Source organism: Lentzea sp. NPDC054927 (assembly GCF_053610285.1).
In genome coordinates this window covers 223604-440119 of record NZ_JBSGXZ010000003.1, presented here as the reverse complement: position 1 = coordinate 440119, position 216516 = coordinate 223604, and the positions used below count along the sequence as shown (strand labels likewise).

The window sequence follows — 216516 nt, the reverse complement described above, 5'->3', positions numbered from 1 at the left end:
CCCATACGTCCAGTATGAGGACGCGGGGGCGGCACCACGATGCGCCCGTCTGACCGCGAATTCGCACGGCGACGTTTCAAGCCACGCCACTAGGTGGGGCACCTGATGCGACAGTCCTGTTGGCGCTCATAGGTTCCGACCCTCACAGGAGGGAAGGTCGAATGACCACTACGAGACCCGAGGTCGACACCGACAAGCTCATGGCGTTCGTGTTCCGGGCCGTCGACGAGGTGGGCGCCACGCTGAACGCCGCGCTCGTCGTCATGGGCGACAAACTCGGCTATTACCGCGCCATGGCGTCCGGCGACCCGATCAGTCCCGCCGAGCTCGCGGACCGCAGCGGCACCGCGGAGCCGTACGTGCGGGAGTGGCTCAACGCCCAGGCCGCCGGGGGTTACGTCACCTACGACCCCGCCACCTCGCGGTACACGCTGCCGATCGAACACGCGGTGGCGCTGACGGTGGAGGACAGCCCCGCCTTCCTGCCAGGGATGTTCCAGATCGCGCTGGGCACCGTGCACGACGCCGGACGTGTGCTGGACGCGGCACGCAGCGGGTCCGGGGTCGGCTGGCACGAGCACAACACCGACGTGCACATCGGCTGTGAGCGGTTCTTCCGGCCGAACTACGAGGCGAACCTGATCGAAGGCTGGCTGCCCGCGCTCGACGGCGTCACCGCCAAGCTGCGCGCCGGCGCCAGGGTCGCGGACGTCGGCTGCGGGCACGGCGCATCGACAATCCTGATGGCTCGGGCGTTCCCGAACTCGACCTTCACCGGTTCGGACTACCACCCCGAGTCGATCCGGATCGCGCGCGAACGGGCCGACGCCGCCGGTGTCGGTGACCGCGTGACGTTCGAGGTGGCGTCCGCGAAGGACTTCAGCGGCACCGGCTACGACCTCGTGACGATGTTCGACTGCCTGCACGACATGGGCGACCCGGTCGGGGCCGCGAGCCACGTGCGCGACGCGGTGGCCGCGGACGGCACGTGGATGATCGTCGAACCGATGGCCGGCGATCACGTCGAGGACAACCTCAACCCGGTCGGCCGCACCTACTACGGCTTCTCCACGCTGCTGTGCACGCCGGCCTCGCTGTCCCAGGACGTCGGCCTCGCGCTGGGCACCCAGGCAGGCCCCGCGCGCATCCGCGACGTGGCGGTCGCCGGCGGGTTCACCCGGTTCGCAGGGGTGGCCCAGACGCCGTTCAACCAGGTCCTCGAAGTCCGGCCGTGACAGCCGAGCCGCGCCCGGTCCGCGAGGCGGATCAGACCGGATTCGCCGAGCGCACCGGGGTGCGGCTCGCGTTCAAGGTCTACGACAATCCTGGCAGGCCAACGGTTCTGCTCATGCCGACCTGGTCGATCGTGCCGTCGTTGTTCTGGAAGGCGCAGGTGCCGTATCTCGCGCGGCACTTCCGGGTGGTCACGTTCGACGGCCGGGGCAGCGGCGAGTCGGACCGTCCGACCGGCGCGGCGTCCTACCTGGACACCGAGTACGCCGCCGACGCGATCGCGGTCATGGACGCGACGGGCACCGAACGCGCGGTGCTGGTGGCGTTGTCGCGCGGGGACGCGTGGTCGGTGCTCGCCGCCGCGCACCATCCGGACCGGGTCAGCGGCATCTTCGCCATCGCCCCGGCCAGCGGCTCGCTCATCGGCGCGCAGGTCCAGGAGCGGCAGGCCTGGGAAACGACCGAGGGTGAGGGGAAGTACAACCGCGGCTACTGGCTGGACGGCGGGTACGACGACTTCGTCGAGTGGTTCTTCGCCAGGATGTTCCCGGAACCGCACTCCACCAAGCAGATCGAGGACGCCGTGCGGTGGGCGCACCAGATCGAGCCCGCCACGCTGGTGGACACCACGGCCGGCCGCCTCGGCTCCGGGTCCATCGAGGACAGCTGCCGCCAGGTGCGCTGCCCGGTGCTGGTCGTCCACGGCACCGACGACCAGATCCGCCCGCACGCGATCGGGGAACGCCTCGCCGAGCTGACCAGCGGGTCGCTGGTGCTGCTGGACGGCTCCGGGCACGGCGTGCACGCCCGCGATCCGGTGCGGATCAACCTGCTGATCAAGGAGTTCGTCGACCGGGTGCACCCGGTCGTGCGGCGCACCCGGTCGTCCAGGGCGCTCAGCAGGCCGCCGCGCGCGTTGTACCTGAGCTCACCGATCGGGCTCGGGCACGCCCGGCGCGACCTGGCCATCGCCTCCGAGCTGCGCAAACTGCGTCCGGACCTGCAGATCGACTGGCTCGCGCAGCACCCCGTCACCGAGGTGCTCGGCCCGGCGGGAGAGCGGATCCACCCGGCGTCGGAGTGGCTCGCCACCGAGTCGGCGCACGTGGAGGACGACGCGGGAGAGCACGATCTGCACGTGTTCGAGACGTTCCGGCGGCTGGACGCGGTGCTGGTGAACAACTTCATGGTGTTCGAGGACCTTCTCGCCACCGAGCGGTACGACCTGGTCATCGGCGACGAGGCGTGGGAGGTCGACCACTTCCTGCACGAGAATCCGCAGCTCAAACGCGGTGCGTTCGCCTGGTTGACCGATTTCGTCGGCTGGCTGCCGATGCCCGGCGGCGGCGCGCGCGAGCAACGCCTGACCACCGACTACAACCTCGAGATGATCGAGCAACGAGCACGGCTGCGCCGCGTGCGCGACCGGTCGGTGTTCGTCGGCAACCCCGACGACGTGGTCTCGCTGCCGTTCGGCGAGGGGCTGCCCGCCATTCGCGAGTGGACCGAGCAGAACTTCGACTTCTCCGGCTACGTGACCGGCTTCGACCCTCCCGACGAGCACGAGCGCGCGGCGTTGCGCAGGAGGATCGGCGTGCGGCCGGACGAGAAGCTGTGCGTGGTCACGGTCGGCGGCTCCGGCGTGGGCGAGTCGCTGCTGCGCCGGGTGCTCGACGCGGTGCCCACGGCGCGGAAACTGGTGCCGGGCTTGAGATTCCTCGTCGTCACCGGACCGCGGATCGATCCTGCCGCGCTTCCCCGGCAGGACGGCGTGGAAATGCGCGGTTACCTACCGGATCTGCACCGGCATCTCGCCGCGTGCGATCTGGCGGTGGTCCAGGGCGGGCTGACGACGTGCATGGAACTCACCGCGAACCGGCGCCCGTTCATCTTCGTGCCTCTGCGTCACCACTTCGAGCAGAACTTCCACGTCCGGCACCGGCTCGCCCGTTATGGAGCGGGTCGGTGCATGACCTACGACGAAATCGTCGACCAGGAAGCACTCGCCGCCGCGATGGCCGAGGAGATCGGGCGCGAGGTCGATTGTCTGCCGGTGGAAACCGACGGCGCCTCACGTGCTGCCTTGTTGCTTGCGGAACTACTTTGAGTAGTTCTGTGAAGATTCGACGGAAATTCGATTGAACCATTTTCACGTCTTGACGGTGCCGATTGTGGTGATGACACTGCGTCGACGACAACGATCGCCAGCGAATTTGTGTCAGAGATTGTTTGAACCAGACCGAGTCGGGACCGCCATTGTCTTCCACGTCCGAGTCCGACGTTCCCCAGCCGCGTCCGGGGCTGGTCCGCCGCCTGTGGTGGCGCACCGGCCAGCCGGCGAGAGTCGCGATCATGTGCGTCGGTGTGCTCAGTCTGCTCGTCACCACCGGGGCGGCCGCTTTCGTCGGTGATGTACGTCCCGGGGAGCGCGGTAACTCCGGGATCGAATCCGTGCGCAGAGGCGATGATTTCGAGGTGACGGTTCGCACGGTGTCCGGCGTGGACTCGTTCGAGGGCGTGGAACCTGCCACGGGACTGTTGTTCCACGCCCAGGTCGCCGGGATCCGCCGGATCGAGGGCTGCTGGCTGGACGAGTCGCGCACGAGCGCCGAGAACCTGTTGCGGGGCAAGACCGTGTGGCTCACCGTCAAGAAGGACGGCGTGCCGGGGAGCAGTCAGGTTCCGGTGGACGTGCGACTGCCGGACGGGGCGGACTACGCGAAGACCGTCGTGCACGACGGCGCGGCATCGGCGGACATCTCGACCCGCGGCGAGCTGGTGTCGGTCGAGGCCGCCGCTCGGGTGGAACGCCGCGGTGTGTGGGCGGCCGCCTGTGCACCCGGCGCGGTGACGGCGACGTCGTCGAGCGCGCCCTCGTCGGCCTCCTCCTCTCCTGCCCCGACCACGACGACCACGACGGCCCCGCCCGTGACGTCCTCCTATCCCGAGGAACCGTCCGACCCTCCGGAGGAGACGACCACCACCTCGTCCGCGCCGTCCGACGACGAGTGGATGAAGGCCAGGCTGGGCAAGCCGTGTCTCCTCGAGGGCGCGCGCAGGACGTCCCCGCGCGGCAACGAAATAGTCTGCGAGCGCAACGCCAAGAACCAGCTGAGGTGGCGACGTGCCGACTGATCTCTTCACCAAACCGGCCGACGCCGACACCGCGCCCACCCTCGCGAACGGCAAGCCGCCTCGTGGTCTCACACCGCACGGCTGGGTGCGCACGACCGGCTGGCTCCAGGTCGGCGACCATCCGGTGAGCTCCCCGCACGTCGCCGCCCTGGTGGGCCTGCTGTGGTCGGCGGTCGGCGCGGCCGTGCTGGTGAGCAGGTTTCCTGTCGTCGCGGGTGTCCTGGTGCTCACGACTCCTGCGGTGTGCGGTGTCTCGTGGTGGTTGCTCATCACGCGGGTGAGGCCGGCGTCCGTCGCCGTCAACGTGGAGACGTTGTACGCGGACGAACTGTCGCCAGGCGACCTCGTCCGGCTGTACGGCTCGATCGGTCCGGTCGGTCAGGTGACCGAGGTGACGGTGGACGACGACGTTCGAGTGACCTTGTACGGCGGCGGGCGCCAGTCGTGGACTCCCCAGCAGGTGGTGCACGTCGCGGAGCTGCTCACCTGATCAGCTGTACTCGGCCAGGTACGTCAGCACGGCCAGCACCCGGCGGTGCTCCTCCACGTTGGCGGCCAGCCCGAGCTTGGCCATGATGCTGCCGACGTGGGTCTCGACGGTGCGTTCGTTGAGCCAGAGCCTTCGCGCGATCGCGACGTTCGTGCAGCCCTCGGCCATCAGACCGAGCACCTCGCGTTCCCTCGGGGTGAGCGCCGAGGTGGTGCGCCGGCCCAGCAGCCTGCCCACCACCTCGGGGTCGAGAGCCGACCCGCCGGACGCGACGCGCGCGATCGACTCGAGGAAGTCGTCGACGTCGAGCACGCGGTCCTTGAGCAGGTAGCCGAACCCGCCCTGGCTGACCAGGTCGACGGAGTGCCGCGTCTCGATGTGCTGGGAGAGCAGCAGAATGGCGACCTCGGGCTGGGCGGTCCTGATCTGGCGGGCCGCTCTGGCACCGTCGTCGCTGAGGCTGGGGGGCATCCGCACGTCGACGATGGCGAGGTCGGGTTCGGTCTCCGCCACCACGGTCACGAGGGTGTCCGCGTCGGCGGCGCGGCCCACGATGTCGTGCCCCGCGTGGGACAGCAGGCTCGCGAGGCCTTCCCGGAACAACGCCGAATCCTCACCGATCACGATGCGCACGGCAGCACCGCCTGGATCGTCGTGCCGCGTCCCGGTTTGCTGTAGAGGCGCAACGAACCTCCCAGTGCGGCAACGCGGTCGGCCAGCCCGGCCAGCCCGGAGCCACCGCTCGGGTCGGCACCACCGCAGCCGTCGTCCTTCACCCACACGTTCACCTCGTCCGCCTGCTGCGTCACGCGAACCGTGATCGTGCTGGCGCGCGCGTGCTTGGCGGCGTTGGTGATCGCCTCGGCGGCGACGAAGTAGGCGGTGGTCGCGATGTCGTCGGCCAGCGGTTCGGACATGATCTCCAACGCCACCGGCACCGGCAGCTTGTTCGTGAGCGCGGCGAGTGCGGAGTGCAGCCCGTCGTCGAGGCTCGTGGGACGCAGGCCGTGCGCGATCTGCCGGAGCTCGGCGATCGCGGTGGCCAGCTCGGCGACACCTTGGTCGAGCAGCACGTGCACGTCGACCGACCCGGTCGGCAACTGCCGCTGGGCCAGCCGCATCGCCATGCCCAGCGACACCAACCGCTGCTGGGCACCGTCGTGCAGATCGCGCTCGAGCCGCCGCCGTTCGGCATCTCCCGCCTGGACGAGCCGCGCGCGACTGGCCTCGACCTCGCGCAACGCCGTGGCGAGCTCACCGCGCAGCCGCGAGACCTCGACCAGGCTGGCCGCGGCGGAAGCGACGACCCGCAACACGGCCGGTGTGGTGGTGGCCGAGGCGAGAACACCGATCTGCGTGCCGCCCAGCGTGATCGGGACGAGCCCGGTGTCGGCGACCGGCGCCCCCTCCGCGTCGACGAAGCCGGTCGACGAGGGGAGCAGCAGCCCGACCCTGAGCGTCGGATCCCGCAACGCCGCGCGCAGGGCCTCCTCGAGCTCTTCTGGTTGAGCGGCCTGGGTGTGCACCCGATGTTGCAGGTCCTCGATCGCCTGCAGCGCCGCCTTGGTCCGCGGGAAGAGCCGCCGGTCCACGGTTCGTTGCAGCCGCTTCCGCACCGGCGCGAGCAACACGGCACACACCGCGGTGGCACCGGCCGCCGCCGCGGGGGAGTCCTGGCCCACCACGAGCCCGATCGCGAGTGCGGACAACGCATACGCCCCGATGAGGACCAGCAGCACGATCGTGTAGCTGATGGCGTCAGCCAGCACGCGGTCCACGTCGTACAGGTCGTGGCGCAACATCGCGACACCCACCGAGCAGAACAGCGCCACGATCGTCACCACGCCGAAAACCGTTGCCACGACCCCACTTCGGCCGGTGACCACGATCTCGGCGAGGCACACGACCGGATACGCCGTCGCCGCCAGTCCCGCGAACGCCAGCCACTTCAGCTGCGCCCGGACGAGCGCGGAGGACCTGCGGAACCTCAGCACCAGGGAGATGCCGGACGCCAGGAAGGCCAGGAGCAACGCGATGTTGACCACGAAGCTGAGGACGTGGACCACATCGGACGGTGGGCCCCAGGGGTGGGCGAGGCCTTCCATCGGTGAGGTGAACGGTTCCCGCGGCACCATGCCGACGCCCTGCTGGGCGAGGGCGAGGCCGACGATCAGCGGCGGCATTGCCGTCCACCTGCGGCCGGGCAGGTTGCCGTCCGGGAAGTGCAGCAGCAGCAACGCCACCGCGGCGAGCAGCCACCAGCCGCTCTCGTTGAAGAAGGCGACCACGCGCGGGTCCAGTGGTACTGACGTGGGGTCGTCCAGCCAGCTGCGGTAGTAGACGTCGCGTGCCGTCAGGAAGACGAGGATCGCCCCGACCCAGGTGAGCAGGGGGCCGACGGGGTTGGCGCGCACCCGGAACGCGATGGTCACGCCGAGTGCCGCGATGGCCAGCCCGAGTGTCGCCAGGCCGGCGAACGCCGCGGTCAGGTCGCTCGGGGGCATGCGGAACAGGAGCCAGCTGCCGCCTGCCGTCATGGCGACGGCGAGGGTCAGCAGGCCCAGTGCGAATGCCCGCGGCCGGTTCATCGCCCCAGGGTAAGGCCGCTGGGGCGGCCTGGCTTCCGTGTCAGCACGGAGGTCGGGTTCCGGGGCGGTACCGATGTGGGTGGGGGAGGTTCGAGGGTTTCCTGGGGGCCGCGAAACGTTCCCCGCAATCCCCGGAATCCTCCGCTGAAGGGCAGGAACCATGTCCGTCGACATCACCGCGGCGCCTGACACCGCCGCGACCTCCACGCGTGGACGCGCAGCAGTCCTGGCGGTCGTCCTGGCCGTCACGTCCGTCGCCGCCACCGCGGGCGGGCTGCTCTGGCCCGAGCCGGCGGCGGGCGGCGAGACCTACACCTACGCCGACATCGCCTCCAACCGCGACCTGTGGTGGACGCTGCTCACCGGGCTGGCGGCCATGCAGGTTCTCAACATCCCGCTGCAGGCGTTGGCGACGATGCTGATCGTGCGGCGCCGTGGCAGTGCCTGGGCGACTTGGGGTGCCGCGCTCATGTGGATCGGCGGCGGGCTGCAGGCGGCCGGTGTCGCGGGCTGGGCGGCGGCCTACTTCTACCCGACTGATCCTGGCGTGAACAAAGCGGTGGGCGAAGCGGTGATCGAGGCGGCCAACAACGACGCGCACCTGTTCGCGTTGATGATTCCCGGTGCTGTGCTGGTGTTGCTGGGCACGGTGTTGCAGTGCGTCGGGCTGTTCCGGTCGCGCGCGGTGCCGAAGTGGGTGCCGATCGCCGCGCTCACGATCGTGCTCACCTTCGTGATCCCCGGCAACGGGGTGGCCGGCCTGCTGACCGCCATTCCGATGGCGGCCGGGGCGATCGCCATCGGGTACTACGCCTGGCGCTCGGCCGAGTAGGTCACCGGGTGGTGTGGGCCAGACCGGAGAGGTCGAGGATGCGGGCAGGCGCACTGCCCGCACCGGCCACAACGGACAGAACGCGGCCGTGTTCCTTCGCGCTGGCCAAGGCTTGCAGCAACAGCGCGACGCCCGAGCTGCTGAGGTAGTCGAGGCCGGTGAGGTCCACCTCGATCGGCCGGTCGTCCACGGCCTCGACTCGGGTGAGCAGCGGTGCGCGCAGGCCGTCCACGGTCGCGGTGTCGAGGTCGCCGGTCAGGAGCACCAGCTGGACGTCGTCGTCCGAGCCGTCGGTCAGACCGGTCGCCGCTGCGGGAGGGTGTGCAGGGGGTGGCGTGTCCGCGGTGTTCGGTTCGGCGGGGACGTGGAAGCGGATGGTCGTGCCGCCGGCGGAGGCGTCGAGCTCCACCTCGTTGCCGATCGTGCTGATCAACGTCAGACCGCGGCCCCGGTAGCCCTTGTCCTCCGGCGCCGGGCGCCAGCGGCCGTGATCGGCGACGGTCACCCGGACGCCGCGGCCGGTGCACTCCAACGTGGTGTCGAACGCACCGTCGCCGTTCGGGTAGGCGTGGTCCACCACGTTGGCCGCGGCCTCGCCCAGGGTGAGTTCGAGGTCGTAGATCGCGTCCTCGGACAGGCCCGCCACGGAGGCCCACGTGGTTGCGGCCCGCCGCAGCGGTGACAGCTCGGCGGACAGAGCGGGCAGGCGGCGGTGCAACGGCGCGGGGAGGTGCCGTGCCACCACGAGTGCCACGTCGTCGGACTGACCGTCCTGCAGCATCTCGGCCACGATCCGCCGCACCAGCCCGGCCGGGTCGAGGGCGGCGGCTTCGTTCACCACGTCCGCGAGGCGCTGCATGCCCTGGTCGAGCAGTTCGTCACGGCGTTCCACCAGACCGTCGGTGTACAGCACCACCGAGGCACCCGGCGGGAAGGCGGCGGCGTGCTGGCGGCGCAGAACAGGACCGCTCGCCCCGAGCACCTCGCCCACGTCGGACGGCAGCAGTCGGGCCCCGGACGGCTCGATCACCACGGGTGGTGGGTGACCGGCCGCGGACCAGCACAGTTCGCCGGTCGTCCAGTCGAAGATCAGGCACGCGCAGGTGCTGCCCACGGCGCCGTTCACCCGCCCCGCGAACGCGTCCAGGCGCCGCAACGACTCGGCGGGGGAGTGGCCGTCGAGCAGGTAACTCGTCAACGCGCTGCGCAGCTGGCCCATGACCGCCGCGGCGGCGGGTCCTTTGCCGACGACGTCGCCCACCGACAGGCCGACGCGGGTCGCCCCGATCGGGACCACCTCGTACCAGTCGCCGCCGATCTGCGAGTGCTCCGCGGCCGGCAGGTAACGGGCGGCGGTCGTGAGCCGGGGCAGCACCGGAAGTTCGCGCGGCAGCAGGCTTTCCTGCAACGCGGCGGCAATCTCGTGCTCGCGTTGCAGCAGCCTCTCCCGTTCGGCCTCTGCCCGGCGGCGTTCGGTCACGTCCCTGCCGATCGCCTGCAGTCCCGTCGGCGTGGGCTGGATGCTGAGTTCCAGTGCGATCTCGGTGCCGTCCGCGCGGCGCATGGTCACCACGTGCGGTGCCGACAGGTCGGAGGGAAGCCCGTCCACCACGAGGTCGGCGACCGCGGTGCCCAGCAACCGGTCAGGTTCGTAGCCGAGCAGATGTCCCGCGGCGGGATTCACCGCGACGAACGTCAGGTCGTGGTCCAGCAACCAGATCGCGTCGGTCGCCCGTTCGACGAGCTGCCGGTGACGCTGTTCGCTGTCTCGCAACGCACGGTCCGCGTGCGCGCGTTGCATCGACTCCCAGCAGCGGTTGACCACGACCGACACGAGGTCGATCTCGTCCTGTGTCCACTTGCGCACGCTGGCCTGGTGCACGGCCATCGCCGCCACGAACCGTCCGCCGCGCAACAACGGCAGGCAGATCACCGCGCGGATGCCCGTGACCCGGTACGCGGCGAGGTCTTCCGCGTCCAGCCGCGGGTCGTTCAGTGAATCGACCACCACCCACGGTTCCCCAGCGCGCATGGCCGCCAATGCGCCGTTGCCGAACTCGCGCATCGCGAACCGGCCGGGCAACGGAGGCAGGCCCGTCGCGTGGTCCCCGCTCATGACGAAGTGGTTCTCGTCGGCTTCCGTCCTGGCATAGGCGCACCGGTCGACGCTCAGGTGCTCGCCGAGCAACCTCGTCGCCAGCGACATGAGCTCGTCGGCGTTGTCGAGCAGCTGCGACTCGCGGTCGAGGACGTCGAGGAACCGCTGCCGCTCCACCGCCGCCTGCCGCTCGGTCACGTCGATCAGCACGCCGCTGCGACTCGTTCCCCGCACCCGCGTCTTCTCGAGCAACCACAGGAGATCACCGGACGCGGTGGTGACCCGGTACGTCGACTCGTAGTCCGCGTCCGACTCCCACCGCAGCCGCTCGGTCGCCTCCCGGTCACCGGGATGCGTGATCTCGGCCCAGAAACCGGGATCGTCGAGCCAGCGCTGCCGGGAATGACCGAGGAGTCTCTCGACGGAGCGGGACAGGAAGGTCAGGACACGAGTGCCGGCGTCACCGCGCCACACCACGACCGCGAGGTCGTCCACCAGTGCGGCGAGTTCCGGTTCGGGGTCACTCATGTCGGTCAGCCTCCGGTGCGGTCTGGCCAGTCATTCCCACTGCATGGCTGAACCGGGTGGAGGTGGACACCTGTCTGCTCAAGCGCACCTCTGCGAACATCAGCGACATTACTGGGAAGAGGGGTCGCCTGCCTTCTGGTGGCCGAGCCAGCTGCTGCCGGGTTCAGCGGTCGTCGGCGGCCGCGGTCTGGGTGAGCACGGCGACGGTCTGCTCGAGCCCGCGCTGCACCTCGTCGTCCTGAGCTTCGCGCACGCTGTGCAGGCTCACCGTGATGCGCGACCGTCCCGGCGCCAGCTCGTCGACCTGCAGTTCGCCGTGGTAGTCGTCCGGGCCCTCGGCACCCCACTCGAGCCGCCGCCGCTCGGCGTCTGGCCGCATCCACGCCTCGCTCTCGACGTGGTGGCCGTGCACCTCGGCCTCCACGTGCACGTGCTCGCCGCCCTCTAGCTCGGCGGCGGTCATCTGCGGGAAGTAGCGGGGCAGGTTTCTCGGCTCGGCCAGGAACCCGAACAGCGTGTCGGCCGCGATGTCGGCCTCAGCCGAGTGCGTGTAGGTCGTCATGGCGGTCGGGGTACCCGGTCGCGTGGCGGGTCAACACGTTGCGCGTCCTGGCCGCTTTCTCGTGCCAGCCGCGCTGGTCGCGCTGGAACACCGGGATCACGAACGCGCCGACGGCGAACAACCCCACGACGACGAAGTCCAGGCGGCCGATGTTGATCAGCGGCGACACCACGATCGCGTAGGTCAGCAGGCCCGTGACGCCGAGCAGTTCGCGCAACGCGACCTGCAGCGGGTTGGCACGGGAGCCGTCCTCACCGCGAACCCGGTAGTGCATCAGCCATCCGCCGATGGTCTGCCCGCCCGCCGCGGCCGGCAGAACGACCCGCAACGCCACGAGCACGCAGAGGGCCCAGCGCGGATCGGAGTGCAGCACCAGCTTCGCGATCACGAACACCACCATCAGCTCGGCGACCAGCCCGAGCAGCTTGCGCGGCACGGTCACGGTGCTGATCGGCGCGGTCGACTCGTCGGCCTCGGGAACCCTGGGCACCACCAGCGCGGCCGGCGCCACCATCCACCCCAGCAAGCCGCCGAAGGTGTTCGAGATCAGGTCGTCCACGTCGGCGATCCGGTACGGGCACGCGTAATAGCCGAAGTTGCCGGTGTACTGCACCACTTCCACGGCCAGCGACACACCCAATGCGATGGCGATGACGGCGAGCGGGCCCTTGCCGTACGCCTTGCGCAGCACCACTCCCAGCGGGATGAACAGCGCGACGTTGAACAACTGCTGCAGGAACGCCTGTGACGTCACCATCGCCGCGATGCCGGAACGCCCGTACGCCGACATGTTGTTGTTCATGTCGGTCCACCACTGGAACGGAACCATGGACAGCATCTGCTCGCCCTGGCACATCCGCGCCGGGTCGGCCGGGAACGGCAGGAAGATCAGCGCCAGCGCGACGAGCCCGTAGGCGAGCAGTCCGTACAAGACGAACGCCCGCCGCGGCTCCACGCGCCTGAACCGGAAGTAGTGCAACAAGACCAGGGGCACGAGCACCAGCAGCCCGATGCCCACGAACGCCAGGAACCCCGTCCGAGCGGTCTCCCAGTACGACGCCATCATGAACGGCCCAATGCCCGGTGCGTCGCCGGGGCAAACCAGGATCGGTGAAGATGGGCCGAACGGACGCAGTCGATCAAGCGCGTTTCGCGAGATACACGGTGTTGGTGGAATCCCTGCCCTGCAAGGGATTGGGGAAGCTGACGACCTCTGCCCGCACGTCGGTGAAGACCGCCGAGAGGGTGGCGGTGTACTCGTCGTCCGGCGGGTCGTTGGACCACAGCGCGAACACCCCGTCAGGACTGAGGAGTTCGGCGAGGCGCTCTGTCCCCTCGGGCAGGTACATGTCGGCGTTGCTCGGGTGCAGCAGGTGGCGCGGCGAGTGGTCGATGTCGACGATGATCGCGTCGAACAGCCTGCCGGGCGTCTCCGGGTCGAAGCCCTGCCCGGAGCGGAGCATCGCGAACAAGTCTCCGTGCACCAGCCGGCACCGTTCGTCGGCGCCCAGCGTCTTCCCGGCGGGGATGAGTCCCTGCTGGTGCCATTCGATGACCTCGCCGAGGGCGTCGACGACGACCAGCGACCCGACGCGGGGGTTCTCCAGCACGGTCTGTGCCGTGTAGCCGAGTCCGAGGCCGCCGACGACCACGTTCAGCGGTTCCTGCGGCAGTTCGGCAAGTGCGAGAAGGGCCAGTTCGACCTCGGCGACGGTGAACAGGCTCGACATGAGGAACTCGTCGTTGAGCTTGATCTCGTGGATCTCCACGCCGCTGCCGGGATCGAGCCGACGGCGCAGGGTGAGCTCACCGAGCGGGGTCTGGCGGTAGTCGAGTTCCTGGAACCGAGCACTCATGCGACGGCACGGTACCTCTTGGACCGGGACACGTTCGGGTGAGTGCCCCGCGGGAAGCACGCAAGAATGGATGCGGTGTGTCCGCGAGTGATTCCACGTCGTAACGGCACGGGAGCGGGCCGCGAGTCATGTGATGCGAAAAGGGGGAGAAACTTGCGGTTCTGGGCATTCCTGTCGTACTCGTGGTCCGACCGGCCGAAAGCGGTCTCACTGCACCGGAGGCTGGAGCGGTTCGTGGTGCCGCGGCACGCCCGGCGCATGGCTGATCCGCAGGGCCCGCCGGGTCGTCGGCTGCGGCCGGTGTTCCGCGACGACGACGAGATGGCCGCGTCCGGTCCACTCGGCGAACGGCTGCGCGGCGCCATCGACGAGGCGCCCGCGATGGTGCTGGTGGCGTCGCCGGCATCCGCCCAGTCGCACTACGTCAACCTCGAGGTCGAGCACTTCCTGACCAACCACGACCCGAAGCGGCTGGTCATCGTCGCGGTCGGCGACTCTGCCCGCGATCCCGAGCTGCCGCCCGCGCTGGACCACGTCGACGAACCGCTCTGGGTGGACGTGCGGGGCGGCCGGAAACTCACCCGCCGCGACCTCGTGCGGGTCGCCGCGATCGTGCTCGACGTGGGCTTCGAAGCGTTGTGGCGCAGGCATGTCCGCTACCTGCGCCGGCTCGCCGCGCTGTGGTGCGCGCTGGTCCTCCTGGTCGGTGTGGTCGTCGGAACGGCGGTGGTGCGTCAGCTGCAGGCCGAGCAGCGCAGCCCGGAACAGCAACGCGCCCAGTTCGTCGAGTGGATGACCACGGGGATGACCTCGGCAGGCTTGGCCGCCAACGGCGTGAAGCTGAACATCACCCGCGTGGACGACCTCGACAACGACGGCCTCATGGAGTTCTTCGTCATCAACGAAACGGCGGAGTTCTGCGGCTCGGGAGGCTGCGCGTTCGAGGTTTATCGCACCACGTCTCCCGGCGCGTACGAACGAGTGCTGGAACTGCTCGGCACCTCGACCCCGAGAGTGCGCGCCGTGCCGGACGGAACGAAGGAGATCATCACCTCTGATCTCAGTGTGAGCAGGGAGCCGCTGTACTCCATCCACACGTTGCGGAACGGCAAGTTCCAGCTGAAGCACTACGAGTTCTGCGACGGCATGCTCTTCGAGGCGTGCGACCAGCCGACGGTGATCACGCCGATCCCGTTCCAGCAAGCACCTCCGGTCGACCAGGCCGCCGTGGCCCGCGAGCGACCGGTTCCGGACGCCAGGGAGGTCACGATCGGCGCCGGCGGAACGGGGCGCGACGGCGGCCGGCACACCCTGGAGGTCAACGGCCAGGTGGCGGGCGGTGAGTGGTACCTCGTGTCGGTGTGGAAGCAGTCGTGCGGCTTCGTTCCCGCTTCGGCGGTCGGATCCCGCTGAGGCATCGGTCGCGCCGATCGGGCTATTGCCGATCTTCGGCGAAGAGCTATACCTTGCAACGGTCATAGTTCTGGGGGGAACTGAGTTGGCGACCGCGCTGATGCCGTGGGCTGCTCTTTTCGTTTCTCTCATTGCTCGTCATCGGCGATCCTGGGGGAACGCTCGTGCTGCGAAAACGTCTGACGACGTTGTGCGCTTTATCTGTTGTCGCTGTGCTGGCCGGTGGAACCACTGGTGCCGCCGGCGCGGCACCTGAACCGAAGCCGGGTGAGTCCATTTCGGACTGGGTGAAGTCCGTGGACCCGAAAGTGCTCGCGGGCCAGGAACGCCTGATGGCGTTCAAGTCCTGGCTGATCGCGGTACCGGGAATCTTCGACGCGGGGTTCGTCGAGTCCGCGAACTACGCGGAGTCGCTGTCGACCACGTTGTTGTGGGCCGGTCAGTCACCGTTGCAGAAGACCGTGCGGGAGGAGGCGGACCGGCGCGGGATCAAGCTCACCGTCAAACCCGTCCAGCACTCCCGCAAAGCGATCCAGGAAGCCGCCGACAAGATCTGGGGCAGCAGGAAGAACACCGACTGGAACGGCTTCGTCGTCACCGGTCTGAAGGGCACGGACCTCGGCACCGACGGCATCGTGGTGCGCGGGCACTACGAGATCGCCGGAGCGAGCGCCGAGCACAAGGCTCGCACCTCGGAGATCGCCAAGGGCCTCTCGGCCGTGGTGGCCGGTGTGGAAGAGGCGGGCAGACCGGTCAACCTCGTGACGAGGTCGACCGACAACGTTCCGTTCAACGCGGGCGGCTTCATGAGCGGAAGCGACGGCACCGTCTGCACCAGCGGGTTCGGCATCGCGCTCGGCGGGTTCTCGCGCACGATGACGGCCCGCCACTGCTCAGCGGGCAACTACAGCGCGTTCGACAACCGCTCCACGCACTACGGCGGGACCGCGACGTACGCCCACGGTGCCGGGGCGCGCATCCTGACCGGTAGCGGCTATCAGTGGATGTTCGACGGTGCGTGGAACGACCCGAACGGCTACAACAAGACCGTGCAGGGCTACGCCGACCTGTCGGTCAACGACTGGGTCTGCACCAGTGGCGCGAACTCCGGCGTGCACTGCAACATCCAGGTCGAGAACCTGCTGTACGGCTTCGACGACGACGCCGGCGATCTGTTCTGGACGATCACTTCCCGCCAGCGGGGCAGTGGCGTCGCCGCGGTGGGAGGTGACAGCGGTGGCCCGGTTCTGGTGCCTTACGCGAACGGCAAGGTCGGTGCCGCGGGGATGATCCAGGGCATCCCGGGAGGCGAGTTCACCTCCTGCCCGTCCACCCACGTCAGCACGACCAAGTGCGGTGTCACCGTGGCGTTCAGCTCGACCCGCACCATCGCCAACGAGGTGGGGGGCTCACTGCTGACCGGTTGATCAGCCATCGGGCGGGGGCGCGACGGCGTGACCCCGCCCGTGGTCATCGGGACGGAACCGGCGTGCCGCGGCCGGTCGCCGGCCCGCCTCGGGTGAAGACCATCTCCTGGGTGCCCGTCCTGACGACCAGCTGGTCGGCGGCGACCGACACCTGCGCCCCTTGCGCCCTCAGCTCGTCCATCGCGCTGATGACGGCCTTGCGCACCGGGTCGTCGCCCGCGTAGAGGGCGGTGGTGACACTGATGTCCCGCGGCCGCACCGAGGTCGGTGTGCCGTCGTAATGCCCGGTCATCGCGTTGACGCCGTCGTGTGCCCGGAAGTCGTCGCCGCGGGTGAAGGACACGTAGGCGCCGAGGTCGGCGGGCACCTCAGTGCCTCCGACGGACTGCAGGTTCCAGCGGGAACCCGCGTAGGCGGGAGCGTCGCTGCCCCAGTGCAGGCCGTCCCCGCCGAACGTGACCGCGGCGGTGACCCCGCCCGCGGCCACCACGAACGCCGCCGCGACGAGCAGCGCCGACCGGGTCGCGGGCTTGCGCTGGGCGGGTGGAGCGTTGTGGCGCAACGAGTCCTGCGTGATCTGCGCGGCGTTGTCCCGCAGCGCGGTGCGCACCAGGTCTTCGACGTCGTCCATCACGACCTCCCCAACTTCTTGCGCAGCGAGTCCATGGCGCGGTTCAGCGACGACGCGACCGCCTCCTTGCTGATGCCGAGCAGGTCGGCGACCTCGGCCGGCGGGAGGTCCTCCAGGTAGCGCAGCACCACGACCTGCCGTTGGCGATCAGGCAGCCCGCGAATGGCGGCGAGCACCCGTTCGCGCTCGTCGGCACGCAGTGCGTGCTGGTCGGCGCTCTCGGCAGGGGGCTGGTCGGGCACCACCCGGTACCGCAGCGCGACCTTCCTCCTGCGCAGCACCGACCGGGACTTGTTGAAGACCGCGGTCGTCAGATAGCCGCGCGGGTTGTCCATGTTCGAGGGCAGCGCCGCGAAGACGTCCTGCACGACGTCCTCCGCGGTCTCCCGGTCACCTACAACGCTCGCCGCGATGCGGACCAGCCCCAGGTAGTGCTGGTCGAAAAGCTCCTGCACGCGCATCGGCGAGGTTTGTCCCCCGCGTACCGACCTCATGGTGTCCTTTGCCGTCAGCCACCCAACCCCCGACACCAGTTAGACGCCTGAGTCCGGGGTCGATCAACACGATGATGCGGCAAATCAGCCGCGTGCGTGGATCACGGCCAGCGCGTGCTCACGCGCCGGTGCGCTCAGCGTCGTGTTGAGCTGCTCGAACAACGCTTCCGCGGTCACCCCGTTCCAGCCCGGCGGAAGCAGCGACAGGGGGAGGCCGGGATCGCTGTAGGGCAGGCGCCGCCACTGGGTCAGCATCGGCACGTACATCTGGAAGGCCTGCTCCGGGGTCATGGCGCCGGCGTCGAGCTCGGGGCGATGGCGGCGCACGAAATCCGCGTAGAGGTCGGCCAGCTCGTCCAGGTCCCACCAGGCGCGCACCTTCGACCGCAGATCACCGAACGCGAAGTGCTGGCCGGTGAAGATGTCGACGTACTCGGCCAGGCCTCGGCGAGCCAGTGTGCGCCGGGTCTCGGTCGCGAGGTTGCCCGGTGCGACCCACACGCCGGGTGCCGCCGTGCCGAAGCCGAGCTGGGTCAGGCTGGTGCGCAGCGCGTGCCGCTTGTCGCGTTCGGACTCGGGCACGGAGAACACGACCACGAGCCAACCGTCCTCTGTGGTCGCCCGGCGGCGTTCGAAGATCCGCGCGTCGCCCTCCGCGAGCATCTCGAGGGTCGGTTCGGCGAGGGCGTACCCCGCGGCGCCGTCACGGCGGTCGCTGCGGACCACGCCACGGCGTTTCAGGCGGGAGATCGAGGACCGGACGGCCTGGCCCTCCACGCCGAGCTCCGCCATGAGCTGCACGACGGACGCCACGGAGAGCCAGTTGTCCTCGCCGCGCGCGTACAGGCCGAAGATCGTGATGATGAGCGGGCCGAGCCGGTCGCGCCCGGCGAGGGCCGGCGAGTCGAGCTCCGCGGTCGTGTCCGCGACGTTCAGTGGCTCGTCCTTCCCCGTGATCAGCTTCCGGTGAGTTTATCGCCCGGCCCGCCGAGATCTGTCCGCGTCACGGTGTTGCGCAGCTCGCCCAGCCCGCTGACCCGCGTGACCACCACGTCGCCGTCGCGCAGGAAGATCTGGGGCTCGCGGGCGTTCCCGACGCCGCTGGGCGTGCCGGTGAGGATCACGTCCCCGGCGCGCAGGGTCATGCCGTGGCTCAGCTCGGCGATGATCCGGGCGAACGAGAACGCCATCTGCCCGCTGGAAGCGTTCTGCAGCAGCTGTCCGTTGACCTCGCACTGCACCCGCAGGCCGGTGAGGTCGTCGATCTCGTCGGCGGTGGTCAGCCACGGGCCGAGCGGCATCGTGGCGTCGAGGCTCTTGCCCTTGAGCCACTGCCCGCCGTGCGCCCGCTGCAGATCCCGCTGGGAGACGTCGTTCGCGACGAGGAACCCGAAGACGTGGTCCAGCGCCTTCTCCTCCGGGATCGACCGGCCGTCGCGGCCGATGACCATCGCGATCTCGGCCTCGTAGTCCCACTTCGCGGAGATGTCCGGGTCGTAGGCGATGTCGTCGGCCGGGCCGATGACGGTGTCCGGTCCCTTGGTGAAGAAGGTGGGGCGCTCGGGCAGTGACGCGGGTTCCTGGCCTCCGCGCTTGCCCTTCAACTCCTCGAAGTGGTCGAAGTAGTTCCAACCGGTGCACAAGATGTCGCGGTTGAAGCGGTGCAACGGCGACTCCAGGCGGACCCCGGACAGCGGCAGGACCTCACCGCGGGCACCCGGCGAGCCGCCTCGCACGATGTCGTCGACCGTGGTGGACAGCAGCGCGATCGACTGGTCCGTCTCGTCCACGACGCCGGCCCGGCGCACGCCGTCGACGGTCAGAGAAGCGAGCTTCACTATTGCGTCTCCGTTTCGCTGATCATGAAAACGCTACGGCTTGATCAGGCGGTCTTCCGGGATCACGGCCACGCCGAGGATCTCGATCAGGGCTTCCGGCTGCCACAGCGCGGTGCAGCCGATGCCCGCCATGGCCGGGTAGACGGGTCCGGCGAGCTCGCGCCACACCTTGCCGATCTCCTTGCCGTGCGCCTGGTAGTCCGGGATGTCGGTGAGGTAGATCGTGATGCTGACCAGGTCCTCCGGCTCGCCACCCGCCTCGCGCAGGGTGGTCAGCACATTGCCGAACGCCTGGCGGAACTGCTCGACGATCCCGCCGGGAACGATCTTCATGTCGGCGTCGAGGGCGGTCTGCCCGCCCAGGTGGAGCGTGTTGCCGGCGAGCGTGCCGTGCGAGTAGCCGCGCGGTGCGGGCAGGCTGGCCGGATTCACTGGTACAGGCCTCATGAGTATTGACACTATCTGACGGTCGTGAAGAATACGAGATATGGAGCCCGACTTGAGCAAGTACCAGCTCGAAGGCGACAACTCGATGTACCGGCTGCCCAGCGGGCTCGTCGCCCCGGTGGTGACGCGCGGTGGTGCGGAGAACCCGGACACCGCGAACTCCGGTGGCGCGATCCGGATCTCCGGGGTGAGCGCGCAGCACACCCCGGCCACGAAGCTGTGGTTCGGGAAGGTCACCAACGAACCCGGCTACCGCTCGGTCACCCACCACCACGGCGAGGCGGAGACCGGCGGTTACGTCCTCTCCGGCCGGGCGCGGATCTACTTCGGCGAGAAGTTCGAGGACTACCTCGACATGGAGGAGGGCGACTGGGTGTTCGTGCCGCCTTTCATGCCGCACATCGAGTGCAACCTCGACCGCAACAACCCGCTGACGTGGATGACGACGCGCACGCCGGAGAACATCGTCGTGAACCTCGACGACGTCCCGGACGAGGACCTGCGCGACTGGCTGACCCGATGACCCCGGCGATGACTTCAGCGATGACTTCTGGGATCTTCACCGAGGCCATCACGTTGCAGAAGGCCGAGCCGGAGCACTTCGACCTGGCCTTCACCGCCGTCACCCAGCCCTGCCCGTGGCCCAAGGCGTACGGCGGAGATCTCGTCGCCGCCGCGGCGGCCGCCGCCATGCGTTCGGTGACCGACGGCAAGACCATGCACTCGATGCACAGCTACTTCCTGCGCCCGGCCGACATCGGCGCGGAGGTGCGGTACGAGGTGGAGGTGCTGCGCGACGGCCGCGGCTACAGCACCCGGCAGGTCCGCGGCTACCAGAACGGCAAGCCCCTCTACGTCTGCCTGGCGAACTTCGCCGCCGGCGAACCGAGCGGCACCTTCCAGGCCGAGTTCACGCAACCCCTGCCCGATCCGGACGACCTGCCCAGCTCGGCGGACTACCTCGCCGACCTGACCGGCGGCTCGATGACCGAGGTGTCGAAGGCCTACTGGTCCGGTGGCCGCAGTTTCGACATGCGGCACGTGCCCGGCCCGGTCTACCTCTCCGTCGAGGGTGAGAAGGTCCCGCACCAGGCGGTGTGGATCAAGCCGTTCGACCCGCTGCGCCCGGTCGAGGGGCTGACCGACGCCCAGCGCGACCTGGCCGCGCTCGCGTACGTCTGCGACTACACGATCCTGGAGCCCGTCCTGCGGGTGCTCGACCTGCCGTGGGCCCAGCCCGGCCTGGTCACGGCGAGCCTTGACCACGCGATGTGGTTCCACCGCGAGGGACCGCTCGACGACTGGCTGCTCTACGTGCAGGAAGCGGTCGCCGCCGACTCGGGCCGTGGCCTGGGTTCCGGGCGGTTCTTCACCCGCGATCACCGTCATCTCGCCACCGTTGCCCAGGAGGGCATGATCCGCGCTTCCTGACCCGCCCGGGAAGGACTCACCATGGACACCTTCGCTCGTGACCACCTCCCTCCACCGGCGCTGTGGCCGGCCATCGAGTTCACGACGCCGGAGCTGAGCTACCCGGAACGCCTCAACGCCGCCACCGAACTCATCGACGTGCCGGTGGCGACCTTCGGGCCGGACCGCCCGGCACTGCGTACGCCTGCCGGCGAGGTCTGGTCCTACGGCGAGCTGAGGACCCGTGCGAACCAGGTGGCGCAGGTGCTGGTCGAAGACCTCGATCTCCTGCCAGGGCAACGGGTTCTGCTCCGGTCGCCCAACAACCCCTGGACGGTCGCCGCGTGGCTCGGCGTGCTCAAGGCGGGCGGTGTGGTGGTGACGACCATGGCGGCGTTGCGGGCTCGTGAACTTGCGCCGATCGTGGAGCGGACCCGTCCGTCGATCGCCTTGGTGGACAACAGGTTCGCGGAGGACCTGGAGGAAGCGCTGTCGTCGCTGAAGGTCGTGGGATACGACGACCTCGTGGCGCGCGCCGGGACGAAGCCGGGGGAGTTCAGCGCCATGGACACCGCGGCCGACGACGTGGCGCTGCTGGCTCCGACGTCCGGGAGCACCGGAACACCCAAGATCACCGTGCACTTCCACCGCGACGTCCTGTCCATCGACAACACCTTCGGCCGTCACGTGCTCAGGCTGAACGAGAACGACCTCGTCGCCTGCACGGCTCCGTTCGCCTTCACGTTCGGGCTGGGCATGCTCGTCGTGTTCCCCTTGCGGGCCGGTGCCTGTGCTTTGCTGACCGAAGCCGCCACTCCCGCACAGGTCGCGGATCTGGTGGAGCAGCACGGAGTCACGGTGCTCGCGACGGCGCCGACGGCGTACAAGGCGATCCTGCGCGAGGGGATCGACGAGAAGCTGAAAGGCCTGCGGACCGCGGTGTCGGCGGGCGAGCACATTCCGCAGGAGACCTGGCAACGGCTGCACGACCGGCTGGGGCTCAAGGTGATCGACGGCATCGGTGCCACGGAGTTGTTGCACATCTTCATCTCCGCCGCCGGGGACGACATCCGGCCCGGCGCCACGGGAAAGCCGGTACCGGGCTACCGCGCGACCGTTCTCGGTCTCGACGGTGAGGAGCTCGGCCCCGGTGAGCTGGGCCGGCTCGGCGTCATCGGCCCGGTCGGCTGCCGCTATCTCGACGACGCGCGCCAGAAGGACTACGTGGTGGGTGGCTGGAACGTCACCGGCGACGTCTTCCACCGCGACGAGGACGGCTACTTCCACTACCACGCCCGCAACGACCACATGATCGTCTCCTCCGGGTACAACATCGGCGGCCCGGAGGTCGAGGAAGCCGTCGACACCCATCCCGACGTGCTGGAGTCCGCCGTCGTCGCCAAGCCCGACGAGGAACGCGGGTCGATCGTCTGTGCCTTCGTGGTGCTGCGTGACGGGGTGGTGGGTGATGCGGCGAAGGCCCGGGAGATCCAGGACCACGTGAAGCGGACCATCGCGCCCTACAAGTACCCGCGTGACGTGCGGTTCCGCACTTCGTTGCCGCGCAACGCCAGCGGCAAGCTGCAGCGGTTCGCACTGCGCAAGATCGTCGAGGACGAGGAGCCGGCGTGAAGATCGCGATCGTCGGCGGTGGCCCCGGTGGCCTGTACCTCGCCGCGTTGATGAAGCAGCTCGACCCCGCGCACGACATCACCATCTGGGAACGGGACGCCCCGGACGTCACCTTCGGGTTCGGCGTGGTGTTCTCCGACGAGACGCTCGGCGGCATCGAGAACGCCGATCCGGAGTTCGCCGACGCGATGTCCCGCCGGTTCGCTCGGTGGACGGACATCGACATCCACGTCGGAGGCGAGAGCCACACCGTTGGCGGGCAAGGGTTCGCCGCGATGAGCCGCAAGGAGCTGCTCGGCCTGTTGCAACAGCGGTGCCGCGACCTGGGCGTGGTGGTGCACTACTCGACGCCCGCTCCCGAGGTGAGTGCTTTGCGCGCGTCGCACGACCTGGTGGTCGGCGCGGACGGCGTCAACTCGTTGGTCCGGCAGTCCTCTTCGGATGTTTTCCGGACCACTTTGGACCGGCGGCACAACAAATACATGTGGCTCGGCACGGATCTGGTCTTCGAGGCGTTCCAGTTCTTCATCAAGGACACCGAGTGGGGAACCGTGCAGGTCCACGGCTATCCCTACTCCGACAGCGGGTCCACGTTCATCGTCGAGATGCACGAGGACGTCTGGTGCCGCGCCGGTTTCGACACCGGCGAGGAGTTCCCGCCGGGTGTCTCCGATGATCGTGCCGTCGAACGGATCCGCGAGCTGTTCGCCGCGGAACTGGCCGGGCACCAGGTGTTCGCCAACAACTCGAAGTGGCTCAGTTTCACCACCGTGCGCAACGAACGCTGGCACGGCGGCAACCTCGTCCTCGTCGGCGACGCCGCGCACACCGCGCACTTCTCGATCGGCTCCGGCACCAAGCTCGCGATGGAGGACTCGCTCGCCCTCGCCGCCTGCCTGCACGAACACCGGGACGTCGAGACCGCGCTGACGGCCTACGAGGCGGAACGGCGCCCCGTCGTCGAGTCCACCCAACGAGCCGCTCAGGCGTCCCTGGAGTGGTTCGAGAACATCGGCATGTACGTGGGGCAGGAGGCGACCCGGTTCTGCTTCAACCTGCTGACCCGCTCGCGCCGCATCACCTACGACAACCTCCGCACCCGCGACTCGGACTTCGCCGACCGCGTCGACGCCGCTTTCGCCGCCTCGCAAGGACTCGAGACGGTCGCGCCGGCGATGTTCCAGCCGTTCCGCCTGGGACAGCTGGAACTGAAGAACCGCGTGATCGTCTCGCCGATGGACATGTACTCGGCGGTCGACGGCGTGCCGGGCGACTTCCACCTGGTGCACCTGGGATCCAAGGCCATGGGCGGGCCGGGTCTGGTGATGACGGAGATGGTGTGCGTCTCGCCGGAGGGCCGCATCACGCCCGGCTGCACCGGCCTGTGGAACGACGAGCAGCGCGACTCGTGGGCGCGGATCGTGTCGTTCGTGCACGAGCGCAGCACCGCGCGCATCGGTTTCCAGCTCGGCCATTCCGGCCGCAAGGGCTCGACCCGGCTGATGTGGGAGGGCATGGACGAACCGCTGCCCGACGGCAACTGGGAGACGATCGGTCCGTCACCGCTGCCGTACGGTCCCGGCTCGCCGATTCCGCGCACGGTCAGCCGTGACGACCTGGACCGGATCACCGCCGAGTTCGTGGCCGCCGCCCAGCGCGGCGCCGATGCGGGCTTCGACCTGCTCGAACTGCACTGCGCGCACGGCTACCTGCTGTCGTCGTTCCTCTCGCCGATCGCGAACCAGCGCACCGACTCCTACGGCGGTTCGCTGGAGAACCGGCTGCGCTACCCGCTGGAGGTGTTCGAGGCCGTCCGCACGGTGTGGCCCGCCGAGCGCCCGATGATCGTGCGCATCTCCGCCACCGACTGGGCCGACGGCGGCAACACCGAACACGACGCCGTGGAGATCGCCCGCGCCTTCATCGCCCACGGCGCGGACGCGATCGACGTCTCCTCCGGCCAGGTGACGGCGGACGAGCGCCCGGCGTACGGCCGCTCCTACCAAACCCCGCTGGCGGACCGGATCCGTCACGAGGCAGCTGCCGCCACCGGCACCGCGGTCATCGCGGTCGGCGCCATCGCGTCCTACGACGACGTCAACTCCATCCTGCTGGCGGGCCGCGCCGACCTGTGCGCGATCGGCCGCACCCACCTGTACGACCCGCACTGGACCTTGCACGCGGCAGCCGAACAGGACTACCGCGGGGCGCAGTGGCCAGTCCAGTTCCGGGCGGGCAGCCGCAAGCCGCCGACCGCGCGCACCGACGCCATTCGCCCGCGCCTGTCGTTGTTGCGGGCTGACGCGCCGGACCGCAACGTGCACCTGCGCTGGACGCCGCACCGCCCGCTCGTGGGTGGTGTCATTCCAGCAGGATGATGCTGAAGTCCTTGCCGGGCGCGACGGCCATGACGTCGCGGTACTTGGCGGGCACCGTGGCCTGGCTGTCGGCGTTGTGCCCCCAGCCGAACGCGGTGCCGTCCGCCTTGATGGCGAGGTTGTGGTTGTAGCCGCTGCTGACCGAGACGACACCGCTCTGCGCGGCGGGCGGTACGGGGAACGGACCGTTGTTGAGGCCGTCCGACCAGCTCTCCGAGATCACCGAGCCGTCGTTCAGCAACACCTGACAGGACTGGTAACCCGCGGCCACGGCCACCGCGGTGCGCACGATCCTCGTGAACCAGCACGGAGTGTTGGAGTGCTGGGTCCAGATGAAAATCGTGCCGTCGTCCTTCGACACCATGCTGTGATGCGGGCCGGCCGAGACGGTGGTGACGCCGCTCAGCGCCTCCGCCGGTACCACGTTCGGCTGGTCGTAGTTCCGGCCCCATTGCACGACGGAACCGTCCGACTTCAACGCCAGGCTGTGTTTCTCTCCGGCGGAGATCGCCACCACACCCTGCCGGGCCGCTGCCGGTACGTCGTTCAGCCCCGTGTCCGGCGAACCCCACGCGATGACGGAACCGTCCGACTTCAACGCGACGCTGTTGCGCTCGCTGGCGGAGATCGCGACCACTCCGCTGAGCGCCTCAGGAGGGACGTCCAAGTAACCCGATCCCCAGTCGTCGTCGCCCCAGGCGAGGACCGAACCGTCCGACTTCAACGCCAGCACGTGGCTCCTGCCCGCGTCGATCGCGATCACGCCGCTGGACGCGCCGGCGGGGATCTCCACGGGTTCCCAGCCCCAGTCACCGGCCTTGTCGCTCCAGCCCTCGACGGCGCCGCGGACGACGGTGAGCTGACGCGAGGACCGTGCGCTCTTGGTACCTCTCGTGATGGTGAGCGAGACCGTGTAGGTGCCCGCCGCGGCGAACCTGTGGTTGAACTCCGCCGTGTGCGCGGTGGCCGTCGGCGTGGGTTCGTCGGGTCTGGTCACCCTCCACTCCCACCGGTCCGGCAGCGCGGTGCTCTCGGCGCTGAAGTGCACGGATTCGCCGATCACCGGTTTGGGCCGCCCGACGTCGAGCCGGGTGATCTCCGGCGGTGCCTCCGCCGGGTGCACGGTGACGGTGGTCTCCGCCTGCGCGGTCGTCCCGCCGTCGAAGGTGGCGACGGCGCGGACGGCGAAGGATCCCGGTGTGCTCCAGCTGTGGCGGACGGTGGCGCCCACGGCCTCGGTGTCGTCGCCGAACGACCAGCGAGTGGTGGCGGTACTGGCCTGTTGCAGCACCACCGTCAGCTCGAACTCGTCACCGACCGCGCCGCGCAGCCCAGGACTGACCACGATGGACATCGCCAGAACGGGCGCTTCCGGTGGTGTGACCGGGTTCGTCTGCGGCGTTCGGCCCAGGTCCGAGGGAAGTCCCAGACCGGGTTTCTGCTTCTGGTGACCGACCTTCGTCGCCTGGTCCGTCTGCCGGTGCGGATCGGGTTTGGGCGGGGTGTCGCTCGCGGCAGGGCCTTCCGCGTACTTGGCGATCGTCCGGACGTTGCCCGTCAGGTCCAGCACTCCGGCCGCGCTGCCGTCCGGGTCGTTGAAGAACACGAACCCGTCGCGGGCGAGCAGGTCGAACCGGACCGGCCGGTCGAACAGCCTGCCCACCGAGACCACGCGCGAGGTGGCGAGATCGACGATCGTCGCCTGTCCGGTCGAGTAGTCGGGCACCACCGCGTGGCCGCCGACCTCGATCGGTGCTCCGAGGTCGGCACCCGCTGAACCGACCTGCACGGGATCGGCGCAGGAACCCTGGCCGAGGTCGCACACGATCAGTTCGGCGCGGCTTCGGGACGCGATGAACACCTTGGACCCGGCCGCGGAGCCGCTGACGGCGATCTGGTCGTTCGCGGGCAGGTTCGCCCGCACGGACCGGGTGACGGCACCGGTCTCGGCGGAGAGCAGTTCGACGGTGCCGCGTTCGGGATCCACCAGCGCGGGCCGGCCACCGGTGATCGCGAGGCGGCCGGACCTGGTCGCGGTCGTGCGGGTCAGCGGACCGGTGGCGGGCAGCCGGACGACGTCGCCCGTCCTGTCGTCGATCGCCCACAGCAGGCCGCGGCTGTCGACGACGGGGCTGTCCGGACGGATCCGAGTGGCCAGCTGTTTCGCTTCTTCCCTGCGTTCCAACGTCTCCGGTTCGGCCGACACGGCCATTCCACTGTGGACGTCGAGGCTGTAGACCTGGTCCGGTGCGGGCTTCACGACGAGTCCGGGGCTCGCGGGCAGCACGGCGGCCGATCTGATGACGGTCAGGGTGGCGCTGTCGACGCGGCTCAGTTCACCGGTCGCCTGGTTCAGGACCAGGGCGGCGCCGCCCTCCTGGGCGACGCTCAGCGCGGCACCCGGCTCGGCGACCTTCACCGCGGTCGCCAGTTCGGCGGTGACGCCGTCCACCAGCGCCACCGTGCCGGTCGCCTTGGACACCAGCCAGGCCGTCCCGGCCTGAACGCGCACCTGCGAGGTGTCGTACCCCGGCCCGGCCACGAGCACGGCACCGGTGATCGCGGTGACGGCGGCGAGCGCGGTCAGCAGCCGCGTACGTCGTTTCATCGGTACAGCCCCTTTTCCAGGCCTTCCAGTGCCGTTCGCAGCCGCCGTGCCCGGCTCCACCTCGTCCACAGTGGACGCGGGTTCGCCGCCGCCAGGAGTGCTGCCGCACGACCGTGCTGCGAACGGAGCTCGGTTCTCAGCCGGTCCGTCAGGTGCCAGGCCTGATCGGCCTCCGGCCGGCCGATGTCCTCCGGCGCGTAGGTCGCCGTGGTCGCGAGCCGCGCTGCCGCCCTGACCGTGTCTCCGAAGTCGCCCACGTGGTCGGCCACCTCGTGGAAGGTGAAGGACAACGGCGGCGAGATGCCGCGCTCGGTCAGCCGGTCGAGGAGTTCGTGCCAGGCACCGAGCACCCTGGCCGCGTGGCCGGGGTTGGTGCGGCGTTGCCTGCGGCGATGGGCTTTGGCGATGATGACGAACCCGCCCGCGACCATCAGGAGCACCGCCAAAGCCGGTACCAGCAGCAGAGTGTCGCGCAGGACGGCGGTCCAGCCGAACCCCCAGCCGTCAGCCGCTTCGGCGGGCGGTGACGACGCGGGCGGGGCGGCCGCCGCCGCGGTCGCCGGTGCGGCGGGGGACGGTGGCGCCACGCGGGGCACCTCCGGCGGTGGGGTCAGGGCGCCCCTGCTCACGGAGAAGGCGGGATCGAACGTCACCCAGCCGTACTCCGCGAAGTGCACCTCGGACCACGCGTACGCCTCGAGGTTGCTGACCTCGAAGAGACCGTCGCGGTGGTCGCCGAGCCGGTAGCCGACGGCGACCCTCGCCGGATAGCCCCACATCCGCGCGAACAGCGTGAAAGCCGAGACGTGCTGCTCGACGAACCCGCCCGCGTTCGCCGGGTCCGTCATCATCCGCGTGACAGCGGCGTAGGAATGCCCCGGTGGACTGTTCAGCTGGTTGGGCTTGTCCTGCAGGTCGGCCAGGAGCACCTGCAGCCGGTCGACGGGACGGGGCATCGTGTACCGCGCGGCCAGCTCCCGCAGGGCGTCCGGCACGCCGCCGGGGAGGTCCGGCGCGTTGTTCGGAGTCGTGACGGCTTGTGCGAGCTCCTCGTGGTAGGGCTTGACGACGACCTCGCCCGTCACCTCGTAGCTGAGCCGGGACAGGTTCGTGCTCGTGCCGACCACGACACCCGAGCCAGGATCGAACCCGAACCGGTCCTGCCCGTCCGCGGTGAGCCGGGAGGGCCAGCCGATGACCGGCAGGTAGGGGCCGGAGAACTCGTTCAGCTCGATGCGCGCGGTCACCGGCGTGCCGCGGGTCTGCGCGGGGTCGGCGGTGAGGTGGCTCCCCGCCATGCGGTACTCGTCTCGTGACTTCCAAGTGGTGCCGTCGAAGACGTCCAGTGCGGCCGTGCGCACCCGATCGATCCTGTCGACGTCCTGGCGCGCGACCCGCACGGTGAACAACGTGCGCGCCGGGGTTTCCCTGAGCTGGCCCTTCACCCTGGACAACGGGGAAACGGTGTCGGTGCTCGTGATCGCGGGCGCGAGCCGGTCGCGGGGGTCGAAGCGGTGCTCGCCGGAGGCCAGCGGCAGCGCCTGACCGCCTGCGACGCCGAGCAGCGCGCTGACGACGACCAGCAGGGCCGCGGTGGCCAGTGCGGCGATCGACCGGGGCGACTGACCTTCCACGCGCACGGTGCCGGTGCTCCGGTGGGCCCGGACCGCGATCAGCGGTAGGGCCGCCGACAGGAACACGACGGTGGCGGTCGCGTGGCCGCCGGTCTGGTTGCCGGCGACGACCAGGGCGAACAGGAAACCCGCGAGCGGAGGGGCCAGTGGTGCGAGCACGTTGCGCGTGCGCAGGACGAGCAGGACCGCGGTGAACGCCGCCGCCCACGTCGCCAGCGCCGGGACGGTCAGCAGTTCGTCCCACGGTTCGACCGGCACGACCACGGTGAGCAGGCGGTTCCAGCTGCCGCGCAGACTGCCCAGAGCGAGTGAGCTGTCGCCGCGGAACACCCCGAACACGACGACGAGCACCGGTCCGAGCACGGTCAGCACCGCGACGGACCAGAGGCGCCGGTGGCCCAGAGCCGCCGTCACGCCACCGATCAGGCACGCGAACCCCAGCGCGAGCAGGTGGCCGGGCGTCGTGAAGAACCCCTGGTAGACCAACGCCCCGGCAGCGGCGGCCACGACCGCCAGCACCACCTCGGCCACGACCAGGCCCGGCACGAACCTTCGCCACGTCACCGCGTCACCACCCGTTGGCGACGCGGTGAGAGTGGATGGTCACGTCCAAGACACCCGACCGCACAGCCATCAGCCCCCCAGCCTCCGACCACGGCCTCAGGGCGGCGGCGGACCCTCAGAACCGCCGTACAACGCCCGGTGACCGGTGAATCGTCCGTCGCAGACTACTTACCGCGACAGCGGAGACCCAGCCCCGGGTTGCCGCGTCACGACGCGGCGCTCAGGGCGACGGCGGGTACCGCGCTCACCGGACGCAGCCGGAACAGCGCGAGCGAGGCGACCAAGCTGATCCCGCACACCGCGACGATGTAGGTGGTGACTCCGGACGACGACCCGGTCTCGTTGAGCAGGGCCGTCGAGATCAACGGCGCCAGTCCGCCACCGAGCAACGCGCCGAGTTGCAGCAGCAGCGAGGACCCCGAGTAGCGGACGTTCGCGGGGAACGTGTCGGCGACGATCGCGCCCTGGACGCTGTGCGTGATGGGGATGATCAGGCCCATGCCTGCCAGCGCGAGCAGCACGACGGCCGTGTCGCCGGTGTTCAGCAGCGGGAAGAACGCCGCGCCCCACGTCATCAGCGCGAGCGAGCCGACGACGAACATCGTGCGCCTGCCCCGGCGATCGGCGACCGCTGTCCACAGTGGAATGGTCGCCAGCCACAGCACCGACGCCCCGGTCACCGCGAGCACGAGGAACTGCCGGCCCAGCCCCAGATGTGACGTGCCGTAGGACAGGGTGAACACCATGAACAGGTAGGCGACCGCCGAGTTCGCCACGATCGCGAGCAGCGTGATCGCCAGGCGACCGGCGCCGACCGACAACGCCTGCCGCAACGGGAACCGGACGATGTCGTGCCGGTCGACCGCGGTGGCGAAGGTCGGTGTCTCGGTCACCCGCAGGCGGATCACCAGGCCCACCACCACGAGCGCCGCGCTGAGCAGGAACGGGATCCGCCAGCCCCACGCGGAGAACGCGGCGGGCGACATCGCCGTGCTGGTCAGCAGGAACACCGTGTTCGCCAGCACCAGCCCGGCGGGTGTGCCCATCTGCGGGAAGCCCGCGTACCTGTTGCGCTGCCCGGCCGGCGCGTGCTCCATCGCCATCAGGTTCGCGCCCGCGTTCTCGCCGCCCAGCCCGATGCCCTGCACGACCCGCAACGCCACCAGCAGCACCGGGGCCCACACTCCGATCGCGGCGAAGTTCGGGATCGCGCCGATCAACGTCGAGCCGATGCCCATCAGCACGAGCGACACCACCAGCATCGACCTGCGGCCCACGCGGTCGCCGAAGTGACCGAACACCAGTCCGCCGAGCGGCCGCGCGACGAAGCCCACCGCGAACGTGCTGAACGCCGCGAGCGTGCCCGCCGCGGGAGACAGCGACGGGAAGAACTGCTTGTTGAAGATCAACGCAGAGGCGGTGCCGTACAGGAAGAAGTCGTACCACTCCAGCGTCGCGCCGGTGAGAGTCGCGAGCGCTACCTTGCGCGGTGGGGGAGCCATGTCACTTCTACCTCCAGTGCGTCCGGTGCCGCAGGAGCGTGGCGGGCGGGCACGAACACCTTCCGCTCCGACCGTCACCCGTGTACAGCGGTGCCTGGCGATAGCGGTGCAGGTATGGCCTGCCGCCAGAATCGCGGGCGAACTCCAGCGTCGGCCGAGTCCGGCGCGGTGATGCCGCGACGCCGGAGAGCCGCGGTTCCGCGCTCAGCCGTTGGACCACCGCACGATGTCGGCGACCGTCGCGTTGCCGCCGCACACCACGATCCCGAGCCGCATGTCAGGCCCGACCTGCTCGACCACCGTGCGTGCCGCCGCCACCAGGCAGCCGGCGGCGGGCTCGGCCCACACCTTCTGCGTCTCCGCCAACGTGATCGAACCCTGCACGGCCTCGGCGTCGGACACCACCAGCACGTCCTCCAGCAGTGCGACGGCGTGGTCGTAGGTCAGCTGCGACGCGTGAGGTGCCGAGAGCGTCGAGACGATCGACGTCGGCGTGATGTCCACGGGGCCGCCCGCGGCCAAGGCCTGGTGCATCGCGTCGGCGCCCTCGACCTCGACGCCCCACACGCGGACACCGGGCACGAGCGCGTGGAAGGCGGTGGCGACACCCGCGATGAACCCTCCGCCGCCGATGCTCACGAGCACGTCGGTGAGGTGTGGGGCGTCGGTGGCGAACTCCAGGCCCACGGTGCCCTGGCCGGCGGCGACGATCGGGTCGTCGTAGGGGTGCACGAGGGTCGCGCCCGCCGCTACCAGGTCGTTGAGCAGTGCGAATGCCGACGGCAGGTCGTCGGTGAGTCGCACGTCCGCACCGGAGGCGCGGGCGAGATCCACTGACCGGGCGGGTGCGGAGGAGGGCATCACGACGGTGGCGGCGACGCCCAGTTCGTGGGCGGCGTCGGCCAGTGCGATGCCGTGGTTGCCGCCGCTGACCCCGACCACGCCTGCCGCGCGTGCCTCGTCCGGCAGGGAGAGGATCTTCGCGAACGCGCCGCGCGTCTTGAAGGAACCGCTGCGCTGCAACAGTTCCAGCTTCACCGTCGTCGGGACGCCCAGCAGCGCGGACAGCCCCGGCGAGGGCAACGTCGGCGTGCGCAGCACACGTCCGTCGATCACCTCGGCCGCGGCACGGACGTCGTCGATCGTCAGCAGGTCAGCCATGCCGCCACCTTAACCAATCGGGGAATTGTTCATCGGGTGGGCGCGCAATTCCGTTTTGGAGCACTCTTGGAGATTTCTTGGAAGGCGCGGGCAGACTCACTCGTGTCGGTATTCCAGTTTGAGGAGGTGCTCTCATGGAGAAGACCAAGACGTCGAAGATGAAGAAGATCACGGTGCGCAAGGTGGGCCCGGTTCGCCTCACGGCGGCCGCCTGCTCGCAGTACAACACCAAGCCGGTCTAAGGCGCGGCGCGAGTGCGCTGGGCCTCGGTGCCCAGCGCATCTCGCCGGAGGAGGAGCGTTGTGACCGAGTTCGATCTGGACCGGCCGGTGCCGCTGCACCCGCTGGTGTTCCTGGAGGACGGCGACGAGGTGACGATCGGCCGCGCCGACGTCGACTCGTACGGCATCTTTCCCGGTGAGGGCGCCGAACTCGTGCGCAGGCTGGTCGCGGGCGACACGCCGCGCCAGGCGGCCGACTGGTTCGAGCGGACCTACGGCGAAGACGTCGACATCGAGGACGTCGTCGCGGGACTGGACGAGCTCGACCTCATCCGCAGGTCCGGCGAACTCGCCGCGGAGGCCGGCCCGGTGCGCTTCACACGGCTGGGTGCGGCGCTGTTCTCGCCGGTGGCCTGGGCCGTTTACGCGGGCCTGGCCGGGTGGGCGCTGATCCTGATGGTGTTCGACGAGGATCTCCGGCCGAGTTATCACAACATATTCTTCTCCGACTATTACATGGTGATTCAGGTCGGACTGTTCGTCGCCGCCATTCCGCTGTTGCTCATGCACGAGTCCTTTCACGCATTGGCCGGGCGCAGGCTCGGCGTCAAGTCGCGACTGAGAATCGGGCGGCGGCTCTACTTCATCGTGCTGGAGACCTCGCTCGACGGTCTCGTGGCAGTGCCGCGCCGGAAGCGGTACCTGCCGATCGTCGCCGGGTTGCTGGCCGACGTCCTCGGGATCGCCGGGTGCACAATCGCCGCCGACCTGACGCGCCACCCGGACGGCACGTTGTCGGGTGCGGGGCGTTTCCTGCTGGCCGTCGCGTTCGCCGCACTGCTCCGCGTCATCTGGCAGTTCTTCTTCTACCTACGCACGGACATCTACGTGCTCGTGAGCACAGTGCTCGGTTGTGTCGACCTGCACGGCGCCGCCCGGCAGATGGTCCGCAACCGGTTCAGGCGGTTGCTCGGGCGCAGCGAGACCGACGAGTCGGTCCTGCATCCCGTGGACCGCAAGGTGGCGCGCTGGTACTCGTGGCTCGTCGTCGTCGGGTACACGGCGAGCCTGACGACGTTCGTGCTCGCCGGCGCTCCCGTGGCCTACCGGTTCGCCACCGGCGTGATCGGCCGGATCACCGGTGACGGCGTGCCGACAGCCCTGTTGCTCGACTCGATCGTCTTCGGCGGCGTGGCGATCGCGCAATGCGCGGTGCTCGGCTGGCTCATGGTCCGCGAACGCGTGCAGAAGCGCCGGGACAGTCGTCTGCAGCACGTCATCCACTGAGCGATTAACGGAAAGGACGCACTATGGACAGCCGCTACTGGATCCGCGCCGACCAGCGACGCGACCGGACGCACGCGCTCGCCGCACTGGAGCTGCCGCCGATCTGGGCGACTGTCGACGCCCACCGGAGGTTGCGCGGGCCGTACACCGCGGCGGGGTCGTTGCTGCGCCTGATCGCCGACGACCTGCTGGAACGGTGTCCGGAACTGGGGGAGCGGCACAACATCGAGCTGCTCACGAGCACGCCGGAGCTGGCAGGGAGGGTGCCCAGCCCGTGGCACACGCTCGAGTGGGCCGTGCAGGACAACGAACGCACCCGCTACTACTCGCGGCTGCACACCCGCAACATCGCGAACGGCCTGGCCGAGGTGCTGCGCGACTACCTGGCCGCTCTCGGCGGCGGGCCGCGCACGCTGGTGATCGATAACGCGCACCAGGCCGACCCGTCGGACCAGGAGTTCATCGCGGTTCTGTTGCGTCGCAGCGACATCCCCGACCTGACGGTGGTCGTCGGCACCGGCCGGGAGCCGCTGGCCGACCCGCGCGGCGAGATCGACGTGTCGCTGGCGGAGACCATCGCCGTGTACGCACAGGTGGTGGAAGCCCCAGTCGCGGAACACCCGTTGCCCGTCGATCCGGCACAGGCCTATGTGGACAGTGACGGCACGGACGACGATCCACGCGTGCTCGCCGCCTATCTTGAACTGCCCGGCGACGCCAGAGCCGCGCTGCACGACGCCCGGGCCGAGCAACTCGCCGGGTCCGCGGAGTTCTCGCTGCACCTGGGCGCGATCCCGTACCACCTGGAGCACGGCAGCGACCCGTCCGGCGCCGGCACCGCCGCGTTGCGCGCCGCTCTGGACCACTGCCACAAGACCGGGCTCTACCAGGCCGCCGCGGACCACGGCCTGCGCGGCCGGGCGGTCGCTGACCTCGAGGCCGACCCCGACACGTGGTGGCACCTCGTCCTGCAGACCGGGATCGTGCTGGCGGCGGTCGGGCGTGCGGACGAGGCGGAAGCGCTCTACGTCGAGGGACGTGCCGCGTCCACGGATCCGGCCGTGCACCTGGAGATGGCGTACTCGACCGCGATGTTGCACGCGCGGCACTACCCGGAGACGCAACGGGACTACGTCCGGGCACGCGCGTGGATGAACCAGGCGATCGCCTTCGCGTCACTGGTGACCGACCCGAAGAAGGAAGCGTTCCAGTCCGTGTTCACCCGCAACGGCCTCGCACTCGTGGAGGTGCGGGAGAAGAAGCCAGAGGTGGCGCTCGCACTGGTCAACGAGGGCATGGCCAGGCTGGACCGCGACCTCGAGCCACACGAGCACGAGCTCCATCGCCTGGTGCTGCGCTACAACCGGGCCCAGGTCTACGGCGGGATGGGCCGCCTGGACGACGCGCTCGCCGACTACTCCTACGTCCTCGAACGGGATCCGAACTTCCCCGAGCACCACTTCAACGTCGGCAACATCCTGCGCAGACTGGGCCGCGACGAGGAAGCGATCGCCGCCTACCGCGAGGCACTGCGCCTCTCACCACCGTTCCCCGAGGCGTACTACAACATCGGCGACGCACGGCTCGCGCTCGGCGACACCGAAGGTGCCCTGGCGGACTTCGGGTACGTCGTCGAACTGGATCCGCGGCACGTCGACGCCAGGATCAACCGCGCCGGACTCCTGCTCGCCGCTGGTGACGTCGAGGCGGCATGGCGCGATGTCGCGGCCGCTCTCGAACTCGCACCGGACAACGCACACCTGTTGTGCCTCAAGGGTCAGCTGCTCGTCGAACAGGATCAGTACGCCGAGGCGTCCGAGGCGCTGGCCGAGGCGGTGCGGCGCAACGAGCGGCTGGCCGAGGCCTGGGCGATCCGCGGCACGATCGCGGTGGCGTCCGGCGAGCTCACCGACGCGATCAGCTACCTCAGCCGGGCCATCACGCTCGACGACAACCCGGAGGCCCGGTTCAACCGCGCGGTCGCGTACGAGGAGTCCGGCGAGCTGGACGCGGCGATCACCGACTACGACGCGGTTCTGGCCGTCAGCGACGACGTGGACGCGCGGGAGCGCAGGGAACTCTGCGCCGTCGCGACGGCCAGGTAGGAGGATCGCCGTGACAGCAACGGAGAACGTGGCCGCCGCACCAGGGGTGGCCACGTTCACCGAGGCCATGAGCAGGCTCGTCTCCGGCCTGGCCGTGGTCACCACGCGGCAGGCGAACGGGCAGCCGTGCGGGTTGCTCGTCTCGTCGATCTGCTCGTACAGCGTGGATCCGCCGTCGGTGCTGGTGGTCGTCGACCACGCGTCACGATGCCGCGACTCGTTGGCGCGCTGTGTGGAGTTCGGTGTGCACGTGCTCGGTCGTGGCGAGGAACGCACCGCGCGGACGTTCGCGAGCCGTGGCGCGAACAAGTTCGCCGACGTCGGGTGGGAGTGGGACGGAGCGGTGCCGAGGCTGTGCGAGGCGCCGATCTACTTGCGTTGCATCACTTCTGCCGTGTTCGAGCACGGCGACCACACCATGTTGATCGGCGAGGTCGCCCGCACCGAGGTGGCCGAGGCCGAGCCGCTGGTCTGCTACCGGCGGCTGTTCGACTGGCGGTTAGGGAGAAACGGCGTGCGCCAGCCGTAGCCCGGCGAGGCCGCGGTCGTGCCGGTGCCCGCGGTCGAACGGGACGTCCCCGCTGAGGATGACCTGGTGCATGGCCCGCAGCCGTGGTCCCGGCTCGATGCCGGCGTCACCGGCCAGCACCCGGTACGCCCTGGCATAGGCCGTCAACGCATCGGCGCGGCGCTCGGCCTGGCACAGCGCGAGCATCAGTTGTTCGTGGAACCGTTCCCGCAGCGGATAGGTCGTGCACAACTCCTCGAGATCACCCACCGCGAGATGACCGTCGCCGTGGCAGAGCAACACGTCGAACCGATTGCGCAACAACTCCAGATATTCCTTCTCGAGTCGCAACACCTCGTGGTCGAACATCCCGGTCTCGCGCAGATCCGCGAGTGGGGAACCGCGCCACAGACCGAGTGCGGCATCGAGCTTCTCCCGTGCCCGCACGCAGTCACCGGCCGCGATCTCGGCCTGCCCTTGTTTCGCCAGTTCGCGGAATCTGGTGAGGTCCAACTGGTGTGGTTCCAGGCAGAGCACGTAACCGGACGGCCTGGTGTTGAGAACGGGATGCGAATTCCTCGCGCTGATCCAGCCAGGGGTCAGCACTCGTCGCACCGCCGTCACATATCCGTGCAGCGCGGCGATGGCGGAACGGGGAGCACCACGGCTCCACAACTGGTCCACGATGCGGCGCGTCGGCACGAACTCGTTGGCGTGCAAGGCGAGCAGTGCGAGCAATGCCCGTTGTTTCGGTGCGGTCGGTGTGCATCTTCGATTGCCCCGAGTGAGTTCGAACGTCCCTAGAACCCGGAAGTGCAGTGGTTCGTCTCCCGCTGCCAAGTGATCGCCGCCCTTAGTCCAGATCGTGGTCAGGACCAACTCGGTGAGTGTCGGGGAGCATTCGGTCATCGAGGTAGTGCTCGGCACGAAACTGCCCATGTCATGCCTCGAACGCGAGTGCCCATAACGAAGCCGAATGAACGCACATCAGGTTCCCGGATGGGCACTTCAACGGCGTTCAGGTGAATTTGCATTCGGGGCCGAAGTGGAATCTGTTGTCGAGTGACATCTGCCCGCCGGCGCTGTTGGTCTGATGGGGCAGACGTCGGGGGCACGAGGGTGAGGGGGTGTGATGAGCGTGGACCGAATCCCTAGCGTCAGCGGTCAGTTCCCGAAACTCACCCCGCCGCTGAAGGGATGTTGCTCGTGCGAAGACGTTTGCCGGCAATGGTGCTAGCGAGCGTGCTCGCCGGCAGCGCTGTCACCGCTGCTGTTCCAGTGGTCGCCCAGCCACCTGTTTCCACGCTCACCAAGTCCGTGCAGGGCGTGTCCGATCCCGCCGCACACGGAGACACCGCCACCTGGGTCGTGTCGTACGCGAACGGCGCCCCCGGTGCCGCCACCATCACCGACACCATCAGCGCCGGTCAGACCTACCTGGCCGGTTCGCTGCAGGTACCGCCGGGCTGGACCGGCACGGAAGGCAACCCCGTCAGCGCGACGAATCCCAACGTGCGCAACGGTGGCAAGGCGCTTTCCAGCCTGCTCACGCCGCCCGTGCAGGCCAGCGCGAGCTCCACCGGTGGCGACGGCTTCACCCCGATCCTGCAGCGGACGCCGGACGGGCGCCTGCAGGCGTGGAACGTCTACCACCACGTGTCCTACGCCGCTCCGAAGCTGGTGTGCACGGACCTGACGACCAGCACGCTCTGCGCCGGCGGTCCGTGGCCGAAACCGCTCAACACGACACCCGGCCCGTTCGGCACCGGGTCCACCGGTGACATCTCCAGCCCGTTGGAGCCGCAGTACGTCCGCGATCAGGCGAACCCGGCTCGGGTGTACTGCTCGGCCACCACGACGACCTCGATCGGCGTCGGCTGTCTCGACCTCGCCGCGCCCGGCAACTGCGGGTACTGGCCGCTGATGCCCCGCGGCGGGCAGACGACCGAGCTGGCCGGGCTCGTCCAGGTCGGCGGAAACCTCTACGGAGTAGCGACTTCCGGCCACGTCGTGTGCTGGACGGTCGCCACGCAGAGTGCGTGCGGCTCCCAGCCCTACGCGCCGATCGTGCCGTTCACCAACAGCAACAGCTACTACCTCGGCGCGCACACCGTCGCCGGGGGCAAGGTGTTTGCGTCGTCGTCACCGTACGGCGGCGGCGTCCCGGTGCTCGGCTGCTTCGACCCCGGCACCACGAGCGCGTGCGCGGGCTGGCCGTCCCCGAAACCGATCGGGCCGTCCGGCAACTACACGTACAACGCCTACACCGCTTACAGCACAACGGGTGCGGAGACCTGCGCGTGTTCCAGCACAACCGGCGGCCTCAACGTCACCACCTGCTACGCGGTCGACGGATCGTCCCTGCCCGCTCCGTCGGCCGCGGCCGGACTGGAGGGCGGGGTCATCGCCTTCAACCCCGAGGTGATCCGCACCGGTGACCGCGTGCGCAGCCACATCGGCATCTGGAGCGGCCCGTACCTGGGCGCGGCGGTGTGTCACGACTGGAGCACCGGAACGTCGTGCGCCGGCGTGCCACCGCGCATCACCCATCCCACCGTCAACGGCGGTGACACAAGAGATTACGGCTACGCCTACGACGTCCCGACCGGCTGCCTGGTCGGCCTCGGTGACGCCGGCGTGCTGTTCTCGATGGATCCTGACACGGGGGCGTCGCCGTGCGTACGCAGTGGCGCCTCCGTGTCGCTCACCCCGTCGCAGTTCTACTGCGACGGCAAACCGCACGCCGTCACGTACACCAAGGCGCGCCTCATCGGCGTGACACCCGCGAACGTGAACTTCGGCGCTTCCACCGTGAAGGTCGTCGACCAGGGCGGAAACCCCGTCACCACACCAGGTTTCGCACCCGACGGGACGGTGGACCTGAGCGGTGTGTCCGCCACGACGCTGACCGTCACGGCGTCGCTCGTGCTGAACAACGCGTCCGACTTCGGTGGCGGCAACAAACCGTCGCTGGCAGTGGAGTTCACCGGCGACGCACCGCAGATGTGCTTCCGCACCACGATCTCCGCGGACTGCCCGGTCACCTCGGTCGCCAACACCGCGGGCGCCACCGACATGACCGGCAGCATCATGTCCAACACCGTGACCCGGCAGGTCGCGCCGGGTGCGGCGTGTATGCCGAACGTGGTGGTGAACAAGGAGATCTGCTCCTCGCACACTCCCGCTCACTGCAAGGCGGGCGGCGCCGGTCCGTGGGTGAAGGAAGCACCCGTGGGCGTGCTCGGCCTGCTGTTCGCAACGGCGTACTGGCGGATCACCGTGACCAACAACGGCCCGATCCCGATCGCGGACGCCTACGTGGTCGACGACGTGGAACCGGCCTGCCAGACGGGACCGTTCGCGTTGCAGCCCGGTGAGTCGAAGCAGGTGCACTGCTCGACATACGCGCTGCTGTCGCTGTTCCCCTTGACCAACAAGGCGAAGGCGAAGTACACGCCGCCGAACTCGGTGCGGACGTACACCGACTGGTCGTCCGCCAAGGCCTGTTCACTGCTCTGCGTGCTGAACTGATCGCTCTGGAGTCGACGCGGCCGAGCTGACATTTGTCATCTCGACGAGGTGACGTCACCTCACTACTGGTGACAGCCCCCGCCGACCAGGCTGAGCACCATGGAAACGGTCCTAGAAGTACGTGGGGCGCGCTACAACTACGGCGCCACGCAGGCATTGGCCGGCGTCGATCTCGACGTCGGCGCGGGGGAGTGCGTGGCGTTGCTCGGCCCCAACGGCGCGGGCAAGACGACGCTGGTGAACCTGGTCGTCGGCCTGCTCGCTGCCAAGGAGGGCAGAGTTCGCGTCCGCGGCGGTGATCCGCGGATCGCGTCGACCCGGCGGAACCTCGGCGTGGTGCAGCAGTCGCTCGGGTTCCCGAACACGCTGAAGGTGGCCGAACTGGTCACCGGGGCCGCGGTGCGGGCGGGGCTGGCGCGGTCGGCCGCCGGGCCGATCATGGCCGAACTCGACCTGACCGACCTGGCCGGCCGGCGCGCGGCGAAGCTGTCCGGCGGCCAGAAGCAACGGCTGCAGCTCGCCATGGCACTGGTCGCCGAACCGCGGTTGCTGGTGCTGGACGAACCGACCGCCGGCCTGGACGTGCCTGCCCGCAAGAGGTTCTGGCAGATCCTGGAGGAACGGCGGGAGCGCGGCACCGGCGTGCTGCTCACCACGCACCTCATCGAGGAGTCGTCCGCCGTGGCCGACCGCGTGGTCGTGCTGGACCGCGGCAGCGTGATCGCCGGTGGGACGCCGGACGAACTGGTGGCACGGTTGCCCGATCGCACGGTGACCGTGCGGACGGCGTTGGTTCGTGCGCGCCTGGAGGAAATCCCCGATGTGGCGTGGGTGCGCAACGACGGCGACCACGTGCATTTGGGCACGCGCACGCCGGAAGCGTTGCTGCGGGTGCTGCTCGCGGAGGACCCCGGCCTGACCGATCTGCGGGTCGAGGGCGCCGGGCTGGAAGAGGCAGTGGCGGGACTGATCGAGAGGGGTGCGGCGTGACTGTGAACATTGCTGGGAAGGTCTTCGGTGTCGAGCTGACGGACGAGCTGAGGGGTATCGTCCGCGAGCCGGCCGCGCTGTTCTTCTCCATCGTGATGCCGGTGGCGTTCTTCGCGCTCTTCGTGTCCCTGTTCGGGAAGTTCAGCAGCGGAGGGGTGTCGGCGGGCACCACGATGGTCGCCACGTTCGGTGCGTTCGGCGTGATCTCGGTGGTGTTGATGAACCCCGGCATCGGCGTCGCGGCGGATCGGGAACGCGGGTGGCTGCGGGCGAAGCGGGTGTCCGCGGTGCCGATCGGCGTGACGCTGGCGGCCAAGGTGGTGGCCGCGCTGCCCTACGCGGCGGGGGTGCTGCTGGCGATGATGGCCACCGCCGCGATCACCGGGTCGCTGGACGCGCCGGTGCCCGCGTTGTTGCGGATGCTCGCAGTGCTGGTGGTGGGCGCGCTCCCGTTCGCGTTGCTGAGTCTGGCGATCGGTTTCCAGGTCGGGTCCGGTGCCGCTGCCGCTGTGCTGAACGCGATCCTGATCCCGTCGGCCGTCGTGTCCGGGCTGTGGATGCCGTTGTCGATGATGCCCGGGTTCTTCACCGACATCGCCCGGTTCCTGCCGACCTATCACCTGGCGGGGCTGGCGCGTGCCCAGCTGACCGGTGGGCCCGTGCTCACGCACGCGCTGGTGTTGCTCGGCTCGACGATCTTGGCGGCGGGACTGGCGGCGGTGTCGTATCGTCATGCCCGGTCATGAAAAAAGTCGCTGGGATCTCCCGCTGGTTGCACCTGATCTACCTCGGGAACCTGTTGTGGGCACCGGTGTTCGACCCGGCCGCGAGCTGGGCGGACTGGGCGCTCGTCGCCGTCGTGGTGGTGGCCTTCGTCCCGATGTACGTGCTGGCGTGGCACCGGCCGGACCTGGTCCGCTGGTGCTGCACGGTGCCGACGGTGGTGCTCGGCGCGCTGGCCACGCCGTTCAACACCGGTGCGGCGGTGCTCTTCGTCTACGCGGGGGCGTTCGCGGGCCTGTCGGAGTCGCGGCGGGTGGCGATGCGGTGGTTCGTCGGGCTGACCGCGCTGATCTTCCTGTTCGCCGTGGTGTCGACGGTCGAGCTGCCGTACCGGCTGTGGGGCCTGCTGCCGTCGTTGATCTTCCTGTGGCTGATCGGCATCCTGCAGGTCGAGTGGGCGGAACGCGACCGCGAGGCCGCCGAGCTGCGCATCCGCAACGCGCGGGTCGAGCATCTCGCCACCCTGGCCGAACGCGAGCGCATGGCCCGTGACCTGCACGACCTGCTCGGCCACACGCTGACCGCGATCATCCTGCGTGCCCAGCTGATCGCCGCGGATCCGGCGCGGGTGCAGCAGGAAGCGGCGGAGATCGAACGCACGGCCCGTGCGGCGCTGGGCGAGATCCGCGACGCCGTCACCGGCTGGCGCAGCGCGAGCCTGGAGACCGAGCTGGAGGCGGCGCGCACCGCGTTGACGAGCCTCGGCGTCGAGGTGGTCGTGCGACGTGACCCGGACCTGACGATCGTCGGCTCGACCGAGCACGAGCTGGCACTGGCGTTGCGCGAAGCCGTCACCAACGTGGCCCGGCACGCTCAGGCGACAACGTGCCACATCGGGATCGAGGCCCGCGGCGGCGAGCTGTGCCTGGTGATCGCCGACGACGGCATCGGCAGCCGCGCGCCGGAGGGCAACGGCCTGACGGGCATGCGCGAACGCATCGCGGCGCTGGGCGGCCTGGTCCGCCGCACCGGCTCGGCGGGCACCACCGTCACCATCGCGGTTCCGCTGCGGGTGGCCACGTGATCAGGGTCGTGCTGGCCGAGGACCAGGCGATGGTGCGCGGCGCGTTCGCCCAGCTGCTGGACCTGCAGCCGGACGTCACCGTGGTCGCGACCGCGGGCAACGGTGACGAGGCCCTCGCGGTCGTCGCCGAACACCGCCCGGACGTCCTGCTGACCGACATCGAGATGCCCGGCCGCACGGGTCTGGACGTCGCGCAGGAACTCGCTCGCCGCGGCGATCCCACCCGGATCCTGATCATCACGACGTTCGCCCGCAGCGGCTACCTGCGCCGCGCGATGGACGCGGGCGTGGCGGGGTACGTGCTCAAGGACGCGCCGATCGCGGACCTGGTCTCCGCCCTGCGCCGGGTGCACGCCGGCGAACGCGTCGTCGCACCGGAACTCGCGATGGCCGCCTGGGACAGCGCCGATCCGCTCACGCCCCGCGAACGCGAACTGCTGCACGAGGTCACGACCGGCGCGAGCAACGCGGACATCGCGGCCAGGCTGAACCTCGCGGAGGGCACCGTCCGCAACTACCTGTCGACGGCGATGGCGAAGCTCGGCGCCCGCAACCGGTCGGACGCGGCGAACATCGCGCGGGACCGGGGCTGGCTCTGACGCTCCGGCCTCCATGGCCGCGAACACGCCTGGTGACCGGTTGTTGACCGTCCGAGTTCCGGTACTTCGGCCCGGTGATTGGGGTCCTCTGCCGCGAGCGAGATGGGCATCGGCGTGGTCCGCTGGATCTCCGAGGGGCCGAGGAGGTCGATCATGTCTGGTCTGCTGGTCAAGAGTTTCAACGCGCCCGAGGAGACCCGGCCCTTCGAACAGGGCATGGGGCATCTGGATCTGGTCAACTCCGAAGCGGGCGCGGTCGGCAGGGCCGTGTTCGAGCCGGGCTGGCACTGGGCGGAGCACGTGAAGCCCATCGCCGGCACCGACAGCTGCCAGGTGGCGCACAAGGGCTACTGCGTGTCCGGCCGGATGAAGATCGTCATGGACGACGGCGAGGAGGCCGAGTTCGGCGAGGGCGACATCATGATCGCCGAGCCGGGGCACGACGCGTGGACCGTCGGTGACGTGCCGTGCGTGATGATCGACTGGCAGGGCATGGACGACTACGCCAAGCGGGACTCCCGCTGACCAAGGAGAAACGGCCTGCCGGACATGTCGTCGGCAGGCCGTTGTCGTGTGTCCGGGGGGGGTAATAGTCATTATCCGGACAGGGTTTTACCAGTGTGCGCGAAGGCTTCTGCGGCTGCGTGATCGGTCGTAAGCTCGGGGTGTGGTCGCGCTCTCATGGCGGCCTGGTGAGTCATTTTCCTTGGCATGCCTTCGAAAGGCGTGTTCCCCCTGCACCAAGGAGGCTCGTGATGAACACCCGTTTCGCCGCCCTGTCCGTCGCCCTTCTCCTGGCCGGACTGCTCACTCCGCCCGCGTCCGCCGACGCCGCGGCCGCCACCACCGAACTCGCCACCTCGGTGGTCGAACAACTGGAGGGCCGTACCGCCGGGTCCTACCGGGACTCCGCGACCGGGAGGCTCGTGGTCGCGGTGACCGACGCCGAGACCGCCCGCACTGTCCGTGCGGCGGGTGCCGTGCCGCGGTTCGTCGCACGGAGCGGCGCGGTGCTGCGGGCCGCGACCGAGAAGCTGGACCGCTCGGCGGCCATCCCCGGCACGTCGTGGGGCGTCGATCCGCGGACGAACCAGGTGCTGGTGTCCGCGGACGCCACGGTGACCGGTGCGAAGCTGGCCAAGCTGCGCGGGGTGCTCGCCGAACTCGGTGATGCCGCGCGGCTCGAGCACGTTTCCGGCGCGTTCACGACGACGATCACCGGTGGTGACGCCATCTACGGTGGTCCGTACCGCTGTTCGCTCGGCTTCAACGTGCACCGGCCCGGCAGCAGCACCGCGTGGTTCCTGACCGCGGGACACTGCGCCAACGCCGCCGCCACGTGGTCGGCCGGCGGCGGGCAGGTGATCGGCACGCGGGAGGGCAGCAGCTTCCCCGGCAACGACTACGCGCTCGTCCGCTACACGAGTGGCATCGCACGCCCTGGCGGGGTGAACCTCTACAACGGGTCCATTCGCGACATCTCCGGTTCCGCCAACGCGTACGTCGGCCAGTCGGTGGCGCGCAGTGGCAGCACGACGGGGTACCGCACGGGCCAGGTGACCGGGCTCAACGTCACGGTGAACTACAGCGACGGCACCACGGTGACCGGGATGATCAGGACGACCGTGTGCGCCGAAGGTGGTGACAGCGGAGGTGCCCTGGTCGCGGGCAACACCGCGCTCGGCCTCACGTCGGGCGGCAGCGGCAACTGCTCCTCCGGTGGCACCACCTTCTTCCAGCCGGTGGTGGAGGCGTTGAACGCCTACAACGTGCGCGTCTACTGACAGCTCGCGGGCGGCGCCGGACTCCGGCGCCGCCCGCGGACTAGCCCTGCACGTACGGCGGCGCCACGCCCCAGCCCCACTTCGGCACCGGCGCCCCGTGGAAGGGTTTGGCGTCCTGCGCGGAGTTCTGCACCGCCAGCCGGGTGCCCCACTCCAGATAGGACACGAACGCGGCGCGGAACTCCGGGTCGTCCGGCAGCGACACCTCGTCCGCCGCGTCCATGATGAGGTTCAGCCACCGCCGGCGTTGCTCCTCGGTGATGGCGCGGCCGAGGTGCTTGGCCAGCATGAACTCGTAGCCGCCCCGTTCCTCGGTGTACGCGGCGGGTCCGCCGAACACCTCGCCGAGCCACAGCGCCACGTAGCGCGCATGGCCGGGATCCATGCCGGCGAACACCGGTGCGAGCAGCTCGTCGTCCGCGACCCGCCGGTAGAACGCCTCGGTCAGCCGCAGCAACGCCTCCGAGCCGCCCGCCCAGGTGTAGAGAGAAGGTGTTGACTGGTCGTTGATCACGACGACCACTCCAGCACCACGCCGGACGCCCGGCAAGTACGCACCTTTTGGTGAGGAGCGCGCATGTACCACTGTCCTGTCGAGCTGACCCTCGACGTCATCGGCGGCAAGTGGCGTGCGGTCATCCTCGCCCACCTCAAACAAGGCCCGCACCACTACGGCGAGCTGCGCCGCAAGGTGCCCGGCATCAGCGAGAAGATGTTCGTGCAGCGGCTCCGCGAGTTGCAGGACTCTGGCCTGGTGTCACGGGCCGAGGTGCCTCCGCACGTCGAGTACTCGCTCACCGAGGAGGGCAGGAGCCTCGGGCCCGCGCTCCAGGCCCTGTACGACTGGGGTGTTCAGCGCGCCGCCCGGACCGGTGAGGTCATCGCGCAGGCGTGATTTCCACGTGTTGGACGCGGTGTCGGCCAGCGCGCGGGACTGCCACGATGAGGTCATGTCAGCTGTCTCCGATCGCGTCAGCCTGCGGGACGCACGCACCCCGGCCGGCGGCATCCTGGAAGGACCCCGTGTGCTGCGGCGTCTTCCCGACGGCGTCGAGTCCAGGCCCTACGAGCTGTTCACCGTGCGGCCGTTGGGGCGGATCATCGGCGCCGAGATCGACGGCGTGCGTCTCGGTGAGCCGCTCTCGCCGCGGTTGCGGGAAGAGCTCAACCGCGCGTTGCTCGAGTGGAAGGTGTTGTTCTTCCGCGACCAGGACATCACGCCCGCCCAGCAGCGTGCGTTCGCCCGCAACTGGGGTGAGCTCGAGACGAACCCGTTCATCCCGGCCGGCGACAGCGACGAGGTGACCAGGTTCGCGCGCGACGGGTCGATGCCCGCGTTCGAGAACATCTGGCACGTCGACGTCACCTTCCGGCCCGAACCGGCGCTGGGCTCGGTGCTGCGGCTCGTCGAGGTGCCGCCGATCGGTGGCGACACGATGTGGGCGGACATGGCCGCCGCCTACGACAACCTGACCGACGAGGTGAAGGCCCGCATCGACGGGCTGCGCGCGGTGCACGACTACATCCCCGGCTTCGACCGCTTCTCCGACCCGGATCTGCTCGCCCGCTGGCAGGAGAAGTTCCCGCCGGTCGAACACCCCGTCGTGCGCACACATCCGGAGACGGGGCGCAGGACGTTGTTCGTGCATCAGGCTTTCACGACTCACATCGTCGGCGTGGATCGCGCCGAGAGCGATCGGTTGCTGCACCACCTGTTCACGCAGGCGCACGTGCCGGAGTACCAGGTGAGGTTCCGCTGGACGCGCAACACGGTGGCGTTCTGGGACAACCGGGCCACGCAGCACTACGCGGTGAACGACTACGCGCCGCACCGGCGGGTGGCCGAACGCGTGGCCATCGCGGGGGACCGGCCGTTCTAAACGCGGAGGTTCCGCACACTCCATGATGATTGAGGTTCGTCTGGGCGGGCACCCAAGTGTGGACGTCGCACCTGAAAGTCAGGTCGAGGGAAGGACCACATGGGTACCGACGACAAGATCGATGCGAAGGCCGACCAGCTCAAGGGCAAGGTCAAGGAAGGCGTCGGCGACGCGACCGACGACCGCCGACTGCAGACCGAGGGTCAGGGTGACCAGGCGAAGGGTCACCTGAAGGAAGGCGTCGAGAAGGTCAAGGACGCTTTCAAGAAGGACTGACTTCGGTCATCGCGACGAGCGTGCATCCTGCGGGTGCACGCTCGTCGCGTGCGACCATGTGGACCGTGATGCCCGAGGTCACGGCCGCGACCTGGGCCGAGCAGCAGGTGGCGCAGGTCCGCGACGACCCCGCCGGCCGGCTCGCGCTGATGGAGCGCTGCTACTCCGGCCCGTTCGGGAAGGCGCCACAGCACCTGCCGTTCCGCCGGGCGGCGATGTCGTTCATGCGCTGGCAGCTGCGGCGCGGCGTGTTGCAACCGCCGTTCCACCGCCGGCCCGGCAGTCCCTGGTGGCGTGCGGTCAACGAACGCATCCTGCGCGACGGCTGCGAGGCGGTCGGGCTGAGTGGCGGCATGACGGGCCCTTCCTCGTCCGCCACGGCCGCGCAGTGGCTTTCCTTCGCGCTCCGGCCCACCGCTCAGGCCTGGTACCGCGCGCACAACGGGAGCGTGGTCGCCGCCTACCTCGAACACCGCGATCTCGCGGAGGCGGAGAACGAGCCCGAGCGGTTCTTCATGAACGTCATCCTGTGCCGGGTGCTTTACACGCACGCATTGGTTGCCGCACCACGGATCTCGCTGGGCTGGTTGCGTGCGCTCGCGCCGTTGCTCGGCGACCCCAGACTGGGCATGACGGGAATCTTCCTGCAGCTCTCCCGCGTGCTCCCGGACCAGTACCCGCTGAACGGCGGTGCGCGGTACTACCTCGGCCAGGAACACGGGTTCGCCCGTCTCGTCGACTTCGGGATGATCGTGCCGAGGCTGCGGCAGCTCTACGAGTGGTCAGCGGACGAGCTCGGGGCACCTGGCCTGCTCGACTGCGTCCGCGACGGCGCCCTGACCTACGCGTGGCCGTTCGAAGATCGGGACGTCTGGCAGCCGCCGAGATCGCGCGTGCTCCCCGTCATCCACCGGATTCTTCTGCCTCCGCGATGAAGGCCCGCACAAGTCCTTCCACGCCGCGGATGAACGTCTCGCAGACGAGTTCCGGGTCGGCAAGGCATCCGGACGCCATCGCTCCGTCGCGCAGCATCACGAAGTGCCGGGCGGCCGGTACGGCGCGCTCCTCCTGCAGGAGGGCGAACAGCTCCGTGACGGTGTGCTGGAACCATTCGCGGTGGGCCAGGACGGCCTGGTGGACAGGATGATCGGGGTCGGGGTACTCGGCGGCGGCGTTGAGGAAGGCGCAGCCCCGGAACTCGGGTGACCGGATTCCCTGGGCGATGGCCTCGCTGAGCGCTCGCAGGGTGTCGGCGGGGGAGTCCTTGCGGGCCGCGGCCGCCTGCGCGCGCATGGCCGCGTCGACCTCGGTCAGGTAGGCGACGACGAGCTCTTCCTTGCCCAAGAAGTGCCGGTACAGGGTCGCCCTCGTGACCTGCGCTTCCTCGACGATGCGGTCGATGCCGACGGAGTGGATGCCGTCGGCGTAGAAGATCTTGAGGGCGGTGTTGAGCAGCCTGGACCGCGCTTCGGACGGGCGGGTCGGTTCGGTGCGCGCCATGCCGCCGATTCTAGCGGATAGAACGTTCGGTCTTGACGATTCCGCGCGCAGCCCTCACGCTGGAAGAGGTAGAACGTTCGGTCTCTTTGGCTGGACTCGCCACCCTTGATGAGAGGACCTCCGTGACCGCCGTTGCTTCATCCACCGGGACCGAGACCGCGCCCGCGCTGCGCCGCCTGTACTTCGCCCGGTTCGGATTCGCCGTCGTCTGGGCTGTTCTGCTGTTCGTGACGGGCGCGAACCTCGGGCCGGTCGGCATCGCCCTGCTGGTCCTGTACCCGCTGTTCGACGTGGCCGCGGCGGTGGTGGACGCCCGCTCGTCCCGCGCCACCGGACCGATTCGCGGGCTGTACGTCAACATCGCGATCAGCCTGCTCGCCGCCGTCGGCCTCGCCGTCGCGGGTGCTTCCGGCCTGCCCGCCGTCCTGCGCGTGTGGGGCGCCTGGGCGATCGTCTCCGGGCTGGTGCAGCTGTTCGTGGGCGTGAACCGCCGCAGGATGGGCGGTCAGTGGCCGATGATCCTCAGCGGGGGCATCTCCGTGCTGGCCGGGTCGTCGTTCATCGTGATGGCGTCCGCGGCGAACCCGACGCTGACGAGCCTCGCCGGGTACGCCGCGATCGGCGGGATCTTCTTCCTGGTCTCGGCACTGCGGCTGGGCCGGTCTACCGGCTGATCTGCCGGTCGGCGAACCGCGCGACGCGGGCACGGTTGCCGCACGAGGCCTTGCACCACTGCTGGCGGCCGTGCTGCTGAACGAAGTACCGCACGCAGCGGGGTGCCTGGCAGGAACGCAGCCGTGGTGCGAGCGGGCCGGTGAGGAACTCGACGACGGCGAGCGCCAGCGCACCTTCGACGAACGTCTGGTCCTGTGCCGAGGTGTTGAGCCCGCGCTGGACACCCTGGTCGTCGATCACCACGGCGGTGCGAGGTTCCAGGGCGTTGATCGCCTCCTGGAGGACCGCCGCGGCCTCCTCGTCGCTCATCTGCCGGCCGCCTTCGACGCGGCTCGGCGGATGCGGCGAGACAGAGGCGGCGAACGCCGACCGCGCCGCGAACCGCAAGGTGCGCAACCGTTCTGCCTGTGCGGAGGAGCGTGGTGTGAGGTCTGGAAACCGTGCCCCGACCCACGTGTTCACGCCCGCGTCGTCGGCGAGGAAGTCCGCGACACCGCCGTGGCCGTCGTGGGCGATCGTGCTCACCAGTGCGAGCGCGGTCTCGCCATCGGAACCGTCCGGCAGCGCGAGCACGGCACCCCTCCACTAATCCACTAACGGTTAATCAAGATTTACCGTTAGCCTAGCCCACATGACGACCTTGCTGCACCTCAGCGACCCTCACCTGGACGGCTCGCCGGAGCGGGCGGACCGGTTGCGCGCCGTCCTGGACCTGCTGCCGCCCTCTCGCCGGCCGGACGCGATCGTGGTCACGGGCGATGTCGCCGACAAGGGGACCGCCGACGGGTACGCGCAGTTCCAGGCCGTGATGGAGGGACGTGAGCCCTGGCTCGCCGTGCCGGGGAACCACGACTCCCCGGCCCTGCTGGCGGCGTCGGCGTTCCTCGACGTCGGTGACCTGCGCGTCCTGGGCCTCGACGTGACGGTGGCGGGGGAGAACCACGGCGAACTGCGTCCCGAGGTGGCCGACCAGGCGGCGTCGCTGGCGGCGGAGGCCGGCCGGACCGTGCTCGCGTTCCACCAGCCGCCCGTGCGGATCGGTCACTCCTATGTGGACCCGATGCGCCTGCACAACGCGGAAGCCCTGGCCGCACTGGTGGAGCGCATCGGCAACGTGGAGGCGATCCTTTGTGGACACGTGCACACGCCGTCCGCGTCGTCGTTCGCCGGAGTGCCGGTGCTCATCGCGCCCGGCATCGTTTCCGCGTTGCGTCTCGATCCCGGTCAGTCTCCGCTGGCCGACCAGGAGCACGCGCCGGGCATGGCTCTGCACTGGTTCGAGCACGGCGTCGTCACCACGACCTTCCACTACGCGGGCTGACCGTGCGGCCGGAGGCAGTCGCCGGGTTCGCGCTCGCGATGGTGCCGATCGTCGTCACGCCCGGTGCGAGCTTCACGTTGATGGCGACGCACGTGCTCACGCCCCAGCCGGCCGTTCTGCGGCGAGTCGCCGGCGGGACCGCGCTCGGCATCGTCAGTCACGCGGTGCTGGCGGCTCTCGGCCTGTCGATGCTGGTCATGCGCTCGGCGGAGCTCTACCGGGCGCTCCAATTGGCCGGTGCCCTCTACCTCATCGCACTGGGCATCGCCGCGCTGCGCAGGCGCTCACCGGACGTGTCGGTGGGGCCTGAACGCCCGTTGCGCACCCGCACGGCGTTTCTGGCGAACGTGCTGAACCCGAAGGCAGCCGCCGTCTACCTCACCGTGGCGCCGCAGTTCTTGGACAGCACCACGTTCACGCCGGCGAACCTGCTCGTCCTCGCGGGCGTGCACATCGCGCTGACGACGATCTGGCTCGCCGCCGGCGCCGCCGCGCTGAGGTCGTTGAGCCGCCAGTTCCGGCGCGTCCCGTGGCGGGCGATCAGCGGCACCGGCGGCGTGGTCCTGATCGCGCTGGGCCTGAAGTCGTTGTGGGATCAGGTTCCCGGCGGCGCGCTCACGCCCCGGTAGGCCATGCTCTGGCTGTAGACGATGTTGGTCGTCGTGCTGCCGAACGCCATCAGCTCGTCGACCACCTTCTCGAGGTGCGGCATCGAGGTGGCGGCGATCTTGAGCGTGTAGCAGTCCTCGCCGGTGGTGCGCAGGCACTCCAGGACCTCGGTGCGTTCGGCGAGCAGCCGGTGCAGCGGCTGGTGCTGGTTGCCCGGATACTTCAGCCGCACCACGGCCAGGACGCTGTAGCCCGCCTTGCCGAGGTCGACGGTGGCGCGGTAGCCGGTGATGATCCCGGCGGTCTCCAGGCGCTTGACGCGTTCGGTGGTGGCGGAGGCGCTGAGGTTGACCCGGCGGCCGAGTTCGGTGAGCGGGACCCGGCCGTCCTGCTGCAGTTCGGCGAGGATCGCCCAGTCGGTCGCGTCGAGAGTCTCGGTCACATCGCGAAGCTACCGTGGATTTCCCGGTCAGTGCCGCCTGATGCCGTGAACATTCTCTTCTGCGGACCCTGTCCGGGGTCATAGTCTTGATCACGTGTTGATCGGCGTGAACGTCCCGAACTTCGGCCCTGGCTCCAGCCCCGCCGTGCTGCGCGAGTGGGCGCGGACGGTGGAGGGCCTGGGCTACGACCTGCTCATGATGTCCGACCACGTGGCGGTGACCCCCGACGTGGCGGAGCAGTACCCCGCACCGTTCTACGAACCGTTCACCACGCTGTCGTGGCTCGCGGGCGTCACCGAACGGATCACCCTCGGCACGACGGTGCTGATCGCGCCGTACCGGCACCCGCTGCTGGTGGCGCGGATGGCGGCGAACCTGGCCGACCTGAGCGGCGGCCGGTTGGTGCTCGGCGTCGGGATCGGCTGGGCGCGCCAGGAGTTCGAGGCGCTCGGGGTGCCGTTCCAGCGCCGCGGCAAGCTGACCGACGAGCTGATCACGACGGTCCGCGAGGCGTGGCAGGACGAGGGCTACCGCGCCGGGCACATCCCGATCTGGGTGGGCGGCCAGAGCGACGGAGGGTTGCGTCGCACGGTCCGGCTCGGCGACGCCTGGCACCCGTTGCGGCAAACCCCCGCGGGATGGCAGGAATCCTTGGCGCGACTGGAAGAGATCGCCGCCGCGGAGGAACGCCCGCGGCCCGCACTGGCGCCGCGCATCATGCTGAGGCTGACCGACGAGCCGCTCGCGGACCGGCGGCTGGGCGAGGGCACGCTCGAGCAGATCGTCGCGGACCTGGAACGACTGCGCGCGGACGGGGCGCACGCCGTGGTTCTGGATCCGTTCGTCGGCGATCCGGAGGAGACACGGCACCCGGACGTCGCCTGGAACGCACTGACCCTGGTACGAAAGGAATTCCGGTGAACGAAGGACATCTGCGTCGGGCGATCGCGCTGGCCGCCGAGGCGCGGGCGGGCGGCAACCCGCCGTTCGGCTCGCTGCTGGTCGGGCCGGACGGTTCGGTGCTCGTGGAGGAGCGCAACACCTGCCTCACCGACAACGACATCACGGCCCACCCCGAGCTGAAGCTGGCCCGGTGGGCGGCCCAGTCGCTGGACGCCGACACGGCCGCCGGGACCACGATGTACACGAGCTGCGAGCCGTGCGGGATGTGCGCGGGGGCGTTGGCGCGCTCGGGAATCGGGCACGTGGTCTTCGCGTTGGCGGGCAGCCAGTTGAACGACCTCAAGACGTCCGGTGGGTTCACCGACGTGCCGACTGACGGACCGCACCTGTACGACGAGGCGAAGGTGCCGGTCGAGGGGTACTACCCCTAGCTCGCTCCCTGGTCTTGCAGCCAGGCGGCGAGGTCGTCGAAGTCGTTGCGCAGTGCCGCGCCGAGCGGCGTGAGGTGTTCCCACGGCGGGAGCCAGTTGACGTTCGCACCTCGCGCCAGCAGGTACTCCGCGCACTCGCGTTGACCTCCGTGGCACGCGCCCCAGAACGCCGCGTCGATGTCGTTCGCGGCGGAGGGGAGCAGGCGTTCGACGTGGCTCAGCAGGCCGAGGGTGGCGGCGTCGATCAGCGTGACCGTCGCGCCGCGTTCGACCAGGCGATGCGCAGCTTGCCACTGCGCGAATGCCCGTGCGTCGGCCAGCGGGGTGCCACCGCCGATCACCGCACCGTCGGCGTCGATGTCCGCGCCCGCGTCGAGCAACGCGTCGAGCACCACGACGTCGTCCGCGCTGGCCGCCCAGTGCAACGGCGTCTCGCGGTGTGGCCCTTCGAACCGTGCGTTGACCTCGGCACCTGCGGCCACCAGCAGCTCCACGGTCTGCGCACCGTTCTGGCAGCGCGCCGGCCAGTCCGTGAGGACGTGCAGCAGGGTCCGGGAGCAACCGCGGTCGTCGAGGATTCGCGCGGTCGCCAGGTCGTCGTGGCCGGCCAGCAGCCCTCGCAACGCGGCCAGGTCACCGGCGCGGATCGCCGTCGTCACGGCCAAGGCGAGCGGTTCGTCGTTCCGCAGAGTCATCACCGCCGAAGTATGGCATTTCACCCGATTCCGGCGTGGAGGTTCACGGACGTGAATGATCCCTCGCGAGCCGCTTTTCGCAACTCGTGGCATCATCGCGAAATTGCGTTCGCAGGGTGGAGGGGATTGTGGCCGAGTATCTCATTTCGCAGCACGATGGCCGCGAGGAACGAGCTGAACAGGTAGCCGCGGTACGGTCCGCGTACCGGTACAACTTGGAAATGGGTTTTCCCGTCGCCGCTGGTACGACCGACGCGGACGGCCCGGCGAAGCGCTGGCAGGTCAAGTCGCTCGAAGCCCAGGAAAAGCTCAGGATGAACCTGCGGCTGCTCAAGCGCAGGGGCAGGTGGAATTTCGTCCACGAGCTGCAGCCGCTGGCACCGCTGAAGCTGGCGGCGATGATCCGGTCCGACGACATGGGCGGACTTGTCGACTACTTCATGCCGGTTCCTGGCGGTTCGACGGGCGAATTGAGACAAAAGAGTCTCCAGGACTTCCGAGAAGTTTTCGCATTGGCTCAGCCGCCGTCGGTCGTCGAGCGATTCGAGACCGACGAATACTTCGCCGAGTGCTTCGTCGCCGGGCCCGACCCGACGCGGTTGCGCCGGATGACCTCCGTGCCCGGCAAGTTCCCGATCACCTCCGCGCACCTGACCGCCGTGCCCGAGCTGGCCGGCGACGACCTGGAGACCGCCATCTCCGCGGGCCGGGTGTACTGGGTGGACTACGAGGCGATGTCCGAACTGGACAACGGCAAGCACCCGCAGGCCCCGAAGTACATGTACTCGCCGATGGCCGCGTTCTGCGTGCCGCGCCGGGGCGGGCCGCTGCGGCCGTTCGCGATCCAGTGCGGCCAGGACCCGGCGGGCCGCGAGATCTACACCCCGGCCGACGGCTACTCCTGGAAGCTCGCGAAGAACTGTGTGCTCTCCGCGCACAACACCTACCACGAAGTGTTGACCCACCTGGGTTTCACGCACCTGATGAGCGAACCCGTGCTGCTCTCCGCGGTGCGCAACCTCGCGGCCAACCACCCGGTCGCCGTGCTGCTGAAGCGGCACTTCGAGGGCACCTTCTCGATCAACAAGCTCGCGGTCGAGCTGCTGATCCAGCCGGGCAAGGCGGTCGAGTACCTGATCGGGTCCGATCTGGCCAGCACCTACCCGTGGCTCGCCAAGCACCGCGCGAACCGGTCGTTCCGCGACAACTACCTGCCGACCGCGCTCGCGGCGACCGGCACGGCGGGCAGCCGCGAGCTGCCGCACTTTCCGTACCGTGACGACGGTTTGCTGGTGTGGCAGGCGATTTCGGAGTGGGTCGGCAACTTCGTCGGTACCTACTACCGCAATGACGCCGAGGTCGTGGGCGATCACGAACTGCAGGCGTGGGCGGCCGAGGTCGCGTCGCCTCAAGGCGGCCAGGTCCGCGACTTCGGTGCCACCCCTGGCCACATCGCCGACTTGCACGACCTCGCCGAGGTCCTGACCATGGTCATCTGGACGGCGGGCCCTCAGCACGCCGCGGTGAACTTCGCGCAGAAGGACCACATGGCGTTCCTGCCGGCCAACCCGCTCGCGGGGTACACGCCCGAGCCGAGCGGCAAGGGGCACACCGAGGCCGACTGGCTCGACAACCTGCCGCCGCTGGACGTCGCCGTGCAGCAGTTCTGCGTGATGAACTTCCTCGGCTCCATCCACCACACGGTCCTCGGCGACTACGAGGACGACTTCCGGAACACGCCGGTGGCCGCCGGGCACCAGCGCTTCCGCACCGATCTCGGCAGCATCGAGGCCGAGATCGTCGCCAGGAACCGGCGCAGGGCGGTGCCGTACGAGTACCTGCGGCCGTCCCTGATCCCCAACAGCACCAACATCTGATGGCAGGAGCCATGACCGCACCGAGCACGAGCTGGCAAGAGGTCGTCGCACCCGACGAGGCGCAGCGGCACCGCGACCAGGCGGACCTGTTCATCGAGATGCAGCGCCGCAAGTCCGAGCGGTTCGGCACCGGCCGGGCGCTGCACCGCAAGCAACGCCCCGCACTGCGCGCCACCCTGGAGGTGCTCGCCGACCTCCCGGAGGAGGCCCGGCACGGCATCTTCGCCACCGAGACCAGTTATGACGTGTGGGTCCGGCTGTCCAACGGCGGGTTCGACCGGGCGCCCGACCGCACACCGGACATCCGCGGGTTCGCGTTCAAGGTGCTCGGGGTCGACGGCGAGGCGGTGTTCGGCGGTCCGGCCGCGAGCCAGGACTTCGTGCTGATCAACCACGAGAGGTTCAGTTCGTCGACCAGCAAGGAGTTCAGCCAGATCACCACGGCCGGTGGTGGCGGCCTGCGCGGCATCCTGCGTCTCCTGCTGCGGTCGCCACGCATGTTCGGTGATCTCAAGGAGGTGCGTGGCGCGTTGAACAAGCCGTTCAGCGGGTTCGCCACCGAGGACTTCTTCAGCGCCGCCCCGATCTCCTGCGGTCCCTACGCGGTGCGGGTGCGCGTGCGGGCCGCGTCGGACCAGGTGAACCCGCAGGCGCCGGACGACTGGTCGGCGGACGTCTACGACCGCCTGGCCGAGGCCCCGCTGGTGTACGAGGTGCAGCTGCAGTTCTTCCTCGACGAGGCGCGCACGCCGATCGAGGACGCCGCGGTGGTCTGGGACTCGCCGTATCGGACCGTGGCACGACTGGTGATCGGCTCGCAGCAGCCGGACGAGGAGTTCGCGGCCCAGGTGGAGGCCGCGAAGTTCGACCCGTGGAACGCGCTGGTCGAGCACCGCCCGCTGGGTGAGGTGATGCGCGCCCGCAAGGTCGCGTACCGCCCCAGCCAGCTGGGCCGAGGTGCCGACTAGCCCGACCGACTAGCGGAGGGCTGCCTCGATCGCGTTCGTGATCGAGGCGTCCTCGGGCTCGACCTTCGGGCGGAACCGGCCGAGCACCTCGCCGTCGCGCGACACGAGGAACTTCTCGAAGTTCCACTGCACGTCGCCCGCGGTTCCGTCGGCGTCGGGCTGCTGCGTCAGCTGCTCGTAGACGGCGTGCCGGTCGGAGCCGTTGACCTCGACCTTTTCGTAGAGCGGGAACGACACCCCGTACGTGGTCGAGCAGAACGTGGCGATCTCCTCGGAGGTGCCCGGCTCCTGACCCATGAACTGGTTGCAGGGGAAGCCGACGACGGAGAAGCCCTCCGCGCCGTACTTCTCCTGGAGCCGCTCCAGGCCGGCGTACTGCGGGGTGAGGCCGCAGCGGGAAGCGACGTTGACGATGAGCAGCACCTTGCCCCGCAACGTGCTCAGGTCGCCCGGCTCGCCCGCGAGAGTGGCGACCGGGATGTCGAAGATCTCCATGACCCCAACGTAGTTCATGGTTCGCGGGCCATCAGCCGCAGTGTGACGGACCCGAGTACCAGACGGTCCACACGCCGATGCCGGCCTGCAGGCGGATGGTGGCGACGCTGCCCAGCTGTGGCTGTCGATCTCGTGGTAGCTGCCACGCTTCAGCGGCCCGTCGTCGTGGGCTCCACGCCGGCCGAGTCGGGAGCGCGGCGCAGGTCGTCGAGTCCACCGCGGACGTCGTGCATCGCGATCTGCTCCGCGGTGGCCGAGTCGCCCGCGCGCAGGGCACGGACGAGATCGCGGTGGCCGGCGTAGCGGTCGAGGCCGTACTGGTGGTTCGCGAGGACCCGCTCCAGCATCCGGGTCCGGCGCTCCGCTCGGGTGAACACCCTGGTCTGCTCGAGCAGCCGGACCAGCACGGCATTGCCAGCGCAGGCCGCGACCGCGTCGTTGAAGCGTTGCATGGTGTCCAGCAACGTGTTCACGTGCTTCACGACGGGGCGGCCCTCGGCCTCGCGTTGCTTGATGACGATCAACAGGTCGTCCGCCTCGTCGAGGGTGGCGTCCAGCCCGTCGAGCTGGGCCGGGGTCGCATGCCGGGCGGCGAACCGGGCGATGAGGCCGCGCAGCGCGATCTCCACCTCGGCGAGGTCCTCGACGGCGGAGGCGCCGATGTCCGCGACGACGACGGTGCGCGGTCCGGTCCTCTTGATCAGGCCGTCCTGCTCCAGCCGGCGGATGGCCTCCCGGACCGGGGTGGGGCTCATGGACAGCCGTTCGGCGAGCCCGCGTTCGGTGATCTTCTCGTTGGGTGCCAGCTCACCTGCGGTGATGGCCTCCTGGACCGAGCGGTACGCCCGGCCGGCCAGCGTCTCGAGCTGCGGTTCGCGGAGATCCTCGTCGGCCGTCACGAGGGCTGATACTACAGCTTGTGTGCAAGCTATTGCTTGACTGTTTTGCTATAGCATTCTAGTTTGAGGCTGCCGCGACCCCGAGCCAACGGAGGCTTCTGTGCCATCACTCGCCGCGCCGGTGGACCGGCGGCTCGCCAGGCGCATCACGTTCTTCGTCGCGCTCGCCGTGTTCGCGCAGGAAGCGACCTGGGACTTCTATGACGCACAGGTGCCGCCACTGCTTCGCGAGCACATCACCAGCACGGCGGTCGTCGGTCTGGTCATGGGCATGGACAACCTGCTCGGCCTGTTCGTCCAGCCGTGGATCGCGCACCGCTCGGACAACACCCGCACCCGGTGGGGCCGCCGGATTCCCTATCTGGCGGTGGGGATGCCGCTCGCGGCGGTGTTGTTCACCCTGATCCCGCTGGCGACGGCGTTACCGGCGTTGATCGCGATCATCTTCGTCTACTCGTTGGTGGGCAACAGTTTCAAGCCGATCGCGCAGGCGCTGCTGCCCGACTTCATCGAGCCGGACCGCCGGGGGAGGGCGAACGCCGCGGTCAAGATCGCTTCCGGTCTCACCGTCATCGTGTCCGCGTTCATCAGCGCCCTGATGGTGGACGACCACCCGAAGCTCGCGTTCACCGTTCCTGCCGTGCTCATGCTGGTGTGCACCGCGGTGCTCGTCTGGCGGGTGCGCGACAACAGGTCGAGGGCGTATCAGGCCGCGGTCGCCGAGGACGCCGGCCGTGCGAGCGAACCGGCCGCGAGACTGCGTGACCTGATCAAGGACATCCTGCACGACTCGAACCGCAGCAGGCTGCTCGTCGTCACCGCGGTGCTGCTGTTCGCGTCGGCCTGGTTCTCCTCGCGTTCCCTCTTCACCCCGTACGGCATGGAGACACTGGGGCTGTCGCGCGGCGTGGCCGGTTCGCTGACGTTCCCCAGCGGCGTCGCCTTCCTGGTCGCCGCGTATCCCGCCGCGCTGCTCGCCGAACGCATCGGACGCATCCGCACGATGACCATCGGGATGGTCGTCTTCGGCACCTCGCTCGGCCTCGGCACGTTCGTGCCGACCCCGGCCGCCACCGTCGTCGCCTTCTGCGTCGCCGCGGCGGGCGCGTCCGGGTTCCTGATCAACGCCGCCGTCGTGCTGTGGAACCTGGCGCCGTCCGCCCAGGTGATCGGCCTGTACACGGGTCTGTACACGGTGAGCTGGGCCGCCGGAGGGTTCATCGGCCCGGCGATCGTCGGCGCGATGATCGACGTCACCGGGTGGCGCTACATGCTCCTGGACATCGCCCTCGTCACCGCACTGGCCGCCGCGGTGACCCTGCGCGTCGCGGTGCTGAGCCGCCGTCACGCGGTCTCCCTCTGACCATCGAAAACCTGGAAGGACAACCACAGATGAGCGTTCCCACCGCGGCCGTCCGCGTGCTGACGCCCACGGGCATGCTCGGCGCCGGCTTCGCGCAGTCCACAGTGGACCGAGGGCTCGCGCTCGGTGCCGACGTGATCTCCGTCGACGCCGGCTCGACCGACTCGGGCCCGTACTACCTGGGTTCGGGCACCGCCAAGACGACCGCCGCCGCCGTCGCCCGCGATCTGCGCATGCTGCTGCGAGCCTCGGCCCAGGCCCGCATCCCGTTGATCGTCGGATCCTGCGGCACCAGCGGCACCGACTCCGGTGTCGAGTGGGTCGCGGGGATCGTCGACGACATCCTGCGCGAGGAGAACCTCGGCTTGTCCGTGGCGACGATCCGCAGCGAGCAGCGCGCCGACTTCATCAACGAACGCCTGCGCGCGGGCGCGGTGCATCCGCTGGCGCCGGCCGCCGAACTCGACGAGGCCACTGTGGACAGTTGCACCCACGTCGTCGGCATGATGGGCCACGAACCCATTGAGGAAGCCCTGCGCGCCGGCGCCGACGTGGTGCTCGCGGGCCGCGCGACCGACACCGCGGTCGCCGCCGCGTTCCCGTTGATGAAGGGCATGCCACCCGGCCCGACCTGGCACGCGTCGAAGATCGTCGAATGCGGCGGGCAATGCACGACCAACCCGCGCACCGGCGGCGTGCTCGCCACGATCGACCACACCGGGTTCACCATCGAACCGCTGGACCCCGACGCCGCGTGCACGCCGATCTCCGTTGCCGCGCACATGCTCTACGAAACGGTGAACCCGTTCCGCATGCGGGAGCCTGCTGGCGAACTGGACGTCACCTCGGCCACCTACACAGCTCTCGACGCACGGCGCGTGCGGGTCGAGGGTTCGCTGTTCCACCCGGCCGAGCAGCACACGATCAAGCTGGAGGGCGCCCGGATCACCGGCTACGAGACGATGTCCTTCACCGCGATCCGCGACGAGCACATCCTGGCGCACATCGAGGACTGGACCGACCTGTTCGTGAAGGTCTTCACCGATCGCGTCGCCCAAACGCTCGGGCTCGACAGCACCTCCTACGACTTCGACCTCCGCCGCTACGGCTACGACGCCGTCCTGCAAACACTCGACCCGGCCGCCCGCCTGCCCCGCGAGATCGGCGTCATGCTCCTGGTCCGCGCCGCCACCCAGGAACTGGCGACCGCCGTGGCCAAGGTCGCCAACCCGCTGATGCTGCACCTGCCGACCCCGGACATGGCCTACCTGCCCAGCCTGGCGTTCGCCACCTCACCCGCCGAGACCGAACGCGGCCCGGTCTACGAGTTCGTGCTCAACCACGTCGTCGACACCCGCACGCCCACCGAGATGTTCCGCATCGACCACCGGAAGGCGCCCAGCCATGCCTGACCAACTCCCGCAGACGTTCGGCGACCTCGCGCTCGAAGTCCGCTCCAAGAACGCCGGCCCGTTCTGGGTCACGATGGAACTCTTCCTGCGCGACGAGGCCGGCTACGCGCTGGCCGCCACCCCGGAGATCCTCAACGAGCACGTCATCGCCGCGCTGTACGGGGTGCGCTCGGACGACGTGCAGATCTTCCGGATCCCGTCGCTGAACGTCGTCAAGATCTCGTTCCCGCGGCCCGTTCCCCAGGGCGGGCTGCGGGATCGCGACATCCACGCCGGGCAGCACCACGTGCCGCTCGCAGCGCTGCCGGCGTGCGCGCCGTGAGGAACGGGTCGAAGGCTCAGCGGTGACTACAGCCCGCACTAGTCGTCGTGGAAGTCCGGCACGGTGGTCTCCCCGGTCTGCCAGTCGCGACGGATGATCGCGTAGCCCACCGAGTCGTGCCGGTGGCCCGACGCGTCCGGCCAGGCCCTGCGGTAGTGCGCTTCCTTCACGTACCTGGAGTGCCGGAACACCCGCCGCATCGCCGCGTTGTCCTGCCGCGTCGTGCCCTCGATGCGTTCGACGTGCGGATACTCGCCGAACAGCCGGTCCGTGAGCCACTGCACGGCCGCCCGCCCAAGACCCTTCCCGCGGTGCCGGGCGCTGATCCGCAGGTCGAACATCGGCGTCTCGTCCTCGAGGTCGAACAGCCGGACGATCCCGGCCCGCTCGCCGCCGATCTCGATCCAGTACGTCTCGTCGTCGTAGTAGCCCTCGGCGACGCGTCCGAGCACGTCCTCACGCTGGACTGTCTCGGCCGTGTGGAACGGCCAAGGCTCGCCGGCGAGGAAGTCGGCCAATGCCGCCGCCTCGCCGGGATCGAACCTCCGGAACCGGGATGCGGTGACCAATCTTCACCGTGCCTTTCAAAGGTCAGTGGTCGCTCGCCTAGCGGCACGGCCAGGGCACGTCGATGTCACCGAGGTAGCGGCGCTGCTCCTCCGCGGACAGCCCGCCGGTGATCATCGGGCACAGCGTGCGGGCCCAGGCGGCCGGTTCCGCTTCCCAGAACGCCAGCAGGCCGTCCTTCCTGGCGGTCAGGAGCCCGCCGCCGGTCGCGGCCAGTCCGGCCACCGGGCCGGCGGCGCCGGGTTGCTGCCAGGTGCCGACCTCAGTGCCGTCCGCGCTGTTCCACAGCATGAGCTCGCCGGTGTCGGAGTGTGCCTGCGCGATCAGTCCGGGCGCGAAGGCCACCGACGCCTTGGGGCTGTCCAGGCCCTGGCCGAACACCACGGGCTCGCCTGTTCGGTTGCTGTCGTCGAGCAGCACGCGGCCGTCGACGTCCGAGGCGGCGACCTGCTCGCCGTCCTCGCTCACCGCGAAGCCCAGGACGAGGGCGGCGAAGTGGATCTGGCGGATCTTCTCCAGCTCGCCGCCGCCCCAGCGCCAGAGCGTGATGTCGGTTCCCCCGAATCCGTCGCCGGCCTGCTGGGCCTTGGTCACGATCGCGATGACGTCACCACGGGCATTCGTCGCGATCTGCTGGTGCACGGAAGACCCGCCGACCGGGTTCGTTCCGCGTTTTCCTGCGTCCTCGACCAGGGGCGTTCCGTTGCTGCGGGCCGTGATCAGGTGGCGGCTGTCGCCGAGGAAGCCGACCTCGTCGGTGAAGATCGAACCGACCTGCGTGCCGGTCGTGGTGTCCCAGGTGCTGTGGGCGCCTGGCGCCCCCACCAAGAGCCGCTGCCCGTCCGGGCTGAGCCGGACGGCACCGTTCGGCGCGGAGAAGGCCGACTTCTCGGCCAGGGTGCTCAGCTCGCGCAGCACGATGCCGCCCGGCTGTGAGATCGCCGCGGTTCCGGCGGTGCTGACCGCCACTCCGTTGACGCCGGCCGGGCCTTGCAGCTTGGCGCGCAGCCGGGCGTCCTGGTCCGGTGCGGTCAGCACGACGCTGCCGTTCTCGGCGATCGAGGCGACGAGCTTGCCGTCGTCGCTCATCCGCAGATCACGGATCTGGCCGGCGTGACCGAAGAGCTGGGTCGTCTGTGTCAGCGTCTGGTCGAACAGCAGGACCGCGCCCTGCCCGGTGCCCACGGCGATGCGCTGTCCGTCGGCGGAAATGCTGACACAGCAGGCGTCTTTGCCGACGTCGGCGGTGCGAGTCCTGGTCCGGGTGCCCACGTCCCACAGTTCGAGCGTGGAACCGTTGATCACAGCCAAAGAGGTGCTGATCGCCAGGCCGTGGGGCGTTGTCCGGCCCGCGCCGAACGTCGACCAGGTGTTGCTCGCCGGTTCGAACGCCACGACCTTCGCGTTGGCTGAACGGCCGTCGACCGTGTACAGACGGTCGCCGAGGAATTCCACCGCTTCGCCGGGGACGTCGTCGCCCTCGACGTTGATCACCGGCAGTCCGGTTTCCAGATTCCAGACACCGAACTTCGGCGTGGCCCCGCCCGAATCGCCACCGGACATGGCCAGCCACCGGCCGTTCGGGGACATCGCCACGCGGTTGACGGCACCGGCGAACGGGATGTCGTGGGTGAGGGAGCCGTCCTTGGTGTTCCACACCTTCACCGTCAGGCTGTTGGCACTGGCGATCCGCCGGCCGTCGCCGCTGAGTGCCAGCGCGTACGAACGCTCCGGCAGCGTGACGCCGGTGGGACGGCGAGATTTGGTGTCCCACAAGGAGATGTTCCCGCCGGAGTAGGCGTGGGCGAGCACGGCTCCGTCGGCGCTGACGGCCACGTTGGCCTGCACGCCCGACGATGCGCCCCGGCTGCGGCTCACCGTGTCGGTGCCGGGGGAGACGACCGAGACCACGTGCCTGGTCCGGTCGAGCGTGCTCATCAACGCGGCCTTCGCCTGCACGGACTCGTTGGCGCCCCAGGACGCCAGCGCGAGCCGGATCGCGAGCTGCGGGTTGGTGGGCATGAGGCGTTGCGCCTCGCCGGACAACGCCCTGGACAGCGCGATGCGGGCCTGTTCGGTCGCGCGGTCGCGTTGCGCGGCGGCGACCCCTTGCTGCCACACCGCGACGCCGCCCGCCACGAGCGCCACGGACAGCAGGCTCGCCAGCACGGCCACGAGCCTGCGTTGCTGACGGAGGTCCTCGCTGATCAGCTCGTCCTTGGCGACGCCGTGGATCGCGGCGGCGACCGTGGCGGCCGCGGCGCGGAACTCCTTGCCACGGCGGCGTTCCGGCTCGCGGAGATCGACCCACAGCGGCTCGGCCTCGAACCACCCCGCCAGCGCACGGGGCAGCGCGGTGGTGCGGTCCCAGTCGAAGTCGCCCGCCTCGTCGTCCCAGACCAGCTCGCCGCCGGTCAGCACGATCAGGAACGTCTCCCTGGACTTCTTCTCCCGCCAGAGCGCTGCTTCGCGGCCGACCCACGGCGACGCGGCCGACTCCGGGCACGCCATGAGGGTGAAGGTGCGCGAGGCCAGCAACGCGTCCTGGATCGACGACCACAGGTCCGGGCTCGCGGCCAGGCTCACGTCGTCGCGGAACACCCGCAGCGCTCGCGGCTTGTACCAGGGCCTGCCGATCTGGTGGAGGCTGCGCTGCAACGACCTGGCCAGCGGCCGATCGGCAGCGTGGCTGTAGGAGATGAACCCGTCGTACACCCATGACCCCCTTAGGTGGCACGGAATCCTACGGAGGTGATCACGCGGCGTCAGGCGTTCGGGAATGCCCGTGGGCGCCGTCGCGTTGTAGGTTGTAGTCTGGTTGAAGTGTCAACTAACGGATGGAAGTGTTCGCACGGGATGAAGAAGATCGGTTTTCTGTCGTTCGGGCACTGGTCGGACAGCCCGCATTCGCAGACGAGGTCCGCCTCGGACACGCTGTTGCAGTCGATCGACCTGGCGGTGGCCGCCGAGGAACTGGGCGCGGACGGCGCCTACTTCCGGGTGCACCACTTCGCTCAGCAGCTCGCGTCGCCGTTCCCGCTGCTGGCGGCGATCGGTGCGAAGACCGAGCGCATCGAGATCGGTACCGGCGTGATCGACATGCGGTACGAGAACCCGATGTACATGGTCGAGGACGCCGGCGCGGCGGACCTCATCGCCGGTGGAAGGCTGCAGCTCGGCATCTCCAGGGGATCGCCCGAGCAGGTCGTCGACGGGTGGCGGTACTTCGGCTACCAGCCCGCCGAGGGTGAGACCGAGGCCGACATGGCCCGCCAGCACGCCGAGGTGTTGCTGAAGGTGCTGGAGGGCGACGGCTTCGCGCAACCCAATCCCCGGCCGATGTTCCCGAACCCTCCCGGTCTGCTGCGGCTCGAGCCGCACTCGCCGGGGCTGCGCGACCGCATCTGGTGGGGCGCCGGGTCCAACGGCACCGCCGCGTGGGCGGCCGAGCAGGGCATGAACCTGATGAGCTCGACCCTGAAGTTCGACGAGGGCGGGGCGCCGTTCCACGTTCAGCAGGCCGACCAGATCCGGGCGTTCCGCAAGGCCTGGACGGAGGCCGGGTGGCAGCGCGAGCCGCGGGTTTCGGTGTCGCGCAGCATCTTCGCCATCACCACTGATCTCGACGACGCGTACTTCGGCGGCGACGGCGAGAGCAAGGACCAGGTCGGTTTCATCGACGGGCCCAACAAGGCGATCTTCGGACGCTCGTACGCGGCCGAGCCCGAGGTGCTGATCAAGCAGCTGGCCGAGGACGAGGCGATCGCCGAGGCCGACACGCTGCTGCTGACCGTGCCCAACCAGCTCGGCGTCGAGTACAGCGCGCACGTCATCGAGAACATCCTCGAGCACGTCGCGCCGGCACTCGGCTGGCGCTGACCTCATGGATGGTGAACGGCGGTGGCGCGAGCCACCGCCGTTCGGTCACTCAGGCTTCTTCGGCCTCCACGCGATCAGGTTCAGGAAGAGCGAGCCGAGGATCACGACGCCCAGCATCACGCCCACCACCAGGTGCGCCTCGTCGTTGTCGGCCAGCGCCGCGTCGACGACCCTGCCGTTCTCCAGGTCGTAGCGGACCGTCACGCGCTCTCCGGGGTGCCGGGCGGGCCCGTTCTCCGACAGCGTCGCGACCTGTTTCGTGCCGTCCGGGAGCGTGTACTCGACCTTGACCGAGGCGCTCTTCCCGGACTTCAGCCGCTCCTGCACCGTGCCCTCGGAACTGGCCCAGGACCTCTGCTCCATTGATGACCCGATCACGACCAGCAGGCCGATCACCGCGCCCACCAGCACGAGCCCGGTCACGAACCGGCCTCTCCGCGACTTGACTGAATCAGCCACAATGCCTCCCTCGCACCCGACATCGCCTTAACGACCCCGGACGTGACAGGTCACGTGTCCAGCCACTCCGGCCGGGTCGCGGACGCGGGGTCGAGCCGGTCGAGGATTCGTTCGTGCGCGGCGTGCAGCTGGTGCAGCTGATCTTCGTCGAGCGCGTCGACGATCAGTTCGCGGACCGTGGTGACGTGACCGGGAGCTGCTCGCTCGACGGCGGCCAGGCCCGCGTCGGTGAGGACCGCGCGGCTGGCGCGGCCGTCGTCGGGGTCCGGTTCGCGGCGCAGCAGGTCGCGGGATTCCAGGCGTTTCACGACGTTCGACAACCGGGACAGCGACGCGCTGGTGAGCTGGGCGAGCCGGCTCAGGCGCAGGGCGCGGCCGGGGATCTCGGAGAGCATCGACAGCACGTGGTACTCGAAGAACGTCAGCCCGGCGTCGCGCTCCAGCTGGGCCTCGAGCGTCGCGGGCAGCCTGGTCAGCACACGCACCATGTCGAGCCAGGCCAGGCGCTGCTCGGCGGTCAGCCAGCGAGGGGAGTCCGGGGTCACCCGGTCAATTTACTTGACGCTTGAACCAAACGCACCTAGTGTCGGTGGTGGAAAGTTCAACTTTGAACTAATTGGAGGCGTCATGCGAGTCGCAGTCGTGGGTGCGGGGAACGTCGGGGCAGGTCTGGCGAAGGCCGCCACCGCCGCCGGACACGAGGTCACCGTCTCCGCCGCGCACCAGGAGAACGCCGTCAAGGTCGCCGAGCAGGTCGGCGCGGCCGCGGCCACTGTCGCGGACGCCGCCAAGGGTGCGGACGTCGTGGTGCTGGCGGTGCCCGCCGGTGTCGCGGCCGACGTGCTGGCCGGGATCAAGGACACCGACGCGGTCGTCGTCGACGCCACCAACCCGCTGAACGAGACCTTCAGCGACCTGACGACCGGCGGTTCCAGCCAGGCGGAGCAGCTGGCCGACGCGGTGCCAGGGGTGAAGCTGGTGAAGGCGTTCAACACGGTCTTCGCCTCCCGCCTGGGCGACGCGAACGAGGGCGGACTGCCGCTGGACGGCTTCTACGCGGGCGACGACGAGCCGGCGAAGCAGGTCGTGGCGGAACTGCTGGCGTCACTGGGATTCCGCCCGATCGACGCCGGTGGGCTGCGGATGGCCCGTGCGCTGGAGGAGCTGGCCTTCCTCAACATCACTCTCAACGCGCGCAACGGCTGGGCGTGGCAGAGTGGCTGGCGGCTCGCCGGGCCCACGGCCTGACGGCACGGGTTGGAGGGGGAGAGGCATGTTCGCGGCCTGGTACGACCAGCAGGGTCCCGCCGATGTCCTTCGAGTCGGTGAGCTGCCCGACCCGCAGCCCGGTCCCGGTGAGGTGCGGGTCCGGGTGCGGCTGTCGGGGGTGAACCCCGGCGACACGAAGAAGCGGCGCGGCTGGCTGGGTTCGTCGATGCCCTACCCGCGCGTGGTTCCGCACAGCGACGCCGCCGGTGTCGTGGACGCTGTAGGTGAGGGCGTCGACGAGAGCAGGGTCGGCCAACGCGTCTGGGTCTACGGCGCGCAGTCGTACCGCGCGTTCGGGACCTCCGCTCAGTACACGGTTGTGCCCGAACACATGGCCGTGCCGTTGCCGGACCACGTGACCGACGAGATGGGCGCGAGTCTCGGCATTCCCGGCATCACCGCCCACCGGACGGTCTTCGCCGACGGACCGGTCGACGGACAGGTCGTGCTGGTGCAGGGAGTGCTCGGGGGCGTCGGATCGCTCGCCGCGCAGCTCGCCAGGTGGGGTGGCGCCACGGTGCTCGGAACCGTGACCAAGGCCCGCGATCTGGACCTCGTCGACAAGTCCGTCTCGCACGTGGTCGCACTCGACAGCGCTGATGCCGCCGAGCAACTGCGTGCGCACGCTCCGGACGGCGTGCAGCGGATCATCGAAGTGTCCATGTCGGACAACGCCGACCTGGACGCCGCGGTGATCGCGAACGACGGGATCATCGCCGCTTACGGCACGCGGGCCGATCGCACCGAACTGCCGTTCTGGCCGTTGCTGTTCAACAACGTCACGGTGCGGCTGTTCGGCAGCGACGACTTCCCCGTCGCCGCGAAACGCGCCGCGGCTCGTGACCTGACTGCCGCGGCTGCGTCGGGCGCGTTGCGGGTGGAGGTCGGGCAGGTGTTCCCGCTCGACGAGATCGCCGCGGCCCACGAGCGGGTTGACGCAGGTGGTGGTGGCCGGGTGCTCGTCACCGTTCCCTGAGCGAGGTCACACGGGAGTTCGGGACGCGTTGTCCGCGCCGCCTTTCTGCTGCCGCTTGCGGTCGAGCAGCCACATCACGGGTGACGCGGACAGGCCGTGGACGAGGACGGAACCGATGACGACCAGGCCCACGATCCGCCAGATGGTGTCCTGGTCGGCGAACCTGCCTTCCTGCAACGCGTAGGTGACGTAGAACAGCGTGCCGACGCCTCGAACGCCGAAGAACGCGATGACCGTGCGCTCCCGTGGGCCTGTTTTGCCCGCGAGCAGGCCGATCCAGCCGGCCAGGGGGCGCACCACGAGCAGGATGACCGCGGCGACCGCGATCTCCTGCCAGGTGACGCCCGCGAGCAGGCCACCGGCGACGGCGCCGCCGAGCAGGAAGACGATCAGGACGGTGAGCATGCGCTCGGCCTGCTCGACGTAGCGGTGCAGGACCTGGTGGTAACCGTGGTGCCGTTCGGCTGCCCGGATCGTGCAGGCGCACACGAAGACCGCGACGAACCCGTAGCCCTCGACCAGTTCGGTGACGCCGAAGGCGAGGAACGTCGCGGCGAGCGCGACGAAGCCCTCCGCGTGTTCGGCCAGACGGAACTTCTCCGACGGCGCGGAGAAGAACAGCTTGCCCAGCAACCACCCCACCGCCACGCCGACCGCCAGACCGCAGGCGAGCCGCCACAGCACGTCCACGGCGAGCCAGTGCGTGAGCCATCCCGACGGTGCGACCCCGGCAACGCTGATCGCGATGGCGGCGTAGGTGAAGGGGAACGCCAGACCGTCGTTGAGGCCCGCCTCGGAGGTGAGCGCGAACCTCGCCTCGTCCTCGTCGGACTCGGGGTTCTCGGCCGGTTCGGCGACCTGGACCTCGCTCGCGAGCACCGGGTCGGTGGGGGCGAGCGCCGCCGCCAGCAACACGGAGGACGCGACACCGAGGCCGAGCGCGCCCCAGCCGAGCAGGCCGACCGCCAGCATCGACAACGGCATCGTGACCGCGAGCAGGCGCCAGGTGGTGGCCCAGCCGCGCAGGCTGACCGCGCGGTTGAGCGCGAGACCCGCGCCCATCAGCGAGATGATCACGCAGACCTCGGTGAGGTGCAGCAGAACCGTGCTGTGGAGGGCGGGATCGGGATCGGGGAGCGGTTCGACGACGGAGAACGTGAGGGCGCCCGCCCCGAGGAAGAGCATCGGCATCGACACCGGCGCGCGGTCGAGCAGTCGCGGCAGCAGGGCGGCGGCCAGGGTCGCGAGGCCCGTGCCGGTGTACAGCAGGGAGCCTGGATCCACTGTGCGCCTTCCGCTCCTCGTCCGGACGGGGGTGATACCCGGGACGGGTGAGGGGTAAACGCCGGCGGCTCAAGGGTTTCCGGGGGGCCGGCCTTTGTGGACCGTCCACGCACGTCGAACGTCCGCAGGCCGCAATTGAGACAGTTCTTCGCTCGGTCTCATATTTCGTCGAAAGCGGAAACAAAGCGCATCCCAGGCGTTCGCCTGGGTGAAACATGAATTTCAAAGTAATGTTCCTGCCGGTGGCGAGGCGCCCAATGGGCGCCCCGCCAGCGGTGGTCATCCGTTCAGCAGGTCGAGGATCTGGTTCAGCAGGGCGACCAGTGCCTGAAGTCCGGCGGGCGAGCCGGGGAGGGGGATTCCGACGATCGCGCACAGCAGGTTGCCGAGCAGGTTGCCCGGACCCGGTTCCGCGGTGATGTTCAGGTGCACCCGGTCCAGGTGCACGACCAGGCCCAGCAGGTCGAGGTCCAGCGGTCCGAGCACCAGGTCGAGGATCTCGCAGGAGACCTGCGAAACGCCCACCGGGGCCGTGATCTCACGCGACTCGGTCCCCACCTGCTGACCTGCGGAGTCGATGAGGGTCAGGTCGACGATGCCGTTGGCGAGCGCGGTGGTGCCGTTCTCCGTGAACCCTGTCGGCGTGAACGTGCCGACCACGGTGCCGACGCCGCCGGAGGCGTCGGTGAACGTGCCGGTGACCGGCGTGCTCAACGCCGGGGCGGCGGGTGCTGCAGCGGCGGACGCTGTGCCCGCGCCGCCGAAGAAGGCGAACAGAGCGGCGACGACCACGGCGACGACCGCGGAGCGGCCAAAGACGGTGAATCTCACGATGAGCTCCTTTCGGGCGATGAATTTCGACTCTGCAGGAATAGCCGAACCATGCCGAAAGAAACAGCTGGAACGAAGATGCGAGCGTGAGCAATCTCAACTGATCGATATGCCGCTGGCCCGTATCCAAATCTACGGGCGATCGTTGTCGGCCTGTTTTGAATGTGCTTGAACAATGATACCTGTTTCACTTCGGAACCGATAGAAACAGCTTGAGACGTCTCCGGCGCACGCCGGTCACCAGGGAGACAGCGTCACGTTCCAGTCACCCGTGGTGCGTTCGGGAATCACGGTGATCTTGACCTGCTGTCCCTTCGAGAGCGGGAGCCCCTCGATGCCCCTCTCCCAGTCGTAGCGCCCGACCTGCCCGCCGTGCACGTTGTAGCCCCAGTGGTCGAGGTCGATGACCACGACGTCGTTGACCAGGACTCGCAGCCTGCCGGGCGTGTTCAGGTGCGCCAGCATCAGGTTGGGGCCAGGCCACTCGACGGTGATCTCCTTCTGCGCGGCCGGATCCGCCGGGTCGGCCCGCAGTTCGATCGTCGCGTCCGAACGGTTCTCCGGCAACGGCTCCAGCGCCTGCGGGCGTGGCGGGAACGGGTACTCGCTCACCGGCACCGGTTCGCCGACACCGACAGCGAACGTGCCGGTCGCCGGAAGGGGGAGCACAGGTGGTGGCGCCGACTGGGACGATCCCTGCTCTCCGCTCACGGTGAGCGTGATGACGGACGGCTGTCCGGGTAGGACACCCATGCTGCTCCAGGTCGTGCTGCTGCTGTTCGGGCTGGTGGAGCAGGTGTTGTTCTCCTTGAACGAGTGGCCGTTGACGGTGACGGTGATCAGCAGGCTTCTGTTCGGTCCGATGTCGCACCGGGTGAACAGCTTGATGTCCGACGACTTCGGCACGAACCGGACGGTGACGCTGGTCGAGGGGAGATCTCCCCAGGCCTGGGTGGTGAGCCGGGTGCCGTACTGGTACTCCGGCAGGCTGCGTGTCGGCACCGCGGGTTCGGGCTGCTGGCCGGGGCGGGGGAGCACCGCGTAGACGATGCCGACGAGCGCGAGCACCACGAAGGCGGCGCCGGCGACCGTGCGACGTCGCCGGGCAGCGGTCACCCTCGCCCGGATGCCCGCCATTCGCGCGTCGTGGGACGAGTCGGCGAGCTCGGCGCGGTCACGCAGCACCTCGCTGAGGTCCGTCAGGTTCATCGCCGCACCCCTTCGAACGTGGTGATCGTGTCGTCGAGCCGCAGCTTGGCGAGCGCCTTGCTGGCCTGACTTTTGACCGTGCCGACGGAGCAGCCGAGCAGGCCGGCCACCTGCGCCTCGGTGAGGTCCTCGTAGAACCGCAGCACCAGCACCGTGCGCTGCTTGCGCGGCAGCCGGCCCAGTGCCTGCCAGAGCCACTCGCGCTCGCCGACCGCGTCGTGCGGCGACAGGCCCGGTGGTTCCGGCAGTTCACCGGTCGGTTCCTCGCCTCTCCACCGGCGCCGCCACCAGGTGGCGTGCGTGGTCACGAGGATCCGCCGGACGTAAGGTTCCGGATCGCCCTCGACGCGATGCCACGCCCGCCACGCCCGTGCCAGGGCGGTCTGCAGCAGGTCCTCCGCGTGTCCCGTGTCCCGCGTGAGCAGAAAAGCCGTTCGCAGCAGCCGTGGCGACGAGACCGCCACGAACTCCTCGAACCCCTCAGGTGAGCGCACCACTTCACGGCCTTTCGACTCGGTCCGTCACCTCTACTACCAGTCGGGCCGCGGGAATGGTTGCCTCCTGGATCAGGCGGTCTTCATCGCACCGCCGTGGACGGTCCAGTTCGAGCCGATCGCGCTCGGCATGGTCGGCGAGGACAGCAGCACCACCGCGCGGGCGATCTCGCTCGGGTCGATCAGCTCACCGGTCAGCATGCCCATCTGCTCGGGCAGCGCTGCCACCAGAGCCGCGTGCTCCATGCCCAGGTTCGCCGCGATGTCGGCCGCGTAGCCGTCGGCACCCACCAGGAGGTCGGTGCGGGTGCCGCCGGGGGTGACGGCGTTGACCCGGACACCCATCCGGCCCGTCGCCTCGGCGAGGCCGCGGGTGAACGCGTTGAGCGCGGCCTTGGCCGAGGCGTAGGGCAATGGCGAGGTGTGCGGGTCGCGGGCGCTGCTGGAGCTGATGTTCACCACCGCGCCCCGCGTCTTCGCGAGCGCGGGCAACGCGGCTCGCGTGGTGCGCACGGCCGCGCTGAGGTTGAGCGCGAACACCGCAGCCCAGGTGTCGTCGTCGCCGCTGAACGGGTCCTCGAACATCCCGTCCGGACGGTCGCCGCCGCCGGCGTTGTTGACCAGCACGTCGAGCTGTTCGTCCTGGCCGAGCACGGCGTCCACGAGCTGCGCCGGACCGTCCGAAGTGGACAGATCGGCGGAGATGAACACCGCTCCGGTGGCGGCGAGTTCGGGAGTGGCACGGCGCGCGGTGGCGACGACGGACGCGCCCTCGGCGACGAAAGCCCGCACGACGGCGAGCCCGATGCCCTTGCTCGCGCCGGTGACGAGGACGCGCTTGCCTTCGAGCTGCAGATCCATGACGTGGTTCCTCTCTCCGTGGTGATCGACCCTTTAAGTGATACACAGCTGTCGCAGTTCGTGCAATAACTGCGACAGTGTCGTATCGTTTAAGGGTGGATGGAGACACGGGCACGGGAACGCGGCGACTGCGGGCAGACGCGGAGCAGAACACCGCGCGGATCCTCGCGGCCGCCGAGGAGGTGCTGGCCGTCGATCCGGCGGCGTCGCTGGAACGCATCGGCGAGGCGGCCGGGCTCACCCGCGCCACCGTGCACCGCCGGTTCGCCTCCCGCCTCGCGTTGCTGGAGGCGTTGACCGAGCAGCTCAACCAGCGTTATCTCAGCGCGCTCGACCAGTCGCGAATGGACACCGCGCCTCCGCTGGTGGTGTTCCTGCGCCTCACCGAGATCGTCTTCGAGCTCAAGGTCAGCCACCGGTTCGCGATGGAGCTCATGAGCGACCGGGACGACTGCCACACCGGGCTGAGTCCTGAGGTCGCGGCCGGACTGGAGCAGGTCTTCGCACGGCTGCGCGCGTCGGGGGACATCACCGCGACCGGCGCGGACTGGTGCCGTCAGGTCTATCTGGCGCTGCTGCACGAGGTTCACCAGCTGCCGGAGGACGCCCCTGATCTCGTCGCGGCCGGAGCGTCCCGGCCCGAGCTGGTGGTCAGGGCCGTGGTGGGAGCCCTGGGTGGTGTGTCCCGCCGATCGTGAGACGGTAGGAGCATGATCACCACGCCTCTGACCGACGCGTTCGTGCGCGGTGCGGCCGAGCTGGAGAACACCGCCCGCGGTGTGCGGCCACACCGCCTACCGGCCTGGGTGCGCACCCGCTTCCCCGACCCGCAGCTGATGGGCGCGGAGAGCAGGCCTTCCGGTGTGCGCCTGGTGATGGCCACCGAGGCGCGCACCATCGAGCTGGTCAGCCACCCGACCTACGCCTCCTACCGCGCCACCCGTCCGCGCGGAAGCATCGACCTCGTGGTCGACGGTGAACGGGTCGCCAGCGAACAGCTCGACGGCGGCGATCGGATCGAGCTCGACCCGCTGACCGGAGCGTCGGAGTTCCACGCGGGCAGCAGCTGCACCACCCGGTTCGCCGGGCTCGCGGAGGGCGTCAAGGTCGTCGAGATCTGGTTGCCCCACAACGAAACGATGGACCTGGTCGCGCTGCGCACGGACGCGCCGGTGCGGCCGGTCGAGTCCGATCGGCGCATCTGGCTGCACCACGGCAGTTCGATCAGCAACGGCTCGAACGCGACCACGCCGACCCGGATCTGGCCCGCCGTCGCGGCCCGGCGCGGTGACGTCGAGCTGCACAACCTCGGGTTCAGCGGCAGCGCGCTCGTCGACCCGTTCGTCGCACGCGTGATGCGCGACCGCCCTGCCGATCTGATCAGCGTGAAGCTCGGCATCAACGTGGTGAACTTCGACGTGATGCGGCTGCGGGCGTTCGTGCCGGCCGTGCACGGTTTCCTGGACACGATCCGCGACGGCCATCCCCACGCGCCGTTGGTGCTGATGTCGCCGATCTTCTGCGGCATCTACGAGGACACGCCAGGCCCCGGTGGGATGGACCTGGAAGCCTTCGCCGCGGACGAAATCGTGTACACCGCAACAGGTCCGCACGGAACAGCGCCACAGCTGACATTGCGGATCATCCGCGAAGCGCTGGCGTCGCTGGCCGAACGCCGCGAGGACGACCCGAACCTGCACTACCTGGACGGAACCCGGCTCTACGGCGAGCAGGACGCCGTCACGCATCCGCTGCCCGACGCGCTGCACCCCGACACAGCCGCGCACGAACTGATCGGCGACCGCTTCGCCCGCTACGCCTTCGCGCCCGGTGGCCCGTTCGCGCTCTAGTGTCCTGAGTCGCTGGTTCACGGTCAGCTTGTGGCGTGTGCAAGTACCACCAACTCAAGATCATCGGGCGTGTAACTACACCCAACCGACCGGCCTGCTACGGCGGTACTTGCAGACGCCACCCAGCCAGACGGGATGACTGGCTGCGAACTTGCGACTCCGGACACTAGGAGCAGGTCGCCGCGACCGGCGGTGCGACGACCGGTTCCACTTTCTGCCGTTCGGCCCGGACCGAGGCGATGCCGGCGAGGATCAGCACGCCGCCAAAGAGTTGCAACGGTGAGAGCTCCTCGCCCAGCAGGAGCCAGGCGAACAGGGACGCGGAGACGACCTCCAGCAGGGCGATGAACGACGCGAGCCGTGACCCGAGGATCCCGGAGGCGGTGATGCCGCTCGCGTAGGCCAGTGCCGTGCCGACGACCGCGACGACGAGCAGCGGCACCCACCAGGCCGTGGTCGTGCCGAGCAGGGACAGGTCGCCGAACGTCGCGGTGAACGGCAGCAGGCCGGTCGCCCCGACGAGTGCCAGGACCGGCGCGGCCAGCAACATCCCCGCCCCGGCGAGTGCAACCGGAGGCAGTCCCTCGTTGGGGCGTGCGGCGATCACGAAGTACACCGAACAGCCAATGGCGGCACCGAAAGCGAGCGCCAGGCCGATCGGGTCCACGGCCTGGATCGCGCCGGGCCCGATCACCAGGACCAGGCCGCCGACCGCGAGCACCGAGCCGACCAGGACGACGGGCGCGGGCGTCCGCCTGCTGACCGCCCAGGTGAAGCCGACCAGGATGAGCGGCGCGAGGAACTCGATGAGCAGCGCGGTCGCCACCGGGATGCGCTGGATGGCGGCGAAGTAGAGGACCTGGGTCACCGCCACGCCGACCATTCCCATGCCCACGACGGCCCAGCGCGCCTTCAGTAGCAGCTCCCACTTGCCGCGCAGTGAGACCAGGACGAACGGCAGCAGGACGAGTCCGGCGGCGAGCGCGCGGGCCGTGACGGCCGCGGTCGGTGACCAGCCGGCCTCCAGGAGGGGTTTGACGAACGCCCCGGACGTGCCGAACGAGATGAACGAGACCGCAGCCGCGATCAGGCCGGTGGACTTCGACGGCATGCGTGCCTCCCGGTTCGGAGCGATGTCATGACCTAACCTGTGTTATGGCCCTGACGCTATGCCGGTCCAAGTAAGGAGTCAAATTGCGTTTTGCCCCTGACACGGAGGAGTCGCTGGCCTTCGTTGTCGCCCTGTGCAACACCGATGCGTCGGCGTCGCGCACCGGCGAGGACGAGCTGGCCACGGTCGATCAGCTCAAGTCCCTGCTCGATGGCTATGGCTACACGGGTCGTATCGATCACGACGAGGCCGAGCTGCGCGACGTCCACAGCGCGCGCGCCCTGCTCAGGCACGTGTGGACTCTGGATCGCGACACGGCCGTCGAAGCCGTGAACAAGATGCTGCGCGACGCCAAGGCGCTCCCGCACCTCGTGCGGCACGACACGCAGGACTGGCACATGCACGCCACAGAGCCCGATTCCCCGCTCGCGGAACGGATCCGGGTGGAGGCCGCGCTCGCGCTCATCGACGTGATCCGGATGGACGAGATGGACCGGCTGCGGATCTGCGAGGCCGACGACTGCACCGGGCTCCTGCTGGACCTGTCCCGCAACGGCCTCAAGCGGTTCTGCAGCGTGCGGTGCGGCAACCGGATGAACATGATCGCGTTCCGGGAGCGGCGCGCGGACCGCGGCTGAGTCGGGACCGGTTGTGCAGCGTGGCGCGACCGTCAGCCGGGGATGTTGCGAGGGTCGCTGCTGCGCGGATAGGTGTTCTTCTGGCCGATCGTGCCGTCCATGTTGCGGATGATGTGCTCGACACCGTGTTCTACAGCCATTGCACGGCCCTTGGCGATCGCCTCGTCCTTGGTGTCGTGCGTGCTGGACGCCTGCGAATTGCCCTCGACCTTGTTCTTCCACGTGCCGTTCTCGTGGTAGGTCTCGACATCGCCCTGCATCTGGCCTCCTCGCTCGTGTGGTCGTGACAGGGGTGCCCAGGAAACGGTGCTGTGACACCACATGGCACGGCTAGTGGCGCTTCAGGTGATGGAGTGCGCGTTCGGCGGCGTGGTATCCGCTCATGCCGTGCACGCCCGCTCCCGGTGGTGTGGCGGCGGAGCACAGGTACACGCCGGGCACGCCGGTGTCGTAGGGGTGCGGGGTCAGGCGGGGCCGGAACACCAGCTGGAACGGGTCGTTGGCGCCGGTGAGGATGTTGCCACCCACGTAGTTCGGGTTGCCCCGCGCCAGGTCTGCGGGGTTCTTGGCGGAGAAGGCCACGATCCTGTCCGCGAAGCCAGGGGCGAAGCGTTCGATCTGGCCGATGATCGCGGTGGTGGCGTCGCCGGCGTACCCGTTCGGGACGTGCGCGTAAGTCCACAAAGGATGGACATCGCCCGCGGATCGGGTCGGATCGGCGAGATGCTGTTGTCCGACAAGGATGAACGGCGCGTCCGGCATGCGGCCCTGGTGAACGTCGCGGGCGGTGCGGAGCATCTCGTCCGGGTTGCCGCCCAGATGCACGGTTCCCGCCACGGCGCAGTCCGCGTTGCGCCACGGCACGCCGCCGCGCACGGCGAAGTCGACCTTGAACGCCGCCGGCCCGTGCCGCCAGCGTTGGTAGGCCCGGTGCACCCGCTTCGGCAGCCTGCCCTCGAGAATCCGCGCTGCCGCACCGGGTGAGGTGTCGAGCAGGACGACGTCCGCGTCCGGCAGGTCCGCGGTGGAGTCGACCCGTCTGCCCGTCACGGTCTTGCCGCCGAGGTCGTGCAGCAGCGCGGTCAAGGCGTCCGCGATCGCCTGGGAGCCGCCTTCTGCGACCGGCCAGCCGAACCGGTGGCCTGCTGCGATCAGCATCGCGGCGACCGAGGAGGTCATCGGCGCGCGCAGGTCGTGCATGACGTGAGCGGCAGCGCCGAGGAACAGGCTCTGCGTGGTCGGGGAACGCCACAGCCTCCGCATCAGCGCGGCGGGCGGCACCGCACGCAACCCGAACCGGGCCAGGTGCACCGGGTGGGACGGCAGGCGCAGCAACGGTCCCAGCAGATCGCCGGCGGCGGTGTCGATGTGCGCGGCGAGAGGGCCGAAGACTTGCGACCACCGCTCGCCGTCGCCCGCCGGAAGCCCTGCCGCGGTCTCCTCCGCCGAACCGCGCAGCACCGCGCACGCGCCGTCGTCCAGCGGGTGGGCGAGCATCACCGCGGGATGCCGCCACCGCAACCCGTACCGCTCCAGGTCCAGCGATCGCAGGTACGGGGACAGCACGGCGGTCGGATGCACGGCCGAGCACTCGTCGTGCAGTGTTCCGTCAACGAGCTTCTCGGTCGTTCGCGCGCCACCGCCGAGCGTGTCGGCGGCTTCGAGGACCGTCACCTCGACGCCGTGCTGGGCCAGCCGGACCGCCGCCGCCAGCCCGTTCGGGCCCGAGCCCACGACCACCGCTTTGGGCACTGCACTCAACTCCGCGGCGAATCGGCGAGGATGTCACGCAGTTTGCCTCGGTCGTGGAGCACGAGGGCTCCACAAAGGATGGTGTACAGCGCGGCCATGTACTTGACCGAGGGGTAGTCGAACGCGAAGTCCATCAGCGTGATGTTGAGCCCGATCACGAACAGAGCGGCTGCTCCCAGGAAAGTGGTGCGGCGGAACAACAACATGACTGCCGGGATCAGTTCGAACAGGCCGGTGATCCGGCCGTAGAAGGGCGAGTAGCCGTAGAACAGCCACACCAGCGAGGTGCCGTCCACCGTCGACTTGGACAGGTTGTCCCAGTCGCCGTAGTAGAACTGGCCACCGAACAGCTTCACGCATCCGTAGAGGGCGAAGATCGCCGCCATCAGCAGCCTGATCACGAGGATCGTCTTCGAGGGCGCTTTGCTCCAGATCATCCTGCGACTCCGTTCCCGCGCTAGGTCGACGCGGAACCCATCGTCGCGATCACCGGACATCGGCACCTCCTGCGCGCGGGCCGTTTTCGCGGCCTGCCGGAGGAGTCGCCTCCTACCGCGGTAGGAGGTGGCGGGCGCGCGACCGACCTACCATCGTGGTCGTGACTTCGTGGAACAGCGCGTGGCCGGTGCTGGCGCGATGGGCGCCCAGGTTCGCGCCGCTGGCCCTGGTGGTCGCCTCGACGCTGTGGCTCGCGGTGCCGGCGCCGGACACGAGCTTGTCGGCGTGGATCGTGCCGTTGACGTCCTCGCTGCTGTTCGTCGTGGGCCGCTTGTCGCCGCTCCCGGTCTCGTTGGCGCAGAACCTGCTGATGTTGACCGCGTTCCTGATGGCGGCTCCCGGCGTAGGCGCGGCACAGGCCTGCGCCGCGCTGTCACTGGGCGAACTCGCGATGCGGCGGTCTTGGCTGCCGCAGCTGCTGATCGGGTGCGGTGCAGCCCTCGCGGTGGACACGATCTACCTGGTGGCACAGGACGATCAGCCCGTGCTCGTGGCGTTGCGGGTGGCGCTGGTCGTCGGCGTGCCCGTGCTGGCCGGACGGCACCTGAGGTCGATGCGGGAGCTCACCGCACGGCAAAGCGAGGAGAAAGCGCTGATCCTGCGCGTGCGGGACGCGGAGATCTCGGCCGCACGCGAAGCCGACCGGGTCGCCATTGCCCGCGAGCTGCACGATCTCGTCGCCCACCACGTGTCCTCGATGGTGCTGCGCTCGGCCGTCGCCCGCCACGCCGCGACCGGGCCCGAGCAGCTCCGAGAGGTGCTCGACGACGTGCATGCCACCGGTTCGGCCGCGCTGCGGGACCTGAGGGAGCTGGTCACCGTGCTCCGCGACCCCTCGGTACCCTCCGCGGTCGGCACGAGTCCCGACTGCCTCACCACGGCGGTGCGTCAGGCCGCTCTGAGCTGCGAACGCGCGGGCTTCGCGGTGCGCACCGACATCAGCGACTCCGCTGAACACCTGGACGCGTCGCGACGTCTGGTGGTGCTGCGGATCGTCCAGGAGTCGCTGACCAACGTGATGCGCCACGCCTCACCGGGCGCCGCCGTGCTGCTCCGCGTTCGCGAGTCGGCCGCAGGCCTCGACGTCGAGGTCCGCGACTCCGGAGGCACGCCACCCCGCCCGGCACCGGACGGACACGGCATCACGGGCATGGCGGAGCGGGTCGAGCGGCTCGGCGGATCGTTCCACGCGGGCCCGATCGGCAACGGCTGGTCCGTGCGCGCCTCCCTGCCGCGGCAGGAGCAGCCGGCATGATCCGCCTCCTGATCGCCGACGACCAGCAACTCGTGCGCGCCGGCCTGCGAATGCTCTGCGAGTCCGCGCCGGACGTGCAGATCGTCGGAGAGGCGGCGGACGGCGCCGAAGCGGTGCGCGAGGCGGCGCGCTGCGGGCCTGACGTGATCCTGATGGACCTGCGCATGCCCGTGGTCGACGGCATCGCGGCGACCAGGAAGATCCTCGCGGACAACTCCAAAGCGCGTGTCGTCGCGCTCACCACCTTCGACGACGACGATCACCTGTATCCCGCGCTGGCCGCGGGGGCGCACGGGTTCCTCGTGAAGGACTCCGCCCCGGAGGAACTGCTGGCAGCGATCCGGCGGGCGGCCGCCGGGGAGCAGCCCTTCAGCGCCGGTGTGCTGCGGCGGTTGGTGAGCCGGGTCGTCCGGGAGGAGCGTGGGCCGGAGCCGGCTGGTGCGCTGCGCGGGTTGACGCCGCGCGAGCTCGACGTGCTCGCGCTCGTGGCCGAGGGGCTCGGCAATCAAGACATCGCCGATCGGTTGCACGTGGGGGTGACGACGGTGAAGACGCACGTTGCCGCGCTGATGACGAAGACGGGTGCGGACAACCGGGTGCGGCTGGCGGTGCTCGCGTACTCGGCCGGGCTAGAGCGGTAGGGGGTTGGCGCGCGTCCAGTCGTCGACGTGGAACGGCGGCGCGTCGTCCCCGCTCGCCGTGACGGTCGACGCGTGCGCGGCCACCTCGGCCGGCACCTGTCCGTCGGTCAGGCCGAGCCGGCTGCGGTAGTCCGCCCTGAACGCCGAGGCGACCTCGTCGGCGGTCAACCCCGGCGCGTAGTCGGCCAGGCCCGCGATGGAGCTGTGCCGCAGGTCGTAGCCGAGTGCGTCCGACACGTCCTCGATCACGGCGCGCACCTGGTCCGAGACGGCGACCTGGACGACCGTGCTGAACAGGGAACCGGTGGCGGTGACGCGTTGGGCCGAGCCCACGACCTTCGCGGTGCCGCCGACGTTGATGCTGAACTCGCCGGGGCAGTACTCGCCGTCCACCTCGCCGACGCGGGCGTCGATGTCGCCCAGTCCCCGCAGCACTCGGACGTGGCTCTCGGCGTTCGCGGCGAAGGTCGAGCTGCCCGCGTGCCGGATGTCGGTGGTGCTGTCGAGGTGGTCGATCACGACGGCGCCGCTGTCGTAGGCGACCATCCGGCCGCCCGGCGACCGGACCACCGGCTCGAAGCCCGCCGAGCGAGCGATCTGGGTGGCCTTGGCGATGCCGGGTGAGCGGAGGTCTCGGCCGCTGAAGGCGACCGTCGGGCCGTGTGGCACGTAGATGCTGACGAGCTGGGACCACGGGGCGTTGGGCGTGCGCAGCAGCAGTGCCGGGATCACCAGATCGGTGACCGCGCACGCGGTGCTCCCGGACACCAGCAGCCGGGTGGGGTTGTTCGCAGTTTCCACGCCGTGATTCTCGGTCATGACCCGATTCGGCGCGGAACCGGTCACACGGCCGCCGGCCGCCGATCCACCACCGGGGCACCGGTCTTCTCCGCGACTTCCTCGGCCGACGTGCCCGGTGCGAGTTCGACGAGTGAGAACGTCCCGTCTGCCACGTCGAGCACGGCGAGATCCGTGATGACGCGGGAGACGACTCGGCGTCCGGTCAGCGGCAGGGTGCAGGCCTCGACCAGCTTCGGGTCGCCGTTGCGGGTGGTGTGCTCCATCAGGACGACGACGCGTCCGGCGCCGCTGACCAGGTCCATGGCGCCGCCCATGCCCTTGACCATCGCGCCGGGCACCATCCAGTTGGCGAGGTCGCCGTGCGCGGAGACCTGCATGCCGCCGAGGATCGCGGTGTCGATGTGGCCGCCGCGGATCATCGCGAAGCTGGTGGGGGAGTCGAAGAACGACGCTCCGGGCAGCACGCTGACGGTCTGCTTGCCCGCGTTGATGAGGTCGGGGTCGACCTCGTCGTCGTAGGGGAACGGGCCAACACCGAGGATGCCGTTCTCCGCGTGCAGCGTCACCGTCGAGTTCGGCGGCAGGTGGTCGGGGATGAGCGTGGGCAGGCCGATGCCGAGGTTCACGTACTCGCCGTCGCGCAGTTCGAGCGCGGCGCGGGCGGCCATCTGGTCGCGGGTCCAGGCCATGTCAGTTCGCCTCCTGGCGGGCGCGGGTGGTGCGCTTCTCGATGTCCTTGCGGGCGGCCTGGTCCGGGGTGAGCTCGACGACGTTCTGCACGAACACGCCGGGCAGGTGCACGTGGTCCGGGTCGATCTCGCCGACCTCGACGACGCGTTCCGCCTCGACCACGGTGAACCGGCCCGCCATCGCGGCGGCCGGGTTGAAGTTGCGGGCGGCGGCGTGGAAGACGCAGTTGCCGGCGCGGTCGGCGATCGCGGCGCGCACGAGGGCGGCGTCGGTGACGATCGACTCCTCGAGCACCATCTCCTTGCCGTGGAACGTGCGGACTTCCTTGGGCGGCGAGACGAGCGCGACGGTGCCGTCGGGGTGGTAGCGCCACGGCAGGCCGCCTTCGGACACCAGCGTGCCGACACCGGTGGGAGTGAAGAAGGCGCCGATGCCGGAACCGCCCGCCCGCAGCCGTTCCGCGAGTGTCCCTTGTGGAGTGAGCTCGACCGTCAGCTCGCCGGCGAGGTACTGCCGGGCGAACTCCTTGTTCTCACCGACGTAGGAAGCGACCACCCGGCTGATGCGGCGGTGTTCGAGCAGCAGCCCGAGCCCGGCGCCGTCCACGCCGCAGTTGTTGGACACGATCGAGAGGTCGTTGGCGCCCTGCTCCAGCAACGCCTCGATCAGGAACCACGGGATGCCCGCGAGCCCGAACCCGCCGACGGCGATGCTCGCGCCGGACCTGATGCCGGCCACCGCCTCGGCCGGGCTGCCGACCACCTTGTCCAGGCTCATGAACTGCTCTCCTTCGTGAGGTGGTCGACGAGCGCCGCCGTGACGACGCCGGGCTGTTCCGCGTTGGCGAGGTGTGCGGCTCCGGGCACGACGAGCAGCGTGGCGTCGCGGACCGAGGCGACGATCTGTTCGAGGTGGTGCGGCGGCGTCGCCGGGTCGTCCGCTCCGGCGATCGCCAGCGTCGGCGCGTTGATCTTGGCCAGGTCCGCGCGCAGGTCCATGGCGGCGATCGCCTCACAACAGCCCGCGTACCCTTCCGCAGGGGTGGCGGCCACCATCGCTTCCCATCGCGCGCGGTCCTGGTGCGCGGGGGTGAACCAGCGCTGGACCACGGCTTCGGCGACGGCGGCCGTGCCCTGTTTGCGGACGAGGGCCGCGCGGTCGGTCCAGTTGGCCGCCGGTCCCAGCTGGGCGCTGGTGCACAGGACCGCGAGCCGGTCCACGCGTTCGGGGTTGCGGGCGGCCAGCCGCAGCGTGGTCATGCCGCCGAGCGAGAGCCCGACCAGGTGCGCTTTCTCCACGTTCAACCGGTTGAGCAGCACGAGGAGATCGCCGGCGAGCGCGTCGATGGTGTGCGGGCCGGGCACGACGGGAGAGCGGCCGTGCCCGCGGGTGTCGTACCGGACCACCCGGAAGTGCTCTTCGAGCTCGGCGACGTTGGCGTCCCACATCTCCAGCGTCGACCCGAGCGAGTTGGACAGCACCACGACCGGGCCGTCCGGCCTGCCGGTGACGACGTGGTGGACCTCCGCGACGCCCATCAGCGCACCGACTCGAAGACCGCGGCGAGACCCTGACCGCCGCCGATGCACATCGTCTCGAGGCCGTACCGGCTGCCGCGGCGGCGCATCTCGTGCGCGAGCGTCGCGAGGATCCGCGCTCCGGTCGCGCCCACCGGGTGACCCAGTGAGATGCCGGAACCGTTGGGGTTGAGCCGTTCGTCGTCGGCGTCGATCTTCCACTCGCGCAGGCAGGCGAGCACCTGGGCGGCGAACGCCTCGTTGAGCTCGATCACGTCGATGTCGTCGAGGGTGAGCCCGGCGCGGTCGAGGGCGGCGGCGGTGGCGGGCACCGGCCCGATGCCCATCACCTCCGGTCCGACCCCGGCGACGGCCCAGGACTTGAGCGCGAGCACGGGCCGCAGTCCGCGCTTCTCGGCTTCGGCGCGGGTGGTGACCACGCACATCGCGGCGCCGTCGTTCTGCCCGCTGGCGTTGCCCGCGGTGACGGTGGACTCCGCGTCGATCTTCAGCCGCACGGCACGCAGCGCCGCCAGGTCGTCCAGCGTCGTCTCGGGCCGGGGGTGCTCGTCGCGGTCCACGACCACGTCGCCCTTGCGTCCCGGCACCGTCACCGGCACGAGTTCGTCGGCGAACCGGCCTGCGTCCTGGGCGGCCGCCCACCGCTGCTGGGAGCGCAGCGCGAGTTCGTCCTGCTCCTCACGCGAAATGCCGTACTCGCGGCGCAGGTTCTCCGCGGTCTCCAGCATGCCGCCGGGCACCGGGTGGAACTTGCCGCCCGCGGTCTCACGTGCCCTGACCAGCCGGTCCATCAGGTTGATGTTGCCGCCGCGCACGCCGGTGCGCAGCCCGAGCGCGTAGTGCTCGACCTGCGACATCGACTCGGCGCCACCGGCGACCACGACGCGGGCGGCACCGGTCGCGACCTGGCCCGCCGCGTACAGCACGGCCTGCAGTCCCGATCCGCAGCGGCGATCGACCTGAACGCCCGGCACGCCCGTGCCCAGACCCGCGTCGAGTGCGGCGATCCGGCCGATCGCGGGAGATTCGCCGTTGGGATAGCACTGCCCGAGCACGACGTCGTCCACGTCGCCCTCGCGCAACCCGGTGCGGCGGACCAGTTCGGTCAGCACGGTGGCGGCGAGGTCGGTGGCGCTCAGCGAGGCCAGCGCACCGCCGAACCTCCCGACCGGGGTGCGGACGGGCTCGCAGATCACGACGTCGGTCATGGCTTCGACGCTAGGCCCTCCGGCCCATATCGAGAAATACTCATTTCGCGTCGACTCAGACTCTGCGAGTATCAATGGGTGGAGCTTCGTCATCTGCGCTACTTCGTCGCGGTCGCTGAGGAGAGGCACTTCGGTCGCGCTGCCGAACGCCTGCACATGGCCCAACCGCCGCTGTCCCAGCAGATCCAGCAGCTCGAGGCCGAACTCGGCGTGACGCTGCTGCACCGCACGACCCGCAAGGTCGAGCTCACCCGTGCCGGCACGGTTTACCTCGAACGCGCCAGGGACGTGCTGGCCGCCGTGGACGACGCGGCGGCGGAGGCCAGGCGGGTGGCCGCCGGACTGCAGGGCCGCCTGGTGGTCGGCTGCGTCGGGTCCGCCACCTACAGCCTGCTGCCCGCGCTCGCCCGCACCCTGCGCGAGGAACTGCCGGAGGTCGACTTCGCGTTCCGCGGCGAGATGCTGGCACCGGACCAGGTCGAGTCCCTGCTCGCGCGCCGGATCGACCTCGCCCTGCTGCGCCCGCCGGTCGACCACCCGTCTGTGCGGGTGAGCACGGTGCGCCGCGACCGTCTGATCGTGGCGCTGCCCGACGGCCACCGGCTCGCGTCACGGAAGCGGTTGACGATCAAGGACCTGCAGGACGAAGACCTGATCGTGCACGCCTCACGCGGCCGTTCCGTCATGTACGAGATCGTCTCGAAGCTCTGCCACGAGGCCGGGTTCGCACCACGGATCCGGCACGAGGTCTCGGAAACGTCGACCCTGGTCACGTTCGTCGCGTCCGGGCTCGGCGTGGCGGTGGTGCCGGAACCGGTCGCCGAACTCGGCGTGACCGGCACGACCTACCGCCCGCTGGCCGGCAACCACGGCATCGACCTCGCCACCGCGGTGCGCGCGGACGACGACTCTCCAGTCCTGGCAAGGGCTCTCGCCGTGCTCGGCGAGCTGGCGCGGTGACTCAGCCGGCGTCGCGGTACGCCGCTCCCGCTTCGTTCGGGGTACCGCCGGGGGTGTACAGCCCGGTGCCGGGTTTGTCGGCGGGCAGCGCGAACCACGCGTAGCGCTCGACGTACGGGAGGCCTTCCATCATCGCGCTGGACCCGCGGGCGAACGCCGCGAGCTGCGCCTGGGTCGGATAGCGCGCCGAACCGCCGGAGAAGTCGATGAGCGAGTATTCGGTGAGCCACACGGGTTTGCCGTATCGCCGGTGCACCGCGTCGAGGTAGTTCTTCAGGTGACCGACGGCCGCTTCGCTGAAGTCCGAGCCGTACCAGTGCAACGCGATGAAGTCGACGCGCAGACCTCGTTGTGCCGCACCGGTCATGAACCGGTCGAGCCAGCCGCCCGCCTTGTCGCCGCTGTGCGCGACGGAGGGGCTGCCGAGCCGCAGCCCGGTGGCCGCCAGCTTCGGCCACAGGTCCAGCGCCTGTTCCGGCGTCATGTTCGCCTGCTCCGGGAAGTCCGGCTCGTTGAACCCGAGCAGCACCTTGCCGTTCGCCTTCGCCTTGGCCAGCGTGGCGTCGTCGGTGAACTTCGTGCCCCAGATCATCGGCACGAACTCGACGTTCGGCGGCGTGGCGATGCCGTCGGGGTGTGCGGCCCAGTTGTAGTACCACCCCGCCCGGACGTCGGTGAGCGCCTTGCCGACCCCGTTGAAGTTCCAGGTGCTGACGCCCTTCTTCGCCGACGCCGCAACGGGAGTCACGGGTGGCGGGGGCGCGGCCGCCGAGGTTGCCGACGGGGGCTGGGTCGTGGTCGGGACGGGCGATGAAGGCGTTGTGGTCGTGGGTGTGCTCTGGGAGGTGGTCGTGGTCGCGCGCGCGACCGGTTCCTCGGGTGAGGGCAGCACGGCGACCACGATGCCCGCGGCCAGCACCGCGGCCGCGGCGGCTGCCAGCGGTTTCACCAGCGTGCCTTGCAGGAACAGGCTGAACTTGCCGCCGGCCACGGGGTTCGCGGCGACGTGCGAGATGGTCGCCTGCGAACCGACGAGCACCGGCTGGTCGAATCCGAACGCGGCGGGCAGCGGCACCAGCGGGAGCCGCGCGATGAGCCCTTCGACGGACGCGAGGTCGTGCCCGGAGCGTTCGCACCGGACGCAGCCGCGGCTGTGCCGGGCGATCCGCTTGCGCCACAACGGACTGGGATCGCCGTCCCAGTCGGCGAGGACCTCGGCCAGCTCAGGACAGCGCGGCGTGCGTGCCAACGTCCGCACGACGATGCGCGCGGCGTCGAGCTGAGCCTTGACCCGTTGCACCCGCACGGCGGTGTGCTGCGGGGTCAGCTCAAGCGCGTTGGCGACCTCGGTGCGGGTCAGCCGCCCGGCCGCCTCCAGCCACCACAGCGACAGCAACTCGCGCTCGTCCGCGCTGAGCCACCGGGTGGCCGCGACGACCTCACGGCGCTGCCCGGACAGCTGCAGACGCATGATCGTGAGGTCGACGAAGTCCGCGCCGGGGTCGGCGACGTCCTCCGGCACCGGACCGGTGATCGGCACGCGTTGACGTTCGCGGTGCCGCAGCCGGATCTGGTTCATCGCGATCACGACGAGCCACGACCGGAACCCGGCGGGATCGCGCAGCCCGGACAGCCCGTTCACCGCCCGCAGCATGGTTTCCTGCACCACGTCGTCGGTGTCGGCATGACCGCCGAGCACGTGTCCCACGATGTTGTAGACAAGGGGCAGATACCCGGCCACCAGGTCGTCCAACGCGCGCTGGTCGCCATCGCGCGCGGCCACCACCGTCGCGACGCTTGGTTCGTCGGCTACCGCCATGTCCACCTCACCTGCCGGTCCAGGATCGTCTCTGACCAGGAGATGTTCCGGGGACCTGGCGATAACAGAAAAACCTCGGCGACTTTCGAGGGCGCCACCCTACTGTCACCGCGTCTGTCGACGTCTCGTTGCACAACGCGCACATTCCGCGCGCGGGCCGGGGACATCGCTCCGGCAGGGTCGAGGACATGGCAGCGACTCGTGGAAACCTCGGCGGCAGAGGACTCCGGACGGCCTTCGCCGCTGCGCTCGTCCTCGCAACGGCGGCGTGCGCGACGGAACCCGCGCCCGGCGGTGGCCGGCCCGGCCAAGCCCCGGCACTGAGCACTTCGACACTGGGCACGTCGACCCGCGTCTCCGGGGACGGCAGCATCCCGGAGAACGAGAGCATCTCGTTGAACGACACCGGGCACGCCGCCATCGCGAACCTCGACCCGACGCTGCTGGCCGCGGTGCGGGACGCCGCCGTCGACGCCCAGGCACGCGGGGTTGAGCTGAAGGTGACGTCGGGCTGGCGCAGCAAGGCGTACCAGCAGCGCCTGCTGGACGAGGCCATCACCCGGTACGGCAGCGAGAAGGAGGCCCTGCGGTGGGTGCTCCCGCCGGAGAAGTCGAAGCACGTGACCGGCGAGGCGATCGACATCGGCCCGACCAACGCCGCCGACTGGCTCATCCAGCACGGCGCGGACTACGGCCTGTGCCAGGCGTACGCCAACGAGATGTGGCACTTCGAGCTGCTGACGACCCGCGGCGGCCAGTGCCCCCAGCCGATCAGCAACGGAACCGGCTGACCGCCTGCGGCCCAGGCGTCTGCAAGTACCACCAACCCAAGATCATCCAGCACTTTCCTACTACCAACTTACCCACCGCCGTGGCGGTCGACCGGCCGGTTCGGTGGCAAGTTGGGTGTGGTTGGAGGCGGTTTGATCAAGGGTTGGTGGTACTTGCAGACGCCAACAGGGCCAGCCGCGAGGGGTGGGCGGTTAGTACGGGCCGACCACGCGGTATCGGGGCCAAAGGTCGGTCCATGGTGCACGTGGGCCGCGGCACACGGAGATGGCCCGGCCCTGTTCCCTGGTGTCCAGGTCGTGCCCGTTGTCGATGTGTGCAACCGTGGTGCACTCACGGAAGTCCCGCGCCAGCCGATCCTCGTCCACGGCCACCGTGATCACCACGTCCGCGCTCTCGGGCGGCGGTCCCCGGAAGTACAGCTCGTTGTGTCCGCTGTAGATCCGGGGGAGCGGGCGGTCGTCGCGCATCCAGTGCAAGGCGCCCGCTTCGCCGAAGTTCTGCGTCAGCACCACGGCACGCGACCGTTCGTCGGCGGGGAGCGCGGAGTAGGCGTCCGAGACCTGCCCGGCCAGTTGCGGCCAGCCGACCGTCTCCGCGGTCAGGCTGGTCAGCGTGTACTGCGCGACCATCCGCTCCGGCCACACCGGCAAGATCAGCGCCACCTGCAGCACGGCGAACACCGACAGCACCGACACCGCCGCGGGCCACCGCGCCCGGCCCTTGGTCAGCCACTCGTCCGCGACCACGCAGCCCGCGGCGACCAGCGGCACCAGGTAGCCCTCCGTGTAGTCGATGCCGCTGGGCGCGAGGGCGAGCACCAGGACCGTGCCGACGAGGTAGGCCATCGCCAGCGTCCGCGCCGGACGCCATTCCGGGCGGCGCAGCAGCCCTGCCAGGCCCGCCACCAGGACCGGTGCCACCGCCGGTCCGACCAGGATCGCGACGTCGAGGGCGAACAGCACGCCGTCCGACCAGGTGCCCTCGGCCAGCGACTGCGCCATGACGAGCTGCGGCCAGCCGTTCGCCACCTGGTAGATCAGGTTCGGCGCGGCGATCAGCACCGTCAGTCCGGCGCCGGCCCACAGCCACCGGCTGCGCAGTTCCTGGCGCGGACCCACGAGCAGCAGCGCCACCACCAGTGTCAGCGGCAGCAGGAGGATGACGTACTTGGCGTAGGTCGCCACCCCGCACGTCGCACCGGCGGCCAGCCACCACCGGCCGTCCCCGCGCAGCAACGCCCGCAGCGCGAACAACGCCACCGCGCACCAGGCGACCAGGTCCGGGCTGTTGGTCAGCAGGAAGTGCGACATGACGAGCACGCTCACCGACGTGCCCACCGCGGCCGCCGCGAGCACCTGCGCGCGGTGGCCGCCGCCCAGTTCCGCGGCGATCAGCGCGGCGAGCACGACGACCGCCACGCCGCAGAGCAGGGCGGGCACCCGGATGCCCCACACCGTGTCGCCGAACAGCACCGCGCCCGCCTTCGCGAGCAGCGGTGTGAGCGGTGGCTGGTCGAAGTAGCCCCAGCGCGGCTCGTCGCCGAGCATCCGGAAGTACAGCTCGTCGGCCGTGAGTCCGTAGTTCCCGGCGAGCAGGAACAGCAGGCCCGCGTAGAGCGTCGCGACCACCGCCACCGGGCGTCGCGCCAGCGGCACCGCCCTGCCGGTCCGCGTTGCCACGCCTTCAGCCGTCAACACCGGCATCGCTCCCTCTTCCGGTCGGGAACGGCATGTTATCGACAAGATCAGCTCGATCAGGTGCTCCGATCGGCAGCATTCACGCGGCATATGCGTAATTGACATCTGCGCGATTGATTCCAGTTGAGACGCCAGCCGTGCGCGGACGGGCCGTAGCACATTGCTTGCCGCACCGTCGGCGGATTCGAATGTTGAATGGTGAACTGAATTGCGAATTGCCGCATCCGCGCTGGTGTGGCGCGCTGGTTGGGGGCATTGCCGCTGGTGCGCAGCGTGTGAGTTGATCACTGCGCGTGTTGGTCCGGGTGCGGCAAGTGACCGAGCATTGTACGGCTGCACTTGGCATCGCACGCCGTTTTTCGGAAAGTGTGCAATTTTCAATTGGACTGTTCGGCGGATTCGTGCCGGTTGCGAATATGGCTAATCTGCGTCAGTCGCTTCGGCGGCACGGGGGTTTCTTTGGGGTGGTTGCTTTCGCCAACTATCTGATTCGCGAGTCGCAACGTGAATTAGGCGAGTTGGCGGACGGCACAGGGGTGTCATGGTCGTTGCACATTGCCGACCGTTCATCACCCACTTCTGAGGTGCTCCCTCATCGGCTGTATCTGCGCCTTGAGCAGCCTCACTGTTCCGCTGTGGCGGGACGGTTTTCGCACGTCCAGACAGCGGCACATCAACCCACTCGTGCAGTGACGGGGGGTCACCGGTCAGAAGGAGTGGTTCAGTGGTTGAGCGGCGTGAGCCTAACGTCCGGTACTCGCTGACAGCGGCGCAGTTGCACATGTGGCTGTCGGCCGAGTTGCTCGGGGGGACTCCGGAGTTCAACCCTGCCCAGTACGTCGTGCTGCACGGGCCTGTCGACGAGGAACTCCTGCAGGCCAGCGCTCGTGTCGTGGCCCAGGAAGCCGACGTGCATCGGCTGTTCTTCGGTGAGCACGCGGACGGTGCGCCGTGGCAGGCGTTCGCCGGCGAGCTGCCCGCCGAGGTCATGCCGGTGGTGGATCTCCGTGCGCAGGACGATCCGGCGGGTGCGGCCGAGGCGTGGATGCACGCCGACGGCGCCCGGCCGATCGACCACCGGGTGGCGCCGCTGTGGCGGTGGGCGTTGCTGCGCGTCGCCGACGAGGAGCACTGGTGGTACCACCGGTCGCACCACCTCATCTCGGACATCTTCTCGTTCGCCCTGCTCACCCAACGCGTCGCGGAGGTCTACTCCGGCGCGCACCGGCCCCGGTACTTCGGTTCCTGGGCCGATGTCGTGGCAGAAGACGAGGCCTACCAACGGTCCGCGGACCGGGCGGCCGACGAGAGGTACTGGCTCGACTCGGTCGCGGACGCGGTGCTGGGCCGCGACGCCGAACGCCGTCCTGAACGGCAGCGGCCGTCACGGCGGCGCACGGTCGCCGTCGACGGGGCGTTGCGCGGCGCCGTTCTCGAACGCTGCGCCGAACTGGGCATGCGCGTTCCGCACTTCCTCGTCTCGGCGTTCGCCGCCTACCAGCGACAGCTGGTGGACCGCGACGACGTGGTGTTCAGCCTCCCCACGGCTGCCCGGCGCAGTCCGCTGGCCCGCGCGACCCCCGGCCTGCTGGCCAACGTCGCACCGGTGGTCCTGCACGTGCCGGACGGCGCGACGGTTCGGCAGTTGACCAGCGCCACCACCGCGCGGCTGGCCGAGAACGCCACCCGGTCGCGGTATCGGGGTGAGGACCTGGCGCGGAAGCTCGGGGTCGCCGGCAACGGCGCCTGGTTCGGTCCCACGCTCAACGTGGTCGACTTCAACCGGCCGCCGCGCTTCGGTCCCGACCTGCACGCCGACGTGCCCCGCAACCTGGCCGTCGGTCCCATCCGCGACCTCACCGTCACCACCTACGGCTGGTCGCTCGGTGATCAGGCGTGGCTGGACGTCGACGTCGAGGACGGCGTGGCCGCCGGTGCCGAACTGGCACTGCACGAGGAACGGTTCCTGGACCTGCTCGACCAGCTCGCTCGCGGTCCGGTGGACGGTCCGGTGCCGGTGTCCACAGTGGACTCACGGGTCACCCGGCGCTGGGGAACGAGGGTCGCGCAGGGTGTCGCTGCGATCGTTCCCGACCTCGTCGCGAGCTACGTCGAGACCAGTCCCGAGTCGCCCGCAGTCGTGTGCGGCCAGGACCGGCTCTCCTTCGGCGAACTCGGGGAGCGGGCTGACGCGCTCGCCGCCAGGCTCCAGCAGGCCGGAGTGACCGTGGAGTCCGCGGTGGCGGTGCTGGTGCCACGAGGGCTCGAGCTGGCGGTGGCTTTCCACGGTGTGCTGCGCAGCGGTGGCGTGTACGTGCCGATCAACCCCGGGCTTCCTGCGGAACGTCTGGCATTCCTGCTGGGGGACGTCGGTGCGACGGTCGCGGTCACGACCGCGGCTCTGGCCGATGAGCTGGCCGGGTTCGCCGGCGAGGTGCTGGTGCTGGAGGACGCGTCTCCGGCTGCCGAGGCGACTCCGGTGCGCATCGATCCGAACGCGCTGGCGTACGTGGCCTACACGTCAGGCTCCACGGGCCGGCCCAAGGGCGTGGCGGTGACGCATGCCGCGTTGTCGTCCTACGTGGTCGGCTGGCGTGAGGCGCTCGAACCGCTGGGCGGCGCCGGCACCGTGCTGTCGATGTCGGGCCCTGGGTTCGACGTCTCCATCGGTGACATGACGCGTGCGCTGGCGTTCGGGCAGACGGTGGTGTTCCTGCCGCACGACGAGGTCGTGTCGGTCGACTCCCTGCACCGCACGCTGGCCGACCACGACGTCGAGGTCGCCGAGATCGTGCCCGGCATGCTCCTGCGCGATCTCGCCGCCCATTGCCGTGAGGCGGGCCCGGTCGAGTCGCTGCGCCTGGTCATCTCGGGCACCGACATGTGGACGTACGACGCGCTCGTGTCGGCCGTTGCGGAGGTTGCGCCCAATGCTTTGCCGGGCAACGTCTTCGGCGTGACCGAGGCCGCGATCGACTCGATCTTCCACCCGGTCACGGCGAGCCCGGAGCACGCGGGTGAGGTCGTCCCGATCGGCGGGCCGCTGGCCGGGGTCGACACGTTCGTCGTCGACGGCCTGCTGCGGCCGGTGCCCGTGGGCGTCGAGGGCGAGCTGCTGGTCGGTGGTTCGGGTCTGGCGCGCGGATATGTGGGCCGCCCGGATCTGACGTCGGAGCGGTTCCTGCCGGACGTGTTCGGCGCATCCGGCGGGCGGCTGTACCGGACTGGTGACCGGGCGCGGTGGCGGGCCGACGGTGAGCTGGAGTTCCTCGGCCGGGTCGACGAGCAGGTCAAGATCCGTGGTTACCGGGTCGAGCCTGGTGAGGTCGAGGTCGTCATCGGTGACCACCCTGCAGTTCGTGATGTCGTTGTGGTGGCACGGGATGGTGGCCCACACGGCGGTAAGCGGCTCGCCGCCTATGTCGTTGCGGAAGGTGAATTCAGCGGTTCGGCGTTGCGTTCGTGGTTGCGTGAGCGGGTGCCGGACTACCTGGTGCCGTCGGTGTTCGTGGCGCTGGATCGGCTTCCGCTGACGCCGAACGGCAAAGTCGACCGCCGGGGTCTGCCCGACCCCGAGCCCGAGGCGGCCGAAGCCTACGAGGCACCTCGAACGTCCGTTGAGGACGTGCTGGCGACGGTGTGGTCGCAGGTGTTGAAGATCGAACGTGTTGGTGTGTACGACAACTTCTTCGAACTCGGCGGCGACTCGATCCTGAGCCTGCAGATCGTCGCCCGAGTCCGCGCGGCCGGTCTCGGCGTCGACGTGGCCGACGTGCTGTCTCACCAGACCGTCGCCGAGCTCGCGGCCGTCGTTCGCGACACGCCTGTGGTGACGTTGGCGGAGCAGGGTGTGGTCACCGGTCCGGTGCCGTTGACGCCGATCCAGCACTGGTTCGTGAACCAGGACATCGCCGATCGCGACCACTGGAACTGGTCGGGCGTGTTCGAGCTGGCACCGGGCACCGACGCCGATCGGCTCGCCGAGGCGCTCGGTGTCCTGGTCGCCCATCACGACGCGCTGCGCATCCGGTTCTCGTCCGGTGGCCAGTACAACGCCGGGATCGAGACCGCCGAGCTGCTGCGGGTGGTCGAGGGCGACGACGTGGTTGGGGAGATGACCGCGGCGCAGAAGTCGTTGCGGCTGGCCGATGGCCCGCTGGTGGCGGCCGTCTTCTTCGATCGTGGCGACCAGCCCGCCTTGCTGGGTCTGGTCGTCCACCACCTGGTGATGGATGGCGTGTCGTGGAACGTCTTGTTGGAGGATCTCGGCACCGCGTATCGCTCGGAAGCGTTGGGGCCGAAGACGACCTCGTTCCAGCAGTGGGCCGAACAGCTCCAGGAGTTCGACCCCAGCGGCGAACGGGAGCACTGGGCCGCGGCCACGGCGAACGTGATTGCGCTGCCGGTCGACGGCGACGGGCTCAACGACGAGCGGTCCGCCCGGATTCACACGACGCTGCTGGACGCCGGGACGACGGCCGCGTTGCTGGGCGACGCGCACAAGGCGTATCGCACACAGGGCAACGATCTGCTGCTGGCCGCGCTGGTGCGGACGCTGGGTCCGTGGGCTGGCAGCGATGAGCTGACCATCGACCTGGAGAGCCACGGCCGCGAGGCGATCGCCGCCGGGGTCGACCTGTCGCGGACGGTCGGCTGGTTCACGTCGATCTTCCCGGTGCGGCTGAGTCGGCACGAAGATCTCGGCGCGACCGTGAAGTCGGTCAAGGAACAGCTGCGGGCCGTTCCACGCCGTGGTGTTGGTTATGGCGCGTTGCGCTGGTTGCATGGAGAACTGGTCGGCGCGCCGGATCGTCCGGTGCTGTTCAACTACCTGGGATCCGCTGCGAGCACCGGGGATCTGCTGCGCAACGAGCTGCCCGCGACCCTGCGGGGCGCCGCGACGGCCGGCCGCGGCACCCGGTCCCACGTGCTGAACCTCGAGGTCACTCGCACCGCCGACGGCGAGTTGCAGATCGAGTGGCACTACAGCGCCGACCTGCACGAGGCGGCGACCGTCGAACGGCTGGCGGAGGCTTACCAGCGGGAGCTGGAGGCGGTGGTCGCGCACTGCCAGTCCGGGGTCTCCGGTCTGACGCCGTCGGACTTCCCGCTTGCTTCGTTGGCGCAGAACGAGGTCGACCGGCTCGCGACGCGGTTCCCCGGCCTGGCGGACGTGTACCGGTTGGCGCCGGTGCAGTCGGGCATGTTGTTCGGGGTCGTGGGTGCCCCGGCAGAAGGCGACGGGCTCTACTGGGGCCAGGGCGTCTACGAGCTCACCGGTACCGTCGACGCGGACCGGCTCGCCGGCGCGTGGCGGTCGGTGATCGCGCGCCAGGCGGCGTTGCGCAGCGGGTTCGTCTGGGAAGGCGTCAGCGAACCGGTGCAGGTCGTGCTGGCCGATGTCGAGGTTCCGCTGCAGCTGCGCGACTGGTCCAGCCTCGACGGGGACACCCAGCACGCCCGGTTGCAGGAGCTGCTGGCGGAGGATCGGGCGCTGGGCTTCGATCTGGCGGCGCCGCCGTTGACGCGCCTGTACCTCGTTGATCGGGGTTGCGGGCAGCATTGGCTCGTTTGGGGGCTGTACCAGGGTTTGTGCGACGGGTGGAGTCTGCCCGTCGTGATGGACGAGGTGCTCGCCGCCTATGACGGCGAGGTTTTGGCGCCGGTGCGGTCGTACCGCGAGTTCATTGCCTGGCTGGACGGGCGTGATCCGGACGAGTCCAAGGGGTTCTGGCAGAACTACCTGGCCGGGTTCGAGGCGCCGACGCCGTTGCCGGTGGATCGGCTGGCGGCCAGCCACTACGCGCAGGACCGGCGGCGGACCGCGCTGGACGCGGACGTCACGGCCAAGATCGTCGACCTGGCCCGCCGCGAACGCGTGACGTTGTCGGCGGTGGTGCAGGCCGCGTGGGCCAAGGTGCTGTCGGCGACCTCGGGCGAGGACGAGGTGGTCTTCGGCCTGACCGTGTCCGGTCGCCCGCCCGAGCTGGCCGGCGTCGAGTCGACCGTGGGCCTGTTCATCAACACCTTGCCGGTGCGGGCCGTGGTGCCCGCGGACGTGCCGTTCACGTCGTGGCTGCGCGAGTTGCGGGACAACCAGGCCGCGCTGCAACGGTTCGAGTACACCCCGCTGGTCGACGCGCAACGCTGGTCGTCGGTGCCGGGCGGCCGTGCGCTGTTCGACAGCATCGTCGTGCTGCGCAACTACCCCGGCGCGCAGACCCGTGTCGCCGACTTCGAACTGTCGCCGCTGCTCGACTCGGTGGAGCAGGGCAACTACCCGCTCACCTTCGCGGTCGACGTGGACACGACGTTCAAGGTCGAAGCCGAGTTCTCCACCGCCGCGTTCGACGCGGCCACGGTGGAACGCGTGCTCGACCAGCTCGTGGTCGTGCTCACCGCGATGGCCGAGCAGCCGGACCTGATGGTCCGGGACGTGCCCTTGCAGCGGCCGGAGCAGGCGGCGGCGCTGGTGGCGTGGGGCGAGACTCCCGAGCCCGCGACCGAACGGCCGGTGCCGGACCTGATCGCGGGGTGGGCCTCGTCCGAGCTCGCGGCGATCTGCGGCGATGACCGGCTCACGTTCGCCGAGCTGGGCACTCGGGCCGACGCACTGGCCGGACGGCTTCAGCAGGCCGGCGTGACGGTGGGCTCGCGGGTGGCGGTGCTGGTGCCGCGCGGGATCGAGCTGGCTGTTGCCTTCCAGGGCGTGTTGCGCAGCGGTGGCGTGTACGTGCCGATCAACCCCGGGCTTCCTGCTGAACGCCTGGAGTTCCTGCTAGCGGACGCGAGCGCGGTCGCCGTCGTCACGACTGCGGCGCTGGCCGGTGAGCTGGTCGGTTCAGCAGTTGAGGTGATCGTCCTCGACGACTCCGCCGGTCATGCCGAGCCCGTGGTGGTGTCGCCGGATTCGTTGGCGTACATCGCTTACACGTCCGGCTCGACGGGGCGGCCGAAGGGCGTCGCGGTGACGCACGCGGGGTTGTCGTCGTACGTGGCGGGATGGCGGCAAGGGCTCGCCGAGCTGGGTGGTCCGGGCACGGTGCTGTCGATGTCCGGCCCCGGCTTCGACGTGTCCATCGGGGACATGACGCGGGCGTTGGCGTTCGGGCGGACGGTGGTGTTCCTGCCGCACGACGAGCACGTGACGGTGGAGTCGCTGCACGAGACCTTGGTGGATCACGAGGTCGAGGTCGCGGAGATCGTGCCGGGCATGCTGTTGCGCGATCTGGCCGCGCATTGCCGGGAGGCCGGGCCGATCAAGTCGTTGCGCCTGGTGATCTCGGGTACGGACATGTGGACGCATGACGCGTTGACGACCGCGGTGGCCGAGGTGGCGCCGAACGCGGTGCCCGGCAACGTGTTCGGGGTGACCGAGGCGGCGATCGACTCGATCTTCCACCCGGTCGGTGACGATCATCCGGCCGCGGTGGTGCCGATCGGTACTCCACTGGCCGGTGCTCGTGCTGTTGTCGTCGATTCCGCGCTGCGGCCGGTGCCGGTGGGTGTTCCCGGTGAGCTGCTGGTCGGTGGTTCCGGTGTGGCGCAGGGCTATGTGGGCCGGCTGGACCTGACCGCGGAACGGTTCGTGCCGGATGTGTTCGGCGCGGCCGGTGGTCGGTTGTATCGCACCGGAGACCGGGCTCGGTGGCGTGCGGACGGCACCATCGAGTTCCTCGGACGGGTCGATGAGCAGGTGAAGATCCGTGGTTACCGGGTTGAGCCTGGTGAAGTCGAGGTCGTCATCGGCGATCACCCTGCCGTTCGTGATGTCGTTGTGGTGGCTCGTGATGGTGGGCCGCACGGCGGTAAGCGCCTCGTGGCGTATGTCGTTGCGGAAGGTGAGTTCAGCGGTTCGGCGTTGCGTTCGTGGTTGCGTGAGCGGGTGCCGGACTACCTGGTGCCGTCGGTGTTCGTGGCGCTGGATCGGTTGCCTCTCACGCCGAACGGGAAGGTCGATCGGCGCGGTCTGCCCGATCCTGAACCCGAGACGACCGGCGAGACCTATGTCGCGCCTCGGACCGCCGTTGAGGAAACGCTGGCCGCGGTGTGGAGTGGCGTGCTGGGTGTCGAGCGCGTCGGCGTGCACGACAACTTCTTCGAGCTGGGTGGGGACTCGATCCTGAGTCTGCAGATCGTCGCTCGTGTTCGGGCCGTGGATCTGGGCATCGACGTGGCGGACGTGTTCGCCCACCAGACCATCGCCGAACTCGCTCTCGCCGTGCGCGACACCCCTGTGGTCTCGTTGGCCGAGCAGGGTGTGGTCACCGGTCCGGTGCCGTTGACACCGATCCAGCACTGGTTCCTGGCACAGGACATTCCCGACCGCGATCACTGGAACTGGTCGGGCGTGTTCGAACTCGCCTCCGGTACCGACCCGGTGCGGTTGGGTCAGGCGCTCGACGTCCTCGTCGCGCACCACGACGCGCTGCGGATCCGGTTCTCGCCCGATGGTCAGTTCAACGCCGGGATCGAGGCCGCGGACCTGCTGAGGGTCGTCGAGGGCGACGAGGCCGTGGTCGCGGAGATGACTGCGGCGCAGAAGTCGTTGCGGCTGGCCGATGGTCCGCTGGTGGCGGCCGTGTTCTTCGATCGCGGTGATGAGCCTGCGTGGCTTGGTTTGACCGTCCACCACTTCGTGATGGACGGGGTGTCGTGGAACGTCCTGTTGGAGGACCTCGACACCGCGTACCGGTCCGAGGCGTTGGGGCCCAAGACGGCCTCGTTCCAGCAGTGGGCCGAGCACCTGCTGGAGCTGGAGGCCGGTGGCGAACGGGACCACTGGGTCGCGGCGACGTCGGACGTGGTCGCGCTGCCGATCGACGGCGACGGCCCCAACACCGAGGCGTCCGGCGCCGTGGTGAGCACCTGGCTGGACGCCGACACCACCGCCGCGCTGTTCGGCGAGGCGCACAAGGCTTATCGGACGCAGGCCAACGACCTGTTGCTGGCCGCCCTGGCGACCGTCCTGGGCGAGTGGGCCGGGACTGACCACGTCACGGTCGACCTGGAGAGCCACGGCCGCGAAGGCCTGGACCTGTCGCGCACGGTCGGCTGGTTCACGTCGATCTTCCCGGTCCGGTTGAGCCGGCACGCCGATCCCGGTGCGACGGTGAAGGCGGTCAAGGAGGAGCTGCGGGCGGTGCCGCGCCGCGGTGTCGGCTATGGCTTGTTGCGCTGGTCGCAGGGTGAGTTGGCTGGTGCGCTTGATCGTCCCGTGTTGTTCAACTACCTCGGCGCGTTCGACGCCGTCGACTCGGTCGGCCTGATCCGCCGGGAGCTCCCGGCTGAGCTGGCCGGTCCGATGCAGGGGCCTGGCGGGACCAGGGCCTACCCGATCCAGCTCGAGGTGGTGCGTGCGGACGACGGCCGTCTGCGGATCGATTGGCTGCACAGCACGAACCTGCACGAGTCCGGAACCGTGTCGCGGGTCGCGGATCGTTATGTCGAGGCGTTGCGCGAGCTGGTGACGCATTGCCAGTCCGGAGTTTCTGGTTCGACGCCGTCGGACTTCCCGCTGGCGTCGTTGACGCAGGACGAGGTCGACGGGCTTGCGGTGCGCTATCCGTTGGCGGACGTCTATCGGTTGTCGCCGGTGCAGTCGGGCATGTTGTTCGGTGTCGTGGGTTCTCCCGTCGACGGCCTCTACTGGGGGCAGAGCATCTACGACCTGGCCGGCCCGATCGACGCCGACCGGCTGGCCGGTGTCTGGCGGTCGGTGATCGCCCGGCATGCCGCGTTGCGCAGCGGGTTCGTGTGGGAGGGCGTCGGCGAACCGGTTCAGGTTGTGCTGGCTGATGTCGACGTGCCGCTGACGACCTACGACTGGTCCGATGTGGACGGCGATGCCCAGCAGGTGCGGCTGCGGGAGTTGCTGGCCGAGGATCGGGCGCTGGGCTTCGATCTGGCGGCGCCGCCGTTGATGCGGCTGTACCTGGTGGACCGGGGCGAGGGCCGGTTGTGGCTGGTGTGGGGTCTGTACCAGGGTTTGTGCGACGGGTGGAGTCTGCCCGTGGTGATGGACGAGGTGTTCGCCGCGTACGACGGCGAATCCCTTGCTCCGGCGCGGTCGTACCGCGAGTTCATCGCCTGGTTGGACGGGCGTGATCCGGACGAGTCCGAGGAGTTCTGGCGCAGAAACCTGGACGGGTTCGAGGCACCGACGCCGTTGCCGGTGGATCGGTTGGCGACCAGCCACTACGCGCAGGACCGGCGGCGCACGCGGCTGGACGAGAGCGTGACCGCCAGGCTGGTCGAGCTGGCTCGGCGTGAGCGCGTCACGTTGTCGACGGTCGTGCAGGCGGCGTGGGCCAAGGTGCTCGCGGAGACCTCGGGCGAGGACGACGTGGTGTTCGGCCTGACCGTCTCTGGTCGGCCAGGTGACCTGGTCGGCGTGGAGTCGATGGTCGGGTTGTTCATCAACACGCTGCCGGTGCGGGCTGTCGTGCCCATGGACGTGCCGTTCACGTCGTGGCTGCGCGAGTTGCAGGACAATCAGGTTGCGGTGCAACGGTTCGAGTACACGCCGTTGGTGGATGTGCAGCGCTGGTCTGCCGTTCCGGGTGGCCGCGCGTTGTTCGACTCCATCGTCGTGTTCGGCAACTACCCTCACCAGGAGCTGCCGGACGACCCGGCCGCCGTCCCCGAGGGATACGCGGGCGTCGACTCGGTGGAGCAGGGCAACTACCCGCTCACCTTCGCGGTCGACCTGGAACGCACGCTGCGCATCGAGGCGGAGTTCTCCACGGCGGCGTTCGACGCGGTCACCGTCGAGCGGATCCTCGACCAGCTGGTCGTCGTGCTGACCGCGGTGGCGTTGCGGCCGGAGCTGGCGGTCGTGGACGTGCCGTTGCAGCGTCCGGAACAGGCCGCTGAGCTCGTGGCGTGGGGAGAGACTCCCGTTCCGGCCGTTGAGGCGTCTGTGCCTGAGCTGATCCACGGCTGGGCTGACACCGATGCCGTTGCCGTGGTGTGTGGTGATGAGCGACTGACGTTCGCCGAGTTGGACGCGCGGGCGGATGCATTGGCTGCACGGCTTCAACGGGCCGGTGTGACGGTGGAGTCGCCGGTCGCCGTGCTGTTGCCGCGCGGGATCGAGTTGGCGGTGGCGTTCCAGGGCGTGCTGCGCTCGGGTGGCGTGTACGTGCCGATCAACCCGGGGCTTCCTGCTGAACGCCTGGAGTTCCTCCTGGCCGACGCCGGTGTGGTCGCCGTGGTCACGGCGTCGGCTCTGCCGGGGTTCACCGGCGAAGTGGTGCTGGTGAACGACGTGTCCGAGGTCTCCGGTGAGCCGTTGCCGCCGGTCGATCCCGCCGCGTTGGTGTACATCGCGTACACCTCCGGATCGACTGGTCGCCCGAAGGGCGTGGCGGTGACCCATGCCGCGCTGTCGTCGTACGTGTCCGGCTGGCGCGATGGCCTGGCCGCGCTGGGTGGACCCGGCACGGTGTTGTCCATGTCAGGGCCCGGTTTCGACGTGTCCATCGGGGACATGACGCGGGCGTTGGCGTTCGGCCAGCGCGTGGTGTTCCTGCCGCATGACGAGCACGTGTCGGTGGAGTCGTTGCACGCCACGTTGGTGGAGCACGAGGTCGAGGTCGCGGAGATCGTGCCGGGCATGCTGTTGCGCGATCTGGCTGCGCATTGCCGGGAGGCCGGGCCGATCAAGTCGTTGCGGCTGGTGATCTCGGGTACGGACATGTGGACGCACGACGCGTTGACGACTGCTGTTGCTGAGGTGGCGCCGAACGCGGTGCCGGGCAACGTGTTCGGGGTGACCGAGGCGGCCATCGACTCGATCTTCCACGCGGTCACGGATGATCACCGGGCGGCGGTGGTACCGATCGGTACTCCGCTTGCCGGTGCCCGTGCTGTCGTCGTCGATTCCGCGCTGCGGCCGGTGCCGGTCGGTGTTCCCGGCGAGCTGCTGGTCGGTGGTGCTGGTGTGGCGCGCGGCTACCTCGGACGTCCTGACCTGACCGCGGCGCGGTTCATCCCCGATGTGTTCGGTGCCGGCGGTCGGCTCTATCGGACCGGTGACCGGGCGCGGTGGCGTGCGGACGGGACCATCGAGTTCCTGGGTCGTGTCGACGAGCAGGTGAAGATCCGTGGTTACCGGGTCGAGCCTGGTGAGGTCGAGGTGGTCATCGGTGATCACCCTGATGTGCGTGATGTCGTTGTGGTGGCGCGGGATGGTGGTCCGCACGGCGGTAAGCGTCTTGTCGCGTATGTCGTTGCGGAAGGTGAGTTCAGCGGTTCGGCGTTGCGTTCGTGGTTGCGTGAGCGGGTGCCGGATTACTTGGTGCCGTCGGTGTTCGTCTCGCTGGATCGACTGCCGCTCACGCCGAACGGCAAGGTCGACCGGCGCGGACTGCCCGATCCCGAGCCCGAGACGACCGGCGAGGCCTATGTCGCGCCCCGGACCGCTGCCGAGGAGACCCTCGCAGCGGTGTGGAGTGGGGTGCTGGGCGTCGAACGTGTTGGCGTGCACGACAACTTCTTCGAACTCGGCGGCGACTCGATCCTGAGCCTGCAGATCGTCGCCCGCGTCCGTGCGGCCGGTCTGGGTGTCGACGTGGCGGACGTGTTCGCCCATCAGACGATCGCGGCGCTGGCGGGCGTCGCGCGGGACGCGCCTGCGGTGACCCTGGCTGAACAGGGTGTGGTGACCGGACCTGTTCCGCTGACCCCGATCCAGCACTGGTTCCTGGCGCAGGACATCCCGAACCGGGACCACTGGAACTGGTCGGGCATGTTCGAACTGGCCGCCGGCACCGATCCTGATCGCCTGGGCCGGGCGCTCGATGCGGTGGTGGCGCACCACGACGCGTTGCGGATCCGGTTCGCGCCGGACAGCCAGTACAACGCGCCGGTCGACGGTGGCGGGTTCCTGCGCGTTGCCGCAGGGGACGTGGTCGCGGAGATGACGGCGGCACAGGAGTCGTTGCGTCTGGCCGATGGTCCGCTCTTGGCGGCGCGGTTCTTCGACCGCGGTGACGAGCCAGCGTGGCTTGGTTTGACCGTGCATCACCTGGTGATGGACGGGGTGTCGTGGAACGTCCTGTTGGAGGACCTCGACACGGCCTACGCAGGCGGGGAGCTCGGGCCGAAGACGACGTCGTTCCAGCAGTGGGCCGGGGTCCTGCACGAGCTGGACGCACAGGCGGAGCGCGAGACCTGGCTGGCCCAGACCGCGGACGTGGTGGAACTGCCGCAGGACGACGACGGTCCGAACACCGAGGACTCGGCCGGTGTCGTGCGGTCGTGGCTGGACGCCGACACCACCGCCGCGCTGATGGGCGACGCCCACCGCGCCTACCGCACGCAGGGCAACGACCTGCTGCTGGCCGCGCTCGCCCAGGCGTTGGGGGAGTGGGCCGGCACCGGACACGTGACGGTGGACCTGGAGAGCCACGGCCGCGAGGCGGTGGCCGACGGGGTGGACCTGTCGCGCACGGTCGGGTACTTCACGTCGATCTTCCCGGTGCGCCTCACGCGTGAGAACGATCCGGCGGCGGCGATCAAGGCCGTCAAGGAGGAGCTGCGGGCCGTGCCGCGCCGCGGTGTCGGCTATGGCGCGCTGCGCTGGTTGCAGGGTGATCTGGCCGATGCGCCGGATCGTCCCGTGCTCTTCAACTACCTCGGTGCCTTCGACGCCGTCGACTCGCTCGGGCTGATCCGCCGGGAGCTGCCCGCCGAGCTGGCCGGCCCGAGTGAAGGTGCTGGCGGGACGCGGTCGCACGTCCTGCAGATCGAAGCCCAGCAGGACGCCGATGGACGCCTGCGGATCGAGTGGCTGTTCAGCCACCACCGGCACGCCACCGCGACCGTCGAACGTGTCGCCATGCGGTATGTCGAGGCGTTGCGCGAGCTGGTGGCGCATTGCCGGTCCGGGGCCTCTGGCTTCACGCCGTCGGACTTCCCGCTGGCGTCGCTGGCCCAGCCCGAGGTCGACCGGCTCGCCGAGCGCTATCCGCTGGTGGACGTGCACCGGTTGGCGCCGGTGCAGTCGGGCATGTTGTTCGGTGTCGCGGGTTCCCCTGTCGACGGGCTCTACTGGGGCCAGGGCGTCTACGACCTGACCGGTCCGCTCGACGCTCGGCGGCTTGCCGATGCCTGGCGAACGGTGATCGCCAGGCATGCGGCGTTGCGCAGCGGGTTCGTGTGGGAGGGCGTCAGCGAACCGGTGCAGGTCGTGCTCGCGGACGTCGATGTTCCGCTCGAGCAACGGGACTGGTCTCACCTCGACGACGTTGCTCAGCAGGAACGCCTGCGGGTGCTCCTGGACGAGGACCGCGCGCTGGGCTTCGACCTCGCGGCGCCGCCGTTGACGCGGCTGTACCTGGTGGATCGCGGCGAGGGCCGGTTGTGGCTGGTGTGGGGGCTGTACCAGGGTTTGTGCGACGGGTGGAGCCTGCCGGTCGTCATGGACGAGGTGTCCGCCACCTACCAGGGCCGGTCGCTCGAGCCTGTTCGTTCCTACCGGGACTTCATCGCCTGGCTGGGCCGGCGCGACTCGGCTGAGCCCGAAGGGTTCTGGCGCACCTACCTGGCTGGTTTCGAGGCTCCCACGGCGCTTCCGGTCGATCGGCTGGCGGGCAGCCACTACGACCAGGACCGCCGCCGGACCCACCTGGACGAGACCGTCACGGGCAAGCTGGCCGAGCTGGCCCGCCGCGAGCGCGTGACGCTGTCGACGGTCGTGCAGGCGGCGTGGGCACTGCTGCTGTCGACGTACTCGGGTGACGACGACGTGATGTTCGGCCTGACCGTGTCGGGTCGTCCGGCCGAGCTGGCCGGTGTCGAGTCGATGGTCGGGTTGTTCATCAACACGCTGCCGGTGCGGGCAGTGGTGCCGACGGACATGCCGTTCGCCGCTTGGTTGCACTCGTTGCAGGACAACCAGGTTGCGGTGCAACGGTTCGAGTACACGCCGTTGGTGGACGTGCAGCGCTGGTCGGCTGTGCCGCACGGTCGCGCGTTGTTCGACTCCATCGTGGTGTTCGGCAACTACCCGCAGGAAGAGCTGCCGGAAGACCTGGGCGGCTTGCAGGCCGCCGACTCCGTCGAGCAGGGCAACTACCCGCTCACCTTCGCGGTCGACCTGGAGCGCACGCTGCGGGTCGAGGCCGAGTTCTCCACGGCTGCGTTCGACGCGGTCACGATTGAACGGATTCTTGACCAGCTCACGGTGGTGCTGACCGCGGTGGCGGAGCGGCCCGAGCTGGCGGTCGCGGACGTACCGGTGCAGTGTCCTGAGCAGGCGGCTGAGTTGGTGGCGTGGGGTGCCACGCCGGTGCCGTCCGTCGAGCTTCCGGTGCCGGAGCTGATCGCCGGATGGGTCTCGTCTGACGTCGCCGTGGTGTGCGGTGAGGATGAGCTGACGTTTGCCGAGTTGAGGGCTCGGGGTGATGCCCTGGCCGGGCGACTGCGCCGGGCCGGTGTGACGGTCGGGTCGCCGGTCGCCGTGCTGTTGCCGCGCGGGATCGAGTTGGCGGTGGCGTTCCAGGGCGTGCTGCGCTCGGGTGGCGTGTACGTGCCGATCAACCCTGGTTTGCCTGCTGAACGTCTGGAGTTCCTGCTGGCCGATGCCGGTGTGGTCGCGGCGGTCACGACGTCGGCTCTGCCGGGGTTCGCCGGCGAAGTGGTGCTGGTGAACGACGGGTCTGAGGTCTCCGGTGAGCCGTTGCCGCCGGTCGATCCCGCCGCGTTGGCGTACATCGCTTACACGTCCGGGTCGACCGGGCGGCCCAAGGGCGTGGCGGTGACCCATGCCGCACTGTCGTCCTATGTGGCCGGTTGGCGTGACGGACTGGCCGCGCTGGGCGGTCCGGGCACGGTGTTGTCGATGTCGGGTCCTGGGTTCGACGTGTCCATCGGGGACATGACCCGTGCGTTGGCGTTCGGCCAGCGCTTGGTGTTCCTGCCGCACGACGAGCACGTGACGGTGGAGTCGCTGCACGAGACCTTGGTGGGTCACCAGGTAGAGGTCGCGGAGATCGTTCCCGGCATGTTGTTGCGTGACTTGGCGGCGTACAGCCGGACTGCCGGTCCGGTGCAGAGCCTGCGCCTGGTGATCTCGGGCACCGATCTGTGGACGCATGACGCGTTGACGACTGCTGTTGCTGAGGTGGCGCCGAACGCGGTGCCGGGCAACGTGTTCGGGGTGACCGAGGCGGCCATCGACTCGATCTTCCACGCCGTGACCGAGGATCACCCGGCGGCGGTGGTGCCGATCGGCACGCCGTTGGCCGGTGCACAGGCCTTTGTGGTGGACGGGTCGTTGCGGCCGGTGCCCGTGGGTGTGCCGGGTGAGCTGCTGGTCGGCGGATCTGGTGTGGCGCAGGGTTATGTGGGACGCCCGGACCTGACCGCTGAACGGTTCGTGCCCGATGTGTTCGGTACGGGTGGCCGGCTTTATCGGACCGGTGACCGGGCGCGGTGGCGTGCGGACGGCACGATCGAGTTCCTGGGCCGGGTCGATGAACAGGTGAAGATCCGTGGTCATCGGGTGGAGCCTGGTGAGGTCGAGGTCGTCATCGGCGATCACCCTGCTGTGCGTGATGTCGTTGTGGTGGCTCGGGATGGTGGGCCGGACGGCGGCAAGCGTCTAGTGGCCTATGTGGTCGCGGAGGGTGAGTTCAGCGGTTCGGTGTTGCGGGCGTGGTTGCGTGAGCGAGTGCCGGATTACCTGGTGCCATCGGTGTTCGTTGCGCTGGATCGGCTGCCGCTCACGCCGAACGGCAAGGTCGACCGGCGTGGACTGCCCGATCCTGAGCCCGAGGCGGCTGAGGCCTACGAGGCACCCCGAACGTCCGTCGAGGAGACTCTGGCGGCTGTCTGGTCGCAGGTGCTGGGCGTCGAACGCGTTGGCGTGCAAGACAACTTCTTCGAGCTCGGTGGCGACTCGATCCTGAGCTTGCGGATCGTGGCGCGCGTTCGCGAGGCAGGTCTGGGTGTCGAGGTGGCGGACGTCTTCGCCCACCAGACCGTCGCCGAACTCGCTCTCGCTGTGCGGGGCGCGCCTGCGGTTGCGTTGGCGGAGCAGGATGCGGTCACCGGGCCGGTGCCGTTCACGCCGATCCAGCGGTGGTTCCTGGAGCAGGACATCCCGAACCGGGATCACTGGAACTGGTCGGGCATGTTCGAACTGGCGCCCGGCACGGACCCTGATCGGCTGAGCCGGGCACTCGACGCCCTTGTCGCTCACCACGATGCGCTGCGGATCCGGTTCACGCCGGACGGTCAGCACAACGCGCCGGTCGAGAGTGGCGGATTCCTTCGCATCGCCTCAGGCGACGTGATCGCGGAGATGACGGCGGCGCAGAAGTCGTTGCGGCTGGCCGATGGCCCACTCCTTGCTGCCGTGTTCTTCGATCGTGGTGATGAGTCTGCGTGGCTTGGTTTGACCGTGCATCACCTGGTGATGGACGGCGTGTCGTGGAACGTGTTGCTGGAGGATCTGGCCACGATCTATGAAGGCGGATTGCTCGGGCCGAAGACGACGTCGTTCCAGCAGTGGGCGTTGCAGCTGCAGGACGACGACGCCAGTGGCGAACGTGAGCATTGGGTCGCGGCGACCGCCGATGTGGCTGCGCTTCCGGCCGATGGCGATGGTCCGAACTCCGCTGCGTCCGAGGCCGTCGTGCAGTCGTGGCTGGACGCCGGGACGACCGCGGCATTGCTCGGCGAGGTGCACAAGGCATACCGCACGCAGGGCCACGATCTGCTGTTGACCGCTCTGGCCCGGACGTTGGGGGAGTGGGCCGGCAGTGATCACGTCACCATCGACTTGGAGAGCCACGGCCGTGAGGGTGCGGACCTGTCGCGCACGGTCGGGTGGTTCACGTCGATCTATCCGGTGCGGTTGAGTCACCACAACGATCCCGCTGCGGCGATCAAGGCGGTGAAGGAGGAACTGCGGGCAGTTCCACGCCGTGGTGTGGGCTACGGCCTGCTGCGAGACGATCTCGCCGCTGTGCAGGACAGGCCGGTGTTGTTCAACTACCTCGGGGCGTACGACGGCGCCGGCGACTCGGCGGGGTTGATCCGTCGCGAGCTGGACGGTGACCTTGCCGGCCCGAGCGAAGGCGAGGGCGGGACCCGGTCGCATCTGTTGCAGCTCGAGGTGCAACAGGCTGCCGACGGTCGGCTGTCCATCGAGTGGTTCCACTCCACCAACCGGCACGACACCGCCACGGTCGAACGGGTGGCGGCTCGGTACGTCGAGGTGTTGCGCGAGTTGGTGGCGCATTGCCAGTCGGGGGTTTCGGGTTCTACGCCGTCGGACTTCCCGTTGGCGTCGCTGACGCAGGGCGAGGTCGACGGTCTCGCGGTGCGCTGTCCGTTGGCGGACGTCTATCGGTTGTCGCCGGTGCAGTCGGGCATGTTGTTCGGCGTTGTGGGTTCTCCCGTCGACGGCCTCTACTGGGGGCAGAGCGTCTACGACCTGGCTGGTCCGATCGACGTGGCACGGTTTGCGGCGGCGTGGCGTGTGGTGATCGCCCGGCACGCGTCGCTGCGCAGCGGGTTCGTGTGGGAGGGCGTGTCCGAGCCGGTTCAGGTCGTGCTCGGTGACGTCGATGTTCCGCTGGAGCTGCGGGACTGGTCGGGTCTGGACGATGCCGCGCAACAGGTTCGGTTGCAGGAGTTGCTGGCGGACGACCGTGCGCTCGGGTTCGACCTTGCTCGGCCGCCGTTGATGCGCCTGTACGTGGTTGACCGGGGCAACGGGGAGAACTGGCTGGTTTGGGGGCTGTACCAGGGTTTGTGCGACGGGTGGAGCCTGCCCGTGGTGATGGACGAGGTGTCCGCCGCCTACCAAGGCAGCCCCCTCGAACCCACCCGGCCCTATCGGGACTTCATCGCGTGGCTGGACGGGCGTGACCCGGCCGAGCCGGAAGCCTTCTGGCGCACCTACCTGGGTGGGCTCGAGGCGCCGACTCCGTTGCCGGTGGATCGGTTGGCGGCCAGCCACTACGAGCAGGACCGGCGGCGCACGCACCTGGACGACGGCGTGACGGCCAAGCTGGTGGAGTTGGCTCGACGTGAACGCGTGACGTTGTCGACGGTCGTGCAGGCTGCGTGGGCCAAGGTGCTCTCGGAGACGTCAGGCGAGGACGACGTGGTGTTCGGCCTGACTGTCTCGGGTCGTCCGGCGGAACTGGCCGGGGTCGAGTCGATGGTCGGGTTGTTCATCAACACGCTGCCGGTACGGGCCGTGGTGCCCGCGGACGTGCCGTTCACGTCGTGGCTGCACTCGTTGCGGGAAAACCAGGTTGCGGTGCAACGGTTCGAGTGGACGCCGTTGGTTGATGTGCAGCGGTGGTCGGCGGTGCCGCACGGTCGTGCGCTGTTCGACAGCATCGTGGTGTTCGGCAACTACCCGCAGGAGGAGCTGCCGGAGGACCTGGGCGAGGACTGGTTGCAGGCCACCGAGTCGGTGGAGCAGGGCAACTACCCGCTCACCTTCGCGGTCGACCTGGAGGCCACGCTCAAGATCGAGGCCGAGTTCTCGACGGCGGCGTTCGACGCGGTCACGATCGAACGGGTCCTCGACCAGTTGGTGGTCGTGCTGACCGCGGTGGCCGAACGGCCGGACCTCGCGGTCCAGGATCTTCCGCTGCACCGCCCGGCCCAGGCTGCCGAGATCGTGGCGTGGGGCAGCACTGGCCTGCCGGCGGTCGAGCGGCCGGTGCCGGATCTGATCGCCGGGTGGACCTCGTCCGATGTCGCGGTGATCTGCGGCGACGAACGGATCACGTTCGCCGAACTGGGTGCGCGGGCCGATGGCCTTGCTGCTCGGCTCCAGCTGACCGGGGTGGCGGTGGGCTCGCCGGTTGCGGTGCTCGTGCCGCGTGGGATCGAGCTGGCGGTGGCGTTCCAGGGTGTGTTGCGCGCGGGTGGCGTGTACGTGCCGATCAACCCCGGCCTGCCCGCCGAACGCCTCGCGTTCCTGCTCGCTGACGTCGGCGCGACAGTTGCCGTGACGACTGCGGCGCTGGCTGCTGAGTTGGCTGGGTTCGTTGAGGTTCTGGTGCTGGACGACACGGTTCTCGACATGGCGCCGGTGCGGATCGACCCGGATGCGGTGGCGTATGTCGCTTACACGTCGGGGTCGACCGGGCGGCCGAAGGGTGTCGCCGTGACGCACGGCGCGTTGTCGTCGTACGTGGCGGGATGGCGCGACGGGCTTGCCGAGCTGGGCGGGCCTGGACCGGTGTTGTCGATGTCCGGTCCTGGGTTCGACGTGTCCATCGGGGACATGACGCGGGCGTTGGCGTTCGGTCAGACGGTGGTGTTCCTGCCGCACGACGAGCACGTGTCGGTGGAGTCGCTGCACCACACGTTGCGCACGCATGACGTGGCGATCGCCGAGATCGTGCCGGGCATGCTGCTGCGTGATCTGGCGGCGCACTGCCGGACTGCTGGTCCGGCGGAGAGCCTGCGCCTGGTGATCTCGGGCACCGATATGTGGACGCACGATGCGTTGACGGGTGCGGTGGCCGAGGTGGCGCCGAATGCGGTGCCGGGCAACGTGTTCGGGGTGACCGAGGCGGCGATCGACTCGATCTTCCACCCGGTGGGCGAGGATCATCCGGCCGCCGTGGTGCCGATCGGCACTCCGCTCGCGGGTGCGCAGGCGTTCGTCGTGGACGGGTCGTTGCGGCCGGTGCCCGTGGGTGTGCCGGGTGAGTTGCTGGTCGGTGGTTCCGGTGTGGCCCAGGGCTATGTGGGACGCCCGGACCTCACCGCTGAACGGTTCGTACCCGACGTGTTCGGCACGGGAGGTGGCCGGCTCTACCGGACCGGTGACCGGGCTCGGTGGCGTGCGGACGGGACCATCGAGTTCCTGGGCCGGGTCGATGAACAGGTCAAGATCCGTGGCTACCGGGTCGAGCCCGGTGAGGTCGAGGTCGTCATCGGTGACCACCCCGACGTGCGTGATGTCGTTGTGGTGGCGCGGGATGGTGGGCCGCACGGCGGTAAGCGGCTTGTTGCGTACGTCGTTGCGGAAGGTGAGTTCAGCTCGACGGTCCTGCGGGCGTGGTTGCGCGAGCGGGTGCCGGATTACCTGGTGCCGTCCGTGTTCGTGGCGCTGGACCGGCTGCCGCTGACCCCGAACGGGAAGGTCGACCGGCGCGGTTTGCCCGACCCGGAGCCCGAGACGGTTGGAGAGGCTTTTGTCGCGCCTCGGACTGCTGCAGAGGAGACGCTCGCGGCGGTGTGGGGTGGTGTGCTGGGTGTTGAGCGCGTTGGCGTGCACGACAACTTCTTCGAGCTCGGTGGCGACTCGATCCTGAGCCTGCAGATCGTGGCTCGGGCTCGCGCGGCCGGACTCGGCATCGACGTGGCCGACGTGTTCGCCCACCAGTCGGTGGCCGAGCTGGCGTCGGTGGTGCGGGACGCTCCGGCGGCGACGCTGGCCGAGCAGGGTGTGGTGACCGGGCCGGTTCCGCTGACGCCGATCCAGCGTTGGTTCTTGGCACAGGACGTCCCGAACCGCGACCACTGGAACTGGTCGGGCGTGTTCGAACTGGCGCCGGGCACGGATCCGGTTCGGTTGAGCCGGGCACTCGATGCCGTTGTCGCGCATCACGATGCGCTGCGCATCCGGTTCACGCCGCACAGCCAGTACAACGCGCCGGTCGACGGTGGCGGGTTCCTGCGTGTCGTCGAAGACGACTTCGTCGCGGAGATGACCGCCGCGCAGAAGTCGTTGCGTCTGACCGATGGTCCGCTCCTCGCCGCTGTGTTCTTCGATCGCGGTGATGAGCCTGCGTGGCTTGGGTTGACCGTGCATCACCTGGTGATGGACGGGGTGTCGTGGAACGTGTTGCTGGAAGACCTCGACACCGCCTACAACGGCGGAAAGCTCCCGCCGAAGACGACATCGTTCCAGCAGTGGGCGTCGCAGCTGCAGGATGACGACGCCAGCGGTGAACGTGAGCATTGGGTTGCGGCGACCGCGGATGTGGTCACGTTTCCGGCTGACGGCAACGGTCCGAACACCGATGCGTCCGAGGCGATCGTGCAGTCGTGGCTGGACGCGGACACGACCGCGACGCTGCTCGGCGACGCGCACAGGGCATACCGCACGCAAGGCAACGACCTGCTGCTGGCGGCGTTGGCGCAGGCGTTGGGGGAATGGGCCGGAGGTGACCACGTCACCATCGACCTGGAGAGCCACGGCCGTGAGGGCGCGGACCTGTCTCGCACTGTCGGGTGGTTCACGTCGATCTTCCCGGTGCGGCTGAGCAACGAACGTGACCCGGCGGCGGCGATCAAGTCGGTGAAGGAACAGCTGCGGGAGGTGCCGCGCCGTGGCGTGGGCTACGGCGTGCTGCGGGACGAACTCGCCGGCGCACCGGATCGGCCGGTGCTGTTCAACTACCTCGGGGCGTACGACGGTGCCGGTGACTCGGCCGGGTTGATCCGCCGCGAGTTGGACGGCGACCTGGCCGGGCCGAGCGAGGGTGAAGGCGGGACCCGCTCGCACCTGGTGCAGCTAGAGGTGCAGCAGACCGCTGACGGACGCTTGTCGATCGAGTGGTTCCACTCGACCAACAACCACGACACCGCCACGATCGAACGGGTGGCGGCTCGGTATGTCGAGGTGTTGCGCGAGCTGGTCGAGCATTGCCGGTCGACCGCTGGTGGGTTCACGCCGTCGGACTTCCCGTTGGCGTCCCTCACCCAGGACGAGGTCGACGGGCTGACGGGACGCTGTCCGTCGCTTGTGGACGTTTACCGGCTGGCACCGGTGCAGTCGGGCATGTTGTTCGGCGTCGTCGGTGCCCCGCAGGAAGGGGACGGGCTCTACTGGGGTCAGGGCGTCTACGACCTGGCCGGTCCGATCGACGCCGACCGGCTGGCCGGTGCCTGGCGTCAGGTGATCGCCCGGCACGCCGCGCTCCGGAGCGGGTTCGTGTGGGAGGGCGTCAGCGAGCCGGTGCAGATCGTGCTGGCCGACGTCGATGTTCCGCTGGAGCTGCGGGACTGGTCGGGTCTGGACGAGGCGGCGCAACAGGTTCGGTTGCAGGACTTGCTGGCGGACGACCGTGCGCTCGGCTTCGACCTGGCCCGGCCGCCGTTGACGCGCCTGTACCTCGTCGACCGCGGCAACGGGCAGAACTGGCTGGTGTGGGGCCTCTACCAGGGGTTGTGCGACGGGTGGAGCCTGCCGGTCGTGATGGACGAGGTGTCCGTCGCCTACCAGCGGCAGTCGTTGCCGCCCGCGCGTCCGTACCGCGACTACATCGCCTGGCTCGACCAGCGCGATCTCGCTGCCACCGAAGGGTTCTGGCGCACCTACCTGGACGGCTTCGAGGCGCCCACGGCACTGCCGGTGGACCGCCTGGCCGCGAGCCACTACTCCCAGGAGCGGCGGCGCACGAACCTCGACGAGGACGTCACGAGCAGGCTCGTGGAGCTGGCCCGGCGTGAGCGCGTCACGTTGTCGACGGTCGTGCAGGCGGCGTGGGCCAAGGTCCTGTCCGCGAGTTCGGGTGAGGACGACGTGGTGTTCGGCCTGACCGTGTCGGGGCGCCCGGCCGAGCTGGCCGGGGTCGAGTCGATGGTCGGGTTGTTCATCAACACGCTGCCGGTGCGGGCCGTGGTGCCGGTGGACGTGCCGTTCGCCGCGTGGTTGCACGAGCTGCGGGACAACCAGGTGCAGCTGCAACGGTTCGAGTTCACGCCGCTGGTCGACGTGCAGCGGTGGTCCGCTGTGCCGCACGGCCGGGGGTTGTTCGACAGCATCGTCGTGTTCGGCAACTACCCGCAGGAGGAGGCACCCGCCGACACCGGCGAGGACTGGGCCGACGCCGTCGAGTCGGTGGAGCAGGGCAACTACCCGCTCACCTTCGCGGTCGACCTGGAGGACACGCTCAAGATCGAGGCCGAGTTCTCCACGGCGGCGTTCGACACCGCCACCGTCGAACGCGTGCTCGACCAGCTCGTCGTCGTCCTCACCGCTGTTGCGCACGAGCCGGAGCTGGCTGTCGCCGACCTGCCGTTGCAGCGTCCGGAACAGGCCGCTGAGCTGGTGGCACAGGGCGAAACCCCGGCTCCGGTGGTCGAACTGCCGGTGCCCGAGCTGATCCACGGCTGGGCGAATAGCAATGCCGTGGCGGCGAAGTGCGGCGATGAGCGTCTGACGTTCGCTGAACTGGAAGGCCGTTCTTCTGGCTTGGCGGCGCGTCTCCACCAGGCCGGTGTGACGCTGGAATCACCGGTTGCCGTGCTGGTACCGCGCGGGATCGAGCTGGCGGTGGCCTTCCAGGGCGTGCTGCGGGCCGGTGGCGTGTACGTGCCGATCAATCCGGGGCTTCCTGCCGAACGCCTGGAGTACCTGCTGGCCGATGCCGGTGTGGTCGCCGCGGTCACGACCGAGGCACTCGCCGGCGAGCTGGCGGCGTTCGGCGGCGAAGTGCTCGTGCTGGACGACACGGTTCGTGACCCGCTGCCTGTGCGGATCGACCCGAACGCGTTGGCGTACATCGCCTACACGTCGGGGTCGACCGGGCGGCCGAAGGGTGTGGCCGTCACCCACGGTGCGCTGTCGTCGTACGTGGCGGGATGGCGCGACGGACTCGTTGCGCTGGGTGGACCTGGTCCGGTGTTGTCGATGGCGGGTCCTGGGTTCGACGTGTCGATCGGGGACATGACCCGTGCGTTGGCGTTCGGGCAGAGCGTGGTGTTCCTGCCGCACGACGAGCACGTGTCTGTGGAGTCATTGCACCGCACGCTTTCTGATGACGGTGTGGCGATCGCCGAGATCGTGCCGGGCATGCTGTTGCGCGATCTGGCTGCGCATTGCCGGGAGGCCGGGCCGGTCGAGTCGTTGCGGCTGGTGATCTCGGGTACGGACATGTGGACGCATGACGCGTTGACGACTGCTGTTGCTGAGGTGGCGCCGAACGCGGTGCCGGGCAACGTGTTCGGCGTGACCGAGGCGGCGATCGACTCGATCTTCCACCCGGTCGCGGACGACCACCCCCAGGCCGTGGTGCCCATCGGCACACCGCTCGCCGGCGCCCGTGCCGTCATCGTCGACGACGCGATGCGCCCGGCACCCGTCGGTGTCCCGGGTGAGCTGCTCGTCGGTGGTCCGGGTGTGGCACGTGGTTACGTGAACCGGCCCGACCTGACCTCGGAACGGTTCGTGCCGGACGTCTTCGGCTCGGCCGGTGGCCGGCTGTACCGCACGGGCGACCGGGCGCGGTGGCGTGCGGACGGGACCATCGAGTTCCTCGGCCGCGTCGACGAACAGGTGAAAATCCGCGGCTACCGGGTCGAACCCGGTGAGGTCGAGATCGTCATCGGCGACCATCCCGACGTGCGTGATGTCGTTGTGGTCGCCCGTGATGGCGGCCCGCACGGCGGCAAGCGCCTGGTGGCTTACGTGGTCGCGGAAGGCGAGTTCAGCACGAAGGTCCTGCGGACCTGGTTGCGCGAGCGGGTGCCGGACTACCTGGTCCCGTCGGTGTTCGTGGCCCTGGAGAAGCTGCCGCTCACGCCGAACGGCAAGGTCGACCGCAAGGGCCTGCCCGACCCGGAGCCCGAGACGACGGCCGAGGTCTTCGAAGCGCCGCGAACGTCCATTGAGGACACTCTCGCGGCGGTGTGGTCGCAGGTGCTGGGTCTGGAACGCGTCGGCGTGCACGACAACTTCTTCGAACTCGGCGGCGACTCGATCCTGAGCCTGCAGATCGTCGCCCGTGTGCGCGCCGCGGGGTGGGGCGTGGACGTGGCGGACGTGTTCGCCCACCAGACCATCGCCGAGCTCGCACCTGTCGTGCGCGACACCCCCAAGGCCGTGCTGGCCGAACAGGGTGTGGTCACCGGTCCTGTCCCGCTCACGCCGATCCAGCACTGGTTCGTCGAGCAGGACATCCCGGACCGCGACCACTGGAACTGGTCGGGCGTGTTCGAGCTGGCGGCCGGCGTCGACCCGGACCGGCTCGCGCGGGCACTCGACGCCGTCGTCGCCCACCACGACGCCCTGCGCATCAGGTTCCGTCAGGACGGGGACACCTGGGTGCAGGACAACGACGGTGAGTTGACGCCGGTCCTGCGAGTCGTCCCTGCCCGGGATGACGACGAGGTCGTCGCGCACATGACCGAAGCGCAGACGTCGTTGCGCCTGGCGGACGGTCCGCTCGTGGCCGCGTTGTACTTCGACCGGGGCGCCGCCCCGGCCTGGCTGGGGCTCACCGCGCACCACTTCGTCATGGACGGCGTGGCGTGGAACGTCCTGCTGGAAGACCTCGACACGGCCTACAGCGGGGGAGCGCTCGGGCCGAAGACGACGTCGTTCCGGCAGTGGGCCGAGGTGCTGCACCACGACAACCCCGCCGCCGAACGCGACCACTGGGCCGCGCAGACCGAACGGGTCACCGCGGTGCCCGTCGACGGCGGCGGTGCCAACACCGAGGCGTCGGCCGACACCGTGCGCACGTGGCTCGACGCGAAGTCGACCGAAGTGTTGCTGGGCGAGGCGCACAAGGCCTATCGGACCCAGATCAACGACCTGCTGCTGGCCGCACTGCTCAAGACCTTGGGCGAGTGGGCGGGCACCGGCGACGTCACGATCGACCTCGAGAGCCACGGCCGCGAGGCGATCGCCGACGGCGTCGACCTGTCCCGCACCGTCGGGTGGTTCACGTCGATCTTCCCGGTGCGTCTGCGTCACCACCGCCTCCACGACAGCGGCGAGCTGATCAAGGCGGTCAAGGAACAGCTGCGCACGGTGCCGCGCCGCGGTGTCGGGTACGGGATTCTCCGCTATCTGGAACGTGACGACCGTTTGGTCAACGCACCCGTACGACCTGTGTTGTTCAACTATCTAGGTGCGTTCGACGCGGCGGGCGACGAGGCGGTCGGGCTGATCCGCAAGGAACTGTCCGCCGATCTGTGCGGCCCGACGGAGAACGAACAGGGGAACCGATCGCACCTTTTGCAGGTCGAAGCCGAGCAAACCGCGGACGGCCGCCTGCTGGTCGAGTGGTACTTCAGCACGAATGTGCACAGGCAGGCGACGGTCGAACGGCTGGCAACGCGATACGTGACCGTGTTGCGCGAGCTGGTCGAGCACTGCCAGTCGGGTGCCGGCGGGGTCACTCCGTCCGACTTCCCGCTGGCCAACATCGATCAAGCGAGCCTCGCCGCAGTGCTCAAGCAGATGGGCGGGTGATCGGGCAAAACGAGGGGGGCAAGTAGCGCACCGGGTTTCCGCATCTGGCCCAGTGAATTGCACGAAGTAGGCATGCTCTATTTGTCATGCCCTTTTTAATCCGTGATGATCATTGCAAATGATCCTCATGCGAATGTTCTATGACAGTTTCGTTTATTCCTTGTCCCTGCGGATGACCGTTGTGTAAAAATTCTGCCAGGGAGAGGGCGGGGGATTTTGTGATCGAAGACATGTATCCGTTGGCGCCTGTGCAGCAGGGCATGCTTTTCCATGTCCTGGAGGCGCAATCGGACAAGGGTGTCTACTGGGCACAGGGCCTCTACGAATTCGACGGAGTGCTCGACCTCGACGCCATGCGGCGCGCCTGGGAGCTGGTGGTCGCCCGCCACGCCGTGCTGCGCACCGGCTTCGTGTGGGAGGGCGTGCCCGAGCCGCTGCAGGTCGTCATGAGCGACGTCCAGGTGCCCTTCGAGGTGCACGACTGGTCCGCCGTGACCGACCAGCAGGCCGCGCTCGACGAGCTGCTCGCCCGCGACCGCGCCCAGGGCTTCGACCTCACCAAGCCACCGCTCATGCGCGTGCACCTCATCACCGACGGCACCGGCCATCACCGCATGGTGTGGGCGCTTTATTCGGGGCTGTGCGACGGCTGGAGCGTGCCCGTCGTCCTCGAGGAGGTCGGCGCCACCTACGACGCCCTGTGCCGCGGCACGACGCCCGACCTCGAACCCGTGCGGCCCTACCGGGACTTCATCGCCTGGCTGGGCAAGCGCGACCGCGCCGAGGCCGAGTCGTTCTGGCGCAACTACCTGGCCGGGCTCGACGCACCGACGGCGCTGCCCGTCGACCGCTCGGTCCGCGACCACTGGGCGCAGGGACGCCGCCGCGCCGAGCTGCCGATGGACCTGACCACGTCGATCATGGACCTCGCCCGGCGCAGGCGCGTCACGCCGTCGACGGTCATCCAGGCGGCGTGGGCACTTCTGCTGTCCGCCTACTCGGGCGACGACGAGGTCGTCTACGGCCTCACCGTGTCCGGCCGCCCGGCCGACCTGCCCGGCGTCGAGTCGATGGTGGGCGTCTTCATCAACACGCTGCCCGTGCGCGTGCGGGTGTCGTGGGAGCGCACGTTCGCTGAGTGGCTGGGTGAGCTGCAGGAGAACCAGGTCGCGGTGCAGCGTTACGAGTTCACCGCGCTGTCGGACATCAAGCGGTGGTCGGACCTGCCGCGGGGCAGCGGTGTCTTCGACAGCATCGTGGTGTTCGGCAACTACCCGCAGGCCCTGATGACCGAAGAGGAAGAGGAAAGCGGCGACGAGGACCGCTTCGGCGCGCTGGACTCCATCGAGCAGGTCAACTACCCGATCGCGTTCGCGATCGACCTCGAGGACACGCTCAAGATCGAGGCCGAGTTCTCCACCGGGGCGTTCGACGAGGCCACCGTGGACCGGCTGCTCGACCAGCTGCAGGCCGTGCTGGCCAGCGCGGTGGCGGGCCCCGATCGGCTCGTGCGCGAGGTGACACCGACGCCGGCGATCGGCTGGGGTGCCGGTGCCGAGGTGGATGAGGCTTACGTCGGGTTGGCGGAGCGGTTCCGGTTGGCTGTGCAGAACTTCGGCGACCAGGTGGCTGTTCGTGGCGGTGGTCAGGAGCTGACCTACGCCGAGTTGGGCGAGCGGGTGGCGCGGGTGGCCTCTGGGCTGCGTGCGGCTGGTGTTCGGGATGAGACTCGGGTCGGGTTGTGGTTCGAGCGGTCGGTCGACCTCGTGGTCGCGATTCTGGGTGTGGTGCAGGCGGGTGGAACGTATGTGCCGCTTGATCCCGCGCTCCCGCATGGTCGCCTTCGCGATGTGCAGTCGGCCGCTGGGGTCGAGCTGGTGGTGTCCCGTGGCGACTACGCCCTGGACGGCCCGCGCGTCGTCGAGTTCGCGGAGTTGCTGACCGCGCCTGCCGAGTGGCCGGAACTCGTTGCCATGCCTGAACGTCTGGTCTACACGATGTTCACGTCGGGCTCGACCGGTGTGCCGAAGGGCGTGGAGGTCACCGAGGAAGGTGTCGTGCGCGTCGTGCTCGACCCCGCCGTGGCTGCCCAGCCCGGTGACGTGGTCGCGCACATGGCCGCCGTGTCGTTCGACGCCTCCACGTGGGAGATCTGGACGGCGTTGCTGAGCGGCGCCACTCTCGCTGTGGCTCCCGCGAACTTGGCTGAGCGACTGGACGTTGCCAAGCTTTACGCCGAGCACGGCGTGACGTTGTCGTTCATGACCACCGGTTTGTTCCACCAGCTGGCGGACACCGATCCCGCTGTGTTCGCCTCGCATCGGTTGGTGCTGGCCGGCGGCGAGGCGATGTCGCCCCTTCAGGCCCGCAAGGTGCTCGACGCGAACCCCGCCGTGGCGATCTACAACATGTACGGCCCGACTGAGTCCACTGTGTACGCGTCGTTCCACGACATGCACACCGGGCGGCTCGGTCCGTCGTCGGTTCCGATCGGCACCGCGTTGCGGGGCTTGCGTTTCTACGTGCTGGACCGCTGGCTCCAGCCGACGCCCGTGGGTGTGCCGGGAGAGCTGTACATCGGTGGTACCGGCTTGGCTCGTGGCTATGCGGGCCGTGCGGACCTGGCCGCGGAACGGTTCATCGCCGACCCGTACGTGCCGGGGGCCCGGATGTATCGCACTGGTGACCTGGTGCGGTGGGGTGCGGACGGCGCGGTCGACTTCGTCGGCAGGACTGACAACCAGGTCAAGATCCGCGGGTTCCGGGTCGAGCCGGGCGAGGTCGAGCACGTGCTCGTCGGTCACCCGGACGTCGCCAACGCCGCCGTGATCGTGAACGACAAGCGCCTGATCGCTTACGTCGTGGGCACCTCCGACACGGCAGAGCTTCGTCGCTTCCTCGGCGACCGGCTGCCGGAGTTCCTGGTGCCGTCGGCGATCGTGCTGCTCGACGAGTTGCCGTTGAACACCAACGGAAAGCTCGACAAGCGCGCGCTGCCCGAACCCGGCGCCCCCGAGATCACGGCCACGTACGAACCACCGACCACGGAGGCTGAGCACACGCTCGCCGCGGTGTGGTCGCAGGTGCTCGGCGTCGAACGGGTCGGCGTGCACGACAACTTCTTCGAGCTGGGCGGCGACTCGATCGTCAGCCTGCAGATCGTCGCGCGGTCCCGCGCCGCGGGACTGCGGCTGGAGATCGCTGATCTCTTCACGCACCAGACCGTCCACGCGCTCGCCTCCCACGTCGCCCCGGCCGCACCCAGCACGGTCGACCAGGGCACGGTCAGCGGACCGGTGGCCTTCACGCCGATCCAAATTTGGTTCCTCCGGGAGAACCTGCCCCGACCCGACCACTTCAACTGGTCGGGCATGTTCGAGCTGGCACCGGGAACCGACGCGAGCACGATGCGGGCCGCGCTCGGCACCGTCGTCGCCCACCACGACGCCTTGCGGCTGCGGCTGCACGGCGACACCCAGGAGAACGCGCCGGCCGAGACCGCCGACCTGGTGACTGTGCTGAGGACAGACCTCGACGGCCCCGCGCTGGACGAGGCCGTCACCGCGGCCATGACCACCGCGCAGACGTCGTTGAGCCTGGCGGACGGACCGTTGCTGCGCGCGGTGTACGTCGACCGCGGCGACAAGCCCGCGTGGTTCGGCCTCACTGTGCACCACTACGTCGTGGACGCGGTCTCCTGGAACGTCCTGCTGGAGGACCTCGACACCGCGTACTCCGCCGGTGTCCTCGCGCCGAAGACCACCTCGTACCAGGAGTGGGCCGCCGCACTGGAGGCGTTCGACCCCCAGGACGAGCTGCCCTGGTGGCGCGAGGTCGTGCGGACGACCACGGCCGTGCCCACCGAACTTTCCGGCCCCAACACCGAGGACTCGACCGAGTCCGTGCGCGTCGCCCTCGACGCGGAGCACACCTCGGCGTTGCTGACCCTGGCACACCGTGCCTACCGCACCCAGGGCCACGAACTGCTCCTCGCCGCACTGCTGCAGGTGCTCGGGCGGTGGACCGGCACCAGTGCCGCCGCCATCGACCTGGAGAGCCACGGCCGCGAGCCGATCGCGGACGGCATCGACCTCAGCCGCACCGTCGGCTGGTTCACCGCCATCCATCCCGTTGGGCTGCACCACGGCGACCTCGGCGACATCGCCGGCGTCATCAAGGCGGTCAAGGAACAGCTGCGCGCCGTGCCGCGCCGCGGTGTCGGCTACACCGTGCTGCGTGAGCGGGACGAGCAGCTCCGCAATGCTCCGGAACGCCCGGTCGTCTTCAACTACCTCGGTGGCGCTGACGCCGTCGAGGACGAGTCCGTCGGTCTGTTCGCCCGCGAGCTGTCCGAGGACCTGTGCGGCCCTGCCGAGGGCGATGGCGGACTGCGCTCGCACGTGCTCGGCGTCGAGGTGGCCCAGGCCGCCGACGGAACCCTGGCCGTGGAATGGCAGTACAGCACCAACCTTCACCAACGCTCGACGATCGAACAGCTCGCCGCGGCTTACGTGCGGGCGCTGGCCGAGATCGTCGACCACTGCCGGTCGGGCGCGCACGGCCTCACGCCGTCCGACGTTCCGCTGGCATCCCTCAGCCAGTCCTCATTGGACGCCTTGGTCGCCCGAACGCCCGGACTGGTCGACGTCTACCCGTTGTCGCCGTTGCAACAAGGGATGCTCTTCCACGCCGTCGAGTCACCGGACAGCGGCGTCTACTGGACGCAGGACATCCGCGAACTGACCGGTGAGCTCGATGTCGACGCTCTGCGCGCGGCCTGGCAGCTCGCTCTTGACCGGCATCCCGCGTTGCGCACCGGTTTCGTGTGGGACGGCGTGCGCGAACCGCTCCAGGTCGTCGTCGGTGACGTCGCCGTGCCGTTCGAGGTGCACGACTGGACTTCCGTCGCTGATCCTGAGGCCGCCATCGACGACCTGCTGGCATCGGATCGTGCTCGCGGTTGCGATCTCACCAGCGCGCCGTTGCTGCGCGTGCACGTCGCTCGTGAACGCGACCGCCACTGGATCCTGCTGGCGTTCCACCACCTCTACGCCGACGGCTGGAGCATCCCGCTGCTGTGGGACGAGGTCACCGCCGCGTACCGGGGCGAGTCCCTGTCGCCGGTGCGGCCCTACCGGGACTTCATCGCGTGGCTGGGCCAGCGTGATCGTGGCGAGGCCGAGTCGTTCTGGCGCGAGTACCTGGCCGGGTTCGACTCACCGACGCCGCTGCCGGTGGACCACGCGGTGCGCGAGCACTGGGCGCAGGGCCGGCTCGAACTGGCGCTGCCCCGCGACGTCACGGCGGCACTCGTCGCGCTGGCCCGCGACCAGCGGGTCACCCTGTCCACGGTCGTGCAAGCCGCGTGGGCTGTGTTGTTGTCGGCCTACTCGGGCGAGGACGACGTGGTGTTCGGCCTGACCGTCTCCGGGCGCCCGGCCGAGCTGCCCGGCGTGGAGTCGATCGTCGGCCTGTTCATCAACACCCTGCCCGTCCGGGTGCGGGTCGCCTGGGAACGCTCGTTCGCCGACTGGCTCGGCGAACTGCAGGAGAACCAGGTCGCGGTGCAACGGCACGAGCACACGCCGCTCGCCGACATCCAGCGCGTCACCACGGGTGGCCTGTTCGACAGCATGCTCGTCTTCGGCAACTACCCGCAGGGCGCGATGCCCGAGGAGGGTGAGGAAGACCCCGACGAACTGTTCGCCTCGACCGATTCGGTCGAGCAGATGCACTACCCCATGATCCTGGCCGTCGACCTGGAGGCGACGCTGAAGGTCGAGGCCAACTTCTCGACCGGCGCCTTCGAGTTGTCCACTGTGGAGCGGTTGCTCGGACAGCTCGCCGAGGTGCTCACCGGTGTCGCTCGCCGGCCTGGTGCGGTGGTGCGCGAGGTGACGCCGGCACCGGTGACCGGGTGGGGTGTGGGGCCCGCGGCGGACGAGCCCTTCGTCGGTTTGGCGGAGCGGTTCTGCCTGGCTGTCGACGAGTTCGCTGACCAGGTGGCGATCCGTGACGGTGGCAGGAAGCTCACCTACTCCGAACTGGGCGAGCGCGTCGCGCGGGTCGCGTCGGGCCTGCGTGCGGCTGGTGTTCGGGATGAGACTCGGGTCGGGTTGTGGTTCGAGCGGTCGGTCGACCTCGTGGTCGCGATTCTGGGTGTGGTGCAGGCGGGTGGAACGTATGTGCCGCTTGACCCCGCGTTGCCACATGGCCGGCTTCGCGATGTGCAGGCGGCCGCTGGGGTGGAGCTGGTCGTGTCCCGCGGTGACTACGCCCTGGAGGCGCCGCACCTCGGGGTGATCGACCTGGCCGACCTGGACGCCGAGCCTGACGAGCGTTCAGCGGTGTCGTTGCCTGGGCGTCTGGTCTACACGATGTTCACGTCCGGCTCGACCGGCGTGCCAAAGGGCGTCGAGGTCACCGAGGCAGGTGTCCTGCGGATCGTGCTCGACCCCGCGGTGGCCGCCCGGCCAGGAGATGTCGTGGCGCACATGGCCGCGGTGTCCTTCGACGCGTCGACGTGGGAGATCTGGACCGCGTTGCTCACGGGCGCCACCCTTGTCGTCGCTTCCGCGGATCTCGCTGAGCGACTGGACGTCGCGAAGCTCTTCACCGAGCAGGGCGTGACGTTGTCGTTCATGACCACCGGCTTGTTCCACCAGTTGGCGGACACCGATCCGGGCGTGTTCTCGGGGCACCGGCTGGTGCTCGCCGGTGGCGAAGGAATGTCGCCCGTGCAGGCCCGCAAGGTGCTCGACGCGAACCCGGCCGTGGGCATCTACAACATGTACGGGCCGACGGAAAGCACGGTGTACGCGTCGTTCCACGACATGCACACCGGCCGGCTCGGTCCGTCCACCGTGCCCATCGGCACTGCCTTGCGGGGACTGCGTTTCTACGTGCTGGACCGCTGGCTCCAGCGGACACCGGTCGGCGTGCCGGGAGAGCTGTACATCGCGGGTATCGGCTTGGCGCGTGGTTACGCTGGCCGCGCTGACCTGGCTGCGGAACGGTTTGTCGCTGACCCGTTCGTGCCTGGCGCCCGGATGTATCGCACCGGTGACCTGGTGCGGTGGGGTGCGGATGGCGTGGTCGACTTCGTCGGCCGGACCGATGACCAGGTCAAGATCCGCGGGTTCAGGGTGGAGCCGGGCGAGGTCGAGCACGTGCTCGTCGGCCACCCGGACGTGGCCAACGCCGCTGTGGTCGTTCGTGAGCTGCAGCAGGGCAAGCGTCTCGTCGCCTACGTCGTGAGCACTGCCGATCCGGCTGACCTTCGTCGCTTCCTCGGCGAGCGTCTGCCGGAGTTCCTGGTGCCGTCGGCGATCGTGATGCTCGACGAGTTGCCGTTGAACACCAACGGAAAGCTCGACAAGCGCGCACTGCCGTTGCCTGACGCGCCGGACTCCACGAGTTATGAGGCGCCCGGCACCGACGTCGAGCGTGCGCTCGCCGCAGTGTGGTCGGAGGTGCTCGGTGTCGAGCGCGTCGGCGTTCACGACAACTACTTCGAACTGGGTGGAGACTCCATCGTCAGCCTCCAGATCGTGGCCAGGGCGCGGGATGCGGGGCTTGAGCTGAGCATCGCCGACCTGTTCAAGCACCAGACCGTTCAGCAGGTCGCTGCCCACACGGGCGATGCAGCCACGTCCACAGTCGCAGTGAAGCCGTTGGCCGATCTGGAACCGCTCCGAGCACGGGTGCCGGGCCTGGTTGATGCCTACCCGTTGTCGCCCATGCAGCAGGGCATGCTGTTCCACGTCCTGGAGGCACCCGCTGACACGGCGGTGTACTGGGCGCAGGACGTGCGTGAGCTGCGCGGGCCGCTGGACGTGGCTGCCCTGCGCGAAGCTTGGAACATCGTTGTGGGGCGCCATCCCGCGTTGCGTAGCGCGTTCGTGTGGGAGGGCGTCGAGGAGCCGTTGCAGGTCGTCATCGGCGAGGTCGACGTGCCCTTCGAGGTGCTCGACTGGACCACCGTGGCCGATCCCGGCGCCGCACTCGACGACCTGCTCGACGCCGACCAGCGCCGTGGGTTCGACGTCACCACCGCGCCGTTGTTGCGGGTGTACGTGGCGGATCGGGGCGACCGGCAGTGGGTCGTGTTCACGTTCCACCACCTCTACCTCGACGGCTGGAGCATCCCGCTCGTCTGGGACGAGGTGATCGCGGCCTACCAGCGCAAATCGCTGCCGCCGGTGCGTCCGTACCGCGACTACATCGCCTGGCTGCAGGAACAGCCGGCCGCCGACGACTTCTGGCGCGAATACCTCGACGGCTTCACCTCGCCCACGGCCCTGCCCGCCGACCGCACCACCCGGCTGCACTGGGAGCAGGGCCGGCGGCACCGCGAGCTGCCCGAGGCCGTTGCCCTCGCGTTGGAGGGGCTGGCACGGCGTGAGCGCGTCACGATCAGCGCCGTTGTGCAGGCGGCGTGGGCGTTGCTGCTCGCGTCGCACAGCGGTGACGACGACGTCGTCTTCGGGCTCACGGTGTCGGGGCGCCCGGCCGAACTGCCCGGTGTCGAGTCGATCGTCGGGCTGTTCATCAACACGCTGCCCGTGCGGATCAAGGTTCCCGGCGACCGCACGCCGTTCGACCGATGGTTGCGGGCCGTCCAAGATGGACAGGTTGCGGTGCAAAGGTTCGAGCACTCGCCGTTGGTCGACATCCAGCGGGTGGCCGGTGTGCCGAGGTTGTTCGAGAGCATCGTCGCGGTCCAGAACCTGCCCGGCGGGTTCGACGACGGCGACGACACCGACGAGTTCGACTCGCCTGCGTTGCTGGAACAGGGTCGCTATCCGCTGAAGCTCGTCGTCGACGTCGACGGACAGCTCGCCCTGCTGTGCGAGTACTCCGCCGGTGCGTTCGACGACGCCACCGTCGAGGCGTTGCTGGACCAGCTCGAACGCATCCTCACCACCGTCGCCGCCACGCCCGGCACACCCGTGCGGGAGATCGCCCTGCTCGACGCCGGCCAGCGCGCCGAGGTGCTCGGGTGGAGTTCGTCCGAGGCTCGCGAGATGCCGTCGGCTCACCTTGCGGCGCTGTTCGGACGTCAGGCCGCGGCCCACCCGGACCGGCCCGCCCTGCGCGGTGGCACCGAACTCACCTACGCCCAACTCGACCGCAAGGCCTCAGGCGTCGCCGAATGGCTTCGCAACAACGGTGTGGGCACGGGCACCCGAGTCGGGCTCCACCTTGACCGCAGCCCGGAGCTGATCATCGCCATGCTCGGCGTGATCGGCGCGGGAGGCACCTACGTTCCGCTGGATCCCGCCCAGGGCACGGCCCGCCTCGCCCAGATGATCGACGCGGCAGACGTCGAACTCGTTGTCACCGCGGGAGATTGGCCGCTGGACATCCCTCGCGTGCGCGTCCTGGAACTGCCTGACGCCGATGCCGATGGTCCTCTACCTGTGACCGGCGGACCGGGCAGCGAGCTGTACGTGCTGTTCACGTCGGGCTCGACGGGCGTGCCCAAGGGTGTGTCGCTGACCCACGAGGGCGTGGCCAGGGTGTGCACCGACCCCGCCGTGCGCGTCGAGCCCGGCGACGTCGTGGCGCACCTCGCCGGCATCGGCTTCGACACCGGCGCGTTCGAGATCTGGCTGGCGCTGCTCAACGGCGCCACCCTCGTCGTCGGCCCCGCGGACCTGGCCGAACGGATGGACGTCGGGAAGTTCCTGCGCGACAACGACATCACCGCGTCACTGCTCACCACCGGCCTGTTCCACCAGCTGGTCGAGACCTCGCCGGACGTGCTCGACGGCCTGCGGCTGCTCGTCGTGGGCGGCGACGCCCTGCAGGCCCAGCACGCCCGCACCGCCCGCGAGCGCCGGCCGGACCTGCGCATCGTGAACGCCTACGGGCCCACCGAGACCACCATGACGTGCACCATCCATCCCCTCGAAGCCATCGGCACGCAGGTGCCGATCGGCAGGCCGTTCGCGGGGATGCGGGCGTACGTGCTCGACCAGTGGTTGCAGGTGCTGCCATCGGGTGTGGCGGGCGAGCTGTTCGTCGGCGGACCCGGCGTTGCCCGCGGCTATGTCGGCCGCGCTGACCTGACCGCGGAACGGTTCGTCCCCGATCCCACCGGAAACGGGGAACGCCTGTACCGCACCGGTGACCGGGCCCGCTGGCGGGCCGACGGCACGCTGGAGTTCCTCGGCAGGGCCGACGACCAGGTCAAGATCCGGGGCTTCCGGGTCGAGCCCGGTGAGGTCGAGGCACTGCTGGCGAGCCACGAGAACGTGCGGGCCGCTGCTGTCGTGGCCACGGCGTCGGGAACGGGAAAGCGTCTGGTGGCCTACGTGGTCACGAGCGCCGACACGAGCGAGCTGCGTGCGTTCCTGCGCGAGCGGCTGCCGGACTACCTGGTGCCCTCGGCGTTCGTCACGCTCGACGCACTTCCCTTGACCACCAACGGCAAACTCGACCGCCGAGCCCTGCCCGAACCGGCCGCACCGGAGACGGACGCGTACGTCGCCCCGCGCACCGACGCGGAACAGGCACTGGCCGCGATCTGGGCGAAGTTGCTGCGCGCCGACCGCGTCGGCCGGCACGACAACTTCTTCGATCTGGGCGGCGACTCGATCGCCGTCCTGCAGGTGGTGGCACGCGCTCGTGCCGCGGGCCTCGGTCTCGCGGTGGCGGACCTGTTCACCCACCAGACGGTCGCAGAGCTGGCCGCCGTGACCACCGCTCCGGTGCTCGTCGAAGAGGGCCCGGTCACCGGACCGGTGCCGCTGACGCCCATCCAGCGGTGGTTCACCAACGCCACCATCGACGACCGGAACCACTGGAACTGGTCGGGGCTCTTCGCACTGGCGCCGGACGTCGACGCCGAAAAGCTCGCCGCTGCTCTGAACACCCTTGTGACGCACCACGACGCCCTGCGCACCCGCCTGCAGCACGGGCCCGACGGCTGGCACCAGCACGTCGTCGAGCCGGGCGAGGCAGTCGCGTTCACGGTCGTGCAAGGCGATGTCCAGGAGCACATGGATGCGCTGCAACGCTCGCTGGACCTCGCCGATGGCCCGCTCGTGGCAGCAGTCCTGTTCGACTGCGGCGACGAACCCGCATGGCTCGGGCTGGTCGTGCACCACCTGGTCGTCGACGGCGTGTCGTGGAACGTCCTGCTGGAGGACCTCGGCGCGGCCTACCGCGGCGAACCGCTCGCGCCGAAGACCACGTCGTTCCGGCAGTGGGCCGAGTCCGTGGTGGCCTTCGCGGACGGTGCCGAGGTCCGCGACGAGCTGCCGTACTGGCTCGACAAGGCCGAGACGGCGTTCACGCTGCCGGTCGACGCCACTGGTGCCAACACCGAGGACTCCGCTGCCGTCGTGGAGGTCGCCGTCGGCACGGCGGGGTTGCCGATCGCCCAGGTCGTCGACCTGATCCTGGCCGCGCTGCACCAGACGCTGGGGGAGTGGGCCGGCACCGACACGGTCGTCGTCGACCTCGAACACCACGGCCGGGAAAGCCTGGCACCGGGCACCGATCTGTCCCGCACGGTCGGCTGGTTCACCTCGGTCTACCCGGTGGTGCTCCAGCACGACGACCTGAGCGACGGCGCCGGAGTCATCGCCGCCGCAAGCGAAAGCATGAAAACAGTGCCACGCAACGGAGTCGGCTACGGCGCCCTGCGTCACCTGACGGCAGACGACCCGGAGGTGCGCCGCCTGCGCGCCGCACCCGACCGTCAGATCAACATCAACTTCACGGGCGGGCTCGACGCCGTGAGCGACGACGAGGCAGGCCTCATCGTCGACGAACTACCGGGTGACCTGTGCGGCGACAGCACAAGTGGGGGCTTGCGCCCGTACGCACTGCACCTGGAGATCGAGCGCACCGGCGAGGGACAGCTCCTCGTCGAGTGGCACCACAGCACGAACCTCCACCGGACCGAGACCGTGCGGCGGGTCGCCACCCGCTTCCGGCAGGCCGTGGAGTGCCTGATCGAAGACCTGAACAGGAATTGAGGGGAGCAGTCCTTGTCCACGCCACAAAGGATCTACCACCTGTCGGCTGAAGAGGCCGCCGAGGTGGAGAACCTCACCCTGCGCATCGCCAAGGAGTACACGGGCCCGGAGGACGAGCAGCTGCTGCGCGACCTGCCGCTGCTCGCCGCCGAGTTACCCGTGGGCCAGCGCCGTTTCCTGCGCGACTTCGCGCTGGAGGACCAGCTGGGCTACTGCGTGATCCGCGGTCACGCCCTCGACGACGCGCGCATCGGCCCGACGCCGCAGCACTGGCGCGGCCGGCCCACGCCGACGCCCGAGTTCGCCGAGGAAATCCTCATCCTGCTGCACGGCTCGCTGCTCGGTGAGCCGTTCGGTTGGAAGACCCAGCAGGACGCCCGGCTCGTGCACGACATCTTCCCCATCAAGGGGTTCGAGACCGAGCAGATGGGGATCGGCAGCACCGACACGCTCACGCTGCACACCGAGGACGCGTTCCACCCGTGGCGCGCGGACTACCTGCTGCTGGAGTGCCTGCGCAACCCCGACAAGATCGCCACGATCGTGTCGGAGCCGGATCTGACGTCGCTCGACGCCGAGCACCTCGAGCTGCTGCACGAGCCGAACTTCCTGATCCGGCCGGACGACTCGCACCTGGCGAAGCACAACGTCACCAAGGGCGTCGACGCCGAGTTCTCCGAGATCGACGAGATGAAGGCCGACGACAACCGCGTCGCCGTGCTCTACGGGTCGCGCAAGCACCCGTACATGCGTCTCGACCCGTACTTCATGGAAACCCCTCGCGATCCCGCCGCACGCGAGGCCATGAACGCGGTCAACGAGCTCCTGGAAGCGTCCTGTTTGGACGTCGCCCTGGAGCCGGGCGACATCCTCGTCATCAACAACCACCGCCTCGCGCACGGCCGGCAGGCGTTCCAGGCCCGCTACGACGGCACCGACCGCTGGCTGAAGCGGGTCAGCATCACCACGGACCTGCGGAAGTCCCACGAGCGGCGCACCTCGGCGACCGCACGTCTCATCTGACGGATACGGAACCCATGCCCAACCCGCTCCACAGCCTCCCGCCCACCGCCAAGGGCATCCTCGCCGTCCTCAGAGTCCTGCCGCGGGTCAGCCGCCCGCGCACGGCACTCCTGGCGGGCGGGGTGGCGGTGAGCGCTGTGCTGCCCATCGGGATCGCCGTCCTCACCGGTCTGCTCATCGGCGCCATCCCCGGCGCCGCGCGCGACGGTGCGGACTCGGCCGCCGCCGGCCGGGTGGGCACCCTGCTGGTCGTCGTCGCGATCGCGATCCTGGTCGAGCGCCTGACGTCCCCGCTGCTGCGCGCTGCGGTGTCGACGCTCGGCCGCGACGTCGACCGGTACCTGCAGGAGGTCGTCCTCGGCGCGCTGGCCCGGCCCAGGGGCATCGCGCATCTCGAGGCGCCCGACGTGATCGACGACGTCCGCATCGTGCGGGGGCTCGGCATGAGCGCGCACCGGCCGGGCCAGACCGTCGAAGCACTGCCGGAAGTGCTCACGTCGTGGCTGCGCGCCATCGGCTCGGCGGCCGTGCTCACCTGGTTCCACTGGTGGCTCGGCCTGCTGTGGCTGGTGGTCTGGCCGATCATCGTCTACCGGATGCAGCGCGACTACCTGCGCGTCGGCGAGGAGGGCTTCGGGCAGAGCGCGCAGCTGCGCCAGGCCGAGTACGTCCGGGACCTGGCGCTGGATCCACCGCCTGCCAAGGAAATCAGGCTCTGGGGGATCCTCGACTGGCTCGTCATCCGGTTCGACACGTTGTGGCAGGCGGGTGTGGGCCCGATCCGCCGGGCTCGCCGTCCCCGGCCCGGCATGGTGCTCGGCTCCGCGTCCGCGATCCTGGTGATCAACGTGCTGTCTTACGGTCTGCTGGCTTATGCCGCGGTGCAGGGAGATCTGACGCTCGCGGCCCTTGCCGTGTTCGTGGAGGCTCTGGCCAACGCGAACGAGTACGCGGTCGGTGACGAACACCTGTACCTGTCGCACGCCGCCGTCACCGTGCCCAAGGTGCTCTCCCTGGAGAAGCGTCTTGCCGACAGCTCACCTCCGGAGTCCGGGCTTCCGGTCGGTGCGGACGTTCCCGAGCAGGAGATCCGCTACGAGGGCGTGGCGTTCCGCTATCCCAGTTCCGAGCGGGAAGTTCTGACCGGACTGGACCTCGTCATCCCCGCAGGCCAGTCGCTGGCGATCGTCGGTGACAACGGCGCGGGCAAAACGTCGTTGGTGAAGTTGCTCGCCGGCTTCTACGAGCCCACCGGCGGCAAGATCACCGTCGACGGCGCCGACCTGGCGAGTCTCGACCCCGAGGCGTGGCGCAGGCGGGTGGCCGTGCTGTTCCAGGACTTCACCCGCTACCACCTGCCGGTGCGCGACAACATCGGACTCGGCGCTCCCGAGCACGCGGGCGACGAGGACATGCTGCGCCGCGCCGCCGACCGGGCCGGGATCGGTGACCTGATCGACTCGTTGCCGAACGGCTGGGACACCGTCCTGTCGCAGGCCTACACCGACGGCGTGGACCTGTCGGGCGGGCAGTGGCAGCGCGTCGCACTGGCCCGCGCGATGTTCGCCGTCGAGGCGGGCGCCAAGGTCCTCGTGCTCGACGAACCCGCTGCCGCACTCGACGTGCGGGCGGAAGCCGAGCTGTACGAACGGTTCCTGGACCTGACCAAGGGCCTCACCACGATCCTCATCTCGCACCGCTTCTCCACCGTGCGGCGCGCGGACCGGATCGTGGTCGTGTCCGACGGCCGTGTCATCGAGAACGGTGGCCATGACGAGCTGATGGACCTCGACGGCCGCTACGCCCACCTGTTCCGCCTGCAGGCGGAGCGTTTCCAGCCCGCGGAGGGCAGCGATGCGTGACACCTGGCGGGCCTTCGTCACCACCATCAGCTTCGGGTTCCGCGCGGCGCGCTGGTACGCGGTGTTCCAGATCATCACCGAGATCGCGCTCGCGCTCACCGGGCCCCTGATCGCCTACAGCGCGGGTGTTCTCGTCGACGCCGCCCGCGTGGGCGATCTGAACCTCGCGCTGACCGCGGGGCTCGGCATCGCCGCCGCCACCGGGCTGCTCGTCGTCGGTCAGTACTACAACGCCCACTGCGTGTTCGCGGTGCTCGAACGCACCCAGGCGTTGTCCGACCGGACGTTGATGCGGCTGCTCGGCGGGATCGACAGCCTCGCCCCGCACGAGCACCCCAAGTACCTCGACCAGATCCAGCTGTTGCGCGAGGAGCGCGAGAGCCTCGCCGAGATGACCAACGCCACGGCCGGGCTGATCAGCGCGTTCGTCGGCTTCGGCGCCACGGCGCTGCTGCTCGCCGATGTCCATCCCGCGCTGATCTCGTTGGCACTGCTGGCGTTCATCTCGCTGTGGATCACCAGCCGGGCCAACGACCTCGCCGCCGACGCCCAGGAGGACACCGGCGAACCCGAACGGCTGCGCCGCCACCTGTTCGACATCGGCACGACCGCCGGTGCGGGCAAGGAACTGCGCGTCTTCGGGCTCACCCGCGAGCTGATCCGGCGCCACCACCAGGTGTCCGACGTGGTGCTCGACACCCGCAACCGGGCTGCCTGGCGTGGCGCCGCGCTGAAGAGCATCGACGCGGTGATCAACGCGGCCGGGTTCGTCGGCGCCATCGCACTGGTGGTCTGGCTCGCGATCGAGGGCCGGGCGACCCCCGGCGACGTCGTCATGGTCGTGGCGCTCACCATCGAGATGGCCGCGGTGGTCGCGTCGTCCGTGGGCTACAGCGGGGATTTCCTGTGGTGCCTCAAGCAAGCCCGGCGTTACGTCTGGCTGGAGCGCTTCGCCGCGAGCGCCGGCAAGCGCCCGGCCGAGCCGTCCGCCCCGCCCGTGTCGTTGAGCCGCGGCATCGACCTCGCCGACGTCACCTACCGCTATCCCGGCAGCGACCGCGCTGTCCTGGATGGAGTGTCGTTGCACCTGCCCGCCGGGTCCGTGGTGGCGTTGGTGGGGGAGAACGGCGCGGGCAAGTCCACGCTCGTGAAGCTGTTGTGCGACTTCTACGAGCCGGACGGTGGCGAGATCCTGATCGACGGCGTCGATCTGCGCCGCATCCCCACCCGCGAGTGGCGGACCAGGCTCAGCGGCGCGTTCCAGGACTTCGTGGAGCTGCAACTGGCGGCCCGCGAGGCCGTGGGCGTGGCCGACACCGCTCTGATCGACGACGACGCCGCGTTGCACGGAGCACTGGAACGTGCCGGTGCGGCGTCCGTTGTGGACGGTCTGCCGCACGGCCTCGACACCCAGCTGGGCCGGGCGTGGGACGGCGGTGTGGAGCTGTCCGGTGGCCAGTGGCAGAAGGTGGCGCTCGCCCGCGGCCTGCTGCGCACCGACCCGTTGCTCGCGGTGTTCGACGAGCCGACCGCCGCGCTCGACCCGCAGACCGAGCACGCGCTGTTCGAACGCTTCGCCCAGGCGGCGCGCGCCGGAAAGTCCCGGGGAACCGTGACTCTTCTTGTGTCGCACCGCTTCTCGACCGTGCGGATGGCCGACCTGATCGTCGTCCTCGACGGCGGCCGCGTCCGTGAAATGGGCAGCCACGAGGACCTCATGGCCCGCCCCGACCTCTACGCCGAGCTGTACGAGCTGCAGTCCTCGGCCTACCGCTGAAAGGAGCCGTCCTGATGAAGTTCGAACCAGCGCCCCTCGAGGACTGGATGCGTCTGTACTACTTCGCGGTGGACGACGACATCGGCAGCAGCGGGGTCGAGGACTACTCGCTCGCCGAACTGCGAGCCATGCTCGGCATCGACGCCGGCGAGCTCGACGCCGTGGTGTTCCGCGACAGCACGTCGTTCGGCAGCGAGGAAGTGCGCACCGCCATCGCCGCACAGTGGGGGACCGGCGACCCGGATCGGGTCATGGTCACGCACGGCGGCAGCGAGGCGATCTACCTCGTGCTCAGCACCTTGCTGGAGCCGAGCGACGCCATCGTCGTCACCGAGCCGACCTATCACACGCACACGTCGATCGCCCGGACGATGGGCTGCGACCTGCGCGTGTGGCCGCTGCGGCCGGAGAACGGCTTCCGCCCCGACCTCGACGACCTGCGTGCGGTCGTCGACGGCGCCAAGGCCGTGGTCGTGAACTTCCCGCACAACCCGACCGGCGCGTCACTCACCCCGGCCCAGCGCGACGAGTTCGTCGCCATCTGCGCGGAAGCCGGCGCGTACCTGGTGTGGGACCAGGCTTTCCGCGAGATGGTCGTCGAGGGCGAGCCGCTGGTCGACCCGGTGCACGACTACGACAAGGCCATCTCCATCGGCACCCTGTCGAAGGGGTACGGCCTGCCGGGGCTGCGCGTCGGCTGGGCGATCGGGCCTGAGGACGTCCTGCGCGGCACCCTCGACCTGCGCGACCGCATGACGCTGCACCTGTCGCCGCTGGTCGAGCTGCTCGCCACCCGAGTCGCCCGCAACGCCGGCCTGCTGGTCGGCCCGCGCATGGAGCAGGCCCGGCACAACCTGGGGCTGCTGCGCCAGTGGGCCGCGGACCACCCGGACCTGATCGACCTGCCGGAGCCGATGGGCGGCGCGTCCACGTTCCCGCAGCTGTTGGGCCACAACGACACCACCGACTTCTGTCACGACCTGGCCCGAGAACACCGCACGCTGCTCGTGCCGGGGTCGTGCTTCGGGGACCCGACCCGCGTCCGGCTGGGCTACGGCGGCCCCACCGCCTCGTTCACCCGAGGCCTCGACACGCTCGCACTCGCAGGGGAGAAAGCCCGTGTTCAGAATTGACCTGTCCGAATCCGACGTCGCCGAGGCCGACGCCCTCGTCGCCACGCTGGCCGAGCGCTACCGCACGGTCGAGAACCCGGCGTTCGTGCGCGAGGCCACCGTCATCGCCCACGAACTGCCCCGCGCACTGCGCGCGGGCCTGATCGAGTTCCGCCTCACCGAGCCGCACCCGCTGTGCGTGGTCGGCGGCTACCCGATCGACGACGACCGGATCGGCCCCACCCCCGCGCACTGGAAGGACTGCGGCGGCGAGGGCAGGCCCACGCTCGCCGAGGACCTGTTCTTCTACCTGTGCGCGTCGCTGCTCGGCGACCCGATCGCGTGGTCCACCCAGCAGGACGGCCGGCTGCTGCACGACGTGTTCCCGATCAAGGAACACCAGTACGAGCAGCTCGGCTCGGGCAGCGAGGAACTCCTCACCTGGCACATCGAGGACGCCTTCCACCCCATGCGCACGGACTACGTGGGCCTGATGTGCCTGCGCAACCCTGACGGCGTCAACACCACCTACGGCTCGCTGGAAGGCATCGACCTCCCCGCCGACGTCGTCGAGGTGCTGCGCCAGGAACGCTTCCCGATCCGCCCGGACCGCTCCCACCTCGCCGAGAACCGCCAGCACGACGACGGCGACGAGCAGCTGCGCCGCCTGCGCGACCGCAGCTACGAGTGGATCACCGGCCTGGACGCGAACCCCGAGCCGATCGCGGTGTTGTTCGGCCCGCAGGAGGACCCGTACCTGCGCCTCGACCCGTACTTCATGGAGGTCCCGGCCTCCGACCCCGAGGCCGCCGCCGCGCTGGACACGATCGTCAAGGCGATCGACGCCAACATCGCGGGTTACGCCCTGAAGCCGGGCGAGGTCCTGTTCCTCGACAACTACCGGGGAACACACGGCCGTGAGCCGTTCACCGCACGTTTCGACGGCACCGACCGCTGGCTCACCCGCCTGAACATCGCCCGCGACCTCCGCAAGTCGCGAGCACACCGCCGCACCGCCAACGACCGCACCATCTACTGACACCATCTGATAAGAGGAGTTGTCCCATGCGCACAAGCCCTTTCGACGACGAGGACGGCCGCTTCTTCGTGGTGGTCAACGACGAGGACCAGCACGCCCTGTGGCCGGCGACGCTGGCCTCTGTCCCCGACGGCTGGACCGTCGTGCACGGCGAGGAGACCCGCCAGGCGTGCCTCGACTACGTGAACCAGCACTGGACCGACATGCGTCCTCGCAGCGTTCGCGAGCAGCTCGACCGCCAGGCAGCCGGGCGCTGACGACGCGGCACGGCCTGTCCCCCTCCGGTGAGACTCTGTTGGCGAATCCGCCCCGTCGCTGTCAGGCGGCGGGGCGGATGAAGCTGACGGTCCGACGCCGCCTCGCCCGGTTCTTGTGCTGGCCGATCGCTACGGAGTCGACCTCGTTGCCGAGTTCGCCGAGATGACAGACGGCATCGAGCAGCATCTCCGACTTGACGGAGGACCGGCACCGACTGATTGAACGCTTCGAATTCGCCATAAATCGCTTGCGGCAACACCCGGAGTACCGCACACTCGGCCGCCGACGTCAGGGTCTGCGGAATCCGAATTCAGCGAATTGGGCGAACGGGTGGTTCATGTTCGATGTGATCATTGTCGGGTGCGGGCCGACCGGCGCCATGCTGGCCGCCGAACTGCGGCTGCACGACGTGCGGGTACTCGTTCTGGAGAAGGAGCCGGAGCCCGCGTCGTCGTTCGTCCGAATAGTGAGTCTGCACATTCGCAGCATCGAACTCATGGCGATGCGCGGACTGCTGGACCGCTTTCTCGAACGCGGAAGGCAGCGCCCGGTCGGCGGCATCTTCGCCGCCATCCCCTCTCCCGCGCCTGAGGGGCTGGATTCCGCCTACGCCTATTTGCTGGGCATTCCGCAGCCGATCGTCGAGCAGCTGCTCGAAGAACACGCGGTCGAACTGGGTGCGGAGGTTCGCCACGGGTGTGCGGTGGCAGGGTTCGAACAGGACGCCGAAGGGGCGACCGTCGAACTGGCCGACGGCGAGCGGCTGCGGTCGCGGTACCTCGTCGGTTGCGACGGCGCGCGCAGCACGGTGCGCAAGCTGCTCGGCGTCGGCTTTCCCGGTGAGCCCTCGCGGAACGAAACGCTGATGGGTGAGCTGGAAGCAAGTGCGCCGGCGGAGGAGATCGCCGCCAAGGTGGCCGAAATCCGGGTTACCGACAAGGTGTTCAGTTTCGGGCCGTTCGGTGAAGGCATCTATCGCGTCGTGATCCCCGCTGTGGGAGTCAGCGAGGATCGCGCGGAACCGACGATCGAAGATTTCAAGACACAGCTGCGTGCCATCGTCGGGACCGATTTCGGCGTGCACTCGCCGCGCTGGTTGTCCCGCTTCGGCGATGCGACCCGGCAGGCCGAGCACTACCGGGTTGGGCGGGTGCTGCTGGCGGGCGACGCGGCGCACATCCACCCGCCGGCCGGCGGTCAGGGCCTGAACCTGGGCGTGCAGGATGCGGTGAATCTCGGCTGGAAATTGGCCGCGCAGATCCGCGGCTGGGCTCCGGAAACGTTGCTGGACACCTACGAGACGGAACGTCATCCCGTCGCCGAGGACGTCCTGAACAACACCCGCGCCCAGGTGGCGCTGTCGTCCACCGAGGCGGGTCCGCAGTCCGTGCGCAGGCTGCTCACCGAACTGATGGGCATCGACCAGGTGAACCGGCACCTGATCGAGAAGATCACCGCGATCGGCATCCGCTACGACTTCGGCGCGGGCCCCGACCTGCTCGGCCGCCGTCTGCCCGACGTCGACCTGAAACAGGGCCGCCTCTACGACCAGCTGCGTCAGGGCCGGGCCCTGGTGCTCGACCGCACCGAACGCCTGTCTGCCGAGGGCTGGGAGGACCGGGTCGACCTCATCGCGGATCCCACTGCGGCGCTTGACGTTCCGGCCCTCCTGCTCCGGCCCGACGGGTACGTCGCCTGGATCGGTGACGACCAGCCGGACCTGAACGACCACCTCACCCGCTGGTTCGGCAAGCCCGCCAACTGATGCAGGTCAGCCGTAGCACGCGCCGAACGAGATGTTGACCTGCGTCGAGGTGATGCTGCGGCCCTTCTCCGACGCGACGAACGCGGCGACGCTGCCCACGTCGGCCGTCGTGGCGGCGCGCTTGAGCGGCGACGCCCCGATGATGCCCTGCCTGGCGCCTTCCATCTCGGGGATGTCCGGGAAGGTGTCGATGATGCCGCCGGTCAGCAGGGTCACCGTGCGGATGCCGTGCGGTGCCAGCTCCACGGCCCACTGCCGGCGCAGCGACTCGACGGCGTCGAAGCCGATCTGCACGTTGCCCATGCCGGGGTTGATGTTCGCGGTGTCCGACCCGCCGAAGAACAGCAGCACTCCGGACTCCTGCTTCACCATGTGCCTGGCCGCGGCCTTCGTGGTGATGAGCTGCGTGGTCAGGGCCTTGCCGATGGCCGCGACGAAGTCGGGCGTCGAGATGTCGGCCAGCGGCTGGAAGATCCCCTCCAGGGTGATGACGTTGACCGAGATGTCCACGCTGCCGGTCTTCTCCACGACAGCGTCGAGGTGGTCGTTCACCGCGGCCGCGTCCAGCGCGTCGACCACGGCCGTCTCGGCCTGTCCGCCCGTGGTGCGGATGCTGTCCGCGACCGTTTCCAGCTTCGCCGGGGTCCGGCCGGCCAGGAAGACCCGTGCACCCTCGGCGGCGAAGGCACCGGCCATCGCGCCACCGATCGAGCCGCCGCCTCCGTAGATCACCGCGGTCTTGTTCTCCAGCAACATCTGCTTCTCCTTTTCGTTGCTGGAAAAGCTATGCCCAGGCCGGGTGGGTCCACATCGGTCACGTGACTGGCGTGCGACCCGGTGGGGGACCGGCGGTTAGGTCATCCGAGGCCGAGTTGTGTCAGTTCGATCCGCCGGGTGACGCCCAGTTTCGGGTAGGCGCGGTACAGGTGGTGGCCGATCGTGCGCGGGCTGAGGAACAGCTGCGCGCCGATCTCCTTGTTGCTCAACCCGGTGGCGGCCAGCCGGACGACCTGCACCTCCTGTGGTGTCAGGTCCTTCAGCGGGTCGTCGGCGTTCTGGTGCGCCGTCGGGCGTTCGCCGAGCGCGGTGAGTTCGTTCGTCGCGCGCTCCTTCCAGATCGACGCGCCGGAGCGGGTGAATCCGGTCAGGGCGGCGTCCAACTGGGTTCGTGCCTCGCCGCGGCGTCGTCTGCGGCGCAACCATTCTCCGTAGAGCAGCTGCGTTCTGGCCTGGTCGAACCGGCCACCGTGAACGGCGCACAGGTCGAGCGCCGCCAGGTAGTGCTCCTCCGAGTCCTCGAGCATCGCCTGGCAGCGCCGCAGCAACGCCATCGCGACCGGACTGTCCACGTGCACGGCCCACCGTTCGAGCGCCGCGAACGGATCGGCGGCGCGGTCGGGCGAGCCGTCCCGGACCGCCGCCTCCACCAGGTCCACGACCGCACGGATGAGGAAGTCGTTCTTCGCGGAACTCGTGCACACGGCGTGCAGCGCGTCGAACGCCGTGCTGTACCGCCCCGCGGCGAGATCGAACAGGCCGAGGCCCCAGAAGGTCAACGCGGTGCCGACGGCGTGCTTTCCGTCGAGAACTGAGAGCACCTCGGCGGCCAGCTCACGGCATCGCGGTTCGTCGCCCGTCACGGCGGCCAGCCACACGGACGTGGCCCGCAGCACCGCGACTTCCGTGTCCATGCCGAACTCGGTGCTGAGCGCCACCGCCTCGGCCAGGCTGGTGCCCGCCGTGAGGAAGTCACCGTGCAGCGCCTGGGCCAGCGCGGCGACCTCCTGCGCGTACGGAACCCACGTCAGCGCTCCGCTGGCGCGCACGTCCGCCAGCATCAGCTCCATCACCGCGATGGTCGCCTCGTCCTCGGCCAGCATCAGCCCGCTGAACCCGGCCACGACCCGGTGGATGACGTCCTGGTCCTGCTCGCGACCGATCTCGAGCATGTCGCGCAACGGACCGGCGGCGCGCTCCGGCCTGCCGCCGAGCAGATCGCCCCAGCAGATCTGGGCGTCCGCGGACGCCCGCAGCGCCGATCCCGGCTTCAGGCGCAACTCGGCCATCATCCGCCCGCCCTCTGCGACCAGCGGCAGAGCGCCCGCGTCCCGGCCGGCGCAGATCATCTCGGTGAGCATGACGACGGCCCGTTCGGGATCGCTGTCCAGGACCAGCCGCGCCGCCTGGCACGCCAGCGCCGCATCCGCCTCGGGAGACGTCCGCTCGTACTCGATCTGGCCGCGCAGCAACGTCACGTCCGCGATGACGCTCGGATCGGCGGTGAGGGACGTGACCTCCACGGCGAGACGCGCCGCGCGGTCGGGTTTGCCGGCGTCGTAGGCGGCGAGGGCGGCCTTGGCGATGCGCCGCGCCTTGAGTTCGGGGTCGATGCTCAACCGGCCGGCGCGGTCGTACGCGGCGGACACGGCCATGGCCCCGCCCCGCCGTTCCGCCCGCAGCGCGGTCCGTTCGAGCTCGGCGGCGACTGCCTCGTCCGGCTCGGTGGCGGCCGCCGCGAGGTGCCAGGCCCTGCGGTCGAGGACGTCCGGGGTGGTGAGCGCGTCGGCGAAGGCCCGGTGGACCGCGATGCGCTGGTGGTGGGTGGCGCACTGGTAGGCGGCGGCACGCACCAGCGGGTGCCGGAACGTCAACTCGCCGTCCACCACACTGATCAGACCGGCGCGCTCGGCCGCGTCCAGATCGGACGTGTCGGCGCCGACCGCGCGGGCGACGCGCAACGCCGTGTCCATCCCGGCGAAGCGGTCGGCCGCGGCGACCAGCAGGATCGACTGGCACGCCTCGGGAAGACCGACGATCTGCGCGCGGAACGTCTCCTGCACCCGCCGCGTCACCGGCAACGGGCCGACCTCGTGGGCAGGTTCTGCCCGGCCGTCGCGCTGCGCGGTCAGGCGCGCCGCACCGAGTTCGAGCAACGCCAGCGGGTTCCCGTCGGCCTCCTCCAGAACGCGCGCCCGCATCGGCGCCGTCAACCCCGGGCTGTGCTGGTCGAGCAGGCCGGCCGCCATGTCCGGCGACAAGCTCTGCAACCGCAATTCCTCGATGCCGTGCGTGTGAAACGGCACGGCCGTGTCGCGCACCGCGAACAGCATCGCTATCGGGTCCGCCTGGAACCGGCGGGCGGCGAACAGCAACGCGTCCGACGACCCGCGGTCCAGCCACTGCGCGTCGTCCACCACACACAACAACGGCTGCTCCGCCGCCAGTTCCGCGAGCAACGTCAACGTCGCCGCGCCGATCAGGAACGGCGTGGTCGCCGTGTCGCTGCTCAACCCGAACGCGCCGCGCAACGCGGCCGCCTGCGGGGCCGGCAGCAGATCGAGCCGGTCCAGGTAGGGGTAGAGCAGCAGGTGCAGGGCGCCGAACGCCAGCTCTGCCTCGGACTCGATGCCGACACCGCGCAACACCCGCATGCCCTGAGCCGTGGCCACGGCGTGGTCGAGCAGCGCGGACTTGCCGATCCCGGCCTCGCCTCGGACGACCAACGCCGTGCTGCGACCGGAAGACGCGTGCTCCAGTGATCGCTCGACGTGGTCCCGTTCCCCATCCCGGCCGACCAGCATGGCGCTGAGACTAGCTGCTGCGAACGCCTCGGAAACTGCCTGTCAGGTCCCACGATCAGCGCTGCCACCTGGGCATTGCGCGAGCTAACGTAACGCGATGTGGGCGCACCAGGCGGTGAGGTCCGGATCCTCGGTCCGGTCGAGGTGTGCGGCCCGCACGGCCGCGCGATCCTGAGCGGTGCGCGGCAACGCAGCATCGTCGCGGTGCTCGCCCTGCGCGTGGGCACACCTGTTCCGATCGACCGTCTGGTGGACGTGCTGTGGGGAGACGATCCGCCACGCACGGCCGTGCGGTCGTTGCACAGCCACGTCGCGCGGGTGCGGCAGGCGCTGGCCGACTGCGGCATGCCCGGCGCGCTCATGACCAAGCCGAGCGGGTACCAGCTCGACGCGTCGGTCGACGCGAAGGCGTTCGAACGCACCAGGGACCTCAGCCTGTGGCGGGGTGAGCCGCTGGCGGGCACGGAGCTGTTCGGCTGGGGCCGGGCAGAGGTCGATCGGTTGCGGGAACAGCGGATCGTCGCGCTGGAGGTGCACTGGGCCGATCGGCTCGACCGCCCAGAGGCGATCGAGGAGCTGGAACGGCTGGTGGCCGGTCATCCGACCAGGGAACGGCTCGTCGGCCTGCTGATGCGCGCGTTGCACCTCGATGGGAGGCACGCCGACGCGCTCGAGGTCTTCCAGCGACTGAGACAGCGGCTCGCCGACGAGTTCGGCGCCGACCCCGGGCCGGACCTCGCCGCCCTGCACACCGCCATCCTCCGTCGCGATCCCGTGCTGCACAGCACGAAACCCGTCCAGAAACCCGCTCAGCTGCCCGCCCGTGCCGGTCACTTCACCGGCCGCGCCGCCGAGTTCGCCGCGCTCACCGACCTGCCGCCGATCGTCGTCGTGTCCGGGATCGCAGGGGTCGGCAAGACCACGTTCGCGGTCGAGTGGGCGCATCGCGTCGCCGACCGCTTCCCGGACGGGCAGGTCTTCCTGGACCTGCAACGGCTCACGCCCGCGCAGGCGATGATCGAGATGCTGCACGGCCTCGGCGTCCCCGCGGACCGGGTGCCCGCCGACCCGGCTCCGCTGTACCGGACTCTGTTGCACGGCAAGCGTGTTCTCATCGTGCTGGACGATGTCAGACGCGCGCGGGACGTGCTGCCCCTCGTGCCCGGCGACCAGGGGAACCTGCTGCTGATCACGAGTCGCGACACGCTCTCGGCGCTCGGCACCCGCCACGCCGTGCACACCGTGCGTCTCGGCTTGCTGAGCGAACCGGAGGCGCACGCTCTGCTGACCGGCATCCTCGGCGAACCGAGGGTGCGCGCGGAATCCGGTGCGACCAAGGAACTCGCGGTCCACTGTGGACTGCTGCCGCTCGCGCTGCGCATCGCGGCCGCGCGCCTCGCGGTGCGGCCGCGCAGGCGGATCGCGGATCTCGTGCGCGAGCTGACCCGCAACGACCCGCTGGACGTGCTGACGGTCGACGGGGACGACCGCACGGTCCGCACCGTGTTCGCCAGCGCGCACCGCACGCTGAGCCCGCAGGCGGCACTGCTGTTCCGCGTGCTCGGCGAACATCCCGGCGCGAGCTTTCCGGCCGACCTCGCCGACGCGCTGGGCCCGGGTCTCGACGAGCTCGTGGCGTCACACCTCGTCAGCGAGATGGGGAACGGCCGGTGCGCGCTGCACGACCTGATCCGGCTGTTCGCCCGGCAGAGCGGTGACATCGGCGACGGGGTGGAGCGCCTGCTGGACCGGTATCTCACGATCGCCCACGCGGCCGGCCAGGTGCTGAACCCGCGCCACGACCTCGTGACGCGGCCACACTGTGACGATCTGCCGTTCACAGCAGACCGTGTCGAGGTGCTCGCCTGCCTCGACGCCGAACGCGACAACCTGCTGCACGTGATCCGGCTGGCAGCCAAGTTGGGTCTGCATCGCGAGACGTGGCAGCTGGCGTACCTGCTGACGAGCTACTTCGAGGCACGCGGCAACTGGGCGGCACGCGTCGAACAGTGCGAGCACGCCGTCCGGGCCGCCCGCGCGCTCGGTGACCAGCGCGCCGAGGCCGAGATGCTGCGCGGACTGGGCATCGCGTTGCAGATGACCTCGCGCATCGCGGAAGCCATGGTGGTGCAACGACAAGCGCTCGCCCTGGTGCGCGAGGCCGGCGACCTGCGCGGGGAAGCGCGGCTGCACAACAACATCGGCAACGCGCACTCGGAGCTGCGCGAGTTCGGTCTGGCGCTCGAGTCGTACCAGGCGGCGACACACGTGCACCAGGCGGCGGGCGACGAGGTGGGCGTGGCGCTGGCCCGGCGCAACCTCGGCTACACCTACGTCCGGATGGGGCGTCCCGAACTGGCGGCCTCACCGCTGTTCGCCGCGCTGGAAACCTTCCGCGCCAAGGAGAATCCGCGGCTGGAGGCGGCGACGCTGATGTCGCTGGGCAACGCCTTCCACCAGCTGGCCGATCTCGAGCCCGCGCTGCGCTACTTCGGCGACGCGTTGCGGATCAGCCGGGAAGTCACCGACCACCGCTTCGAAGCCGACGCGCTGACCGGAATCGGCGTGACCCAGCTCGCGCTCGGAGATCCAGCCGTGGCAAGGGAATGCCTGACGAACGCACTCGGCGTGTGCCGCGCGCTCGGCGATCGGCACCGCGAGGCGTCTACCCTGCGCCACCTCGGCGAGGCCGCCCTCGCACTGGACGACCTCGCCGCTGCCCGTGACCACATCTCGGCGGCGCTGGCGGTCCGCGCCCAGGCGCCGGACGAGTTCGAGCAGGCCCAGGTCCACCGCACCTTCGCCGACCTGGAGGGCCGGTGCGGGCGGTGGACCGAGGCTGCCCGGCACTGGGCTCAGGCCGTCACGCTGTTCACCTCCTGCCGCCGATCGTGAACACCGCGACGCGCTTGCCGATCTGGCCCTGCTTCACCGAGGTGATCTCCAGGGTGAACTTCTTCTGTTGCCCGGTCACGCGCAGCACCGTGTACGGCACCCCGGCCTGGCTCTCGCCCGCCTTGATCGTCACCGTTCCGCGTGGCATGGCCTGGTAGTCCTCGCCCTGCTTCGCGGTGCCGTCGACGAACTTGTAGGCCACCTCGACGTTCTGTTGCGCCGCGCCGTTGCGCAGTTTCAGCACCGCGGTGTAGGTGTCCGCCGTCTCGTGCACCGGACCGTCGATCGCGTCCACGACGACCGGGCAGTCCGGCGGGTCGCAGTCGGCTGCTCCGTGTGCGGGCACGATCCCCAGCAGAAGCAGCAGCAAAACCATGATCGTTCTCATTGACAACCCTTTCGGTGGGTCCGTCTCCGAAGAACGGAGACGGACCCACCGAGGTTGATACTCAGTCCTTTTCGTTGATCAGGTATTGCGCGCCACCGAGATCCGTGCCCTGGACGTCGACCTGGCGCACGTGCAGCTCTGCCGCTTCCGCTTCCTCGTCGGTCGCGAACGTCAACGCGGTCTGGACGCGCTCATCGGCCTTGAGCGTCAGACCGTCGATGCGGGCCTTGGTGTCGACGATCTGGAACTGCGTCTCGCCGACCTGCTTCACGCCGGTCGCCCGCCCGCCCGCGGCCTTCCACCGTGCGGTGAGCTCCTGGCCGAGGTCGATCGTGATCGTGCCGGCGAACGGCCGGGGCTGCTCGATGATCAGGTTCTGCCTGGCGTCGGTCCGTTCGGGGTTGCCGATCGTGTACGGCACGCGGACGGGTTCGAACGGGCGGACCCGCACGGAGTCGACGTTGCGCCACGCGATGTTGTTGTTCCGCTGGGCGTTGAGCTGGGTGTTGCTGCCCTCGGCGAACGTCATCGGGTCGGCGTTCGACACCCACCTGGCGAGCAGGCAGAAGTGCGCGGGACCGGGCACGTTCCAGCCGGGCCAGGTGATCATGACCGTCGTGCCGCTCACCGGCACCGTGGCGCCCGCGGTGCCGATGTAGGTCCAGCCGCCCGGCCAGGCCGTTCCTCCACCGAGGTTGCTGCGGTACAGCTGCAGGCTGCCGTCGATGTTGCCGATGGCGCCCGGCTTGCGTCTCAACGTGACGAACACGTAGTTGTTGACGCCCACGACTGGGTTCTGCGACACCGCGCACAGCACCGGCGTCGAGCACACCTTGATGTCCGGGCTGAAGTAGATGCTGCCGGCGCTGGGCTCGTTGCCGATGTCGCTCACGTTGTCGCGCATGTAGACGTCGCGTTGGAACGGCGTGGCGCTCACCGCCGGGGCGATGAGCGTCGCGACCGCGAGCAACCCCGCCAGCACCGTTGCCAGTTTGGCTTTCACGGATGTCCTCCCTCGGTTGGGATCTGCTGATCGAAGGAGTACCGGGGTGGCGTTGTGGCGACGTTGTGGTGACGTTGTCGCTAGCGCCAGTCGGTCTCCGCGGCCGGTGCGCGTCCGAGGGCTACGCGCACAGCTATGGCGGCGTATGCGCAGAGCACGAGGAGACCAGCCCACCACGGGAGCGGGAAGTACCCGGCCGAGGGCGCGTAGTGCGCGATCACCTGCGGGTACTCGACCATCGTCTGCTGCACGGCGAAGGCGGCGGCCGGGGTGATCCGGACCAGCCACTCGGAGACCGGGTCTGGCAGCAGTGGCAACGCCGTCGCGGCGCGGGGGAGGGCGATCAGTGACAGTCCTATGAGGACGGCCACCCAGCCGCGGCGCACCCACACTCCGAGCGCGTAGGCGAGAACGGCGCAGAGCCCCAGCACCGCCGCGAGGCCGACGATCACCCGCACGGTGGTCAGCACGGAGACCGACTGCATCGGGATGCCGTTGCTCTTGAGGATCGCCGTGCTCAGCGGGAGGACGACACCGGCGGCGACCAGGCCGGTGACGAAGGTGGCCGCCCCGACGACGGCCGCACGAGTGGCGATCACCGGCCGGGAAGCGTGGTCTTGTGCCGTGCGGGCGCCGTAGCGGGCCGCGACGACGATGACGATGATCAGCGCGATCACCAGGCCGCTCAAGGTGTTCTCGACACCACGTGCGCCCTGGTCGCTGACCGGGCCGATGTCGCCGGCGCCGCTGACCGTGACGACGCCGTCCTTCTCCACCGCCCCGGACGGGTTGTGGAACTTCTCCCAGTCCGTGTGGTTCATCTCGCCGACCGACTCGCTCCGCCACGTTCCGGTGCCGCCTTCGACGTGGTCGAAGACGCCGACGGCCTGGGTGAACCGGACCTCTTCGATCGCGCCGCCGAGGCCGATCTCGCGGAGGGTGAGGTCGCCGGGGGATGTCGCGAAGAGGCCGACCCGCACGGTGGCGGGGAGCCCGTCGAGCGTGGCGGTGCCGACGGTGTTCCAGTGCTCGCCGTCGGCCGACTCGGAACCGGTGATGGTGTCGCCCGCACGGGTCAGGCGCAACCAGCGCGGTGACTGCTCGGTCACGCCTCCCGTACTCCCTGCGACGTCGTGCCGGTAGTTGTGCTGGAAGCGCACGCCGTGGCTGCCGGTCGCCATGAGCGCCGCGTACTGGGAGCCCTGCCGCACGCCGTCCTTGACGATGATCCCGGTCTTCGCCCACGGCACGAGTCCCGCGACGATCTCGTCGTGGTCGGGCGGCGGATATGTGATCGTCCCGGTCATCGAGGTCAGCCGGACCGTGATGCTGCCCGTCTCGCCGAGGTCGCGATGCCGGAACCAGAACCCGTCGCTCACGGCGGAACCGTCGTCGGCGGTGGGAACTCCCGGGCACGGACCGTCGCACGACGAGCGGTTGCCCATGGCGTACAGCAGGCCCAGCGCGATGACGACGAGCGCCGCGGCGATCAGGGCGACGAGGCGGGCGGGGCGGCGGAACGCGGTCCACTCCCGCCGGAGCAGTTCGGAGGTCGGCATGGGGTCAGTTCTAGGCAGCGGCGGGTAACACGGCCCGAACCGCGCTTGTCATGCCGTTGTTAGGTCGGTCAGGGCATGCTGAGGCCATGATGGGGCAGCGCAGCGGAACCGTGCGGTGGCGGTTCACGATCTTGTACGCCGTCGTGTTCCTGCTGTCCGGCATCGGACTGCTCGTGCTGACCTTCCTGCTCTCCGGCGGCAGCTCGACCGAGGTCGCCCCGATCGGCGGTCAGCCCCCGCAGACCGGTCTCGCCGCCGCGGAGCTGCGAATCCGGCTGCTGCAGGAACAGCTGGACACCGTGCACCAGCAGCAGACCCGCCAGCTGCTGGCCGGCTCGGTCGCGGCACTGGTCGTGATGGCAGCGGTCTCCTTGCTGCTCGGCCGGGGACTGGCGCAGCGCGTGCTGCGGCCGTTGCGGCTCATCACCCGCGCCACCCGCCGCATCTCCGCCGACAGCCTGGACCAGCGGCTGGCTGTCACGGGCCCGGCCGACGAGGTGAAAGATCTCGCCGACACCATCGACGGCCTGCTCGAACGGCTAGAAGCCTCGTTCACCGCCCAGCGCCGCTTCGTCGCCAACGCCTCCCACGAACTGCGGACGCCGCTGGCGACGATGCGGGCCTCGCTGGACGTCGCGGTCGCCAAGCCCGATCCGGCCACCTCGACGCTCCGGCTGGCGGACCGCCTGCGCACCCAGCTGGACCGGGTCGATCACCTGCTCGACGGGTTCCTCGTGCTGGCACGGGCCCAGCACGGCGCTCTGGCCGACGCCGCTCCCGTCGACCTCGCTGATCTCGTCGCCGAGGCGGTGGAGGAACGGAACGCCGACGCGCAGAGCAAGGCCCTGACCGTGACCGTGGACCTGCCGCCCATGACGACTCGCGGCAGCCCGGCGCTGTTGGCGCGGCTGGTCGGCAACGTCGTCGACAACGCCGTCACGCACAACGAGAACGGCGGCTGGATCCGGATCTCCGGATCGGTGAGCGAGGAGGAGGCGGTGCTGGTCGTCGACACCGGCGGGCGAGCCCTCGACCAGGCGGACGTAGACCGCCTGATGCTGCCCTTCGAACGGCTCGGCACCGACCGCACCGGTTCCGCGGGTCTTGGTCTGTCCATTGTGGCCTCTGTCGCCACCGCGCACGACGGCCGCGTCGAGCTGCTCGCCCGGCCAGAAGGCGGCCTGCGCGTGTCGATCGCCCTTCCCACGGCGATGGCACCGGTGTCGGCATGAGGATCCTCGTCGTCGAAGACGATCACGCCCTGGCCGAGGTCGTCACCGAAGGGCTGCGCGACCAGGGCATGGCCGTGGACCTCGCCCACGACGGCCTGGCCGCCGTCGCCAAACTCGACCTCGCCGCCCACGACGTGGTGGTCCTGGACCGCGACCTGCCCGGCGTCCACGGCGACACCCTGTGCCAGATGATCACCGACCGGTCCGAACGGCCGATGGTGCTGATGCTGACCGCGGCGAGCGCCCCCGGCGACCGGGTCAGCGGCCTCACCCTGGGCGCGGACGACTACCTCGCCAAGCCCTTCCACTTCCCGGAACTGGTGCTGCGCATCCAGGCACTGGCCCGCCGCAAACCGCACGCCCGGCCCCGCACGCTGCACGCGGCCGGGATCTCGCTGGACCCGGTGCGCCGCACCGCCGTTCGGGACGGGCGGCAACTCGCCCTCTCGGTGAAGGAGTTCGCCGTGCTGGAGGCGTTGCTGCGGGCCAGTCCAGGATTCTTGAGCGCCGAGGACCTGCTCGAACAGGTGTGGGACGAGAACGCCGACCCCTTCACCAACACCGTCACGGTGACGGTGGGGCGGTTGCGGCGCAAGCTCGGCAGCCCGCCGGTGATCGCGACGACGCCGGGAGTCGGCTATCGCATCGCTTGACCGGCGGGCGCCGAGCTTGTCTGGCCCTGCGGTTCAGCAGGCCGGGAAGAGCGCCCTGGTGCCGCCGGTCGCCTTCCGGTCGCTGAAACGGCACCCGAACCGCGGATCGTCCGTCCGCCGCACGTCGTCACCGGACGGCCGCTTGCCCCGGTCCACCCACGCGGTCAGATCGCGCCACGCGTCGCCGACCTCGGCGGGCGAGAACTCGCAGTGGTCGATCGTGCGGATGGCGCGCTGCACCAGCAGGTGGGTGCGGCCGAAGCGGGCCGCGTCGTCGCGGTAGTCCTGCTCCATCGAGAACGGCACGAACAGGTCGCCGATCCCGTGCAGCGACACGACGGGAGCGCTCGGCAGGCCCTGCACGGACGGGATCTGGGTGAGCGCCCACGTGTTGCGGGCGACGGGATTGGCGGGGCGGACGCGTTGCACTGAGGCGTTGACGTCCACCGGCGTGTTCGGGCGGTATCGGGTGGTGGTGTTCGTGGCCAGCTGCAGCGGGTTGGTGGCGAGGGTGTCGCCGGTCGGCGTGGCGACGAGGTTGAACAGGAACTCCTGCCAGTAGGCGTAGGCCGCGTCGGTGCCGGGCCGGGCGCCGCCGGACAGGGTGGCGACCAGGGCGCGGAACTGGTCGTCGCGGCCCGCCAGCGCCTGCCGGATGCGGGGGACCACGGTGGTGGCGTAGTCCGGGGGCAGGGGATAGGCGCGGATGCCGGTCAGGGTCTGCGCGACGAGGTGGTAGTTCAGGAAGTAGTCGAACAGCTCGTGGTCGCCCATCACACCGCACATCGGCAACGCGCCCGCGTAGAACCCCGGGTACTGCTCCAGCGAACGCGCGATGACGTGCCCGCCCATCGACACGCCTGCCAGGAAGACCTTCTTGGGGCGCTGCACCTTCTGGGCGAACAGCGCCGCGAGTTCCCGAGTCGTCGTCACGCCTGCGCGGACGTCGTAGCTGTTGCCGTAGTAGGACGACGCGGCCCAGGCGTAGCCCCCGTCGAGCCAGCGCTGCCGGAGCCCGTACGGCGGCGCGTCGACGGTGAGGACCTTGCCCTCGCCGCGGTAACCGTGCGCCCACATCGCGAGCCGGCCGTTCCAGCGCGGCGGCACCTCGATGATGTAGCCGGCGTGGCTGTGCACGCCCTGCACGACCTTCGTGGGTTTGCCCCCGACCAGCGCCGGGGCGAGAGGCGGATTGACGATCGTGTAGCCGGGCAACGGCTTGTCGCCGCCACCACCACCGCTGGCGGCCGCGGGGTGCGCGGCGGCGGTGAACACCAGAACGAACGACAACGCGACGCTGAGCAGTCGTCTCATGTCACCGGACGTTACTAGCGGCCCGGCCAGGACAACAGGAATCCGTTCGGCCGCACCCCGGTGGTCATCCGGTACCGCCGAATGCCTGTCGTGGACAATGTCACAAGGCACTTCGCGGCCGTCATCGGCGCCGTGACACTGGCCCGATGGAATCGGGGTTGCTCGACCAGGTCGTGAACACCACGGACTATCCGCTGACCGAACCGGACAGCGCGGCGTGGCGGGAAGTCGTCGAGCGCACCCACCACGACCTGCACACCGTCGGCTGCAGCGTCCTGCCCGATTTCATCCGGCCCGCCCTGCACGACGATCTACGGCGGGAATGCGCGCGGATCGCGCCACAGGCGTACTACGACGTCGAGACCGTGAACGCGTACAACATCGCCGTCGACACACCGCTTCCTCCGGACCACCCCGGCCGCACCACGATGGAACGCGGCAACGCCTTCGTGGCACGGGACCACATCCCGCGCGACGCGATCATCCACCAGCTCTACACCAGCGAGGTGTTCCAGCGGTTCGTCGCCGGCTGTTTCGAACTGCCGCGGCTGCACGAGCTGGCCGACTCGCTGTCCGGCCTGGTGCTCAACGTGATCCCTCCCGGCCGCGCGCACCCGTGGCACTTCGACACCAACGAGTTCACCGTCAGCATGCTGACCCAGCTGCCCGACGACGGCGGCGAGTTCCAGTACTGCCCGAACATCCGCTCGGCGGAGGAGGAGAACTTCGGCGACGTGCGGGCGGTGCTGGCCGGCGAGGGCGACCATCTCGTCCGCCGGCTCACGCTCCGCGTCGGCGATCTCCAGCTGTTCAAGGGACGCTATTCACTGCACCAGGTCAGCACCGTGCGCGGCGAACGGCAGCGGCACACCGCGATCTTCGCCTACAGTCTGCGGCCCGGGGTCGTGGGAAGCGTGGCCAGGACGCGGCAGCTGTTCGGCCGGGTGATGCCGGACCACCTCGCGGCCGAACAGGCCGGTGTGCGGGTGGACGAGCGACTGGCCTGAGGGAGACACGTGCGATTCGACGCGACCGGCAAAGTCGAGCTCGACCACATCTACACCCAGCCCGATCCGCGCGCCTACTTCTCGTCGTTGCGCGGGCTCGAGTACCAGATCCCGCAGCTGGCCAAACCGCACTTCACCGCGCTGATCGACGAGTACCGCGCGGCGCGGGGGATCGACACCCCGACGGTGCTCGACATCGGTTCGTCCTACGGGATCAACGCGGCACTGCTGCGCTGCGACCTCACGATGGACGACCTGTACGACCGGTACTGCGGCATCGACGAACGCGATCACGCCGAGGTGCTGGCCGACGACCAGGAACTCGTCCGGGAGCGCGGAAAGGCGATCCCGGCAAGGTTCGCCGGCCTCGACATCTCGGCACCGGCCCTGTCCTACGCGACGGCGGCCGGGTTCCTCGACGACGGCGTGCGCGCGGATCTCGAACGGTCCGACCCCACTCCTGACCAGGCGCGGCGGCTGCAGGACGTCGACCTGGTCATCTCGACCGGCAGCCTCGGCTACGTCGGCGCGAACACCCTCACCCGAGTCGTGGCCGCCAGCGGAGCACCCTGGATGGCGCACTTCGTGCTGAGGATGTTCCCGTTCGACGAGATCGAAGCGAGTCTCGATCAACTCGGCTACGTCACCGTGCGGCACGACCACGTGTTCAAGCAGCGCCGGTTCATCTCGCCGGAGGAGCAGTCGCGGGTGCTCGACACGCTGTCCGGCGTGGGAGTGGATCCGACCGGCCTGGAGGCCGACGGCTGGTTCTACGCTCAGCTCTACGTTTCGAAGCGGCCCACCTAAAACGACCCCTGAGGTGACAGTGAACGACGGCAAGACGTTCAGCTACGAGGACCAGCTGCCGCGGGTGCCCCTGCCCACGCTGGAGGAGAGCTGCGCGCGGTTCCTGGAGTGGTGCGCGCCGCTGCTGACCGAGTCCGAGCTGTCGGCCACCGAGACCGCGGTCGAAGGATTCCTGGCGCCGGACAGCGCGGCTCGTGGCCTGCACGCCGAACTCGAGGAGTTCAACGCCCAGGCCGGTGTGCGCAGCTGGCTCGACGAGTTCTGGCCCACCCGCTATCTCGGCCGCCGGGACCGGATCGCGCTGAACGCCAACTTCTTCTTCCTGTTCCGCGACGTCGCCGAGACCCAGGAACAACGAGCGGCGGCGCTGATCTCCGCCGCGGTCGCGTACAAGGTGCGGCTCGACGCGGAGGCCATCCCGCCGGTCGTGTTGCGGGACGTGCCGCAGTCCATGGTGCAGAACAAGTTCCTGTTCTCCGCCACCCGGATTCCGCACGCCCGGCAGGACACCGCGCGCACTTCGTTCCCGTCCACCGCCCGGCACGTCGTGGTCTTCTTCCGCGGCAACGCGTTCCGGATGGACGTCTTCGGCCAGGACGGTGTGCCGCACGACCTCGGCGACCTCACCGGCGGCCTGCAGGCGATCATGAAGGTGGACCGCGCGGAGTTCTCGGCCGGGCCCTTCACCACCAAGGCACGGGCGGAGTGGGCGAGCACTCGTGAGGCACTGCTCGTCGACAACGCCGAGGCGCTGGAGACGATCGAGACCGCGTTGTTCTGCGTGGCGCTGGAGGACTTCGCGCCCGCGGACACGCTGGCGGCCTGCGACCAGCTGCTGCACGGCGACAGCGCGAACCGGTGGTTCGACAAGGCCGTGACGTTCATCGTCTTCGCGGACGGCCGCGCGGGCATCAACGTCGAGCACTGCGAACTGGACGGCACCACGATCCTCGCGTTCACCGACGCGATGCTCAGCACGCCGACCGAGGAGCACCTGCGCGTCTCCGGTGCGACGTCGCAGGGCCTGCCCGCGACCGAGCCGATCGAGTTCGTGCTGACCGACGAGCTGCGCGAGGACTCCCTTGCGGCCGCAGCGTCGTTCGCCCAGTACGGCGCGGACACCGCGACGGTGACGCTGTCGTTCGAGGACTTCGGCAAGCAACGCGCGAAGGAACTGCGGATCTCGCCGGACGCGTTCGTGCAGATGGCGTACCAGCTCGCGCACCAGCGGTCGAAGGGCCTCCAGGGCGCCACGTACGAGTCGATCGGCACCCGGCAGTTCCAGAACGGGCGCACCGAGGCGATGCGGGTGGTGACCCCGGAAGCCGTGCGGTTCGTGTCCACAATGGAGGATCCGGCGGCCTCCCGCGCCACTCGCCGGGCGGCGTTGCGGGCAGCGGCGGACAAGCACGTCCAGCGTGCCAAGGAATGCCAGGTCGGTGCGGCCCCCGAACAGCACCTGTGGGAGCTGCAGCTGATCCAGAAGCGGCGCGGCGGCACCGAACCGCTCGCGCTGTACGACACCCCCGGCTGGACGATCATGCGCGACGACTACCTGAGCACCAGCTCGGCGCCGTCGGAACACATCCAGTACTTCGGCTTCGGTTCGACCAGCTCGAAGTGCATCGGTGTCGCCTACGTGCTGCTGCCCGACCGGTTCAACCTCTACCTGAGCACGCCCCGCCCGGTCGCGGACGAGATGCACACCTTCGCCGCCCATCTCGGCGAGGCGATCCACGAACTGCAGGACCTGCTCGCGACGGACGACTGATCGGCCGACTGATCGGCAGAGCGCCGGGCCCGCGGGTCCGGCCTCAGCCGACCTCGTCGATGTACGAGGTGCCGGCCGCGGCGTGCGGACCGTAGCGCTGCCACTCCTCGCGCAGCCGCAGGCGTCCGTCCGGCGTGAACTCGGGCGTGTTCACGGTGTGCCCGCAGATCACGTCGCCGTTCGTCAGCACCATCGTGTATCCCATGTGGAGGGTGTCGTCCGGCGCGCGCGTCCCGGCGATCGAGCCGCGGCGGACGGCGCCACCGGCGAAGTCGGCCCAGACGAGGTCGCCCTCCTGGTGGTACTCGGCGACGGTGTTCGGGTCGCTGTCGGGCTTGCGGAACCTGCGGCCGTTGTAGTCGATCACGCCAGGTACTCCTCGGCCATGACGCCGTCCCACCAGATCGCGTAGTACGAGAAGTCCTCGTCGTGCGGGTTGAGGACGTGGTGGTTCACGTCCCCCGGCATCAGCATCAGGTCGCCCGCCGCGAGCACGTGGGTGTGCTCGCCCACGACGACCTCCGCGCGTCCCGCCATCGCGATGAACAGCTCCTGCTCGCGGTGCATGTGCGTGTCGGTGCGGTCGCCGGGGCGCAGCACGCACCAGGCACCGCGGAATGGTGTGGCCAGGCCGGGCCACGGGTGCAGCAGCTTGAGGTCGAGCCCGTGCTCGCGGACGAGGTTCTCGGGCTCGCGCCTGCGGAAGTCCACGTGGTCTGTCGGCATCCCCAACTCCGATCGACGTTCGGCGACGATGCGGAGCGTAGGTTCGCGGGTTTCCCGGCCGACAGGGGACGCTTTCCCTGTCGTGTCAGGAACTCCTGCCACGGCGTGCAAGGCACCGCCTCCGGGTCTCTTGCCCCTGAGTCTCATGGAACAGCCCTCGACCCGTTGCCTCATGGCGTCTGCAAGTACCACCAACTCAAGATCATCCAGCACTTTGCCGCCACCAACTCGCCGGCCGCCGCCGCGGCCCGGTTCGTGCCGCCGGCCGGGTTCCAGGGCGGTTGGGTGTAGTTGGAGGCGATTCGATCAAGAGTTGGTGGTACTTGCAGACGCCGACAGCGCCACCCATTGGGGGCAAGCATCTAGCGGCCCAGCCCCGCGTCGCGGGCGAGGACGATCGCCTGGGCGCGGTCGGCGACGCCGAGCTTCGCGAAGATCGCGGACACCCGGTTGCTGATGGTCTTCGACGCCAGGGTGAACTCGCGCGCGATGGCGACGTTCGACCGGCCGGCGGCGATCCGGTCGAGCACCTCCCGCTCCTTTTCGGTGAGCTGCGGGAAGGGATACGGCGACCGTTCCACCACCGGGTGCATGAGCGCTCTGAAGCGGGCGGCGATGGTCTTGCCGATGAGGAACTCACCCGCCGCGACGGCCTGGATGCCGCGCACGATCTGGTCCGGATCGGCGTTCTTCAACAAATAACCTCGTGCGCCCGCGCGAATCGCCGCGATGACCGTCGCGTCGCAATCACGGGCGCTGAAGACCAGAATGCCCGTTTCGGGGCTTGCGCGCGCTATTTGTTCCATCAATAGGCTGTTTTCGGATCCAACGGTGTCCACGTCGATGACCAGCACATCGGGCCGGCACCGCGCGGTCTCCGCCACGACCTCAGAAGAAGTGGAAGCTTCACCTACTACAGATACGCCGTCCACGCGTTCGACCACGGAACGCACTCCGTGCCTGATGGCGGGCTGTGTGTCGGCGATGACCACGGTCACCGTGGCAGGTCTGTGCAGGACGGCGATGTCATTGCCGCGGCGTAGTGGTGGCATGGCCGCATGTTCTACCTGAGTCATCGGTCTCCCCCGAAAATAGCGTTCTCGTCATTCCATCGCGGTCACCTGATCTCCCCCAACGAGTCAGCACCGGCCGTAGGGTATATCGCGCTGTTGCAGTAAGTCGCGATCCGGAAAACGAGGTTTTCACTCGTTCGGCCCAACATCCGTTCCGTTGCCGTGACGACCGGAGTAGCGGTGCGGACTGCGATCGGCCTGCCCGTTTGGCGAAGCGGCCCAGCGGTGCACCGCAACGGGTGACACCCCGTGCACGTTTCCATGATCATCTTCATGAACCGATTCCGGACGTCGTTGCCCTGCAAAGGAATCGGCTTTGCCCATACGACCGGGAACAGTTCCCCTACCTGTTGGGAAGGGCCGCTACCTAGCCTCTGGAACGCCACTCGGGGACGAACAGAGGGGGACGTGTGACTGTCCAGGACGTTGGCGTACTGGCGATCGGCGCAGGGCCGGCGAACCTCGCCCTCGCGGTCGCGATCGAGGAGTCCGGTGCACGGGAGCTCGCGGGGGACACCCTCGTGCTGGAGCAGCACGAGGACGTCAAGTGGCAGCGCGGCACGCTCATGCCGTGGGCACGCAGCCAGGTCTCGTTCCTCAAGGACCTCGTGACGTTGCGCAACCCGCGCAGCCGGTTCTCGTTCCTGAGCTTCCTGTACGACCAGGGCAGGCTCGACGAGTTCGTCAACCTCGGCACGTTCCACCCGTACCGCTGGGAGATGTCCGACTACCTGCAGTGGGTCGCGTCGTCGCTGGAACGGGTTTCCGTGCGCTACAACGCTCGCGCCCAGCGGATCGAGCCCGCGCGCGGTGTGGACGGCGTGATCACCGGCTGGACCGTGACGCTCGCGAACGGCGACGTCATCCGATGCCGCGACCTGGTCGTCGGCGGTGGCCGCGACCCGCACGTGCCCGAGGTGTTCGCCGGTCTGCCCGCCGAGAAGGTCCTGCACAGCTCGCAGTACCTCAACCGGATCGGCGAGGTGCCGAAGGACCGGCCACTGCACGCCGTCGTGGTGGGTGGCGCGCAGAGTGCGGCCGAGATCTTCTACGCGTTGCACTCCGACCTGCCGGAGAGCCAGGTCACGATGGTGGTGCGGTCGATCGGCCCGCAGAACTACCAGACCAGCAAGTTCATCAACGAGGCGTTCTTCCCGTCCTATGTGGACGAGTTCTACGACACGCCGCCCGAGGTCCGCGCGCAGATCCTCGACGAGATGCGGTTCGCGAACTACGCGGGCCTCGCGCCGCCGTTCCTCGACGAGCTCTACACGATGCTGTACCAGCAGAAGATGCTGGGGCCACAGCGTTCCAGCATCCGGTCGATGACCGAGGTCGCCGGCGCGCGGCAGGACGGCGACGAGATCGTGCTGGACCTGCACGACCGCAAGACCGGCAAGATCGACCCGGTGCGCTGCGACCTCGTGGTGCTGGGCACCGGCTACGACCAGCGGATGCCCGCGATGGCGCGTGATCTCGCCACGCAGCTCGATCTCGACGACATCGCCGTCAGTCGCCAGTACCGCGTCGACATCGGTGGCGCGGCGTGGGGCGCGCTGTACCTGCAGGGCGTGAACGAGAAGACGCACGGCATGTCCGACACGTTGATCAGCGTGCTCGCGCACCGGTCGCAGGACATCGTCAACGACCTGCTCGCCCGCCGCGGCGCCGCCGAGCTGAGGAGCGCCTGATGAGCAAGCTCCTGGTGATCGCACCCGGCCCGACGGCGAACGGCGACCTGCACCTGGGCCACCTCGCCGGACCGTTCCTCGCCGCCGACATCTGCGCGCGGTACGCCCGTGCCGCCGGGTGCGACGTGCTGTTCGGCACCGGCATCCACTCGACGCAGAACTACATCGTCACCACCGCGCGCCGTCTCGGCGTCCGGCCAGAGGACCTGCGCGAGAAGTCGGCGGAGGCGGTCGAGACGTCGCTCGCGGCGATGGGCATCGAACCGGACGGGTTCGTGCGGTTCGACGAGCGGTACGTCAAGACGGTCGTCACTTTCTTCGATCGCTTGCACAGCGCCGGAAAGCTGCGGCTGCGCGCGGTGAAGTTCCCGTACTCGCCGCGCACCGGCGAGTTCCTCACCGACGCGTACGTGCGCGGCGGCTGCCCGGTGTGCCTGACGGCCGGCTGCGCCGGGTTGTGCGAGGGCTGCGGCCACTGGATCGCCTCCGGTGAGCTCGTCGACCCGCAGTCCACGCTGCACCCGGACGACCCGGTCGAGCTGCGCGAGGAGAAGGTGCTGGTCCTGCCGGTCGAGGAGTACCGGGCGGGACTGGAGGAGTTCTTCGCGCGGCACGCGCCGACGTTGCGGCCGAGGCTGGCGCGGATGATCGAGGAGATGCTGGCGCGGCCGTTGCCGGACTACCCGGTCACGCTGCCGATCTCTTGGGGCATCCCCGCGCCGTTCCCCGAGGTCGACGGCCAGGTGATCTACTCGGACACCGAGACGATCACCTGGAGCATCCACGCGTCCGCGCTCGCGGCCCAGAGCCGCGGCGAGGTGCTGGAGAGCGACGACGAGCTGTGGTTCGGCGACACCGAGGTCGTCTACTTCTTCGGCTCCGACGCGGGTTTCGCGTTCGCCGTCGCCGGTGTCGCGATGCTGCTGGCCCTCGGGCAGTACGTGCTGCCGGAACAGTTCGTCACCAACGAGTTCTACGAGCTGGAGAACGACAAGTTCTCCACCAGCCGCGGGCACCTCGTCACCGGCCAGGAGCTGCTGGACGAGGGCGTCCCGCGCGACCTCGTCCGGTTCTACCTCGCCTCGACCAGCCCGGAGTTCCAGCGGACGAACTTCACCCGCGCCGCGATGGCGGACGTGACGTCGTCGCGCCTGGTCGCGCCGTGGAACCGGATCGCGGCCAAGGTCAACGCGCTGACACCGGCCCCGCTGCCGGTCTCGGAACGGTCCCGCGTCGCCGCGCGGTTGATCACGGAACGCTTCGCCGGCGCCTACGACATCCGGCGGTTCAGCATCACGGCGGCGGCGTTCACGCTCACCGAGCAGCTCGCCCGCCTGGACGCCTTCGCAGTCACGGCGGAGAACGCGGGCGACTTCTGCCACGAGGTCGACGTGTTCCTGCGTTGCGCCGCGCCGATCCTGACCGACCTCGCCGCGAAGGTGTTGCCGGACACCACGATCCCGGCGACGTTCGACACCCGTGAGGTCACGCCCCGACGACTGCCGCACCTCCCAGAGTGATGGCCAGGGTCGTCATCGTGGGGGCGGGCGTCACGGGCCTCGTCACGGCGGTGGAGTGCGCGCTCGCCGGGCACCAGGTGACGGTGCTCGACCGCAACAGCATCCCCAGTTCGGTGTCCACGTCGTTCGATCAGCACCGCGCGCTGCGGACACTCGTCCCGGACGACGTGGACGCCACCCTCGGCCGGCTCGCCGCACACCGGCGGTGGCTGGAGCTGGAGTCGTTGCTGGACACCAGGTTCTACCGCCGGGTCGGCATCGTCACGGCCTGGCCGCGCGCCCAGGCGGCGGTGATGGCCGAGCAGGCGGCGGCGTGCGGGCTGCCCGTCGAGACGCTCGAGCAGGAGAAGCTGCCGCACCTCGTGTTCGCCGACGACTCCGTCGGCGTGCTGGAGGCCGACGCCGGGGTGTTGCTCGCGGCACGCGTGCTGGTCGCAGCCGTGCGCTGGCTGATCGAGCACCCACTGGTGTCGTTGCGGCCCAACAGCCGGGTCGTCGCCGTCGACACCGGCCGCGTCGAGGTCGAGGGCGGCGGCGCGATCCGGGCGGACCTGGTGCTGATAGCAGAAGGTCCCTGGACCGCCGAACTGGTCGACGTTCCGGTGCGGCTGCACCGCCAGACGATGGTGTATCTCCGGCCGCCGGAGCCGCTCATGCAGTGGTGGGAGAACGCACCTGGTGCCGGACGCCTCGGCGACGACGGCCGGGCGTGGCTGCTGCCACCCGGTGACGGCACCCTGCTGAAGATCAGCTCGGACGCGGTGTGCCGCGAGGTGGAGTCCGTCGGCAGCCGCGAACCCGACCACGACTGGGTCGACCGTCTGCTCTCCGCGTCGATCGTGTCCGATGTGGACAGATACACCGTGGTAGCGGTGAAGCACTGCCACTACGCCACCGACGCCGTCACGGGCGGCGCGCTGCTGACCGAGGTGGCTCCGGCCGTCTGGGCACGCGCGGCCTGCGGCGGCAGCGGGTTCGGTTCGGCGCCACTGGTCGCCGGACGCATCGTCGATGCGCTTCACGCCCTTGAGGAGGCAGCCTGATGACAGAGAAAACCGGGGTGGACAGCGGGGTTTTCGCCACGTTGCGGGCGACACCCACCCCCGTCCGCTATCTCCTCGGGGGCGTGCTGATCAACCAGCTCGGCGCCTTCGTCCAGACGTTCATCCTGCTGTACCTGACCTTCCGCGGCGACTCGATCGGCATCGCCGGTCTGTGTCTCGCCGCGTACAGCGTCGGGTCGATCTTCGGCACGCTGCTCGGCGGCGAGCTCACGCACCGGCTCGGCCCGCGCACCACGATCACCCTGGCCATGCTGGCCTCCGCGCCGCTGGTGGCGTCGATCCCGCTGGTGGCCGAGATCCCGGTGGTGCTGTTCCTGGTCGTCGGTCTCGCGGGACTGGTGACGCAGGCGTACCGGCCGGCCGCGGCGGTGCTGCTCAGCGACCTGATGCCGGAAGAGCACCAGGTGATGGGCTTCTCGATGATGCGCATCGCGCTGAACACCGGCGCCGCGCTCGCCCCGCTCATCGCCGCCGGGCTGATCCTCGTCGACTGGGACCTGCTCTTCTACCTCGACGGCGCCACGGCACTGCTCTACGGCCTGCTGGCGTACGCGCTGCTGCCCCGCGTCAAGGCACCGGAAGAGCACGAAGAGAAGTCCACCGTGGACTCTCGCACCGCGTACTCGACGATGGCGCGCGACCCCAAGTACCTCGCCTACCTGGCCGCGGTGTTCCTCGGCACGATCGCGTACGCGCAGTCCGTCACGGCGCTGCCGCTGGAGATCGTCGCGGACAAGTACCCGACCAGCCTCTACAGCGCGGTGCTCACGATCTCGTCGCTGGTGCTCATCACCTGCGAACTGAAGATCACGACGTACATCGTCAAGATCCCGGCGCACGTCGCCGTGCTCGCCGGGCACATGGTGAACTCGCTCGGCTTCGCCCTTTACGCCTTCGCCGTGCACTCCGGGATGTTCGTGATCCTCGGCGCGGTGTTCGCGGTGAGCGGCCTGATGATCGCCGGACCGACCATGTTCGCGCACCCGGCGAAGTTCCCGGCGGCGTACAAGTCCCGGTACATGGGCACGATGCAGGCGGTCATCGGGCTCGCCTCCGCGATCGGTCCGCTGTTCGGCGTGTTCACGTTCAACTCGCTCGGCGGCGCGTTCTGGATCGTCATCGCGCTGGTCAACGGTGTTGCCGGCCTTCTCGCGGTCTACGGCGTCCGGGAAGCGATCAAGCCCGTGGCCAGCACCGAGAGCGAGACCGAGCCGGTGGGAGGCAAGGCGTGAAGCCCGTCATCGTCGTCGGGTTCGTCGGCGTGACGATCGGCCTGGTTGCCGAGTTCCAGCCGGACGACTCGCTGATCTACGTCGAGGAACCGGACGTGGTGCGCAAGCGGCACGTGCGCGAGCAGATCGAGGGCGTCGGGTTCGTCCGCGGGCTGATCGAGTGGGAGTACCTCACACCGGGCAAGGCGGACGAGTTCTTCCACGCCCACCGCGACCTCGATCCGGCGGCGATCATCCCGGCGATCGAGTACGCGACGCCGTTCGCCGCCCGGCTGGCCGAACGCTACGGCCTGCCCGGTGCGACGCTCGGGGCGGCGCAGATCATGCGGGACAAGGCGTTGCTGCGCCAGGTCACCGCGGCCGCCGGCATCCGCAACCCGGCCAGCGCCGGGGTCACGAGCCCCGCGGACGTCCTGGCGTTCATGCGGGGCAGGGCGATCGTGCTCAAGCCGTCGAACCGGCAGGCGTCCGTGGGCACGCAGGTGATCCACGACCTGGACGACATCGAGCAGGCCTGGGCGCACTGCACGCGGCAGGACGAGGGCATCTTCGTCCCGGACCGGCCGATGGAGCTCTCGATGCTCGCCGAGGAGTTCGTCGAGGGTGAGGAGTTCAGCGTCGAGATGCTGGTGCGGGACGGGAAGTCGTTGTTCGCCAACGTCACCGGCAAGCAGCTCGTCCCCGGCCCGCGCCCGGTCGAGCTCGCGCACATCGTGCCCGCGGACATCCCGGCCGAGCTGGACGACCTGCTCAAGGCCGAGACCGCGCGGGTGATCGACGCGACCGGGTTCCGCGACGGCATCGTGCACTGCGAGTGGATCGTCGCGGACGGCGTGCCGCACCTGGTCGAGTGTGCGGGAAGGCTGGCCGGCGACGGCATTCTGGACGTCGTCCAGCTCGCCTACCCGGTCGACCTGCTGCGCGCCTACTACGCCGTGCTCAAGGGCGAGGACCCGCCGGGCGATCTGCCGAAGCGCGCGAAATCCGGTGCTGCCGTGCGGTTCCTGACGATCGAACCCGGCGTCGTCGAGAGCGTCGAGGGCGTGGACGAGGCACGGCAGCTGGACGGCGTGCACCTGCTCCAGGTGACGGTCGCGCCGGGAGAAAAGTTCGAGGGCCTGCGCAGCTCGTGGGACCGCGCGGGCATTGTCATGGCCACCGGCGACACGGCGGCAGAAGCGTTGCGCCGCGCGGAAACTGCCGCAGCGACCGTGCACATCCAAGTCAGGTAACAGTTTTTCCCGAGCGGTCGGGAACGGTTCCTCTTCTTTTCGGGGAACTCCCTTGTCTAGCGTCATTTTCGGATGCGGAATCGCGATCACCCGAGGGGGAAGTGTGGCTGACCGAGAGGTTGGGGTTCTGGCGATCGGCGCGGGTCCGGCGAACCTGGCGCTCGCCGTCGCGATCGAGGAGTCCGAATCGGACCTGGCCGAGAACACCCTTCTGCTGGAACAGAGTCCGGACGTCAAGTGGCAGCGCAACCTGCTCATGCCGTGGGCGCGCAGCCAGGTCTCGTTCCTCAAGGACCTGGTGACGTTGCGCAACCCGCGCAGCCGGTTCTCGTTCCTCAACTTCCTGCACGACCAGGGACGGCTCGACGAGTTCGTCAACCTCGGCACCTTCAGCCCGTACCGCTGGGAGCTGTCGGACTACCTCCAGTGGGCCGCGAAGTCGTTGGAGCGCGTGCAGATCCGCTACGACTCCCGTGCGCAGAGCATCGAGCCGACGCGGTCGGACGACGGGGCGATCACCGGCTGGGAAGTGTCCCTCGTGGACGGTGACCGGATCCGTTGCCGTGACCTCGTCGTCGGCGGTGGTCGTGACCCGCGCATCCCGGACGTGTTCGGCGAGCTGCCGGCCGAGCGAATCGTGCACAGCGCCCAGTACCGCACCAGGATCGCGCAGATCCCGAAGGACGAGCCACTGCGCGCGGTGGTCGTGGGTGGGGCGCAAAGCGCGGCGGAGATGTTCTACGCGCTGCACCAGAACCTGCCCGAGAGCCAGGTGACGATGGTCGTCCGGTCGATCGGGCTGCAGAACTACCAGCACAGCAAGTTCGTGAACGAGTTGTTCTACCCGTCGTTCGTCGACGAGTTCTACGACAGCCCGCCCGAGGTGCGCAAGCAGGTCCTCGACGAAATGCGCCTCACGAACTACTCCGGCCTCGCACCGGAGTTCCTCGACAACCTCTACATGATGCTCTACCAGCAGAAGGCGCACGGGCCGCAGCGCTCGTGGGTGCGGCCGATGACCGAGGTCGTCGCCGCCCGCGTCGAGCAGGACGAGGTGGTTCTCGACCTGCGCGACCGCATGAGCGGCAAGGTCGAGCCGCTGCACTGCGACCTCGTGCTCGTCGGCACCGGCTACGACCCGCGGATGCCGTGGCTCGTCAGGGATCTGGCGGAAAGAGCAGGCATCGACGAGATCAACGTCAGCCGCCGCTACCGCGTCGACCTCGGCGAGTCCGCCTGGGGCGCCATGTACCTCCAGGGCGTGAACGAGGAGACGCACGGCATCGCCGACTCGCTGATCAGCGTCATCGCCCACCGCTCGCAGGACATCCTCACCGACCTGCTCGCCCGGCGTCAGCACTCTTCTCCGGAAACGGGAGTGAAGGCATGAGCAACCCCGCGATCCTCGTCATCGGCAGCGGCCTCAAGGTCTACCGCGAGTACCTCGTCGCGCCGATTGCCCGGCGCGCCCAGGCCGCGGGCATCGACCTGGTCCTGATCAACAACCTCAACCCCACCTGGCAGCACCAGTACTTCGACGAGATCATCGTGGCGAACGTCTTCGACTCGGAAGTCATGGGCGAGACCGCCCGCGAGGTCGTGGCACGCCGCAACGTCGTCGGCCTGATGTGCTGGGACGAGCCGCTGGTCCTCGACGCGGGCCTGCTCGCGGCCGAGTTCGGTGTGCCGGGCCTGTCCGCGGCGGGCGTGCGCGGCTGCCGCGACAAGGAACGCACCCGTGCCGTGCTCACCGCCGCCGGCCTGCACCAGCCCGGTTTCGAGCTCACGACGACCGTGGAGCAGGCCCGCGCCGCCGCACAACGCATCGGCTACCCGGTCGTGATCAAGCCGCGTGCGATGGGCGCGAGCATCGGGGTCGTCTTCGCCACCGACGAGTCCGAGCTCGACGAGGCGTTCCACGTCGCGCTCGCCGCGAGCGAGGTGGATCCGGGGCCGTACCGCGCGAGCGCGATCGTCGAACGTTACGCGCCCGGCCCCGAGATCAGCGTCGACGGTGCCGTGTACAAGGGCGAGTACCTGCCGATGTTCCTGGCGCGCAAGCACAGCAGCGACCACCCGTACTTCGAGGAGGTCGGTCACGTCGTCGACGCGAACGATCCGTTGCTGGACGACCAGGACCTGATGCGGCATCTGGCCAGGGCGCACGAGGCGCTCGGCATCGAGAACGGCATCACGCACAGCGAGGTGCGGCTGACCGACCGCGGCCCGCTGATCATCGAGATCAACGGCAGGCTCGGCGGTGACCTCATCCCGTTCCTCGGCCGCACCGCCACCGGCATCGAACCCGGCGAGGTGCTGTTCGACGTCACGACCGGGCAGCGTCCGGACATCACGCCGGCGCACCGCCGCGTCGCGGGCATCCGCTTCGGCTACCCGGACCAGGACTGCCTGCTGCAGGCGATCAAGGTGCCCGCCGACGCGCCGGGCCTGGTCGCCACCTCGCCGATGTGCGAGCCCGGCACGACGTTGCGGCTGCCTCCCGGCGGTTACCTGGCGCGGCACTCGTTCGTCGTGTGCGAGGCCGAGGACACGCAGACCTGCCTCGACCGCCTGACGACCGCCGCCGGCCTGGTGGAGCTGGAGACCGAACCGGTCGGGCCGGCGGACCCCGACGCGCCGTTCGCGATGCCCGCCGGACTGCTGGACGTGGACCAGTGACGACTATCAGGAGCGAGAACATGACCACGGTGGCCGACGAGCCCCGCACGGCGACCGAGATCATCGCCCGCGCCAAGGCCCTCGCGCCGGTGCTGCGCGCCCGGTCCGCCGAGATCGAGGAGGCGGGGCAACTCCCGCTGGACGTCGTGGAGTTGTTGCGCGCCACCGGTGTGCACCGCATGTGCTTCCGCCGCGAGTGGGGCGGCCCTGAGCTCACCTCGATGGAGCAGACGCAGGTCGCCGAGGCGCTCGCGTACGGCGACGCGTCCGCCGCGTGGTGCGGCATCATCGGCGCGAACACCGGTCTGCTCGCGAACTTCCTCGAGCCGGACGTCGTCCGCGAGGTCTACCCGCGCCTCGACATGGTCACCGCCGGCGTGCTGGCCCCTGCCGGGCGCGCCGACAAGGTGCCCGGCGGGTTCCGGCTGAGCGGCCAGTGGTCGTTCGGCAGCACCATCCACCACGCGGAGTGGGTGATGTCCGGCGCGTTCGTCTTCGAGAACGGCGAGCCGTACGCGAGCCCGGACGGCAGCAACCCGCACGAGTCGCGCCAGTTCCTGGTGCCGCAGGACCGGGTCGAGATCCTGGACAACTGGGACACCACCGGTCTGCGCGGCAGCGGTAGCTCCGACTACCGGATCACGGACGTGTTCGTGCCCGAGCGGCACACCCTCACGTTCGACAACCCGCGCTGCGAACCGCACCCGCTGGCGCAGCCCGAGTCGTTCATGCGCAGCCTCTGTGGTGTTCCGCTCGGCGTCGCGCGGGCCGCTCTGGACTACGCCCGCGAATCCGTGATGCAGCGCGTGGACCGGATGACCGGCACGGACTGGGCGGACATCTGGCGTGTGCAGGTGACGCTGGCCGAGTGCGAGGCCGACTTCAACGCCACCCGCAACGGCGTCTACTCCGCGATGACGCGGCAGTGGGAGGTCCTGTCGGCCGGCGGCACGCTGGACGACCTCACGATGGACGAACGGGCCACGTCGCCGATCGCGTGGCTGCACGCGTTCCGCACGTCCCGCTCGATCGTGAACCGCCTGTTCGACCTGTTGCAGACGTGGTCGATCCACCGGTCCTCGCCGATGGACCGCTGGATGCGCGACACGGCGACCATGTGCCAGAACCTCTCCGCGCAGGACGCGATCCTGGAGTCCGTGGGCGCGTACCTGCTCGGTCGCCGGCCCAAGTTCCGCATCTGCCTCGGCATCGTCAAGTAGGGGAAGAAAGATGACCATGACGAGGGTGACCGCTGCCCAGACCGCGGCGGAACTCATTGAGCGCGCCAAATCGCTGGCGCCGATGCTGCGCGAACGGTCCGCGGAGATCGAGGCGCTGCGGAACCTGCCGCCGGACATCGTGGACACGTTGCGGGACAACGGTGTGTTCCGCATGTGCTTCGGAAAGCACTGGGGCGGCCTGGAACTGACCTCGATGGAACAGCTCGAGGTCGTCGAGTCGCTGTCCTACGGGGACGCCTCGGTCGGCTGGTGCTCGATGATCGGCTCGAACACCGGGATCTACGCCGAGTTCATCGATCCGGTCGTGGCGAAGGAGATGTTCCCGAACCCGGACCAGATCGTCGCCGGATTGCTGCAGCCGTCCGGTCGCGCCGAGAAGGTGCCCGGCGGCTACCGGCTGAGCGGGCGATGGCCGTTCGGCAGCGGCATCGACCACGCCGACTGGGTGATCTCCGGCGGGTTCGTCTTCCAGGACGGCAAGAAGTACGCGAGCCCGGACGGCAGCAACCCGCACGAGTCGCGCCAGTTCCTCGTGCCGCGCGACCAGGTCGAGGTGATCGACAACTGGTACACGACCGGCCTGTGCGGCAGTGGCAGTTGCGACTACACGATGAACGAGGTCTTCGTACCCGAGGAGCACTCGTTCAGCTTCGACGACGTCCGCGGCCGGCGCGGCCCGCTCGCCCAGCCGGATGCCTTCACCCGCACGATGTGTGGTGTCTCGCTCGGCGTGGCTCGTGCTGCGCTGGACTACGCCCGTGAGTGCGTGCTGAAGCGCGTCGATCGGATGACCGGCACGGACTGGGCCGACATCTGGCGCGTGCAGGTGACGCTGGCCGAGTGCGAGGCCGACTTCAACGCCACTCGCGCAGGTGTCTACGGCGCATTGGAACGGCAGTGGGAAGTGCTCGCTGCTGGTGGCGTGCTCGACGACCTCGACCCGATCGACCGCGCCGCCTGCCCGCTGTCGTGGGTGCACGCGTTCCGGATGTCGCGCTCGATCGTGAACCGCCTGTTCGACCTGTTGCAGACGTGGTCGATCCACCGGTCCTCGCCGATGGACCGCTGGATGCGCGACACCGCCACGATCTGCCAGCACCTCGCCGCGCAGGACCGGATTCTCCAGTCGGCCGGCGCGTACCTGCTCAACGCCAAGCCCGAGTTCGGCATCGCCCTCGGCATCGTCTAGCAGTCCAACCAGCCGGGGGATATCCGATGAGCAGAGGCCTGGTAACACTCGTCAACCCGAACAAGGTGCATCCGCCGATCGCGCCGTACGCGCTCGACGTGCTCACCACGTCGTTGGAGGGCGCGGGATTCGAGGTCGAGGTGGTGGACCTGACGTTCCACCGCGACGACTGGAAGACGTTCCTGACGGAGTACTTCACCACGCGCGAACCGATGCTGGTCGGCGTCACGGTGCGCAACACCGACACCGTGTACGCGTTCGAGCAGCGCCCTTTCGTCGGTGAGCACAAGGAGATCATCACCGAGATCACCCGCCTGACGACCGCGCCGATCGTCGCGGGTGGCATCGGCTTCTCCACGATGCCGTTCGCGCTGATCGACTACTTCGGCGTCGACTTCGGCGTGAAGGGACCGGGCGAGGTGATCGTCGTCGATCTCGCCGACGCCATCGCCACCGGCCGCGACACGTCCACTGTGGACGGCCTGATCCGCAACACTCCGAACGGGATCGTTCGCACGTCGACCGCCCTCATGCCGCGCCCGCTGGTCGGGCCGGGCGTGGTCAAGACGTGGCAGGTCGACGGTGCCGGAACCTACGTGCGAAGATCCGGCGACAAGTTCAAGGTGGACAACGGCGAGTACTACCGGCGCGGCGGGCTCGCGGGCATCCTGACCAAGTCCGGCTGTGTTTACCGGTGTGCGCACTGCGTCGAACCCGACGCCAAGGGCGGTGCCATCGCACGCCGTGACGTCGACGCCGTGGTGGACGAGATGCAGTCCCTTGCCGGACAGGGCATCCTCGACCAGCACACCACCGACAGCGAGTTCAACCTGTCGATCTCGCACGCCAAGAACGTGCTGCGCGAGATCGTGCGGCGCAAGCACGCCAATGCGGCCAATCCGCTCAACGACCTGCGCCTGTGGGTGTACTGCCAGCCCTCGCCGTTCGACGAGGAGTTCGCCGACCTGCTCGCCGCGGCGGGATGCCAGGGCGTGAACGTCGGCAGCGACCACATCCGCCAGGACGTGCTCGCGAACTGGAAGGTCACCGGCAAGGGCACCACGTACTACACCTTCGCCGACACCGAACGACTCGTGCGGTTGTGCCAGGAACGCGGCATCAAGACCATGGTCGAAGCGCTGTTCGCGATGCCGGGCGAGACCTGGGAGACCATGCGTGACTGCGTCGACGCGTTCATGGCGCTGGACGCGACGGTGACCGCGTTCTCCCTGGGACTGCGGCTCTTCCCGCACCACCCGCTGGGCATCTCGCTCGCCGACCAGTGCGCCGGCGTCCGCACGATGCCGGGTCTGCAGTCGAACACCGCGACCGGGCCGGTCATCCTGAAGCCGTTGTCGATGTGCTCTGGCTTGGTCGAGTACGAGAAGCAGTTCATGTGGGACGAGCGCGGCGAGTTCCGCCTCGTCTGCTACTTCTCGCCGGACCTGCTGGAAGACGCGGGCACGAACACCGACCCGAACGGCCGTTGGTCGCGCACGGTGGAATACCTCTGGTCGCTCGTCGATCCGGCGGACCACCATCGCGTGATGCTGCCGACGCTGGCGGGCATGAGCGAGTCGGAGAACAACTACGCCGACAACCCGTTCCTCATCGGCCTGACCAGCCTCGGCTACAAGGGCGCGTTCTGGTCGCACTGGCGGGAACGCGAGGAGATCCTGCGCGAGGCCCAGCTGGCGGGTGTCGTCGGGTGACCTTCGAGAGCCTTGCGGCCCAAGTCCGCGGACGGGTGCTGCTGCCCGGCGACGACGGCTTCACCTCGAGCAGCAAGCCGTTCAACGAACGCTTCGCCGACGTCGTCCCGGCGGCGGTGCTGTCCGCCGCCGGCCAGGACGACGTCGTCACGGCGATCACGTGGGCGCGCGAGAACGACGTGCCGCTCGTCGCGCGCGGCGGTGGCCACAGCTACGCCGGCACGTCCGTCAACTCCGGACTGGTCCTGGACCTGCGCGGCCTCGACTCCGTGCACGTCGAGGCCTCGTCGGGGCTGGTCACGGTCGGCGGCGGAACGCGGATGCGCGCACTGTACGAGGCGTTGCGGCCACACGACATCGCGTTCCCGCTGGGCAACTCCGACGAGGTCGCCATCGGTGGCCTCACCCTCGGCGGGGGAGTGGCGGCGGTGTCGCGGGCGTACGGATTGACGTGTGACTCGCTCGTCAGCACCGATGTCGTGCTCGCGGACGGCAGTACGGTGACGTGTTCCGCCTCCGAGAACCCCGACCTGTTCTGGGCCTGCCGAGGCGGTGGCGGCGGCAACTTCGGCATCAACACGTCGTTCACGTTCCAGGCGCGCCCGGTCGTGGACAGTGCGACCTGTTTGCTGTTGTGGGAGTGGGAACAGGCGATCGACGTCGTGCTGCTGGTGCAGGAGATCCAGCGCACCGCCCCGCATGCGCTGTCGCTGCGTATAGGGCTGACGAGCGACAAGATGGTGTCCGTGGTCGGCTGGCACCTGGGTTCGGCGGACGAACTGCGCACGTTGCTCGCCCCGTTGGCCCGCACGCGGCCGTTCCGCAGTGACATCGCGGACCGCACGTACTGGGAAGCGGTGGAGTACGTGCACCACGAGACGGCCGGTGGCGCGTTCGCGGGCCGGACACGCACAACGTCCGTGCCGCTACCCGAAGAAGGAGTGCGCACGCTCGTCACGGCCGTCGACAAGTGGCCGGGCAGCAGCAATCCGGACGGCGGCGGCGCGGCACTGTTCGGCTGGGGCGGCGCGATCAACGCGCTGGGCGTGACCGACACCGCGTTCCCGCACCGCGACGCGTTGTTCCTGGTGTCGCTGGACACCTCGTGGCTGTCGTCCGACAGCCCGCAGCTCGTGCGCGACAACCTGGAGTGGCTGACGGCGTTGCACGAGGACATCGGCGAGCACACCGACAACGCGTCCTACCTGAACTTCACCGATCCGGACCTGCCGGACTGGCGGCAGGCCTACCACGGCCCGAACCTCGCCCGGCTGGCCGAGGTGAAACGCCGGTACGACCCGGACCGCTTTTTCCAGTTCTCCCAAGCTATTTGAGTGGTGTCACGGTGACGACGATCTTGCCGAGGTGACCGCTCGCCTCCAGGTAGCGGTGGGCGTCGGCGATCTCGGTCAGGTCGAAGGTGCGGTCGACGACCGGCGTGAAGGAGCCGGTGGCGAGCCCCGCGTTGACGAACGCGACGGCGCGGCGCAGGCGTTCGGGGTTCCAGGTGATCGAGTGCATCGTGTAGGTGCGGCTGGTCAGCTGCGGGTAGCTGCTCGCGTTGGGCAGCGGCGTGGGGCGCGGGTCGAGCGCGCCGTAGACCACCAGGTGGCCGCCAGGAGCGATGGCCTGCGCGATGGTGTCGACGCCGGGGCCCGCGATCGGGTCGAACGCCAGCCGGACGCCCTCTCCGCCGGTGATCTCCTTGACGCGGGCGGGCAGGTCCTCGTCGGCGGTGACGATGACATCGGCGGCACCCGCTGCCAGCAGACGGTCGCGTTTCGAGGCGTCGCGGGTGGTCGCGATCGGGATCGCGCCGATGTGGCGGGCGATCTGGATGGCCGCCTGGCCGACGCTGCTCGCGGCCGCAGTGATCAGCACGTGGTCGCCGGGACGTACCTGGCCGGACTCGAAGAGCGGTCCGTACGCGGTGATGTAGGCCATCCACACGGCGGCGGCCTGCACCGCGCTGACGTTCGCCGGGCGAGGGAACACGGAGGAGGCGGGCACGATCACGTGGTCGCCATAGGTGCCGTACCTGGTCATCGAGAACGACGGCACGACAGCGATCGGGTCGCCCTCTGCGAGGTGCGACACGCCTTCGCCGATCGCCTCGACCACGCCCGCGGCCTCGTAGCCGAGCTTGGAGGGGAAGACCGGCTGTTCGTAGTAGACGCCCTCGCGGAACATGATCTCGGCCCGGTTCAGGCCGATCGCGTCCACGCGGATCCGCACCTCGCCCGGTCCCGGATCGCCCACCTCGACGGTGCGGAGCGTGAGCACCTCGGGACCGCCGAGCCGGTCGAACAGCACGTGTCTCGCCATGGTGGAACCGTCCTCAGGGCGCGGGGAAGCGACAACGCCACCTTGCCCCAAAGTTTGATGGCCGTCAAACTTTGACAGCTATCGAAGTTATGCCTCGGCCTCGGCCGCGGTCACCACGGCGGGGAGCAGGCCGGGGAACCGGGCCTCCAGCTCGGCTGTGCGCAACGAGTTCAGCTTGGTGGTGCCCCGGTAGTGCTGCCGGATCACGCCCGCTTCGCGCAGGACGTTGAAGTGGTGGGTGAGGGTCGAGTCCGACACCGGAGTCTCGAACGTGCCGCAGCTCTTCTCGCCGCCCGCCTGCGCCAGCTGACACACGACCATGCGCCGGACCGGGTCCGCCAGCGCCTCCAGTGCCTGCTGCAGCGAGACCTCGGACAGCTCGGGGTGCTTCACGGTGCGCGGGGTGGTGCGGGGGCGTGCCACGGGTGACTCCTCACGATCTCGACGCCGTCGATAGTACGACCGCCGTCGAACCTTCGGGAGCGGTCAGCCGGTGCGAACGCCGCTCAGGACCTGCATCGCGTGGCGCTCCCGCTCCGCCAGTTCGGTGAGGATCGCCGAGGCGCGGGTCAGCTGGCCGGCGTCGCCGGTTTCCCCGGCGGCCGTGATGTGGTGCGAAACCTCCGTCCACAGTGGAGCGATCTCGGTGTACAGCTGATGGCCGCGGCGGACGTTCTCGTCATCGACGATTTCGGCGGCTTCGGCGAGGAAGTCGCGGTACATCGCGCGGAACAGCGCGCCGCCGGTGCCGCCGCGTTCCATCAGCGTCGCGGCCAGGGGAAGGTCGTGGGACGGGTCGCTCGAGCGGTCGAGCCACCGCGGCACCTGCCGGGCCGCCTTGGCGATGCCGCGGTGGCCGAGGTTGGCGATGGGCGGGGTGAGGAAGGCGTGTGCGTTGGCGGAGATCGCGCTCCGGACGGCGTCGCCCCGATCGGGCAGGACGGCCGGGCGCGTGACGGTGTACGAGCGGTTGCGCGCGGTCATCGGTCCGCGTTCGCCGCGGGCCTTCTCCAGGCTCGTCAGCGTGGTCGTCACGGCGCCGCCCTGCTGAGCGGTGTCGACGAGGTGGGCGTGCTTGTCGTCGTAGCCGCGCATCGCGACGAAGTGGCCGCCGAAGTGGACCTTCGTGGTGAAGTAGTCGAGGTGGTACGAGTCCAGTTGCAGGCCGGCCGGACGTCCCGCGGTGATGGCGTCGGTGACGTGCTTCCAGGCCTTGCGGGGCGAGGCGGTCTCCTGGACGCGCAGCGTCAGGCCCAGCCGGTCGGCCGCGGTCCGGGTGAGCGCGAACGGCTTGACGCGACCGCCGAGAAACGGGAAAGCCATGTTCTTGGCGTCCCAGTAGATGAAGCTCAGGCCCTCACCGAGGCCGAACAGCATCGGCTCGGACATCTCGACGCCCTCGTGCCGCAGCAGAGCGCCGAGCGCGGTGGTCTCGCAGTGCTGACCGGCGGGGAACGAGACGTTCTCGATGATCACCCCGGCAGCATCCACCCTCTCACCGTGTGAGGGTCAACCCCAGGGATCGGTGATGGTGAGGGTCAGTCCGGAGTCGGTGGCGGTGACGACGACGTGCTGCCCGCTGTGCAACTCGTCGGCGAGCAGCGCACGGGACAGCCGCCGGTCGAGCTCTTTGGCGATGGTGCGGCGCAACGGCCGGGCGCCGTACTCGGGAACGTGGTCGCGGGTGGCGAGCCAGTCGACGGCGCAGTCGTCCACGTCCAGCGTGATGTTCTGCTCGCGCAGACGTTGACGGGTGGGGTCGAGCAGCAGCGCGGTGATCTGCCGCAGCTGGGCGGTGTCGAGGCCGCGGAACAGGATGATCTCGTCCAGGCGGTTGAGGAACTCCGGGCGGAAACGGCGGCGAACCCCGGCCATCACCGACTCGCGCAGCTCGTCGACCGGGACACCCGAGGTGCTCGCCGAGAGAAGCTGGTCGGCGCCGATGTTGCTGGTCATGATGATGACGGTGTTGGCGAAGTCGGCGGTCCGCCCCTGGGCGTCGGTGAGCCTGCCCGCGTCGAGCACCTGCAGCAGGGTGCTGAAGACGTCGGCGTGCGCCTTCTCGATCTCGTCCAGCAGCAGGACCGAGTACGGACCGCGCCGCACGGCTTCGGTCAGCTGACCGGCGTCCTCGTAGCCGGCGTACCCCGGTGGCGCGCCGATCAGCCGAGTAACCGTGTGCTGCTGCGAGAACTCGCTCATGTCGAACCGGATCAGCCTGTCCTGCGAACCGAAGAGCGCCTCGGCCAGCGCCCGCGCGACCTCGGTCTTGCCCACCCCGGTCGGCCCGAGGAACAGGAAGGAGCCGACGGGCCGGTGCGGGTGCTTGAGGCCGGCCCGTCCCTGGCGGACCGCGTCGGCGACCGCCTCCACCGCCTCGTCCTGCCCGACGATCCGCTGGTGCAGGTGCTCCTCCAGATGCAGCAACCGATGCCGTTCCGCCTCGGTGAGCTGGGCCAGCGGGATGCCCGTGCTGCGGGACACGACCTCGGCGACGTCGTTCGGCCCGACCTGGGGTGCGTCGGCCAGCGCGGCGCGAGCGGCCTCCAGGTCGGCGACGGCCCGGTCGAGCTCCTCGTCGAGCGCGACCGCGTCCTCGCCCTGCGCGGCGGCCCGTTTCCGCTCCAGCTCCCTCACCCGCAGCTCCGGATCCGGTGGTGCCGCTGACTTCTCGCGCAACCGGACCCGCGCGCCCGCCCGGTCCACCAGGTCGACGGCCTTGTCCGGCAGGAACCGATCGGTGACGTAGCGGGCCGAGAGCTGCACGGCGGACACGATCGCCTCGTCCGTGATCCGCACCCCGTGATGCATCTCGTAACGGGCGCGCAGGCCGCGGAGCATGGCGATCGCCTGGTCCGCCGACGGTTCGGCGACCAGGATCGGCTGGAACCGCCGCTCCAGCGCGGCGTCCTTCATGACGTACCGCCGGTAGTCCTCGACCGTGGTGGCCCCGATGACCTGGAGCTTCCCGGTGGTGAGCACGGGTTTGAGCATGTTCGCGGCGTCCATCGGCGCGCCCTCGGCACTGCCCGCGCCCACCACGGTGTGCAGCTCGTCGATGAACAGCACCACCATCCGGCCCGTCGCGGCCACCTCCTTGATGACCGCGTCCAGCCGTTCCTCGAACTCACCCCGGTACTTCGCCCCGGCCACCATGCCCGCCAGGTCCAGCGAGATCAGCCGCCTGCCGCTCAGCGTGGCGGGCACCTCGCCACTCGCGATCCGTGCCGCGATGCCCTCGACGACAGCGGTCTTGCCCACGCCCGGATCCCCGATCAGCACGGGGTTGTTCTTGGTGCGCCGCGACAACACCTCGAGCACCTCGTCGATCACGTCCTCCCGCCCGATCACCGGATCGAGCAGGCCGTCGCGCGCGGCGGCGGTGAGGTCGCGCCCGAAGTGGTCCGTGCGCCGCGTCCCGGACTCGGACTGCCCCAGCCCGCCGAACAGCTTGCCGACCAGGTCCTCCCACGAGTTGGACCCGAAGCCGAACACCCAGTCGTTGTCACCCACGCCCCGCCACCTCCACGGAGGATCGAAGGCCTCCGTCTCCGATCCTCCCCCTTGTGAGGCGTGAGCACAGACCAGACAAGGTCTCTTCGGTGAACGTGCCTACCTCGGGTCGTCGGAGCGCCACGGGTAGACGAAGCGTTCCGGGTGCAGGCCCCATTCTTCGAGGACCGCGGTCAGTTGGAGTTCAGCCGCGTAGTCCCAGTGCTAGACCCCTGAAAGTGTGGGCGTGGTCGGCTCGTTTCCAGCCTTGGCTGCCGGCTTCCACGTCCGCCGGAGTGGTGCGGGGTGTGATGTCGACGAACGCGCGACGGCCTGACCCGGACGCCGACACCTCGGTGATCTTTCGCTGTCCGAGGCGCAACGCGGTCAACGTTTCGGTGGGCCACTCCCACCTGCCGCTGGCCGGCTGGGTCACTTGTCACTCGGTCGTTGTGGAACGGGCGCACCGATCATGCAGGGTGCACCGGCGGCCGTCGAACGCCGCCGGTGCACACCAGTGCGGGGTGTTACGGCGTGACGGGTGCGTTGGTGAGGCCCTTCACCGCCCCGGTCACGGTGTTCGACGCGTAGACGACGTTGGGCATCGCCGAGCACTTCGACACCGAGGTGATGTTGATGGCGTACTGGCCGACGCCGCCGAGGTCGGAACGGTTGTTGCGCCAGGTGTTGCCGCAGCCGTTGGGCAGGGCGGGGGTGGTGCTGGTGTTGTGGGTCTCGTAGCCGTTGGCGAAGGTGCCGGGGCTGCGGAACGTGCCGGTGTTGTCCTCGATGACGTAGCCGATGCCCTTGACGTCGATCCAGGAGTCGGCCGAGTTCTGGCCGGTGATGCCCTGGCCGTCGAAGGTGTTGCCGCGGATGATGCCCTCGTAGGTGCCTTCCTTGACGTCGATCGCCTCGGCCGCGACGTTCGGGCCGATCTTGTTGCCGAGCACCTGGATCCGGTCGCTGCGGTCGATGCCGCCGTTGTTGCCGTGGCAGGCCCAGTTGGAGTTGGCGGAACCGAGGTACACGCCCTCGCCGTAGCCGGGCTGGACGAGGCCGGTGTCGGTGATGGTGGAGTTGCGGATGACGCCGTCGGCGGAGGAGCGGCGGAAGTGGACTGCTTCCTCGTCGACGTGGTGCACCGAGACCGCGTCGATCGTGGTGTGGTGGGAGTTGTCGAGGACGATGCCCTTCTTCGACTCCTGCACGGTGAACCCGGTGAGGTTCCAGTACGGGGAGTTGAAGACCCACAGGCCGTAGCCGGAGTCCCAGCCGGCGGTGGGCGCGGGGCAGGACGGGGCTTCCCCGGTGGGGCCGTCGTTGATGATGACGGCGTTCCTCGGGCCGCTCAGGGTGATGGGCTGGGACGCGGTGCCCGCGCGGCCGTTGGCGACGAACGAGCCGCGGTAGGTGCCGGCCGCCATCTTGATCGTCTGGCCTGGGCTGGCCGCGGCCAGTGCCGCCTGGAGCTGGGCCGCGGTGGAGACGTCGACGGTGCTGCCGCCGCCGCTGCCAGGGCTGGTCGTGGCACTGACAGCCGCGCTCGCCGCCGACGTGTTGCCCGCCGAGTCCTTGGCGCGCACGGAGAACGAGTACGCGGTGTCCGGCGACAGGCCGGTGACCGTGGCCGAGGTGCCGGTGACGGTCGCGCTGACCGTGCTGCCGAGCAGCACCTCGTAGCCGGTGACGCCGACGTTGTCGGTGGAGGCCGTCCACGACAGCGACACCGAACTGGACGTCACGCCGGTGGAACGCAGACCCGCGGGCACGGTCGGCGCCTGCGTGTCGGTGGGCGGGGTCGTGCCGCCGCCGCACGCCACTCCGTTGATCGTGCAGTTGGTGGGCAGGCTGCCACCGGAGGTGTTGAAGCCGAACTTGGTGCTGGCGCCGGGTTTGACGGCGCCGTTGAAGCCGGCGTTGGTGAACTTGTGGTGCTGGCCGGTGGACGTCCGGACCGAACTCCAGGAACTGGTGATCGTGGTGCCGGACGGCAGGTCGAACTCGACCGTCCACGACGTGCTCGCGGCGTCACCGGAGTTGGTGATCGTCACGTCCGCGCCGTAGCCGCCGTTCCACACCGAGGTCTGGGTGACCGCCGCCTTCAGCACGGGTGCCGCGGCCTGCGCGGAACCGATGCTCAGCAGTGCGGCGACCGTCGCGGCCACCCCGGCGAGCGCCAGTGCTCGTGTACCCATCAGTTGCCTCCGCAGGGATTGCCGTTCACGGTGCAGCCGGCAGGAAGGCCGCTACCCGAGGCGTTGAAGCCGAACTTGGTGCTGGCGCCGGGTTTGACCGCGCCGTTGAAGCCGGCGTTGGTGAACTTGTGGTGCTGGCCCGTGGACGTCCGGACCGAACTCCAGGAACTGCTGACCGACGTGCCCGACGGCAGGTCGAACTCGACCGTCCACGACGTCGTCGCGGTGGCGCAGCCGTTGGTCAGCGTCACGTCGGCGCCGTAGCCGCCGTTCCACACCGAGGTCTGGGAGATCTTGGCGGTGACGCACGAACCCGACGGCGGCGTGGTCGTGGTGGTGGTCGTCGGCGGAGTGGTTGTCGTAGTGGTGGTTGTCGTCGTCGACGTGGTGGTGCTGGTCGGCGGGGTGCCGTTGACCGAGTTGAGGAACAGCGACGCTGCCGAGTCGGTCTTCGTGGCGTCCACGCCGTGACCGCCGGTGTAGTCGCGCTGCTCGTTGGTGGCCCAGTCGGTGATCGGCGTGCCACCGATGTCGAGGTGTTGATAGGCCGTGCCGTTCCAGCCGAACTGGTAGATCCGCGCGTGGTCGGCGTAGTAGTCGTTGAACGGGCCGCCGGTCGCGGTCTGCTTGGTCATCGTGTTGTTGAAGAAGACGTTGCGGGGACCGGACGCGCCGGACCACTTGACGGCCTTCTTGCCGGCGCCCCACCAGATCGGGAACCAGTTGGAGTTGTCGGGACCGCCGCCGCCTTCCTCACCGCAGTTCGCGCGGCAGTTGGCGGAGCGGTGGGCGTAGGGCACCCGGACCGTGTTCAGTTCGAACAGGTTGTTGCGCTCCCAGCCGCCGTGCAGGTTCAGGTCGGAGTCGAAGTCGTTGCCGATCACGACGTTGCCCGCGGCGGACCACTGGAACGTGAAGTGCCGCAGGTTGCGCGAGGTGTTGCCGGCGTAGAGCGAGTCCCACACGCGTGAACCGCGGAAGTAACCGTTGCCGCCCTTGCCCTTGTTCCACGAACCGTCGAGCTCGTTGTTCACGATCTGGAGGTTCTTGGCCTCCTCGGTGACGATCGGGTGCGACCCGGTCATCTCCGCCCTGATGCCGCGCACCCAGGAGTTGGCGGCCCACTTGAAGACGATGCCGTGCATTTCCGCGGCGGGCGACATGTTGCCGTAGTTGTTGATCGAGTCGGCCTGGTTCAGGCCGGGCATCGCCTGGGAGAAGCCGAAGTCCTCGAAGCCGACGCCGACCACCGGGTCGACCAGCGGCGACACCTTCGAGTCGTACGCCACCCCGGCGATCGGTGCCGAACCGTCCGAGGTGGAGTTGACCGGGACGTCGAACTCCAGCGGCTTGTCCAGCGTCACGGTGGTGCCCGAGACCGAGACGACGGTGAAGATCTGCTGGCGCATGTGCATGTTGAGCATCGGGAACTCGGTACCCGTCGCGAACTGCTGCTCGTAGAACTTGACCGAGTTGGCGGCCCGGACGTTCACGAACTCACCAGCCTTGATCCTCGCGACCGACTGCACGCTGATCGTGCGGTCACCGGCCTTGGCGGCGGCGGTCACCTTCGCTCCGACCTTCCAGTGCACGTTCACCGTGCCCTCGAAGATGTCCTTGCGGTTGGCGGGAGCCGCCGCGTAGTCGCTCGCGTAGCTCGGATCGACGCCCCGCGACTGGACCCGGAACAGGCCGCGGCCGGGCCACAGCCAGCCGCCCTTGCCCTGCCCGGACGTCATGCCGTCCTCGTCCCAGTCCGACCCGTCCGGCGTGAGCGCGTCGTACAGGGTGTTGACGTCCGGCCGGTAGGTGATCTTCGTGGCGTCCCTGCCCGCGCCGCGGACGATCAGGTAGTCCGCGTCCACGTGCAGCTCGCGCGACACCGCCAGCTCACCGGCGGGCAGCGTGATCAGGCTCAGCTTGGTGTAGCTCGCCGACGGCGAACAGGTCGTTTTGATCGAGTCGATGGCGGACTGGATGCCGGCCGAGTCGTCCACGCCGTCGTTCGGCTTGACGTTGAACTGGCTCGCCAGCTCGGCCGCGGTGATCTGGCAGGCCGCGCTGGGGTTGACCTCGCTCGCGCCGGGGAGGTTCTGCCCGCCCCGATACCCGGCCTTGCTCCAGTCGTACAACCCGCTCACGGGCGCCCGGCGATTGGCCGCCGAGGTGTCCAAACCGGTGAGCGCGCCCGCGCCGGGGGCCGCATCGGCGGCGTTCACCAGCACGGCGATGCCGGCCGCGGCGAGTGTGCCCACGATGCCGAGCACGGCAGCTCGTCCTAAGCCTTGTTTTCGGGACACACATGCCTCCAGGAATTGTCCGGCCGCAGGTGTGGGGCGGTTCACACTGCGGGGATGGAATTGTTAATAGCGAATCCCTTCCTCGTCAATGATTGCGCGCAAATCCGTGACAATGTTCGAGTATGTGAAACGTCAGAGGTGTGAAATAGGGAATTCTCAAACGTTTGCAAGAGCCTATTGATGGTGTCGCACGGCTGAAATGGTATTTCCGCGCATCGCCGCGCTGAGCCGCTGATATGGGTAGCCGACGCGCAGATCTGAGTACCTCGCCGCCAGTTCGCCGGTCGATCAGCGGATAGAACTTCTGCCAAGGGGAGGTGTCCGGTGACAGATGATTTGCGGCCAGACGAAATGATGGTGTGCGTGCTGGGGGAGTTCGCGGTGCATCACGCGGGCCGGGTGCGGAAGGCCGGTGACGTGGGGAGCCGCAAGGCGCGCGTCCTCCTGGTGATGCTCGCGGTGCACGAGGGTTGGCTGACGGCTGATCGCATCGCCTCGCGACTGTGGGGCGACCGGCCTCCGCGCGACTCCAGGGCCGGGGTGGCCACCTTGGTGAGCAGGCTCCGCGGGGTGCTCGGCTCCGGGGCGATCATCGGCGGCCGGGACGGGTATCGGCTGGCGTCGGCGGTGCGCGTCGACCTCACGCTGGCCGCGGGGATGGTGGACGAGGCCGTGGCGCACCTTCGCGGCGAACGACCTGGGTCGGCGCTGGCCGCGACGGGACAGGCGATGACCTGGCTGGACGCGGCTGTCGTGGAGGCGGGGGAGCAGGAGTCCGGCTGGTTGGCACCGACTCGTGCCTGGCACGAACGGCTGCTGCGCCGGGCACGGCATGCGCGGGCGGACGCCGCGCTGGCGGTCGGGGAGAACCGGGTGGCACTGGAAGCCGCGGAGGCGGCGGTGCGCGCCGATCCGTTCGACGAGGTGGCCTGCCGGCTGGTGATGTGCGCCTACCGGGCGGCGGGTGAGCCGGTGCGCGCGTTGCTCGCCGGTGATCGGCTGCGCGCCACGCTGGCCGCCGAGTTCGGGGTGGATCCCGCGCCCGCCACCAGGGAGCTGTACCTCGCGATTCTGCGCGACCCCGCACAAAGCCGCCAACCAGCCCATATCTGAGAGCCAGTTCGCGCTACTTCTGGGTGTGATGCTGGAGCGCGAGCACGAGATCGCCGAGCTGGCCGCCTCCGTCGCGGCCGCCGCGGAGGGGTTCGGGTCGGTCGTCCTGGTGTCCGGCGGCGCGGGTCTCGGCAAGTCGAGGCTGGTGGCCGCCGTGCGCGAAATGCTCCCGCCGCGAGGGCGCCTGCTGGTCGGCTACTGCGACGACCTGGCGACCGCGCGCACCCTCGGGCCGTTCCGCGACCTGGTGGACGAGGTCGGTCCGGACCTGGCCCGCGTGCTGCGCGAGGGCGGTGACCGGGACCAGTTGTTCGACGCGTTGCGCCGGGAGCTGAGCCGGCCGCGGTCGCCGACGGTGCTCGCCGTCGAGGACCTGCACTGGGCCGACGACGCCACCGCTGACGCGCTGTCCTACCTGATCCGGCGGATGGCCACGCTGCCTGCCGTGCTGCTGCTGACCTATCGCGTCGACGAGCACGCCGCCGCCTATCCGGTGCGCCGGTTGCTCGGGCAGGCGGCGGGCGCGCCCAGGGTGCGGCGACTCGAGCTGGCGCCGTTGACACCGGCGGCAGTGCGGCAACTGTCCGAGCCAAGCCGTCTCGACCCGCACGAGGTGTACGCCGTCACCCGCGGGAATCCCTTCTTCGTCACGGAGATCCTCGCGGCCGCCGATGTCGACGCGGTCCCGCCGACGGTCGTGGACGCCGTGCTGGCGAGGGTCGGCCGCCTGGACGCGGAGACCAGGGAGGTGCTGGCGCAGATCGCCGTCATTCCGTCCACTGTGGACTTCCAGCTGCTGGAGAGGCTGCTGCCGCACGGGGTCGCCGGTGCCGCCGTCGCCGAGCGGCACGGGTTGCTCGACGTGTCGCCGGACCGGGTCGGGTTCAGCCACGAGCTGATCCGCCGCACCATCGCCGACGCGCTGCCGGTGGCGCACAGCGTCGAGCTGCACCGCAGGGTGCTGGCGGCGCTCACGGCACGGGACGGGGCCGACCCGTCGGCGATCGTGCACCACGCGGTCCGGGCAGGTGACGTCACCGCGATCGTCCGGTTCGGTCCGCTCGCCGCCGACGACGCGGCCGACGCCGGCGCCCATCGCGAGGCCGCCAGCCATCTTCGCCAGGTTCTCCAGCACCGGCACCTGTTCGATCCCGACGCGCTGGCGGGCCTGCTCGACCGGTACGCGGTCGAGTGCACGACGATCGGGGAGATTCCCTCGGCACTGGCCGCGCAGCAAGACGTGGTGGAGCTGCGCAGAACCCGCGGAGATCCCCGAGCGCTCGGTTCCGCGCTGCGGTCGATGTCCCGGATCTGCTGGATGGCGGGCGAGCACGAGCTGATGGAACGCAGCGCCGACGAGGCCGTCGCGGTGCTCCAGACGGCGGGCGACGACGTGCTGCTGGCGCAGGCGCTGAGCAACAAGAGCTGGCAGTATCTGCTGGCCGGGCGGTGTGCCGACTGCATCCGCGTCGGGACACCCGCCATCGAACTCGCCGCCGCCGACCCGGTGACCCTCTCGCACGTGCTGAACAACGTCGGCACGGCCCAGTGCCAGCTGGGGCTCCCCGACGGCCGGCGGCTGCTGGAGCACAGCCTGCGGGTGGCGCTGTCGGCCGGATCCGCCGACGCGGCCTGCCGCGCCTACAGCAACATCGTCTGGCTGGAGGTCGTGGAACTGCGCTTCGCGGAGGCTTCGACGCTGCTCGCCACGGCGATGAACCTGGCGGAGGACACCGAGCACGTGACCTACCTGCACCACTTCCGGACGACGCGAGCGGAGATCGCGCTGGCCACCGGTGAGTGGCAGCAAGCCGTGGCGGACGCCGAGTTCGTCATCACCGCGCAGCCACCCACCCAGCCGCTGACGAGGTGTCCGGCGCTCGTCGTCCTCGGCCTGGTCCGGATCCGCCTCGGCGACCCGGACGGAGACGCGTTGCTGACCGAGGCGTGGGAGCTGGCCGGGCGGATGGGAGAACCGCAGCACACCGCTCTCGTGGCCTCGGCCAGGGCCGAGTCGGCCTGGCTGCGCGGCGACCACACGGAAGTGGCCGAGTGGTTGTCCCCGGTCCACGCCGACACCCGCCGTCCCGGGTACACGGCGTACCAGGCCGAGGTGGGCTACTGGCTCACGAAGACCGGCCATCCCGTACCGCCCACCGACTCCGCACATCCGTACGCACTGCAGGCAGCGGGCCGGTGGCGGGAGGCGGCGGCCATCTGGGCGCGCGCGGGCTGTCCCTACCAGCACGCCGCGGCGCTGGCGGAGAGCGAGGACTCCGGCGACCTGCTGGCTGCTCTGTCCACACTGGACGCAATGGGCGCACGGCCACTGGCTCGCCACGTCCGGGCCCGGCTGCGGGAGCTCGGGGTGTCCCGCGTCCCGCGCGGTCCCGCCACGGCGACCCGGCGCAACCCGGCGGGGCTGACCGGCCGGCAGCTGGAGATCGCGCGGCTGCTCGCCGCCGGTCTCACCAACGCGGAGATCGCGGACCGGCTGGTCCTCTCGGTGCGCACCGTGGACAACCACGTCGCGACGGTCCTCGCGAAGCTCGGTGCGAGCACCCGCCGGCAGATCGCCGCCCGCGCTGTCGAGTTGGGAATCTCGTTGCGCACCAACGTGAGCTGAGCTGACCATTGCAACGCCGCTGCAACGGCACTGCAATCCCGCTCGCCATCCTCGACACGTCTCGATTTTCGCGTCCAGGAGGTGAACCAGATGAGCGTGCTCAAGCTTCAGACCCTGACGGCCCAGGTGAAGTCCGGCCCCGTGGCGACCAGTTGCACCAGCAGCGGTGGCAACTGCTGCAACGGCAAGCCCGTCTAGGACTCAGCGAGTCCTGTTCGGATCTGAGAACGGCTCGTGCGGGGACGCGTTCGTGCGTCCCCGCACGGTTTCTACGGAGGAAGACATGCGTGACGACAGATGGGTCGACCGGTTCTTCTTCGCCTGGCGGGACACGCTGTTCTTCGATCCGCTGGAGGTCCACTACGAGCCGAGGTCAGACCACTTCCTGGCGTCACTCGACGAACAGAAGCGCGCCCGGTTCGAGCGCCGCGGGATCTGGTGGATGCACCGGCACAACCCCGAGCTGCCCGCGCAGGGCTGGAAGATCCACGTGTCGGCGAACGCGCGGAACCTGAACGAGGTCGCGTCCACCGCGATCGAGTACCTGACCGCACACGAGATGGACTTCAAGATCGCACTGGACCTCAACATCTTCGAGATGCTCAACACCAAGACGATGTCCCGCGGCAGCAGCGGGAAACTGGTCACCGTCTACCCGCGCGACGACGACGAGTTCCGCACCTGCCTCGCCGATCTCGGTGAGCTGCTGGCCGGCGCCGAGGGAGCGTACGTGCTGTCGGATCAACGGTATCGGGACCACAAGTCGCTCTACTTCCGCTACGGCCAGTTCCTCGACACCCACTCCGTCAACGCGCTCGGCAGGCCCGTTCCGCAGATCACCGGGCCGGACGGGCCGATCAACGACGACCGGCGCCCCGAGTTCGTCCAGCCCTGGTGGCTGCCGTGGCCGTTCGCCGACTGGAAACCCGACGACGAGGACGGCGACGAGCTGCTCGGCGGCCGCTTCCGGGTGACCGAGGCCATCCAGTTCTCCAACAGCGGCGGGGTCTACAAGGCGGAGGACACCGCCGACGGCGACCGGCCCGTGGTGCTCAAGGAGGCTCGGCCGCACTCGAACATCAACCCCCGCCAGGACTACGACGCCGTGGACGTGCTCAGTCGCGAGTGGACGTTCCTGAACCGGCTGGCCGACGTCGGCGCGTTCCCGTTGCCCGTCGCCCAGTTCGAACACTGGGAGCACCACTTCATCGCCGAGGAGTTCGTCGACCGGTCCGACATCCGCTCGGTGCTGCTCGAACGCAACCCGCTCGCCCGGCCGGGATTCGCCGTCGAACGGTCGCGGGAGTTCCTGCGGCTCTTCCTCGCGGTCTTTCGCGGCCTGGCACGCGCGGTCCAGGCCGTGCACGACCGGGACGTGGTGCTCGGCGACCTCAGCGCCGCGAACGTCCTCATCGACCCGGACACGTTCGACGTCACCATCGTCGACCTCGAGGCCTGCCGGATGCAGACCGCCGACGCCGGCGAGGCGCATCTGGAACGGCCGATCGAGCTGTTCACCCCGGGCTTCAGCCACTCGCGGCGCCAGTTCGCCGCGCCGGGACCGGACGACGACCTGTACGGGCTGGCGAACGTCATGGCGTACTTCGTCTTCCCGGTCGCGGCCATGTCGTACCTGCGCGAGGACGTGCTCGACCTCTACCGGATCTTCATCGAGAAGCTCGGCTGGTCCACCAGGATCCACGACCTGATCAAGGACCTCGCGCTGGCCCGGATCACCCTCACCGACGTCCTCGTCCTCCTGGAGGACGAGGCGATCCTGGTGGAACAGGTCGAGGCCCCGGCGCCGCGACCCGTCGACGAGGAGCGGCTCAGATCGGCGGAGGCGGGCGTGGCCGCCTTCGCCGAGTCCGCGGCCGATCCCGCCAGGAGCACGCTCTTCCCGACGGATCCGTTCGCGCACCTCACCAACCCGCTGAGCCTGGGTTTCGGGGCGAGCGGCGTGCTGTGGGCGCTGCACGCATCCGGCGTCGAGGTCCGTCCGGAGTGGACGGACTGGCTGCGGGAGAAGGTGACCGGCATGGACCTGGGGGAGTACCCGGACGGCCTGATGAGCGGACTCGCGGGCATCGCCTGGGCGACCGGCTCGCTCGGGTTCGCGACCCACGCCAGGCGATTGCTGCGGCGGGCCAACCAGCGTGCCTCGGAGGCGAGCGACTACACGTTCTACTACGGTCTCGCCGGCCTGGGGATGACGAACCTGCACTTCTACCTCCGCGACCACGCCGAAGGCGACCTCCTCGCCGCACGGAAGTGCGCGGAAGCGTTGCGTGCCACCGCCCAGCACGACGGCGAGCACACCTACTGGATGAACGACTTCGCGCACGACGGACCACTGACCGGCCTCGGCTTCGGGCAGGCCGGCGTGGCGATGTTCCTGCTGCGGATGCACCAGATCACCCAGGAGGACGAGTACCTGCGCCTCGGACGCCGCGCGTTGTCCTGGGAGATGGCCAACGTCAAGACGTTCGACGACATCGCGATGTTCCAGCACCAGGGCACTTTCGAGCCGTACGTCGAGGTCGGCAACGCGGGCGTTGTGCAGGTGTTGCTGCGCTACGGCGACCTGGAGTCCGCGGGAACCCTGTTGCGCGGCTTGGACATCGGCTCGTCGGTCATGCCCGGCTACGCGTTCGGGCTCAGCGGCATCGCCGACGCGCTGCTCGACGCGGCCGAGTTCACCGGTGACGTGTCCTACCGGAACACCGCGCTGCGGCAGCTCGACTTCGTCCGGGACGTGTTCCTGTTCGAACCGTCCGAGAAGTTCGGGAAAGCCCGCACGGACGGGAGAGTGCGACTCGGTCTGCCCGGCGAAGGCCTGCTGCGCTGCGCCTGCGACTACCTGACCGGCTCGGCCGGCGTGCTGAGGGTGCTGCACCGGCTGAACCACGGCGGCACCGCCGACTTCCTGCTCGACGAGGTGACATCGTGACCGAACTCTGGCGCACCCTGCGCGGGCACCGGACCGCCTTCGTCCTGATCGTCGTGAGCATCGCGCTGCTCGGCGGGGTCGAAGCCGTGGTGCACCCGCTGCTGATCCAGGCGTTGTTCGACCAGGCGATCGTGGCAGGAAACTTCCGCAAGTTCATCGTGCTCGGCGTGTTCTACCTGGTGCTGGGCCTCACCGTGAACATCGCGGGCTACTGGATCCTCCGCCACCGCAAGCGGTTCGAGAACGCGTTCGTGCTCACGCTGGAGATGGAACTGCTGGACCGCACCCTCGCCCTCGACCTGGCACCGGTGTCGGCCGCGGGCAACGCCTCCTACGTGAGCCGGGTGCACAACGACGTCCGGGAAGGTGTCCTGCCGGCCATCGACGTCTGCATCCGCCTCGTGCGGACGGCCGTCGCGTCCACGGCGTTCCTCGGCGTGCTGCTGTACCTGTCCTGGCAGGCCAGCCTCATCCTGCTGGTGATCGTGCCGCCGCTGGTGTTCTTCAGCAACCGGCTGGCCCAGGCGATCGCGGCCAACACCGAGCCCGAACGCGACGCCGAGGCGCGCTACCTCAACATCCTGACCCGGACGCTGGAGGCCTTCCGCGCGTTGCGAGGCCTGCGACTGCTGCTGCCCGGCACGCGCGCGGCGAACCGGGAGGCGCTGGACGGTCATCTCGGCATCACGTTCGTCAACTACCGCCTCGCCCTGAAGCAGAGCACGCTCAGCGACCTGGTGATGAACCTGTCCGACACCGCCTCGCTGGTCGTCGGCGCGTACTTCGTGTTCATCGGCAGGATGACCTTCGGCAGCTTCCTCGCGTTCGTGAACTCGTTGTGGCGCGCCGTCACCGGGATCTTCGACCTGATCAACATGATCCCGGAAACGCGCCGCAGCACAGCGGTTCTCAAGCGCATCGAGGCCCTGCGCGGCTCCGAGCCGGTGCGGTACCAGGACGAGGGACCCGAGGTCGTGGTCCACGCGGCCGAGGTCGTCTACGGTGACGGCACCAGGGTCAAGTTGGACGACTTCGAACTGCGCGCCGGCGAGCACGTCCTGCTCCGCGGTCCGAACGGCTGCGGGAAGACGACCCTGCTGCACGTTCTGTCCGGCACCCTCGCCCCGGCGACCGGCGTCGTCACCACGCCGCCACGGGTCGCGAGCCTCACCGCGCCGGTCAACCTGCCACCGTTGCGGGTCTGCTCGCTGGTCGCCGACGCCGGCCTGCGGGCGACATTGGACCTGGACGTCCTGGCCGAACAGCTGCCCACCGACCTGTCGTCCGGCCAGCGGCAACGGACGGGGATCGCCGCGCTCCTGTGCGAGGACGCGGACCTGTACGTCGTCGACGAGCCGTTCGCGAACCTCGACGAGGACGGGCGGCGACTCGTCCTCCAGACCATGATCGAACGGATCGGCGGACGCAGCCTGCTCGTCGTCCACCACGGCGACGATGACCTCGACAGCCACTTCGACCGGGTGGTGACCCTGTCGGCAGCAGAACGCCTCATCTGAGGCCCTGACCTGCGCGTTGTCCACGCTGCCCAGGGCGTTCGCAGCGCCTCGCCCTTGTGCCGGGCGTCCCGACGTGCCTATATTTGCCGAAACACGCACATGTAAGCGCTTACATTACAGACAGTGAAATGTAAGCGCTTACATTGAACAGTCGGCGACGAAAAGGCGGGCAGGCAGCGCTATGGCGAAGCAGCACCAGGCCTCTCCCGAGGCCAGGCCGGGAGCGACGATCTACTCGGTCGCCGAGCACGCCGGCGTCAGCATCGCCACGGTCTCGCGGGTGCTGCAGGGCGTGACGGTGGTGTCCGAGCCCACCCGCCAGAAGGTGCTCGCCGCAGTCGAGGAGCTCGGCTATGTGGCGCTCGGAGCGGCTCGAAGCCTCGCCGTGCGCCATCACGAGGCACACGGGCTCGTGCTGCCGGAGCTCTCCGGGCCCTACTACGCCGAGCTGCTCATGGGGTTCGAGGCGCGTGCCGCCGAACTCGCCCAGTCCGTCGTGCTCGTGCTCACCGACAGTCGCACCGACCTGGCCGCGGCGGTGCGGCAGCTGGCCACCAGGGTCGATGCCATCGCGGTGTTCGGGTCGGCGCCGATCTCGGCGGACGTGGTGCGGTTGTTGCGCGCGAAGAAGCCGGTCGTCGTCATCGCGGGGGAGCCGCAGGACGGCGTCGAGGCGGTCTCGGCCGAGAACCTGGAGAGTGCGCGGGAGCTCGCCGGGCACGTGCTCGACCACGGGAAGCGGCGGGCGCTCTTCGTCGGCGACCCGGACAGCGGCCCCGACATCCGCAACCGGTACGCGGGTTACGTCGCCGCGCACCGGGATCGGGGTCTCGACGCCGCCGAACCGGTCCGGGTCGCGCTGCGCGAGGCCGATGGTGCTGCCTTCGCGCAACGGCTGCTGGCCGGTGCGTACGAGGCGGACGCCCTGATGTGCGCCAACGACGAGCTCGCGTTGTCGATCATGACCACGCTGCAGGACGCGGGCAGGGACGTGCCCGGTGACGTCGCGGTGGTCGGCTGGGACGACGTCATGACCGCGCGCTACGTAAGGCCTGGACTGACCACCGTTCGCCAGCCCGTCCACGAACTCGGCGCGCTGGCCGCCGATCGTCTGCACGAACTCGTGAGCGGCGAGCCGCCGCGGTCGCAAGCACAAACGCTGCCGACGCAGCTGGTGGTGCGCTCGTCCTGCGGCTGCCGCGTCGCCACCTGATCACCACCGTCTGCTCGAGACGAACGCCGAGAGGAAGCGAAAAGCAATGGTGCGCAAAACTTCCAAGTCGATCGCGGGGGTGTCGGCCCTGGTGCTGGTCCTGGCCGCGTGTGGACGCGGTGACGATCAGGGCGGCGGCCAGACGGGCGCCGACATCGCGCAGGGTCCCGCCACGGGCACCATCACCGTCTGGGCCATGGGTGCCGAGGGGGAGAAGCTCCCGGCGCTCGCGAAGGAGTTCGAGGACGCGAACCCCGGCGTCGACGTCCAGGTGACCGCCATCCCGTGGGACGCCGCCCACAACAAGTTCACCTCGGCGATCACGGCGGGCCAGGCGCCTGACGCGGCCATGGTGGGATCGACGTGGATGGGCGAGTTCGCGGGCCTGGGCGCGCTCGACCCGACGCCCTCCTCGATCGACAAGGGCGCGTTCTTCGAGGGCGCGCAACGCACGACCGAAGTCGGCGGAACCTCCTACGGCATTCCCTGGTACGTCGAGACGCGGCTTCTCTACTACCGCAAGGACCTGGCGAAGACCGCCGGGTACGAGACGCCGCCGAAGGACTGGCAGGGGCTCAAGGACATGGCCAAGGCCATGCAGGCCAAGGCGGGCGCCAAGTGGGGGATCGGGCTGCAGGCGGGCGGCACCGGGTCGTGGCAGTCGTTGCTGCCCTTCGCGTGGTCGAACGGCGCGTCGCTGACCAAGAACAACGACGGCGCCTACAACTTCGACAGCCCGGAGATGCGGGAGGCGCTGGAGTACTACGGCTCGTTCTTCTCCGAGGGGATCGCGGACAAGGGAGCGCCCGCGCAGCCCACGACCGAGCCGGACTTCGTCAGCGGGCGCGTGCCGATGTTCATCTCGGGGCCGTGGATGATGTCCGCGGTCGAGAAGCTCGGCGGGGCCGGCTTCAAGGACAAGTACGACGTCATGCCGATGCCGACGAAGAAGACCTCGTCGAGCTTCGTCGGCGGGTGCAACTTCGTCGTCTTCAAGGAGACCAAGAACCGCGACTCCGCCTGGAAGTTCGTCAACTGGCTGACGAGCCCGCAGGTGCAGGTCAAGTGGTACCAGCAGTCGACGGACCTGCCGTCGGTGAAGAGCGCCTGGCAGGACTCGGCTCTGACCGCCGACAGCAAGCTGGCCACCTTCGGCAAGCAGCTGGACACCGCCCAGTCGCCGCCCAGCTTCGCCACGTGGGAGCAGGCGATCACCGCGCTCGACACGGAGGTCGAGAAGGTGGCGCGGTCCGGCGCTGACCCGGCCGGTGCGCTCAAGGCTGCTCAGTCGTCGGCCGACTCGATCGGCACCGGCCGGTGAGCTTGTCCGTCCCTGCCCGCCGCAGGCGAGGGGTGCAGCGGGCGGCGTGGGGGCTGGTGCTCCCGTTCTGTCTGCTGTTCCTCGTCTTCACGGCGTGGCCAGTGGTCCAGTCGCTCTTCATGAGCTTCACCGACACGCGGAACCGCGACCTGCGCACGCCGTTCGCGGTGGAGTTCGTCGGGCTCGGCAACTACGTCCAGGCGTTCGCGGACCCGGTCTTCCGCAAGGCGGCCGCGAACACGGCGTACTTCGTGCTGGTCGGCGTGCCGCTCACGCTGGTCATCGCGCTCGCGGCCGCTGTCGTGCTGGACAAGGGGATCACGCGGTTCCGCGCGTTCTTCCGGCTGGGCTTCTACACGCCGGTGATCACCTCGATCGTCGCGGTCGCGGTGGTCTGGCGGTTCCTGCTCCAGGACGAGTTCGGGCTGATCAACACCGTGCTCGGCTGGGTCGGGATCGACGGCCCGAACTGGCTCGGTGACCCGGCCTGGTCGATGCCCGCGCTGATCCTCATGGCCGCGTGGCGCAACTTCGGCACGGCCATGATCATCTTCCTGGCTGGGCTGCAGGCGGTTCCCGCGTCGTTGCACGAGGCCGCGTCGATCGACGGCGCCGGGGCGGTGCGGCGGTTCCGGCACATCACGCTGCCGTTGCTGCGCCCGACATTGCTGTTCGTCTCGGTGACGACGGCGATCGGCTACCTGCAGTTCTTCGAGGAGCCGTACGTCATGACCAACGGCGGCCCGCTCAACTCGACGATCTCCGCATCGATGTACACCTACCGGCAGTTCGGGTTCGGCAACTACGGCTACGCCTCCGCGATGAGCTACCTGATCTTCGTGGTCATCGCGATCGTCACCGCCCTCCAGTTCCGCCTCCTGCGGGAGAGGGGATGACATGACCGGGCAACGCACGCAGAACCGTTGGTGGATCTACGTTCCGCTCACGGTCGCGCTCATCGCCGTGATCGCGCCGTTCGCCTGGATGGTGCTGGGCAGCTTCAAGGGCGAGGGTGAGATCCTGGCCAATCCGCCCACGTGGTTGCCGGAAGCCGCGTCCCTGGACAACTACACGCAGCTGTTCTCCCGCCTGCGGTTCGGGACGTACTTCCTCAACTCGGCGATCGTCGCCGTCCTGGTGACCGCCGGGAACCTGCTCTTCTGCTCGATGGTCGGCTACGCCCTCGCCAAGCTGGAGTTCCGGGGCAAGCGGGCGCTCTTCGTGGTCGTCATGGCGACCCTGATGATCCCGGGCGTCGTCACGTTCGTGCCGCTGTACGTGCTCGTCGTCAACGCGGGCCTGGCGAACTCGCTGCCCGCGCTGATCCTGCCGTTCCTCGTCTCGCCGTTCGGTGTCTTCCTGATGCGTCAGTTCATCGTGGGCCTGCCCTCGGAGTTGCTCGACGCCGGACGCGTCGACGGCGCCGGCGAGGTGCGCATCTTCGCCCGGATCATCCTGCCGCTGTGCGGGCCGGCGCTCGCCACCCTCGGCATCCTCACGTTTTTGGGCAGCTGGAACAACTTCCTGTGGCCGCTGGTCGTGGCGCAGCAGGAGAGCGAGTACACGCTCCCGGTCGCGCTGGCCCTCTACTCGACCGGTCAGAACTCGATCCAGTACGGCCTGCTGCTGGCCGGGGCCACCATCGTCGTCGTCCCGGTCCTGCTCGTGTTCCTCGTGTTCCAGCGGCGCTTCATCGAAGGCATCGCGACCACCGGCATCAAGTGAGAAGTCCACAGTGGATTCATTCAGGAGGGGAACTCACATGAACTCGCCATTCAGGATCACCCGCCGAACCCTGTTGGTGGGAAGTGCCGCCGCGTTGGCGGTTCCTTCGCTCGCGGTGCCTGCCTCGGCTCGTGGGCACGCCGATCCGGTGCGGATTCGCGGCTGGGCGCGCGACACGTGGCGCAGCCTCGTCGCCATGACGCCGTCGGGCACGGGACTGCCCGCGGACAACATCCCCGAGTCGCTGGCCGCCTCCGACCGCTCGGGCTACACCTCGCCGACCAACATCGGCGGCTACCTGTGGTCGACGGTCGTGGCCCGCGAGCTTGGCCTCATCTCGAAGGACGAGGCGTCGGCGCGGCTGGTCCGCACACTGACCACCCTCGACCGGATGGAACACCACGTTCCGAGCGGCATGTACTTCAACTGGTACGACGAGGAGACCGGGGAAGCGTTGCGCGCCTGGCCCGGCACGGGCGCTGTCGTCCACCCGTTCTGCTCCAGCGTGGACAACGGCTGGCTCGGCGCGGCACTGCTCGTCGTGGCGGGAGCCGATCGCGCGGCGGCAGACCTGGCCCGGCGGCTCTTCGCCCGCATGCGGTGGGACGCCTTCTACAACCCCGGCGACGACCCCGCGCACCCCGTCCGGCCGGGCGGCCTGATCCACGGCGGGTTCTTCCCGTTCGACCACGACCGTCCCGGCGGCGTGTACCAAGGCACGCACATCGGCGGCGACCCCGTCTGGCTGACCACTCATCACTACGACACCACCGTGTCGGAAACGCGCATCACCAGTTATCTCGGCATCATCACCGGCCGGATCCCGCCGAAGCAGTACTTCGCGATGTGGCGGACCTTCCCGGCGTCGTGCGACTGGTCGTGGCACGAGATGCAGCCGGTGGGGGAGAACCGGACCTACTACGGCATCGAGGTCTTCGAAGGTGCCTACACCTATCGCGGCATGCGGATCGTGCCCGGCTGGGGTGGGTCGATGTTCGAAGAGCTGATGCCGGACGTGTTCGTGCCCGAGGCGAAGTGGGCGCCGCGGTCGTGGGGTCGCAACCACCCGCTGCACGTCCGGGCACAGCGAGAACATGGCCTGATCGAGGCGAAGTACGGCTTCTGGGGCTTCAGCCCGTCCAGCAACCCCGCCGGTGGTTACCGCGAGTACGGCGTCGACGCGCTCGGCCTGGGTCCGGGCAACGAGCCGGGGAACCCGGCCAACGGTTACTTCTCCGACCAGGAGATGACGAACTACGACGTCGGCTTCGGCACATGTCGTGCTGCTACCGCACCCACACCCGTCTTCGGCGACGGTGTGGTCACCCCGCACGCAGCCTTCCTGGCGATGATGCACGAACGCGACGAGGCCTACACCAACCTGGTCGGCATCCAGGAGGACCTGCGCGCCTACGGCAGGGGCGGGTTCTTCGACGCCGTGGCCGTGCGGTCGGGCGCCATCGCGCGGCGCTACCTGTCCCTGGACCAGGCGATGGTCATGGGAGCGATCGGGAACGTGCTGTGCCGTGACGTGATCCGGCGATCGTTCTCGACACCGGCCGTCGAACGGGCGCTCCGTCCGGTGATCGGTGTCGAGGAGTTCGGCGCGAGCCGAGTCTGACCAGCTGTGGAGGTAGTGGCATGCGGCCGATGAGGCTGATCTCCGAGGACGGCGTCGAGTACCGCGACCTCAACGGCAACGGCGTCATGGACCCCTACGAGGATCCACGCCTGCCCGTGGCCGAACGAGTGGCGGACCTGCTGGGGCGTTTGTCGTTGGAGGAGAAGGCAGGCCTGCTGTTCCACACCGTTATCGAGGCGGGCGCGGACGGCACGGTGAAGGAGGCTCCCGGCGCCATCAGCAAGTCGCCCACGAGCGTCGTGGTGGGGCAGAAGCACCTGACGCACTTCAACGTGCACGCACTCCACGACGCACGCATGGCGGCGCGCTGGTACAACAACCTTCAGCTCATCGCCGAGAGCACGCCACACGGCATCCCGGTGACGATCTCCACCGACCCGCGCCACGCGTTCCTCGAGAACGCGGGGGTTTCCTTCACCGCCAAGGCTTTCTCCCAGTGGCCCGAGTCGCTGGGCCTGGCCGCGCTGGGCGATCCGTCCCTGGTGGAACGGTTCGCGGACATCGCCCGGCAGGAGTACGTCGCGGTCGGCATCCGCTGTGCCCTGCACCCGGCTATCGACCTGGCCACCGAACCGCGATGGGCCAGGCAGGCGGGCACGTTCGGGCAGGACTCGGCGCTGACGGCCGACCTGGCCGTGGCCTACGTGCGCGGGTTCCAGGGCGAGTCGCTGGGACCCGAGTCGGTCGCCTGCACCAGCAAGCACTTTCCCGGTGGCGGCCCGCAGAAGGACGGCGAGGACGCGCACTTCCCGTACGGCCGCGAGCAGGTCTACCCCGGCGGGCGTTTCGACGATCACCTGGCACCGTTTCGGGCAGTCGTCGAAGCGGGCACCGCGGCGGTGATGCCGTACTACGGAATGCCCGTCGGCCTGGAGGTGGACGGCGAGGCGATCGAGGAGGTGGGCTTCGGCTACAACCGCCAGGTGGTCACCGGGATGCTGCGCGAGGGCCTCGGCTTCGACGGCGTGGTGCTCACCGACTGGGAACTCGTGATGGACAACCACGTCGGCGACAAGGTGCTGCCCGCCCGTGCGTGGGGTGTCGAACACCTCGACGCGCACGGAAGGATGGAACTCATCCTCGCCGCGGGCGCCGACCAGTTCGGCGGCGAGGAATGCGTCGAGGTGCTGCTCGAACTCGTGGCACAGGGCCGGGTCACGGAGGCGCGGATCGACGAGTCGGCACGCAGGCTTCTCACGGTGAAGTTCCGCCTGGGGCTCTTCGACGATCCGTTCGTCGACGAGGACCGGGCGGCGGAGATCGTGGGGCGGCAGGACTTCCGCGACGAGGGCCACGCCGCGCAGGCGCGTTCGGTCACGGTCCTGCAGGTGGGCTCGGGCGCGGCGAGGTTGCCGTTGGCACCAGGGTTGAAGCTGTACGTGGAGAACGTCTCGCCCGAGGTCGCGGCGCGCCTGGGAACCGTTGTCGCCTCCCCGGAAGAGGCCGACGTGGCGCTCGTGCGGCTGATGGCTCCGTTCGACCCGCGGTCGGACCTGTTCCTGGAGTCGTGGTTCCACCAGGGCTCGCTCGACTTCCAGCCGGGCCTGGCCGCGCGCCTGGCCCGGATCTCGTCGGCCTGTCCGCTGATCGTCGACGTGACGCTGGACCGGGCGGCGGTGCTGACCCCGTTGCTCGAGGTCGCGTCGACGCTGATGGTCAGTTACGGCACCACCGACGAGGCTTTGGCCGATGCGCTGTCGGGCGTCGTGCCACCGCAGGGCAGGCTTCCGTTCGACCTGCCGCGGTCGATGGAACAGGTGCGCCGCCATCCTGAGGACGTAGCGGGTTATGACGATCCGCTGTTCGCCTTCGGGCACGGGCTTTAGGAGGACCAGGATGGGTGGGGTGCTCGTCACCGGGGCGTCGCGGGGGATAGGCCGAGCGACCGCCGTGGCTTTCGCCGAGCGGGGACACCGGATCGCGGTGCACTACAGCAGCCGCCTCTCCGACGCCGAGGAAACCCTCGCCCACCTCGCCGGCGACGGGCACGTGGTGATCGGAGCCGACCTCGCCGATCCCGATGCCGCCCGCAGCCTGGTCACCGAGGCGGTAGCACGACTCGGCGCGGTGGACGTGCTGGTCAACAACGCCGCCGTCGCACCCACCGCCACGAACCGGCACCTTGTCGGCGATGTCTCGTGGGAGGGGTGGACCGACGCGTGGCAGTCCATGTTCGCGGTGAACCTGCACGGCGCGGTGAACGTCACCTGGGCCGTGGCACAACACCTCATCGACCGAGGCGCGCCGGGCAGCATCGTCAACGTCGGCTCGCGGGGCGCGTTCCGCGGCGAACCCGACCATCCCGCCTACGCGGCGAGCAAGGCGGCCCTGCACGCGTTCGGGCAGTCGGCCGCGATCGCGCTCGCTCCGCACCGGATCGCGGTCACCTCGGTCGCACCGGGGTTCGTGGCCACCGAACGCCAAGCCGCGAAGCTCGCCGGCGCCGAGGGTGACGCGGTGCGCGACCAGAGTCCGTTCGGCCGGGTCGGCACGCCGGAGGAGATCGCCTCCGCCATCGTCCACCTGGCGTCACCGGAGGCCGCCTGGTCGTCCGGCGCGATCCTGGACGTCAACGGAGCCTCGTACCTGCGCTGACGCTCGCAGGTCGGTCGGGCGGTGCCAGCCTCCCAGGAGGGACCGCCTGCGCTGATCTCACCAGCGCCCACATGGGTACGGCCGCCAAGGGAGGAGCCTCTGCGCTTACCTTCCTGGGGCTCATGGGTTGGCCAGCGGTACCGGCGTCCTGGAAGGAACCCCCGCGCTGATCTCGCCAGCGCCCACAGGTCTGCCAGGCGGTACCGGCGTCCTAGGAGGAGCCGCCTGCGCTGATCTTCCCGGCGCTCACAGGTTGGCCAACGTACGGCCGCCGAGGGAGGAGCCTGTGCGCTCATCTTCCTGACGCTCGCAATCTGCCTGGCGGTGCCAGCTGCCAAGGAGGAACCGCCTGCGCTGATTTCCCTGGCGCTCACTGGTTGGCCGGCGGTACGGCGGCCGCGGGAGGAACTTCCCCGCTCACCTTCCCGGCGCTCACAGGTCCGCCAGCGGCACCGGCCGCCCCAGCAGGAACCCCTGCGCCTGGTCGCACCCGAGCGCCCGCAGGATCTCCAGCTGTTCCACCTGCTCCACCCCCTCGGCGATCACCGTCATGTCGACCGCGTGGGCCATGGCGATGATGCTCGTGACGATCGCCTCCGCCTCGTCGGAACGGCCCAGGCCCGCGGTGAACGACCGGTCGATCTTGAGCGTGTTCAGCGGCAGGGTGAGCAGCTGGGCGAGTGAGGAGTAGCCGGTGCCGAAGTCGTCGATGGCGAGTCGCACGCCCAGGTCGCGCAGCGCGGCGAGGGTGCGGGCGGCCAGGGCCGGGTCGCGGGTCAGGGCGCTTTCGGTGATCTCCAGGCACAGCGAGCTGGGATCGAGTCCTGCCTTGTGGGTGGCGTGCCGGATCGCGGACACGAGCCACGGGTCGTCGAGCTGGCGGGCCGACAGGTTCACGGTCAGCTTGAGCGACGGTGCCAGCACGGCGATCTCGCGGGTGGCGGTGTGCAGCATGTGGGCGCCGACGATGTTGATCAGGTCGCTTTCCTCGGCGAGCGGGATGAACTCGCAGGGGGAGATGAGGCCGTAGCGCGGGTGCGTCCAGCGCAGCAGGCCCTCGACGGCGGTGCGCCGGTGGGTGCGGAGGTCGACGATCGGCTGGTAGGCGAGCCACAGCTGGTCGCCCAGCGGTGCGGTGCGCAGGTCCTGCTCGAGTTGCAGGCGGCGCTGGATCTGGTCGCGCAGCTCGACGTCGAAGAACGCGATGCGGCCCCTGCCCCTGGTCTTCGCCTGGTACATCGCGAGGTCGGCGTCGCGGAGCAGGTCGGCGCCGTCGCGGGTGTCGCCCGCTTCGGCGAGCACGATGCCCACGCTCGCGTCGACGTGCAGTTGCCGTCCGTCCACCGAGATCGGCCGGTTGAGCTCGGCGCGGACGTGGTCCGCGAGGGCGGTCGCCTCGTCCGGGCCGGTCACCCCGTAGGCGATGACGGTGAACTCGTCACCCCCGAGCCTGCCCACGACGTCGCCGCGGCGGGAGCTCCTGCTCAGCCGCGTGCCGACGACCCTCAGCACCTCGTCGCCGGCGCTGTGACCGAGGGAGTCGTTGATGACCTTGAACTTGTCCAGGTCGATGAACAGCACCGCGGTGAGCCCCGACCGGTGGGCCCGCGCGGCAGGGCTGAGCCGGTTGATGGTCACCGTGCGGTTGCACAGGCCGGTCAACGCGTCGTGCGTCGCCTCGTGCTCCAGCCGGCTGTCGATCATGCGGCGTTCGGTGATGTCGGTGAACGACACGACGGTCGCCGACGGCAGCGTTCCGTCCTGGGCGAGCGCGCGGGCACTCAGCGACAACCACACGCGCGTGCCGTCCGGCCGCAGGGCGCGCAGGATCCGCCCGTGCTGCGATCTGCCGGTCGCCCTGGTGGTGGCCGACGGGTACTGCGACTGCGGGATCGGCTGGCCGGACTCGTCGTGCAGCTCGGCGAGCGACGCCGGCTGGCCGATCACCTCCTGCGCGCGGATGCCGAGGATCCGTTCGGCCGCGGGGTTGACGGACTCGACGAGGCCCGTGGCGCCGACGACCAGCACGCCTTCCTCGATGGCGGCGACCACCGCCGTGAAGTGATGCTCCGCCCGTCTGCGCGCGGTCTCGTCCGCGCAGATCAGCACATAGCCGCCGTCCATCCGCGCGACCGACACCCGCACCGCCAGCGCGCCGCCGTCCGAACGCCGGTGCACCGCGTGGACCACACCGCCCGCCTCCAGCACCGCCACCGGGTCCAGCGGCGCACCGACCACCTGACCGATGGACTGCCCGATCGCGTCGGCGGCGCGCCGGCCGTAGACGTCCTCCGCGCTGCGGTTCCAGCTCGTCACCACGCCGTCGGAGGTGGTCGCGATGAGAGCGTCGCTCACGTGCGCGGCAAGAGCGGCCTGGTAACGCAACGCCGCCGCGGCCGCCTTCTGCTCGGTGACGTCCCGCATGATCACCTGGAAGGCGGGTCTGCCCTGCCACGTCGTGCGCACCGAGACCGACTCGATGTCGGTGGTGCCGCCGTCGAACCGGACCAGCACGGCGTCCGCCGGGTCGCTCGTCGCGCCCGGCTCGGTGAGCTTCGAAATCCTGCGCAGCATCTCGGCCTGCGAGTCGGGGTGGACGAAGTCGGTGATCGGCCGGCCGAGGACGTCGGCCTCCGACCGTGCCCGCACGAACTGGACGGCCGCCGGGTTCGCGTAGACGAGCACACCCGCCTCGTGCACCACGATCGCCTCGGGAGCGAGGTCCACCAACAGCCGGTAGCGGTCGGCGAGGTCCGCGAGCTCCTGCTGCTGGGTGTGCCGCCGGGTCACGTCGGCGACGACGCCCACCAGGGCCCGTGCGGAGTCGTGGGTCGAGACGCGGGCTCGGAACTGGAGCCAGCGCGTGCCGGCCGGGGTCTCGAGGGGCTGCTCCAGCTCGAAGTCCTCCCACGCCGGCGCCGTCCTCGCGGCCACGGTCAGCGGTGCGGTCAGCTCGGCCAGCCGGGCGCGCACGGTGTCCTGGTTCGCGCGGGGCACGCCGATCACCACGTCGATGCCCGGCATCCATCCGAGCTGGTCAGCGCCGAGGTCAAGCCACCACACGACGGCGGCGCCGACCGAGAGCGAGAGTTCGACCAGCAGTTCGTGGTCGAATCCGGCGTCACCGATCAGGCCGCTCACGTCTTGGCTCCCAGATCCGACGTCCCGGGAGCGCGGTGGCGTGGCCATCGTGAAGTCCTACTACACACTCGACCAGAACCGCATCCGTCTGGCGTGAACATGGTGTGCCGTTATATCCGGTCGACGGAACCGTCCGATGATCAGGGTTCGTTCACGAATGTCCATTGTGGACTCGTCAGGTTTCTCGCTACGAGCTGGTTTACACCGTTATCCTCCTGACAGAGGTGTCGGCCCTCGGTAAGGGGGACCTGGTTGTGGTCGCGCGAGGTGTGGGTATCTGCGGAATCGGCGTGGTCAGCGGGTACGGGTGGAACCGCAGGTCGCTCTGGGAGGGCCTGGTCAGCGGCAAGCCCGCCGCCGCGATCGTTCCCGAGCTGGGCCGGTTCCCCGGTGACACGGTCTGGGCGGCGCGGGTCGACGAGGGCGGTGACCCGGTGGACGGGCCGAGCAGGTTCGCGCGGGCCATGCGAGCCGCCGCCAGAGAAGCCATCGAGGACGCGGGCACCCGCGGCTGGCAGCCGGGCCGCCGGGTCGGCCTGCTGCACGCGGTCGTGCTGGGCGAGGTGGACCTGTGGCGCGACTTCTACGTCACGCGCGGTGGCAAGCTGCCGGTGCACGACTACCTGGCCTTGATGCCGTCCACACCGATGTCGACGTTGATGCAGGAATACGGTTTCCACGGGCCCGCCATGAACGTCTCGGCGATGTGCGCGTCGGGCAACGCCGGCCTGCTCACCGCGATGGCGTGGCTGGACGCGGGAATCGTCGACGACGTGGTGTTCGTCGCGACGGATCTTTCGCTCACCCCGGAGAACGTCTCCCACTTCGTCCGGCTCGGCGTGGCGATCGTGGACGCGGAGCCGCTCGACGCGTGCCGCCCGTTCCAGGAGGGGAGCAGAGGTTTCGTGATGGGCGAAGCGTCGGTGGCGTTCGTCCTCTCGCGCCGTGCGTCGGTTCCCTACGCCCTCACGCTCGGTGGTGCGATGTCGCACGACGCGTACCACGTGACGTCGATCGATCCACGGCTCGACCAGATCACCAGCTGCTTCTCCGACGCGCTGGACAACTCCGCGGTGAGCGCGTCCGACGTGCGCTACCTCAACGCGCACGGCCCGGGCACCGCGCAGTGCGACACCGCCGAGGCGGCCGTGCTGGAGCAGCTGTTCGGACCGGACACCGGGATCTACTCGGTGAAACCGCTGACCGGACACTGTCAGGGCGCGGCTTCGGCGATCGAGGTCGCGGTGACCGCGATGGCGTACGACAGCGGGATGATCCCGGCGCCACCGACGGTCGCACCAGGACATCCGCGGCTGCTGGACGGTCCGACACCGCTCGTCGGCGGCCTCACCATCAAGTCGTCGCTCGGCATGGGCGGCCACAACTCCGTGGTCGTGCTGGCACCGCCCGCCTGACGTGTCAGGCGGGCGGTGGTCACGCGCTCACGGCTTGGTCAGGCGAACCAGGAACCCGTCGTGGTCGGTGTGGGTCAGGCCGTACTTGGTGGTGCTGACGAACGCGTTGTCGCTGGAGAACACCACGTGCTGCACGTCGCCGTCCCCCTTGCGGACGTGGCCGGACGGGACGCACTTCTGCGCGTTCTCCGGATCGGCGGTGTCGTACTCCAGGTTGAAGTCGCCACCGACGATCGTCTTGCCGCTGAGACCCTCGGCGGACCGGATGTTCGGCACGACGTCGAACAGCAGCGCCCGGCACTGGGCCAGCGCGACCGGCTCACTGCTCGCCGACAGATGCGTCGCACACGCCAGATGGTCTCCAACGGCGTAGGCGCACGCGAACGTGCGTTGCTCGTTGCCGCTGTCCTGGGTCGTGTACTTGCCGTTCCACGCCTTGACGCCCTGGTAGCCGGCGGCGGGAACACGACCAAGCACCGCGTTGCCGTAGTCCTGGCCGTTGGTGCACTTCACCGGCGTACCGGTGTCGCGCCTGACCGCCGGGTTGAAGACGTGGTAGATCCGGTCACCTGGCCAGGCCTGGGCCAGCGCCGGCGCCAGCCGGTCGGGCACGTCGTTGGCGCAGATCTCGTTGAGCGTCACGAGGTTCGGACGCACCTGGGAGATCAGGCCGGCGGCTTCGGGGATCGAGCGGCCCTGCGAGTAGCACCCGGCGATTCCGCTGTTGCACAGGTTCAGCTGGAGCTCCCAGAACCTGTCGGCGGCGATCGAGGGCGTTGCGGGCCCTGTCGTGGCAGGCAGCACCACCGCCGTTGCCTGCACGTACTCGGCCCTGTCCGGAGCCGCTGCCGCGCTCGACCCCGGCGCCACCACGCTCGCCAGCAGAGCCAGCCCTCCGGCTAACGCCAGCTTCCGACCTGCACTTCCTCGAGACATCGTTCCCCTTACCGCGCAACGGATTTCAGGTCAGCCTGACACGCCGCAGTTCGGGGCGGACCAGAAGCGGGAAGACTTGTGGGCGACGTGCACGTGGTCGTTGTGTCCCGTGTAGCCCGGTCCGAGGATCTCGTTGAAGCCGTGGTTGCGTGCCTGCTGGGCCAGCGCGCAGAAGCCCTGCGGTCCGGCGCCCAGGTCGACGGCGTCGCCGTACAGGTGACGACTGCCGGCCGCGCCGCCGACGGCGTTGTTGCACGCGACGCTGCGGAAGCCGCCGTTGACGTCGATCGGCCTGTCACCCATGGCGTGCCGCATGGCCTGCAGCTTCCACATGGACACCAGGGCGTTGGCGCGCGCGGTCGCCGCGGAGACGTTGCCGCCGGACCAGTCGGAGTTGCAGTTGTTCAACTCGTCATAGGTGAAGTTGATCGGCGTGCAGTCGTTGTCCTGCAGCGCGTAGATCTTCGCGAACGTCGCGGGCCCGGCGATGCCGTCCGCACCGAGACCGTAAGCCTGCTGGAAACGGGTGACGGCAGCCTTCGTGCCGGCCCCGAACTGCCCGTCGAGGCTGAGCACACCGCCGTAGCCGGGGTAACCGGCGACACGGATCTGAAGCTGCCGCACGTCCTCGCCCGATGCGCCTTGCGCGAGGTTGCGGCCCCAGGTGTAGCAGGCGTCGGCCGCGACGGGGTCCTCCGCCGCGGCGGCAGGTGCGACACCGACGCCGGCGAGCAGGGCGAGGACGGGTAAGAGCAAGCGGAGTTTCATGACAGCGCCAACCTTTCGATCACAGGGAGGTGCAGCGTGTCGAGTTCCCGTGAGGGTTGTCAATGACCCACCAAATGAACTCCTAGTTAGGCGCCGAGGAACCACCCGGATAGCCGATGTCACAGATTCGGGCCGGGTCCGGTCTAAGCGGACATGAGTCGATCCCTGGAGTCGAAGACCGGCGTCCACGAGCCGGTCACCGTGATCAAGAACTACACGGTGCCGGCCGGTGAGGCCGAGTACTTCGTCGATGTGTACCGGGAGAACGCGCGGATCATGTCGTCCCAGCCTGGTTTTCTCCGCTCCCGTCTGCACCGGGCCTTCGCCGAGACGCCTCAGGTGCGGTTCGTCCACATCGCCGAGTGGCGGTCAGGCGCCGAGCTCGACGAAGCCACGTCCAATCCCGAGTGGCTTGCCTCGCTGCGCCGGATGTTCGACGATCCCGGTCTGCACATCACCTCGGAGCCCGCCGCCTACCGGGTCGTGGTCGAGCTTCATCCCTCCTGACCGCGGTCAAGGAAAAAGTTGGCCGATATGTGCCACCTCGACAACCTTGCCGGGCCGGCGACCGCTCATTAGCTTGACAGTTCTTAAGGCCGAATTCCTTTCTGGCACAACAGTTGCCGGGGCCGGAGGACTCAATGGTGAGCTCGGCACTGCTGTCGGTCCAGGGTGTGGTGAAGCGCTTTCCCGGCGTGACGGCGCTGCAGGGCGTGGACTTCGAGGTGCGCGCGGGTGAGGTGCACTGCCTGCTCGGGCAGAACGGCGCGGGCAAGTCGACGCTGATCAAGGTGCTGTCCGGCGCGCACCGTCCGGACGAGGGCGAGATCCGCTGGCGGGGCGAGGTCGTGTCGTTCGGCAACCCGACCGCCGCGATGCGCAGCGGGGTGGCCGCCATCTACCAGGAGCTGGACCTGGTGGCGGGTTTGTCGGTGTCCGACAACGTGTTCCTCGGCCACGAACTGTCCACAGCGGGCTTCAGCCGGCGGTCCGAGGCGCGGCGCAGGACCCGCGCGTTGCTGGATCGGCTGGGGCATCCGGAGATTTCGCCCGACCGCGACGTCGGCCGGTTGTCCGTGGCCCACCAGCAGGTCGTCAGCATGGCGCGGGCGCTGTCGCTGGACGGGCAGCTGCTGATCATGGACGAGCCGTCGGCCGTTCTGGACCCGGACGAGGTGCGGGTGCTGTTCGGGGTCATCAGGGAGCTCACCGCCCAGGGCGTGGCCGTCGTGTACATCTCGCACCGCCTGGCGGAGATCAGGGAGATCGGCGACCGGGTGACCGTGCTCAAGGACGGCAGCACCGTCGCGACGGGTCTGTCCGCACGCGACACGAAGACCTCGGAACTGATCGGGTTGATGACCGGACGTGTCCTGGACAACGTGTTCCCGCAACGGAAACCGGTCGACCCGGCCGCACCTGAAGTGCTGAAGGTGCGCGGACTGGCCGACAAGAGCCGTTTCCGCGACGTCGACCTCACGGTGCGCGCCGGCGAGGTGGTCGGGCTCGCGGGTCTCGTCGGATCGGGCCGCTCGGAGATCCTGGAGACGATCTACGGCGCGCGCAAAGCAGCGGACGGCACCGTCGAGGTCGACGGAAGACAACTCCGGCGGGGGAGCGTCGGTGCGGCCGTGCGCGCGGGGATGGGGTTGTGCCCGGAGGAGCGCAAGAGCCAGGGGTTGTTGCTGGACCAGGCCGTGTACCGCAACATCACCGTCTCGTCGCTCCAGTCGTTCGCCACGTTCGGGTTCCTGGACGACCGCGCCGAACGCGTCCGCGCCACCAAGCTCACCGAAGCGCTGGACGTCCGCCCGGCCGGTGTGGACCGCGTGGTGCGAGGACTGTCCGGCGGCAACCAGCAGAAGGTCGTGCTCGCGCGGTGGCTGCTGCGGGAGTGCCGGGTGCTGCTGCTGGACGAACCCACCCGCGGCGTGGACGTGGGCGCGCGCAGCGAGATCTACGAGCTCATCCGCGCCCTGGCGGACCAGGGGGTCGCCGTGGTCGTGGTGTCGAGCGACGTGGAGGAGGTCCTGGGGCTGGCCGACCGGGTCCTGGTGGTGCGCGAGGGGCAGGTCGTCCACGACGGCCCGGCCGACGAGATCGACGAGTCCCGGGTCCTCGACCTGGTCATGGAAGGACACGCCGCATGAGCGAGGACACCGCCGCCGTGGCCGCGCCGCACAGAACCCCGGTCGCGAGGGAATCCAGCGTCACGGCGCTGCTCGCCTCCCCGGCCGGGCGCAACACCGGTCTCGTGGTCGCCCTGATCCTGTTGTGCATCGGTGGTGTGGTCACCGCCGGCGACCGGTTCGCCGACATCGACAACGTGCTCACCATCCTGCGGCTCGCCGCGGTCATCGGTGTCGTGAGCATCGGCATGACGTTCGTGATCACCGGCGGCGGGATCGACCTGTCGGTGGGCGCGATCGTCGCGCTGTCGTCGGTGTGGGCGACAACCCTTGCCACCCAAGGGATCGCCAACGACACGCACTGGATCGTCATCGTGTTCACCGCGCTGCTGGTGGGCGGGGCGTGCGGGCTGGTCAACGGCATGCTCATCGCCTACGGCCGGGTCGTGGCGTTCATCGCGACCCTGGCGAGCCTGGCCGCCGCCCGCGGTCTCGCCGAGATCATCTCCAACCGCAAGACGCAGATCGTGAACGTGCCCGGCTTCGCCGCGTTCTTCGACGCATCGGTTCTGGGGGTACCGGTGCTCGTGGTGATCTTCGCGGTGGTGGCGGTGGCCGGATGGGTGCTGCTCAACCGCACCACATTCGGTCGCCGCACGTTCGCCGTCGGCGGCAACCCGGAGGCGGCGCGGCTGGCCGGCATCGACGTGCGGCGGCACACCGTGTGGCTGTACACGTTGCTCGGCCTGTGCTGCGGGCTGGCCGCCGTCATGCTGATCGCCCGCACCACGACCGGCAGCGCGACCCACGGTGGCCTGTACGAGCTCGACGCGATCGCCGCGGTCGTGATCGGCGGCACGCTGCTCACCGGCGGCCGCGGCACGATCGCGGGCACCGTCTTCGGCGTCCTGATCTTCACCACGCTGTCGAACGTCTTCACCCTCAACAACCTCTCCATCTCCGCCCAGGCCGTCGCGAAGGGCGCGATCATCGTGGTCGCCGTCCTCCTCCAGCAGCGGCTCGCAAGACGCAGCGGCGCCTGACGCCGCAACCACGACCGCTGCCACCCGAGGAGACAGAAACCCATGCGATTCAAGAGAGTCACTCTTCTCGTCGCCGCCTCAGCACTCGCGCTCACCGCGTGCACGGGCAACACACCGGAGAACAACGGCGGAGGGAACCAGAGCGGCGGCGTGAAGGTCGCCAACGACGAGCCGGGCAAGAAGGTCGTCATCGGCTTCTCCGCACCGGCCGCCGACCACGGCTGGATGGCCGCGATCACCGACGCCGCCAAGAAGGAGGCCGCCAAGTACTCCGATGTGGAGCTGCGCGTCGTCGAGGGCACCAACGACCCCAACCTCCAGATCAGCCAGGTCGAGACGTTCATCAACGACAAGGTGGACGCGATCGTCCTGCTGCCCTTCGACGGTGCCGCGCTCACCCCGGTCGCCCTCAAGGCCATGAAGGCCGGCATCACCGTGATCAACGTGGACCGCCAGTTCGACAGCCCGTTCGCCGCGAGGTCCACGGTGCTGGGCGACAACTACGGCATGGGCGTGTCCGCGGGCACGTACGTCTGCGAGCGGCTGAAGGGCAAGACGGACGCCGTGGTCGCGGAGATCGCCGGCATCGACTCGCTGCCGTTGACCCAGGACCGCAGCAAGGGCTTCGCGGAGGCACTCGCGGGCTGCGGGCTGAAGGTCAGCAACCGCGTCGCGGCCGAGTTCACCGTGGAGAGCGGTGAGAAGGCCGCCGCGAACCTGCTGCAGGCCGCACGCAAGATCGACGCCATCTGGAACCACGACGACGACCAGGGCGTCGGCGTCACCGCGGCGATCAAGAACTCCGGCCGCAGCGAGTTCTTCATGGTCGGTGGCGCGGGATCGGCGAACGTGATGCGCGAGATCAAGGCGGACAACGGCCCGCACAAGGCGACTGTGATCTACCCGTCCACCCAGGGCGCCGACGGCATTCGGCTGGCGCGGCTCGCGGTGCAGAACAAGAGCCTCGGCGACCTCGTCGAGGTGGAGGTCCCTCGTGAGGTCCAGCTGTACGCCCCGGTCGTCACGAAGGACAACGTCGACCGCTACCTGCCGACCGCCTTCGAGTCCTGAGAACACGAGAGGACCGCACGGTGACTGAACTTGGCATCGCGATGGTCGGCCACGCCTTCATGGGAGCCGCGCACTCCCAGGCGTGGCGGGTCGCGCCGCGCTTCTTCGACCTGCCGGTGCGGCCGGTGATGTCGGTCCTGTGCGGCCGTGACGCCGACCGCACGCGGGCCGCGGCCGAGCGGCTGGGCTGGGCGGAGGCCGTGACCGACTGGAAGTCCGTGCTGGACCGCGACGACGTGCACGTGGTGGACATCTGCACGCCGGGTGACACCCACGCCGAGATCGCGGTCGCCGCCCTGGACGCGGGCAAGCACGTGCTGTGCGAGAAGCCGATGGCCAACAGCGTCGCCGAAGCGGTCGCCATGGCGGAGGCCGCCTCCCGGGCAGCCGAACGCGGCGTGCGCGCGATGGTCGGGTTCAGCTACCGGCGAGTGCCTGCCCTGGGCCTGGCCCGTGACCTGGTCGCCCAGGGCAGGCTGGGACGGATCCACCACGTCCGCGCCCAGTACCTCCAGGACTGGATCGTCGACCCGGCCGCGCCGCTCTCGTGGCGGCTGGACAAGGACAAGGCCGGCTCCGGCGCGCTGGGCGACATCGGCGCGCACATCGTCGACGCCACCCAGTTCATCCTCGGCGACGCGATCAGCGAGGTCATGGGGACGTTGGTGACGTTCGTGCCGGAGCGTCCGCTGGCCTCCACCCACTCCGGTCTGTCCGGTACCGCCGCAACCGGGCAGACCGGGCCGGTCACCGTCGACGACGCCGCGCTGTTCCTGGCGCGCTTCGCCGGCGGTGCGCTCGGCTCCTTCGAGGCCACGCGGTTCGCCAACGGCCGCAAGAACGCGCTGCGCATCGAGGTCAACGGCTCGGCGGGCAGCCTGGCCTTCGACTTCGAGGACATGAACGTGCTGCAGTTCTTCGACGGCACCGAGGACTCCGCCGTCGCGGGGTTCCGGCGGATCATGGTCACCGAGCCGGGACACCCGTACGTGGCCGCCTGGTGGCCCGCCGGGCACGGTCTGGGCTACGAGCACGCGTTCACCCACCAGGCCGTGGACTTCGTGCGGGCCGTGGCGGAGGGATCGAACCCCGCGCCGTCGTTCGCCGACGGGCTCCAGGTGCAACGCGTCCTCGCCGCCGTCGAGGACAGCGCGGCATCCGGTTCGTGGCAACAGGTCTGAGGAGGAGAGACATGGCACGCCCGATCACGTTGTTCACCGGTCAGTGGGCCGACCTGCCGTTCGAGGAGGTCGCCAGGCTGGCATCCGGCTGGGGCTACGACGGCCTGGAGATCGCCTGCTGGGGCGACCACCTCGACCCGTGGCGGGCCGCGGAGGACGACGACTACGTCGCGGACCGGCTCGCGATCCTCGCCAAGCACGACCTGAAGGTGTGGGCGATCTCCAACCACCTCACCGGTCAGGCCGTGTGCGACGACCCCATCGACGAGCGGCACCAGGGCATCCTGTCCGCCCGCAACTGGGGTGACGGGGATCCCGAGGGCGTGCGGCAGCGGGCGGCGGAGGAGATGAAGGCGACCGCGCGGGCCGCGGCCAGGCTCGGCGTCGACACCGTCGTCGGGTTCACCGGCTCGTCGATCTGGAAGACCGTCGCGATGTTCCCGCCGGCGCCCGCCTCGATGATCGACGCGGGCTACCAGGACTTCGCCGACCGCTGGAACCCGATCCTGGACGTGTTCGACGAGGTCGGCGTCCGGTTCGCGCACGAGGTGCACCCGTCCGAGATCGCCTACGACTACTGGACGTGCGTCCGCGCGCTGGAGGCGATCGGGCACCGGCCGGCGTTCGGCCTCAACTGGGACCCGTCGCACTTCGTCTGGCAGGACCTCGACCCGGTCGGCTTCCTGTGGGACTTCCGCGACCGGATCTACCACGTCGACTGCAAGGACGCCCGGCGCCAGGTCGGCAACGGGCGCAACGGCCGGATGGGCTCGCACCTGGCGTGGGGTGACCCGCGGCGCGGCTGGGACTTCGTCTCGACCGGACGCGGTGACGTGCCGTGGGAGCAGTCGTTCCGGATGCTCAACACCATCGGCTACTCCGGTCCGATCAGCGTCGAGTGGGAGGACGCTGGGATGGACCGGCTCGTCGGCGCACCCGAGGCGCTGGAGTTCATTCGCCGCAACGCCTTCGACCCGCCGTCGGCCTCGTTCGACGCCGCGTTCAGCTCCGGGGGCTGACCTCGCACGGTCTTCTGGTTCCGATGTGACAATTGTTCGATGGAGAGCACCTTGGGTGTAGAGGCGGGATCGCCGGCCGCTGTGCTGCGCATGCTGATGGACGGCAGCCCGCGCACCCGAGCGGAGATCGTGGCCGCGACCGGTCTCGCCCGTTCCACGGTGCGGGCCAGGCTGGACCTGCTGGTGGCCGCCGGGCTGGTCAGCGACAGCGGCACGGGGGAGTCCACCGGCGGCCGCCCGGCCGGCCGGTTCGGCTTCAACCCCGGCGCCCACCTGGTGCTGGCGGCCGAGGTGGGCGCCACCCACGCCACCGTCGCCGTGTCCGACCTGGGCTGCCGGTTGCTCGCCGTCGAACAGGTGGACCTCGACATCGCGGACGGCCCGGCCGCGATCCTGTCGCTCCTGGTCACGACCTGGCGCTCGTTGCTGAAGACCGTCGAGGCCACGGAGATCGCCGGTGTGGGCATCGGCCTGCCGGGCCCGGTCGAGCACTCCACCGGCCGGCCGAACAACCCGCCGATCATGCCGGGCTGGGACGGGTTCGACGTGCCGGCGGCGATCGCGGCGGAGTTCGACGTGCCGGTGCTGGTCGACAACGAGGTCAACCTGATGGCGCTGGGCGAGCACACCGCCTCGCACCCGGACGTGGCGCACATGATCGTGGTGAAGGCGGCGACCGGCATCGGCGCGGGCCTGATCAGCAACGGCGTGCTGCACCGCGGTGCGGCGGGCGCGGCGGGGGACCTCGGGCACATCAGGGTGCCGGAGGGTGGCGAGGCGCTGTGCCGGTGCGGCAACACCGACTGCCTGGAAGCTGTGGCCGCCGGTCCCGCGCTGGCGGCGAAGCTGCGGGACCTCGGGCATCCCGCGCACTCGACGGCCGAGGTGGTGAACCTGGTCCGTTCCGGCAACCTCGAGGCCGGCCGCGTCGTGCGGCAGGCGGGCAGGGACATCGGCGAGGTGCTCGCCGGGTGCGTGAGCATGTTCAACCCGTCGCTGGTGGTCATCGGCGGCCTGCTGGCGGAGGCGGGCGAGATGCTGCTGGCGGGCGTGCGCGAGTCGATCTACCGGCGCTCGCTCCCGCTGGCCACCGAGAACCTGCGGATCGTCGCGTCGGGCGCCGGGGTGACCGCCGGGGCGTTGGGCGCGGCGGCGATGGTCGTGCGGCACGTGTTGTCGCCGGAGGTGCTGGACGCGCGGCTGGGCGAGGTCGCTGCCGGCTCCACGGGTGAGGTGCAGCTGTCTTCGCACGCGACCTAGCAGGGTATTGGCGGCGTTCGACCTGAAGATGCGTGCATTCTGACATCGAGGTACGGACTTTTGATTGACAGCCGCCAATAGTCCGGCTTACCGTCGCCTCATGGCTGTGACCCGCACAACACCGGGGGTGCTCGCACACCCGGTCACGCTGCCGCGCCCCAGGCGTGAGCACTTCGGTGGCGATCACACGGTGGCCGTGGGCAAGGAGCCCTCGGTGGCGACGCAGCGCCTGCTGCGGCTCATGCGGACCGGCGCGACCGACCGCGCGATCGCCCGTGAACTGGACATCAGCCTGCGCACCCTGAACCGGCGCATCGCACGCCTGCAGTCGATGCTCGGCGTGCAGTCGCGGTTCCAGCTCGGCGTGGTCGCCGCCCAACTGGAGTGGCTCTCACCGGCTGATGGTCACCCGATGAGCGCGCCCAGCCCGCTCGCCTGAGTGCGCCAGTCGACCTGGTTGGGGCTTCCACCGGCCCAGCGCTGCCCGATCCGGTTGAGCGCGTCGCGGTCGGCGGCCCAGATCGAGTCGGACTGCTGACGTGCGAACTGGTGGTACGCCGTGGAGTTCGTCGCCTTCGCCAGGTCCGTGAAGTAGCGCATGAAGATGCCCTTGAACTGCTTTTGGTTGTCGTCACAGGAGTTCTGGCCGACGTCGCACGACTCGGTGAGCACTCCGTTGCGGGTCAGCAGCGGGCTGGCCACCGCGGCATCCGCCAGACGCCTGGCCGCGTCGAGGAACTCGGCCTCGCCGGTGGCGCGCCACACCTCGACCAGACCACCGATCCCGAGGCCCTGGTTGTAACTCCACACCGTCTGGCCGTTGTTGCGGCAGTCGCGCGTCAGCCCGTCGTTGACCAGGCCCGCGGAGTTGATCAGCCCGCTGCCGAGGTACCACCGGGCGGCGGTGCGGGATCGCTGCAGCCACACCGAGTCGCCCGGCGTGCGGCGGTGCACCGACGCGGCCAGCCGCAGGTACAGGCCGCTGGTGACGGCGTTCTTGTAGGTGCGCTCCCGATCCCACCAGACGCCACCGCCGCACGAGCCCGGATCCCAGTACTGGTGCACGTATCCGGCGATCCTGGTGGCCATCGCGAGGTAGCGCGGGTCGCGGGTGCGGTCGTAGGCGGCGATCCAGGTGAGGCCCCACCAGGCGCTGTCGTCGATCGAGCGGCTGATGAAGTCGCCCTCGATCGGGTCGGTGCCGCGCTGACCCGCCGCGAACGGGCCGCGGTTCACGTCGAACGTGCGCGCGATGACCCAGTCGTACTCGCGGGTGCCGGAGTCGATCACCGTCGTGAGCGTCGCTGCCGAGTTCCACCAGCTGCTCGGCCACCAGCCGGGGGAGGGGTCGTAGGAGTACATCAGCGCGTCCGCGGCCGCCCGTGCCCTGGTCGGTGCGGGTCGTGCCCAGGCAGTGCAACTTCCTTGCTGGTGGGCGGCTTCCCGTCCGCAGGCGCGCACGGCCCCGCCGTAGTGACGTCCGCGTGGATCCCGCGTGGCGAACATCGTGGTGCGGGTCGTGGTCGCGCCGGCGGCTGTCGCGGTCCGGCCGAGCGACGAACCTCCCGGCCAGCTGGCGCCGCTGTCCCAGGACCGGTCGAGCCACACCTCGTCACCCTGTCCGCCGGCCTCGATGCTCGCCCACGCCATGGAGTTCTGATCGATGTGCAACCTGATCACCCGGCCGAACAACGTGGTCGGCGGCACCGGCTGACTGTCCCCGTTGGCCTGCCCCGCGTCGGTCCGGTCGCAGGTCACGTCGCACACAGTGGGATAGATCCAGTCCGTGCACGTCACCGCGTTGGCGTCGCCGCACGCGCGAATCAGGCCGCGCCGGTGGTGGCCGGGATCGGTCACGTTGTACATCAGCGTTCTCGTGCCCGTCCACGTGCCGGGGATGCTCGCCCTGCCCAGCAAGCCTTCCCAGCTGGCACCGCCGTCCCAGGAGCGGTCCAGCCAGACCGAGTCGCCGGCAACACCGTTGTCGATGCTTGCCCAGGCCATGCCGTCCAGGTCGGACGCGTGCAGCACCAGCCGCCGGCCGTTGATCAGCCGTTCGGGCACCGGGAACGTCTCCTGCTTGGCCTGCGAGGGATCGAGCGTGTCGCAGGCCAACACGCAGACCACTGCGGCTGTAGCTGGAGTCGTGGCCGTGCTGGGTGGCGGCGGTGGAGTGGGAAGTGCTGCCAGCAAAAGGAAAGCAACGATGAGGTTCAGCACGTCGACCACACCCCGGCGCTCGTGGGAACGCTCTCATGGTGGCGCGACCATCACCGGCAGGGCAACAGGGCGGCCAATTGACCACCGGACAGGATTTCAGGGCTGCGACCATCGCGCGGCGCGCCGCGACAGTTCGGCGAACGCGTCCCGCAGCTCAGGCGGCGCGATCACCTCGACCTCGGTGTCGAAGCGGGCGAGTTTCGCGACGAGCGCGGCCCACGACCACGCGCCGGTCGACAGCCTGGTCCGGCCGGGACCCACCTCCTCCGCGGTGTCGTCGCCGGAGAACGGGGCCACGTCGGCGAGCGGCAGGTCGAGGACCACCTCACCGTGACAGGGCCAGGCGTTGGTGCTGTCCGAGCCCTTGAACCGGGCTGCCAGGAACGTCGCGACGTCGCCGCCGGGCACCTGCCGGGGTGTGAAGCGCGGTCCGTTGGGGGTGCGCAGGCTCATCCGGTCGGCGCGGTAGGTCCGCCAGTCCTCGCGTTCCGGACTCCACCCGACGAGGTACCAGCGGCCGGACCGGACCACGAGGTGGTGCGGCTGCACGCGGCGGGCCGGCCGCGTGGTGTCGTCCGGGCGGCCGGGGGACTGGTAGTCGAACCGCAGTTCCTCGCAGGCGCGGACGGCGTTGCTCAGCGCGAGCAACAGGTCGGTGTCGACCTGCGTCCCGCGGCCGGCCGGTTCGATCTCCAGCGCGTCGATGCGCTGGCGCAGCCTGGACGGCATGACCTGACGCACGGTCGCGAGTGCCCGTGCCGCGGCTTCCTCGATGCCTGCTCCGGTGCCGACGGCGATCCTCAGTGCCACGGCGAGTGCCACGGCCTGTTCCTCGTCGAACAACAGCGGCGGCACCTGGCTGCCCGCTTCGAGCCGGTATCCGCCGTCGGGGCCTTTGACCGCGTGGACGAGGTAGCCGAGTTCGCGCAGCCGGTCGACGTCACGACGCACGGTGCGTTCGCTGACGCCGAGCCGTTGCGCCAGCTGCAGGCCCGGCCAGTCGCGGCGGACCTGCAGCAGGGACAGCAACGACAGCAGGCGGGCCGAGGTGGTGGTCGACGTCGCGATGGGCATGTTTTCAGCTTGGCACAAGTAGCGGACGTTCCCTGTCCGCTACTGCTGACAAAGTCGCTCTCATGTCACTCAACGCAGTTCCCCATCTGAACTTCCGCGGCCAGGCCAGGGAGGCGCTCGAGTTCTACCGGTCGGTGTTCGGCGGGCAGCTCGCCGTCGTCACCTACGGCGACTTCGGGATGCCCGCCGAGGTGCCCGGCGCGCGGAACGTGGTGTTCGGCGAGGTCGTCGCCGACAACGGCTTCCGCGTCATGGCCTACGACGTGCCAGGAGCGGACGAGCCGATCGCGACGGGCGAGCCCACCACCCGCCGGGAGCAGGGCACGACGATCACCGAGGAGCCGTTCTTCCTGTCCGTGCGCGGCGAGAGCGTCGACGAGGTGGCCCCGATCTGGGACGGGCTCGCCGACGGCGCGACGGTGATCGAGAAGTTCGGCCCCGCGCAGTGGGCACCGGCGTTCGGGATGCTGGCCGACCGGTTCGGCGTCACCTGGATCGTCGACGTCGCGGCCGCGCGGGCCTGAGTCCGTTCGGGGCGGGGCCCGCGCCCCGCCCCGGTTTCAGGGAGGAACACCATGCGGACCAGACCCCTCGGGCGCACCGGCATCCAGGTCAGCGCTTTCACGCTGGGCACGATGATGTTCGGGCGGTACGGCAACCCCGATCCCGACGAGTGCGTGCGGATCGTCCACAGTGCACTCGACCGTGGCATCAACACCATCGACACCGCCGATGTGTACGGCGGAGACGGCGAGACCGAACGGATCCTCGGACAGGCGCTGCGCGGGCGTCGCGACGACGTCGTGCTCGCCACCAAGTGCAACGGCCCGATGGGCCCCGATCCCAACCAGCGCGGCAGTTCCCGCCGCTGGATCGTCTCGGCGCTCGAAGGCTCCCTGCGGCGTCTCGGCGTGGACCACGTCGACCTCTACCAGGTCCACCACCCCGACCCCGGCACCGACGTCGAGGAGACGCTGAGCGCGCTGACCGATCTGCTGCGCTCGGGCAAGGTGCGCGCGATCGGCCACTCCAACCTGCCGGCGTCGCACATCGTCGAAGCGCAGTGGGTGTCCGAACGCCGTGGCCTCGCGCGGTTCCGCAGCGAGCAGCCCCACTACTCGATCCTCAACAGGGGAGTCGAACGCGAGATCCTGCCGGTCTGCCACCGTTACGGCCTGGGAGTCCTGGTGTGGAGCCCGCTCTCGATGGGGCTGCTCTCCGGCCGGCTTCGGCGCGGCAGTGCGGAAGCGCCGTCGGCCGGGCGTCTGCACTGGGCGCCGCGGCACCTGACCGACGAACGCAAACGCGACGCCGTCGAAGCCCTTGCGGGTCTGGCCGGGGAAGCCGGGCTGTCGTTGCCGCACCTCGCGCTGGGGTTCGTCACCGCCCACCCGGCGGTCACCTCGGCGATCATCGGTCCGCGCACGCCGGAGCAGTTGGACGACCTGCTGGCGGGTGCGGACGTGGTCCTCGACGACTCGTTGCTGGACCGCGTGGACGAGATCGTCGCGCCGGGAACCGATCTGGGGCCGGTCGACGTGGCGTACGTGCCGCCCCAGATCGAACAGCCCGCCCTGCGACGCCGGCCTTGACGTCGTCGCAGGGCGGATCGTCCCGCTACTTCGGGTCGAGCACGAACACCGGGATCTGCCTGTCGGTCTTCTCCTGGTACTCGGCGTAGGACGGGTAGGCCGCGACGGCCCGCTCCCACCACGCGGCCCGCTCGTCGCCGTCGACCTCGCGGGCGACGTAGTCCTTCTTCGCGGTGCCGTCCTGCAGCGCGATCTCCGGGTGCGCCTTGATGTTGAAGTACCAGGTGGGGTGCTCGGCGGCACCGCCCTTCGACGCCACCACCGCGTAGCTGCCGTCGTGCTCCACCCGCATCACCGGGGTGTAGCGCAACTTGCCGGACTTCGCGCCGCGCACCGTCAGCAGCACGATCGGCTTGCCGAGGACCAGGATGCCCTCGGTCGTGCCGGTCTCGAGAATCGTCTTGGTCTGGTTCTGCACCCAGTCGGTGGGGCTGAGTTCAACGTCCGTCATGTACACGATCAGCAACTCGCACGCCGCGCGCATTCCCGCCGGCCGCGCGAACCACTCAGCCGGTCATTTCTTGCGGATCGTGTGCACCGCCAGCACCAGACCGCCGGCGACGCAGAGCAGCCCGATCGTGGTCCACGTCCGATCACCGGTCATGAAGCTGCCCTTCA

160 protein-coding genes (1 of these 160 running past the window's edge) are annotated in these 216516 nt (G+C 69.5%); 94 read left to right on the top strand and 66 right to left on the bottom strand.

Translation table 11 applies throughout. The features are described 5' to 3' along the window. Nucleotides 1-161: 161 nt before the first annotated feature. From ACWGE0_RS08140 to ACWGE0_RS08125, 4 genes are all read left to right on the top strand, one after another. Nucleotides 162-1235, top strand: coding sequence for a class I SAM-dependent methyltransferase (locus ACWGE0_RS08140; protein WP_452260213.1), 1074 nt, complete (start codon nt 162-164; stop codon nt 1233-1235). After that, entirely contained in the window at nt 1232-3340 is a 2109-nt protein-coding gene (locus ACWGE0_RS08135; RefSeq protein WP_452260212.1) for an alpha/beta fold hydrolase, read from the top strand. Before ACWGE0_RS08140 ends, ACWGE0_RS08135 begins: the two co-directional genes overlap by 4 nt. 149 nt (nt 3341-3489) lie before the next feature. After that, the gene (locus tag ACWGE0_RS08130; protein ID WP_452260211.1) at nt 3490-4368 is read left to right on the top strand and encodes a hypothetical protein; all 879 of its coding nucleotides are present in this window, start codon (nt 3490-3492) and stop codon (nt 4366-4368) included. Next, entirely contained in the window at nt 4358-4858 is a 501-nt protein-coding gene (locus tag ACWGE0_RS08125; protein WP_452260210.1) for a hypothetical protein, read from the top strand. Before ACWGE0_RS08130 ends, ACWGE0_RS08125 begins: the two co-directional genes overlap by 11 nt. On the opposite strand, the gene ACWGE0_RS08120 is transcribed toward ACWGE0_RS08125, so the two are convergent. Further along, complete coding sequence (locus ACWGE0_RS08120) at nt 4859-5491, bottom strand: response regulator transcription factor (RefSeq protein WP_452260209.1); 633 nt, start codon at nt 5489-5491, stop codon at nt 4859-4861. Next, the gene (locus ACWGE0_RS08115) at nt 5479-7446 is read right to left on the bottom strand and encodes a sensor histidine kinase (protein ID WP_452260208.1); all 1968 of its coding nucleotides are present in this window, start codon (nt 7444-7446) and stop codon (nt 5479-5481) included. Before ACWGE0_RS08115 ends, ACWGE0_RS08120 begins: the two co-directional genes overlap by 13 nt. Nucleotides 7447-7606: 160 nt before the next feature. Between ACWGE0_RS08115 and ACWGE0_RS08110 the strand changes: the two genes are divergently transcribed. Then, nucleotides 7607-8278 (top strand): hypothetical protein, encoded by a 672-nt coding sequence (locus ACWGE0_RS08110; RefSeq protein ID WP_452260207.1) that lies wholly within the window; start codon nt 7607-7609, stop codon nt 8276-8278. Nucleotide 8279: 1 nt separating this feature from the next. Here the strand turns inward: ACWGE0_RS08110 and ACWGE0_RS08105 are convergent, their stop codons facing one another. From ACWGE0_RS08105 to ACWGE0_RS08090, 4 genes are all read right to left on the bottom strand, one after another. After that, nucleotides 8280-10904, bottom strand: coding sequence for a SpoIIE family protein phosphatase (locus tag ACWGE0_RS08105; RefSeq protein ID WP_452260206.1), 2625 nt, complete (start codon nt 10902-10904; stop codon nt 8280-8282). A 163-nt stretch (nt 10905-11067) separates the two neighbouring features. Continuing rightward, on the bottom strand, nt 11068-11466 hold the full coding sequence (locus tag ACWGE0_RS08100; protein ID WP_452260205.1) for an SRPBCC family protein: 399 nt from the start codon (nt 11464-11466) through the stop codon (nt 11068-11070). After that, nucleotides 11441-12532: a VanZ family protein gene (locus tag ACWGE0_RS08095; RefSeq protein WP_452260204.1), complete on the bottom strand. Its 1092-nt coding sequence runs from the start codon at nt 12530-12532 to the stop codon at nt 11441-11443. Before ACWGE0_RS08095 ends, ACWGE0_RS08100 begins: the two co-directional genes overlap by 26 nt. A gap of 73 nt (nt 12533-12605) precedes the next feature. Continuing rightward, a complete protein-coding gene (locus ACWGE0_RS08090) occupies nt 12606-13322 on the bottom strand; it encodes a spermine/spermidine synthase domain-containing protein (protein WP_452260203.1) in 717 nt (238 codons plus the stop codon). Nucleotides 13323-13475: 153 nt separating this feature from the next. Between ACWGE0_RS08090 and ACWGE0_RS08085 the strand changes: the two genes are divergently transcribed. Beyond that, nucleotides 13476-14735: a toll/interleukin-1 receptor domain-containing protein gene (locus ACWGE0_RS08085; protein WP_452260202.1), complete on the top strand. Its 1260-nt coding sequence runs from the start codon at nt 13476-13478 to the stop codon at nt 14733-14735. Between the two features lie 164 nt (nt 14736-14899). Then, the gene (locus ACWGE0_RS08080; RefSeq protein ID WP_452260201.1) at nt 14900-16162 is read left to right on the top strand and encodes a hypothetical protein; all 1263 of its coding nucleotides are present in this window, start codon (nt 14900-14902) and stop codon (nt 16160-16162) included. A gap of 43 nt (nt 16163-16205) precedes the next feature. Here ACWGE0_RS08080 and ACWGE0_RS08075 read toward each other — a convergent pair whose 3' ends face one another. From ACWGE0_RS08075 to ACWGE0_RS08055, 5 genes are all read right to left on the bottom strand, one after another. Next, entirely contained in the window at nt 16206-16793 is a 588-nt protein-coding gene (locus ACWGE0_RS08075) for an META domain-containing protein (protein ID WP_452260200.1), read from the bottom strand. Further along, entirely contained in the window at nt 16793-17254 is a 462-nt protein-coding gene (locus ACWGE0_RS08070) for an RNA polymerase sigma factor (protein ID WP_452260199.1), read from the bottom strand. Before ACWGE0_RS08070 ends, ACWGE0_RS08075 begins: the two co-directional genes overlap by 1 nt. A 117-nt stretch (nt 17255-17371) precedes the next feature. Next, nucleotides 17372-18142, bottom strand: coding sequence for a PaaX family transcriptional regulator (locus tag ACWGE0_RS08065; protein WP_452260225.1), 771 nt, complete (start codon nt 18140-18142; stop codon nt 17372-17374). A gap of 101 nt (nt 18143-18243) precedes the next feature. Then, nucleotides 18244-19125 (bottom strand): fumarylacetoacetate hydrolase family protein, encoded by an 882-nt coding sequence (locus ACWGE0_RS08060; protein ID WP_452260198.1) that lies wholly within the window; start codon nt 19123-19125, stop codon nt 18244-18246. Nucleotides 19126-19158: 33 nt separating this feature from the next. Beyond that, nucleotides 19159-19572: a RidA family protein gene (locus ACWGE0_RS08055; protein WP_452260197.1), complete on the bottom strand. Its 414-nt coding sequence runs from the start codon at nt 19570-19572 to the stop codon at nt 19159-19161. A gap of 40 nt (nt 19573-19612) precedes the next feature. On the opposite strand from ACWGE0_RS08055, the gene ACWGE0_RS08050 reads away from it, so the two are divergent. The 4 genes from ACWGE0_RS08050 to ACWGE0_RS08035 are packed head-to-tail and all read left to right on the top strand — an operon-like array spanning nt 19613 to nt 24992. Further along, nucleotides 19613-20095, top strand: a complete 483-nt coding sequence (locus tag ACWGE0_RS08050) for a cupin domain-containing protein (protein ID WP_452260196.1) — start codon at nt 19613-19615, stop codon at nt 20093-20095. 20 nt (nt 20096-20115) lie between these two features. Next, a complete protein-coding gene (locus tag ACWGE0_RS08045) occupies nt 20116-21003 on the top strand; it encodes an acyl-CoA thioesterase (protein WP_452260195.1) in 888 nt (295 codons plus the stop codon). A 21-nt stretch (nt 21004-21024) separates the two neighbouring features. Beyond that, nucleotides 21025-22614, top strand: a complete 1590-nt coding sequence (locus ACWGE0_RS08040; RefSeq protein WP_452260194.1) for an AMP-binding protein — start codon at nt 21025-21027, stop codon at nt 22612-22614. Then, on the top strand, nt 22611-24992 hold the full coding sequence (locus ACWGE0_RS08035) for a bifunctional salicylyl-CoA 5-hydroxylase/oxidoreductase (RefSeq protein WP_452260193.1): 2382 nt from the start codon (nt 22611-22613) through the stop codon (nt 24990-24992). Before ACWGE0_RS08040 ends, ACWGE0_RS08035 begins: the two co-directional genes overlap by 4 nt. On the opposite strand, the gene ACWGE0_RS08030 is transcribed toward ACWGE0_RS08035, so the two are convergent. The 4 genes from ACWGE0_RS08030 to ACWGE0_RS08015 form a co-directional block, all read right to left on the bottom strand. After that, entirely contained in the window at nt 24976-27600 is a 2625-nt protein-coding gene (locus tag ACWGE0_RS08030) for a PKD domain-containing protein (RefSeq protein ID WP_452260192.1), read from the bottom strand. The genes ACWGE0_RS08035 and ACWGE0_RS08030 overlap by 17 nt on opposite strands. Continuing rightward, nucleotides 27597-29798, bottom strand: coding sequence for a transglutaminase family protein (locus ACWGE0_RS08025; RefSeq protein WP_452260191.1), 2202 nt, complete (start codon nt 29796-29798; stop codon nt 27597-27599). Before ACWGE0_RS08025 ends, ACWGE0_RS08030 begins: the two co-directional genes overlap by 4 nt. Nucleotides 29799-30004: 206 nt before the next feature. After that, the gene (locus ACWGE0_RS08020; RefSeq protein ID WP_452260190.1) at nt 30005-31300 is read right to left on the bottom strand and encodes an MFS transporter; all 1296 of its coding nucleotides are present in this window, start codon (nt 31298-31300) and stop codon (nt 30005-30007) included. A 204-nt stretch (nt 31301-31504) separates the two neighbouring features. Then, nucleotides 31505-32461, bottom strand: a complete 957-nt coding sequence (locus ACWGE0_RS08015) for a threonine ammonia-lyase (RefSeq protein WP_452260189.1) — start codon at nt 32459-32461, stop codon at nt 31505-31507. A gap of 302 nt (nt 32462-32763) precedes the next feature. Here ACWGE0_RS08015 and ACWGE0_RS08010 point away from each other — a divergent pair, with 302 nt between their 5' ends. From ACWGE0_RS08010 to ACWGE0_RS08000, 3 genes are read left to right on the top strand one after another with little or no spacing between them, the layout of a single operon-like run. Continuing rightward, nucleotides 32764-33969 carry a hypothetical protein gene (locus tag ACWGE0_RS08010; protein ID WP_452260188.1) on the top strand — a complete coding sequence of 402 codons (1206 nt, stop codon included), beginning with the start codon at nt 32764-32766 and terminating at the stop codon, nt 33967-33969. Between the two features lie 23 nt (nt 33970-33992). Further along, nucleotides 33993-36074: a tetratricopeptide repeat protein gene (locus ACWGE0_RS08005; protein WP_452260187.1), complete on the top strand. Its 2082-nt coding sequence runs from the start codon at nt 33993-33995 to the stop codon at nt 36072-36074. Between the two features lie 10 nt (nt 36075-36084). Then, complete coding sequence (locus ACWGE0_RS08000) at nt 36085-36603, top strand: flavin reductase family protein (protein WP_452260186.1); 519 nt, start codon at nt 36085-36087, stop codon at nt 36601-36603. Here ACWGE0_RS08000 and ACWGE0_RS07995 read toward each other — a convergent pair. After that, a complete protein-coding gene (locus ACWGE0_RS07995; RefSeq protein WP_452260185.1) occupies nt 36574-37491 on the bottom strand; it encodes an AfsR/SARP family transcriptional regulator in 918 nt (305 codons plus the stop codon). The genes ACWGE0_RS08000 and ACWGE0_RS07995 overlap by 30 nt on opposite strands. Before the next feature lie 318 nt (nt 37492-37809). Between ACWGE0_RS07995 and ACWGE0_RS07990 the strand changes: the two genes are divergently transcribed. The 7 genes from ACWGE0_RS07990 to ACWGE0_RS07960 all read left to right on the top strand — a co-directional run bounded on the left by ACWGE0_RS07990 (nt 37810) and on the right by ACWGE0_RS07960 (nt 45293). Then, entirely contained in the window at nt 37810-40113 is a 2304-nt protein-coding gene (locus ACWGE0_RS07990) for a DUF7617 domain-containing protein (protein ID WP_452260184.1), read from the top strand. A gap of 99 nt (nt 40114-40212) precedes the next feature. Beyond that, on the top strand, nt 40213-41103 hold the full coding sequence (locus tag ACWGE0_RS07985) for an ABC transporter ATP-binding protein (protein WP_452260183.1): 891 nt from the start codon (nt 40213-40215) through the stop codon (nt 41101-41103). After that, nucleotides 41100-41849, top strand: a complete 750-nt coding sequence (locus tag ACWGE0_RS07980; RefSeq protein WP_452260182.1) for an ABC transporter permease — start codon at nt 41100-41102, stop codon at nt 41847-41849. The genes ACWGE0_RS07985 and ACWGE0_RS07980 overlap by 4 nt, the downstream gene beginning before the upstream one ends. Next, entirely contained in the window at nt 41846-42910 is a 1065-nt protein-coding gene (locus tag ACWGE0_RS07975) for a sensor histidine kinase (protein ID WP_452260181.1), read from the top strand. The genes ACWGE0_RS07980 and ACWGE0_RS07975 overlap by 4 nt, the downstream gene beginning before the upstream one ends. After that, a complete protein-coding gene (locus tag ACWGE0_RS07970; RefSeq protein WP_452260180.1) occupies nt 42907-43509 on the top strand; it encodes a response regulator in 603 nt (200 codons plus the stop codon). The genes ACWGE0_RS07975 and ACWGE0_RS07970 overlap by 4 nt, the downstream gene beginning before the upstream one ends. A 153-nt stretch (nt 43510-43662) precedes the next feature. Beyond that, nucleotides 43663-44034: a cupin domain-containing protein gene (locus tag ACWGE0_RS07965; protein ID WP_452260179.1), complete on the top strand. Its 372-nt coding sequence runs from the start codon at nt 43663-43665 to the stop codon at nt 44032-44034. A 230-nt stretch (nt 44035-44264) separates the two neighbouring features. Beyond that, nucleotides 44265-45293, top strand: a complete 1029-nt coding sequence (locus ACWGE0_RS07960) for a S1 family peptidase (RefSeq protein WP_452260178.1) — start codon at nt 44265-44267, stop codon at nt 45291-45293. A 40-nt stretch (nt 45294-45333) separates the two neighbouring features. Here ACWGE0_RS07960 and ACWGE0_RS07955 read toward each other — a convergent pair whose 3' ends face one another. Then, nucleotides 45334-45843: a group II truncated hemoglobin gene (locus ACWGE0_RS07955; RefSeq protein ID WP_452260177.1), complete on the bottom strand. Its 510-nt coding sequence runs from the start codon at nt 45841-45843 to the stop codon at nt 45334-45336. 27 nt (nt 45844-45870) lie between these two features. Here ACWGE0_RS07955 and ACWGE0_RS07950 point away from each other — a divergent pair, with 27 nt between their 5' ends. The 4 genes from ACWGE0_RS07950 to ACWGE0_RS07935 all read left to right on the top strand — a co-directional run bounded on the left by ACWGE0_RS07950 (nt 45871) and on the right by ACWGE0_RS07935 (nt 48384). Further along, nucleotides 45871-46188, top strand: a complete 318-nt coding sequence (locus ACWGE0_RS07950; protein WP_452260176.1) for a winged helix-turn-helix transcriptional regulator — start codon at nt 45871-45873, stop codon at nt 46186-46188. 55 nt (nt 46189-46243) lie between these two features. Continuing rightward, nucleotides 46244-47173: a TauD/TfdA dioxygenase family protein gene (locus tag ACWGE0_RS07945; protein ID WP_452260175.1), complete on the top strand. Its 930-nt coding sequence runs from the start codon at nt 46244-46246 to the stop codon at nt 47171-47173. Between the two features lie 99 nt (nt 47174-47272). Beyond that, complete coding sequence (locus tag ACWGE0_RS07940; protein WP_452260174.1) at nt 47273-47449, top strand: CsbD family protein; 177 nt, start codon at nt 47273-47275, stop codon at nt 47447-47449. A gap of 56 nt (nt 47450-47505) precedes the next feature. Continuing rightward, nucleotides 47506-48384: a hypothetical protein gene (locus ACWGE0_RS07935; RefSeq protein ID WP_452260173.1), complete on the top strand. Its 879-nt coding sequence runs from the start codon at nt 47506-47508 to the stop codon at nt 48382-48384. Here the strand turns inward: ACWGE0_RS07935 and ACWGE0_RS07930 are convergent. After that, entirely contained in the window at nt 48353-48949 is a 597-nt protein-coding gene (locus ACWGE0_RS07930) for a TetR/AcrR family transcriptional regulator (RefSeq protein WP_452260172.1), read from the bottom strand. The two genes, ACWGE0_RS07935 and ACWGE0_RS07930, sit on opposite strands and share 32 nt — an antisense overlap. Before the next feature lie 122 nt (nt 48950-49071). Here ACWGE0_RS07930 and ACWGE0_RS07925 point away from each other — a divergent pair, with 122 nt between their 5' ends. Then, nucleotides 49072-49623, top strand: a complete 552-nt coding sequence (locus tag ACWGE0_RS07925; RefSeq protein WP_452260171.1) for a hypothetical protein — start codon at nt 49072-49074, stop codon at nt 49621-49623. On the opposite strand, the gene ACWGE0_RS07920 is transcribed toward ACWGE0_RS07925, so the two are convergent. Then, nucleotides 49613-50197 (bottom strand): ABATE domain-containing protein, encoded by a 585-nt coding sequence (locus ACWGE0_RS07920; protein ID WP_452260170.1) that lies wholly within the window; start codon nt 50195-50197, stop codon nt 49613-49615. The genes ACWGE0_RS07925 and ACWGE0_RS07920 overlap by 11 nt on opposite strands. A 58-nt stretch (nt 50198-50255) precedes the next feature. Between ACWGE0_RS07920 and ACWGE0_RS07915 the strand changes: the two genes are divergently transcribed. Both ACWGE0_RS07915 and ACWGE0_RS07910 read left to right on the top strand, forming a co-directional pair. After that, nucleotides 50256-50945 (top strand): metallophosphoesterase, encoded by a 690-nt coding sequence (locus ACWGE0_RS07915; protein ID WP_452260169.1) that lies wholly within the window; start codon nt 50256-50258, stop codon nt 50943-50945. A 2-nt stretch (nt 50946-50947) separates the two neighbouring features. Then, on the top strand, nt 50948-51574 hold the full coding sequence (locus ACWGE0_RS07910; RefSeq protein WP_452260168.1) for a LysE family translocator: 627 nt from the start codon (nt 50948-50950) through the stop codon (nt 51572-51574). Here the strand turns inward: ACWGE0_RS07910 and ACWGE0_RS07905 are convergent. Next, nucleotides 51541-51996: an Lrp/AsnC family transcriptional regulator gene (locus ACWGE0_RS07905; RefSeq protein ID WP_452260167.1), complete on the bottom strand. Its 456-nt coding sequence runs from the start codon at nt 51994-51996 to the stop codon at nt 51541-51543. The genes ACWGE0_RS07910 and ACWGE0_RS07905 overlap by 34 nt on opposite strands. Nucleotides 51997-52090: 94 nt before the next feature. Between ACWGE0_RS07905 and ACWGE0_RS07900 the strand changes: the two genes are divergently transcribed. Both ACWGE0_RS07900 and ACWGE0_RS07895 read left to right on the top strand, forming a co-directional pair. Next, nucleotides 52091-52918: an LLM class flavin-dependent oxidoreductase gene (locus ACWGE0_RS07900; protein ID WP_452260166.1), complete on the top strand. Its 828-nt coding sequence runs from the start codon at nt 52091-52093 to the stop codon at nt 52916-52918. Next, a complete protein-coding gene (locus ACWGE0_RS07895; RefSeq protein ID WP_452260165.1) occupies nt 52915-53331 on the top strand; it encodes a nucleoside deaminase in 417 nt (138 codons plus the stop codon). The genes ACWGE0_RS07900 and ACWGE0_RS07895 overlap by 4 nt, the downstream gene beginning before the upstream one ends. Here ACWGE0_RS07895 and ACWGE0_RS07890 read toward each other — a convergent pair. After that, nucleotides 53328-54026 (bottom strand): ankyrin repeat domain-containing protein, encoded by a 699-nt coding sequence (locus tag ACWGE0_RS07890; RefSeq protein ID WP_452260224.1) that lies wholly within the window; start codon nt 54024-54026, stop codon nt 53328-53330. The genes ACWGE0_RS07895 and ACWGE0_RS07890 overlap by 4 nt on opposite strands. A gap of 221 nt (nt 54027-54247) precedes the next feature. Here ACWGE0_RS07890 and ACWGE0_RS07885 point away from each other — a divergent pair, with 221 nt between their 5' ends. Both ACWGE0_RS07885 and ACWGE0_RS07880 read left to right on the top strand, forming a co-directional pair. Continuing rightward, nucleotides 54248-55903 (top strand): lipoxygenase family protein, encoded by a 1656-nt coding sequence (locus ACWGE0_RS07885; protein ID WP_452260164.1) that lies wholly within the window; start codon nt 54248-54250, stop codon nt 55901-55903. An 11-nt stretch (nt 55904-55914) separates the two neighbouring features. Further along, nucleotides 55915-56871, top strand: a complete 957-nt coding sequence (locus tag ACWGE0_RS07880; protein ID WP_452260163.1) for a hypothetical protein — start codon at nt 55915-55917, stop codon at nt 56869-56871. A gap of 9 nt (nt 56872-56880) precedes the next feature. Here ACWGE0_RS07880 and ACWGE0_RS07875 read toward each other — a convergent pair whose 3' ends face one another. Next, a complete protein-coding gene (locus tag ACWGE0_RS07875) occupies nt 56881-57366 on the bottom strand; it encodes a glutathione peroxidase (RefSeq protein WP_452260162.1) in 486 nt (161 codons plus the stop codon). 149 nt (nt 57367-57515) lie between these two features. Continuing rightward, nucleotides 57516-58265, bottom strand: coding sequence for a GntR family transcriptional regulator (locus ACWGE0_RS07870; protein WP_452260161.1), 750 nt, complete (start codon nt 58263-58265; stop codon nt 57516-57518). Nucleotides 58266-58365: 100 nt separating this feature from the next. On the opposite strand from ACWGE0_RS07870, the gene ACWGE0_RS07865 reads away from it, so the two are divergent. Genes ACWGE0_RS07865 through ACWGE0_RS07855 form a run of 3 tightly spaced genes read left to right on the top strand, consistent with a single transcriptional unit; the run spans nt 58366 to nt 61362 of the window. Beyond that, on the top strand, nt 58366-59628 hold the full coding sequence (locus ACWGE0_RS07865) for an MFS transporter (protein ID WP_452260160.1): 1263 nt from the start codon (nt 58366-58368) through the stop codon (nt 59626-59628). Between the two features lie 29 nt (nt 59629-59657). Then, nucleotides 59658-61040, top strand: a complete 1383-nt coding sequence (locus ACWGE0_RS07860; RefSeq protein ID WP_452260159.1) for an acyclic terpene utilization AtuA family protein — start codon at nt 59658-59660, stop codon at nt 61038-61040. Next, nucleotides 61033-61362: a DUF4387 domain-containing protein gene (locus ACWGE0_RS07855; RefSeq protein ID WP_452260158.1), complete on the top strand. Its 330-nt coding sequence runs from the start codon at nt 61033-61035 to the stop codon at nt 61360-61362. The genes ACWGE0_RS07860 and ACWGE0_RS07855 overlap by 8 nt, the downstream gene beginning before the upstream one ends. 38 nt (nt 61363-61400) lie before the next feature. Here the strand turns inward: ACWGE0_RS07855 and ACWGE0_RS07850 are convergent, their stop codons facing one another. Further along, nucleotides 61401-61931, bottom strand: coding sequence for a GNAT family N-acetyltransferase (locus ACWGE0_RS07850; RefSeq protein ID WP_452260157.1), 531 nt, complete (start codon nt 61929-61931; stop codon nt 61401-61403). Between the two features lie 37 nt (nt 61932-61968). Further along, complete coding sequence (locus ACWGE0_RS07845) at nt 61969-64644, bottom strand: toll/interleukin-1 receptor domain-containing protein (protein WP_452260156.1); 2676 nt, start codon at nt 64642-64644, stop codon at nt 61969-61971. Between the two features lie 141 nt (nt 64645-64785). On the opposite strand from ACWGE0_RS07845, the gene ACWGE0_RS07840 reads away from it, so the two are divergent. After that, nucleotides 64786-65808, top strand: coding sequence for an LLM class flavin-dependent oxidoreductase (locus ACWGE0_RS07840; protein ID WP_452260223.1), 1023 nt, complete (start codon nt 64786-64788; stop codon nt 65806-65808). Nucleotides 65809-65853: 45 nt separating this feature from the next. On the opposite strand, the gene ACWGE0_RS07835 is transcribed toward ACWGE0_RS07840, so the two are convergent. Together ACWGE0_RS07835 and ACWGE0_RS07830 are read right to left on the bottom strand one after the other, a co-directional pair. Next, on the bottom strand, nt 65854-66267 hold the full coding sequence (locus ACWGE0_RS07835) for a hypothetical protein (RefSeq protein WP_452260155.1): 414 nt from the start codon (nt 66265-66267) through the stop codon (nt 65854-65856). Nucleotides 66268-66317: 50 nt separating this feature from the next. Then, entirely contained in the window at nt 66318-66812 is a 495-nt protein-coding gene (locus ACWGE0_RS07830; RefSeq protein ID WP_452260154.1) for a MarR family winged helix-turn-helix transcriptional regulator, read from the bottom strand. Between the two features lie 82 nt (nt 66813-66894). On the opposite strand from ACWGE0_RS07830, the gene ACWGE0_RS07825 reads away from it, so the two are divergent. Further along, nucleotides 66895-67515, top strand: a complete 621-nt coding sequence (locus tag ACWGE0_RS07825; RefSeq protein WP_452260153.1) for an NADPH-dependent F420 reductase — start codon at nt 66895-66897, stop codon at nt 67513-67515. Nucleotides 67516-67540: 25 nt separating this feature from the next. Further along, complete coding sequence (locus ACWGE0_RS07820; protein ID WP_452260152.1) at nt 67541-68512, top strand: NADPH:quinone reductase; 972 nt, start codon at nt 67541-67543, stop codon at nt 68510-68512. Nucleotides 68513-68518: 6 nt separating this feature from the next. Here the strand turns inward: ACWGE0_RS07820 and ACWGE0_RS07815 are convergent, their stop codons facing one another. The 5 genes from ACWGE0_RS07815 to ACWGE0_RS07795 all read right to left on the bottom strand — a co-directional run bounded on the left by ACWGE0_RS07815 (nt 68519) and on the right by ACWGE0_RS07795 (nt 73191). Continuing rightward, a complete protein-coding gene (locus ACWGE0_RS07815; RefSeq protein ID WP_452260151.1) occupies nt 68519-69796 on the bottom strand; it encodes a cation:proton antiporter in 1278 nt (425 codons plus the stop codon). A 279-nt stretch (nt 69797-70075) separates the two neighbouring features. Next, nucleotides 70076-70627 carry a hypothetical protein gene (locus ACWGE0_RS07810; protein ID WP_452260150.1) on the bottom strand — a complete coding sequence of 184 codons (552 nt, stop codon included), beginning with the start codon at nt 70625-70627 and terminating at the stop codon, nt 70076-70078. A gap of 237 nt (nt 70628-70864) precedes the next feature. Next, on the bottom strand, nt 70865-71836 hold the full coding sequence (locus ACWGE0_RS07805) for a hypothetical protein (protein WP_452260149.1): 972 nt from the start codon (nt 71834-71836) through the stop codon (nt 70865-70867). Further along, nucleotides 71833-72330, bottom strand: coding sequence for a SigE family RNA polymerase sigma factor (locus tag ACWGE0_RS07800; protein ID WP_452260148.1), 498 nt, complete (start codon nt 72328-72330; stop codon nt 71833-71835). The genes ACWGE0_RS07805 and ACWGE0_RS07800 overlap by 4 nt, the downstream gene beginning before the upstream one ends. A 72-nt stretch (nt 72331-72402) precedes the next feature. Further along, nucleotides 72403-73191 (bottom strand): SDR family NAD(P)-dependent oxidoreductase, encoded by a 789-nt coding sequence (locus tag ACWGE0_RS07795; protein ID WP_452260147.1) that lies wholly within the window; start codon nt 73189-73191, stop codon nt 72403-72405. Nucleotides 73192-73286: 95 nt separating this feature from the next. Between ACWGE0_RS07795 and ACWGE0_RS07790 the strand changes: the two genes are divergently transcribed. Beyond that, nucleotides 73287-73889, top strand: coding sequence for a TetR/AcrR family transcriptional regulator (locus ACWGE0_RS07790; protein ID WP_452260146.1), 603 nt, complete (start codon nt 73287-73289; stop codon nt 73887-73889). A 12-nt stretch (nt 73890-73901) separates the two neighbouring features. After that, nucleotides 73902-75041, top strand: coding sequence for a GDSL-type esterase/lipase family protein (locus tag ACWGE0_RS07785; RefSeq protein ID WP_452260145.1), 1140 nt, complete (start codon nt 73902-73904; stop codon nt 75039-75041). 166 nt (nt 75042-75207) lie between these two features. On the opposite strand, the gene ACWGE0_RS07780 is transcribed toward ACWGE0_RS07785, so the two are convergent. After that, nucleotides 75208-76152, bottom strand: a complete 945-nt coding sequence (locus ACWGE0_RS07780; protein WP_452260144.1) for an EamA family transporter — start codon at nt 76150-76152, stop codon at nt 75208-75210. Nucleotides 76153-76235: 83 nt separating this feature from the next. On the opposite strand from ACWGE0_RS07780, the gene ACWGE0_RS07775 reads away from it, so the two are divergent. Continuing rightward, nucleotides 76236-76790, top strand: coding sequence for a CGNR zinc finger domain-containing protein (locus ACWGE0_RS07775; RefSeq protein WP_452260143.1), 555 nt, complete (start codon nt 76236-76238; stop codon nt 76788-76790). Nucleotides 76791-76822: 32 nt separating this feature from the next. Here the strand turns inward: ACWGE0_RS07775 and ACWGE0_RS07770 are convergent, their stop codons facing one another. From ACWGE0_RS07770 to ACWGE0_RS07760, 3 genes are all read right to left on the bottom strand, one after another. Continuing rightward, nucleotides 76823-77050 carry a DUF2188 domain-containing protein gene (locus ACWGE0_RS07770; RefSeq protein ID WP_452260142.1) on the bottom strand — a complete coding sequence of 76 codons (228 nt, stop codon included), beginning with the start codon at nt 77048-77050 and terminating at the stop codon, nt 76823-76825. A 70-nt stretch (nt 77051-77120) separates the two neighbouring features. Beyond that, nucleotides 77121-78542: a phytoene desaturase family protein gene (locus ACWGE0_RS07765; RefSeq protein ID WP_452260141.1), complete on the bottom strand. Its 1422-nt coding sequence runs from the start codon at nt 78540-78542 to the stop codon at nt 77121-77123. Between the two features lie 5 nt (nt 78543-78547). Then, nucleotides 78548-78979 carry a hypothetical protein gene (locus ACWGE0_RS07760; RefSeq protein ID WP_452260140.1) on the bottom strand — a complete coding sequence of 144 codons (432 nt, stop codon included), beginning with the start codon at nt 78977-78979 and terminating at the stop codon, nt 78548-78550. Between the two features lie 161 nt (nt 78980-79140). On the opposite strand from ACWGE0_RS07760, the gene ACWGE0_RS07755 reads away from it, so the two are divergent. Together ACWGE0_RS07755 and ACWGE0_RS07750 are read left to right on the top strand one after the other, a co-directional pair. Beyond that, nucleotides 79141-80295, top strand: a complete 1155-nt coding sequence (locus ACWGE0_RS07755; RefSeq protein WP_452260139.1) for a sensor histidine kinase — start codon at nt 79141-79143, stop codon at nt 80293-80295. After that, nucleotides 80292-80936: a response regulator transcription factor gene (locus ACWGE0_RS07750; protein WP_452260138.1), complete on the top strand. Its 645-nt coding sequence runs from the start codon at nt 80292-80294 to the stop codon at nt 80934-80936. The genes ACWGE0_RS07755 and ACWGE0_RS07750 overlap by 4 nt, the downstream gene beginning before the upstream one ends. Here the strand turns inward: ACWGE0_RS07750 and ACWGE0_RS07745 are convergent. Genes ACWGE0_RS07745 through ACWGE0_RS07725 form a run of 5 tightly spaced genes read right to left on the bottom strand, consistent with a single transcriptional unit; the run spans nt 80925 to nt 85173 of the window. Then, nucleotides 80925-81737, bottom strand: a complete 813-nt coding sequence (locus tag ACWGE0_RS07745; RefSeq protein WP_452260137.1) for a lipoyl protein ligase domain-containing protein — start codon at nt 81735-81737, stop codon at nt 80925-80927. The two genes, ACWGE0_RS07750 and ACWGE0_RS07745, sit on opposite strands and share 12 nt — an antisense overlap. Nucleotides 81738-81778: 41 nt before the next feature. Beyond that, nucleotides 81779-82426, bottom strand: a complete 648-nt coding sequence (locus tag ACWGE0_RS07740; protein ID WP_452260136.1) for a CoA transferase subunit B — start codon at nt 82424-82426, stop codon at nt 81779-81781. Between the two features lies 1 nt (nt 82427). Beyond that, nucleotides 82428-83204, bottom strand: a complete 777-nt coding sequence (locus tag ACWGE0_RS07735; protein ID WP_452260135.1) for a CoA transferase subunit A — start codon at nt 83202-83204, stop codon at nt 82428-82430. After that, the gene (pcaD, locus tag ACWGE0_RS07730; protein WP_452260134.1) at nt 83201-83965 is read right to left on the bottom strand and encodes a 3-oxoadipate enol-lactonase; all 765 of its coding nucleotides are present in this window, start codon (nt 83963-83965) and stop codon (nt 83201-83203) included. Before pcaD ends, ACWGE0_RS07735 begins: the two co-directional genes overlap by 4 nt. Beyond that, nucleotides 83965-85173 (bottom strand): acetyl-CoA C-acetyltransferase, encoded by a 1209-nt coding sequence (locus ACWGE0_RS07725; protein WP_452260133.1) that lies wholly within the window; start codon nt 85171-85173, stop codon nt 83965-83967. The genes pcaD and ACWGE0_RS07725 overlap by 1 nt, the downstream gene beginning before the upstream one ends. Nucleotides 85174-85251: 78 nt before the next feature. Here ACWGE0_RS07725 and ACWGE0_RS07720 point away from each other — a divergent pair, with 78 nt between their 5' ends. Continuing rightward, nucleotides 85252-86133, top strand: a complete 882-nt coding sequence (locus ACWGE0_RS07720) for a LysR substrate-binding domain-containing protein (protein ID WP_452260132.1) — start codon at nt 85252-85254, stop codon at nt 86131-86133. Between the two features lies 1 nt (nt 86134). Here the strand turns inward: ACWGE0_RS07720 and ACWGE0_RS07715 are convergent, their stop codons facing one another. Continuing rightward, nucleotides 86135-87952 (bottom strand): sigma-70 family RNA polymerase sigma factor, encoded by a 1818-nt coding sequence (locus ACWGE0_RS07715; RefSeq protein WP_452260131.1) that lies wholly within the window; start codon nt 87950-87952, stop codon nt 86135-86137. A 188-nt stretch (nt 87953-88140) separates the two neighbouring features. Between ACWGE0_RS07715 and ACWGE0_RS07710 the strand changes: the two genes are divergently transcribed. Further along, nucleotides 88141-88743, top strand: a complete 603-nt coding sequence (locus ACWGE0_RS07710; RefSeq protein WP_452260130.1) for a M15 family metallopeptidase — start codon at nt 88141-88143, stop codon at nt 88741-88743. Between the two features lie 192 nt (nt 88744-88935). Here the strand turns inward: ACWGE0_RS07710 and ACWGE0_RS07705 are convergent, their stop codons facing one another. Beyond that, nucleotides 88936-90441: an ArnT family glycosyltransferase gene (locus ACWGE0_RS07705; RefSeq protein ID WP_452260129.1), complete on the bottom strand. Its 1506-nt coding sequence runs from the start codon at nt 90439-90441 to the stop codon at nt 88936-88938. A gap of 724 nt (nt 90442-91165) precedes the next feature. On the opposite strand from ACWGE0_RS07705, the gene ACWGE0_RS07700 reads away from it, so the two are divergent. The 8 genes from ACWGE0_RS07700 (at nt 91166) to ACWGE0_RS07665 (ending at nt 136697) form a co-directional block, all read left to right on the top strand. Beyond that, nucleotides 91166-117637 carry a non-ribosomal peptide synthase/polyketide synthase gene (locus ACWGE0_RS07700; protein ID WP_452260128.1) on the top strand — a complete coding sequence of 8824 codons (26472 nt, stop codon included), beginning with the start codon at nt 91166-91168 and terminating at the stop codon, nt 117635-117637. A 230-nt stretch (nt 117638-117867) separates the two neighbouring features. After that, a complete protein-coding gene (locus ACWGE0_RS07695; RefSeq protein WP_452260222.1) occupies nt 117868-129627 on the top strand; it encodes an amino acid adenylation domain-containing protein in 11760 nt (3919 codons plus the stop codon). 12 nt (nt 129628-129639) lie between these two features. Continuing rightward, nucleotides 129640-130650: a guanitoxin biosynthesis L-enduracididine beta-hydroxylase GntD gene (gene gntD / locus ACWGE0_RS07690; protein ID WP_452260127.1), complete on the top strand. Its 1011-nt coding sequence runs from the start codon at nt 129640-129642 to the stop codon at nt 130648-130650. A 14-nt stretch (nt 130651-130664) separates the two neighbouring features. Beyond that, nucleotides 130665-132512, top strand: coding sequence for an ABC transporter ATP-binding protein (locus ACWGE0_RS07685; protein WP_452260126.1), 1848 nt, complete (start codon nt 130665-130667; stop codon nt 132510-132512). After that, nucleotides 132505-134289 carry an ABC transporter ATP-binding protein gene (locus ACWGE0_RS07680; RefSeq protein WP_452260125.1) on the top strand — a complete coding sequence of 595 codons (1785 nt, stop codon included), beginning with the start codon at nt 132505-132507 and terminating at the stop codon, nt 134287-134289. Before ACWGE0_RS07685 ends, ACWGE0_RS07680 begins: the two co-directional genes overlap by 8 nt. A gap of 14 nt (nt 134290-134303) precedes the next feature. Continuing rightward, nucleotides 134304-135422, top strand: a complete 1119-nt coding sequence (vioD, locus tag ACWGE0_RS07675) for a capreomycidine synthase (RefSeq protein ID WP_452260124.1) — start codon at nt 134304-134306, stop codon at nt 135420-135422. Then, a complete protein-coding gene (gene gntD / locus ACWGE0_RS07670) occupies nt 135409-136440 on the top strand; it encodes a guanitoxin biosynthesis L-enduracididine beta-hydroxylase GntD (RefSeq protein WP_452260123.1) in 1032 nt (343 codons plus the stop codon). The genes vioD and gntD (ACWGE0_RS07670) overlap by 14 nt, the downstream gene beginning before the upstream one ends. Nucleotides 136441-136466: 26 nt before the next feature. Next, the gene (locus ACWGE0_RS07665) at nt 136467-136697 is read left to right on the top strand and encodes an MbtH family protein (protein WP_452260122.1); all 231 of its coding nucleotides are present in this window, start codon (nt 136467-136469) and stop codon (nt 136695-136697) included. Nucleotides 136698-136758: 61 nt separating this feature from the next. On the opposite strand, the gene ACWGE0_RS07660 is transcribed toward ACWGE0_RS07665, so the two are convergent. Continuing rightward, the gene (locus ACWGE0_RS07660; RefSeq protein ID WP_452260121.1) at nt 136759-136884 is read right to left on the bottom strand and encodes a hypothetical protein; all 126 of its coding nucleotides are present in this window, start codon (nt 136882-136884) and stop codon (nt 136759-136761) included. 151 nt (nt 136885-137035) lie between these two features. Between ACWGE0_RS07660 and rox the strand changes: the two genes are divergently transcribed. Further along, a complete protein-coding gene (rox, locus tag ACWGE0_RS07655) occupies nt 137036-138463 on the top strand; it encodes a rifampin monooxygenase (RefSeq protein WP_452260221.1) in 1428 nt (475 codons plus the stop codon). 6 nt (nt 138464-138469) lie between these two features. Here rox and ACWGE0_RS07650 read toward each other — a convergent pair whose 3' ends face one another. Both ACWGE0_RS07650 and ACWGE0_RS07645 read right to left on the bottom strand, forming a co-directional pair. Then, the gene (locus tag ACWGE0_RS07650) at nt 138470-139219 is read right to left on the bottom strand and encodes an SDR family NAD(P)-dependent oxidoreductase (RefSeq protein WP_452260120.1); all 750 of its coding nucleotides are present in this window, start codon (nt 139217-139219) and stop codon (nt 138470-138472) included. 101 nt (nt 139220-139320) lie between these two features. Next, a complete protein-coding gene (locus tag ACWGE0_RS07645) occupies nt 139321-142044 on the bottom strand; it encodes a helix-turn-helix transcriptional regulator (protein ID WP_452260119.1) in 2724 nt (907 codons plus the stop codon). Nucleotides 142045-142143: 99 nt separating this feature from the next. Between ACWGE0_RS07645 and ACWGE0_RS07640 the strand changes: the two genes are divergently transcribed. Then, a complete protein-coding gene (locus tag ACWGE0_RS07640) occupies nt 142144-144939 on the top strand; it encodes a BTAD domain-containing putative transcriptional regulator (RefSeq protein WP_452260118.1) in 2796 nt (931 codons plus the stop codon). Here the strand turns inward: ACWGE0_RS07640 and ACWGE0_RS07635 are convergent. The 3 genes from ACWGE0_RS07635 to ACWGE0_RS07625 form a co-directional block, all read right to left on the bottom strand. Beyond that, nucleotides 144917-145315: a Calx-beta domain-containing protein gene (locus tag ACWGE0_RS07635; protein ID WP_452260117.1), complete on the bottom strand. Its 399-nt coding sequence runs from the start codon at nt 145313-145315 to the stop codon at nt 144917-144919. The genes ACWGE0_RS07640 and ACWGE0_RS07635 overlap by 23 nt on opposite strands. A gap of 73 nt (nt 145316-145388) precedes the next feature. Next, a complete protein-coding gene (locus ACWGE0_RS07630; protein ID WP_452260116.1) occupies nt 145389-146330 on the bottom strand; it encodes a hypothetical protein in 942 nt (313 codons plus the stop codon). Between the two features lie 80 nt (nt 146331-146410). Next, nucleotides 146411-147889: a hypothetical protein gene (locus ACWGE0_RS07625; RefSeq protein WP_452260115.1), complete on the bottom strand. Its 1479-nt coding sequence runs from the start codon at nt 147887-147889 to the stop codon at nt 146411-146413. 86 nt (nt 147890-147975) lie between these two features. Between ACWGE0_RS07625 and ACWGE0_RS07620 the strand changes: the two genes are divergently transcribed. Both ACWGE0_RS07620 and ACWGE0_RS07615 read left to right on the top strand, forming a co-directional pair. Then, on the top strand, nt 147976-149121 hold the full coding sequence (locus tag ACWGE0_RS07620; protein ID WP_452260114.1) for a sensor histidine kinase: 1146 nt from the start codon (nt 147976-147978) through the stop codon (nt 149119-149121). Beyond that, complete coding sequence (locus ACWGE0_RS07615; protein ID WP_452260113.1) at nt 149118-149774, top strand: response regulator transcription factor; 657 nt, start codon at nt 149118-149120, stop codon at nt 149772-149774. Before ACWGE0_RS07620 ends, ACWGE0_RS07615 begins: the two co-directional genes overlap by 4 nt. Nucleotides 149775-149807: 33 nt before the next feature. Here the strand turns inward: ACWGE0_RS07615 and ACWGE0_RS07610 are convergent, their stop codons facing one another. Further along, nucleotides 149808-151088, bottom strand: a complete 1281-nt coding sequence (locus tag ACWGE0_RS07610; protein ID WP_452260112.1) for a hypothetical protein — start codon at nt 151086-151088, stop codon at nt 149808-149810. A gap of 146 nt (nt 151089-151234) precedes the next feature. On the opposite strand from ACWGE0_RS07610, the gene ACWGE0_RS07605 reads away from it, so the two are divergent. Genes ACWGE0_RS07605 through ACWGE0_RS07595 form a run of 3 tightly spaced genes read left to right on the top strand, consistent with a single transcriptional unit; the run spans nt 151235 to nt 154673 of the window. After that, the gene (locus ACWGE0_RS07605; RefSeq protein WP_452260111.1) at nt 151235-152095 is read left to right on the top strand and encodes a HalD/BesD family halogenase; all 861 of its coding nucleotides are present in this window, start codon (nt 151235-151237) and stop codon (nt 152093-152095) included. A 9-nt stretch (nt 152096-152104) separates the two neighbouring features. Further along, a complete protein-coding gene (locus tag ACWGE0_RS07600; protein WP_452260110.1) occupies nt 152105-152902 on the top strand; it encodes a class I SAM-dependent methyltransferase in 798 nt (265 codons plus the stop codon). Nucleotides 152903-152921: 19 nt separating this feature from the next. After that, nucleotides 152922-154673 (top strand): choline/carnitine O-acyltransferase, encoded by a 1752-nt coding sequence (locus ACWGE0_RS07595; protein WP_452260220.1) that lies wholly within the window; start codon nt 152922-152924, stop codon nt 154671-154673. Between the two features lie 43 nt (nt 154674-154716). Here ACWGE0_RS07595 and ACWGE0_RS07590 read toward each other — a convergent pair whose 3' ends face one another. The 3 genes from ACWGE0_RS07590 to ACWGE0_RS07580 form a co-directional block, all read right to left on the bottom strand. Then, a complete protein-coding gene (locus ACWGE0_RS07590; protein WP_452260109.1) occupies nt 154717-155040 on the bottom strand; it encodes a hypothetical protein in 324 nt (107 codons plus the stop codon). Beyond that, a complete protein-coding gene (locus tag ACWGE0_RS07585) occupies nt 155037-155399 on the bottom strand; it encodes a cupin domain-containing protein (RefSeq protein ID WP_452260108.1) in 363 nt (120 codons plus the stop codon). The genes ACWGE0_RS07590 and ACWGE0_RS07585 overlap by 4 nt, the downstream gene beginning before the upstream one ends. 362 nt (nt 155400-155761) lie before the next feature. Continuing rightward, complete coding sequence (locus ACWGE0_RS07580; RefSeq protein ID WP_452260107.1) at nt 155762-156397, bottom strand: response regulator; 636 nt, start codon at nt 156395-156397, stop codon at nt 155762-155764. A 485-nt stretch (nt 156398-156882) separates the two neighbouring features. On the opposite strand from ACWGE0_RS07580, the gene ACWGE0_RS07575 reads away from it, so the two are divergent. The 11 genes from ACWGE0_RS07575 (at nt 156883) to ACWGE0_RS07525 (ending at nt 171366) form a co-directional block, all read left to right on the top strand. Continuing rightward, nucleotides 156883-158163 (top strand): lysine N(6)-hydroxylase/L-ornithine N(5)-oxygenase family protein, encoded by a 1281-nt coding sequence (locus tag ACWGE0_RS07575; protein WP_452260106.1) that lies wholly within the window; start codon nt 156883-156885, stop codon nt 158161-158163. Then, complete coding sequence (locus tag ACWGE0_RS07570; protein WP_452260105.1) at nt 158163-159683, top strand: class I tRNA ligase family protein; 1521 nt, start codon at nt 158163-158165, stop codon at nt 159681-159683. The genes ACWGE0_RS07575 and ACWGE0_RS07570 overlap by 1 nt, the downstream gene beginning before the upstream one ends. Then, nucleotides 159683-160726, top strand: coding sequence for an NAD(P)/FAD-dependent oxidoreductase (locus ACWGE0_RS07565; RefSeq protein WP_452260104.1), 1044 nt, complete (start codon nt 159683-159685; stop codon nt 160724-160726). The genes ACWGE0_RS07570 and ACWGE0_RS07565 overlap by 1 nt, the downstream gene beginning before the upstream one ends. Next, nucleotides 160726-161979 carry an MFS transporter gene (locus tag ACWGE0_RS07560; RefSeq protein ID WP_452260103.1) on the top strand — a complete coding sequence of 418 codons (1254 nt, stop codon included), beginning with the start codon at nt 160726-160728 and terminating at the stop codon, nt 161977-161979. Before ACWGE0_RS07565 ends, ACWGE0_RS07560 begins: the two co-directional genes overlap by 1 nt. Then, nucleotides 161976-163211 carry an ATP-grasp domain-containing protein gene (locus ACWGE0_RS07555; protein WP_452260102.1) on the top strand — a complete coding sequence of 412 codons (1236 nt, stop codon included), beginning with the start codon at nt 161976-161978 and terminating at the stop codon, nt 163209-163211. The genes ACWGE0_RS07560 and ACWGE0_RS07555 overlap by 4 nt, the downstream gene beginning before the upstream one ends. Before the next feature lie 103 nt (nt 163212-163314). Next, entirely contained in the window at nt 163315-164601 is a 1287-nt protein-coding gene (locus ACWGE0_RS07550; RefSeq protein ID WP_452260101.1) for a lysine N(6)-hydroxylase/L-ornithine N(5)-oxygenase family protein, read from the top strand. Further along, nucleotides 164598-165890, top strand: coding sequence for an ATP-grasp domain-containing protein (locus ACWGE0_RS07545; RefSeq protein ID WP_452260100.1), 1293 nt, complete (start codon nt 164598-164600; stop codon nt 165888-165890). The genes ACWGE0_RS07550 and ACWGE0_RS07545 overlap by 4 nt, the downstream gene beginning before the upstream one ends. A gap of 20 nt (nt 165891-165910) precedes the next feature. Further along, nucleotides 165911-167110 (top strand): acyl-CoA dehydrogenase family protein, encoded by a 1200-nt coding sequence (locus ACWGE0_RS07540; protein WP_452260099.1) that lies wholly within the window; start codon nt 165911-165913, stop codon nt 167108-167110. 10 nt (nt 167111-167120) lie between these two features. Then, a complete protein-coding gene (locus ACWGE0_RS07535) occupies nt 167121-168320 on the top strand; it encodes an acyl-CoA dehydrogenase family protein (protein ID WP_452260098.1) in 1200 nt (399 codons plus the stop codon). Nucleotides 168321-168346: 26 nt separating this feature from the next. Next, nucleotides 168347-170032, top strand: a complete 1686-nt coding sequence (gene tsrT / locus ACWGE0_RS07530; protein ID WP_452260097.1) for a tryptophan 2-C-methyltransferase — start codon at nt 168347-168349, stop codon at nt 170030-170032. After that, nucleotides 170029-171366, top strand: a complete 1338-nt coding sequence (locus tag ACWGE0_RS07525) for an FAD-binding oxidoreductase (protein WP_452260096.1) — start codon at nt 170029-170031, stop codon at nt 171364-171366. Before tsrT ends, ACWGE0_RS07525 begins: the two co-directional genes overlap by 4 nt. Here the strand turns inward: ACWGE0_RS07525 and ACWGE0_RS07520 are convergent. From ACWGE0_RS07520 to ACWGE0_RS07495, 6 genes are all read right to left on the bottom strand, one after another. Then, nucleotides 171359-172357 carry a zinc-dependent alcohol dehydrogenase family protein gene (locus tag ACWGE0_RS07520; protein WP_452260095.1) on the bottom strand — a complete coding sequence of 333 codons (999 nt, stop codon included), beginning with the start codon at nt 172355-172357 and terminating at the stop codon, nt 171359-171361. The two genes, ACWGE0_RS07525 and ACWGE0_RS07520, sit on opposite strands and share 8 nt — an antisense overlap. Before the next feature lie 87 nt (nt 172358-172444). Further along, nucleotides 172445-172780 (bottom strand): ArsR/SmtB family transcription factor, encoded by a 336-nt coding sequence (locus ACWGE0_RS07515; RefSeq protein WP_452260094.1) that lies wholly within the window; start codon nt 172778-172780, stop codon nt 172445-172447. A 63-nt stretch (nt 172781-172843) separates the two neighbouring features. Next, nucleotides 172844-173848, bottom strand: coding sequence for a BtrH N-terminal domain-containing protein (locus tag ACWGE0_RS07510; RefSeq protein ID WP_452260093.1), 1005 nt, complete (start codon nt 173846-173848; stop codon nt 172844-172846). An 18-nt stretch (nt 173849-173866) separates the two neighbouring features. Then, the gene (locus ACWGE0_RS07505) at nt 173867-175870 is read right to left on the bottom strand and encodes an ATP-dependent Clp protease ATP-binding subunit (protein WP_452260092.1); all 2004 of its coding nucleotides are present in this window, start codon (nt 175868-175870) and stop codon (nt 173867-173869) included. Nucleotides 175871-176376: 506 nt separating this feature from the next. Next, entirely contained in the window at nt 176377-178047 is a 1671-nt protein-coding gene (locus ACWGE0_RS07500) for a cellulose binding domain-containing protein (protein WP_452260091.1), read from the bottom strand. Then, entirely contained in the window at nt 178047-180314 is a 2268-nt protein-coding gene (locus ACWGE0_RS07495; protein WP_452260090.1) for a cellulose binding domain-containing protein, read from the bottom strand. The genes ACWGE0_RS07500 and ACWGE0_RS07495 overlap by 1 nt, the downstream gene beginning before the upstream one ends. A gap of 357 nt (nt 180315-180671) precedes the next feature. On the opposite strand from ACWGE0_RS07495, the gene ACWGE0_RS07490 reads away from it, so the two are divergent. The 12 genes from ACWGE0_RS07490 to ACWGE0_RS07435 all read left to right on the top strand — a co-directional run bounded on the left by ACWGE0_RS07490 (nt 180672) and on the right by ACWGE0_RS07435 (nt 197049). Further along, entirely contained in the window at nt 180672-181460 is a 789-nt protein-coding gene (locus tag ACWGE0_RS07490) for an AfsR/SARP family transcriptional regulator (RefSeq protein WP_452260089.1), read from the top strand. 28 nt (nt 181461-181488) lie between these two features. Continuing rightward, nucleotides 181489-184086 carry an ATP-binding protein gene (locus tag ACWGE0_RS07485; protein WP_452260088.1) on the top strand — a complete coding sequence of 866 codons (2598 nt, stop codon included), beginning with the start codon at nt 181489-181491 and terminating at the stop codon, nt 184084-184086. A gap of 90 nt (nt 184087-184176) precedes the next feature. Continuing rightward, entirely contained in the window at nt 184177-184284 is a 108-nt protein-coding gene (locus ACWGE0_RS07480) for a class III lanthipeptide (protein ID WP_452260087.1), read from the top strand. An 85-nt stretch (nt 184285-184369) separates the two neighbouring features. Continuing rightward, a complete protein-coding gene (lanKC, locus tag ACWGE0_RS07475; RefSeq protein ID WP_452260086.1) occupies nt 184370-187036 on the top strand; it encodes a class III lanthionine synthetase LanKC in 2667 nt (888 codons plus the stop codon). Next, the gene (locus ACWGE0_RS07470) at nt 187033-188553 is read left to right on the top strand and encodes an ATP-binding cassette domain-containing protein (protein WP_452260085.1); all 1521 of its coding nucleotides are present in this window, start codon (nt 187033-187035) and stop codon (nt 188551-188553) included. The genes lanKC and ACWGE0_RS07470 overlap by 4 nt, the downstream gene beginning before the upstream one ends. 181 nt (nt 188554-188734) lie before the next feature. Next, nucleotides 188735-189766 carry a LacI family DNA-binding transcriptional regulator gene (locus tag ACWGE0_RS07465; protein WP_452260084.1) on the top strand — a complete coding sequence of 344 codons (1032 nt, stop codon included), beginning with the start codon at nt 188735-188737 and terminating at the stop codon, nt 189764-189766. Nucleotides 189767-189812: 46 nt separating this feature from the next. Beyond that, nucleotides 189813-191087 (top strand): sugar ABC transporter substrate-binding protein, encoded by a 1275-nt coding sequence (locus ACWGE0_RS07460; RefSeq protein WP_452260083.1) that lies wholly within the window; start codon nt 189813-189815, stop codon nt 191085-191087. Beyond that, nucleotides 191084-191983, top strand: coding sequence for a carbohydrate ABC transporter permease (locus ACWGE0_RS07455; RefSeq protein WP_452260082.1), 900 nt, complete (start codon nt 191084-191086; stop codon nt 191981-191983). Before ACWGE0_RS07460 ends, ACWGE0_RS07455 begins: the two co-directional genes overlap by 4 nt. Before the next feature lies 1 nt (nt 191984). Beyond that, nucleotides 191985-192812, top strand: coding sequence for a carbohydrate ABC transporter permease (locus ACWGE0_RS07450; protein ID WP_452260081.1), 828 nt, complete (start codon nt 191985-191987; stop codon nt 192810-192812). Nucleotides 192813-192849: 37 nt separating this feature from the next. After that, on the top strand, nt 192850-194433 hold the full coding sequence (locus tag ACWGE0_RS07445; RefSeq protein WP_452260080.1) for a glucoamylase family protein: 1584 nt from the start codon (nt 192850-192852) through the stop codon (nt 194431-194433). A 20-nt stretch (nt 194434-194453) separates the two neighbouring features. Further along, a complete protein-coding gene (locus tag ACWGE0_RS07440; RefSeq protein ID WP_452260079.1) occupies nt 194454-196280 on the top strand; it encodes a glycoside hydrolase family 3 protein in 1827 nt (608 codons plus the stop codon). Nucleotides 196281-196290: 10 nt separating this feature from the next. Further along, the gene (locus ACWGE0_RS07435) at nt 196291-197049 is read left to right on the top strand and encodes an SDR family NAD(P)-dependent oxidoreductase (protein ID WP_452260078.1); all 759 of its coding nucleotides are present in this window, start codon (nt 196291-196293) and stop codon (nt 197047-197049) included. A 432-nt stretch (nt 197050-197481) separates the two neighbouring features. Here ACWGE0_RS07435 and ACWGE0_RS07430 read toward each other — a convergent pair whose 3' ends face one another. Then, on the bottom strand, nt 197482-200238 hold the full coding sequence (locus tag ACWGE0_RS07430) for a sensor domain-containing protein (RefSeq protein ID WP_452260077.1): 2757 nt from the start codon (nt 200236-200238) through the stop codon (nt 197482-197484). Between the two features lie 206 nt (nt 200239-200444). Between ACWGE0_RS07430 and ACWGE0_RS07425 the strand changes: the two genes are divergently transcribed. Next, nucleotides 200445-201605 carry a beta-ketoacyl synthase N-terminal-like domain-containing protein gene (locus ACWGE0_RS07425; protein ID WP_452260076.1) on the top strand — a complete coding sequence of 387 codons (1161 nt, stop codon included), beginning with the start codon at nt 200445-200447 and terminating at the stop codon, nt 201603-201605. Between the two features lie 27 nt (nt 201606-201632). Here the strand turns inward: ACWGE0_RS07425 and ACWGE0_RS07420 are convergent, their stop codons facing one another. Both ACWGE0_RS07420 and ACWGE0_RS07415 read right to left on the bottom strand, forming a co-directional pair. Beyond that, on the bottom strand, nt 201633-202541 hold the full coding sequence (locus tag ACWGE0_RS07420) for an endonuclease/exonuclease/phosphatase family protein (protein WP_452260075.1): 909 nt from the start codon (nt 202539-202541) through the stop codon (nt 201633-201635). 30 nt (nt 202542-202571) lie between these two features. Further along, a complete protein-coding gene (locus ACWGE0_RS07415) occupies nt 202572-203309 on the bottom strand; it encodes a D-Ala-D-Ala carboxypeptidase family metallohydrolase (protein ID WP_452260074.1) in 738 nt (245 codons plus the stop codon). 153 nt (nt 203310-203462) lie between these two features. Here ACWGE0_RS07415 and ACWGE0_RS07410 point away from each other — a divergent pair, with 153 nt between their 5' ends. The 8 genes from ACWGE0_RS07410 (at nt 203463) to ACWGE0_RS07375 (ending at nt 211451) form a co-directional block, all read left to right on the top strand. Next, a complete protein-coding gene (locus ACWGE0_RS07410) occupies nt 203463-203816 on the top strand; it encodes an antibiotic biosynthesis monooxygenase family protein (RefSeq protein WP_452260073.1) in 354 nt (117 codons plus the stop codon). A gap of 134 nt (nt 203817-203950) precedes the next feature. Then, nucleotides 203951-205459: a sugar ABC transporter ATP-binding protein gene (locus ACWGE0_RS07405; RefSeq protein WP_452260072.1), complete on the top strand. Its 1509-nt coding sequence runs from the start codon at nt 203951-203953 to the stop codon at nt 205457-205459. Then, nucleotides 205456-206481 (top strand): ABC transporter permease, encoded by a 1026-nt coding sequence (locus ACWGE0_RS07400; RefSeq protein WP_452260071.1) that lies wholly within the window; start codon nt 205456-205458, stop codon nt 206479-206481. Before ACWGE0_RS07405 ends, ACWGE0_RS07400 begins: the two co-directional genes overlap by 4 nt. Before the next feature lie 42 nt (nt 206482-206523). Then, nucleotides 206524-207552: a substrate-binding domain-containing protein gene (locus ACWGE0_RS07395; RefSeq protein ID WP_452260070.1), complete on the top strand. Its 1029-nt coding sequence runs from the start codon at nt 206524-206526 to the stop codon at nt 207550-207552. Nucleotides 207553-207593: 41 nt separating this feature from the next. After that, nucleotides 207594-208733, top strand: a complete 1140-nt coding sequence (locus ACWGE0_RS07390; protein ID WP_452260219.1) for a Gfo/Idh/MocA family protein — start codon at nt 207594-207596, stop codon at nt 208731-208733. Between the two features lie 11 nt (nt 208734-208744). Further along, the gene (locus tag ACWGE0_RS07385) at nt 208745-209752 is read left to right on the top strand and encodes a sugar phosphate isomerase/epimerase family protein (RefSeq protein WP_452260069.1); all 1008 of its coding nucleotides are present in this window, start codon (nt 208745-208747) and stop codon (nt 209750-209752) included. Between the two features lie 39 nt (nt 209753-209791). Then, complete coding sequence (locus tag ACWGE0_RS07380; RefSeq protein ID WP_452260068.1) at nt 209792-211012, top strand: ROK family protein; 1221 nt, start codon at nt 209792-209794, stop codon at nt 211010-211012. 100 nt (nt 211013-211112) lie between these two features. Further along, nucleotides 211113-211451: a LuxR C-terminal-related transcriptional regulator gene (locus tag ACWGE0_RS07375; protein WP_452260067.1), complete on the top strand. Its 339-nt coding sequence runs from the start codon at nt 211113-211115 to the stop codon at nt 211449-211451. Here the strand turns inward: ACWGE0_RS07375 and ACWGE0_RS07370 are convergent. Further along, a complete protein-coding gene (locus tag ACWGE0_RS07370; protein WP_452260066.1) occupies nt 211418-213130 on the bottom strand; it encodes a glycoside hydrolase family 76 protein in 1713 nt (570 codons plus the stop codon). The two genes, ACWGE0_RS07375 and ACWGE0_RS07370, sit on opposite strands and share 34 nt — an antisense overlap. 198 nt (nt 213131-213328) lie before the next feature. Continuing rightward, nucleotides 213329-214306 (bottom strand): helix-turn-helix transcriptional regulator, encoded by a 978-nt coding sequence (locus tag ACWGE0_RS07365; protein WP_452260065.1) that lies wholly within the window; start codon nt 214304-214306, stop codon nt 213329-213331. Nucleotides 214307-214368: 62 nt separating this feature from the next. Here ACWGE0_RS07365 and ACWGE0_RS07360 point away from each other — a divergent pair, with 62 nt between their 5' ends. Together ACWGE0_RS07360 and ACWGE0_RS07355 are read left to right on the top strand one after the other, a co-directional pair. Then, nucleotides 214369-214830, top strand: coding sequence for a VOC family protein (locus ACWGE0_RS07360; protein WP_452260064.1), 462 nt, complete (start codon nt 214369-214371; stop codon nt 214828-214830). Nucleotides 214831-214881: 51 nt separating this feature from the next. After that, nucleotides 214882-215898 (top strand): aldo/keto reductase, encoded by a 1017-nt coding sequence (locus ACWGE0_RS07355; RefSeq protein WP_452260063.1) that lies wholly within the window; start codon nt 214882-214884, stop codon nt 215896-215898. A gap of 25 nt (nt 215899-215923) precedes the next feature. Here ACWGE0_RS07355 and ACWGE0_RS07350 read toward each other — a convergent pair whose 3' ends face one another. Both ACWGE0_RS07350 and ACWGE0_RS07345 read right to left on the bottom strand, forming a co-directional pair. Then, nucleotides 215924-216349, bottom strand: a complete 426-nt coding sequence (locus tag ACWGE0_RS07350; RefSeq protein ID WP_452260062.1) for a nitroreductase family deazaflavin-dependent oxidoreductase — start codon at nt 216347-216349, stop codon at nt 215924-215926. 63 nt (nt 216350-216412) lie between these two features. Continuing rightward, nucleotides 216413-216516: the 3' portion of a hypothetical protein gene (locus tag ACWGE0_RS07345; RefSeq protein WP_452260061.1), read on the bottom strand. Its footprint extends 82 nt past the window's final position; only the last 104 of its 186 coding nucleotides appear in the window; the start codon falls outside the window, past its right edge; the stop codon is at nt 216413-216415.

Coding starts and splice junctions, on each gene's coding strand:
- ACWGE0_RS07885 (WP_452260164.1), top strand. CDS start 54,248: ATGGGTTTTCCCGTCGCCGCTGGTACGACCGACGCGGACGGCCCGGCG.
- lanKC (WP_452260086.1), top strand. CDS start 184,370: ATGCGTGACGACAGATGGGTCGACCGGTTCTTCTTCGCCTGGCGGGAC.
- ACWGE0_RS07820 (WP_452260152.1), top strand. CDS start 67,541: ATGTTCGCGGCCTGGTACGACCAGCAGGGTCCCGCCGATGTCCTTCGA.
- ACWGE0_RS07855 (WP_452260158.1), top strand. CDS start 61,033: ATGCCTGACCAACTCCCGCAGACGTTCGGCGACCTCGCGCTCGAAGTC.
- ACWGE0_RS07735 (WP_452260135.1), bottom strand. CDS start 83,204: ATGAGCCTGGACAAGGTGGTCGGCAGCCCGGCCGAGGCGGTGGCCGGC.
- ACWGE0_RS07625 (WP_452260115.1), bottom strand. CDS start 147,889: ATGCCGACCTCCGAACTGCTCCGGCGGGAGTGGACCGCGTTCCGCCGC.
- ACWGE0_RS07780 (WP_452260144.1), bottom strand. CDS start 76,152: ATGCCGTCGAAGTCCACCGGCCTGATCGCGGCTGCGGTCTCGTTCATC.
- ACWGE0_RS07985 (WP_452260183.1), top strand. CDS start 40,213: ATGGAAACGGTCCTAGAAGTACGTGGGGCGCGCTACAACTACGGCGCC.
- ACWGE0_RS07860 (WP_452260159.1), top strand. CDS start 59,658: ATGAGCGTTCCCACCGCGGCCGTCCGCGTGCTGACGCCCACGGGCATG.
- ACWGE0_RS07350 (WP_452260062.1), bottom strand. CDS start 216,349: ATGACGGACGTTGAACTCAGCCCCACCGACTGGGTGCAGAACCAGACC.
- ACWGE0_RS07465 (WP_452260084.1), top strand. CDS start 188,735: ATGGCGAAGCAGCACCAGGCCTCTCCCGAGGCCAGGCCGGGAGCGACG.
- ACWGE0_RS07825 (WP_452260153.1), top strand. CDS start 66,895: ATGCGAGTCGCAGTCGTGGGTGCGGGGAACGTCGGGGCAGGTCTGGCG.
- ACWGE0_RS08055 (WP_452260197.1), bottom strand. CDS start 19,572: ATGAGGCCTGTACCAGTGAATCCGGCCAGCCTGCCCGCACCGCGCGGC.
- ACWGE0_RS07785 (WP_452260145.1), top strand. CDS start 73,902: ATGATCACCACGCCTCTGACCGACGCGTTCGTGCGCGGTGCGGCCGAG.
- ACWGE0_RS07950 (WP_452260176.1), top strand. CDS start 45,871: ATGTACCACTGTCCTGTCGAGCTGACCCTCGACGTCATCGGCGGCAAG.
- ACWGE0_RS08020 (WP_452260190.1), bottom strand. CDS start 31,300: ATGGCTCCCCCACCGCGCAAGGTAGCGCTCGCGACTCTCACCGGCGCG.
- ACWGE0_RS07880 (WP_452260163.1), top strand. CDS start 55,915: ATGACCGCACCGAGCACGAGCTGGCAAGAGGTCGTCGCACCCGACGAG.
- ACWGE0_RS07960 (WP_452260178.1), top strand. CDS start 44,265: ATGAACACCCGTTTCGCCGCCCTGTCCGTCGCCCTTCTCCTGGCCGGA.
- ACWGE0_RS07740 (WP_452260136.1), bottom strand. CDS start 82,426: ATGGCCTGGACCCGCGACCAGATGGCCGCCCGCGCCGCGCTCGAACTG.
- ACWGE0_RS07520 (WP_452260095.1), bottom strand. CDS start 172,357: ATGGCGAGACACGTGCTGTTCGACCGGCTCGGCGGTCCCGAGGTGCTC.
- ACWGE0_RS07975 (WP_452260181.1), top strand. CDS start 41,846: ATGAAAAAAGTCGCTGGGATCTCCCGCTGGTTGCACCTGATCTACCTC.
- ACWGE0_RS07770 (WP_452260142.1), bottom strand. CDS start 77,050: ATGCAGGGCGATGTCGAGACCTACCACGAGAACGGCACGTGGAAGAAC.
- ACWGE0_RS07585 (WP_452260108.1), bottom strand. CDS start 155,399: ATGCCGACAGACCACGTGGACTTCCGCAGGCGCGAGCCCGAGAACCTC.
- ACWGE0_RS07615 (WP_452260113.1), top strand. CDS start 149,118: ATGAGGATCCTCGTCGTCGAAGACGATCACGCCCTGGCCGAGGTCGTC.
- ACWGE0_RS07420 (WP_452260075.1), bottom strand. CDS start 202,541: ATGTCTCGAGGAAGTGCAGGTCGGAAGCTGGCGTTAGCCGGAGGGCTG.
- ACWGE0_RS08110 (WP_452260207.1), top strand. CDS start 7,607: ATGTCCGTCGACATCACCGCGGCGCCTGACACCGCCGCGACCTCCACG.
- ACWGE0_RS08030 (WP_452260192.1), bottom strand. CDS start 27,600: ATGAAACGACGTACGCGGCTGCTGACCGCGCTCGCCGCCGTCACCGCG.
- ACWGE0_RS08015 (WP_452260189.1), bottom strand. CDS start 32,461: ATGGCTGACCTGCTGACGATCGACGACGTCCGTGCCGCGGCCGAGGTG.
- rox (WP_452260221.1), top strand. CDS start 137,036: ATGTTCGATGTGATCATTGTCGGGTGCGGGCCGACCGGCGCCATGCTG.
- ACWGE0_RS07635 (WP_452260117.1), bottom strand. CDS start 145,315: ATGGTTTTGCTGCTGCTTCTGCTGGGGATCGTGCCCGCACACGGAGCA.
- ACWGE0_RS07620 (WP_452260114.1), top strand. CDS start 147,976: ATGATGGGGCAGCGCAGCGGAACCGTGCGGTGGCGGTTCACGATCTTG.
- ACWGE0_RS07760 (WP_452260140.1), bottom strand. CDS start 78,979: ATGATCTGGAGCAAAGCGCCCTCGAAGACGATCCTCGTGATCAGGCTG.
- ACWGE0_RS07545 (WP_452260100.1), top strand. CDS start 164,598: ATGAGCAACCCCGCGATCCTCGTCATCGGCAGCGGCCTCAAGGTCTAC.
- ACWGE0_RS07540 (WP_452260099.1), top strand. CDS start 165,911: ATGACCACGGTGGCCGACGAGCCCCGCACGGCGACCGAGATCATCGCC.
- ACWGE0_RS07460 (WP_452260083.1), top strand. CDS start 189,813: ATGGTGCGCAAAACTTCCAAGTCGATCGCGGGGGTGTCGGCCCTGGTG.
- ACWGE0_RS07500 (WP_452260091.1), bottom strand. CDS start 178,047: ATGGGTACACGAGCACTGGCGCTCGCCGGGGTGGCCGCGACGGTCGCC.
- ACWGE0_RS07710 (WP_452260130.1), top strand. CDS start 88,141: ATGGCAGCGACTCGTGGAAACCTCGGCGGCAGAGGACTCCGGACGGCC.
- ACWGE0_RS07380 (WP_452260068.1), top strand. CDS start 209,792: ATGGAGAGCACCTTGGGTGTAGAGGCGGGATCGCCGGCCGCTGTGCTG.
- ACWGE0_RS07995 (WP_452260185.1), bottom strand. CDS start 37,491: ATGACCGAATGCTCCCCGACACTCACCGAGTTGGTCCTGACCACGATC.
- ACWGE0_RS08095 (WP_452260204.1), bottom strand. CDS start 12,532: ATGATGGCGTCGTACTGGGAGACCGCTCGGACGGGGTTCCTGGCGTTC.
- ACWGE0_RS07400 (WP_452260071.1), top strand. CDS start 205,456: ATGAGCGAGGACACCGCCGCCGTGGCCGCGCCGCACAGAACCCCGGTC.
- ACWGE0_RS08050 (WP_452260196.1), top strand. CDS start 19,613: ATGGAGCCCGACTTGAGCAAGTACCAGCTCGAAGGCGACAACTCGATG.
- ACWGE0_RS07610 (WP_452260112.1), bottom strand. CDS start 151,088: ATGAGACGACTGCTCAGCGTCGCGTTGTCGTTCGTTCTGGTGTTCACC.
- ACWGE0_RS07875 (WP_452260162.1), bottom strand. CDS start 57,366: ATGGAGATCTTCGACATCCCGGTCGCCACTCTCGCGGGCGAGCCGGGC.
- ACWGE0_RS07565 (WP_452260104.1), top strand. CDS start 159,683: ATGGCCAGGGTCGTCATCGTGGGGGCGGGCGTCACGGGCCTCGTCACG.
- ACWGE0_RS07355 (WP_452260063.1), top strand. CDS start 214,882: ATGCGGACCAGACCCCTCGGGCGCACCGGCATCCAGGTCAGCGCTTTC.
- ACWGE0_RS07415 (WP_452260074.1), bottom strand. CDS start 203,309: ATGAAACTCCGCTTGCTCTTACCCGTCCTCGCCCTGCTCGCCGGCGTC.
- vioD (WP_452260124.1), top strand. CDS start 134,304: ATGAAGTTCGAACCAGCGCCCCTCGAGGACTGGATGCGTCTGTACTAC.
- ACWGE0_RS07750 (WP_452260138.1), top strand. CDS start 80,292: ATGATCCGCCTCCTGATCGCCGACGACCAGCAACTCGTGCGCGCCGGC.
- ACWGE0_RS08105 (WP_452260206.1), bottom strand. CDS start 10,904: ATGAGTGACCCCGAACCGGAACTCGCCGCACTGGTGGACGACCTCGCG.
- ACWGE0_RS07685 (WP_452260126.1), top strand. CDS start 130,665: ATGCCCAACCCGCTCCACAGCCTCCCGCCCACCGCCAAGGGCATCCTC.
- pcaD (WP_452260134.1), bottom strand. CDS start 83,965: ATGGGCGTCGCGGAGGTCCACCACGTCGTCACCGGCAGGCCGGACGGC.
- ACWGE0_RS07535 (WP_452260098.1), top strand. CDS start 167,121: ATGACCATGACGAGGGTGACCGCTGCCCAGACCGCGGCGGAACTCATT.
- ACWGE0_RS07450 (WP_452260081.1), top strand. CDS start 191,985: ATGACCGGGCAACGCACGCAGAACCGTTGGTGGATCTACGTTCCGCTC.
- ACWGE0_RS08090 (WP_452260203.1), bottom strand. CDS start 13,322: ATGAGTGCTCGGTTCCAGGAACTCGACTACCGCCAGACCCCGCTCGGT.
- ACWGE0_RS08070 (WP_452260199.1), bottom strand. CDS start 17,254: ATGCGCGTGCAGGAGCTTTTCGACCAGCACTACCTGGGGCTGGTCCGC.
- ACWGE0_RS07725 (WP_452260133.1), bottom strand. CDS start 85,173: ATGACCGACGTCGTGATCTGCGAGCCCGTCCGCACCCCGGTCGGGAGG.
- ACWGE0_RS07430 (WP_452260077.1), bottom strand. CDS start 200,238: ATGGCCACGCCACCGCGCTCCCGGGACGTCGGATCTGGGAGCCAAGAC.
- ACWGE0_RS07390 (WP_452260219.1), top strand. CDS start 207,594: ATGGTCGGCCACGCCTTCATGGGAGCCGCGCACTCCCAGGCGTGGCGG.
- ACWGE0_RS07440 (WP_452260079.1), top strand. CDS start 194,454: ATGCGGCCGATGAGGCTGATCTCCGAGGACGGCGTCGAGTACCGCGAC.
- ACWGE0_RS07660 (WP_452260121.1), bottom strand. CDS start 136,884: ATGCTGCTCGATGCCGTCTGTCATCTCGGCGAACTCGGCAACGAGGTC.
- ACWGE0_RS07915 (WP_452260169.1), top strand. CDS start 50,256: ATGACGACCTTGCTGCACCTCAGCGACCCTCACCTGGACGGCTCGCCG.
- ACWGE0_RS07365 (WP_452260065.1), bottom strand. CDS start 214,306: ATGCCCATCGCGACGTCGACCACCACCTCGGCCCGCCTGCTGTCGTTG.
- ACWGE0_RS07485 (WP_452260088.1), top strand. CDS start 181,489: ATGCTGGAGCGCGAGCACGAGATCGCCGAGCTGGCCGCCTCCGTCGCG.
- ACWGE0_RS07385 (WP_452260069.1), top strand. CDS start 208,745: ATGGCACGCCCGATCACGTTGTTCACCGGTCAGTGGGCCGACCTGCCG.
- ACWGE0_RS07645 (WP_452260119.1), bottom strand. CDS start 142,044: ATGCTGGTCGGCCGGGATGGGGAACGGGACCACGTCGAGCGATCACTG.
- ACWGE0_RS07890 (WP_452260224.1), bottom strand. CDS start 54,026: ATGACTCTGCGGAACGACGAACCGCTCGCCTTGGCCGTGACGACGGCG.
- ACWGE0_RS08005 (WP_452260187.1), top strand. CDS start 33,993: ATGGACAGCCGCTACTGGATCCGCGCCGACCAGCGACGCGACCGGACG.
- ACWGE0_RS08045 (WP_452260195.1), top strand. CDS start 20,116: ATGACTTCTGGGATCTTCACCGAGGCCATCACGTTGCAGAAGGCCGAG.
- ACWGE0_RS07945 (WP_452260175.1), top strand. CDS start 46,244: ATGTCAGCTGTCTCCGATCGCGTCAGCCTGCGGGACGCACGCACCCCG.
- ACWGE0_RS07570 (WP_452260105.1), top strand. CDS start 158,163: ATGAGCAAGCTCCTGGTGATCGCACCCGGCCCGACGGCGAACGGCGAC.
- ACWGE0_RS07930 (WP_452260172.1), bottom strand. CDS start 48,949: ATGGCGCGCACCGAACCGACCCGCCCGTCCGAAGCGCGGTCCAGGCTG.
- ACWGE0_RS07715 (WP_452260131.1), bottom strand. CDS start 87,952: ATGGCGGTAGCCGACGAACCAAGCGTCGCGACGGTGGTGGCCGCGCGC.
- ACWGE0_RS07940 (WP_452260174.1), top strand. CDS start 47,273: ATGGGTACCGACGACAAGATCGATGCGAAGGCCGACCAGCTCAAGGGC.
- ACWGE0_RS07795 (WP_452260147.1), bottom strand. CDS start 73,191: ATGGATCTGCAGCTCGAAGGCAAGCGCGTCCTCGTCACCGGCGCGAGC.
- ACWGE0_RS07560 (WP_452260103.1), top strand. CDS start 160,726: ATGACAGAGAAAACCGGGGTGGACAGCGGGGTTTTCGCCACGTTGCGG.
- ACWGE0_RS08040 (WP_452260194.1), top strand. CDS start 21,025: ATGGACACCTTCGCTCGTGACCACCTCCCTCCACCGGCGCTGTGGCCG.
- ACWGE0_RS07805 (WP_452260149.1), bottom strand. CDS start 71,836: ATGAACCTGACGGACCTCAGCGAGGTGCTGCGTGACCGCGCCGAGCTC.
- ACWGE0_RS08075 (WP_452260200.1), bottom strand. CDS start 16,793: ATGGACGACGTCGAAGACCTGGTGCGCACCGCGCTGCGGGACAACGCC.
- ACWGE0_RS08115 (WP_452260208.1), bottom strand. CDS start 7,446: ATGAACCGGCCGCGGGCATTCGCACTGGGCCTGCTGACCCTCGCCGTC.
- ACWGE0_RS07840 (WP_452260223.1), top strand. CDS start 64,786: ATGAAGAAGATCGGTTTTCTGTCGTTCGGGCACTGGTCGGACAGCCCG.
- ACWGE0_RS07665 (WP_452260122.1), top strand. CDS start 136,467: ATGCGCACAAGCCCTTTCGACGACGAGGACGGCCGCTTCTTCGTGGTG.
- ACWGE0_RS07410 (WP_452260073.1), top strand. CDS start 203,463: ATGAGTCGATCCCTGGAGTCGAAGACCGGCGTCCACGAGCCGGTCACC.
- ACWGE0_RS07695 (WP_452260222.1), top strand. CDS start 117,868: ATGTATCCGTTGGCGCCTGTGCAGCAGGGCATGCTTTTCCATGTCCTG.
- ACWGE0_RS07680 (WP_452260125.1), top strand. CDS start 132,505: ATGCGTGACACCTGGCGGGCCTTCGTCACCACCATCAGCTTCGGGTTC.
- ACWGE0_RS07405 (WP_452260072.1), top strand. CDS start 203,951: ATGGTGAGCTCGGCACTGCTGTCGGTCCAGGGTGTGGTGAAGCGCTTT.
- ACWGE0_RS07480 (WP_452260087.1), top strand. CDS start 184,177: ATGAGCGTGCTCAAGCTTCAGACCCTGACGGCCCAGGTGAAGTCCGGC.
- ACWGE0_RS08100 (WP_452260205.1), bottom strand. CDS start 11,466: ATGACGACCTACACGCACTCGGCTGAGGCCGACATCGCGGCCGACACG.
- ACWGE0_RS07650 (WP_452260120.1), bottom strand. CDS start 139,219: ATGTTGCTGGAGAACAAGACCGCGGTGATCTACGGAGGCGGCGGCTCG.
- ACWGE0_RS07395 (WP_452260070.1), top strand. CDS start 206,524: ATGCGATTCAAGAGAGTCACTCTTCTCGTCGCCGCCTCAGCACTCGCG.
- ACWGE0_RS07605 (WP_452260111.1), top strand. CDS start 151,235: ATGGAATCGGGGTTGCTCGACCAGGTCGTGAACACCACGGACTATCCG.
- ACWGE0_RS08140 (WP_452260213.1), top strand. CDS start 162: ATGACCACTACGAGACCCGAGGTCGACACCGACAAGCTCATGGCGTTC.
- ACWGE0_RS07445 (WP_452260080.1), top strand. CDS start 192,850: ATGAACTCGCCATTCAGGATCACCCGCCGAACCCTGTTGGTGGGAAGT.
- ACWGE0_RS07375 (WP_452260067.1), top strand. CDS start 211,113: ATGGCTGTGACCCGCACAACACCGGGGGTGCTCGCACACCCGGTCACG.
- tsrT (WP_452260097.1), top strand. CDS start 168,347: ATGAGCAGAGGCCTGGTAACACTCGTCAACCCGAACAAGGTGCATCCG.
- ACWGE0_RS07935 (WP_452260173.1), top strand. CDS start 47,506: ATGTGGACCGTGATGCCCGAGGTCACGGCCGCGACCTGGGCCGAGCAG.
- ACWGE0_RS07435 (WP_452260078.1), top strand. CDS start 196,291: ATGGGTGGGGTGCTCGTCACCGGGGCGTCGCGGGGGATAGGCCGAGCG.
- ACWGE0_RS07990 (WP_452260184.1), top strand. CDS start 37,810: ATGGTGCTAGCGAGCGTGCTCGCCGGCAGCGCTGTCACCGCTGCTGTT.
- ACWGE0_RS07360 (WP_452260064.1), top strand. CDS start 214,369: ATGTCACTCAACGCAGTTCCCCATCTGAACTTCCGCGGCCAGGCCAGG.
- ACWGE0_RS07965 (WP_452260179.1), top strand. CDS start 43,663: ATGTCTGGTCTGCTGGTCAAGAGTTTCAACGCGCCCGAGGAGACCCGG.